The organism is Rhizobium tropici CIAT 899 (assembly GCF_000330885.1).
Taxonomy (GTDB): Bacteria; Pseudomonadota; Alphaproteobacteria; order Rhizobiales; family Rhizobiaceae; genus Rhizobium; species Rhizobium tropici.
Window position 1 is genome coordinate 1,833,000 of the sequence record NC_020062.1, and the last position, 229,584, is coordinate 2,062,583.

Genomic DNA, 229,584 nt, shown 5'->3' on the forward strand with positions numbered 1-229,584 from the left:
TCGAGGCCGAACCGATCCGCGAAAATTCGCGTCTCGGCACGTACACCAACTTCGTCAATCTGCTCGACATGTGCGGCATCGCCGTGCCAACGGGCACACGCAGTGATGGTCGCCCGGCCAGCGTGACCCTGCTGACATCTTCGGGACGGGACGGGCTCGCTGCTTCGCTTGCCCGTGACATTCACGCAAGCAGCAGCTTGACGCTCGGCGCAACCGGATGGCTGCAGCCGAAGCCGAAGGATGCGATCAGCGTTGACGAAGCCGGGCTGATCGACATCGCGGTGGTCGGCGCCCATCTCTCCGGCATGCCGCTGAACGCACAACTCCTTGCCCTCGACAGCCGCTTTCTGCGGAAAGCACGAACATCGGATTGCTATCGGCTTTATGTCCTGCCGGGGCAGAAGCCGGCAAAGCCGGGGCTTATCCGTGTTCCACAGGCGACGGGCGGTCAAATCGATGTCGAAATCTGGCAAATGACGCCGGCCGCGTTCGGGCAGTTCGTTGCGGCCATCCCTCCACCCCTCAGCATCGGCACCCTTTTTTTATCGGATGGCACGTCGACCAAGGGATTTCTGGTCGAAGCCACCGCCATCACCGACGCGACGGATATCACGCATCATGGCGGATGGCGCACTTATATCGCTGCGACGGTGTAAGGCTTCAAAGAAGCACCGATAATGGGCCACCGCGCATCTAAAGAAATTCCTGCAAATCCGTTTTTCAGATGAAGATTAAGAAACGGGTTGGAACCCGCGACCTCGATCATTCGACGCCTTCAATGACGGTGCATGGTCGCTCCAAAAGCGGTCTCTCTTAAAAATGCAAATGCTCCCTATTGACGATAGGAGTATATGCTCTTACTTTCGCCCTTATAGGAGCATATGCTCTCACATGCGAAGGAGCGAAATTATGAGTGAGGCTGAGGTACTTGTAAGCGGAGCGACCGGACGGACCGGCGGTGCCGCGATCGATGAATTACTTAAGATGGGCAAGTCGGTGCGCGCCTATGTGCGTTCGGACAATGAGCGGGCGAAGGCCCTTAGGCAGCGGGGAGTGGATATCGCCATCGGCGACTTCACTCGTATAGACAGCATCCGTGCCGCCATGGAAGGCGTCCGATCGGCCTATTTCCTTCATCCCATCTCACCGGGCATCCTTGGTGCTGCCGCCTACTTTGCACAAGCAGCAAAAGAGGCCAGCGTGACCGCAATCGTCAACATGTCGCAGATTTCGGCGCGTCGTGAATCGACAAGCCATGCGGCGCAGGACCATTGGATTTCCGAGCGGGTCTTCGACTGGTCCGATGTTCCGACAACGCATCTCCGCCCGACCTTCTTTGCCGACTGGCTCGTCTATCCGCATTTTGCCAGGGAGATATGGGGCACGAAAAAGATCGAGTTTCCGTTTGCCGATGGGCGTCACGCACCGATCGCGACCGATGATCAGGGGCGGGTGATTGCGCATCTTTTGGCAAATCCGCGGGGGCATGAGGGCAAGATTTATCCCCTCCATGGACCGATCGAGATGAACCATACCGAGATCGCCGCCGCCATGAGCGAAGTGCTTGGCACAAAGATCGACTATGCGCCGACTTCGATCGACGTGTTCAAGGACAAGATGGAAAATCTCTACAAGTTTCCGCCTTTCCTTGTGCAGCACCTGGTCGAAGTCGCCCAAAACTATCGTGATGGCATCTTTGCGGGCACGAACGATGCTGTTGAGAAAATCACCGGAACGCCAGCACTCTCGGTCCAGCAATTCATCACCAACAATCGTGCCGCCTTTGCGTGAGCACCGTCGAGGTAAGGAGCTTGAACAATGTCGAATATTCAAGGCGAGCGTCACCCGTTTCTGGACGACCTGACTGCGGACGCGGAGCTGACCAGCTCCGTGCTTCGAGGTCCCGTCATCGGACGCGACGAGATCAAGCTGGCCGTCAACACAGTCGGGACCTTCTACGCTTCGCAGCATCCCACGTTTCTCGAGACTGTCGGCGCGCGCCTCTTTCTTGAATACGAGGCGGTTCTGACAAGCGGGGAGAGGCTGAACGCCACCGTCGTCGTCGATCGCAACTCTGATGGTTCGGTGCCACGCGTCAGCGTGCGGATGAGCCCGCTTGGTGCTGTGTTATCTCTTGCCGCCAATCTTCGCGAGGCACTGTCCGGCCGATTGCCGGAAGACCTTTTTCTTTAAACCAAACGCCCTCAGGCAGGTATGGATATTGATACCCTGATCTGTGGCTTTAGAGAGGTAATTTGTCATGGATGTTACCAACGCCACCGTTTTCATTACCGGAGCTAATCGCGGCCTGGGTCTCGCCTTCGCACGCGAAGCCCGTCGTTGCGGGGCAAAGAAGGTCTATGCCGGCATGCGCAATACGAACGGCTTCGACGAACCGGACATCATTCCCGTCCGGATCGATGTCACGGATAAAGCATCGATCGCCGCAGCAGCGGAACTGGCGACGGATACCGATCTGCTGATCAATAACGCGGGCATCGCTGCTCTTATCGACGGGCCTCTAGCAAACGATATCGAAGAGCAGTCGCAGCGTCTATTCGATACCAACTATTATGGCGTCGTCCGCGTCACGCAGGCCTTCGAGCCGATCCTGTCGGCCAAGCCGCGTGCCGCCATCATCAACGTGCTATCCGACATCGTGTGGCTCCCACGGCCCATTTTGACGCCCTACGCTGCATCAAAGGCAGCGGCATGGAGCTTCACGAACCAGCTTCGCTTTCACCTTCAGGATCGTAGTATCCAGGTTCTCGGTCTGCATGTGGGTTTCGTGGATACCGACCTGACCAATGGCATCGATGTGCCAAAAGCCAGCCCGGGAGATGTGGTGCGCCAAACCTATGAAGCGCTCGCCGCCGGCAAGAGCGAGGTCATGGCTGACCAGGGAACGGTACTGCTGAAGAGCACGCTCGCTGCCGAGGTACCCGGTTATATCATGCCGCCGGCAGGATTGTTCTAAGCGCTAAGATGGTGGAGAAACGCCAAGCCACAGGCTATGTGATGCGAAGAGCTTGGACTTTTCGGCCATATGGCCTGCGGACGGTAGTTAGGATTCGAAAGGAAAGCGACATGTTGTCGGCGAACCAACCGCTTGGAATTGATCAATGCAATTGCTCCGCAATGAGAAAGGCGAGCCGACAGATCACGCGGTTCTACGATGCCCATCTTGAGCCCGTCGGGCTGCGTATCACGCAGTTCCTGACCCTGGCGGCTATCGACGAAGCTGACGGTGCCACCGTCAACGCGCTCGCGGAACGGCTCGATATCGAGCGGACGGCGATGGGAAAGATGGTTGGCTTTCTGGAACGCGACGGTTTCGTCATGATCAAGCCATCACCCGCAGACGGTCGAGTTCGTATCATTGAACTCACGGACGAAGGCCGACGCCTGCATGAGAGAGCGGCTCCTCTTTGGCAGGATGCGCAGCGAGAATTCGAGCGACTAAATGGTACCACCAAGGTTGCAACGCTCCGGCACAGCCTGAAAGAGATCGTCGTCGGCGACTTGCCGGCCGTCTCGTCCGGAGACTGAGCCTCCGGAAGAGACCCGCCGATGACGGACCAATCAAACGGACGGACGTCAACGGGAGCGGGAAAAAGCTGGGGGTTAGGCTGCGAGGTCGAGCTTTGCCCGTTTGAGACGGCCTGCGACGGCTGCTCGGACTTGAAGAACCCGATGAGCGCCGACAAAATTACCGGTCTCCCTTAAATTGCAGTAGCAAGAGATGCTGGTGGCGCATATTTGTCGAAAGCGTTGGTGATACGACATTGCGGCATCTCAGTCCTCGCCCGGTTCATCTTCCGTGATCTTTTTCAACAGGAACAGTAGCGCGACCCGTTCGGCAGGGTTAAGCCGTCCCATCGTCTTTTCGCTGATGATATGCGCGTTCGGATACATGGAGCGCAGGACCGCTTCACCCTTCGCCAGCAGCGAGATGATAACCTTGCGGCCATCGGCAGCATCCTTGGAGAGGTTGATGAGACCACGCGCCTTGAGGCGCTCCACGATGCCGCGAATAGTTGCCTGATCGACCGAGGTTGCCTTCACCAGCTCGGCCTGCGAACTCGGGCCACGGTCGTGGAGTGTACAAAGGGTGACAAACTGCACGGAGGTCAGATCGGGATCGCTAGCATTTTCCTGGAAAATCGCAAGATGCCGCTGATAGGCCTTGCGCAACAGATGTCCAACCTGCTCGGTCACCTGATAGCCCGCCCGCGGGTCCGCTTCTCCGATGTCGCTATTTTCTGCCATGCTCGCGTCGTCCGCTCCTATTGACGCTTCTAATCCTCCAAAATCCAACAAATCGCAAGCGGGCCGAACCGCAGCGTGACATGGAGGAGAGGCGGACGAGCAATCGCTTCCCGAGGGAATCCCCCGTGAACGGCATGGGGCCGACCACGGGGGCTGCCACTCTATTCGAGAGCCATGTTCCTGGATTCAGCATTGATGAAGGCTACGCTGACTGCCGCAAGCAACAGAAGACCGGAGATAACACCGAGCGCCAGACCAAAATTCGAGGTCATGACCGGCGCGACAATCGACGGCGCCAGAAGCCCCCCGAAACGCGCGACGGACCCGGACAAGCCCATGCCGCTGGCGCGAAGCGTGGTCGGATAGATTTCCGGCGTGAAGGCGTAGATCGCGCCCCAGGTGCCGAGCAGCGCAAAGCTGAGCAGCAGCGTTGCGGAGATGACGATCTCGACCGACTGGCCCAGCCCATAACCCAATGTGCCGATGGCGCTCAGGATCAGGAAACCGATCAGCGTCGGCTTGCGGCCCCATTTCTCGACGCCGTAGGCCGCCAGCGCATAGCCCGGAAGCTGGGCGATCGCCAGCACGAGGAGGAACAACTGACCGCGCATGAAGCCGAAGCCTTCTCCTGCCAGCCGCACCGGCAGGTAGACAAACACGCCATAGTAGGAAACCGAGATCAGCATCCACGCCAGCATCAGGAAAATGGTCCGACGCCGAAGCTCCGGCGACAGCAGCGCGGCAATCGACTTGCGCTGTGGCACCTGCGGCGTCAGCGGCGCGATCTCGACGACGTTGCCGTTGGTGGCGGCGACACGCTGGAGAACCTTGCGTGCCTCTTCCGATTTTCCCTGTTGGTTGAGATAGAGTGGTGACTCCGGCACGTAAAAGCGCAGGACAACACCGACAAGCGCCGGCAGACCGGTCACGAAGAAGATCGTGCGCCAGGGCTCTCCGCCCTGCGAACCGGCGACCAGTGCGAGAAGCGCCAGTGCCACAGTTCCCACAGCCCAGAAGCCTTCGAGCAGCACGAGCCAGCGACCGCGTCGGTCTGACGGAAGAAACTCGGCCATCATGGCGTAGTCGACCGGAAGCGTTCCACCCACACCAAGACCTGTCAGGAAGCGCGCGACGAGCAACCAGTGCAGATCAGGAGCAAAGGCCGATGCCACACCACAGATCGCGTCGAGAATGATTGCGATGAACAATACCGGCCGACGGCCGATCCGGTCGGCAAGGCGGCCAAAAGTGAACGCGCCGACGAGCATGCCGAGAAAGAAAAACGTACCGGTCTGAAGCGCCTGTGGAACGGTGACGCCGAAGCTTGCGGCAATTGAAGGTGCGGTGAAGCCGATTGCCAACACCTGCATGGCATCAGCGGCCCAGACAAGCCCGAAAATGATGAACAAACGCTTCTGGAAGCTGCCGACGCCGGCCGCCCTGAGACCCTGTTCCACGGTGATTGGAGTTTGCATGTTACCCCTCGTTCCTTTTTGTTTGGGATTACAGTCGAAGCGGTGATCTTCGCCACCTTGGCGCCAGTGAATTGACGCACGAACTCATTCGTTCCGGTCGCGCGACCGGAACGTTGGGATTGACCGAATATGCCGGAAACCCGGCGCTTCTATCAGTCGAACTTTGCCTGCATTTCCTTCACGGCGATTTTGCCATCGAGCACCATCGGCTCGTCATCCAGGAACAGTGAACAACCGCGCATCGGAATATCCAGATGGCAGGCAGTGTCGTTCGGGCCGCCGAGCTCGTTGTTCGGACCGGTGGAGAACATGACGTTGCCGTAGAAGGAGCGAGCTTCCATGCCCATGCCGCCCGGGAATTCTCCCGGCACCATGCGATGCCACTTGGCATTCTGGTTCAGACCCCAGCCGACATGGCTCATGCCCATTCCGCGCGGATCGTTGAAGCCTTCCATATACGATTTGACCAGATCGGCATCGAGCCCGCCTCTGATGTCGGTGATCCAGCCCTTTTCGATCGTGTAGGTGATCGGGTCGCGAACGTAGATGTTCTGCGGCAGCAGGATATCGCCCGGTGCAACGACGATTGTGCCGTCGACGCCATCATCGTCACCGCCGGTGAAGACGAAGCCGGACGGCCAGTGGTCCCAGCGGCCGGGCTCGTCGGTGCATGCATATTCGGTGATGGCAGGATAGGTGTTGAGCTTATAGGTGACGTCGGTGCCGTGCGGCGAGGTGATCCGCATGACCTTCGCCTTGGAGAGCAGGTCACCGGCGAACTCGACGCGCTCACGCAGTTCCTTCGTCGGCAGCATGCGGGCGAGAACTTCCGGCGGTTCGACAGCGGTCAGAATGCGCGTCCCGGCTGCCTGGATCGCCATCTGCTCCGGACTGAAGAGCAAGAAGATGCAGTCGATCAGCATGTCGGCGGCCTTGAGGGCCTCAACCGCTTCCGGCATGGAGGCGAGGCCCGTTTGGCCGACCGCCCATGCGCCTGCCGGCGGCACTGGCGGCAAACGCATGTGATACATCTTGGCGCCGAGACGCAAACCCGCCGCCATGAAGGCGTCGGCATAGTCCAGACGCTCGTTACCCTGTGTCAGGACGATAAGTTTTTCGCCCTCGTGGACGCCCGACATCTTCAGCTGATGCAGGCAGATTTCCGTGAAGCTGAATTGATCCATGCTCGTTCCCCTTGTTGGTTGAAGGCTCAAGTGCTCTTGCGGTTACGGACAGTTGGGCTTGACTTTAGCGATTTCGGCAATCGCCTCCTCTCGTGAAACGACGTCGCCATACTTGCTATCGATGTCGAAGAGGTTGGCATTGTGCGGGTCTGGGTGGCGGTCGCCGACGCAATCACGCACGACAATGGCCCGAAACCCGTGCTGCACTGCATCGACCGCGCTGGCGCGGATGCAGCCGCTCGTCGAGCATCCTGCCATGATGACGGTATCAATGCCCTGCGCATGCAGGTGGGAAGCAAGGCTGGTGCCGAAAAAGGCGCTGGCATATTGCTTGACGATGACAAGCTCGCCGGCCGCCGGCTCTACGCTCTCGCAGAACTCGGCCAGCACATTGCCTTCGACCATGGCCTTCATGACCGGCGACTTCTTGACCCACATGCCGCCATCGGCGCAGTTTTCCGCAAGATAGAGAATGCGTGTGTGGATTACGGGGATGCCTGAAGCCCGGGCGGAGGCGATCAGCGCCGGTGTTTGTGCCACCGCTTCGACGACGCCGGGTGCGTAGAGCGGCGCTCCTTCGATCGTGTATGCCTTGAGAAAATCGATAACGACGAGCGCTGGCCGCTGGCCGAAACCGACGCGGTTGCCCCAGACACCCTGATAATTGGCTTCGGCGGTTTGCATTCTCGTCTCCCTTAGTAGGCGCCGGACAGAAGCGCGCCGGCACCCGGCACAACGGCTTCCAGCCCGAGCGATTTCAGCATGCAATAGGTCGTGGCGACAGCGGCCGTCAGCACGGGCTTGCCGGTCATGGCTTCGACCTTCGCGATAACAGGCAGCGAAGGCATCTGGACGCAGGCCGAAAGGACGATCACATCGACATCCGTTAGATCTAGCGTCTGGACGATGGCCGGAAGATTTTCCGGGTCGTGCCGGGCGACATCGAGATTGTCGGGGATTTCCAGCGCGCGCCAGTCCATGACCTCGAAGCCCTCTTCGCGGATATAATCGACCACGAGCTCCGTGAGCGGCTTCATATAGGGCGCAACGACGGCAATCTTCCTTGCATTCATCACCTTTAGGCCCTCGATCAGGGCACCGGCGCTGGTAACGACTGGAATGTTCGCGCCGTTTTCCTGCGTGCGCCCCGTCAGGCGCTTTTCCGACTGGCGGTGATAGCCGAGACCCATCGCCATGATGGCAACAAGGCAGGCATAGCCCAGCACATCGACGCGGGCATCCGAAAGCTCGACGGCGCAGCGGTCCGATTCCGCATCCATCGCCGCCAGCTCTTCCTTGACGACCTTCTTCATCCGCATGCGGCTTGAATGGAATGTGAAACGCTCGGGCCGGATGGACTGGCGAGCCGTCAGCATGGCTGGAATTTCGGTTTCCATCGTGGTGTTGGAACTCGGAACGATCTGGCCGATACGGTAATATTTCTGCACGGATGAAATCCTCTGCTGCATGGAAGGCGAAAAACAGGCAAGCGGCGAAGCAAAACGCTCCGCCACCACAATCAGCGGGACAGGAAGTCGCCGAGCGCCAAGAAGAAGCCGTCGAAGTCATCCCACGGGATCATGTGACCGGCGTCTGGCACGCGAGCGATCTGCAGCGAGGGATTGAGACCCTTGATCTCTTCTTCGTCGGCCGCTTGGATCACGCCGCCACGGCCCGCGACCATCAGCATCGCAGGAACGGTCAGGGTGGCGAAATCAGGCAAGATGTCGATGTCGTGGAAATCGTTGAACGCCTTGACGATCCCAGGCGCATAGCAGGTATGGAGCCATTCGGCGCGCAGCTGCAACTGTTCTTCGGTCCAAGTCGGGCAGAACGCCTTCATCGCCTCGGCATCCATTCCCTTCTCGGCCAGTGCGATCGAATCCGTGTACCACGGCAGCTTGCTCGGATACGGGCGACGGCCGGGACCGGAAACCGGCGGATCGATCAGCGCCAGACGGCTGAAGGAGCCGGGCGCGCGGTTGGACGCCCTCATCGCGATGCGCGCGCCCATGGAATGGCCGAGAATGCCGGGCTGTCTCAGTTCAAGCTCGCCGGCGAAGGCGATCACATCATCGGCCATCGCATCGAGGCCGTAGTCGAGATCCGGACCCGTCGACGAAAGACCACGGCCGCGGACGTCAAGAACATAAACGTCATGGTGCAGCGAGAGGCTTTCGGCAACGAAACCCCAGGTGATTGCCGGCGATGTTATGCCGGGAACCAGAATGACCACCGGCCCCTCGCCGCCATAGCGCAGATAGTGCTGCCGGATGCCGTTGGCGAAGACATTTGCACCATGGAGGAACCGGCTGCTCATGCTGCATTCTCCGTGCGCAGCGGTTCGGCATAGACGTCATAGCCGTAGACCCAGGACGGATCCTCCTGCGTCAGCAGGAAGGTATTGGCATTGGAGACGCTCTGCACGCGGGTTGCGCGATCACGGCGATTGGCTTCGTAAAGGCCGAACGCGGTAGCGAAATCGTTGACGCCGGTCTCCTGGAGGCAGCGCGTCAACATGGCGGCATCCTCGATGGCCATGGCCGCACCCTGCGCCATGTGCGGCTTCATCGGATGGCAGGCATCGCCCAGCAGGACAAGTCGGCCGCTGCTCCAAAGAGGCAGCGGGTTGCGGTTGAACAGCGGCCACTTAGTGACCTCGTCCGTGCTTTCGATCAACGCCTGGATGATGGGGTGATAACCCTCGAACTCGGACGCCATTTCCTCGCGACTGCTGGGTACGAATGCAGTATCGAATTCCCAGGCCGGATGAGGCACGCCGGTGACGTAGTAATATTCATCGCGACGAGCCGTCGTGTAGTAAACCATCATATGGCGGTCCGGACCCCACCACTTGACGCAATCTTCGAAGGTCAGGTTGTATTTCCGCAGCTTGTCGGAGGAAATTAGCGCACGATGGCCGACCCAGCCGCTGTAGTTTGGCTTCTCCGCACCCAGCAGCGTTTCGCGGACGCGTGAATTGATGCCGTCGGCGCCGATCACGATGTCCGCCCTTACAGACGTCGCGTCTTCGAACTCGATGAGAACATCCGTGCCATTATCGTCGATACGGGTCAGCTTCTTGCCGAAATGCAGCGTTCCCGACTGCAGGGCGTCGCACTGGATGCCCTGAAGATCACCACGATGCACGGTGCAGTAGGTCGCGCCATAACCTTCAAGCGGAATACGCGACAGATAGTCGCCACTGATACCATCACGGCTGAACCAATGACTAGGCGTGCTGCTGATGCTGACAACCTTTTCGGCAACGCCGATGCGCTCGAAGATCTTGAGAACATTCGGCCCCATGTGGATGCCGGCGCCCAGCCGCGAAAAGCTCGGCGCCTGCTCATAGACGTTCACATCGAAGCCGGCATGCTGGAGCAGCGCTCCCGCCACAGCGCCGCCGAGGCCGGCGCCAATAATCGCGATTCTTTCCTTGCTGCTGGACATGGCCGACCCTTCTCGCCGTCACCTGGACGCGTAAACTGGAATTGGAAGTATGACAAATTTTGTAGCGCATACGCTATAAATAGCAAGTGCAGCTTCTGCACTTTTGCAAAAATTCCTTCTGGCTTTTCCGAGAAATATGATTATCGTCGCTGTTGCCGGCACATGCATATGCATGGAGAAACGGCCATATAAAGTGCATACGCTTTATAAATGAGCAAGGAACAGCAAATGCGTGACGTGATCTGCAATCGCGTCATTATGAATTGCAGGCATCAGGAAGAGGCCTTCAGCATAATGGCGTATTTGAGTATCGGCGGCCTCACTTTGGCCGGTGACCGCGCCATGGAGCCGGGCTTTTGAAAGAGGCCGCCTCATTCAGCTTGAACGTCAACGGCACCGTCAGCGACATCGAAGCCGGCGGCGCAACGCCGCTCCTTTACATCCTCAGGAACGATCTCTGCCTCAACGGACCCAAATACGGGTGCGGCCTCGGCGAATGCGGAGCCTGCGCGGTCCTCGTTGATGGCCGGCCCGTGCGCTCGTGCGCCGTGCCGCTGAAGGCGATCGGCGACCGCAAGGTCACGACGCTTGAAGGCCTGGGAAAGCCCGGCCATCTGCATGTCGTCCAGCGCGCCTTCATCGAAGAGGCCGCAGCGCAATGTGGCTACTGCCTGAACGGCATGATCATTGCCATCGTCGGCCTGCTGGAAGCGACGGCGGAACCCGACGAGAGCGATATTCGCGCGGCGCTCCGGCATCATCTCTGCCGCTGTGGCACGCATATGGAAATACTTGCCGCAGCACGCCGCGCCGTCGCCTATGCAAAGGCTGAAAAGTCCGCCGGCTCGGGAACGGAAGACAGGATCGAGGTTTCGCCATGAGCATCCACCGCGAAGCACCGAAGGCTACCTACCTCGCCACATCAGACATCCTACTAATCGTCTCCGATGCATCCCTAGGCGATGCAGCCGAGCTCTATATCGCCATCGACAGCAACGGTCGCGTCAAGGCATTCAACGGGCATGTCGATCTTGGAACCGGCATCCGTACATCGCTGGCGCAGATCGTCGCCGAGGAACTGCATGTTCCTTTCGAGCATGTGGAAATGGTGCTGGGCGCGACTTCCGCCGCCCCCAACCAGGGCGCCACCATCGCCAGCGAGACGATCCAGATCACCGCCGTGCCGCTTCGGCAGGCCGCGGCAACGGCGCGTCATCACCTCATGGCGAAGGCTGCTGCCTTGAAGGGCACCGCGGTCGAGCACCTAGTCCTTGAAGACGGCGTCATCCGCGCCGGCAACGGAGCGAACTGGAGCTTCACCTTCGGCGAACTCGTCGCGGGAGAGCATGTGCGCCTGTCGATCGACGCCAGTGCGGAGTTGAAGCCCGCGTCCGCCTACCGCATCGTCGGCTCCTCGCGACCGCGCGTGGACATCCCGGCCAAGGCAACCGGTCAATGGACCTATGTGCATGACGTGCGCGTGCCCGGCATGCTGCATGGCCGGGTCATCCGGCCGCTCTATGCCGGCTTTGATCACGGCGAGCATGTCGGCAACAGCCTCATATCCATCGACGAGGGCTCGATTGCCCATATCGATGGTGTTGTCGGCGTGGTCGCCATCGGTGATTTCGTCGGCGTCGTCGCAACGCGCGAGGAGATCGCCATCGAGGCTGCGAAGACGCTGAAGGTCGTGTGGCGGGAGCCGCCGCAGCGGCCGGATCTGAATGCGCCGGAGATGGCCCTGCGTGCTAATCCCGCCACGCCCCGCAAGCTGATCGATCGCGGCAATGTCGAGATGGCGCTCGCCGGCAGCGCCGAGCCGATGAACCGCACCTATATCTGGCCCTATCAGATGCATGGCTCGATCGGGCCGTCCTGCGCCGTGGCCGATTACAGCGACACCGGGCTGACCGTCTGGTCGGGCACGCAGAACCCCTTCCCCATGCGTCGCGATCTGGCACTCCTCCTCGACATGCCCGAGGACATGATCCTCGTGGAGCGCCTGGAAGCCGCCGGCTGCTATGGCCGAAACTGCGCCGACGATGTGACTGCCGATGCCGCGCTTCTGTCCCGCGCCGTGCGCGCGCCAGTGCGCGTGCAGCTCACGCGCGAGCAGGAGCATGTCTGGGAACCAAAGGGCGCCGCCCAGATCATCGACGTGCGCGGCGGCCTCGATCTCGAGGGCGGCCCTTCGGCCTATGATTTCGAGACGCGCTATCCGTCCAATCTCGCGCCGACATTATCGCTGATCCTGACCGGCAAGGTCCCACCGGTGTCCGACGTAGTGCAGATGGGTGACCGCACGGCGATCCCACCCTATGCCTATGGCAATCTCCGGGTCACCGTCCACGACATGCCGCCGATTGCCCGGGCCTCGTGGTTCCGTGGCGTTTCCGCGATGCCGAACACCTTCGCGCATGAATGCTATATTGATGAACTTGCGGCCGCGGCCGGCGTCGATCCGATCGAATACCGGCTGCGATACCTTCACGATCCCCGTGCCGTGGACCTCGTGCACGCCCTGGCAGAGCGGGCGAACTGGGTGCCTCACACAAAATGGGGCACGCTCGGCGGTGAAGGCGACCTGCTTTACGGCCGCGGCTTCGCCTATGCCGTCTATATCCACGGGCCGTTTCCGGGCAAGGCTGCCGCCTGGGCCGCCTGGGTGGCCGATGTCGCCGTCAATACCAAGACCGGCGAGATCGCCGTCACGAAGGTGACCTGCGCGCAGGATTCCGGGATGATGATCAATCCCGATGGCGTGCGGCATCAGATCCACGGCAACGTCATCCAGTCAACCAGCCGGGTACTGAAGGAGCGCGTCGAGTTTTCCTCCACCGCCGTCACCTCGAAGGAATGGGGCGGCTATCCGCTGATCACCTTCCCCGAATTGCCCGATATCGACGTGCTGATGGTTCCAAGACAGGACGAGCCGCCGCTCGGCGTCGGTGAATCCGCTTCCGTTCCGAGCGCATCGGCCATCGCCAACGCGGTCTATGATGCCACCGGCATACGCTTCCGCGAACTGCCGCTGACGCCGGAAATGGTGCTGGCGGCGCTGAAGGGCGATACGGCCACGCCGCCTCCCGCACCGCCCGCGAAAAGGAAGCGGTGGTGGAATATCGGCATCTGGACTGCCGGAGCCGCGGCGGCAATTTCAGGGCTTGTGGCGATGGCATCCCCATGGCGGCCGGCGATCGCCACGATCGAGCGGCCGGACGTGAATGTCTACAGCGCGGCGACGATCGAGCGCGGCCGCCTGGCCGCTGCGGCGGGCGCCTGCAATGTCTGCCATGTCGGCAACGACGGCACGCCCTTCGCCGGCGGCCGACGCTTCGACACGGCATTTGGCACGGTCTATGCCACGAACATCACGCCGGACGTGAAAAACGGCATCGGCGCCTGGTCCTACACCGCCTTCGAGCGAGCCATGCGTGAAGGCATCAGCCGCGATGGCCACCATCTCTATCCGGCCCATCCCTACACATCCTTCGCTGGCGCTGAGGATGCGGACCTGCAGGCGCTCTATGCCTATATGATGACGCAGACGGCAGTGGCGGACAAGGCGCCGGAGACAAAGCTGAAGTTTCCCTATAGCATCCGCACGATGATGGCAGGGTGGAATGCGCTGTTCCTGAAGTCGGCGCCCATCACCTACGACCAGACGCGCAATGCCATCTGGAACAGAGGCGCCTATCTCGTCGAGACGCTTGGCCACTGTTCCGCCTGCCACACCGAACGCAATGCGCTGGGCGCTGAAAAAACCGGGAGTGCCCATCTCTCCGGCGGCTTTGCCGAAGGCTGGGAGGCGCCTGCGCTCAACGCCATGGCCAAGGGTCCGGTTGGCTGGACAGAAGATGCCTTCTACGACTACCTGCGCACGGGCCATTCGCGCGACCACGGCAGCGCCGCCGGTCCGATGGCTCATGTGGTGGAGGTCATGCAGCCATTGCCGGACTCGGACATCCGCGCCATGGCAAATTATCTGGCGAGCCTGAATAAGGACGGCGACCCTTCGAAGGCCGTGGCCCAGAGCCAAGCAGCGATTGCAGCCAGCGAAGCGGCAAAGGTCAGTGCGGGACTGGTTTCGCCCAAGGGCGAGCGCATCTTCAATGGCGCCTGCGCCACCTGCCATACCGGCAACACGGTCCTCTCATCGCTGGCGCTGAACAGCAATCTGCATGCCGATACGCCCGACAATCTTATCCAGGCGATCCTCGGCGGTGTCGAAGCCCCGGCTATCCTTGCGGAAACCACCGGCCGCGAAGCGCCGGAAGTCATGTCCATGCCGGCATTCCGCGATACGCTGAACGAGACTCAGCTGAAGGATCTCACCGACTACCTGCGCGCCCGTTTCGCGCCGGACAGGCCGGCCTGGAGCGACACATCGGCGGCATTGCAACGCGTTGCCGCCACCGCACACTGAGGAACACACATTGCCTGAGACAGCGGCCATTGCGGATATCGAAAGTCGGGCCCTCTTTGAGCGCCCGACTGCCGCATTTCGTCCTTCAGCCTACTGGTTCTGGCATAGCATTCCCGATGAGGCGACCTGCCGGACACAGCTTGCCGATTTCCAGGCGAGGGGCATCGGCACCATCCTGATCCAGGCGCGACTCGCCCTGCCGCGCGAGCAGTACCTGTCACCGCATTATCTGTCAGCCTACAGGCTGGCCGCCGACATCGCGGCTCAACTCGGGCTCAAGCTTGGCATTTATGACGACTATAACTGGATCAGCGGCCATGCCGGTGGCAGGACTGTGGAAGGGCGTGACGAACTGCGCGAGCGTCATCTGTTCTGGTCGTCTTCGGCAGATACGCGGGGCACGATAAGCAGGATCCATCCGGCATTCACCCTGAAGATGGGCGCCGACATCATTGCCTGGCAATATGAAGGCGGGCGCATCGAATGGTGCGAATGGACGGTCGAGGCAGCAGTGCTGCATCCCTCCGGCCCAATCGAGGCATATGATCAGACCGTCGACGTGACGTCGCAGGTCAGCATCACAGGTTCTGATGGTGCGTCCTGCGGCTATTCCTATGATGGCGCGGTCGCATTCGGCTGGACGCTGACGGTCTTTGTAAGCGCGCGTTCCGCGACATCACGGATCATCAACTATCTGCTGCCGGAGGCAGCCCAGCGTTTCATCGACGTTGGCCTCGAACCCATCGTCACAGCCCTTGGCAAGCGCGTGCCCGATCCCGTTGGATCTGTATTCTACGATCAGCCGGCCCCCGGCTTCTATCGCTGGGATCAGATGGCGGGAAATCTCGGTAACAGCCTGCTGTTTGCGCCTGCGCTGAAAGACTGTGTCCTGTCCAAGACGGGCGTGCCGTTCGCCGTCGCCCTTCTCGCGGTGGTGCGCAACGTTGGGCCGGAAACCTTGCGACTGCGTGCGTTGTTTCACGCAGCCTATTCCACCTTGATGAACGAGGCATTCTTCGGCACACTCAGGGGCTGGGCGGAAGGAAAAGGGATCGTCCTCACGGGGCATGAGATTCTCGCTCATGTCAGCTCATGGGCACCCAATGGCGGCTTCACAAGCATCGATCCGCGCGTCGCGCCGGCGGTGGACTTCTTCGGCATCGACGCCATCAGGCACGAAACGGCCGTGGACGCAAACAATCTCACGCCACAGTTGGCTCCCAAGATGGGTGATTCGGTCGCCCGCTCGAACGGACGCAGCCGCTGCGTCGTCGAGACCTATTTCAGCGCCGAACGCACCGAAGTGCGCGCTGCCGGCCAATGGGAGGTGACGCTGGAGGCATCGCGCGCCCAGGCGATCCGGCTTGCCTGCCTTGGCACACGGCAGTTCCTCTGGCACGGCGTCTACCAGACCGATGGACTCGACAACGACCCGACGCCCTTCACCAATCCGCGCTTCGACTTCGCGCCGGGCATCAACTTCGAGCCGTGGTGGCCCTATCATGATCTTTTCGCCGAAGAGATCGCACGCGTTTCCGCCTTTATCGAACCTGCAAGGCCGCAGGCGCCGGTTGCTATTCTGTATCCTCTCTACACTGCCTTTGCCGAAGGGCCTCGCCACGGCCATGCCACCCATATCGGCGCCTGGTGCGAGCAACTGTTGGTGCAGGGCTGCGATTTCATGTTCGTGAGCGAGGCGGATATCGCAAACGCGGCTATAGAAGATAGACGTCTGCTTGCATCCGGTCTCGCGTTCGACGCGGTGGTGCTGCCTTCGGTGACGGTACTGGAAACGGCTGTTACGATTCAAAAGCTCGATGCCTTCATGAAGGCCGGCGGTCGGATCTGGTCTTCGGGCGAAACCGTCTCCACGGTTCGCACGGGCGAGGGAACCTCCGGCTCGGTTGGCGTCACGTCGCACACCACAGCGATGCCCGATGCCGAAACGGTGTCCGCCCTCCTGTCGACCCTGACGCTCGACGGTCCGCAGATTTCGGGCCAAAGGCCGTGGCAATGGATCGGTCATGATGTTGACGGCTGGTGGAGGATGGTCGTTTTCAACGATGGCGCAGAAGATATCAGCTTTGACATCCTGCTCGGAGATGGCTTCGATTATGCGATATGGAACGCGGAATACGGGTCTGTCGAAGCCTTCGCCGCCGTTCACAAGCTGACCGTAGAGTTGGAACCGCACGAAGTTCGCTGCATCCGTCTCCGTCAAAACAGACAGGCGGCTGTCGCCATCGGCCATCTATCGAGCCGACGGGCGCTTGACCGAAACCGGCTCATTGCTCTGGCAGACGGCTGGACATTCGCGCCCGGCCAAGATCAGGCCTTTGCGCCTATCTCCGTTGACAGCGGCTGGGAAGAGCAAGGCTTTCCGGCCTTCAGCGGCACGGGCATCTACCGACTTTCCTTCACAACGGGAACCGAGACCGACTGGATGCTGGAACTGCCGACCGTTCATACGGCGGTCACTGCTTATATCGATGGAACCGAAGTGGGACGCCGTGGCTGGCGGCCCTATCGCTTAGGGCTCGGCCGCCTTGCCGCCGGCACCCATGAACTCGAGCTTCACGTCGCCAACACGGCAGCAAACCGCTATTACGACAACACACCCTATCTCGGCAGCGGCCCGGACAAGAGCGGGCTGACAGCCACACCCATGCTCATACCGCTGCAAAACAGACCGGAATAAGAACCATGCTGAAACATTCTACCGTTCCCTTGATGCGCGCCTGGAACAGCTGGTCCGACAGACCGGCGGAAATGGTGTTTCTGCCGCTCGGTGTGCGCATCACGCCCGTTCTCTATTCCACGCGCAGCCGGACGACGTCAGCCATCGAGCCGCGTCGCGACACGGTGCGGCTCGGCCGCCACGCGATCGACGGATCGCTGATCGAACTGGAAACGGAGCATAGCGGAACCACCGTCGCCTTCAGAACCGAGAAGTCCGATCCCTTCGCGGTTCGCGGAAATTGGGAGGGCAAGGCTGGTGGCGAGTGGGGACTGCGCTTCTGGCTGACCCTGGCGATTTCGGCAGACAGTGGAGAAATGGTCACGCATGAAGCTGGCCGCAACGTCACACTCGTCAAGATCGGCACCCGCTTCGTCGCGGTCGCAACGGCGGAGGCTCCGGTGCATGTGACCGGCCATGATACGATCGACGACCTTCGCGCCGATTTCGAGGCGAACGGATATTTCTACACTGCGAGCCGGAAAAACGAGGCGCCAGTGATCGCCCTGCGCTTCAATCTGGAAATGATGCGCCAAGGCGCCTACGCCGCCGCTGTGGCCGACAGCGCCGAGCTTGCGATTGTCAAGGCACAGGCCAGCCTTGCGGCCGACAACCCGAGCACTGCTCCTACCGCCCACAATGGCACCTACGAAGGATCCCTGGACGCGATCCGGGACGTCGTCGCCTGGAATACGATCTGGGATGAGACCAACTCCCGGCCCTATACGGCTGTGACGCGCATCTGGAATCTCGGCAAATTCGCCGTCTGGTACAACGACCAGCTGTTTGCCGCTCTGCTGGCCGGTGTCTTCGATGCCGATCTCGCCCGCGAGAATATGGCCACGGCGATGGCAAGCGCCACCCCCCAGGGCAATATCGCCTGCATCGTTACCTCGAATGATGCCTGGGTGGATCGCAGCCAGCATCCAAACGGCGCGCTCGTTGCCTGGCAGCTTTACCAGCGCACCGGCGAGCGTTCGCTTCTGGCGGCAAGCTATGATGCGCTGGCCCGCAATCAGCGTTGGTGGCGCGAACACCGCGATCCCGACGCCTTCGGCCTGCTGTCCTGCGGCACATCGGACGTCGGCGAAGGCCTCTATAAGGGCACGCACTTTGCCGCCCGCAACGAAACAGGCATGGATAATTCAGCCACTCATGACGAGGCCGTCTACGATCCCATCACGCGTACCCTGTCGACATTCGATCTCGGACTGAATTGCGCGGCGGCGCTCGATGCCGAGATGCTGTCGAAGATGGCCGAGGTTCTCGGCAAGGAGGATGATGCCCGCGAATTCGCGGCCATCGCCGAACGCTGCCGCAAGCTGATCTCGGAAAACCTGTGGGATGAAAGCCGCAGCATCTTCGCCAACCGGCAGCGCCAGGGCGGCTTTGTGCGGTCGCTTTCGCCGACCAGCTTCTATCCTCTGCTATGTGGCGCAGCCACGCCCGAACAGGCCGAGAAGTTGCTCCACCACCTCGGCGACGAAACCACCTTTGGCGGTGACTACGTCCTGCCGAACGCGACGCGTGACGATCCCGCCTTTGCCGACAATGTCTACTGGCGTGGCCGCATCTGGCCGAACGTCAACTACATGGTCTGGCTCGGGCTGCGCCGCTACGGCTTTGCAGCGGAGGCAAGTAGGCTTGCGCGGCAGAGCTACGAGCTCTTCATGAAGTCCTGGAGCACGGACCGGATCGCGGCGGAGAACTATAACGCCACGACGGGCGAAGCGATGGACCAGGGCGATACGGATCCCTTTTACATCTGGGCCGCCATGCTGCCGCTGATGGCTGTCGGCGAGATCATCGACTTCGATCCGTGGAGCGGCTGGACCCTTCACAATGCCGGCGCTGACCTTTCCGTCGGTCCGATGCTGTCGCCTTCTGGAATGCTTTCGGTCTCGATCTCCGATGGCCTGCTGGAAATGAGCCTGGACGGACGCGCATCGTTGAAGACTAACCTGCAAACATCGTTCACGCAGATCACTGTCAGTGATGCACGTTTCTCCTGCACCATCACTCCGACGGGCAACGACGGGTTTGTCGCGCTTCCGAATGTCGAGCCAGACCGCATCGTGGCAGCACATCTCGATTGCCAGGAAGTTCGGCTCGAGGCGAGTACCGATGGCGCGCGTCTTGAAATCGCAAAGGCCGCGCACGGCCGGAAACTGGATGTCTATTTTTTGACAGTGTGAATGGTATTGGCGCCTGATGGAACTTGACAGGCGCAGATCAGCCATATTACTTTGCATACAAATAAAAAGAATGCCGGAAGAGCATGAGGGTTGAACGGAATTGCCTATCGGGAGCAACACGCTCGCGATAGCAACTTCATAACGGCAATGCCTGATAGAATGGCTGCGATTTAACGCTGCGCCGAAAGGCGCTGGGTGAACCCGTACGTTCCAATTGGGTGTGACCAGTCGTCAGCCTCACGTCAATTTAGTTTGCATACAAATCATATGGCGCGCTTTTTTAATAGGCGGACTGCCGATGATTTGCGCGAAGCCTGAGGTCGTCGGCTGCCGCCGCGGCCGTTGACAAGAGTATTTTCAAGAGGGGTTCCAAATGACTGAAATCACAAGACGCAACACGCTGAAGCTGATGTCCGGAGCCGTCATTGCCGGCGCTGCCTTCTCGGCCATGCCGCGCATGGCCTTTTCCGCCGGTAAGATCACGGTTCTAAACTGGCAGGGTTACGGCACTGACGAAGCCTGGTCGATCAAGGCCTTTGCCGAGAAGACCGGCATCGAGGTCGTCCACGACTACTACAGCTCCGAGTCGGAAATGCTGACCAAGCTGCGCACCAACCCGGGCGCCTATGATCTCGTCGTTCTCAACGCTGCGCGCTGCGCGCAGGCAACCGCGGAAGACCTCCTGCAGCCGATCGATTTCAGCAAGGTTCCGAACGCTGCCACGATCGACGCAAATCTGCGCTCCAATGCCAACTTCCTGAAGGATGGCAAGGGCTATGCGGTGCCATGGGTCTGGGGCATGACTTCGCTCGCCATCCGCGACGGCATGCCTGTTCCAGACAGCTACAAGGTTCTGGCGGATCCCGCCTACAAGGGCCGCGTTGCGATGGACGACGATGCGGTTATCTGCGTTGCCGCCGGCGCCCTGATGACCGGTCAGGACATGAATAACCCGAAGGATCTCGGTGCCATCCGCGACGCGTTGAAGTCCATCAAGCCGAACGTCAAGCTGCTGTGGTCGACGGAAGACCAATGGAACAAGTCCTTTGCAGCCAAGGAATTCGACCTCTCGCTCTTCTGGTCGGGCGGCTCGGTCCGTTCAAAGCGCAATTCGAAGCTGCCTGTCGATTTCGTCGTTCCCAAGGAAGGCGGCATCGGCTGGGTCGATGGTCTCGGTATTCCGGCGTCGGCTCCCAACGCCGAGGGCGCACTGGCCTTCGCAAACTGGCTGATCGACCCAACCTTCTATCTCGAATGGGCCACCAAGGTCGGTGCACCGGCATCGTCCAACTCCGCAGCACTTGCAAGCCTTCCGGCCGACGACCTGAGCCGCCAGGTTCACAAGCCGGAATACCTGAAGACCATGGGCATCATGTCGGCTCTGCCGGATGACCGTCGTGAAGCCTTCAACAACCTGTGGCAGGAAGTGAAAGCCTTCTATGCAGAATGACAATCTGACATCGGCGTCAGAGCGCGGACCTTCGGATCCGCGCGTGCGGCGTCCCCTGCCGTCCTGGGTGTCGACGACGGCGCTGCTGATGCCAACCTACGGCTGGCTGACGCTTGCCGTCTTTCTCCCGCTGCTGACCATGTTGGTCTTCAGCTTCATGGCGGCAACCCCCATGGGCAAGGCGCCGATCGTCTTTACCCTGAAGCAGTATCGTGCCTTCATCGACCAGCCCTATCTGATCGGTATTGCTTTCACGTCGCTGCTTATCGGCTTCTGGACGACATTTGCCTGCGCCGTACTCGGCTTCCTGGCAGCAGTTGCGCTTGCTCGTTCCACCTTTGGCAAGACGCGCGAGCTGCTGCTCATCCTCATCCTGCTACCATTCTGGACGAACGGCCTTGTCCGTATCTTCTCATGGACAATGGTGCTGCGCGAAAACGGCTTCCTCGACACCATCTTCCACATGGTCTTACCGGATGCTGGATCGATCGGCTTCCTCTATACGCGCTATGCAGTCGTTGTTGGCCTGGTACATGGTTATCTGCCTTACATGATCCTCACCTGTTATATCGCGCTGGTTACGATCGATGACGCGATCATCGAAGCGGCCGCCAGCCTGGGTGCGCGGTGGTGGACAATTCTCTTCAAGATTCTCGTGCCTATGGCTGCTCCAGGCTTGATCTCGGGTGCCGTGCTGACCTTCATCCCGGTCATCGGCTCCTTCATGGAGCCCCGAATTCTGGGCGGCCGCGTGGGCGTCACCATGGGCACCGTCATCGAGGACCAGTTCACGCAGGCCTTCAACTGGCCGCTCGGCGCCTCGCTGTCCTTCACGCTGCTCGCCGTCGTACTTGCAATCTTCGGCACGTTCTCCGGCGTCCTGCGCCGCGGCACGGCAGCTTAGAGGAGGGAACACCGAATGAGATCGCTTGGTCGTTTCTATCTGATCGCCGTACTGGTCTTCCTCTACACGCCGATCCTCGTGATGATGGCGATGGGCTTCAACGCCTCGCCGCTCTACGAACTGCCGTTCAGCTTCTCGACCCGCTGGTACGAGGCGCTCTGGAACAACAGCATCCTGCTCACTGCTGGCATGAACAGCATCATCATCGCCGTCATTACGGCGGTTCTCGCAACCACGCTTGGCACCATGGCGTCTGTTGCCCTGTCGCGCAGCACGTTCCGTGGCAAGAGCTTCCTGCAGATCATGCTGCTGCCGCCGATCGCCATTCCGTGGCTGATCACCGGCACGGCGATGCTGATCTTCTTCTACTGGACCGGCATCGGCCGCGGCATGCACGCGATTATCATCGGTCACGTTGCCCTTGCCATCCCTTACGTAGTCCTGGTGGTGGGAACCGGCTTCCGGACAATCCGGGCCGATCTGGAAGAGGCAGCCATGAGCCTGGGATCCACCCCCATCCATGCGTTCTTCTCCGTCACTCTGCCCCTGCTTTACCCCAGCATCCTGGGCGCCGCCCTGTTTGCCTTCGCGGTCTCGCTCGACCAGTTCGTGATTTCCTATTTCCTCGCAACGCCCGGCTTCACCACGCTGCCGGTTCAGATCTACTCCTCGATCCGCAAGGGCTTCACCCCCGAAATCAATGCGATCTCGACTGTGCTTCTGCTCGGCTCGATGACCGTGATCCTGATTTTCGCGCGCTTCGCCAAGCCCGGAGACACCCGTGACAAACGTTAACGTCAATTCCGTCGCCAAGACCTACGGTACCACGCCCGTTCTGGCCGATATCACCACCGAGTTCCCAGAGGGCTCGTTCACCAGCCTTCTTGGGCCTTCGGGCTCCGGCAAGACGACGCTCCTGCGCATCATCGCCGGCTTCATCAAGCCTGATCTGGGTGTGGTGACCATCGGCAGCAGGGATGTCACGAACATACCCGTATGGGGCCGCAACATCGGCATGATGTTCCAGTCCTATGCGTTGTTCCCGCACATGACGATTACTCAGAACGTGGCCTTCGGCCTCGAGCGACGCGGTATCAAGGGTGCCGCAGCCCGCAAAGAAGTCGATCGCGCCTTGGAAATGGTGCGCCTGCCGGGCTTTGGCAACCGGATGCCAAAGCAGCTTTCGGGCGGCCAGCAACAGCGTGTAGCGCTGGCACGCGCCATTGTCATCAAGCCGAGCGTGCTGCTGCTTGACGAGCCGCTGTCCGCGCTCGACCGTAGGCTGCGACAGGAGATGCAGGTCGAACTGCTGCGGATCCAGCGCGAGAGCGGCCTGACGACGATCTTCGTCACCCACGACCAGGAAGAAGCCCTGACGCTGTCCGACAAGGTGGCCATTCTCGACAAGGGCCGTATCGTTCAGATCGGCGCGCCCGAGACTGTCTACGAGAAGCCTCTGACGCGTTTCGCCGCGGAGTTTCTGGGCGATTCCAATTTCCTTGTCGGCACCGTCGAGAACGGTGCGGTGCGGCTTTCCGACGGCACGACGGTGCGCAGCGCAAGCCCTCTGCCTGCCAACGGCATGAAAGTGACGCTCGCGGTGCGCCCGGAGAAGATGTCGATCTCGGCGAGGAATGCCGAAGGCAACAGCCTCACGGCGCTGATCACCACGGTCATCTACGCCGGACCGGTGCTCTCCTATCTCCTGGAGACCAAAGACGGTCTGCCACTGAAGCTCTTCGTGCAGAACCGAGACGGCACCGTCCTCAAGGAAGGTGACAGCGTGACGCTGAACTGGTCGCCGGAACACACCGTCTGTGTTGTGGATTGACGATGACGAGGGCACCGTTGTCCCATAACACGTTGCATGTCGTCATCGACATGCAACGGCTCTTCGCCGAGGAAACGCCCTGGTTTACGCCAGCTTTCGCAGGCATCATGCCGAATGTGCAGCGGCTTGCCGAGGCCAGGCTTGAAAGGACGGTCTTTGCCCGCTTCATCGTCGCGCAACGTCCCGAGGAGGCGAAAGGCCGATGGCAAGCCTACTATGAGCGCTGGAAAACGGTAACTCTGGACGAACTCGATCCGGGGATGCTGGATCTCGTTGCACCGCTGGCTGCGCTCGCGCAGCTGGGGTCAATCGTCGACAAGGAAACCTTTTCGATCTTCGGAGCTCCCGGCTTTATCGATCGTCTTGATAGCGAAGGCGTCGATACGCTTGTGTTCACCGGTGTCGAGACCGATGTCTGCGTGTATGCGAGCGCATTGGACGCGGTCGATCTCGGCTACAGGGTGGTCCTCGCCAGCGACGCTATCGCGAGCGGCGACATGATGGCACATGAGATGGTACTGACGCGTCTGGCACCGAGGTTTTCGGAGCAGATTGAAATTTTGACAACTGAGGCCATTCTGGGTTTGTGGCCTGCATGACGTTGATTTGGATTGCCCGATTCGGCGGCAGCAAGCCCGGCTGAGAGACAAGATGGATATTCCACTCAAGGACAAGGCCCGGGGAGCGAAGGGTGCAGATATGGCAGCGAAACCGAACCACACCCAATATGCACTGGGCGAGCAGATCGGCTTCTTCCTGCGCCAGGCGAACCAACGCCACGTCTCGATCTTCGCCAGCCTGATCTCCGAGAAGCTGACGACCACCCAATGGGCGGCGCTCGTCAAGCTCAAGGATCTGCAGCCCTGCTCGCAAGGTAATCTCGGCCGCGAAACGGCAATGGACATGGCGACCATCAAGGGGGTCGTCGACCGCCTCGTCAAGCGCGGCCTGGTGCACACCGCGCCCGACCCCGCAGATGCACGGCGTCTAGTCTTGACACTGACCGACGAAGGCGATGCCACTGTAGATCGCAATCTCTCCATCGCGCTGGAGATTTCGCAAGAGACCTTGGGGCCGCTGACAGCTGCCGAGCGCATGATGCTGATGGAACTGCTCCAGAAGATTTGTTGACGGCATCACATGTGGTCCGCGCCCATTCACTCAGATAGGGGAAGACACACCATGCCCGAAGCGGATAATGGGGAAATCCGAGCGCTGGTCACCTCCATGACCACGAATGAGAAAGTCGCTCTCGTCAGTGGCCAAGGCCTCTGGAGAACGGCCGCAATCGAAAGGCTGGGGATCGACTCGATTCTGATGACGGATGGCACCTACGGCGTGCGCTACTCGACAACCCAGATAGATGCCGGCACCGGCGATGAAGAAAGCCTCGCCGCATTCCTCGACCTGATTAACCAACAGGCTGACGATAAGGGCGGTATGTTCGGCACGACGCGGCCAGCCACCTGCTTTCCGAACGGCAATCTCGTCGGCTGTTCCTGGGATGTGGACCTGCTGTATCGCATGGGCGAAGCGCTTGCTCTCGAATGCCGCAGCCTGGGAATCCACCTCCTGCTCGGACCGGGTATCAACACACGACGGACGCCGCTCGCCGGCCGCGCCTATGAATATTACTCGGAGGATCCGGTCATCAACGGCGATCTTGCCGCCGCTCTGATTTCCGGCCTGCAGGACAACGGTATCGGTGCCTCGCTGAAGCATTTTGCCTGCAACAACTCGGAAATCGATCGGACAACGACCAGTTCCGATGTGGATGAACGGGCTCTGCGGGAGATCTATCTCGCAGGCTTCGAGCGGGCGATCCTCAAGAGCGCGCCCTGGACCGTGATGAGCGCCTATAATCCGGTGAACGGCGTTCAAGCGGCGGAAAGCCACTGGTTGCTGAAACACATCCTGAGGGATGAATGGAGATATGACGGGCTTGTCCTGTCTGACTGGCACGCCATCAAGGATCGGCCCGCATCGCTTAAAGCCGGTACGGACCTCGACATGCCGGAAAGCAAACCCCGCAAGGCACGGCTTCTGTTGGCTATCGAAGATGGCAAGGTCGCCGACGACATACTCGATCGGGCTTGTGAGCGGGTTATCGGCCTCGTCCGCCGCTGTCATGCCAAGAGGCTGCCCGCAGCCCCTGTCGATCTGGACCGCCATCACGCCCTCGCCCAACAGATCGCGGCTGAGTCCATCGTGCTGCTGCGCAACGAACAGCAGACACTGCCGCTCGATGCGGCTGCTACCGGCGAGATACTCGTTGTTGGCGATGACGCTCTGGTCCCGACGATCCAGGGATCGGGATCAGCGACGACCAATCCCTATCGCGTCGACAGCCCCTTGGAGCGGATCGCAGCGCGTGCGGGAAAACATCTGAACGTACGTCATATACCTTTCCCGACAGCGCAAGGCGCTCCGATGGAGAGTGAAACGCAAGCCGTTCTAGATGCTGCGACGACAGCGGACGCAGTCATCATCTTCACCGAGAACGAGAAGTCGCGCAACGGTGAAGGTAATGATCGCGACACCTTGAAACTGGCGGCCGGCCACGACAGCCTGATCTGCTCGCTCACTGAGGCCGGCCGGAAAGTAATCGTCGTTCTAACGACGCCGGATGCAGTCGAAATGCCATGGCTGGGCACCACGCAGGCCGTGCTGGCCTGCTTTTATCCTGGCCAGGGCGGCGGCGAAGCCATTGCCCGCGTTCTGTTCGGCGAACAGAACCCTTGCGGAAAACTGACGGCGACGATGCCCATCCGCATCGAGGACATTCCCGGTTGGCACACCTATCCCGGTGAAAACAGCCGGCATGTCTACAGCGAAGGAATTTTCGTCGGCTATCGCTACTACGATTTCAAAGCCATGACGCCCCTCTTCGCCTTCGGTCATGGCCTAAGCTACACGCGTTTTTCTTACGAGAGCATGGCACTCGACAGGCAGGAAATCGGCCCGTCGATGGGCTGCAACGTGAGCGTCACCATCCGCAACACTGGCGAAGTGGCCGGCAAGGAAATCGTTCAGCTCTACGTCCGTCCGGTAAAGCCCGGCCTGCGGCGGCCGATGCGGGAACTCAAGGCTTTCGCCAAGGTCGAGCTTCAACCGGGCGAAGCCAAGGCTGTGACCCTGACGCTTTCCGCGCGGGATTTCCAATATTTCGATACTGCGCGCGGCACATGGGTGCTCAATGCAGAGGCTTTCATCATCGAGGCGGCGGCTTCCTCGCGCGATATCCGCCTCCAAAGCCGACTCGCTTGCCGTTCCGAGCGCTTCCCTCCGGCAGCCCTTTCCGCGCTTTCGCCGCCAGCGCTGGTTTTCGCGAATGAACGGGCGATACCTGCGTTGACAGAATTGCTGGCGAGGAAGCTCCGCATCTCCGGCGATGAAGCGATGGCCATCCTCGAAAAGCTCAACGGCTCTTTCCTGGGCTTCTACGATACATTGAGCTGGTATGTCGGTGACGCGATCAACGAAGCTGACATCACAGCGGTTTTCGACGCGCTGAATCGCACAACAGAAGGGATTTCCTCTTGATGCAATCCTTCGCCTCCGATGCCATTGAACTTCCTCGACCGGCTTTCCTCAAGGATGATCCTGAGAAGATATTGTGTTTTCGCGGCAGATGCTTTTTGATGAAGGAACAGAGCGACGCCTGTCACCCTTGTCGAAACTCGTGGCGGGGCAGTTCGAGTAACGGGCGATTTCAGCCCAAAAGCAAAAGCCACAACACAGCAGCACAGCGGTCGGCAAGCGCCCACAACTAACCTGGCTCTTGATGGAAATCGAACTGGCGACCACCATATAAAATCGCTTTCAAGACAGCGGGATCCTGTTCTCTGATCGAGGTAGGTTGCCGCGTGCTTCCTACGATGGCGAAGACACCGCCAGGTAACGAACCGACCTATTGCTGAAAGAGCTAATTTCCGACCGAGCCTTTTGCTCTTCCCAATCGGACGGCCCTCTTTCCGAGAGACGTCATGCTCCCCGTCTTACCGCGTGGAACGACCTATCGTCGCCAGTGGGATCAGTCTGCTCTCGTGCACGCAAGGCGTCGCCAGTTCGAGGACCGTGGCCTGAATCAAGGCATCTAAGACGTTCGAGAAGTGCAATCCACCGTCTAGCTTCCAACGACAGAAGCCTCGCTATCGCGTGGTACCGCTGGGAGCAGATCATGATACAACTCAAAGAACTTGCCATCGAAGCTCATGGGGGCCTCCAGCGTTGGCAGCAGTTCGAGCAAGTCTCTGCCGATCTCGTGCAGGGAGGCATCTTGTGGCCACTGAAGGGCCACTCACAGACGCTCGAGCGCACGACCGTCACGGTCGGGCTCAGGAAGGAGTGGGCGTCGCACGCTCCGTTCGGCGACAGCAAACGACGCTCTCGCTTCGAACCGGACCGTGTCACCGTGGAAGCGGAGGATGGAACGGCTCGCGAAGAACTGCTTGAGCCGCGGGCAAGCTTTGCCGGACACACACTGCAAACGCCGTGGACCGAACTGCAACTCGCCTACTTCGCCGGCTGCGCCATGTGGACCTATTTGAACATGCCGTTCCTGCTGGCTTGGCCGGGCGTCGAAGCGGAGGAACTGGAGCCTTGGCCGACCGACAGCGGCGACTGGCGCCGCCTTGCGGTGCGATTCCCCGCCGGGATCGCAACACATAGCACCGTGCAGACGCTCTATTTCGATGCGGACGGATTGCTGAAGCGTCATGACTATGATGTCGAGATCTCAGGCAATACGCCCGGCGCGCACATCATCGAGGACTATGCGGAAGTATCAGGCATCAAATTTCCGACGAAGCGCCGGATCTATGCCCGCCAGCCCGACGGGAGCTTCGGCACCGACCCGCTTGTCGTCTCGATAGATCTCTCAAACATCCGCCTCAGCTAGTCACTGACTCCGGCACGCCGAACCAGACGCCGCGTGGTGCTTCGATCTACGCGTCACTCCGTTTGGCGCTGTTTGAAACCGGCTACGGAGAGACGGTCTTCGAGTATGATCGCCCTTCATCGCTGTTCGGTCAGTTCGGCGACGCACATGTCCGCGAGGTGGGGCGCTATCTCGATCGCGAACTCCAAGCGGTGCTGCTGAAGGCGGTCGGCTAAAGGGCGGCAAGCGGCCCGGCGTCGTTGCGAATCGCCCTCGGCACCTCCCCGTGTACGCGCGCAAAAGCGAGGCGCATCCGCTCCCGATTGGCGAACCCCACCTCGCGGGCGATCACCTCGATCGGTAAACGGCTCTGCTCCAGCATCAGCTTCGCAGCCTCAACCCTGAGCGCTTCGACCGCCTTGGCCGGTGTGGCGCCGGTTTCCGCACGAAAGAGCCGCGTAAACTGGCGGGGGCTGAGACAGGCAGCTTCTGCAAGATCGTCGATCGTCAAGCTCCGGCCGAGGTTCTGGCGTGCGAAGTTCAGCGCGCGCTGGATCCTGTCCTCGTTGGTGCCGAGGTCCAGCAATGCGGAATGCTGGGACTGCCCGCCCGATCGGCGATGGTACATGACCATGCCCTTGGCGACCGATCGGGCGACTTCTGTCCCATGGTCGCGCTCGATCAGGCCAACGACGAGGTCCGTTCCCGCCGTCATGCCTGCCGATGTCCAGATCGGGCCGTCCGCGACGTAGATCTTGTCCATGTCGACCTGACAGCTCGGAAACCGCTCCTGCAGGGTCTGGGCATAGCGCCAATGCGTCGTGGCGCGCCGGCCGTTCAGCAAGCCGGCATCTCCCAGGATGAACGAGCCGAGACAGATGGCGGCGACGCGGCGGGCGTCGCGCGCGGCAACTCGAAGCAGCCGGACCAGGCCCGGCGAAGACGTCGGTATCTCGAGACCCGCGGCGACGATCAGCGTGTCATAGGCCGCGTCGTCGAATGGATCCGTCATGACCTGCATGCCGGCCCCCGAGGCGACCAGCCCCCCTTCTTCCGAGAGGACGCGCACGTCGTAGAGCGTTTCACCGGCTTGCTTGTTGGCCACGTCGAATGCCGCAACGGCCCCGAAGCAGACAGGTTGGAAACTCGGGCAAAGGACAAGGCCGATCTTCATGCTTACTCCGTGATGTTTGCTTTCCCTGCATAAGTAATTGTTCCGGCGGCGCTTCGCCATGTTCATGGCCGGAATGATGGCATCTACGTCCTGTCCGCTTGGAGAGGCCGCTGATAGCGCTTCGACAAGTATCAGACGCTGGAGTTTTTCATGTCGCACCATCCGACAACATACACTGCCGTCCAGGCCATTGCGCCGGGACAGCTCGAACTGACGCAAAAGCCGCTTGTCGATCCCGCCGTCGGGCAGGTCCGTCTGCGCGTCGAAGCTTGCGGGGTTTGCCACTCCGACGCCGCGACGGTCGAAGGGGCCTTCCCCATTCAATGGCCGAGGGTGCCGGGCCATGAGGTAGTCGGCGTGATCGATGCAGTCGGCAGCAACGTTGAGGGCTGGAGGCTCGGGCAGCGTGCCGGCGTCGGTTTCCTCGGAGGTAGTTGCGGACATTGCGCGGAGTGCCGCGGCGGCGATCTCGTCAACTGCCGGAACCAGGAGTTCACCGGCGTTCACCATGACGGGGGCTACGCGCAATACATGCTCGCACGCGCCAGCAGTCTCGTGTCGATCCCCGACGGCCTCGCCTCGGAAGGCGCCGCTCCGCTGCTCTGCGCAGGGCTGACGACCTTCAGCGCGCTGCGCAACTCTCCCGCACGCGCCGGCGATCTCGTAGCCGTGATCGGTATCGGCGGGCTCGGGCACCTTGCGGTGCAGTTCGCCCGGCGCATGGGCTTCGAGGTCGTGGCGATCGGGCGCGGACCGGACAAGGGTGGTCTCGCCGAAAAGCTTGGCGCGCATCATTATATCGATAGCTCTGCCATCACGGTTGCTTCGGCGCTGCAGGATCTTGGGGGTGCGCATCTCGTTGTTGTTACCGCGTCGGGTGGCAGGGCCGTGGCCGACGCGGTTAAGGGGCTTAGGCCGCGCGGCCGGATCATCGCGCTCGGCGCATCTCCCGAACCCGTGGAGATCGCAACCTCTGACCTTCTGTTCGGCGGGCGCACTGTTGAGGGCGCCTTAACCGGTGACCCGGCCACTGCAGACGCCACATTGCGTTTCAGTTCGCTCGCTGACGTCAGCGCCATGATCGAGACGATGCCGCTGGAACACGCCCCAGAAGCCTATCGCAAGATGATGGCGGGAGAAGCCCGCTTCCGCATCGTCCTCACCATGTAGGTGCACCAATTATACAGATCGACTTTGCCTCTGGCGAGGCAGCTCACAAAGGAACAATCATGTCACTCGAAACCGCAAGAACAGAATACTTGAACGTCGACGATGTTCGCTTTGCCTTCAGGCGGCTTGGCCCGACTGCCGGGACACCACTCATCCTGCTGCAGCACTTCACCGGGACGATGGATGCCTGGGATCCTGCGGTGGCGGACGGCCTTGCGGCAACGCGGCCCGTTATCGCCTTCAACAATCTCGGCATCGGCACCTCGACCGGCCGGACGCCCGACACGGTGGAACAGATGGCGGCTGATGCCGGGACGTTCATACGAGGCCTCGGCCTGAGCAAGGTCGACCTTGTCGGCTTCTCCCTGGGCGGCATGCTCGCCCAGGTCCTCGCCATGCAGCACCCAAGCCTGATCCGTAAGATCGTCATCGCGGGTGCGGCGCCGCGCGGCGGGGAGGAACACCTGCTCGCCGTTGTAGAGGACGCGTTCGCACAGGGCGCACCGGATGTGCGCCTGCCCTTGTTCTTCACGCCTTCCGAAAAAAGCCAGCGCGCCGGGCAGGCCTTCGTGGCGCGCGCCACGGCTCGCACGCAGGACCGCGACCCGGACAGCGGAGACGACGTCAGCGTGCCGCAAGCGAAGGCTATCATCGGCTGGTGCGCGGTCAAGGATGAGGGCGATACGACGCTACGCGCCATCGCCCAGCCGGCGCTCATCGTGCATGGCAGCGACGACACGATGTTCCCGAGCATCAACGCCTACAACATGTTCAAGGCGATGAAGAATGCGCAGTTCGTCCTCTATCCCGACTCCGGCCACGGCGCAGTGTTCCAGTACCCGGAGACCTTCGTTGCCCACTGCCACACCTTCCTGGACGCCTGAGGAGCAGACTGATGACCGACCTCCAGCAGCAGGTGATCGAGGCACATGGCGGCCTCGAACGGTTCCGGCGCTTTTCCTTCCTGACGGCCAGGCTCCATCAGTTCGGCATTCTTTGGGACCTCAAGGGCAAGTCCGATACGCTCACCCATGCCCATGTGCGCGTGAACCTCCGGAAGGAAGAAGTGTCGCATTGGCCTTTCTATCCGACGCAAAACCGCTCCCGCTTCACGCCCGACGAGGTGACGATCGAGACGCGGGAAGGTGAGCTTGTCGAGAAGCTTTCCCGGCCGCGTGCGAGCTTCGATGGGTTCGCGATGGAGACACATTGGAGCGATCCGCAACTCGCCTATTTCGCGGGCTACACGATGTGGACCTATCTGACCTCGCCCTTCATCCTCGCTCAGCCCGGCGTCGTGGCAGAGGAGATCGCGCCCTGGTCGGAACAAGGCGAGACATGGCGCCGGCTGCGGACGACCTTTCCGGCGACAATCGCGACCCACAGCAGAGAACAGACCTTCTACATCGGTCCGGACGGACTGATCCGGCGCCATGACTATGAGGTCGAGATCCAGGGCAACAACACGGCCGCCCGCTATCTCCTCGAACCCGTCACCGTGGAGGGCATCACGCTGCCGTCCAAGTTCCGGGTCTATCCCCGCGATCCGGACAACAGGCCGACCGCGGAGCCCCTCATCGTCGGGGTGGATCTCTCCGACTATCGCTTCGAGTGAAGTCGTCCGCGAAGTCGCGCCATTATCCAACCCATTCGAAAGGAATTTCTGACATGAACACCCTCAAACTCGCGGACGGCACCGAGATTTTCTACAAGGACTGGGGATCCAGGGACGCGCAGCCCATCGTGTTCCACCATGGCTGGCCACTCAGCGCGGACGACTGGGACGCGCAGATGCTGTTCTTCCTCTCCCAAGGCTATCGCGTGATCGCGCACGATCGCCGCGGGCACGGCCGCTCGACCCAGACCGACACCGGCAATGACATGGACACCTATGTCGCCGACGTCACGGCGCTTGCCGATCACCTCAATCTCAAGAATGCCGTCCATATCGGCCATTCGACGGGCGGGGGCGAAGCGGCGCGCTATGTCGCCCGTGCCAAGCCCGGCCGCGTTGCCAAGGCGGTGCTAGCCTGCGCGGTGCCGCCGATCATGGTAAAATCGGAGAGAAATCCGGACGGCACGCCGATGTCGGTGTTCGACGGTTTCCGCGCGGCGCTCGCGGCTAACCGGGCGCAATTCTACCTCGATGTGGCAAGCGGCCCGTTCTACGGCTTCAACCGTCCGGACGCGAAGGTCACTCCCGGGACGATCCAGAACTGGTGGCGGCAGGGCATGATCGGCGGCGCGAAGGCACATTATGACTGCATCGCAGTCTTCTCCGAGACCGACTTCACCGATGATCTGAAGGCGATCGACGTGCCCACGCTGCTGATGCACGGCGACGACGATCAGGTGGTTCCGATCGGCACTTCCGCCGAACTGTCGATCAAGCTGCTAAAACACGGCCAGCTCAAGGTCTACAAGGGCTACCCCCACGGCATGCTGACCACGCACGCTGATGTGCTCAACCCCGACCTGCTTGCTTTCATCAAGGCCTGAGCGTCACTCATTCGAATGGACAAATCTCATGACGAGCCCCAAGCGCTCCTCACCGAGCATCGTGCGGAATCGGCGCCGGCGAGGACGCCGGATCATGAGCAGCGCCTCGCTGCCGGCGATGCAGCAGCCATCTCCGCAGCGACCTCCTACGATGCGAAATTGCATTTAAGCTCTTGATGGGTTCGAACCAATGGACCTGTTATTTCAGATCCCTCCGCAACAAGTTCTCTAGCACTACTTTGGCGGTTACCGCCTACCACTTGTCGCGACCGATGTCTTAGCGGCTCGTTCTGAACCTTGCGTGGCAAGTCGTGCAGGTCTGCATCATCAAGTGGAAGATGTGCTCGGCAGGAATGGATGCCAGTTGTGCCTTGCTCTGGACGTGAGTCCCGAACGGGCCTCCGCCCATCGCCTCGCCGGGCTTCATCCGCATGCTCTCTGTCATCGCTCCGGGGTTCTCGACAGCGGCCGCCTCTAGCGCCCGCGCATAATCGCGCAGATCGTTCGCCAGAGCGCCGAAACGTTCGCGTTCGGGGCCGACCTCGGAGCTGGCCTTCGAGCCCGGATCGTCCAATCCGTGAGCGAAATGGCCAGCCAGCACCGTACCGGATCTGGCGCTGATCGCAGCGGCAGCCTTCTCGAATTCCATCGACGAATAGCTGCCGGCGTCGCGGAACATCCCTGCCATGGTCTTCGCGGCAGTTGCCATGGCCTGCATGTCGGCCTGTCGGAGCGCGACGAGGTCTTGCGCTGCAAAAGCGATGGAGGCGAGCACGGCGGCGAGAGCCACCAGACTGAAGAGCGGCACCATTTTGGAAACAATCATGAGAACCCCGCACGTTCGATAGCTTCAGTAGAGGCTTTAGCGAAGCCATCACCGCCGTCTGTCTGACGTCCATCCTCTCGGTTGCGAAGCGGGCAAAAAGAGGGCGCGGAGCACCCTTCATCCTAGACTGTCATTTGACTGGAACTTTCCGCGCAGCGGCAGCAGGCGCCACGCAGTCCTGCATGTCGCCAATGATCTGAATGCACCAACAGTGATCACCACCGTCTTCAGACATCGAAGAAGTTGAAGTGGAATGCGCTGACGCCCATCAAAGCATGTTGCGCGCCGGAGACATCCGCACCGTTGTAGGTAGCACCATCCAAATACAGATTTCGGTCAGTGGTGGGTGTCCCGCCCCACGCGTCGTTCAGGAACGTCACGCTCGCATCATGGACACCTTGGCCCCAATCACCCTGCACCATCAAGTGATCTGACTGGCCAGAGCCGTGAGGAGAGTGCGCCGTCTGTATATCACCGATTTGTATTCCGTCGACGGTCACCCTGTACTGGGCATCGCCAAGATAGGCATCCTCACTGATCGACAAAACGAGTTTGTGGGCTCCGGTACCGATCGTGGTTCCGCCGCTCGCTGGCGGAGGAACGGTTACCGGAGGCGTCGGGGTGGTAGCGGGAAGGTCAGAATATATATTGAAGTGGAATGCGCTGACGCCCATCAAAGCATGTTGCGCGCCGGAGACATCCGCACCGTTGTAGGTAGCACCATCCAAATACAGATTTCGGTCGGTGGTGGGTGTCCCGCCCCACGCGTCGTTCAGGAACGTCACGCTCGCGTCATGGACACCTTGGCCCCAATCACCCTGCACGACCAAGTGATCTGACTGGCCGGAGCCGTGAGGAGAGTGCGCCGTCTGTATATCACCGATTTGTATTCCGTCGACGGTCACCCTGTACTGGGCATCGCCAAGATAGGCATCCTCACTGATCAACAAAACGAGTTTGTCGGCTCCGGTACCGATCGTAGTTCCGCCGCTCGCTGGCGGAGGAACGGTTACCGGAGGCGTCGGAGTGGTAGCGGGAAGGTGAGAATACACGCGGATATAATCGATCTGCTCTGAAATCGGCGCTTTGGTAATATCCGCATTGTTATTGGGGTCGTCCTGCGTGGCCAGATCGGCCAAGAGATACATTGGCCCATGCATATCACTCGGCGTGGCCTTCGTTCCCATAAGCTGGCCATCGACGTAGAAGCCTAGGGTATCCGCGTTCCAATCCAATCCATATGTATGAAAACCGGATGGCTGAGCGAGCTCGCTATAGACCTGCAAATTTTGTTGCCAGTTAAGATTCGGCGCGGCATCGGTCGTGTGAATGCCGCTATATATGCCCTTCTCGAAACTTCCATAGTTTTCGACGACGTCAAGTTCCTGCCAGTGCCCGGCGTTATTTGGATCGGCTATCATATTGTCCGGTAGAAGCCAGAACGCGGCCCATGCTCCCGGAAGGTTCGAGAGATCGGCCCGCATCTCGAAGTAGCCATATGTTTGCGAAAAATGCCCCTGCGTCGTGATCAGGCCGGATTCCCAGCTGCCGGGGAAGCCGGACGCGGTGTGGTCGGGCACAGCCGTAATCGTCAACACACCGTCGCTCACTTTGAAGGGATCGTAACCCGACGAAGGGTCAACGAATGAAGAACGACCAAAGCCGATATCGGAATTGGCGTCGTAGCGCCATTGCGGACGGATATCGGCCCAAGTCGTGCCGTTGCCTGTCTGAGAAATGCTGCGCGTGTTGAACTCGTCGTCAAACGTCAGTTGGTATTGGGTAAGATCGATCGTAGACATCTCCACCTCCACGACAAATTGGTCCGCTCCGGTTTTCGCCATTGCGTGGACCGCCAAAATGCAATGCCAACAAAATGCAAAATACGCGACAATACAGGGGGTACTATATCCCGCTGTCCGATGGCACCCTCGTCAAATTGCCGCTGATGCCTCTCGGCTCATCCCCAAAGGGCCTTAACTCCGCTGCTTATGCGAACAGAAAATCATGTGCCAGCAGCGCATGCTGACTGTGCACGACCACACCACCCGTACCGAATGCAATCGTGGTGTCGTGCGTAACTGGATCGAACGCTGAGATAATATTGAGCTGGCTGAAGTCTTTGATTCCCAGTGCCGAGACGTCTATATGGTCGACTCCCCAATTCGACCCTGCCCCGCAAGCGCCCTGACCAAAATCCTCGATTTTGTCACTGCCGTTATTGGGCTTGAATATAAACGTGTCATTTCCACCTTGGGCATGGCCGACCATTACCTGCGCATCACCCCACATGTCGTCGTTGCCATTGCCGCTGATCAGGGTGTCGTTGCCGCCATGGGAATTACCGGACATCTTCACCCCGTCGCCAATCAGGGTAATAGGCCCTTCCGTGTGACGAACCGCAGAGACGTTCAGTACGTCGTCGCCTCCATGCGCATGGCCCGATATCGTTTGCGCATCACCCACGATCATGTCATTTGCGATTTGTTGCGCCGTAACAATAAGGCTGTCATCGCCGCCACGGGCATTACCCGACATGCTATTCGCATCGCCATAGGCCAGAACGGCTCCGACGGAAGCAACGTTCATGGTATCGTTACCGCCAATGGCATGATCGCGGAGATCACCACCGGCGTCGCCATAAAACGTTATGCTGTCTTCGAGGCCTGTATTAAGAACATCATTACCGCCATGCGCATGGCCGGACATGTTCTTGCCCGCATCGCCGTAGAATGTAACGAAGCCCTCGGAGCTACCGTCTGTGACTGTGTCGTTGCCGCCGACGGCATGATCCTTCATGTTGCCGCCAGCGTCGCCATAGATTGTGAAAGTGTTCTGAAACGCAGAAAGCTGAAACGTATCGTTGCCTCCCGCTGCGTGCCCTGACATATCCTTTCCGGCGTCACCATACATGGCAACCGTGATGTTGGTTGGGCTTGGAGCTACGCTGAAAACGTCGTTGCCGCCTTTCGCGCTGTCAGAGAGGCTTCCTCCCGCGTCCCCATACAAATTGGTCGTCGTACTGCTTGATCCGGTTATCTGGACGAACAGAAAATCGTCGCCACCGGTCGCGTGATCAGCGATATTTCTGACGGCATCGCCATAAAAGCTGCCCGCGCCATGTATGGTCAGATTATCGTTGCCGCCCGTGGAGTGATCCAACAGGCTGCCTCCGGCATCCCCGTAAAGGATATTCGTCGAATCCGGCGCTATCAATATATCGTCCGAGCCGATTTGATGGTCGGTTAAATTCGCTGTTGTTATAGGAACTAGCTTAACCATCTCGGCCCCTCCAAGCTTAAATGGAATTTCAGCTTGCGACCGAACCCCCCTGAAATCAAGGGTCAAATCAAGCCTGCTTCCTATCCCATTGATCCTGCAGACTAGCTTTTTTCAGCTACAGCGAATTGACGGCAGCGATGTAGCGGCGAGGCGCTATTCTTCGCGAAAAGCGCGAGCCATCTGATCGGCCATCGGCTTTGTCAAATAGGTCAGTACCGTTCTATCACCGGTCTGCAAGAAGGCCTCGACCGGCATGCCGGAGACGGGCGTGAGCTTTCCGAGCCGACCCCACTCCTCCTTCGATATGCGGGCGCGCAGGACGTAATAACTTGCATTGGAATGCTGGTCGGTCGTCGGCTCGGCCGAGATCTTGGTGATTTGCGCGTTCAGTTGAGGCGTATCCCGCTGACTGAACGCTGAAAACCTGAGCATGACCGGCTGCCCGACGGTTACCTGGTCGATATCCTGCGGCGAAAGTTTAAGCTCGGCGACAAGCGCGTCCCGATCCGGCACGATCTGCATAATGGTTTCTCCGGGCGATATCACAGCACCCGCCGCATGCACGCTCAGATGGTCGATGATGCCGGCCTGCGGCGCTCTTATGTCGATCCGCTTCAGATCATCCTTTGCGGCGACCAATCGCTCCATAAATTGCCCGGTGTCGCTCTGTGCCTGACGCAGTTGCTCCGAAACCTCGGCGCTATGATCGTCGTCAACCTGTCTGATTTGCAGTTCCGTCTCGGTCATCTTGCCTTTGGCCTGTGCGATGCTCGAAACGAGATTACCGAGCTCTCCGGTCAGGCTGGCACTCTCGCGCTGCAGCGCATAGACCTTCGCCGCAGGGATGATACCCTTATCGAACAGCCGCTGAAGGCTGGAAAGCTCCTTGGCGATCAGATCGATCTCCCGGCGCTTGCCATTCTCTTGCGCGACCAGACCGTCCACTTCCTGGCTCAGCTGTTGGATACGCTCGCTCAGCTGTGATTTGCGGCTTTGCCTGGATGCCAATCGGTCTTCGAACAGGCGCGTCTCGCCGGCGATCGTGCGCGAGACTTCGTCTTCGTCGGCACGCGAAAGCAGTTCCGCCGAAAAGGCGATCGCTGGCGCGCCGTCGCGTTCCGCTGCCAGCCGCGCCGTTCTCGCGGACAGTTCATCCAATCGTTTTCGTATGATCGCGAGATTGGCGTTCGTTTGCGTATCGTCGAGATGGATCAAAAGCTGGCCAGCATCGACACGATCACCGTTCTTGACTTGAATGTCGCCGACAATTCCCCCTTTGAGATGCTGGACTGATTTTACATAGCTGTCGACCGCAAGCGTTCCGGGGGCAATGACCGCACCCGATATCTCCGTGGTCGCAGCAAGGCCACCGATCACGCCGACAAGCAGGACGATCGTCCCCAACGCCGCAACGGAAAGCCGGCGTATCGAACGCTCGCTGGGTGACGGCTTTTCTGTGCTCATGATCCGGCGTCCTCGCCGGCGACCATCAGGCGGACCGCACTCTGTTTGATCGGTTGCTTCACCGGCTTTCCGAGGACCATGTCCTTAGGTCCAAACGCCTGCAGCCGTCCCGCGGCGATGACCATCAACATGTCGGCCGCCACCAAAGCGCTCGGCCGGTGAGCGATGACCATTGCGATGCCGCCCCGCGCACCGACGCCGAGGAGAGCTTGGGTCAGAGCCGCATCGCCTTCTGCATCGAGATTGGAATTGGGTTCATCCAGCACCACCAAAAACGGATCGCCATAGAGCGCTCGCGCAAGCGCAATGCGCTGCCGCTGCCCAGCGGAAAGCCGGGAGCCCCCCTCCCCGATCATCGTATCGAAGCCCTGAGGCAGCTCCACGATCATGTCATAGACGCCGGCAGACTTTGCAGCAGCGACAACCAGTTTCGATGAAGGCTGCTTTTCAAAGCGGGCGATGTTCTCGGCAATCGAACCATCGAAGAGGCTGACATCCTGTGGAAGATAGCCGATGTGACGCCCAAGTTCCGAGGGATCCCATTGCGCGAGAGCAGCGTGATCAAGGCGTACCGAGCCGATCGTCGTCGGCCAGAGGCCGGTGACCGCGCGGGCAAGCGACGACTTTCCCGAGGCGCTGGGACCAATGACACCCAATATGGTCCCGGCCGATATATCAAACGACATGTTACGAAGGATGAGTTCACGGCTTCCCGGAGAGGCGAGGCTCAGACCGTCCACCGTCAATTTTGATCTGGGTGCCGGCAAGCTGATGCTCCGCTCTCCGGCAGGCAGGATTTCAAGCAGTTTGACAAGGCGCAACCAGCTTTGTCGGGCGGCAACGAATGCCTTCCATTGGCCGATAGCAAGCTCCACCGGTGCGAGCGCCCGGCTGACCAGGATCGAGCTTGCGATCATGATGCCACCCGTCGCTTCCTGCCGGATGACGAGGACCGCGCCGACCGCAAGCACGGCAGACTGAAGCATCATGCGAAGGATGCGGGAGGTGGTCGTCAGGATTCCAGTTACATTGGCGGCGGCAAGTTGATTTTCGAGATAGGCCCCGTTCAGATCGGCCCATCGCTCCGCCATCCGACCGACGAAACCCATTGCGACAACCGCTTCCCAGTTTCGTCGTGCACCTTCAGCAAAGGCAAGGCGCGCTGCCGACTGTTTGGCCGCCTCGGCTGCCGGACGTTGCGACAAGATCTCGGCAAGAACGGTCAGAACGATGAGGACGATGGCGCCGCAGGTCGCGGTCAGCCCGATCCAGAAGTGGAAAAGAAAGCACAATCCGAGATAAAGCGGTATCCATGGCAGGTCGAACAGGGCGATCGGACCGGTACTGGAGAGAAAAGACCGAACTCTGTCCAGATCGCGAACCGACTGCATTCCATCGCCTGTCGCCGTCATTACTTGTGGTTGAAGCACCAGCGAGGCAAAGACCTTACCGTTCATCCGCTCGTCCAGCGCCACGCCAACGTGCGCCAGGAGCATCGAACGCAACAGCTCAAGAGCGCCGTGAAACACGAAAAGGGTTGCAGCGATGATCGCAATGCCGACCAGCGTCGAAAGGCTATGGCCGGGAATGACCCGGTCGTAGACCTGAAGCATAAAAAAGGAACCGGTCAGGGCCAGCACGCTGATCACGGCACTCGTAATCGCGATGCTGAAGAACGCCTTTCGAAGGGATGCCAGCACCGCCATCAGAAATGTTCGAGGCAATTTTTTCGACGGAAGAGCCATGTAGCTTCAGTCCTTCATTTATCGCCGCCCGAGGATAAATATCGAAATTGATTATTATTACGAAACTACATGTATATCTATTCACAAATACAGCAAAATATCCAATTCTTATTTGTATATACAACTTCGAAGTCGATCTGAAGTGTAACACAACTCCGCGCACGACTCGCCACTTCTACTGGAAGCGGCGCTTTTGAGATGAAAAGCGGCGGCGGCTCTGGTGCACAAGTCTATCAGACAGTGGCTGACACGGTGATGCTCCGCTGCAGGTAAGCGCGTTCGGAAGATCTAAGCTCTCGATGGGGATCGAACCGTCGAACTGCCTGAGGCCGAGAACGGAATGTCAGCTTATGGTCGCAAGCCATGGTGAATGGGACGGCCTCTCGACTAGCGGCCCAGCCTTGTCGATGCGAACTTACTTCCGGCAGGCGTCGCCGAATTCACTCTTCTCGTGATGGCGATCATCCATTCCTCCCCACTATGGTTTCCTTGGATAGAGCGAGGTCACGGATCCCTCCGTCTTAACAGCCACTATGCACTTTAGAGATCTTACGGGCTCGTAACACCTGTTGGAGCAGAATTCACATTTGCAATTCTCGCTGTCAACTGAACATAGAAAGTATAATGTCATGATGATATTGTCATCATGGGAGAACATTGGGAGGATTAACGTGGACAATTTCTTTATCACAAGAAATTTCGATTGGGGTTTACGGAGATCATCTCATGCCGATCGAGCGCTTAACCTCATAACGAGGCGCTTCGGCATCGAAGCGCGAACCGCTTCTTTTGTCGATGCGGCCTTGTACCGGATAACAGGCATGAAATTTTCTGCTGTGCATTCAGGTGTTTCCACCAATGTCGAGCAGAGAATGAACATGTTCCATCTGGTCTCCCAGACAATCGCCTATGACGTGGAGGGGGACCTGGTGGAGGTTGGCTGCAATCAGGGCCAGTCCTCCGTGCTGATCGCAAAGGTGATCAGCGATTTCGGATCTTCAAAGCAGCTTCATGTTTTCGATAGTTTCGAAGGCCTTCCACCGGCGAGCGATGTGGATGGCGCTTCCTACAGGGAGGGCGATCTCGCAACCTCGGAGGAGGTTCTGGTTCACAATTTCAAATTGCATGGATTGCGCCTTCCGATAATTCACAAAGGCTGGTTCAAGGATACGTTGGCCGACGGGCTACCGAAAAAGATAAGCTTCGCCTATCTGGACGGAGATCTCTACGACTCGATCATGATCAGCCTGGAAAATGTTTATCCGCGGCTTTCGAAAGGTGGGATTTGTCTTGTTGATGACTATTGCGACACCGAGATCAATCCGGACGGATGGAACTATCTTCCAGGCGTAAAAAAGGCCTGTGACGATTTCCTGTGCGACAAACCCGAACAGATGTCCTACATCTATTCAGGGGCATTCACGCATGCCTTTTTCCGCAAGCATTGAATGCCGGCGTCTTTCGCGATCAACATGACGCGATCTTCGGGGCGGCAAATCACTGACCTTTACGATTGTTCCATCTGTTCCGTGCGGAGGTGTCCGCCCATATCCGGCATGTTTCTGAGGGTGTGATCCTCGCCCTGTTCCTGCAATGGCGAGGATCGGAAGATCCGGCACTTTTCGATCGCACTACCTCGCGAAGCGTTCCGGCCGGAAGGAAGCCAGAAGCGGATGCCGTTTACCGGTGGCGATCTCGTCGGCAAGCAACTCGCCCGCGATCAAGCCGAGAGTGGCACCGCTATGGCTGAAGGCGACGAAGTACCCCGGGATTGCCTGCAATTCGCCGAATACCGGCTCGCCATCACCCGGAATAGGTTTGGGGCCGACGCCGTAGTCACCGATTTCGAGCTTCGGATTTCCTTGCAGCACCCTCGAGGCTTCCTGCAGCAAACCTTCGAGTGTCGAAGGCTTGATTTCGTAGCTATCATCGGCCTTTACGATGACCTCTTCTTCCGACCAGGCTGAATCCAGCGCAAAGGCGCCGTCGGGTGTGGGGCGGATGGCGACGCGCGGCGTGTTAAGGACCGCCTTCAGCGGGTGCCTGATCGGCTTCGTGCGAACGAGAAGCGCAATTGGCGTATCATCACCGATATGCTGGCCTGCCTCCGCAATGATCGCCGGCACTTCACCACCAGCCGCCAGCAGCACGGCATCCGCGGCCCAATCGGCACCGTTCGCTGTCGTAACGCCGATAGCGCGGCCATTCCGCACGTTCACCCTCGCCCGGCCGGCATCGGTGACGATTTCGCCGCCCAGTGACCGGAACTCCTCGGCAAGAACGCCGATCAGGGATGGCAGGTCGACCCAACCCTCCCCCGGATTGAAGATCGCTCCCTGTCTGGTCACCGAGTCGGCATCGACGCCAGGCGTCGCCTTGGCGATCTGATCGGGCGTCAGCAACAGCGCGTGATAGGCAAGGTCACGCTCATACTCGAAAACGGCGGCAATGTCGTTGCCGGCATCATCAGCGTCCCAGGTGAGACCACCATCGAAGCGCAACCAGGCCGCATCCGGATATTTGGCGGAAAGTGTACGATAACGGTCGATCCCAGCTAGGCGCAGCCGATGATAGGCATCGGACCGGCGCCTTGCAGAATTGAGCCAGGCGAGCGAGCGGCCGGATGCGCCATTTGCCAAAGGACCGTCATTGATCAGCGTTGTTTGAACGCCAAGCCGAGCCAGATGAACGGCCGTGGAAACGCCGAAGATACCGCCGCCGACGACAACGACTTTCGAAGGGCGAGTGGAAGCATGCATGTTGGGAAACCTTGTCAGTTTGAATGTTGCAATCGAAAGGCCGTCGGAAGTCTCGCCGACCCTGTTTGTCAGAGAACCTCAGCGAGGAAGCGCTTCAGGCGTTCGCTTTGCGGATTGTCGAAAATCTGTTGCGGCGGGCCGGCTTCGACGATGCGGCCTTCATCCATGAAGACGACCTGGTCGGCCACCCTGCGGGCAAATCCCATTTCGTGGGTGACGACCGCCATGGTCATCCCCTGGCGTCCGAGATTGGCCATCAAATCGAGAACGCCCTTCACCAGTTCGGGGTCAAGTGCGCTCGTGACTTCGTCGAAAAGGATGACTTCCGGATCCATGGCGAGAGCCCGGGCGATGGCGACGCGCTGCTGCTGGCCGCCGGAAAGACCGGCGGGCCGATGGTCCTTGCGTCCGGCGAGCCCGACCTCGGCGAGGCGACTTTCGGCGATCCGGCGAGCCTCGCTTCTTGGCATCTTCTTGATCTTCGTCAGCGACAGCATGACGTTTTCCAGCGCCGTGTGATCCGGAAAGAGATTGAAGTGCTGAAAGACCATGCCGACGCGGCGGCGCAGGCTTTCCGGCTTCATCGACAGAATGCTTTCGCCATCGAGGTGGATATCGCCGCGCTTCGGCTCCACCAGTCGGTTCAGGCACCGGAGCAGTGTCGACTTTCCCGAGCCCGATGGGCCGATGATGCAGGTTACGGTGCCCTTTGCTATGTCGAGATCAATGCCCTTCAGCACTTCGAGGTCGCCGTAGGACATGCTGAGATCGCGGATTTGAACGGCCCCACCTTTGAAGCGCAAAACGCCGGGGACCTGAGCGCTCGAGGCCGCCTCGAGTTCGCCGACCTCGACAAGACCGCTCGTCGCACCGGAACTGCGGCCCTGCCGCCCAAGACGCAGGTGTGCATCGATATAGTTGACCAGGTGCGTCAGGGGAACGGTGATGACGAGATAGAAGACGCCTGCCAGCAACAAGGGTGAGAGATTGCCGGTGACGACGGCCTGATCCTGGCCGACGCGAAAAATCTCGCGCTCCGAAGCCAGCAGTCCCAGAAAATAGACAAGGCTTGAATCCTTGACGTTGCCGATGAACTGATTGACGAGGGCCGGCAGGACGCGCCGTACGCCTTGAGGGATAATAATCAGCCGCATCCCCTGCCCGTAGCTCATACTGAGCGCACGGCAGGCCTCCATCTGCCCGCGTTCGACGCTTTGAATGCCGGATCGGAAGATCTCGCCGATATAGGCGCCGGCGATCAGGCTGAGTGCGATGATCCCCAGCGGAAAGGGCGACGGACCGAAGATCTCGCGGCCGATACGGGCAAAGCCCTGGCCGATGATCAGGATCGTCACGATCGCCGGCAGGCCGCGAAATATATCGGTGTAGATGCGCGCCGGCAGACGCAGCCAGCGTGATTGCGAAATACCCATCACGGCCAGCACCATGCCGATCACAACGCCGAGCACGGTGGAGGCTGCCGCCAGGATAAGTGTGTTCTTCAGTCCGACCGTGATCATGCTCGGCAGGACTTCGGCCATCGCATTCCAGTCAAGAAAGCTGCGCCGGAGGTTTTCAAGCCAATCCATTCAATTCCCCATGAAATTCGCGAGGCAGGCCAATGGCCGCCACCCAGCGCACTCGGACGGCGGCCGCAGCCTTACTTCTTGGGAAGATATTGGTTGGGCATCGGCGAGCCGGGGAACCACTTCTCATAGAGCGTCTTCCAGGTGCCGTCCTGCATCGCTTCGTGCAGCGCCTTGTTGAGCGCCAGACGGAAGGCATCGTTGCCCTTGTGGACGACGAAGCCCGCCGGTGCGTCGAAGGATGGGATATTCACCGCGATTTTCAGCGCGGGATAGCGTTCGCCATATTGCTTGGCGGCTTCATAGTCGAGGAAATGCGCGTCGATGGTACCGTTGTTCAGCGCCGCCACGGCGGAATTGTTGTCCGGAAATTTGACGAGGTCCGTGCCGGCAAAATTCTTTGTCGCATAGATCTCCTGCAGCGTGCCCTGCACGACGCCGAGGCGCTTGCCCTTGAGGCCGGCTGCATCCTTGATCGAGGCATCCGATGTCAGAACCGAGAGGTAGCCGGCGAGATAACCATCGGAGAAATCGACCGTCTTCTTGCGTGCCTCGGTCGTTCCGATTGCGGCAACGGCGACGTCGAAACGCTGGTTGGCGACCGACGGCAGCAGAGCCGAAAACTCCTGGCCGGTGAACGTCACCTTGTCCTTGGGAAAGCCCATGCGGGAAACGACGTTCAGAAAGAGTTCGATATCGAAGCCGGTGAATTGGCCATCGGCCGTCGTGAAGGTGTAGGGCTTGGAATCTCCCATCGTGCCGACGCTGATGACGTTCGGATCGATCAGATTATAGGGATTGTCGGCTGCAACCGCTGGGACCGCGCTTGCTGCGACGAGGCAGGCCAGCAGGCCAGCGCCCAAGGGCACGGCAAAGGCCGAGAATATGGCAGATAGTTTCATGTTCGTTCTCCGCTCTGAAGGATGCTCTTATTGGCATTCATGCATGCGCGCCCATCCCTCGCCTATACATCGGAAAGAGGTCATCTGGACAAGAGACCGGTTTCACATTAAAAAGAGACCGGTCTCATTCATATTTGTTACCGTGAGATTGACCGTCCGTCAACAACTCTTGTAATCGTCATCGAATGGAAGAATCCCTCGCCTCGAAACGCTCCGTCACTGTCGCCGATGTCGCAAGAGCCGCGAATGTCTCAAAGGCAACAGCGGCGCGCGTGCTCGGTGGCTATGGCGTCGTCAGCGACAGGGTTCGCGAGCAGGTGCTAGCCGCGGCGACGGCACTCGAATATCGACCGAACGAACTCGCCCGAAGCATGACCACAGGCAAATCCGGCATCATCGGGGTTGTGGTCGGCGATATAGAGAATGCTTTCTTCAGCCTCGCTGTCAGAGGGATCAGCGATGTCGCACGCATGGCTGGTTTCAACGTCATCATCGCCAATTCCGGCGAGGAGATCGAGGCCGAGAAATCAGCCGTCGACCTGCTCATCGGCAAGCGCGTCGATGGATTGATCGTGACACCGGCACGATGCGACCGGATGGAGCATCTCCAGGATATACGCCGCGTCGGCGTGCCACTCGTTCTGTTTGACAGAACCATTCCGGAACTAGGCGTCGATGCGGTCACCGGTGATGATTTTGACGCTGCCGCGAGCGCGACCCGCCATCTCATCGACATGGGGCATCGGCGGATCGCCTATATTTCGGCGATGGATGCTGAGAGCGAATTCCTTGACGATATCAGCAGCATTTCCAATTCCGCGGTGCGCGAACGCGTGGAGGGGGCTCTGAGGGAGCAAGCCGACGCCGGCATAGAGGAGGCTCGGCATTACGTGCGTCTCGGCGCCACGGACCAGCCGAAAACGGATGGTGTCGTCGAGCGCCTGTTGCAAGACGCAGCACCCCCAACCGCCCTCATCGCTTCGGACAGTCTCGTCGGCCTTAGAGTTTTCAAGTCTCTGCAGACCCTCGGGTTATCGATACCGCGCGACATCTCGATGATTTCGTTTCTGGACGCCGATTGGACGACCGTCACGACACCGCCGATCACCGTCATCGACCAGCCTGTCTACGAGATGGGCAAGGAGGCGGCCGAACGGCTGATTTCGCGCCTGAGCGGCAAGGACATTCCTGTCGGACGCGCTACCATAAAAACAAGTCTGATCCCGCGCGGATCAGTCGCCTCGCTGTCTCGCAGCGACCATTAGCGCTGGACTGACGCAACTCGGCCAAATCGCCCCCCGCGCCGGTATCGATCATTGCGTGCTCCTTTCGTTATATTCCATGCTCGACGGAACTTTTAGCTCGCCGATCGAGTTGCTTGGATCGGAGTTAGGAGGATCATCAGACATGGAAATGCAACGGTCTTTCGAACGGCGCCGGCCGACAAGAGGCGTCCCCTATAGTCTGGCGGATTTCCAGAAGAAATACGGACTCGATGACGCGACGGCCGAGGACCTGTTCGTTCGGTTCGGCCCTTCTTCGATCGAGCTTGATCTCCTCATGGCGGCGAAGCGCAAAACTCTTTCCTTCGATGACCTGACGAACGAGATGCCCTTGCGATCGGCCTGCCCGAAGGAAACCAATCCGTCTTCAGGAACGAGAAGAAACTTCAACGGCCGGCAACGAAGAACAAAATGACGAAAAGCGCCGCGAGAGCGCCTACAGGATTTGGGAGGAAGAGGGGTGGCCAGAGAGCTGCCATCTCGACAAGCGGCAATGGGAAGGAACCGCACTGACCACGACTGTGCGACACAAATTCCTCTTAAGCTTCAGCCTCGGCGTTTTTGCCTCGAAAATTAGGAGTTATCCGACAGCTTTAGGGCGGCCAGCGCTCATCAGCTCGATAAGTCTTTCCAGACGAGTCACTACGTCACTAGTTTCCAAGAGTTGCTGCTGCCGTTCGATAGTGATCGACAGCAACGGGGCGACCGTGTCGGCTAACAAGCTCGGATTTCCGATCGAAGGTAGGCCAAACCTGACCTTGGATCCCGGTGGAAGTGCAGAAAAGTCTACTTTGGCGTAGGTCTGGTACGCATCGAGAACCGCACGCGAAAGGGTCGCCGCCTCCGTCGACTGGTCGCGTTCATCGTCCATCGGCATAACCTCGGCCGCGAGGAACCCGTCGTCGGTCAAACGGACGATGCCCGTTCGCTGAAGTCCACGTACGGTAACTTTGAGCGTCCCGTCCACCTGTGTCTGGCAATCTATCACGTTTGCTATGACCCCCACCGGATTGAGGGCTCTGAGAGTGCTTGGATGATCGTCGCTGCCATTTCTCTGGGCAACAACGACAACGCGTTGATCACTGACAATGGCTCGTTCCACGGCTTGGCGGGTTTTCTCGCGCGCCACGAAAATCCGCGAGATCATGTGCGGAAACAGGACTAGATCCCGCATGGGAACGATGGGGATGCCAGCTCCGGCTGACGCCGACCTACTGGCGGTAGCCAAGGTCGCGGACGGCTGGCTCGCTTTAATTCTTGCGGCTAAAACGTTCCAATCTCGAAAGCCAAGAATTCGAGCAACGAGTTCTTGGCTCTCACTGGTGGTGAACGCGACAGATTTGGCGTGAAGCGCTTCACGCAGCGTTTGGGCCATGACTTTGGCATCGCGGAAATCGCGCATGGGATGATCCTTTGCGAAAACGAACGGAAAGCGTCAGGGGCTTGCATTGCTGACCCGTTCGTTCGGGCAAAGAGAGCCATGAGCGGCTCGATACATTCACCGGACCCCGACGGGGCGCAAGCAGCAGGCTGTATCGACCTGGCACCAATTGTTTGCAGAAGCTTTGCTAACAGTCAATCCCTGGCTTGCCGCAGGTCCTTTTAGGTCGGAGCGACCGCCCCCTGTCGCAGAATATGGATTTCTGCGATAGCGCATGCCCCTTTCGCGCAAAACGGCCCTTGGTTCTGAGCCACGTGCCATCTTCGACTAAATATCAATCTTTTCAGTGGAGAGGCCTCGGCGGGCAGAGCATCCTGAGGCTGTTCTACGAATTCCATTGCGTGTAGGGCAAGTTCCCTATTTTCCGGCGTCATATGTTCTGCAGAGAACCCCCGGCCCGCCACGGCAATGTTATTCAAGACGCTAAGAATCTTCCTCCATTCACGAACTGCCGGCACGCTGGCAGCTCACCGATTAGGATCTATGCGCCCGCTAGATCTCCATTCACCCGTTGCTGCGCCTGAGCTATTGCCTAGAAGTTCAGCCCTGCCATGGATCAACGATGATCACACCGGTTCCATCGAAGTCTTTGATATTCCGCGTGACAATAGTCAGACCATGGACCAGCGCCGTTGAAGCGATCAAGGCATCGGCCTCGTTGCGACGGTCCGGAATGTGAAGATGAGCACAGCGCGTAGCGACGGCGTCGTCTATGGGCAGAATGCGATCCACAAATTCCGGGCGAACGCGGCTATCCATCCACTCTCGCAATCGAGCGCCTTGTGACGCATCGCGGCGCTGAACACTCAAGATACCGCGTTCGATCTCCAGGATCGTTATAGCGGAGATGAAGAGTTCACCAGCATCCTGCGATGCAACCCATTGCGTGACGTTTGCATCTGCCTTGCCATCCCCAACCTTGCGCAGCTCGGAGACGACGTTCGTATCGAGCAGATACTTCAAGACAGATCGACCTCGCGTGTCGCGATTTTGGCTCTAGGCGTATCCACCTCAATAGTCGAAAGGCCGGGCATAGCGAGCGCGTCAACGAGGTTCCTGCGTTTCCCTGACAAACGCTCGAATTCGCTGTAGGTCATCAGGACGTGAGATGGCTTGCCGCGATCTGTGATAATCACGGGACCGTTCTGAGCGGCCTTTTTAGCCTTGCTGACATCATGATTGACCTCTCTGCTGGACAAACTCGTCATGCTCATAGGCAACCTCCATGTAGGTACGTTCCTACATATAGAGTATCATTGATTTTGGGGCAATAGTCTCGCCGGCTGAGGTCTTGAAGAGATTTAAACCTACTACCCCTTACTCAGAAGGCTAAGTGATGTAGCACAGATCTCGGCCGAGCCATGTGAGCAACGCTTAGTCTTTTCTAATCAGTTTCAAGGATGATAGCCGGCAGGAGGGACATGAAATGAGAAGCAAGGTGGCGTGGACGAACAACTGCAACGCCTCTAAGGATCATGACGACGTCGCCCGATTTGAGAACAGGTAGAGTTGGCGTTCGACATAGGCTCGAAAGCACTGGCCATTGATCAGTCCGTCAAAGACACAGGGTGCAACGGCCTGGATCAAGACCGGTCTGCCAAGACTACTATCTGCTTCGTCGACTGAGAAGAGATGCGAACCGCCGAGGCGTGGCGCTGGCAACCACCTCACTGCGGGGGCGACTACAGGGCCGCATCGCGCCGCGGCCGCCCCGACATCGGTTGTTTTCATCAGTGCATTCTTGGACAGTCTACATTAGTTATTGCCTCTTCCAGCGCCAGAGCGGCCCCCAGCAACCGCTCATCATGGTTCTTGGGAGCCGACAGCAGAAAGCCGGCCGGCATGCCCGCTTCGCCCGCCCCGCAAGGCAGGGAAACGCCGCACCAGTCAAGAAAATTACCGATCGCCGTATTGCGCAGCGTTCTGCCATTGATCTTCACGAACAGTTCGTCGTCGGCCTCCAGGGGGCCAAGCGCCGGCGCGACATGGGCAACCGTCGGATAGGCGACGAATTCGTTCGGCCCAAGCGTTGCGGCAACCTCCTTGATCAGTTGCTCACGCACCTTGAGCGTTTCCAGATAGCCGACCAGCGTCGTCTTCTCTCCAAGGCGCGTTCGCGCGACAACGCGCCGGTCCATGGAATCGGCTTCCGGTCCTGCCAGACGGCGGTGATGCAGCACGAAGGCCTCGGCAGTAACCAACGGCCCATACTCGGCCATCAGCTCAAAGAGCCTTTCGAATGCCGGAAAGGCCACTCGCCGGATCTTAACGCCGGCGGCACTCAATCTCGCCAGCGTCGCCTCGAAAGCTGCAAGAACAGCATCCTGCGCATCATCCATGACAATATTTGTCGGCACGACGATGGAAAGCCCGGCGACTTCGGCGCGCTCCACCTCGGGGACAAAGCGCCCACGCATTGCGGCATCGACCCAGATCGCATCCTGGACGCTGCGGCACAGCGGACCGAGCGAGTCGAGGCTCGTCGACAGCGGAAAGACGCCGGCCATGCTGTAACGGCCATGGCTTGCCTTATAGCCGACAAGGCCGTTGAAAGCAGACGGGATGCGCACCGAGCCGCCGGTATCCGTGCCGATCGCCACCGGCACGAGACCGGCCGCAACCGCGACGGCGGAACCCGAGGACGAACCACCGGGAATTCGCGGCACATCCGTTGCCAGCGGGTTTAGCGGCGTACCGTAATGCGGATTGAGACCGATACCGGAAAAGGCGAATTCGCTCATATTGACCCGACCGACGGCCACCATGCCCGCCGCCTGCAGCGCCCTGACGACATCGGCATCGTCCTGCGCGGGCGCGGCATCCGCAAGCACAATCGAGCCGGCCGTCGTCGGCAGGCCGGCAATGGCGAAGAGATCCTTCCAGGCGACGGGAATGCCATCCAGCAGCCCACGCGAACGCCCCTCACGCAGCCTCTTGGACGAAGCAGCCGCTTCCTCCTTCGCGCGCCGCTCCAAAAGCTGCGTGAAGATCGCCTGGTCCCTATAGGTCCGGATCGCGTCGAGGGTCTCCTCGGCCAGCGCGACCGGGTCGAGACTGCCGGACTGGATCAGGACGGAGAGTTGCGCGATCGATTTGCCGAGATGTGTCTTTGTCATAGCCCTTGCTCTCCTCTTCAGCCGACCAGCTGCATCCAGCGGCGCACGAGATAATTGTGCTCATCCATTGTCGTATTCCAGACGGCAATGCAATTGGCGCGCTGCCAATAGGATCCGCCGCTGCGCACCGATCCTTTCCTGATCCGCAGCTGGCCATCCGGGCCGGGCAAGTCTTCGGTGGCCGCCGCGCCTTCATACCAGTAGTCCCATTCGGCCTGGGTCATGAACTGCCGCGAACGCTGCGGTGTCGAAATGTAATAGCCCTGCCGCGCGACCACGGCACCCGGCCATCCCGATATCCACCAGTTCAGATAGTCGTAGGCAACGTCGAGGAGGCGGCCGCTCAACTGTTTCGAAAGACACAGACCACCATGCCAAGCGCGATAGCCTTCGGCGGGGACGGCCTGCTCGACCGGCACGCCCTTCGAATTCAGGATGCCGATTCCGGGCGACCACATGCTCTGGACGCTGGTCTCGCCGGCGATCATCAGCCGGGCCGCATCCTCGGCAGTTTTCCAGAAATCCCGGAAGAAGCCAGCCTTCTTGCGCTGCTCCAGGAGATCGATCAGCTGGTCGATCTCCTGAATGGACATATTGCCGATATCGTCGAAGGACATGAGGCCAGCGGCCTGTGCCGCGAGCGCCGCATCGAAAATGCCGATGGCGGGCTCATCGACCAGCGCCACCCTGCCCGCCCAGCGTTCGTCGAAGAGCGCGCCCCAGGAATGCATGCCGACACCATTGGGCGCCAGATCGGTCCGATAGGCGAAGCTGTCGAAATTATGCGTCGTCGGCAGCATGGAGATGAAGCGCGATGGCGTATCGCCCAAGGCGAGGTTCGGCTGCACGAAGAGCTTCTTCGCCGGCACGTCGCCGAGCCCCAATCGCGGATTGGGGCCGATGTGGCCGGTCTTCGTCAGATCGTTGACCTCATACCAGAGCACAATGCGCTGGGTGTCCACAGGCTGGATCGCACGCCAATGCCAGACGATATCGAGATTGTGGAAGCACTGGTCGTAGATATCGTAGGTCTCCGGCTCGCGGGCCGCCTTGTATTGAGTCGTCAGGAAGTCGTTATTGTCGAAGATGACGTCGATGCCGAGATCGTCCTGCGCGCGCAGGCGCAATTCCTCCAGCAGCGAGATCGCAGTGCCGAGAACGCGCAGGCGCGGCCGTCCCTTCAGATGCAAGGCGGGAGCGGACATGCTTTTGGCGACGGATTCATGCTTGTTCATGGAGATACCAATTGGGTCACCGCGCCGCTGCGATCTGACAAGATGCAACGACGGGCATATGCGCCAGTGTGAAGGCTTCGAAGGAGCGTTTCAATAGCGCGCCATCGAGCCCGTCCAGGATGAAGACCAGTCGCGAGCTGCGGTCTTCCGAGGGCCATCCATCCATATGCACCGGCGTATGAACCAGATGCTGAACCCCATGAACAGCGACCGGGCGCTCCTCTCCATTGAGATTGAGAATACCTTTTACCCGCAGCACGCGCTCCCCATGCCGATTGAGCAGCATGGTCAGCCAGAGCCCGAAAGCGGTCCAGTCGACGGGCCTGTCGATACTGAGAGAAATCGAGGAAATGGCGGCCTGATGCGGCACGCCATCCGATGAGACAAGCCTTACCGGCTCCTCGCAGTAAAAGCCGCTCTGCGACAGGCTGCCGCTTGGCGAGACGTCGCTTTGGACGGCAACAAGGGAGGAGAGATCGAGATTCGGATCGGCCGCTGTCAGGATTGGAGCATCGGGATTGAGCGTTCGAAGGCGAGCTCGAAGGGAATCTCCCTTGCTGTCGGCTTCAAGATCGGCCTTGGTCACGATCAAACGATCCGCGACCGCTACCTGCCGGTTGGATTCGATATAGGTGTCGAGCTGGCGCAGCCCGTTCACCGTATCGACAGTCGTAATGACGTTGCCGGCGCAGAAATGATGCCTGAGCACCGGATCGGCCTTGATCGTCGACAGGACTGGAAAGGGATCGGCAAGACCCGTGCTTTCAATGATGACGCGCCGGAATGGCGGCAAGAGCCCGCGCTCGCGGCGGGAATAAAGTTCCTTGAGTGCTGTGGCAAGGTCGTCTCGCACCGTGCAACAGACGCATCCCGAACGCAGCAGCACCATCTCGCCATCGACGCTTTCGACGAGATCATGGTCCAGCCCGATCTCGCCGAATTCGTTGATGAGTACGGCGGTATCGGCAAAGGCCGGGTCCGCAAGGATGCGCTTGAGCAGCGTCGTCTTGCCGGAGCCGAGAAAGCCGGTCAGAAGATTGATCGGCAGGAAGCCGCTTGCTTCAACCGACATGGCGTCCCTCCATCCTGGCGACGAAGGCAAGGTCAAGCGGATCGCAGTACCGGCCGACGAGCCTTTCGGCTGCCGGCCAGAGATGGCCGAGATCCTCGATGATTTCGCTCCTGCCCGTTCTGGTCGACAGCACGAAGGACGCGCCCTGCCAGTCAGAAAGGACAAGGCCGAAACCAGAGAGCATCTCATTGGCGGCCCGCACGCGCTCGGCGCGCTCGCGCCGCCGGTCGAAACTTGCGTGATTCCGCGTGAACACACCCGGCCGTGCCGCGGCATCCGTCCAATGCTCGTTGCCGCCGAGCACGCCGCACAGTGAACACATGGCAATCGCCTCCAACCTGATGCTTCGATACTTCAGCCTAGCCGTCTATTTCTTGCGCGGAAAGCGGGCGGCGAAATCGTCGGCGATCTCATTCATCGTGACGAACTTGACGCCTGGATGCTTGATCATATGCGCGTAGAGCCGCTCCAGCATCATCAACACCTGCGGCCGGCCGGCGACGTCGGGATGGATGGTGATCGGGAAGACAGCGTAATCCATCTCGCGATAGACCCAGTCGAACTGGTCGCGCCACATCTGCTCGATGTGATGAGGGTTGACGAAGCCATGGCTGTTCGGAGATTTCTTGATGAACATCATCGGCGGCAAGTCATCGAGATACCAGGATGCCGGGATTTCGATCAGATCGGTCTCCTGGCCGCGCTTCAGCGGCACCATCCAGTCCGACGGCTTGCGCGAATAGTCGATCTTGGTCCAGCTGTCGCCGACACGCACATAATATGGCGTGAAGTCATTGTGCATCAGCGAGTGATCGTACTTGATGCCGCGCTCCAGAAGCAGCTCGTTCGTCACGTTGGAGAACTCCCACCACGGTGCGACATAGCCGGTCGGGCGCTTCCTGGAAAGCTTGGTGACCAGCTCGATGCACTTGTCGAGGATTTCCGTCTCCTGCTCGCGCGTCATGGCGATCGGATTTTCATGGCTGTAGCCATGGATGCCGATTTCGTGGCCGGCATCGGCCACCGCCTGCATCTGCTCGGGAAAGGTTTCGATCGAGTGACCGGGAATGAACCATGTCGTCTTGATGCCGAAGCGTTCGAAGAGCTTCACCAGCCGCAGGCTGCCGACCTCGCCGGCAAAAAGGCCTCTCGAGATATCATCGGGCGAATCCTCACCGCCGTAAGAGCCGAGCCAGCCGGCGACGGCATCGACGTCGACGCCAAAACTGCACAAGATTTCCTTTGCCATGAGATGACCTCCTTCAATTTGAGTTTTCTGTAATCAGTGAGCCGGGATGACGGTCGCGTCGGCCGGATCCCAGGTAAGCATGACCTCGGCGCCTAGGGGAAAGGCGCCGGGCCGGTATTTGTCGATATGCGCTTCCAGCGCCAGGCCTCGGCCGTCGGGCAAGCTGATGCCGATCTGCGAGATATGGCCGACCACGTCGAAACGCTCGACGCATGCTCCGACCACATTGCCGCTGAACGCCCGGGCGAGATTTTCACGTGCCGAGCCGCCCGCCGCATGAACCTCGATCGCCTCCGAGGGGATGACGATGTTGACCTTGCTGGAGAGGCCGCCATTGGCGCAGCCCGACAGGGTGCCAAACGCGGTCGACACGAATGTGTTGTCGGCCTGCGTGCCGGCAACCTCGCCTTCGAAGATGGTGTTGCGGCCGATGAACTGTGCCACGAACGGTGTATCGGGACGTGTATAAAGCTGATGCGGCGGGCTGATCTGCTCCACCCTGCCCTGGTTCATGACGACGATGCGGTCGGATAGCGCCAGCGCTTCCGACTGGGCATGTGTGACGAAGACGAAGGTCACGCCGAGCTTCTTCTGCAGCAGCTTCAGCTCATTCTGGATCGCCTTGCGCAGATTGGCATCCAAAGCACCCAGCGGCTCGTCGAGAAGCAGCACATCCGGCTCGACCACGAGGCCGCGGGCAAGCGCAATACGTTGACGCTGGCCGCCGGAAAGCTTGTCAGGCTTCCGCTCGGCAATATCCTCCAGCCCAAGAGTTGCGAGAATACGATCGACCCGCGCATCCCGCTCGGCTTTCGCCATGCCCTTGACCTCAAGACCATATCCGACATTCCGCCGGACGGTCATATGTGGGAACAGAGCATAATTCTGGAAGATCATCGATGTCGGCCGCTTCTGCGGCCTGACATCATTCATGCGCTCGCCCTTGATCATCATGTCGCCGGAGGAAATGCTTTCAAAGCCGGCGATGATGCGAAGCGTCGTGGTCTTGCCGCAGCCCGAGGGACCGAGAAAGGCGATGAATTCGCCCTTCCTGATCGACAGATTGAAGTCGATGACGGCGGGCGTGCCATTGTCATAGACCTTGCCGACATCGATGAGTTCCAAATCATATATCATGGGAGATCTCCGGGCGTAGACGAGAAGGCGGACATCGCCTCCCCGCGCGGCATAGGATGGCCGGCGGCAGCCATCGAATCAGGCATTGAGGAATTCATCCCATTTCTGAACCAGATGGTCGTATTCATCCGGCCACTGGTGCCAATAGGCGACGTTCTTGGCGCGTTCAGCCAGCGAGCCGCCATCGCGCAGGTCGCCTTCCTTGATGCCGCGCTCGGCAGCGCCGACCCATGGCTTGCCCTCGTACCAGAAGGCGTATTTGTCTGGCGCCATGACCTTCTGGATATTGGTCGACGGCGAATAATAGCCCTGTTCGGAAACGGTGATGCCGGGCTCGCCGGAGAGCCAGTAATCGGCATAGGCGATCACGGCTTCCTTGTTCGGCGTGCCGGCGATCATCGACGGGCCGATCGCCCAGCCGCGATAGCCTTCCTTCGGCACGGCATACTTGCATGCCTTGCCCTGGGCCTTGACCGCCATGACGGCCGGCTGCCAGGCGTCGCAGACGACCATCTCGCCCGATGCCATCAGATTGACCAGCTCGCCGAAATCGCCCCACAGCGCCCGGAACTGCCCGTCCTTCTTCTTCGAAACGAGGAACTTCGCCGCTTCGTCGATTTCGGCCGTGCTCGGGTTGCCGGGATTTTTCACGTTCAGAAGGCCAAGCGTGTTCATGGCCATGATCGCCTGACCGAACGCGATCAGCGGATCGGTGTTGAGGCCGGACTTGCCCTTGAACTTCGGATCGAAGATCGCCGCCCAGGTATTGGCTTCCTCGGCGGAGAGAACGTCCGGGTTGTAGCCGATGGAATCGTAGTTATAGACCGCGGGCACCATGTTCAGCGTGGTCTTGGCATCATCCGCCCAGATCTGACCGACGATCTGCTGCTTCGGCTCCCACTTGTCGGAGGGCGTGGTGAAGGTATCGCGGATATTGGCCCAGTTCTTCAGGGAAGCGGCCGGAACCGGCTCGACATTGTTGGTCATGACGATCGACGGCAGACGCTCGCCGATGATCTCCCAGCAATCGTAATCCTTGGAACCGGACAGGATCTTGGTCTGCGCGTCGGGAAAGGTCGCCGCAGTACCTGAGGTCTGCCCGACGCCGCTCACCTTGCGGAAGTCATCGAGGATCCGCTCCTGGACGGTGACCGAAAGGCCGATGGTGCGCAACTGCTCCTTGGCGAGATTGGCAGCCTGTGCGTAAGCCGCGCGCGATGACAGGAAGGGTGAGCCGCCGCCGATCGCGAGCGCCATGACGCCGGCCGAATGCTTCAACAGAGAGCGTCTGTTCAATTCCATTTTGGACATTTTTGTTCTCCAGTGCTGATTGCTGTTCCCTTGGCCCTTGTCGGGCCTCTTCATTGCCGTATCGCCCCTACCCAGCCATCGCCGGACGATGACGATCAGTACCGCCCCACAAGGAGGCCACCATCAACGACCAGAACCTGGCCGGTCATGTAACTCGCGCCGTTTGACGCAAGGAATGCGATCACATCGGCGATGTCTTCCGGTTCGCCGAGCCGGCCCATCGGAATGAACTCGGCCGCCTTTTCCGCGCCGGCGGGGCCCAGTGAATTCTCTTCCGAAAGGAGCTGAGCCGTGCGGATATAGCCCGGTGCAATACCGTTGACCCTGATGCCGTCCTTCGCCAGCTCCACGGCAAGCCCGCGCACCAGCCCGACGACGCCGGACTTCGCCGCCGAATAATGGACATGCTCATCCCAACCATAGGCGACACCCATGATCGAGGAGAGCGCGACGATGCTGCCCGATCCGCGGGCGCGCATGCCGGGCACGGCGGCGCGCACCAGCTTGAAGATGCCCTTCAGATCGACATCCATGGTCAGGTCCCACTTGTCGTCGGTGAGCTTGTCGAGCGGTGTCCGATGCGCGATGCCGGCATTGGCGACGATGACGTCGATCTTGCCGAAACGCGCCTCGACATCGGCGACTAGCTGGTTTGCCGCTTCCGTCGAGCGCACGTCGTAAAGATGAAACTCGGCCGAGCCGCCGGCGGTGAGAATGTCATGAACCGTCTGCTCGCCTTCCTTTTCAAGAATATCGGTGACGACAACATGGTCGCCGAGCGCTGCAAAAGCCTTCGCCGTTGCCTGGCCGATACCGATGCCCGCACCCGTGACGATGACCACCCGCTTTTCTAAACTGTCCATCTGCTTGTCTCCCTCAGAGCATCACATCGCCGGAATTCGGCCCGAGCGTCTGGCCGACGAAAAGGCTCGCGGCCGGCGAGGCCAGGAATGCCACGGTCGCGGCCACTTCTTCCGGTTCCCCAAAGCGGCCAAGCGGCAATTCGCGCTTCTTGCGTTCGCGCCATTCTTCCGAAAGGCCGCGCACCAGCGGCGTATTGATCGGTCCCGGCGCTACAGCGTTGACCCGCACGCCCCGGCCAGAGACCTCACGAGCGAGTGCCTTTGTCATGCCGATGATCGCGGCCTTGGCACCGGAATAGTGAACCAGCTCGATGCCGCCGATCTGCCCGAGCTGGGATGCGACGTTGACGATGACACCCTCGCCCCGCGCCAGCATCGGCGGCAGGACGGCCTTGGTCATCAGGAAGGTGCCGCGCACATGCACCGCGAACATTCGGTCGAAATCCTCAAGCTCGAGGTTCTCGAATGCCGCCTGATGCGCAATACCGGCATTGTTGACGAGAAGAGCGACCTCGCCGTACGCGGCCTTGGCAGCCGCATGGATCGCCGCCACATCCTCGGGCCGCGCCACATCCCCGGCGATCGCGGCCGCCGCTCCGCCCGCCTTGATAATTTCCGCGGCAACAGACTTGGCGCGCTCCTCGGAGAGGTCATTGACCAGAACCGCATAACCGTCGGCGGCAATGCGCAGCGCAATGGCACGGCCGATACCGGAGCCGGCGCCGGTGACAATGGCAGAGAGGGGGGCGGAGATCGGGGAGAAAGCCTTCTCAGCCATCATGCGTCCTCCTGAATGCGGACGCGCTTGGCGCGCCGTACCGACAGACCCATCAGGATCGCGTAGGTGCCGAGAAGCGCGAAGGAAAACAGCGTCGTCAGCACCCCGAAGGCGAAGACGTTCGGGTGCACCTCGACCGAGAAGGTGCCGTAGATGGCGAGCGGCAGCGTCAGCTCGCGGCCAGAGGCAAATAGGGTGCGTGAGAACTCGTCATAGGAGAGCGTAAAGGCAAAGAGCATCGCCGAAAGCACGCCTGGGAAGATGAGCGGGAACGTGACCTTGCGGAAGGTGCGCGCCGGCGTGACGCCGAGCGACCAGGAGGCTTCCTCCATGCTCGGATCGAACCTGTTGAAGATGGCGAGCATGACCAGGAAGGCGAAGGGGAAAGTATAGACGACATGCAGGACGAAGGCGGTGCTCCACCAGTGACGGTCGATGCCGAAGGCGTTGGCGACAAGCGCCATGCCGAGGCCGACAAGCACGCCCGGCACCATCATGCCGAGAACGATCAGATAGAAGGCCACGCCCGAACCGCGGAACTTGCGGCGAAAGGCCTGCGCTGACATGACGCCAAGCACGGTCGAGACGATCATGGTCATCAGCGCCAGAAAGAGTGAGCGGATCAGTGCCTGATCGATCGGCAGGGGCGCGATGCGCGAGGGCGGCGTGAGGCCGAGGAGATGCCGGTACCAATAGGTCGACCATTCGATGATCGGGAATTGCGGCCCACCCTCCGGCCCGGTCTGGAACGACAGGATCGCCAGGACGACGAGCGGTCCATAGAGGAAGATCAGAAAGAAGGTCGTATAGACCCCCAGGCCGAGCTTGATACCGCCAGCATTCATGATCAGAGCTCCTTTCTGAGGTCGACGACCTTGAGCAGGGCGGCGACAACAGCACCCATGATGATCGTCAGCACAACGCCGGCAACGGCGGCGAAGGCCCATTTCAACGAGCCGACCTGGGTGACGATGATGTTGCCGAGCAGATTGACCTTGCGGCCGGACAGGGCGGCGGACGTTGCGAATTCACCCAGAACCATGACGGAAACGAAGATCGCACCGACCACCACGCCGGGCATCGAAAGCGGCAGGATGATCGTGCGGAAGATGCGCCAGAAGCCCGCACCGAGATCCTGGGCCGCCTCGATGACCGAGGCGTCGATGCGACCCATCATGAAGGCGATCGGCCCGACCATGAAGACGCAGTAGATCTGGGTCATACCGATGATGACGGACAGTTCCGAAAACAACAGTACCTCGATCGGCTGCCGAATAACGCCCAGATTCATCAGGATCATGTTGATCGCGCCCTCGGTGCCGAGCATCGGCCGCCAGGCGAGAACTCGGATCAGGAAGGACGTCCAAAACGGGATGACGCAGAGTACCAGCAACACGGTCTGCAGCGTCTTGTTCTTGATGAGAAGGCCGACGAAGAGCGCTGCCGGATAGCCGACGATAAGCGTCGACAGAAGCACAAGCAGCCAGATGCGGATCGTCGTCCAGAGCGCACCGAGATAGGTGGCGCTCGTCAGGAAGGTGATCCAACTCTGCAAGGTCAGCGCCGGTTCGATCTTGAAGGTCGTCTGCGTCCAGAAGGAAACGTAGACCATCATCAGCATCGGCAGGACGAGGAAGGCGACCATCCAGATCATGCCCGGCGCAAGAAGCCAGAGCGTCTTGCTCGATCTCCGGCGCACGGCTGCGCCTTCCTGCACGGCTTCCTCTGATGTCGCGACCATGGTCATCTCTCGCTCTCCTTGGAGGGTCCGGTAGAAGGGTTCGAAGGGCTCACATCAACCGAAAACAAGGGCATCCTCCTTCTTCCAGACGAGCGCATAGCGGTCCTTCTCGACAAAGGCCGGCGGACGGGCATGGCTCAGATGGGATTCGACCTCGAAGATGTGGCCGCCATCGAGCGCAAAGAAGGAATTGACCGCCGCACCGGAATATTCGCTGGCGATGAAATCCGCCTCGATGCGCACTTCGTCATCCGATAGCACCGCATCGCGGGAGCGGATCGAAACGCGGTCGTAGCGGATCGCATAGGCTGGCTGCGGCGCCTTTCGGCGCGAACCATTCAAGGGGAAGCGACCGGCCGGGCCGACGAAAGCATCCGCGACGACATCGCCGGCAAAGAGGTTATAGCAATTGAGAAAACGGGCGACCGAGGCCGTTGCCGGGCTGTTGTAGACGACGTCCGAGGCGGCGGCCTGCGCGATGCGGCCGCGATCGAGCACAAGCACCAGGTCCCCCATCGCCAGGGCCTCGCTCTCGCTGCCCGTAACATGCAGGAAGGTGACGCCGCAGCGTTCGCGGATGATCTTGAGCTCGCTTCGCATGCGGCCGCGCAGATTGGCGTCGAGCGCGCCGAGCGGCTCGTCCAGCAGCACCATCTTCGGCTCCGTCACCAGAGTACGTGCCAAGGCGACGCGTTGGCGCTGACCGCCGGAAATCTGCGTCACCGCGCGGTCGTCAAATCCGCTGAGGCCGACCAGCGACAGCATATCCTGAACCCTTTTTGCCAGGACGCGCGCATCCGTCACCGGATCGACCTTGCGATTGCGCAGGCCGAAGGCGACGTTCTCGGCAACGGAAAGATGCGGAAACAGAGCGAAGTTCTGAAAAACGAAGCCGATGCCGCGATCATGCGGCTCCACGCCGTCAAGCCGTTTGCCGTGGAAGAGGACCGAACCGGCATCAGGTTCCTCGAAGCCGGCAATGACGCGCAGCAGCGTCGTCTTGCCGGAACCACTCGGCCCGAGCAGCGAGATATAGGCATCGTCGGGCAGAGAGAAATCTATCCCGTCCAGTGCAGCTGACGGGCCATAGGACTTGGTGACTTGGCTGAGCTGAAGAACGGTCGACACCGAATTCCCACCAGTTTCAAGGCAAGGACCATCCTTCCGGCAAAGCTCCGCTTTCGTCTGGATCGCATCGATCCGGACGTTCAGACGTCAGCCTGCACTCGCGCATGCTCACATGCGCCTCAAAGAGATGTTCCTTGGCGTTTCAAAGAGTTCCACCTGCGACGCTTCTGACGAGCGTCTTGATGTTCAGAGCATTACATAAATGATTTTTGTATTCAATAGACTTTTCTAGAAAATGTCGAATCCCAAGGTAACAACTGATTGAGGGACGACTGGAAAAAGGCGGCGATATCGACAAGCATCCAGGCCCTATCCATAGAATTGGCAACGAAATGGCTCCAACAGCCGCCATAATGTGGCGCACCGCGGCCGGCATCATTCAGCAAACAGCGCCAATCGCGGCGCTAAGTATCAACCGTCAGCGAAAAGAGATTCGCTGCGTTGGCGAGCCAAAAAACATATTTTGTATTCAATAGTCATTTATTTTTGCGCTATGTTAGAATTACAAAACGCGTAAGAGTGGGGCATCAGAACGACGTGAGTCCATTGCATCAGATGACCGAAAACCATGCGCGCCCGAATGCGCAAAAGCGCTACGAGATCGCCGAGGATGTTCTGCGTGGCAATATCGAGGACAACACGCTGCCGCGCGGCGTGGTGCTCCTCGAAGGGCCGATCGCCGATATCCTGCAGATTTCGCGCGCGCCCGTGCAGAGGGCGCTGCAGACGCTGGAGAGCGAGGGACTGGTACATCGCTTCAACGGACGCGGCTATCTCGTCGGTCCCGCTGGCCAGGGCATCGAGCCGAAGCGCGCCGATATCAAGACCCTCGGCCTGACCATTCCGCGCCACGCCGACGAGGCCTTGCAGAGCCGCGCGTCCTGGGAGCGCATCTACAATACCGTCGAGGCCGATGTCGCCGGCTGCGTCGTCTTTGGCCAGTACCGCATTATCGAGATCGAGCTCGCCGACCATTTCAACGTCAGCCGCACCGTGGTGCGTGACGTGCTGACGCGTCTGCGCGAACGCGGTCTTGTGCGCAAGAACCAGTCGTCCCACTGGATCGCCGGCCCGCTGACGGCGCAGATGATCAAGGATCACTACGGCCTGCGCGGCATGCTGGAGCCGCAGGCGCTGGTCGCTGGGGCCAGCCGCGTCGACCGGGAGCGACTGGATGATCTGTTCCAGCGCCTCTCCGATCTCGAGCGGCACGAACCGGCCGACCACCTTGCGGCGCTGGAAACCATCCATGCCGACTTCATCGAGATTTGCATTCTCGCGACACCGAATGAGCGGCTGAAGGAATCGATCCGCAACAATCTGCTGCCTGTCACGGCGACGGAGCGATTGCTGCGGCGGCTCGGGCTGCCCGGCGATCCCGCCATCATCACGGAGTTGCGCCTGATCGCGGAACTGCTGCTGCGAGGTGCCGTCAAGGCGGCGGCGGCGATGATGGAGAACCATCTCGAAGCCTCGGTCGACCGCACGATCGCACAAATGAAAATCGTCGCCATCATCCCAAGCCCCGGCGTGACGGCCGCCTACTTGACCCGCGTTCTCGAGTGAGACGCAGGCGACCCCTGATCTATTCCATCTGCGCCCGAAATGGGGGATTGAAGAGGCAGCCATCCGCTTGATGCCTTACGCCAGAGCAGCGCGAAGGCGCGCGAGCAATCCTGCCGGTTCGCCCGCGCCGCCAATGCCTGATCCATAGTGACCTCCACGAATTGCGTCGGCATATGCGGCTGCAGTTGGGCGATCAGATCCATGTCGGCCGAGATCACCGTTCCCAGCATGAAATAGCCGCCGCCCGAGACGGCATCGCGATGCAGGATGATCGGCTCTGTTCCGCCCGGCACCTGGATGGAGCCATAGGGATAGCAGCTGTCGACTATATTCGACGGATCCGAGCCTGCGCCGAAGGCGCATCGTCAACTTAACGGAATGTGGAATTGGACATGAGATGACGGGCCATGACAGACCGTGATCCACTCTATCGCCGCCATCGCTTTCCTGGCGAGATAATCGCCCACGCGGTGTGGCTCTATTTCCGTTTTCCTCTCAGTCTGCGGATGGTCGAGGATATGCTGGCGGCGCGTGGGATTATTGTCTCGCACCAGACTGTGCGGCTATGGGCCGAGAAATTCGGACGTGCCTTTGCGAGCGAGATCCGCTGCCGCTCAGCCGGTCGGCTGGGCGGCAAGTGGCACCTCGACGAGGTCGTCGTTTCGATAGGCGGCAAGAAGCACTGGCTCTGGCGAGCCGTCGATGAGGACGGTTTCGTCCTCGACGTTCTGGTTCAAAGTCGTCGCAATACCAAGGCGGCCAAGCGTCTCATGCGCAAGCTGTTGAAGAGCCAGGGGCGCACGCCGCGAGTGATGATCACCGACGAGCTTCGGTCCTACGACGCTGCAAAGCGCGAGATCATGCCAGGTGTCGAGCATCGCTCCCACAGAGGCTTGAACAATCGGGCGGAGAATTCCCACCAGCCAGTCCGGCGACGAGAGCGGGTCATGAAACGCTTCAAGGCTAGGCGACATCTACAGTGCTTCGTCTCCATCCATGATCCGATCGCAAACCTGTTCCACATCCCCCGCCACGACATCCCCTCCAGCCATCATCGAGAACTGCGTTCAGCGGCGATGAACCTGTGGGCGAAAATCACTCGAGCGTGAACCGCAACAGCGCAAGCGGGCTACGACTGCCTTGTACCCGTTAAGTTTACCATGCCCCTCCACAAGACGCAGGCTCAGCGGAAACCGAAAGTAGAACCAGGCCGCGTGGGCGATCATCTGGGGTGGGAAGCGATGACGCTTGTCGCTGACCAGCGAGGTGTTCATCCACATGCGTCTATGCAGCCCATCCTCACAAGCCGTTGCCGTGACATCGCCCCGTCATTCCATATAGGCAGCAAGCTCCTCAGGCGTTCCCCGAGGAAAAGCTTCCTTAAGATAGTCCAGAAATGCAGACACGCGGGCACTGAGCAGCCGCCGCGTCGGGTATAGCGCCCAAAGGGCGGTCTGAAATCCTTCTACCTCACCCCAACTCACCAGCCTGCCAGTGGCCAGATCCGGAATGGCGAGCGATAGGGGTAGACGCGCCGCGCCCACGCCGGCGCGGACGGCATCGCGAACCATGATGAAGGAGGAGACGCTCAGAACCGGCCTTGCCACAAGGCGAAATTTTCCCGCTGAAGTCGTGACCTCCCACGATTCAGCCTGGGCCATCGCTCCACGGCTGACGGCGGGAACAGCATTGCGGCCTGCTGGACGCGGCAGGTCGGGACTTGCCACGACAACAAGCCGATCATGCAGGAAGACGCGGCCGACAAGGCTTTCATCCGGCTCCGGATTCACGCGAATGACCACATCATAGGCTTCCTCGATCATGTCGACGGCCCGGTCTTCCGTCGTGATCTCGAGCTGAACTTCGGGATATTTCCGGACGAATCCTGCTGCAAGCTTTCCCAACGCCGTCTGCGAGAACAGCAAGGGCGCGCTGATCCTCAACCGACCGCGGGGGCTATGTCCACCTGAAGCGATCGCCTTCGCCGTTTCGTCGAGCTCGGTCAGCAGCGCGCCCGTTCGCTCGAAGAGTGCGCGCCCCTCCTCCGTCAGCTTCAGCATCCGTGCACCGCGCTCGAACAGGCGCAGGTCGAGACTTGCCTCCAGCTCGGCCACGCGCCGTGACAAGGTTGCCTTCGGACGACCTGTTGCGCGAGCGGCCCTTCCGAACCCGCCATGACGGGCGACCAGATTGAAATCGGCGAGAGCGAGCAGGTCCATGTGTTTCACCAGTGAGACAGTGAGTCCAAATGTGGCGTCTATCGGGGCCAATTTGGATCATTAAATTGATGACTGTCAACTGAACACCCCAACCGGAGTAACCACAATGACCATTCTCGTTACAGGCGCCACCGGCCGTGTCGGCCACCATGTCGTCGATCAACTCGTCAAGCGCGGCGCAAAGGTCCGCGTGCTGACCCGCGATCCCTCGAAGGCCAATGTCCCGGCCGGCGTCGAAGTTGCCCAAGGCGACCTCCTCGACATCGATGCCCTGCGCAGCGCCTTCGATGGCGTCAGCACGCTGTTCCTTCTGAATGCCGTTACCGGCGATGAGTTCGCCCAGGCGATCATCACGCTCAACATCGCCCGCGAGGAAGGCGTCGAACGGGTCGTCTATCTCTCTGTGTTCGAAGCCGATCGCGCGGTGAACGTGCCGCATTTCGCCGTCAAGTTCGGCGCCGAGCGCATGCTCGTGCAGATGGGCTTCAGCGCCACCATCCTGCGCCCGACCTACTTCATCGACAATGAGCTGATGATCAAGGACGTGATCCTCAATCACGGCGTCTATCCGATGCCGATCGGCAGCAAGGGTGTTGCCATGGTGGACGCCCGCGATATCGCCGAGGTCGCCGCCATCGAGCTGATCCGCCGCGACCAGGCTCCCGGCAAGCTGCCGATCGAGACGATCAATCTGGTCGGACCCGACACGCTGACCGGCCCGGATATGGCCAAGATCTGGTCGGACTTGCTCGGCCGGCCGGTTGTTTACGGCGGCGACGATCCCAGCGGGTTCGAAGAGAACATGGCGAGCTTCATGCCGAAGTGGACCGCTTATGAGATGCGCCTGATGGCGGAACGCTATGTCAGCGACGGCATGATCCCCGAGATCGGCGACATCGAACGGCTGACCACCATCCTCGGCCGCCCGCTGCACAGCTATCGTGACTTCGCAGCGGCGATTGCGAACGCAGCATAGTCCTGGCTGCTCACCTCAACTTCGCCTGGAAATCCGTCGTGATTTATTCAGCTACCACTATGCTGCTGAAGCTCTCCGACGAGATCGCGCTGAAAGCAACGGCCCGGTAAGCCGCACCGACCGCTTTCAAACGATTGTGTAAAGAATGCCCGCCGCCGCGCCAAGATCGAAGCTCTTGGCGCGGCGGCGGCATGAGATCAACTTACCTGGAGATCGCGCGCCGCCTATTGCTGTGCAGGCTCGGCTTTCTGGATCTTGTCCTGGACTTTCTTCACAAGCACAGGATCACTCTTTGCGGCCGTCAGAATTGCGTTATATTCGTTCACCGACATGCCCGGCGAGGTCTGGACGGCCTGCACCATCTGCTTGCTTGCCTCGGTCTGGAGCTGTTGCTTCGCGGTTGGATCCTGCGTTGCGCCGATCTTGGCCGAGTATTCCTGCCTGATCTTGTCCACCTGGAGATAGGCAACCGCAAAGGCCTCTATCTTCTGGTCGCTGACGGGTGCAGCCGCTGCATTGCTGTCGGGCTGCTGCACTTGCGCAGGTGGCTGCTCCTGCGTTGCTTGCTGCGCAAAGGCCTGGTTGCCGAGAACCATCAAGCTCAAGACTGCGGCGGTCAGCGATGCAGCGGGGATATGACGAACAATCATCTCAATTCCTCTTCAGTCGTGCGGGGGAACACCTCTTTGACGGCGTAGAGCTAGGGGTGACATATCGTTTCGATATCACCGCCGGTTAGGTTTCAGGAACGATCCGGCGGCAATGTGGCCGTCAAACGGTTTCTATGGGGTCATAGCGCGGCGACGTGTTGGCGATAGAACGGCAGCTTTATGGCAGCAGTTCCGCTTCGGCGCGGGTTTCTTGCCAAGGTGACAAGCATCGTTACGGGATGTGAAAGCCTGTGAAGTTCACGATGGTGACTGAGCCTTGGCCATCGTTATTGTGTGACCATCTCACCGGCGAGGGCCACGGAATAACGATCGAGCGGCCCGGAACGTACTATTCACCGGGGGATGCAGCTCACCAAAACTTTGAACCGCTCTCTCCTTTCACGCATTTCTAGACGGAAAATCGCTGAGCACTTTTCCTGGAATTGCGCTATCGGTTTAAGCTGCCTTGGCCATCTCGATGATCTTAGCGAGTGCTGACAGCTCCTCCGGCGTCAGATCAGTCAATGGTGGCCGCACCGGGCCGGGATCTTTGCCGAGAACGTGCAAGCCGGCCTTGATGATCGAGACCGCATAGCCTTTCTTCCGATTGCGCAGGGCGACGAAGGGGAAGAAGAAGCCCGTGAGGATTTCGTCCACCGTTGCCTGGTCTGCGCTCCGCAAAGCACTGTAAAAACGCTGAGCCAGCGCAGGGATGAAGTTGAAGACGGCGGAAGAATAGGTCGTCACACCGGCAGCGAAATAGGCCTGGGCATAGACTTCATGGGTTGGCATGCCGCCGACATAGACGAGACGGTCCTTGAGGGTCGTGGTGATCTCGATCACCTTGTCGACATCGCCGACCCCATCTTTGCAGCCGATGAGATTGGGGCACTCGTCGGCAAGCCGCGCGATGCTGTCGGCGCTGAGCACCGCATTGTCCCGATTGTAGATGATGACCCCGATCCCCACGGATTGGCAGACCGCCTTGACGTGGGCGATGAGACCTGCCTGTTCCGAAGACATGAGGTAAGGCGGCAAAAGCAGCACCCCATCGGCTCCAGCCTTTTCGGCCGACTTGGCGATCTCGACGGCGAGCGACGTGCCGTAGCCTGCTCCGGAGATGATTGGCGTATTGCCGGCAGATGCCTTCGCGGCGCGGACAACCTGCGGGATTTCGGCAGGATTGAGGGAGAAGAATTCACCTGTTCCGCCGGCTGCAAAAAGGGCTGCAGCATCATAGCCTGCCAGCCATTCGACATGGCGGCGGTATTTCGCCTCGTCGAATTTGAGATCGCTATCGAAATGGGTGACCGGGAAGGACAGCAGACCGCTGCCAACCGCCTTTTTCAGTTCAATCGGGTCCATCTTGGAATCCTATCGTCGATTGGTATGACAACGGCTCTCAGGCGCCTTCGAGCGACTGAACGAGGGCGGCGATGTAGCCGTAGCAGAAGGCGAAAGCGACGCCGGTCGGGTCCCGGCCACTGATGGTCGGCACATGATCGGGCATCAGCATGTATTGATAGCCGACCTCCTTGTAGACCTTCGCGGAACGAACCATGTCCATGTCGCCCTCATCCGGGAAGGTCTCCATGAAGGAGAGCTTGCCGCCGCGAATGTTGCGGAAATGGACGTTGAAAAGCTTGCCGCGCGTGCCGAACCAGCGAATGATGTCGTCGATCTCCTCCGTCGGATTGTCGAGCATCTCGCCGACCGATCCCTGGCAGAAATTCAGCCCATGATAGGGGCTTTCCCGCATCAGCACGAATTTCTTCAAACCTTCGACGGAGCCAAGGGCGCGAGTAACGCCGCGATAGCCCGGCGGCGTATAGGGATCATGCGGGTGGCAGGCGAGACGGACGCGATTGCTCTCCGCCACAGGCACGACGCGCTCGAGGAAGTAGTCGATGCGCTCCCAATTCTCGTCCTCCGACAGCACTCCGGCAAGGCCGGGGGCAGCCTGGTGGTCCGCCTTGTCCCAGCGGAAGCTCGCATTCAGCGAACCGCCGCGGCCGGGTTCTTCCGGCGTGCGGGGAATGCCGATGAGGTTAAGGTTGTATTTTGCCGCAGGAATTCCCGCGGCCGCCACATCTTCGATGAGCTTGCAGACCGCATCGATCTGGCGATCGCGATCCGGTCCGGCAAGCAGAATATCGGGATAGGTCGCCTTCTCAATCGGCTGAGACGGCAAGGGAAGCTGGATCATGTCCAGAATCAGCCCGAAATTCTCGACCTTGTCGCGCAGGCGCTCAAGATCGGAAAGGGTCCAGCTTTCCGGCTTTCCCGGCGGGTCCGCGCAAATATGTTTCACCCCCAATTGGGCGAAAACGCGGTAGTCGTCATCATCCCGCGCCTCGACCTGCGTCCCTACATACACGGAGCGTCTCTCCCACGAGATTGATCCATATCGTATGACATAATATGAATTTCTGTGGGAGTCGAGCATTATTGCTCCGTGCGGGCGAACCTCATATGCGCCCTCAATCTGCGGCTCAGCGGAAGGCCGATCGGGATCAAGACCATCCCAGAAGAGTTTAAAATGGCGCTAATCCCACCAATGTCATAATATGATACTGGCGTAGATTCTATGGTGGCCCAAGGCGGGGAAACGGCACCGTGATATGCCGGATCGGGAAGCAGTAGAAGACTACCCGCCCTGCGACGACGCCATTCGCCTTCGATGCTCTCTTCTCAGGCGCTCGCGCCCAGCATGCGGAGGAAATCCACGTCGTCGCCGATAAGAGCATCGATTAGCCGGTCGCGGATGCAGCTTCGGATCATGGGAAGCAGATCCCGTCCGCCCTGCCAGAACATGGCAAGCTTTTCCGGCACCGGTAGGCTCAGACGCACGGCAATGCCGGCTTCCTGCAGCGCTTCGGCATCGGCGCGATGAAAGCGGTTCAGTTCCAGCGAGACGCCGTCGATGCCGCCGGCGCGCATCGAAGCCACCACATCTACCGGACGATGGTGTAGGATCGCTTCCGTCTGCAGGCGCGGCTCGAGCTCCTTCACGCGCAACAGGTCAAGATGGTCGAAGGAGGATATGGCGACATGCTCAAAAGCATCGAGCTCCCGCAGTGTCGCGATCATGAGATCGATGAGGCGATCGGGACGTTCGGGCTCCTTCATCTCGATTGCGAGACGGGTATCCGTTTGCTTGGCCCACAACAGCGTATTGACAAGCGTCGGCACAGGGGTCGCGGCGAAACGCGGGTCGAATTTCGCACCGGCATCGAGCGAAAGAATGTCCTGGAGATCATGATCGGCAACGAAGCCGAAGCCGTTGGTCGTGCGATTGAGCGTTCTGTCGTGGATCACTACGATCTGGTCGTCGCGGGTCAGCATGAGGTCGATTTCGCACTCGTTGGCGCCTGCGTTCACACCCTCCTGGAAAGCGAGAATGGTGTTTTCCGGGAAGCGTCGGCTGAAGCCGCGGTGAGCGGCAATGCGGAGCGAGCCATGACGGGCAGCGTGCAGGGGCAAAGGCAATGCAAGTCTCCTTGGGGTCGGTTTTCTACGGGAGCAACCTAGTGAAGTGTCGGGTCGAGAACGTCGCGCAGATAATCGCCGATCAGGCTGATCGACAGGGACAGGATGAAGATCACGATGCCCGGCAGGATTGCGATCCACCACTCGGTCATCACATAGTCACGGCCTGCACCGACCATGCTGCCGAGGCTGACGAGCGGCGGCTGGATGCCGAGGCCCAAAAAGCTCAGCGCCGATTCCTGCAGCAGGATTTCCGGCAGGACGATCGTCAGGTTGACGAGGACGACGGAGAGGATATTGGGCAACACGTGCAGGAAGGCGATGCGCCCCGTTCCCGCACCATTTCGTCTCAACGCCGCGACATAGCCTCGCTCCAACTCCAGCCCGGCCATGGCGCGCACCAGCCGCGCGTAGCGCTCCCAGCCATAGAGGCCGAGCAATGCCATGAACAGCCAGAGATTGTCGCCAAAGAAGGCGAGGACGGCGAGCGCGATGATGAGGAACGGCATCGATGCCTGAAAATCGACGGCGACGCGGATCAGCATATCGGCAAATCCTCGGCCGAAAGCGGCAAGCAGCCCCAGCACGGTGCCGAGCGTCAGGCTGATCGCAGATGCGCCGAGCGCGATCAGCAGGCTGGTACGCAAGCCATAGAAGATGCGACTCAGAATATCCCGGCCAAGCTCGTCCGTGCCGAGAATATGCTTGAAGGAGCCGCCAAACAGGATCGGCGGCGCCTTGCGAGCATGAAGATCGATCTGTGCAAAACCATGAGGCGCAAGCACATTTGCAAGGAGCGCGACTATGATGAAGGCCACAAGGATAATGGCGCATATGGCCGTCATCAGATCGAACCGAAGCCTGGGCCGAAAAGATCGCTCCGATCTGGTCTTCGGGGGAGCATCGGCGCCCGTCGCTGCATTCGCCATGGCTTTTACCTTTCGAGCGGCCAATCAAGCCGATGCGCGATGCCGCAGACGCGGATCGGCAAGAATATAGAGACAATCGATAAGGAGATTGGCCGTCACCATCGTCGCAGTAATGAGCAGCACGATGGTCTGCACGATGTTCAGATCGCGCTGCGCAACGGAGGAGACGAGAAAGCGGCCGACACCCGGCCAGGCGTAGACGCTCTCGACCACGGCCGCGCCGCCGATCATGCCACCAACAAGGAAGCCGAGCATGGTCAGAAGCGGCAACGCGGCATTCGGCATGATATGCCGCCACAGAAGAGCACTTTCGCCGATGCGCTTGGCGCGCGCTGCCAATATGAAGCGCTGCCCTAGCACTTCCAGTACGCTCGAGCGGACGAAGCGGGCGATGATGCCGGCATTGTAAAGACCAATGACCAGAACGGGCATGACGAGATGCGCCATCGTCGATCCCCCACCGCTCGGCAAGATCCGCAAGGAGACGGCAAAAAGCTGGATGAGCAGGATGGCGATCAGGAAATTCGGCAGCGAATGCATCAGCACCGCAAGCGCCATGACAAAGCGATCGATCAAGCCGCCGCGGTTGCGTGCAGCCAGAATGCCGAAGGGCACGCCGGCGCCGAACGCCAATATCAGGGCGGCGCCCATCAATTCCAGCGTGGCTGGGACTTTCGACAGAACCAGCGTCAGAGCATCCTGCCCGTTCAGCAGCGACGTTCCGAAGTCACCGCGCAGAAGGTGGCCGAGATAGGCGAAATACTGGATGTAGAGCGGCTGATCGAGACCCCATTGCTGCCGCATCAGCGCCACCACTTCCGGCGGCGTCTCGATCGGCAACAGGGAATGCAAGGGATCGCCGCTGACGCGCAGGATGACGAAGGTGAAGGTCATCGCCAGGAACAGGGTCACGAGTGCTCGCAGAAACGCCCGCAGGATGGATTGAAGCATTGCCTGTTCCTTCAGAGCGTTTCGAGTATCGCCGCTGCCTGCCGCGCTCTGCTGCGCCGACCGCGAGGAACGGCCGACAGGAGTTTTGCGGTATAGGGGTGGACCGGGTTTGCGAAGACTTCCTCGGTCGGGCCGGTTTCCACGATCTGGCCTGCCTCCATGATCGCGACGCGATGCGAGACATGTCGGACCACCCGCACGTCGTGGCTGATGAAGAGCAGCGACAGGCCGCGTGCCCGCTGCAATTCGAGCAGGAGGTTCAGCACCTGCGCCTGCACGGAAACGTCGAGCGCCGAGACTGGCTCGTCGCACAGCAGAATTTGCGGTTCGACCACGAGGGCACGGGCGATGGCGACGCGCTGACGCTGGCCGCCGGAGAGCTGATGCGGAAATTTCTGCAAGACAGAGACCGGCAGGCTGACGGCCTTGAAAACCTCTGCCGCGCGATCGAGTCGGCTTGCCGGATAGCCTATGCCGTGGATCGTGAGCGTTTCCACCATCTGATGACCGACGCTTCGGCGCGGATCGAGCGCGCCCATCGTATCCTGCGAGATGACTTGCAGATGTTTTGCCAGACCACGCCGGTTCGGCCTCATCAGGTGTTTGAAAGGCTGACCGAACAGCGTGATTTCGCCTGATGTCGGCTCACGATCGCCGCAGAGCAGCGAGGCAAGCGTGGACTTGCCACAACCGGACTCACCGACGAGACCCAGTGTTTCGCCGGGCTTCAATTCCAGGCTCACATCCTTGATGGCATGAAATCCCCTGGCGCGTCCGCGCCAAAGGGAAAAGCCCGGCGCATAGGAAAACTGCAGATCGCGGGCGGCAAGTGCCGCACCAGCAATCTGCGCATCGGGTGGCATCTGCTTGTCAGGCATTATGGGAGCTCCATGGATTGAAGCAGGCAAGTGCCGCCGCACCGGCAATCAATGGCGGGACCGTCGTCGCGCAACTCGGCTCGGCGCGTGGACAACGAGGCGCGAAGGCGCAGGCCTGCGGCAGGTCATCATGCAATTTCAGTTCGCCGGGGATGTCCGCGAGCCTTTCCAGCGGCCTACCCCGTCCAGGCATCGCCTCGAGCAACAGCCGCGTATAGGGATGGCGCGGATTGTCGTAGAGATCGTCTGTGCGATTGATCTCGACCAGCGACCCCGCATACATGACCGCGATACGGTCGCAAACCTCCGAGACGAGATCGAGATCGTGGCTGATGAAGATCATGGGGATGCCGCGCTCACGCACCGCCTTGACCAGGAGAGCGACGACCTGCGCCTGCACGGTGACATCCAGCGCTGTCGTCGGCTCGTCGGCAATGATCAATCGCGGCTGCATGGCAAGCGCCGTGGCAATCATCACGCGCTGGCACATGCCGCCGGAAAATTGCGCGGGATAGGCATTGTAACGCGTCTCGGGTTGCGGAATGGCGACTTCCGCCAGAAGCCGGAGCGCTTCATCCCTGGCTTCCTTTGCGGACATGCCGGCGCTGACAGCCGCCTCGGCGATCTGTGAGCCGATCGTGCGCACCGGATCGAGGCAGGAGACGGGCTCCTGAAAGATCAGCCCGATGGGCGGCAGCTTTACCCGCGACCGCGGGCCGAACTCGGCTGCGTCATACATCGCATCCTGGAAGGAGATATAGCCCGTGGCGCTGGCGCTCGGCCCGAGAAGACCCGCAAGCGCCAGGCAGGTGAGGCTCTTTCCCGATCCGCTCTCGCCGACAATGCCGAGGATCTCGCCCTCGGCAAGGTCGAAAGACACGTTGTTGACCGGATGAAACCGCCCGGCGCCCGTTCTGAACGAGACACTCAGATTGTCGACGGAAAGAACGGGAACGCCCATCGCGAAGCAGCTCAGCTCTTCTGCTCTTCGAAGGCAAGGCTGCCGGCGCCGAGATCCATCTGGAAGGCCGGCAGAGGCTGCCACTTGATGCCCTTGCGGATACCGAAGAAGACAGCGTTCTGATGGAGGACGGTGACGCCCGGATCTTCCCACTCGATCAGATGCAGCATGTCGCGGAAGATCTTGGCGCGGTCGGCCGGATCGACTGCCTGCTCCATCTTGGCGCCGAGGGCATCGAAATCGGCATTCTGCCAGATTTTGAACGAGCTCAGATTGCCGGCCGAGCTGAACTGCGTGAAGAAAGAGATATAGGGGTCGGGGACCTGGCCGGTGCTCGACCAGTTGCCGGTCGCGCGGGTCGGCGAGGCCTCAAACAGCTTACCCGATTCCACGAACTTCATCTTGGCATTGACACCGACAGCCTGCCACATGGCGACAACGGCCTGCGTGACCGGGTTTTCCGCCGTGTAGTAATTGTTCTGCGAACGGATCTCGATTTCCTCGCCGTTGTAGCCGGCATCCTTCAGGAGTTGCATGGCCTGGTCCGGATCATATTTGTAGGCGGGATAGTCCTTGAGATACACCGGCCCGTAGAGCTCGAACTGCAGGCCGTTCGGCACTCTGGTGCGACCGTTCCAGATCGTGTCGACGATCGCCTGGCGATCGATGGCGAGGATGAGTGCCTGGCGAACGCGCGGGTCCTTCAACGCCGGATTGTTCTTGTCGAAGAACAGGATGCGGTTGTTCGGCACCGGGCCACCGACGATCTCGTGATCGGTGCTCGCTGTGACGACCGAGAGCTGATCCGGCGGCAGGTCCGTCGCAATGTCATAGTCGCCGGCCAGCAGACCGGCAATGCGCGAGGAAACCTCGGGCACGATGCGCAAGGTCACGCGCTTGGCGGCCGGTTTACCGCGATAGGCCTGATCATGGGCGGCCAGCACGACGCTCTCATTAACCGTATAGCTTTCGACCTTGTAGGGGCCGGCGCCGACCGGCTTCTGCCGCCAGGTCGTCCAGTTGCCGCCGTTTTTCTGCCAGGCATCCTTGCTGATGACGACGGCCGCGTAAGATGCGAGGCGCTGCAGGAAGATCGGGTCCTGGAACTTGGTGACGAAGCGGACCGTCAGCGAATCCACAACTTCGACATGATCGAGGCTGGTGAAATTCGTGCGATAGGTGGGATAGCCCGGCGCGTCCTTGTTCAAAAGTCGCTCAGGCCCGAAGGAGAAGGCGACGTCATCAGCGGTCATCTCGCGGCCATCATGGAAGATCACGCCGGGGCGCAGCTTCATTTCGAGCACGGTCGGCGAAATCCAGGTCCAGGACTTCGCGAGATTGGGCTTGACCGAAAAATCGCCGCGCATGTCGAGCGCAAGCACTGTCTCGTGAATGGAAAAGTTATTGCGAAAGGCGACATTGCTGGCGGCGTCGACGGGCTCCTGCGAGACCGGATTCATCTGAACGGCGATGCGCAACTCAGGCCTTTTGTCGGTGCTCTCATCAGCCGAGGCCGACAACGCCGGGACAAAAGCCGAGAGGCCGGCCGCGGCTCCCATCAGAAGGGTTATGCGGCGGGTAACCGGGCTGTTGAAGCCGCTGGGCAGGTAATCGGACATCGGCACACTTCCTGTTAAAGCAATTTATACACCGCTGCACAAACGTTTGCGCATATGAAATACGACCGCTTGCGTTCAAGATCGTCTTTTCTTTTACGCAAGGGAAAGTGGCCGCAAACTAGGCGAGCTCGATGACGCACGTATGACAAGTTCGGGGGTAACGAACCGTATGGGACGCTTTGCAACGCGTGCGTCCATCGGAAGGTTCGAAAGCTCAACCAGAAGATCGAGCGAGGCTTCGCATAGCGCATCCGTCGGCTGTGCGACCGTCGTCAGCGGTGGCGCCCAATAGGCAGTGTCGGGCACGTTGTCATAGCCGACGACGGAAATATCCGTGGGGATCTGCAGGCCGAGATCGCGCAGGAAGGCGACAACTTCGATGGCAATGCCGTCACTGCCGCAGATCAGAGCCGTCGGGCGTTCCGGCGATGCCAGGAGATCGGCAAGGAACTTGCGGTCGTGCTCGCCCTTCTCAAAGGAGATGATATCACCGGCGATCAAGCCGGCACTGCCGGCAACCGCGTCCTGGAAAATCGACATCCGATCGCGAAGCGCGCTGCGGCTGACGCGGTAGACGAAGGAAATGCGGCGGTGCCCGAGCTCCATAAGGTGATCAAGCAGCAGTCTGATGCCAAGCCGATCATCGGTTAGAACCGCAGGAAGCGGACCCGTCAGCCCCGCACCGAGCGTCACATGCGCCTTACCTATGAGATCAAGGTGATCGCAGAGCGCCTGCTGGCCCGCGAGGTCGCTCACCATAATGACGCCGTCGAAGAAATCCTGTTGAAACAAGCGCAACTGGCCGGCGATTTCGCCGGCCTCCGTCTTGGCTTGCGCGACCAGCAGTTCCACGCCCCGAAGCTGTGCCACGATTTGAAGGCGGCTTGTCAGATGCGGCTGATAATGACCCGACAGGCTGTTGACGATCGCCCCGAACACACCGGTCCTGTGTGTTCTGAGCGACGTTGCCAGACGGTTGACGACGTAGCCGAGGCTGCTTGCCGCCGCCCTGACACGATCCTGCGTCTCCAGGCTGATGCGGCTGTCGACCTGACCATTCAGGACGCGCGATACGGTCGTAGCCGACACGCCGGCCAACCGGGCGACGTCCAGAATGCCGATTCTTTTGGGTGCTCTCATACAGTCTGCCGAAATTTTTCGCGCCGCGCCGCACCGGCGCAAGGGGGTTCCAGAAGTCTTGCCCCACTTGCTTCGAGACGCAAGATCACATTTCGACTTCGAGCGAAATTTTCATAGGCGACTATGGATCACGAATTTCACAGCTGCTCCAAAGACTGCTAAATCAGGATGGCATTGCGCCGCCCTTAAGACGCGCAGAGCAATTCATGAGATCGTCACGGCCGTAACGCAAAGTGGGATAAAGCCACGCAACTGGCCAGACGACCAGACGCGCCCGATTAAGGCTTCGCGGTCAGGTATCGGCGCAAATCCGCTACGCCGCAGTGAGAGGAACAGAAGCAACCATCCAGGGGAGAGGGATAATGAACATAAATCTGATCGTGCATCCCGGTGTCGATAGTGCTCTTATCGCCTGGCGCAGCGACTTCATCGACCAATGCCGTGGCTTTGCCCTGCGGCGGAAGATCAAGCGGGCGGCCGGAAGCCCGCAAAGCCCGAATACGGTCTCCGATGTCGATGCCGATGGCTTTCATGAGGAGATCGTCGCAAGCTGGGTCGGCTTTGCCGATGGGCCGGCCGTGGAGGAAGGCACGCGCAAGCCGACGACGGAATGGCCGATCCAGAAGTACCTCTGGTCCGATTTCGCCGTCAATCCGGGCGATGTCGTCGCCTACCGGGTCTCCGCCATGGTCGGCCCCGAGACGGCACTGCAGGAATCGGCCGATCATGCATCGGACTGGAGCGATGCCATGCAGATCGGGGCCGAAACCAGCGGCCACGTCAGCTGCTATTTCAACCGAGGCATCGTCGCCAGCCAATGGCTTGCCCGCCTATTGCCCGAAGAGGCCCCCACCACCAAACTCAAGAAGGCAATTGCCAACCCGGAAGACCCGATCCGTCAATTCCTTGCAGGGCCAATCCGCGACAAGCTGGTCTCGCTCCTCAATGATATCAGGTCGAATGGCGGCCATATCTATGCCGCCCTGTTCGAGCTCGACGATCCCGAACTCATTCCGCTGCTGCAGGGGTTCAAGAAACGCGCCCATATCGTGCTGGGCAATGGCAGCGTCAAGAAAAAGGGCGAGGACGAAAACGAAGACGCCCGATCCGACCTGTCTTCCTGCGATGTCAGGGATCGCATGAGCGCGCCGCGGGCGCTGGCGCACAATAAATTCCTGGTCATCTGCGGCGCCGATAAATCGCCGCAGGCCGTATGGACCGGCAGCACCAACTGGACGATGACCGGCCTTTGCACCCAGGCCAACAATGCGCTTCTGATCGACAACCCGGCTGTCGCGCAATTCTATCTCGACCAGTGGAAAACGCTTGCCGCCGACGGCAACGATTCCCCGCCCGCCCTCTATCAAAGCAATGCGGAGCCCAGAACGACGCCCAAGGCCAAGAACACGACGGTCTGGTTCACGCCCATGCGCGAAGGACTCGACCTCGAACAGGCAGGCGAGCTGATCCGCGGCGCCCAGCAGGGCATCCTGTTCGCCATGTTCAATCCGGGTCCTCGCGGTACGCTTCTCAACGACATCATCGAGCTTGCCTCTCCGTCGAGCCCTTCATTCAAGCCCGATCTCTACATCCAGGGTGTGGTCAACCAGAATCCCGGCACAGCAAAGAACCCGGTCGTGCTGTTCAACAGAGGCGAGAGGATCGACGCCAATGCCGACGTCGTCCTGCCCGCCGCTATCCCCGGCCGTTTTGCCTATTGGCAGAAGGAAGTTCTGAAGCTGCCGACGGCCCATGCCATGGTCCACAGCAAGGTGGTCATCGTCGATCCATATGGTCCCAATCCCGTTGTCATGACCGGCTCCCACAATATGGGTCCGAAGGCGAGCGGCGTGAACGACGAGAACCTGGTAATCATCACCGGCAACGGCGATCTTGCCAGCCAATATGCTGGCAAGATCATGGAAATCTATGCCCAGTATCGTTGGCGGCAATCCGTCCAAAGACAGGGCGGCGCGCCCAAGTGGACCGGTCTTGCCGATGATGACAGCTGGCAGATCAAATCGCCGGATCAGCCCTATGACAAACGCCGCATACGCGAGCTCGACTTCTGGTTCGGCAAGAAAGACACCGCCTGATGCCTGGCCTGACATCGCGTAGAGGCTAATCCGGGATCACAACCGATTGCTTCGGGATTAATGAGTTGCGATCCCCTTGCGCCTGCAGCTCGGTCCGGCCGAGCATTTGTAATGCCGACGCAATCTTCGGCTTCTAGTGGCTTGGCAACAATCTGGATTCCCCGATGTTGCTCCGCTATGCTTTTCCCGTTCCTATTTTTATCGGCGCTTTGGCACTCACGGGGTGGGCTTTCCCTATTCTCAAAAGCCATACCGTCCGGCCAGACGAGATGGCCACGCCATATCCCGGGGCGTTTGCCGACATGCGTCATCTCACGTCCGAGCGACAGGATCCTGCAGGGTATAAGATTGCCGGCGATGCCGTACCGACCGGTTCCGGCGGCGAGGCTCGTCAGGCTCCATCATGTGGTGACAGTAACGCACCTTCGCCACCCGGCTATTTCGAACGAGCCAGGATGCTTCTATACCTTCTGCGGACGCGCCACCGGCGAAAATAGACCGGCCATGAGGCTACATAAGCGAATACGAGGCATGAATGATCCCGCCGTTGCAGATCGGTTGCCGGACTCTCCCCGCCCGCCGAAGCCTCCAGCCATCCATTCGGGCAGGTTAAATAAACCTCTGGTAGCTGATATGGTTTTAACTACCGGCTTGGATGCCACCCCCGAGCCGGCCACCGCAGCGTCCGGCGGGACTGCATGCCCTCGCAGTGTCGTCGGACACCCTCCCCTAAAACCGCGCCCATTTCGACCGGCTTATGCCGCCCGCCCTGCATTGCGGCCGGAAAAGATGCATCCTCCCAGAAATGTGCCCTCCAACGCATTGTAGCCGTGATATCCGCCGCCGCCGAAGCCTGCGGCCTCGCCGCAGGCATACAATCCCGGGATGAGTGCGCCGCTCCGCCCGAGCGCCTGGCTATTCAGATCGGTTTCGAGACCGCCAAGAGATTTCCGCGTCAGAATATGGAGGCGCACGGCGATCAATGGACCTGCCTTAGCATCCAATATGCGATGCGGAGGAGCCGTGCGCATGAAGCGATCGCCGAGATAGCCGCGCGCCTGTCGCAAGGCGACGATCTGGGCATCCTTGGCAAAGGGGTTATCCAATTCACGATCGCGGGCTTCGATCTGCCTGCGCAGATGGGCAAGATCGAGCGGACGATCGCCGATACGGTTCATGCCGGCCACAAGCTCCTCCAGCGTTTCGGCGACGACGAAATCCCTACCCTTCGCCTTGAAGGCTTCCACCGGCGGAGGAGCCGATCGCCCAAGGCGGCTGCGCAGAAGAAGCCCGATATCGCGTCCGGTAAGATCCGGGTTCTGCTCGGAGCCCGAAAGGGCAAATTCCTTCTTGACGATTTTCTGCGTGGTCACGAACCAGCTGTAGCTATGACCGAGCTTGCAGATGTGCTGCAGCGTCGCAAGGCTGTCAAAGCCCGGCAGGCAAGGTGCGGGCATGCGATTGCCGTCTGCGTCGAACCAGAGCGAGGACGGCCCCGGCAGGATGCGAATGCCGTGGTTGGGCCAGATCGGGTCCCAATTGGCAATGCCTTCGGTATAGTGCCACATGCGGTCGCCGTTGATCGGCCGTGCACCGGCCGCCTCCGCATGACCGATCATCAGACCGTCCACATGATGGGGCACGCCGCTCAGCATCCGTTCAGGAGGCGAGCCGAGACGGCCGATTGGCCATGCGCGGCGAACCAACTCCGGATTGCCGCCGATGCCGCCGCTCGCCACGATCACGGCGCCCTCAATGCGGAAGTCGCCGACAACATCACGGTTCGATTGCTGACCCCGGCGGATGTTGTCCTCGGCGAGGATTTCGCCCTCCACGCCGAAGATGCCGTCTTCATCACCGACCAATCGTGTCACGCGCCGCCGGAACAAGAGCTCGATCTTGCCGTCCTTCTCCGCCGCCAGCACTCGCTTCACGAAAGGATCGAGTACGCCAGGACCCGTACCCCAGGCGACATGGAAACGCGGCACGGAATTGCCGTGCCCGTCGGCAAGGCCACCGCCGCGTTCTGCCCAGCCGACAACGGGAAACCAGCGCATGCCTAGCCCATGCAGCCAGCTGCGCATCTCACCAGCGGCGAAATTGAGGTAGGCCTCTGCCCAGGCACGCGGCCAGAAGTCCTCCGGTCGGTCGAAGGCCGCAGCGCCCAACCAATCCTGGCGGGCGAGATCGAGACTGTCGCGAATGCGCACCCGCCGTTGTTCCGGCGTATCGATCATGAACAGCCCGCCAAGCGACCAGAAGGCCTGTCCGCCGAGACTTGCCCGAGGCTCCTGATCGACAAGGATCACCCGTTTCCCGCGCTCCAGCAGCTCGCAAGCCGCAACAAGGCCTGACAAGCCTGCTCCAACGATCACCACATCAGCATGACTGCTCATTCGTTTCCCCCTCCGCGAATTGCATATCAATTGGAAGTTTATGGAAGCTTACGTAAAAGTAAAATGGATACCGGAGCTGAAGAACATCCAGGATAGATCCACCAAGCCTGCATTTCGTCTCCACGAAACCTGCACGATGTTCATGTTGTCTTCCGACACTGACAGCGATCAATCGCCCCTTTTTGTTGATGCGGTTGCCGCTGTCGACACGAAAAGAACCCTCAGCAGGCATGGGCTTCCGAGCGAACGGAGATAGTGACGAGCGACATCGGCAGCCCCTCAAGGGAAACATCATGTACAAACAGAAGTCGCCCACACTTATCGATTGGCTTTTCATGTTGGCGCGTCTGGCACCGATCATCATGGTTTACCTGTGGCCGACATTCCTTCGTTTCATTCTAGGCACTGTCTTTTTTGTCGCGCTTGCCGCGCTGATGTATCATTTGGTTGACGTGGAACCGAACTTTTCGGTGCATGACTCTTCTCCACAAGTGGCTCCACTTACTCGCGAGCGGTAATCTTTGCCTTGGGAGGTCGAACCAAATGGCGCCCCTTCGGCATAACGAAAGCCTCGTCCCGCAATTGACTGGCGGAGGGAAATCACGACAGAGTAGATGCCCATACAGCCTTCTCCACCGCATCGGCTTGCCTGACATCGGAAAAGGCAATACCCGATTGCTTAACAGGAGAGGAGCAGGAGCCATGGGCAAGCTTCCCGACATGACGAAACACCGCGGCTTTCCTTCCGGCATGCCGGGTACAGGCGTACAATTCACCATTCGCCGCGCAAATCCCAAAGGCGTGACGCCGATCAAGAAACTGCCACGCCGCGCGCGGCCGGGAACGCAGGAACACCGGATCGACGCCGCTTTTCTGCATGCGCTCTGGCACTATTTCGGAGCAGAACCCTTCGAGCGCGGCAATCTCGACGCTGCACGGCTTAACCTGCTCTTCGAGCGCGAGGTGTTGCCCGCAAACAAGGATTTCGATCCGCTCTCCTATGAAGCCATGCTCGTCATCAACGAGAAACTGGCGCGGGAGAGCTTTCCCGAAGCGTTCGAAGACGTGATGGAGGTCTGACGCCACGCGGACGCGCGCAGCCCTCCTGAACGGGCGGCAACGGAAGTACCGCGCCGCGGAGCCATGTCGATAAGGATGGCATGCGGCCCTATGTCCGGTTGCCTCCGGGCTGGAGCGCGCTAACTTACGGTAGTCGACACTCTTCATTTGAGGCTGACATGTCCGACGATGTCTTGCTGACATTCAATGCCGGCTCCTCGACCTTGAAAATCGGGGTCTTCGAGCTGACGGCAAAGGAACCGAGAAATGTCGGCCGCGGCAAGATCGATTTCGATCAGAGCCCATTGATGCTCCGCTATTCCATAGGCCCGGATCGATACGAGAAGGCGATCCGGGGCGATAATGGCGGGCAGTTCGTCTCCGTCATATCCGAAACGCTGGATCATTTGCTGACCCACCTTCCCGGCAGGCTCCGGGCGGTTGCCCATCGTGTCGTCCACGGCGGCATGATGTTTCAAGAGGCTATCCTCTTGGATGACGCTGCGATCGAGCGGATCGAGAAGCTGGTACCCCTAGCGCCCCTGCACCAGCCTCAGGCCCTGCGTGCCATTCGGTCGATGAAAACGCTGCGTCCGGACGTCCAGCAGACCGCCTCCTTCGACACGGCTTTTCATTCGTCGCAAGCCGACGTCGTGCGACGGCTGGCGATACCGCGCGCCATGCATGACGATGGCGTGCGCCGCTACGGCTTTCACGGGCTCTCCTACAAATACGTCGCTGCGAGGCTTCGAGAGATCGATCCGGGAGCAGCGAAGGGCAAGGTCGTTGCCTGCCATCTCGGCAGCGGCGCCAGCCTGTGCGCGATGGAAAACGGCATCAGCCGCGACACGAGCATGGGGTTTTCGGCGCTCGACGGCATCCCCATGGCAACGCGTCCGGGCTGGCTGGATCCCGGCGCCCTGCTCTACCTCATGAGGACGGGAATGCGGCAACCCGAACGGATCGAGGATTTCCTCTACCATCAATGCGGCCTGCTCGGCGTCTCCGGTATCAGCGGCGACACGCGGGTTCTGCTCGATGACAAGAGTCCTGAAGCGGCCGAGGCCATAGATCTATTCTGCTTGCGTATATCGGGTGAGATCGGGCGGCTATGCGCGACGATCGGCGGTCTCGAGGCCATCGTCTTCACCGCCGGCATCGGCGAGAATCAGCCGCAGATCAGGACCCGCGTCGCACAAAGGTTGCAGTGGTTGGGTATCGAGATCGATGAAGACGCGAGCATGCGCAATGCGATCGCAATCAACGCGGCGTCCAGCCGCGTGAAGCTGTTAGTGATCCCGACCGACGAGGAACGTGTGATCGCCGAGGAGGCCGTTGCCCTGATTGCTTGACGAAAACGAGGAGACGCAGATGAATGCCGTTGCCACACCGCTTTCGCCCGAAGAACTCTCCCTGATCGACCGTTACTGGAAAGCGGCCAATTATCTGTCGGTCGGTCAGATCTATCTGATGGACAATCCGCTGCTGCGCGAACCGCTCAAGCCTGAGCATATCAAGCCGAGACTGCTCGGCCACTGGGGCACGACGCCCGGATTGAATTTCATCTATGCCCACCTCAATCGCATCATCAAGGCGCGCGACCTCGATGTCATCTATATATGCGGCCCGGGGCATGGTGGCCCTGGCATGGTCGCCAACACCTATCTCGAGGGCACCTATAGCGAGATCTATCCGAATATTGCCGAAACGGCGGAAGGGATGCAAAGGCTGTTCAAGCAGTTTTCCTTTCCCGGCGGCATTCCGAGCCACGCCGCACCGGAGACGCCCGGCTCCATTCATGAGGGCGGCGAGCTCGGCTATGCGCTGGTGCATGCCTATGGCGCCGCTTTCGACAATCCCGATCTGATCGTTGTCTGCGTGGTCGGCGATGGCGAGGCCGAAACCGGACCTCTGGCGGCAAGCTGGCATTCCAACAAGTTCCTCAATCCGGCGCGCGACGGCGCAGTCCTGCCCATCCTCCACCTCAACGGCTACAAGATCGCCAATCCGACGATCCTCGGCCGCGCAAGCGACGACGATCTGCGCAAGCTGTTCTGGGGCTATGGCTATGAACCCTTCTTTGTCGAAGGCCATGAGCCGGGCGCCATGCATCTGGCCATGGCCGACACATTCGACCGCGTCTTCGACCGCATCCGTGACATACAGAAAAACGCACGCGAAAAGACCTCGTCCGAAGACATGCCGCGCTGGCCCATGATCGTGCTGCGAAGCCCGAAGGGTTGGACCGGCCCCAAGCAGGTCGATGGCAAGAAGGTCGAAGGCTTCTGGCGCGCGCATCAGGTGCCGGTCGCCAATTGCCGCGGCGACGAGGCACACCGCAAGATTCTGGAAGATTGGATGCGCAGCTATGATCCGGATGACCTCTTCGATCACGAAGGGCGGCTGAAGGCCGAGCTGCAGGCGCTGGCGCCGCGCGGCGAAAGGCGCATGGGCGCCAATCCCCACGCCAATGGCGGCCTGCTGCGCCGGGAGCTTCTGGCTCCCTCCATCGAGGACTATGCCATTGAGATCGGCGAGCGCGGCAGCAAGCAGGTGCAGTCCACCGAAATCCTCGGTCACTATCTCCGCGACACGCTGAAGCTCAATGATATCGAGCAGAATTTCCGCATCTTCGGTCCCGACGAGACGGAATCGAACCGGCTCGGCAGCGTCTTTGAAGCCACGGATCGCGTCTGGATGGAGGAGATCGAAGATTACGACGTCCATCTTTCCCGCGACGGACGGGTGATGGAAGTGCTCAGCGAACATCTATGCCAGGGCTGGCTGGAGGGATATTTGCTTACCGGCCGGCATGGGCTTTTTTCGTGCTATGAGGCTTTCATCCACATCGTCGATTCCATGTTCAACCAGCACGCCAAATGGCTGAAGGTTTCGCGCGAATTGCCGTGGCGCAAGCCGATCTCATCGCTGAACTATCTTTTGACGTCGCATGTCTGGCGGCAGGATCATAACGGCTTTTCCCACCAGGATCCTGGCTTTGTCGATCTCGTCGCCAATAAGAAGGCCGACATCGTGCGCATCTATCTGCCGCCGGATGCCAATACGCTGCTGTGGGTCGGCGATCACTGCCTCAGGACCTACGACCGGATCAACGTCATCGTTGCCGGCAAGCAGCCGGAATCGCAATGGCTCAGCATCGACGAGGCGGCCGCCCATTGTAAGGCCGGCGTCGGCATCTGGGATTGGGCGAGCTACGAAGACAACACGATCGCCCCCGACGTCGTGATGGCCTGCGCAGGCGATGTCCCGACCATGGAAACGCTTGCCGCCGTCATGCTGCTGCACGAGGCGATCCCCGATCTCAAGATCCGCACGGTGAACGTGGTCGATCTTCTGGCCCTGCAGGACCCGCAACAGCACCCGCACGGCCTTGATCATGAGGCATTCGATCAGATCTTCACCACCGACAAGCCGGTGATCTTCGCCTATCACGGCTATCCCTACCTGATCCACCGCCTGACCTATCGGCGGACCAACCATGACAACATCCATGTTCGCGGCTTTATCGAGGAGGGCACGACGACCACACCATTCGATATGACCGTGCTGAACGAGCTGGACCGCTATCATCTCGCCTTGGAGGCAATCAACCGTATCCCCGGCCTGTCGGAAAAAGTACCGGAGGTCGTGGATGGCCTGAAGGCAAGGCTCGTCAGGCATCACGATTACGTCCGGCGGCACGGTGAGGATATGCCGGAAGTTCGCGACTGGCGGTGGAAACGATAGAACTGGCCTGACGTCGACAACAAGCCGGAATACCGCCGTGCAGCCGCCAAACCTCAGGATTTGGAGGCGTGCTGCGGCTTTCCCTTTTGCTTGGTGGAGGCCATGTCGCGAAGCTCCTTCTCGCTCATGGAGTCGACCATGCTCTTCGACGCACCCTTCAGTTCGCTCTTCTTTCTTTCGCCGCGTTTGGCGGCGAGCGCCGCGCCGGCAGCCATTTGCTGTGATTTCGACTTTGCTGGCATGATGACATCTCCTTTGGATTAGGTTGAAATTTGCCGCCGCCGATCGTGTCCGCTTGCAAGGCACGACTTACGCTTGGTAGCTGCCGGTAAGGCTTGCTTCTGCAAGCGTGTGTTTCGTCACCTTCTGCCACATGGCTTCCGCGCCGGCGGCCTCGGGAAGCGTCACCCTCGGCACATCGAGGGCAGCAAGCCGGAAAATATACCGATGAGGTGGGTCGCCCGCCGGGGGCCGCGGACCATCGTAGCGGGCATTGCCGAAATCATTCTTGTAGAAACGCAGCGCCTGCTCCTGCATCGTGTCCACGCTTTCAACAAGGGCGCTCCATTGCGCCGGGATATTGGCGATGCCGCAATGACGGAATGTTCCGCTCGGCGCATCCGGATCCTCGATGATCAGCGCGAAGCTTTGAGTTTTCTCCGGCGCGGCGCCCCAGGCAAGAGGCGGGAATATGTTTTCCCCCTCCAGGGCATATTTGCGCGGTATGGGCGTACCCTCGGCAAAGGCCTTGCTGATCAGCGTCAAAGCCATTCGATCCTCCTTTTATCGTCGCAGATTCATGAGCCTGTGAACCTCTGGATTTAAGGTGGAACACATCAGAATCACTATTGTTCCCCCGGGGGAACCATTGCTCGCCTCAGTTGTTCGGAGCATTCACGAAGGAGGAAGAGATGGCGGATGAACGGTTCGAGTGGATCAGCAGACGGGCCTATGCGATTTGGGAAGCAGCCGGACACCCTTGGGGCTGCAGCCAGCATCATTGGGAGCAGGCAGCGAAGGAACGCGAGATCATGGAGAGAACGCGCGCATCGACAGATGGCGAAGAAATACTCGCAAGATTCAGAAAAACTCCTGCCAAGCAGCAGGCCGATGACGACGGTCAGGAATCCGAGGAAGAAACACAGTCCGGCGCCCGCCATGTCGGATAATTTATAGACTTCCGCTTTTTGCAAAAATAAAGCCGAGAGCTGGTCCACCACGAGCACCCGGCACGAACGCATCGACCCCTTCCGGCGTCATCCGCAATTTCGAAAGCTATCCCTAATTCTGTGTTCCATCGCGGTTCGGCTGGGCCGGCGTGCTCTTCGTTCCCTGCTGATTGTTTTCCGTGCGATCGGTAGGAGCTGGCTGGGCCGTTTGGCCGGCGGGTGGCGTATTGTCTATCGTACCGGCCTGCGGCTGCCCGCTGGAGGAGCTGATCGTCGGCGACGGATGCTGAGGTGTGCCTGGCTCGATATAGCGACCCCAAATTTCCACGCCAGCCCATACGATGGCCGCCAGAACAAGCGCTGTCACCAGCACGGTGAACAGATGTGTTCCCCGCACGCCCTGCCGGGCTTCAGTCGCGGACAGTGGTTTCGTCTGCTCCCGGGGCTTCTTCTGTTCGTCGAGCGCCATAGCAAGCCTCCATCTATTGCAAATTTCATATCGACCTAACCAAAACACCGGGCGATGGTTCCATTGAGGAGCCGCCAAGGAATTGGGTCGAAGCGGAACAACAGGCAGAGCCCAGCGTTAGTCCTATGAGGTTGCAGATCGTGCCAAGCGGACACGATGGTGCTGAAGAATATGGAGATTTTTCCGCTTTCTCTCCATAGCCAACGAAACGGCAGTCGAGCTTCCTATCCATCCGGCCTGCAGCCCCTCCAACATTTGAGGAGGGTAAAAAGTGCCCACAAGTATCGTCAACGCCCGGAGGCCGAAGAAATTGTCGACCCCGGCATCGTCGTCTCGCCCGAGGCCTGATCGACCACGTCATCGGAATGGTCGGAGCCTGACGAAAAGCGGCCGCCTGCTATTGATTGCGACGATAACGGCTGCGATGTCCTGGAATTTTGCCTTCGCACAGCAATCGAACGATGATCGCTGCAAAGCGGAAGAAACCAACCGGCAGACTGACGGCAAGCAGGCGCAAGGCGAACAGGCACCGCCGGCAGCGAACAATCCCAGTCGTAAGCTCTCCGATTGCGACGGTGTGCTGAAACCGCCGGCGGTCGGCGACAGCAAGATGGAAAAGCCTGCGCCGCAGGTCGGCAACACTCCCGTCATCAAGCCTGGCGACACACAATAGCAGAACAATCAACAGCCAGCCAAATGATGATCCGTCAGGGTTTGGGTTCGGGCTGCTCGATGGGGCCGTTCTTAACGGCGCCGCTGTCTCGGCCGTCGCTTGACGTAAACGGCTTGATGACGAGAATCGCCAGAACGGACGCGATCATCAGGCCGAAGATGACGAGCAACAACATCCGCATCTGGAAGCCTTAAGCCCGCTGCGATTTGCGGACGGCAAGGTTGCTGTCGTGCCCGATAATGCCGCCGGCCTGCCGGGATATCGCTTCCGCACGCTGCTTGGCCTCGTGATTTTCAACGGAACCTTCAATAACGACGCGCCCGTGACTGACGGTCACGAAGATACCGGTCTCGTCGAGCAGTTGATCGGCTTTCAGCCTGCTCTCGATTTCCGTTCGTATTTCGACGTCTGTTCTCTCCGGCGTCGATGCGTAAGGGGTTTCGGGTCGCGTACCTCCGTTGGTCTCTTCTGATCCGGAAGCTGCCCTTACGTCCGAGATTTTGCCGGAAACTTCATCAGCCATCTGCCTGCGCAATAGATCATGCGTAGCCGAATCTTCGCAGCGCGCATCGTCGGTACCATTTTCGGGCCGCAGCTCTATTGGCGAGGCTCCTCCTGCCCGCTGTTCGGACTCGATATCCCCGGACCCACCGGCCGCCTGGTCGAGTGCCTGCACGGTGCGCGTATCGCCACGATGCGGGGAACCCCTTGCGTTTGTTCTATCGCTGATCTTGGCCATGGCTTTCTCCCTGTTCGATGAGGGCTTAACCTTTGCCGCTCCGGAATGTTCCGGTCTCAGGGCTTGCGTCAGGCCCCTGTCGTCAGCATTTCGAAGGACACCACCTTGTAACGCTCCTCAAGGGACGCAAGCAATTGCGCACCACCGCCATTCAGCCCCGCCTGCCGCCATCGCACCTCGTAGGAAACATGCGTTGTCGCGTCGCTCGGCCCCGTCCTGCAGCCAATAAAGGAGAAGGCATATCCGAGCGACTCCAGCGCTGCTTGCGCATCGTCGATCGCAACGCCGCCATCGCGAGGCAACTCGATCACGAGGCGCGCCTTCTGCTTGCGTGGCATCAGCCTGTCGAACTGTTTGAAAGGCGATAGCACGATGAAGGCGATGATTGCCCTGGCCGAACCCACGATCACTTGACCGCCGCCGATGCACAGGCCGACTGCCGTCATGATCCACAAGGTCGCCGCCGTCGTTACGCCGGTGACCAGGTCGCCCCGCTTGAGAATGGCGCCACCGCCGATGAAGCCGACACCCGTCAGCACGCCGAGCGGAAAGCGCAGCACATCCATCGAGGCGAATGATTGCGACGTCTTGCCCAGCGTGGATAGAAGCAGATTGGCCTGGATCATCGACAGGCATGCGGCAAGCCCGACCAGGATTGTCGTGCGAAACCCGGCGGCATGACCGCCCATTTCCCGATTGATACCGATCAGCCCTCCGGCTGCGACGACCAGCAGCAGACGGACGGCGATATCCAGCCAGTCCGCGTCTATTGGCATAGTGTCGGTCAGGTCAGGCACGATGTCCTCCCAAGGGAGTGTCACCAGCAAGATTCAGTGGGGGAACATCGCAAACAGCATTTCGTTCCATCTTCGATGGAAGATGCGTGTGAAAAACATAATAGAAGCAGCACGATGCTCTATCGCTTTATTGTCACCTCGGAAAAAACGCTTGAGCCCGTGGGCCGCCTCTCGCGCGTCAGGCCTTTGCTTTTTCCAGCCCCATCGCGAAATATATCACATTGCCCGTGAGGACAGGCGAGCGGCACGCTGTCTTCGGTTGGCATCCAGCGCCCGTCGAAAATCGAGGTCGGTTCGCGCATGGTGACGGAGGTCGTCGAGAAAGCGAGAGATATCTTCGAGCGAATCGACGACGACATATCGCAGACCACCGCCCGCATCGATCAGATCGTGGCCGATGCTGACGCCGAAGCCGTTGGCTACCTTGCGAAACCATGCCGAGCGCCAGCGCTTGAAACCATCGGGGTCCGACTGAAACTCTGCGAGCAGCATCTTTTGCTGATCAAGCCGGGCAAGGAATGTTTCAACCACATCCTGTGAGCCGGCCTTCGGCCTTTCCGCCTTCCTTGCCAGCCATTTTTCAAGAAGCTGAGAGCTGGGCTGCGGCGCTATCGCTTCACCGCGATCCATCAGAGCCGCGGAACCAATATCCAGGCGCTCCGCGCCGTCCTTGTGCTGGTCCTCATCCACGGACGAACCTGCTTGTGTCTCCTGCTCCACAGCCAAGGTCTGCTTGAGGTCGGCGGCGAGCTCTCCCCAGATGGATCTCGATGATTCGGCCGATCTTGCTTTCATCCGGCGGGAGGTTTTGACTTCGATGATAAAGGGCTTTGTCTGTTTAACCATGATGCTTCGATATGTGCCCGATGATGGAGCGCAGTTGATGGACAATCACTATGAATAAGAGGCTGGCATTCTCTGGGAGCAACACCGCAGCATGGCGATCGTCCGCAAATATTGAAGGTCTAGGGCCTACACCAAACCGCTTGATGAAGCAATCTCCGCCGCCGCCTCATCCCAAATGGGCATCAATGCATTGCGACCTGATCTGCGTCACGGACGTATGGCACAAGTCGGGACGATCATCAGGAAGGCCCCTTTGACGGCACTCATGTCTGCGAATCAACGATCATGTAATCGGACCATCCGATACGCACCACAACCACCGCAACGCCCCTGCCGCGACAATACAATCTTAGTGCATTCAAAATGAAACAAACAAGGTGGTGGCAGTCCGTTTAAACTGCATATGTCTTAGCAATCATTGCTAAATATGAAGATCTCGTAATATATTCGCTTAAAGCGGCTGCCGCCTTCTGGTAAGTTATCACTTGCGCGCGTACGCTCGATGAGATTGCTATTATTGATAGGCGTGCTCCGATGCGAACGGACCAGTTCAAACTACACAATGCCCGGATTTTGCGCGGCCGGCTTGGGGAGGACGAGGCCATATGCCCGAGAACCGAGTGGATCGGTCGCAGCAAACTCTCTATGGGTCCGAATCCGATAACGGTTTAGAGGCGACGGTCTCGCTTTGGGATCTGGATTTCAAACTGCTCGATTGCTCGAAGCGATTCAAAGAGCATATCGGTCTTGCGCCTCGGAGCGAGGTATCCTTGTGGGAAGCCTATCCTGCGCTTGCGAAACCGACGCTTGCCGAGCTTATTCATAAAGTCATAGACACAGGCGAACCTTGCACGATCCAGTTCGACGATCCGACGCAGGGAAAGCGCCGCTTGCTCGCCTCCCGTATCCGAGTGGGGCTTCTGATCGTCGAAACCAATGGAGCACATGAAAGCCCATCGTCCGAAGACAATGAAAAAGCACAGCTCATCCATCAGGCAACGCACGATGTCCTGACCGGACTGCCCAATCGCCGCCAATTCAGCGCGGCTCTGACGCAATTGCTTCCGGTCACCGGCAAGATCGGGCCGGCGCTGATGCAGCTCGACCTCGATGATTTCAAGCCCGTCAACGACACACTCGGCCACGGAGCCGGCGACATCGTGCTGAAACTCGCCGCCGAGAGGATTACGAAAGCACTCGGCCGCGGCGGAACGGCCTACCGTCTCGCTGGCGATGAATTCGCCATCATCCAGATCGGTCCGCAGCGGGCCCTGGAGGCGGAACGGTTGGCAGACGCGCTGGTGGCCGAATTCAAAAAGCCGTTCACGGTCAACGGCATCTCACTTTTCGTCGGCGTCAGCGTGGGGATCGCAATCGCGCCGCGCGACGGCAACGAGGGAGAACAGCTGATGAAGGCTGCCGATGTCGCCCTTTATGCCGCTAAGAAGGAAGGGCGGCGGCGGGCGCGGACGTTCGATCCGGCCATGCTGATCGTGGTCGAACAAAGGGAGCTGCTGCGGCGCAGCCTGCGCGTGGCACTACAGCGCGATGAGTTCTTCATCGAATATCAGCCGCTGGTGGAGCCTCCGTCCAATGTGGTCGGATTCGAGGCGCTCCTACGCTGGCGGCACCCGACCCTCGGGGTCATTCCGCCGGCAGCTTTCATTCCCATGGCCGAAGCCGATGGTCTTATGCGTGAAATCGGCCAGTGGATGCTGGAGGAAGCCTGCCGCGAGGCCTTGGCATGGCCGGATCACTATACGCTTGCCGTCAATCTTTCTCCCGCGGAGTTCCTGACGCCGGGCCTCACCGATCGCGTTTCTCAAACGCTGGATATCGTCGGATTTCCAGCCGAACGCCTGGAACTGGAAATCACCGAAGGTGTGCTTCTGGAGCGGACCATCAACAATCTCGACACGCTGAACACGCTGAACGTGCTCGGCATTCAGATTTCCCTCGATGATTTCGGCACCGAATATTCCTCGCTCAGCTACCTCAAGAATTTCCCCTTCGATACGATCAAGATCGATCGCTATTTCATCAGGGATCTTTTGCAGGACGGCAAAAGCCAGGCCATTGTGCGCTCCGTCATCGGCCTTGCACATGGCCTGGGCATGCGGGTGACGGCGGAGGGTGTCGAGACGCGGCAACAGGCGGCCTGGCTCCAGCAGGAGGGCTGCGACCGTCTGCAAGGCTATAGCATCAGCCCTCCGCTGAGCGCCGACAAGCTTGATGATTTCATAAGGCAGGGTGCACGCGATCAGTCGGCCGCGACATTCGACGAATTTCACGCAAGTCCGTGAGTTTTTGAAGCGCATTTCATTCGGGAATTTTTCGAGAGGATACCATGCGGGTGCAAGTGGACGCGGCTTTCGAGCCATTGCTTGAACTGGAAATGGAGATGGCGACCCTCGTGGCAGACTGGTCGAATTGCGATCAATGTGCCGTTTACGTGGCTCGCATGGTCAGCCACGATCGGCACGATCCCATCCGCCATGCGAACCTGCTGTCGGCAGCCCTGAACGAGCTTTTCGAAATGTCGTTCCACACCAGAGAAAGCACCGGTACCCTTACCTTTCGCGTCTACCGAAATGGCTCGATCGAACGGATCGAACTGGCCTTTCCCTGCTCGGCCGAGCAGCGCAATTTGTATGAAACCATCGTCCAGCGCATTAGAAGCGGCCAGGCGCTCGCAAACTATCTCGATGTCATCACCGACGACACCGCGCGTGCCGAGCAGGCGATCCTCCTCGGCCTTGCCGTCAATTACGATGCCGACATCGAGCTGTCCATTCGGGATAAGGGAGCAACGACTTTCGTGGTAGATCTCGCGCTCGAAAGGCTACTCAATTGAACAACCGCTCCTCTGGCCGTTTCACAGCGCAATTTGATGCCAACAATCAAGAATTCTCCCTATCCGGAGTTCTGAGACCACATTCAGTTGCCGAGCTTGCCGATGATCTCGCCCTGCTGCGCAACGGCATCGAAACGGTGAACGGCGTCTGCTACGTCAATCTGAAACGCGTCATCCACATGAACAATACGGCGTTCCGTGCCCTGACGCGTGTCCTGCTCGATGCCACGCGATCGCGGCCGGATCTCAAACTGACGGTCGTAGCTTCCAGCGTCGTTGCATGGGCATCGCGACTGTTTCGCCATTTGAGCGATCTGTCACCCAACATCATCGTCGAGATCTATGATTCCGCCTTCTATCCCGGGCAGACATTCGTGGAGAATCAGAGCTTCATCCCGATCCTGCGAACCCAGACGAAGATGACTTGGCGGCACGAGCGCGAGATATTGCCGCGGCACGGCCTTCGAGAGGGTTTGCATATCGCCGACATCTGCTGCGGCATCGGCGATTTCGCCATGCTGCTGCGGAAGGATTTCAAACCCGCGCGGATCGTTGCCCTCGACCATTCGATCCCCAGCCTGGAATATGCCCGCAAGGTGGCGGAGGACTTCAATGTCCACGATATCGAATATACCTACGGCGATGCATCCCAGATGCTGTTCGAGAGCGACCAGTTCGATTTCGTGACCTGCAGGCACTCGTTGCAGATCTTCGACCGCCCGGATGTCCTGCTTCGCGAACTCTATCGCATATGCAAGCCAGGCGGCAGGGTCTACATCACCAACGAGAAGAACTCCCATTGTCTTGGCGAGCCCAGAGCCGAAAGCATTCAATGGACCTATAACGAGGTCGCGAAACTGTTCGCGCATTTCGATATGGATGTCGAGATGGGTCCCAAGGGCCGCCGCATGCTACTTGATGCCGGCTTCAAGGATGTGCGCATGGAAAGCTTCATGGTCACGAATCTCGATGGCGATCCGCAGGATTTCGCTGACATCATCACGGCATGGCAGAATGTCTATGCCGATGAAATGGCGGTTAGAAGAGGGGATTCGGCCGCATTTATCGAGCGATTCAAGCAAGGTTTCGCCGATCATATTTTTGCCGCGCTCCATCCAAGAGGCTATGCCGGCTGGCCGATCTGGGCTTCTTCGGGACAGAAACCGCTATGACGGACGCGCCAATCGCCAAGCAACGGCTCGGACTGCGCTCATTTCGCGCCAAGTTTCTCCTCGTCGTCGGCGGAGCCGTTCTCTTCGACCTGCTCGTCAGCGGCGGCCTTGCTTTATGGAACGTCCAGCGCCTTTCGCGCAACGCCACGACGGAAGTGGGACAAGGTCTCGAGAAAGCGAGCCAGGATTATATCGGCTCCTATGCGGATTCGACCGCCGCAGAGGTCGGTTTGCTGATCGACCAGGTCCATTCCGATGTGAAGGCGCTGACGGGCGTGCTGCAGGGGCAGATCGACAATCCGGCGCGGAGTGTCGATGTCGGTGCTGCCATGAGCAGAGCGTCTCCAGGCGCTGTAACAGTGACCTACGACCAAGCCGGCCAGTGGTCACAAAACCTGCCCGGCACACCCTCGGTCGTCAGCGTCTGGGGTTACCTGCTTGATCAGGATCACCGTCCCCTGCCTCAGGTGCAGGCAGATATAGAATGGAGCGCGGTGCTCGATCTGGTTGCTCCTTCCTTGCTGCACAACGGCGCGTCGAAGCTGCAGATGTATTATATCGGCCCGAGGGAGCGTCCGATTTTCCGGACTGCTCCCTATACGACACAAGCACAGACCTTTGACCGGCTCTATCCCGGCCACAACAGCTCCGATTTTTGGACATTCTTCTTTCCAGGCCTATACGAATCCTGGCAGCAATGGGCCTCCAACCCCTCATCCCGCCCCGTTGCCGATTACATCACCCAGACGGCTCCCTATACCGACGCTATCACCGGCAAGCTGATCGTCAGCTTTTTCCATCCGCTCTGGACGCCCGATAGGCATCAGGTGGCCGGTGCGGCCGGCGCAGATATCACACTCACACAGCTTGCCGAGATCGTCGAACATGTGAAAGTCGCTCAAACCGGCTTCGGCTTTCTCGCCATGTCGAATGGGAATGTGGTCGCAATCAATCCCGTGGGCGAAAAGGTCATCGGCTTGCGCGCCGCCAACGATGCCGCCGCCAAGGGGGTTACCGGCCTCGACCGATCCTTGCACAACAGCACGCAAACGGCCATTACCAAGCTGCCGCTCGACGCCGACGGCGTGATCCAGCACATCAGCCTCCGCGAACAGGGAGAGGACGTTCCGTATCTCGCGGTCGTCAAGCAATTGCGCCCGACCAATCTCTGGGTGGACGGACCGGTCAAGAGCGAGGTCATGTCGCTCGGGATCGTGGTGCCCGAGCGCGAGATCTACGCCTCGCTCATCGCCGCCAAGGATGAAATATCGCGGGCGACCAACCGCATTCTGCTCTATCAGATCATGGCCGTTCTGGTGTCTCTGATGATCGTCACGGCGGCGGTCTTTGCCGCCTCGAAACGCGTCACCAGCGGCATCAGCGCGCTGGCAAGCGCCGCAAAGCGCATACAGGCGAAGGATTATTCGGTCCGGGTCGATATCTCGACCAGGGACGAAGTGGGGGATGCCGGTATCGCTTTCAACAGGATGGCGGAGGATATCAGCTTCCACACGGAAAACCTCGAAAAGCTTGTTTCGGACCGGACCAGCGAGATCGAGGCGGCCAAGGAGGAGATCTCAACCCTCAACAGCCAATTGAAGAACGAAAACCTGCGGCTGGGTGCGGAACTCAACGTCGCCAGGCAGATCCAGCTCATGGTCCTGCCGCGGGCCAAGGAACTGACGGCAATCAACAATCTGGAGATCGCCGCCTATATGCGCCCGGCCGATGAAGTCGGCGGCGACTACTATGATGTTCTGCAGAACGGAAAGAACCTGAAGATCGGCATCGGCGACGTGACCGGCCATGGGCTGGAAAGCGGTGTGCTGATGCTGATGGTCCAGTCGATTGCCCGCGCCCTGCAGGAGGCAGGTGAGATGGACCCGGCAAAATTCCTGACCGATCTCAACCGCGCAATCTTCAAGAACATCGAACGGACCCGCACCGACAAGCATATTACCTTGTCGTTCCTCGACTACGACGGCGAGAGGCTGACGATATCGGGCCAGCATGAAGACATGATCATCATTCGCCGGGATGGCAAAGTGGAGCGCATAGATACGGGCGATCTCGGTCTTCCGGTCGGTCTCGAGCCTGATATCGCTCCCTTCATCGATACGCGGCAAATACCCTTTGAGAAAGGCGACATGGTTGTCCTGCATACCGATGGCGTCACGGAAGCGGAGAACTCGAAGGGCGAGCTGTTTGGCTTCGATAGGCTTTTGGAGGATGCGCGCCGCCTGCATGGCGGGACTGCGGAAGAAGTCGTCGAGGGCATACTCGACGATTTGATGACTTACATCGGAACCCACAAGATCCATGACGATATCACCCTTGTGGTGATGCGGCACAGGTGAGGAAATGACGACAGCAATTTTCGGCGAGGAACGTCTGGTTTCGTTCGACGCCACCAATGCTCTTCGCATACGACTATTCGACGGACCGCTGCATCTGGCATGGCGTCATTCAGCCATGACATCCGACTTTATCGCGGAGACGATAGCGCTCGGCTTCCGCTCTTCCGAGCGCCAATACAAGACGGTGCGGCACGACATCGGTTACCTGACCAACGAGCTTATCGAAAATTCCATCAAATTCCGCGCCTCGGGCGAGATCCTCATCGAGGCATTGAGGGATGGCCATTATTTCCGGATGCGGACCGTGAATTTGATCGACCGCGAAGCTATGGCGCGATTTCAACAATTATTATTGAGAGTTACCGCTGGCGATCCCGGCGATCTCCTCATAGAACAGATCGAAGCAAGCGTTCTTGCCGGCGACGATGCGTCCGGACTAGGACTGTTGACATTGATGAGCGACTACCAGGTTCAATTGGCCTGGCATTTCGATGAGAATGGCCCGCAAAAGCGGATCAAGCTCCAAACCTATGCCGCCATGGCGATTTCATCGGCATGAACCCGCGAGAGGTCCTTTATGGAAATCAAGGAAGAAGCATTCCGCGTCTGGTCCGAAGGCAGCACCTTATATTTTGACGGCACGATGCGCCTGGCTGGTCCCGATGCCTATGCACCGGTCTACGATCTGGCCAGGTCAGTTCTTCATGGGAGCGGAGGCAAAGCGACTTTCGATCTGACCGGTCTGCAATTCTTGAATTCTTCGGGCATCAACCTGCTTGCCAAACTGACCATAGAAGCACGCAAGCATCCGAATATTCACCTCACAGTGTGCGGCTCCTCGCAAATTCCCTGGCAGATGAAATCATTACCGAACTTGAAAAAACTGCATCCGCGCCTGGATTTGCGCCTGACCTAGCCCCATGCCGCGCAAAAGTGCGCGACGATTTTGCTACGATGACATGCTGAAATCAAAGACAGAAATGCTCTAACGCTTGGACGCGAATAGCCGCTGCGACGACTCGTCGTCGCGACACAAAATAACGCGTGGGTCTATCAGGAGACGAACCTCGGTTAGTTCCGCCTTACATCTCTCGGTTTCTTTGTTTACGCAAATAAGTATAACAAGTCGAAGCTATTGGAAAATGATTCAGTAAATATCAGTTAAAATAATATCTTAATGTAAGAGCGCGACAGTTTAGTTAAGCTTCGCACTTATTTTCCGTGTCATAAAAATGTACAGAATGCAAAGCTTCTGCATTCCGTGATAATGACAGAATTGTTAATTATCGGTAAAATATAACCGTAAATTGTAGCAATAATTCCTTGTTGTAAAAGCCTTGCACAAGGGAAAAGGCGTTGCTTTTTCCTGAATACTCGGCTGCGCGTCTAATTTACCGGGAGGGTTTGATGGGCATAGCGTTCAAATCTACAAGTATATCGCTAAACAATACAAAGAGACGTACCATCCTTGTTGCGGGCGGCGCAGGGTTCCTTGGGTCACATCTTTGCGACCGACTTCTACAGGATGGTCATGAAGTCATATGTGTGGATGATTTTTCAACCGGACGGATGGACAATCTCTGGCATCTCCTTCGTTACGAGACGTTCAGTTTCATCCGCCACGACGTCATCTCATCGCTCGATCTGCCCGTCGACGAAATCTACAATCTGGCCTGCCCGGCATCTCCGCCGCATTATCAGGCCGATCCGATCCGTACGATGAAAACATGTGTTTTCGGCGCGCTCAACTTGCTGGAGCTTGCCACATATCATCAAGCGCGCATTTTCCAGGCCTCGACCTCGGAAATCTATGGCGACCCCCACGTGCATCCGCAGCCGGAAAACTATTGGGGTAACGTCAATTCCTTCGGCCCTCGCTCGTGCTACGATGAAGGCAAACGCTCCGCTGAAACGCTTTTCCGTGACTTTCACGCCCGTCATGGCGTCGACATCAGGATTGCGCGCATCTTCAACACTTATGGACCGCGCATGCGCCCCGACGACGGCCGCGTTGTTTCCAATTTCATCGTACAGGCGCTCAAGGGTGAGGATATTACCGTCTATGGCGACGGTTCCCAGACGCGCTCCTTCTGCTATGTCGCCGACCTGATCGAGGGCTTCATTCGCCTGATGGCCGACCAAACGACGATCCATACGCCCGTCAATCTCGGCAATCCGGCGGAGTTCACCGTGCGCGATCTTGCCGAACAGGTCATCGCGATTACCGCCTCCAAGTCGAAGATAATCCATAAAGCCCTGCCGATCGACGATCCCCGTCAGCGCCGGCCCGATATCACGGTCGCGAAACGCGAACTGGGATGGGAACCGTCCATCGCCCTGACGGATGGATTGAAGTCCACCATCGCGTACTTCGAACGTCAGTTGGTACGTGCGAGCAGCGAGCTTTTCGAGGTTGCGTGATGGGCAAGCAAAAAATACTCGTCGTGGGTGGCGCCGGCTTCATCGGCAGCCACACCGCGAAGCTCCTGCATCGACAAGGCTTCGAGCCGGTCGTCTATGACAACCTCTCGACGGGCCATCTGACCTCCGTACGCTGGGGACCTTTTGTGGAAGGAGATATTCTCGACACATCCCATCTTGCCGAGACAATGGAGGAGCATAGACCCGCGGCAATCATCCATTTCGCCGCCTCCGCCTATGTCGGCGAGTCCGTCGAAAATCCTGCTAAATATTATGCCAACAATGTCAGTGGCACGCTGTCGGTTCTGGAGGCGTGCCGCCGCACGGAAGCGGATAAGCTGATCTTTTCATCGAGCTGCGCAATCTACGGAATTCCCGCGCATCTGCCGATCCGCGAATGCGAGACGCCTCAGCCGATAAATCCCTACGGCAGAACCAAGCTGATTGCCGAACATATGCTGGCCGACTATTCGGCGGCCTATGGCCTTTCTTATGTGGCGCTGCGTTACTTCAACGCCTCCGGCGCCGATCCGGAACAGGAACTCGGCGAATGGCATGACCCCGAAACACATCTCATTCCCCGCGCATTGCTGGCGGCGGCCGGCACGACCGAAACCTTGGAAGTCTACGGCGACGATTACGACACGCCGGACGGCACGTGTGTGCGCGACTATATCCATGTGCTGGATCTTGCCAAGGCGCATGTCCTGGCGGTCGAATATCTGCTGGCTGGCGGAAACAATCTCGCCGTCAATCTAGGAAGCGGCCGCGGCACGTCGATCAAGGAGATCGTCGGCACGATCGAGCGCGTTTGCGGCCGCCAGGTTCCTGTCGCCATGCACAGGCGGCGGCCGGGCGACCCGCCTGCTCTTTATGCCGCTTCGGATCTTGCTGCCGAGAAGCTCGGCTTCCGCGCTCTGCATTCGGACATCGAAACGATCATCCGGACCGCAGCTCCCTTCTTCGGGCTGGAGATGCGAGGATGACATCGATCCGAACACGAGCTCAAGCAATGAAGGACCGGGCGTTGATGACGCCGGTGCTGCAAGGTCGCAAGCGCGCGGAATATATGGTTTGCGCCGCATTGTGGCTTGCGGCACTCGGCTATTTCTGGAGCTGGTGGCTCGCACCCGCGCATCATGTCGACGCTCTCGGGTCGATATTGGTGACCCTGGTGCTCGCCTGGGTGACGATCATTCCAGCCTATTTCATCATCGTCTTCTTCCGCGCCGAAAAGCCGACAGGGGAATTACGGCTTCCTGCCGGCAGCCGCATCGCGATGGTGGTGACCAAAGCGCCATCGGAGCCCTTTTCGGTGGTGGCCCGCACGTTGGATGCCATGCTGGCGCAGGAGGTGACCCACGACACCTGGCTGGCAGATGAAGATCCGTCGCCCTCGACGCGGGATTGGTGCAGCAAATATGGCGTCCAGATTTCCACCCGGAAGGGGCGGGACGATTATCACCGCCAGACATGGCCGCGGCGCACCCGCTGCAAGGAAGGCAACCTCGCCTTCTTCTACGATCACTACGGCTATGAAGGCTATGATTTCGTCGTGCAGCTCGATGCCGACCACGTGCCCGAACAAGGCTATCTTTTTCAGATGCTTCGGCCCTTTGCCGACCCGGCAGTCGGCTATGTATCAGCGCCGAGCATTTGCGACCAGAATGCCCATGAGAGCTGGGCGGCTCGCGGCCGCCTCTATGCGGAAGCCAGCATGCATGGATCGCTTCAGGCGGGGTTCAATCATGGACTGTCGCCACTTTGCATCGGCTCGCACTATGCCGTCCGCACCAAGGCCCTCAAGAACATTGGCGGGCTGGGACCTGAACTGGCGGAAGATCACTCCACCACACTGATGATGAATGCGTATGGCTGGCGCGGCATACACGCACTCGATGCCATTGCTCATGGCGACGGTCCGCGTACTTTCGCCGATCTCATCACCCAGGAGTTTCAATGGTCGCGCAGCCTCATGATGATCCTGCTGCAATATTCGCCAAGCTTGATCAAACGGCTGCCGCCACGCCTCAGAATGCAGTTCCTGTTTTCGCAGCTCTGGTATTCCCTCTTTTCTCTCTTCATGGCGCTGATGTTCATCATGCCGATCATCGCGCTTACTAGAGGGAAGACCTTCGTCGATGTATCATATCCTGACTTTTTGCTGCATTTCGTGCCGCAGTCCATTCTGCTGATCCTGTTTGCCTACCGCTGGCGCAGTACGCATACATTCAGACCCGTCGATGCGAGTATTCTGAGCTGGGAGATGACGTTGTTCCTGTTTGCTCGCTGGCCATGGGCGCTTATGGGTTCTCTCGCTGCCATACGCGATTGGACGACTGGAACATTCGTGGATTTCCGCGTCACTCCGAAGGGTACATCGGACGTCGATCCTCTACCGTTCCGAGTTCTTGCACCCTATGCCATGCTCTCTTTTGTCTCCATCCTGCCGGTTCTATTTGTCAGTGCTGCGGAAGAGAGCTCCGGCTTCTATATCTTCGCTACGATGAATGCCACCATCTATACTTTACTGCTGCTGGTCATCATCGTTCAGCATGCGCGTGAAAATACGCTCAGCGCGAGCAGGCGCTTTTACCGGCCGGCGCTCGCCAGCGGTCTGATTGCTCTGACTGCCCTGCCATTTTTCGGCATCATGGAGCACGGCCGCGCCGGAGCACAATCATTGATTTGGGACACCGACGGCTACGTCTTGTTCGATACTCGCTTTTCGGTGGCAGGTGCTGGAATTGGCGGTCGCGGACTGCACAGAATGGTGCTCAATCCGCACTGGCACGTGAGCGACACGGACGATTGAGTTTCATACAGGGACACTATGGCGGAACGCAGATGAAGATGGCTGTTATGGAAACCGAGCAGGATCTCAGCGCGCTGGCGGAACGAAGCCATGCCCGTCGGATCGGCGCTCGCATCTGCGCCATAGGTAAGTCGGCAAGCACGCAAGGTAACCTGCGAGACATTGCCAGGCGGCGAAACCGGCAGCGAGCCTTGAGGGCAGCAGCGCCGAGGCTCGCCAATCACGAACACGGGAGAAATAATATGAAACCATCAAGGAAACAGACCTCCCTCCTCGCCGCGGCATCGCTGGCATGCGCGATCGTTCTTGGGCTTGCGACGGCGAGCGATGCGGCCGTCGCCGCGACCACCACCAAGGTGCCGGACGGCGCAAGGCCCATGACGGCGGCTGAACTCTACATGCTCTATCACGACAAGAGCTGGCGCTGGCCCGATGGCGCCGGCCGAATGCAGAATACCGACCGTCGGTTCTCAGCCTGGGTCGACGGAACCGGTGGACAATCCTGGGCTGAAGGCCGCTGGGCTATAACAGACACCGGCCGGCTGTGTCTGGAGGCAACCTGGCATGCCGCAAACGGCCAGTTTCCGGCCAAGACCTGCTTCGTCCATCGCATCTTCGATGGAACGATCTATCAGAAACGCGAGACTGGCGGAGCATGGATTGTGTTTCGCCATCCCATTACCGAGAAAACCGATGAGGCGACAAACCTCATCGCCGATGATCTGGTCTCACAACGACTGGAGGCCTTGAAGACCTCTTTAACCGTCCGCAAGACCGAATAGAGGAAGGAGGCAATGCGATGAAAACCCTATCGAAACTAACGACGGCTTTGCTTGCGGCTGGCGCCCTCTGCGGGGGCATATATGCTGCCAGCAACGGCTTGGATGCAAGGGCCGAGACCCGGCCGCTCTTCAATGACAAGAGGCCGATTATCACTCCCCAATCGCTACCGGGGGGTGCCTATGATCCCAACGGGGATTTTTCCAATGACCCCAATCCAAAGATCGAGCACCTCTTCCTGCCTTGGGAAGATGTCGATCTGTCGACGCTGAGCACGGCAGACGAATATGCCCGCAAGCGCGGCCGCTCGCTGCTGATCACGGTCGAGCCCTGGTCATGGGCCCGCAACTGGCGGGTCACACCAGCCGATCTCCTCAGTGGAATTCTGGCGGGTCACTACGATTCCAACATGACGGCGATCTGCTCCGCGGCCGCCAAACTCAATACGCCCGTCACCATTCGCTGGGCTCAGGAAATGGACGAGAAGAACGGACAGTTCACCTGGGCCTATTGGAAGGCGGACGACTACGTGAAAGCCTATAAGCACGCGGTCACCGTCTGCCGCAAGAGCCTTCCCACGGCAAAATACATGTGGTCGCCGATGGGCAAGGCTGGGCTTGAAGCCTACTATCCTGGTGATTCATTCGTCGACGTCGTCGGATTGTCGGTGTTCGGTTACCAACCGTTCGATCTACGCAAGCTCGGGCGGGATTCGACCTTCGTGGAAGCGACCAAACCCGGCTATGACCGTGTGAAGCGATTCAAGAAGCCGATCGTGATCGCGGAATTGGGCTATCAGGGCAACGAGGCCTATGTTCATGGATGGGCCGAGGAAGCCAACAAGCCGCACTCCGAATTCCCCAACCTGCAGGCGGTGGTTTATTTCAACGATCGTGAAGTCTACCCCTGGCCGGACGGCCTCGGCAGGCCGGACTGGCGGGTCGCCACACCGCCCCTGCTGAACTGACCGCGATGAAAGGTGGAGGATAAGTATATGTCCTGGTTCCGTTTCATCATCCTGAATACCATGTTCGCGATGCTGCTGGCCGGCACCGCGAACGCGGCGACGCATCGTCATATCGATCGAATGACGGCGCATGCGGCCCACCAAGCCATGCCGATGAGTGCGAAGGAGCTCAAAAAGCTCTACGCGGGACGCTCCTGGATATGGAAAGACGGGGCCGGTTTCTTCTCACGCCATCACCGCCGATTTACGGCCTGGTCGCACACGGGCGCTCGAAAATCCTATGCAAAGGGCACTTGGTATGCGACCGATCGCGGTAGGCTCTGCATGAGCGCTGTCTGGCACAGCAAGAAAAGTGCAGCATCCAATGTGTCCTGCTTCCTGCATCGCGAGAAGGCTGGGACCATCTATCAGAAACGAGCATCAGGCGGAAAATGGTATGTGTTCCGTCATAATCCGATCAAACATGATGACGAAGTTCTGAAACTACGACGGGGCGATTATGTTCGCAGTCATCTGCCCGGTTGAAGTCGAATACTCACATAGGGGCTTTTCTTGGATAGCGGGCGGCACGCGTCCCCACTTGTTCCGTCGAACCACCATCCAGGGAATGCCCCTATTCTTTGCCGCGCATACCACGCGACAGTCTTTGGCTCACCTTAAAATGCACCACGATTGTAGCAATGCGACGTTCTTCCAAATCCGCTTGGCGTACAGATATAGGGAGAGCCCTTGAAGTAGTCCTCAGCGGAAATCGAAGTGGTCTTGGCAAGCGATCTTCCACTGTAGAAGACGACGTCGTTCTTTTGATACTTCTTCATATACAGCTGAACCGTCTTATTTTTTACATGCAGGTTCTCGGCCGCATTAGCGTTTGCAGCCATTCCTGCCGAAAATGCAATCGCAAGTATTACAGGCACGGAGATAGCAATTTTTCGATTGTCAGTAGTCAGATTGTACGAGTTCTTCCAAAAACTCATAAGTTTACTCTCCTTTAAAAGTTTCACTCGTGTATTTCAGCTGAAAATATTTAAGCAACTTCTATAAATATCTTGAAAATATTAACGAAATCTGCTTAATTTCCCTACAGCCTTCCGGCGGGGAACTGCAACAATGCTGCCTGCAATGAATATAGCTTGGCGCGATATTCGATGGATGCACAGAGCCTTGACTCAAACATCCACAGACTTCTTTGGTTCGCTGGCCAAGGCGCATCGCAGGGCAGAATCATTTTCTCAAGACGTGATCCAATCACGTCCCTTCAGTCAGTCCGCCAACCGGCGGACGCTCGGATGGACTGAAATTCGGGCTGTTTTGCGACGAAGGGGAAAGATCTTGGATATGCAAGATCTATACTATCCACGCGCGATCTATTTTGGCCGGCCATCACTCCCTTTCATCCGCCCGTTGCCAGAACAACGCGGGAACCGCCAGTCGAGTTGGAATGCTTCGTCGAAAGGCTATTACGATGATGTGGAATAAAACGGAGACTAGCTCCGAACAACCGACCCTTGTCGAAAGGCGCCGCTGGCCCCGCATTTCCGAAGCTCCCCTTTGCGGCAACGCCACAGACCTGCCGGTACTCGTGTCGCTGCCGTTCTCCACGTCCAATGAGGCTCCCAACCGGCAATTCCTGGCTTGGCGGAAGCATATGGCGCCGCTGGTCGATGCCTATCTTCCGGAAAGCGCCGAGGCCGCCGATGGTTTTGCTGCGAGCCAAACCGTTTGGAATCTGGAAGGGGCGCTTCTCGTTCAGCAACAAACGCCCGCCTTCCGTTATGAGCGCCCTGCAGAAAAAGTACGCTTCAGCGCCATAGATCATTGGCAGATCACCTTTCTGCGCACGGGCAGAACATGGACCAGCGTCAACGGACATGTGGTCGAAAATGAGCCTGGCATGATGGAAATCCGGGCACTTGGCTGCCCGTTTTACGGCCGCACCATAAGCGCGCAATCTGTCTCCCTCATCCTGCCTTGCGATCTGTTTGCCGATCACGGCGGACTGCCTGGAGCAAGCAACAACATCGTCCTAGGGGGTGAGCGCGTCAAGCTGCTGGCTGACTACATTGCTTTTCTCGAAGCAAACCTCGACCGTTTGACAAAAGACGACCTGCATAGTGTACGCAACCAACTGCAGGAAATGATATTTCATAGTGTCGCACCGCTGGTGAACGGCCACACGACCGGCGATCGCAGCTCCGAGATCGGCCTGATGACGAAAGCTCGTCGCTTTATTCAGAACAATCTCGGATCGGCGGACCTAACCCCTGAAGCATTGAGCCGTGAGTTGGCAATCTCCCGAACCAGGCTTTATGGACTGTTCCAGGCATCGGGTGGCGTGTTGAACTATGTGAGAAGACGAAGACTTCTGGCTGCACGCGCAGCACTTGCCGACTTGAGCAACGGTCAGAAAATTGCTGATATAGCCGGTAATCTCGGCTTTGAATCGGCAGCTAACTTCAGCCGAGCCTTCACACACGAATTCGGCTATAGTCCAAGCGAAGTCCGCAGGCATACAGGCGAATGCAAGGTCGGTCATCTACCGCAGATGACGGAGACATCTACCTTCGGAGACTGGCTTAATACACTCGGTATTTGAGCGGTATAAAGCGACATATCGGCATGGCAGTTCCGACGACAGTAGCTCAGATATTGCTACAGATACATGTGGCGAGCAATATATGCAGTCGATATGCGGTGTAGCGCCTGCTAGGTCACCGACATCACCCGCCTTCAATCCGGCTGTGGTGAAGAGGTTGTTTCCCCCTCGGAAATATCGCAGGGCAACAGGAGCGGCTTGCCGAGGCCTGGGGCGACCTGCCGACTCAATAAAGCAGCGACCGCCGCAGCCGCTATGTCCTGAATTGGCTGCTTGACGGTGGTCAGGCGTGGGATTGTCATGCTTGCAAGCGGAATACCATCAAAGCCGACGATGGAAAGGGCAGCCGGGATTGGAATTCCCAAATCGTGAGCTGCTCTCATGCAGCCGATCGCCTGTTGGTCGGAGCTAGCGAATATGGCGGTTGGGCGCTCGTGGCGCGCGCGTGCGAGAAGATAGTTTCCGGCAGACCGTCCGCTTTCATAGTCGAAAGCGGCTTCTGCGATCAGCGGCGTCGCACTCTCCTTGCCATCGCCGACCAACTCCATCGCATCGAGATAGCCCTTGAGACGATCGTTGGCGGGAACAGAGTCCTTGGGACCTGAAATGAAACCGATACGGCGATGGCCGAGCTTTACGAGATGCTCGACTCCGAGACGCACGCCGCTTCGATGATCGGCTGCGATGCCGGAGTAGCCCGGCAGGAGGCGGTCGACGATGACGATCGGCAATCCCTTCGGCAACTTGAGCGTATGGAAATCATTGCTCGGAACAAGGATGATGCCATCCACCTTTCGGCTTGTCAGCTGGCCGATTCGATCCGCCTCCTTGGCTGGATGATCGAAGGAGGTCATGACGATGATGTTATAGCCATGCCTTGCCGCCGCCTGCTCTGCGGATTGCACAAGTTCCGAAAAGAAGGGGTTGGTCAGGTCGGGAATGACGATGCCGATGAGACGGCTGACCTTGCTGCGCATGCTTCTGGCAGATGGGTCTGGCATATAGCCGAGCTGCTCGATAATGCCTCTGACCCGCGCCCTCAATTCCTCCGTCACGGAAGGATGATCATTCAAAACCCTTGAAACGGTCCCGGTAGAAACCCCCGCCAGCTTGGCAACGTCTCGAATTCCGACCTTTGGCATATGGATACCGATATCCCTTCATCTCACCTTCCGAGGCGCCTGATCCGGGCTCTCAGCTAATGGTCTCCGCCGTCTTAGTCAAAGGCTTCAAGTCAAGCCGATTCTCCATTGCGCGGATAAATGCCATACTCATATGGAAACGGTTCATCATATCTTTCTTCCGGCGTTGGTAAAGTTGAAATTTCAGCCAAGTTGAGCCGATTTCGATAACGCCTTGACAATTCTTAGCGGCATGCTACCCAATAGCCGTGGAACCGGTTCATTGTCGTGGACAACTCAGGTGGAGCTGAGCCAAGAACCGTTCAGGAGGAGAGAAAATGTCCAATTCTACCAAGCGCGACACCGCCTTCATCAACACGCCGCGGCGCTCTGCGCTGAAACTCGGACTTGCCGGCACTCTGATACTTGCGCTGTCCTGCGGCGTGTCGCCTGCCTTCGCGGCCGGCAAGCCCAAGGTCGGGCTGATCATGAAATCCCTGTCCAACGAGTTCTTCAAGCAGATGAAGGCCGGCGCGGACAAGTACGCCGCTGAAAACAAGGACAAGTTCGACTTCAAGGCCGTCGGCATGAAGGACGAACGTGACTTTGCCTCGCAGGTCGACGCCGTCGAGAATTTCGTGACGCAGAAGTACGACATCATCGTCGTCGCACCGGCCGATTCCAAGGCCATGGCAACGCCGCTTGCCAAGGCGGTGAAGGCCGGCGTGAAAGTCATCAATATCGACGTGCCGCTCGACGCCGATGCCAAGAAGGCCGCCGGTATCGATCTCGCATTCTTCGGTCCCGACAACGCTGCCGGCGCCAAGCTTGCCGGCGATGCGCTCGCCAAGGATCTTGGACCCGGCGCAAAGGTCGTGATCCTGGAAGGCAATCCCGAGGCCGACAACGCCAAGGAGCGCAAGGCAGGCTTCATGGATTCCATCAAGAACGGCAAGCTCGAGCTTCTCGACAGCAAGACCGCACATTGGGAAACCGAAGAAGCCAATACCGTCATGACGAATTTCCTGACAAAATATAAGGATATTCAAGGCGTCATGGCTGCAAACGACTCCATGGCCCTGGGTGTCGTCAAGGCGCTCGATGCATCCGGCCAGGCAGGCAAGATCAAGGTTGTCGGCTTCGATAACATCCCCTCCGTCAAGCCCTTGATCAAGGACGGCAAGATGCTTGCCAGCGTCGAACAGTACGGCGCGGAAATGGCAGCCATGGGCATCAAGTACGGCCTTCGCGAATACGCCGGCGAAAAATTCACCGGCTGGGTGAAGACCGACGTGACGCTCGTCACCGCCAAGGACCTCAAATAGTCGATAAACCCGCCTTGCGGGCGGGGATGCGTCGGCAATCGCCGGCGCATCCGCTTTTCGATCGATCTTCTGGCCCGCCGTTTAGCGTGAGGCGTTAGCCCCAGTGGAAGGCGACGCGAGGAAGATCATCATCTCCAATTCGAAATGAAAACGCTGATGAGGTGGACGTGCCTGAGACAGTAGATGATGCCATCCTGAAGCTGGAAGGAATAGGCAAGCGCTTCCCGGGCGTCGTGGCGCTGAAGGATGTCTCCATAGAGATCGGTCGCGGCAAGGGTCACATTCTTCTTGGTGAAAACGGTGCCGGCAAATCGACCCTGATCAATCTGCTTGGCGGCGTCTTCAAGCCGGACGATGGCCGCATCCTGTTCGACGGCGAAGCCTATCATCCGTCCTCTCCGCTCGAGGCGTTCAAGGCGGGCATCCGGGTCATTCACCAGGAACTGCACCCACTTTCCAATCTTACCGTCGCCGAAAACCTGTTGTTTGAGCATCTGCCGCGCCAATACGGCTTGGTAAACTACAGGCAAATGAACGCCAGGGCGGCGGAGCTGCTGGCGGAAGTCGGCCTCGATGTGGCGCCGACGACGCTTGCCAGCAGCTTGAGCGTCGCCCAGCTTCAACTGCTCGAGATCGCCAAGGCGCTCTCCAACGAAAGCAAGCTTCTGGTCCTCGATGAACCGACGGCAACCCTGACCTCCAAGGAAGTCGATCGGCTCTTTGAGATTCTCAAGCGCCTGAAAGCGCGGGGCGTTACCACGCTTTATATATCGCATAGGCTCGAAGAGATCTTCGAGGTGGGCGATGACGTCACCATCCTGCGCGATGGACAGCATGTGATTACGCGGCCGCTCGAAGGGCTCGGAATTCCGAAAATCGTCGAACTCATGGTCGGGCGCGAACTTGCGCAGCACGACGCCTTCCGCGGCGACAGCACCATCTCCGGCGAGGCGCTTGGCGTCTCCGGCCTCAAAGTGACGAGTCACAGCCCGGAGCTGTCATTTTCCGTTGCCAAGGGAGAAATCGTCGGCATTGCCGGGCTTGTCGGCAGCGGTCGCACCGAGGCGGTCCGGGCCATATTCGGCGCCGACGCCAAGGCTGCGGGCGAAATCCGCATCGACGGCCAGCCGGTCGAGATTACCTCGCCCAAGGACGCGGTAACCGTCGGACTGTGCCTGGCGACCGAAGATCGCAAGATACAAGGGCTCATGCTCGACATGAGCTGTGCGCAAAACACCACCATCACCAATCTCGCCAAGGTCTCCCGCAACGGATTGATTTTGCGCAAGGCGGAAGACGAGTCCTCGCAGCGCCTCGTGCGTGAATTGCGGATCAAAACACCGTCCATTCATCAGGCCGTCAGGACATTTTCGGGCGGCAATCAGCAGAAGGTCGTCATCGCCAAATGGCTGTTTCGCGGCCCCAGGGTGCTGATCTTCGACGAGCCGACCCGAGGCATCGATGTCGGCGCCAAGGCGGAAATCTATGAGCTTCTGTGGAAATTTGCCGCCGAGGGAAAAGGCGTCCTCGTCGTGTCTTCGGATCTGCCGGAACTCATGAGCATTTGCCATCGCATCATCGTCTTCTCGGACGGCAAGATAGCCGGGGAAATCCCCCGGGCCCAATTTGACGAGAGCAGGATCCTCTCGCTCGCTTACAAGGAGTACAGTCGTGTCCGGAAACATTGAAAAGGCGACCGAGGCAAAAGAGGCCAGCGTCTGGGACAAGCTCATCCGGATCTCGATGAAAGAGGCCGGTGTCGCCATCGCCCTCGTCCTGATTCTGATCTTCTTCTCGCTGACGGCGCCCTATTTCGCGACGCCGGAGAACTTCCTGAAGATCTTCGTGCAGATCGCCATCAATACGGTGCTTGCGGCCGGCATGACCTTCGTCATCCTCACCGGCGGCATCGATCTTTCCGTCGGATCGCTGCTGGCGCTTTGCACCGTCATCGGCGCGACGATCATGATCGACCCGAGGTTTTCTCCCTGGCAGGCGATCGCTCTTGCGTCGCTCGCCTCGATGGGTGCCGGCGCGATTCTAGGTGCCATCAACGGATGGATCTGCGAGAAATGGAAGCTTCCATCCTTCATCGTCACCCTCGGCATGCTCAACGTCGCAAGCGGCCTTGCCCGCGTCGTCAGCGACAACTCCACCATCACCGGCCTGCCGCAGCCCTTCGTCGATTTCGGCAATCTGATTTTCTGGGGCGTCCTTCCATCGATCTTCCTGATCGCGATTGTTGTCGTCCTTATCGGCTGGTTCGTGCTGCGCTACACGGTGTTCGGGCGTTTCGTCTTTGCAATCGGGACGAATGAGGAGGCGGTTCGCCTCTCGGGCCATGAACCGATGCGATACAAGATCGCGGTCTTCACCATCTCCGGACTGACCGCCGGCATTGCCGCCATGGTCTACCTGCTGCGCCTCAATGTCGGCAGCCCTGTCGCCGGCATCGGCTATGAATTGAACGCAATCGCGGCCGTCATCATTGGCGGAACCAGTCTCTCCGGCGGCAAGGGCTCGATTATCGGAACGTTGGTTGGAGCCTGCATTCTGCAGGTGCTGTCCACGGGGCTGCAGCTCTTGGGTGCCGACGACAACATCAAACCGATCGTCATCGGCGCCGTTATCGTACTGGCCGTCATTCTCGACAGCTATCGCGGCCGGTTGATGCGCATATTGGAGAGTCGCTGACGAGGCGACTCTCCGGCAAAGGCAATGGCCCGACAAAATCGAGCTTAGCCGTCAGGTCCGCTGCAATTTCCAGGTCCGGATTTCAAACGGCATGATGTCTGCGGGTCCAGTGCGTTCGATCGGTTCTTCGAGGATGTTCAGCGGCCCCGATGTCTGCCATCCCGACGGCAGGGTAAGCGACAGATGACCACGACGCCCGGCCGGCTCGTAAAGTCGCAGGACAAGGCCCTCCCCTTCCTCGGCCGGCTTCAGACCCGAGAAAGCGACTGGTATGCCTTCGACGCCAAGCGGCGATAAGGTGCCGGCCGCAAGACCGCTTGCCTCCATGCTGACCAGCGGCTGATTGAGATCGATCGCCTCCGATAAAACGCCGCCGTCATACCAGGCATCCTCATGCGGCATCAGCGCATAGGTAAAGCTCTGCTCGCCTTCATCGGCCAGCGGATCGGGATAGATCGGCGAGCGCACGAGGCTCATGCCGATGACATTGCCGCGGGCATTGTGGCCATATTTGGCATTATTGAGCAGGGCAACGCCGAAGCCGGGTTCGCTGAGATCGACGAACCTATGCGCCGCCGCCTCGAACATCGCCTGCTCCCAGGACGTATTGGTGTGCGTCTGCCGCTCGACGACACCGAAGGCGCATTCGAAAGTCGCGGTGCGCGACCGCACGGCGACCGGACTGAGGGTTCTCAGCAGCGTTCGCCGATCATGCCAGTCGATGGTCGTCTCGATATCCAGCCTGCGGGCATTGGCCGTCAGAACATAAAGCTGGGTCACGGTCGAGTTGCGGTATCGATTGATGACACGGATCGCGGCGCGATGCGGTCCCTCCTCGACCAGAGTGATGCTTTCAGGCTGATCCAGGCGGACTCCTTTCTCGGCATAATCGGCATCCACGTCCCAGGCATCCCAGTTGCGCGGCTTGTCGGCGGGATAGACCCAGAGCTGGTTGGCCGCCCCTTCGATCGCCTCCCGCCCCGTTGCCTTGTGAACAAGGCTCGAGACGGCTCCATCCTTGCCGATGACGACAGACAAAAACTCGTTTTCGAGCTGATGGCTATCGGCCTTCAGAAGCCCGGCCGGCCTGATCGCCTTGCGATCGAAGACCGCGACGGAAAGAGGTGCGACGGAATCGGCGGAGGCCAGTACCGTTCCATCGGACAGTGTTGTGGTGAGCGGGCGCGGCGAAAGCGACGGGTTGACGACGAAAAGCGCATCCGTGACCCCGCCCGCCGGAAGATGGGCCAATAGCGTCGTCACGGATCTGACCTGCTCCGCCTTGGCATTGTCGATCACGCCGTCAAGCTCGCGCTCGGCGTCGACATAGACCTCGCGAATGCTCGATCCAGGCAGGATATCGTGAAACTCATTCTTCAGAACGACGCGCCAATCTGCCTCCAGGCTCCGAGGTTTGGCAGCGCCCAGCATATGGGCAAGCGAGGCGAGCGTCTCCGCCGTGATCAGGGCGCGTTCGGCCTGCCGATGCTTGCGCTTGACCCCGCTTTGCGATGTCAGCGTCGCGCGATGCAGTTCGAGGTAGATTTCCCCATCCCAGACCGGCAGCTCCTTTTCCTTAGCGGTGCGGTGGGCCTTTTCGTAAAAGCCTCTCACGGTGCCCCAGCGCGCCTTCGGGATCGCCGGGAAATCGCGCAGCTGCACCTCACGCTCGACCATTTCCGGCGTGACGCCGCCGCCGCCGTCGCCATAGCCGACGGCCAGCAGCGAGGTGTCATGCTGCGTCTTGCCGCGGAAATTCTTCCAGGTCAGCACGAAACAATCCGGCTGTACGAAACCGTTATAACCTTGCATGGGGTTATCGAAGGTATGAGTGAGAACCTTGCTTCCATCGAGCCCCTTCCACCAGAAGAGATCGGACGGAATGTGATTGCTTTCGCTCCAGTTTACCTTGATCGTGAAGAAGCTGTCGATGCCCCCAAGCTGCAGGATCTGCGGCAGGGCGCCGGAAAAACCGAAACAATCCGGCAGCCAGCAGACGCTATGACGCAGGCCGAAATGCTTTTCGAAATAGCGCTGGCCATAGAGAACCTGGCGCACGAGGCTCTCGCCTGTGGGCATATTGGTATCAGGCTCGACCCACATGCCGCCGACGGTTTCCCATTTTCCTTCGATAACCTTCTTCTTGATCCGCTCGAGCAACTCCGGATCATCTTCCTCTATCTGCGCATAATATTGGGCGGTCGATTGATTGAAGCGGAAGTCGTCGGAGCGTTCCATTAGCGAGAGCGCAGTGTTGAAGGTGCGGCGCATCTTGCGGCGCGTTTCGCCATAGGGCCAAAGCCATGCCAGGTCGATATGGGCATGGCCGGTCAGCAGCAGTTCGCCATTCTGTGGGAAGCGCTTTTGAAGCTCTTTCAGTTGCGCAAGCAATTCATCATAGGCAGCAGCCGCCGAAGCACTCTGCGCTTCGCTGAGACCGGCCGGATTGTCCTGAAGCTCCGGCAATTCCCAGATCTTCTGCTGCATTGCCGCGCCTGAGGTGCGCGAGATATAGGCTGATGTGTCCGACGGCCAATCGAGGCTGCGCAGCGCCCGTTCGGCGGCATCGATCAGATGCGGCACGACTTCGTGGCCGCCAAGAATATCGGCAGCCTCGCCGATCTGCTGCAACAGGAGATGCAGCCGGTGGACGGCCTCATCCAGCCAGATCAAGCGCGCCCTGTTCAGCTTCGGGGTCCTATTCGGCTCCCCGAACGGAAAACGCGCAACGCTCTCGGTCGCGATCTGGAAGTCGCGGCCCTTGATCGGAAACTCCTGGTGATAGGGGTCGAGGCCGAAGGTCTCGGCTTCGCCATCGGGGTAGCGCAGCGTCAGCAGGCTCTCGCCGCCAAGATCAAGCTGCAGGCGGATCTGTTCGAGCGGCCAGTCCTGTGGCGCAGTTGCCTTGGCAGCGAAGCGAACCGTCCCGTTGCGATGCGGCCAATCCTGATGATGCGCAATTGGCTCTCCATCGAAGGTCCAGCCATCAATCGCGAGGCTTTGTCTGTCGCGCCAATGCGCAAGCTCTGCAGTGCGGACTTTCAGGCGATCAAGGCGTTGGGCAATAGTAAGAGACATGGCTGGTCCTATCGGAAAATCGGCAACTGGCGGCAGAGGAGAGAACACGTCAACGCAAACAGGTCGCAGGCCCCGCGCCCTCTCCTCCCAGCGGATCGCACAGCCGGAATTTAGATTAAGTAACTTTGTTTTGGCGTCAAGGCACACAGAAATAAGTTGCGAGAGTTTTGTCCGTGATACACAAGCATCAGGATACGCAAGGAAATCGAATATGCGGTATCTTCGATCCGGGCCACGGCGCTATCAGCCGGAGGAGACGGACGTTACGCGGGGGAAGACACTCGGTCTGCGGTCGGGAGAAATCGCCGACAGAAATATTCGCGTCATCCTGGAGGCGATCCGCCGCCATGGACCCTTGACCCGCATGGAGCTTGGAAAACATTCGGGACTGACCGGGCCGGGGATCACCAATATTTTGCGCCGGCTTGGCGATGAAGGGCTGGTGACGTCGCATCGGCGCAAAGGTGCCGGCGGCGGCGCGACATCAACGGAATTTGCCCTGCGGCCCGAGGGAGCCTTCTCGATCGGCATCCGTGCTCGTCAAAATCGCGGCGAGGCCGTGCTTGTCGATCTCAGCGGCCAGGTTCACGACCGCATTTATTTCCCCCTCACTCGGACAACGAGGGCCGCATCGATCCTTTCGGCGATCGAGGACATGATTGGTCGCCATGCTGACCTGCCGATTATCGGCCTGGGTATCGGCTCGAATGACTGGAGCGCAGAAGAGCGCGAGCAGCTGGATGTCGCATCGAAACTACCGCGCAGCTATGTCGAGAGCGAATGTACTGCAAGCCTTCTCGCCGAGCGCACGATCGGCACGCCGGCCCTGAAAGGCGGGCTCGCAATGATCATCATCGACGAGGATGTCCGGGCCGGCTTCCTTGTTCGAGGCATTCCCTATTCGGGCGTTCACGGACGTGCGGGCAATATCGGCGATATGCGAACCGGCCCCGACAATGTTCCCTTGGACATGGTGGTCGGATTTGGCGCGCTACGCAAATTTCTCAACGAGGACGAATTCAGCCGCCTGATAGACGGACAGGAGCCGCCATCACCATTGCTCGCCGAATGGATCCGCGAGGCAGCAAGCCACCTGCTCGACCCGATCATCGCGATTGCCGGCTTCATAGCGCCGAGTGTCATCATGATCGGCGGCGACCTGCCGCGAGGAGTCATCGACGCGCTGATCCATCAGCTTTCCGTCGAGCGACGCGACACGTCGAAGCGACCCTTCCTCACGCCCTGGATCTCGCCGATGAAGCCGGCAAGCTTCAGCGGCGGCGGCGTGGCGCTGGGAGCGGCACTCCTGCCTTTTCTGAATACCCTGCTGCCGCCGGTCTCAGGCTGAACCTCACGGCGGATTCAGGCAAGCGCCTCGTCTTTATGGCTGATATCCGAGGCGAGCGCTTTGTCGAGAACCTTCTGGATGTTGGCCGCGCGGCGGAACGAAGGCTCCTGTGTCCTGCCCATTCTGACCGCCTGGACAAACCGCTGATAATTGGTTTCCACGTCGTCGAACGAAATATCACGCCATGTTGCCGTATGAACGTCTTCGCCAAGGCAGGCGCGAAGCGTTGACTTTCCTGTGTCGTAGATGATCTCGATCGAACCCGTTTCGCCGTAAACTCGGAGGCGCAGCTGGTCCATCTGCCCGGCGGCGGTGCGCGTCGCCTGGATGGTGCCGATCGCCCCAGTCGTGAAATCGACATTCATCGTGAAGCTGTCATTCGCATCGAGATCATAGTCTCCGATCTTGTCGCCCGGCGCCTTGCTGAAGGTCTTCAGCCGCGCGAAAACATGAGCGATATCGAGACCGGAACCATAGGAGGCGAAGTCCACAATATGGATACCGATATCGCCAAGCGCACCGTTCGAGCCATGCTTCTTGCTGAGACGCCACAGCCATTTGCTCTCGGATTTCCAGTCGCCCCAATGCTTCCCCACCAGCCAGCTTTGCAAATGCGAAGCTTCGACATGCCTCACCTTGCCGATTTCGCCGGCGAGCACCATCTGCCGCCCCTTCTGCAGGGCAGGTGAATTGCGATAGGTGAAATTCACCATGCCGACCTTGCCGGCCTTCTCGATAGCCTCGGTCATTTCCATCGCCTTGGTTGCGTCGGTCGCAAGCGGCTTTTCGCAGAAGACATGCTTGCCGGCCGCAATCGCCTGCAGCGTCGTCGGGTGATGAACAGCGTCAGGCGTCACGTTAGCAACAGCGTCAAACTCGCCCCAGGCCAAGGCCTCTTCCAGCGAGGAAAAACGATTGGGAATACCGTGTTCCGAGCAAAAGGCGGCCAGCCGCTCGGGCACGACATCGACGCCGCCCACGACGCTGACACCCTGGATCTCCTTGAAGCTTGCCGCATGCTTGTTGGCCATTCCGCCGGTGCCGAGAATGAGTAGACGCATCTGATCCTCCATTGATGGTTTGGCTGTTTCGACAGCCGGAGCAAAACCTCGCTGCCCATTGCGGCTGCCCGCAACGGCTCGATTATTCTGCGATCGGGAGCAGCGGATTGAGGCCGCTAGCTACTGTTGAATGTCGCTAGCATCTCAATCCTCCCGAGCTGCGACTTGACATCAAACCAAAGTAACTTAATCTAATTAATGCAGCATGGAAATGAGGAGAGGTCAACCGACCGCCAGGCTGTATCCGTTCAAAATGGGGAGGAGACCCATCATGAAGAGAGCGTTCGTCAGCGCCTTGGCGCTGAGCACGATGTTGTTTTCATCGCCTGCCGCGTTTGCCCAGGAACTGGCAACAAAGGACAGAATCGGCCTTACCAACGCGCCGAAAACCCTCACTGTCCGACTTACGAACGACAGCCCCAACAACCCCGATCCGGCGATTGCCCAGGGCTACCAAAAGCTCTTCGTCGATTTCATCAAGAAGCATCCCGACTGGAAGCTGCAGATGCAGTTCATGTCGGCGGATATCGGTACCGAACAGGCAAAAATGCTCGAACAGGCGAAGGCCGGCAACGCTCCCGATTGCGCCGCCGTCGACTCCTTCGTCCTCTCACAGTTCATGGTCAATCATGTGCTCGCCGACTTCACCCCTTATTTCTCCAAGGATGAGGTTGCCGATCTCTTTCCCTTCATCCGCAACGGCATTACCGATAAGGATCAGGCGATCCGCGCCTGGTGGTGGGATACTGACCTTCGTGTGCTCTATCGCAACAAATCCATCGTTCCCGACGCACCGCAGACCTGGGACGACCTGAAGAAGGCCGGTCTTGCCTCCGTCAAGGAAGGCATGGAGGGCATCCTCTTCAATGCCGCCCGCTATGAGGGGTCGACCTTCGACTGGCTTGCCAATTACTGGGCGCTCGGCGGCAAGCTCGTCGACGACAGCGGCAAGCCTGTTTTCGGCGAGGGCGAAAACAAGGAGAAATTCCTCAAGGCGCTGACCTACTACAAGGATCTCGTCGATTCCGGCGCGGCGCCCAAGCGCGTGACCACCATCGGCAACTATGACGACCTGAACGCGGCGGCGGCCGCGGGAACCACGGCGCTCTTCATCGGCGGCAACTGGCAGCTCGCCCAGTTAAAGGCAACGCTGGACCCGGACGAATTCGCCAACTGGACTTTTTCGCCGATTCCCGGCCCAACGGCCGATCAGCGTTCCACAGGCACGGGCGGCTGGACGATCGCCTCCTTCAGCAAGGACAAGGATAAGGTCGAGATGTGCGCCAATCTTGCCCGCGACATCTATATGGGGCCGGGCAACGCGCTTCAGCAGCAATTGCCGACGCGCAAATCGCTCTTCGACAGATATGACGTCTTCGCGACCGAAGCCAACAAGACCTTTGCCGAAGCTCTCGCCAACGGCCAGGCCCGCCCGGGCGCGCCGATCTATCCGGAAATCTCCAACCAGATCCAGATCATGATGGGCGACGTCCTGTCGGGTACCAAACAGCCGGAAGAGGCCCTTAACGCGGCATTCAAGGCGACCATGGAGGCTTACAAGCGTCTCTAACGATTGCGATCACGGCAGTGCCCTTAGGGGCGCCGCCGGCAGTATCAAACCCGGACAGAGAAGCCCAATGACCCTTATCGCCATCGAGGCGGCCAGCCGGCCCCACAGCAGATCGTTCATGCGCCGCTTCGCCGGCGCGCCTCTACCCTGGATCATGCCCGTGATCATCGTCATCGGCATCTTCTATCTCTATCCGGTGATCGACGTGTTCCGTCTGTCCTTCACCAATGCGACGCTGATCGGTGACAATCAGGATTATACGCTCGCTTCCATTGCGAACATGCTGAGTTCGCCGCAGCTTCCCGACATCCTCTGGGCAACCTTCGTCTTCGTCGGCGGCAGCGTCATCGGCCAGCAGATCCTCGGCCTTGCCGTTGCCGTCGTCGTCGTTCGCGGCGAAAAACGCGGCCTGTTCGGCACGACAATCCTCAGAACCACGGCGCTCATCGCCTGGGTCGTGCCCGGCATCGCCGGCGGCATCATCTGGCAGATGCTGTTTTCAGAGGCGCCCTATGGCGCACTGAACAGCATTCTGCGGCTCATGCACCTGCCGACGGTCGCCTGGCTGTCCGATCCCGCCATCGCGCCTTGGTCGGCCCTGATCTCGAACATCTGGCGCGGAACGGCCTTCTCGATGGTTGTCATGTATGCCGCGTTGAAGGCAATCGATTCCTCGCTCTACGAGGCGGCGGAAGTGGATGGCGCGACGGGCTCGCAACAATTCTTCTTCATCACCATTCCGCAGTTGCGCGCCGCCATTCTCGTCAACATGATCCTCATCACCATCATGACGCTGAACACTTTCGACGCGATCATCACGCTGACGGGTGGCGGGCCTGGCCGCGCCACCGAGGTCATATCGCTCTATGTCTTCAACATCGTCTTCCGCAACTACGATCTGTCCGGCGGCAGTGTGCTTTCCGTGCTGATGCTGATCATCAGCCTCGGGCTGGCCGTCGTCTACGCTTCATTCCTGCCGAAGGAGGATGAACGATGAGCAGGCGAACCGGCACGCGCTTCGGCGATTTCCTGAGCTATCTCTTCATGCTGGCGATGTTTATCTTTTTCGCCGGCCCCCTCACCTACCTGCTGTCGATGGCGCTGCGTGACAAACGCGAAATCTATCGCGGAGTGGCGCGCTATATTCCGCATAATCCCATCGTCGACAATTTCATCACCGTGCTCAACAACAGCTACTTCCCGCTCTATCTCTGGAATGGTCTGAAGCTTGCGGCGCTCAGTGGCTTCGGCGTTCTGATCGTCGCCATGCCCGCGGCCTACGCCTTCTCGCGCTTCCAGTTCCGCGGCAAGGGCTTGTCGATGATGGGGCTTCTGCTCTTTCAGATGATCTCGCCGCTGGTCATCATGGTGCCGCTCTACCGCTATATGAACCGCCTCGGCCTGCTCGATACGCATTTCGCCGTGACGATGGTCTATATCGCGCTTGGCGTGCCGCTTGCGACATGGCTTCTGAAGAGCACGGTCGACGGCATTCCACGTAGCCTCGACGAAGCCGCGATGATCGACGGATGCAACCGTTTCTCCGTCTTCTGGCGGATCGTGCTGCCGCTGTCGGCACCGGGCATCGCCTCCGTCTTCATCATCACGGTCATTGCCGGCTGGTCGCAATTCCTCGTGCCTTTTCTGCTGCTCACGCAAAACAATTTGATGCCGATCGGCGTCGGGATCTTTAACTTCCGTGGCATGCAAACCGACTCGTCCATCCAGCTGCTGGCGGCTGCCTGCCTCATCTCCGTCGTACCGGCGATCGTGGCGTTCCTGTCGCTGCAGCGGCTGATCCTTGGCTCCATGACCAGTGGCTCGGTAAAGGGATGAGGCCGGTTTGCGCGTGCCAGACTGATAAAGGATCCCGACGATGAACCAAACGACCGGTGTCAAACTGTCTCCCGACCTGACCGGAGCCAATGTCGAGGATGCGGGCGAACATAATCGAGCCGTCGTTTTGCGCTGCATCCACCGGCAGGCACCGATTTCGCGTGCGGAAATCGCCCGGCAGACCGGCTTCACCAAGCCGGCGATCGCCCGCATCGTCGATCGCCTGCTCGATGAAGGCCTGATCATCGAAGCTCGCCGGCGCCACGGTCTGAGAGGGCAGCCGGCAATCGAGCTTGAGATCAACCCCGACGCCTTCTTTGCCATCGGCATCAACATCGATCGCGATCATCTGACGATCCTCGCCGTCGATGCCGTCGGCAACGTGCGCGCCCGCGTCCACCATGAGAAGCGCTACATCCTGCCCGGCGAATTCATGCAGCTGACCGCCGATGCGATCTCGCATTTCCAGCGAAGCCGTCTGATCGACGACGCGCATCTGGCCGGTATCGGGCTTGCGATGCCGGACTGGCTCGGCGAGATCGCCTTCCTGGGCAAGCCCAACGATTACGGAGAGTGGATGGATTTCGATGTCCGGACCGCATTGGAAAACCTGACACAGCATCCCGTCTTCATCGAGAACGAAACCAATGCGGCAGCGCTTGCCGAGCTTGACTACGGGCTTGGCGCCGAAAGCCGCAGCTTTTTCTACATTTCGCTCAATGCCTGCCCCGGTGGCGGCCTTGTGCTCGACGGCGCCGGCCATCGCGGCGCCATGGGCCTGAGCGGCGAGATCGGCTGGCTGCCAATCGTCGATCCCCGCCACAGGGGAGGCCAGAAAGTCGAGCTTCTCGGCGAAATATTCTCGCTCTTCTTCCTCTACAAGTTCCTGGGCGAGCACGGCATCGAGGCAAACGTGCCCTCGGACCTCCTCACGCTGGATGCCCGTGGAAGGAAGCTGGTCTCGCAATGGCTGAAGACGATGAGCGCGCATCTCGCCGTCGCGGTCAAGCACATCGGCATGATCGTCGATCCCGACGCCATCATCCTTGGCGGCCGCCTGCCTATCCGCATGATCGATGAGCTGCTGCGCTATGTCCACGACCACCTTGATATGGAGGATACGGCGCTGCCATCGATCCATCGTGCCTCGCTCGGCGAGGACGCCTGCGCGATCGGCGCCGCGGCAATGCCGATGGCGACAGCCCTCATGCTCGCCTCGGCCGATGAGGTCCAGCGCACGCGTTCACCGCTCAAATTCATGGACCGCCTGAACACCTGAACAATTGAATTGGCGGCTGCGGCCACAGGGAGGATTTTAATGAGGATCGGTTTTTATACGTCGACGTTCAACGACAGGCCATTCGAAGAGGTGGTGGACTTCGCCGCTTCCGCCGGCTTCGACGCAATCGAAATCGATGTCCGCGGCCATATCAAGACACCGGACAAGGTGCGGGCGGCGGTCGCCCTTGCCCGCGACCGCAACCTCTTCGTCTCCTCGATCGCCTTTTTCGGCAATCAGCTCGATACCGATCGCGCCAAACGCGGCGAGCTTCGAGCCATCACCGAGGAATTCGCCGACGCGATCGGCGAAGCGGACGTGCCGATCTTCGTAATCTTTCCCGGCCGAGATGAAAGCGCAGACGAGGACGCCAATTATGATGATTTCGCCGACTTCGCCAACCGGCTGATCGCCCGGACGACGTCGAGCGGGTTGATCTTCGCGATCGAGAACTGGCCCGGCCCGAAGAACAATTTCATCGGCACCACGCCGAAAGGCTGGCAGGAGCTCTTTAAACGAATTCCCGACAAACGCTTCGGCCTCGAATTCGACCCTTCCCATCTCATCCGCATCGGCATCGATCCCTATATCGCGATGGATGCGGTCAAGGATCGCATCGCCATCCTTCATGCCAAGGACACGGCAATCGATGCGGCCGCGCAGCAGGCCGTCGGCTATCACGGCAAGGGGTGGTGGCAGTACAAGCTGCCGGGTCATGGACTTCTTGATTGGCCGCGCTTCCTGCGCCAGGCGCGCGCCAATGGCTTTGACGGCACGCTTTCGATCGAGCACGAGGATGCAGCTTTCGGTTGGCCGGGCAAGGATCTCGCCCAACGGAAAGAGGGCGAGCGCCTTGGCCTTGCCTATCTTCGAAAGGTCTTGAGCGAGCTTTGACACTATCTGGGAGGACGGAAATGGCTCATGTCAGAGTGAACAACGCGCGCAAGGATTATGGCGCGTTCAAAGCGATCAAGGGCGTGTCGGTCGATATCCGCGACGGCGAGTTCGTCGTACTCGTCGGCCCCTCGGGCTGCGGAAAATCCACGCTGCTCAGAATGATCGCCGGCCTGGAGGGGATCACCTCAGGCGATATCCAGATCGGCAAGCATATCGTCAACGATCTCGCGCCGAAGGATCGAGACATCGCGATGGTGTTCCAGAACTATGCGCTCTATCCGCATATGACGGTCGCCAAGAACATGGGCTTCTCCCTGCGGCTGAAGCGGATGCCGAAGGGGGAAATCGATCAGCGCGTCGGCAATGCCGCAAAGATCCTCGGCCTCGAAAACCTTCTCGAGCGCTATCCGAAGCAGCTCTCCGGCGGCCAGAGGCAGCGCGTTGCCATGGGCCGCGCGATCGTGCGCGATCCCGCCGTCTTCCTCTTTGACGAACCGCTATCGAACCTCGATGCGAAACTTCGCGTCCAGATGCGCTCCGAAATCAAGGAAATGCACCAGCGACTGCAGACGACGACGATCTATGTCACGCACGACCAGATCGAGGCGATGACGATGGCCGACAAGATCGTCGTCATGAAGGACGGCCTGATCGAACAGTCGGGCTCGCCGCTCGAGCTCTATGATCGACCGGCCAATCTCTTCGTTGCGGGCTTCATCGGCTCTCCCGCCATGAATTTCATCAACGGCAGCATGACGAGCGCCGGTTTCCGTACTACCGACGGGATCGTGCTGCCGAGCGGTCAGCATCCGGCGGCGGCCGTTACCTATGGCATTCGCCCCGAAGATATCAGGCTCGTCCAGAATGGCATTGCGGTGGAAACCATCGTCGTCGAACCGACGGGATCCGAGACTATGGTCATCGTCCGCCTAGGCACGCAGACGATCACCTGCGTGTTCCGTGAGCGGATCAGAGCCGCACCGGGCGATGTGCTGCACATCGCACCTGCCGATGAGGCAGTTCATCTATTTGACAAAAGTGGAGAGCGCATCGCGAGCACACGCTCGGAACTCAATTGAGGAGAGATGTTTACTATCTGTGTGAGGCCGCACGCAGTGATGGAACAGAAGCCGTCTTGCGAATGGTAATTTCAATGCCGCCCATGGACGTGCCGTCATCGGTCACATCCGGTACGCGAATGTAGAGGACCTCGGAATAGTTGCGGAACGTGCCGCCGATCAGCTCATATATTGCAAGTGCGGTATTCTCGGGAAGCTCTTCGACCGATACGCTTTTTCGTTGCTGCATGGGATGCTCTTCCAAAAGTCAGGGCGCCTTCAAGGGAGAGGGCGACTGCCGACACTTTAGTCCTGATTTGGCGCAAAGATATCCCAGGAATCATGAAAGCTGTCACAAATGCGTGAGGTTCGTTTCCAGGAAAACGCTGCGGCGGCATGATGTCGTGATTGACGACCGGGTGGCGAGCTCGCCTAAAGAGCAGCCTCACATATCGACCATGTAGATGGTGCAATCCGGAAGCCATTCTTTCCCGACGATTTCACTTCATACAAACCACGATCCGCCTTCGCGAATATGTCCTTGGAAGAATGGCCGGGCAGGATTATCGCCGCGCCGACGGAGGTTGCGATGCGAATGGTCTTCGAAGGCGTGGAGACGGTCCAGTTCAATTCTCTGACAACACGATCGGCAATTTTTGCAAGATGCTCGGTCGAAAGGCATTCGTGAATGACGGCGAATTCATCGCCGCCAATGCGCGCCACCATATTGGCCTTGGGGACCGCGCGTGCGAGCCTTCGGCCTGCCGCCTTGAGGCAATCATCCCCGGCCTGATGACCGAGAGTATCGTTTACGGATTTGAAGCCGTCGAGATCCACCAGAAGGAGCGCTCTGCCGGTTCGGCCCTCGGCTGCGCATATTTCATTGAAAAACGCTTCGAATCTGGTGCGAGACGTCAGCCCGGTGAGCATGTCGTACTCGGCCAATTGACGAAGCTGCTCGACCATCGTCTTCTCGGCGGTGACATCCTGCTTCATCCCAAAAATTCTAGTCGCAACTCCGTTCGCGAATTCGACGCAGGCGGTTATTCTGATCCATCGCCGATTGCCTCTTGCGGTAATGATCTCAGCATCCAGGCTGAAACCCTCGCCCGTGCGAATTGCCTTCTCGCGCACCTCATCGAGATGCTTTCGGGCCTCGGGAGTATAGAGTTTAAGGATCTCATCCCTCGTCAGCGGCGTTTGCGGCGCAAGATCAAAGAGTTCGTAGACCATATCTGTCCAGCTGAGCGTCTGGTCGGGAAGACTGCATTCCCATACCCCGATGCGAGCGGCCTTGAACGATCGATCAAACAATTCACGCAAATGCATGAACTCGCGCGAGGCGATTGCCTGAGGATCGAGTATTCCATTTCCATCGCAGGACACTGGGGGCCTCACCAGCTGATCAAAAGGACCTCACCAGCTTTATCGCCGGCAATCTTTCCCAGTGGAATGATGACATGGATTGTTTGCATATTGGTTTCCAAATGCAAGAGCGCCGCGACGATCATCGACATCAATAACCCTCTTTTGAGGGTGGCCTCCATGAAACAGAGGATTTCAGGCGTTTGTGAAAATAAGTCCCAAGGGCAAGAAGGGTGCCTACCCCAAACCTGATACTGAACCACGCCGGCTCACATCTGGCCGACGCCGCTCAAGCCGATCAATGCGCCGATGCCGAGAACGATGAGCGGATGGACGCGCGTCGTCGAAAGGACAAGTGCGCCCACTGCGGCAATCGCCGCGAGAATCCACCCCTGGGTTGATGCCTCCGTGATGACAGCCGCGCTGGCGGTGACAAGCCCGGCGGTCATCGGCACCAATCCCGCCTGCACGATCCGTCGCCATGGCCTGTCCTTGAAGCGGTTCCAGAGATGGAGCACCAGATAGGTCAGGACCGAAGAAGGCCCGAACTTTGCAGCTGATGTGACCAGCATGCCCGCCCATCCGGCAACGTGCCAGCCGACCAGAGGCACCACCATCAGGTTCGGCCCGGGAGCCGCCTGCGCCAAGGCGAACAGCGCGCCGAATTGCTGCGCCGTCATCCAATGCTGCACATCGACGACCTGCCGATGCATTTCGGGGAGAATGGAATTGCCGCCACCGAAGGCCAGCAGCGAAAGCTGGGTAAAAATGATTGCAAGAGAAACGAGGGTCGTGGTCATGTTTCGAGCTTCCAAGTGGCGAGGATGCTGAGCGGCGCCAGAACCAGCATGGTCGGCAGCAAGGGCAGCCCGGCAATGGCGATGGCGGCAAAGCAAATGACCGCAATGACCAGGGTGACCGGCCTGCGGCGCAGCGGCAGGACGATCTTGACGGCCATCGAGATGAGCAGACCGGCCGCGGCTGCAGCAAGGCCTGCAAACATGTGCTGGATGCGCGGATCGCTATTGAACTGATCGTAAATGACGCCAAGGCCGATCACGATCGCCGTCGGCGCGACAATCAGTCCGAGAAGAGCGGAAAAAGCCCCCGTCACGCCCTGAAACTTCGAACCGATCGCCACCGCCATATTGATGATATTGCCGCCCGGCAGGAACTGACACAGCCCGAGCAGTTCGGTGAATTCCTCCCCCGTCAACCATTTGCGATCCTCGACGACCATGCGGCGTGCGAGCGGCAAGACCCCACCAAACCCGATGAGGCCGAGTTTGAAAAAACCGAAAAAGAGCTCCGCGACCGCCGGTCCTTCCCGTTGAGCAGCACTGGAATGAGAAATGGCATCCATATCGTGGCCTGTATGTTTATGTCGGACAGACCGTCAAAATAGGCTTTTACCGATCATGCGTCCAATATATGGATGGAACGTCATCCATATGCTTGAGATATGCCATGATCGAACTTCGACATCTCCGTTATGCGGTAACCGTTGCCGATGAGGGCCATGTGACCCGCGCTGCCGAAAGGCTCGGTATCCAGCAGCCGCCGCTCAGTCAGCAGATAGCCAAGCTGGAAGCCATCGTCGGTGCGTCGCTCTTCAAACGCCTGCCCAGAGGCGTCGAGCTGACGGATGCGGGGCGAACCTTCGTGGAGAGGGCAAGGACCATTCTCCACGATGTCGATCTTGCGATAGAGGCGACAAGGCGCAATGCTCGCGGAGAGGAGGGAAGCCTCGCCATCGGCTTTACCAGTTCGGCCGCCTTTCATCCGTTGGTCAGCTCAGCCGTCCGCTCGCTCGGCGAGACATCGCCGGATGTCGCGCTCAAGCTTGAGGAAGCCAGTACGCCCGATCTGATCGCCATGCTGCATTCCGGCCTTCTCGACGTCGCGCTCGTGCGCTCTCCCGTTGCACAGTCGGGCGGTCTTGTGATTTCCCGAATTCTCGATGAAGAGATGCTGGTCGCTCTTCCCGATCGTCATCCCCTTGTGATGGCGAAAGGAGAGAAGCCTCGCCACGTTCGATTGTCGGAGCTCGCAGACGAAGCTTTCATACTTTACCGCCGTCCCTCCGGGCCGGGGCTATACGACAGCATCATAGCAGCTTGCCTTGCCGCGGGTTTCAGCCCGAAAATACGGCATGAAGCTCCCCGGTTGTTGTCGACGCTCAGTCTGGTCGCCGCCGGGCTCGGAATCTCCATCATTCCAGGATCGATCGCCCGGCTGGAGACGAACGGCATCGCCTATCTGAGGCTTGATCCTCACGCCAACCTTATAGCGCCACTTTATCTCGCACGGCGCAATGAACAGCCAAGTGGTGCGCTGCGTCTTTTTGCCGACATCGTCCATCGGGAAAAAGCCGCATTGAAATAATGCTGGCTATCTTTCTACCCACAAAGATCGAGCGACATAAGACCGACCCTCATGCCGTTCCATTCGATCACCCTCGCAGCCTAGAAGCTCAAAGTCGTATCCTTCCAAAGGCGAAATCCTCCGAGAAACGCATTTTCATTGTCGCTGATACGGCAGCCGGGGGGCAGTTCCTTGAGCTTTTCCGCATTGCCGCCGCCGATAACGATTTCATGCGGCAGCAAGGCCGCCCTCAATCTTTCGACGATTTCCTCAACCGACTGGCGCCACTTCTTCTTGCCGTATTTCTCAAGGCCACGCTCGCCGATAAAGTCTTCGAAGGTGCCCCGCTTCTTGTAGGGCAGGTGAGCGAGCTCCATGGGCAGGCAAACGTGATTGGCAATCATCGCCGAACCCAATCCGGTGCCGAGGCCGAGAAACAGCATATTGCCATCTTTGTAGTTGCCGATTGCCTGCATCACGGCATCGTTGACAAGCTTGACCGGCTTGCCGAAAGCGGCGGAAAAGTCGAAATCCTGCCAGCCAGGTCCAAGATTGTGTGGTTCTGCAGCCGGCTTGTTGTTCAACACCGGGCCTGGATATCCCATACCGATAACGTCGTATCGCCAATCACTCGTCAGATCCTTGACGGTCTGGACCATCTCTTTTGCCGACATTGCGGGCCCGGAGACGGCCGCCCGGCGCTCACCGCCGGAGCTGAGACGCATTTTTACATGCGAACCGCCGAGATCGATTGCCAAGACGACAAGCTCTTCTGTCGCAGCCGGCGCCACGGTTTTCTTCAGTTTTACGTTTGTTTTGCGGCTCTCTGTTACCTGGCTCATATTCGTCCACACTTTCTATCCACGACGGGCACAAATCGCACTATGGCGTTTCAACGACGGAGACGGAGAAATCCTCTCCCTCCCAGCGGTCGGTGTCAGGCCAGTAAAAGGTAAAGGCAATCGAACCGCCTTTGGGCAGGCGCTCGCATGACAGCTCCGCGACATGTATCCCGAAGCCGTTCTGGCTCGTTTCGGTATCGCTGGCGCTGGCCCAGCCGTCGACACTCCAGCGAATGATCGCCCGCGCCATGACCTCGATCCGCAGGCGCTTGCCGACGGAAAGCTGCGACAGCTTGTTGTTGAAACGCCATGGTACGAAGGGTGCCGTCATCTTGTTTTTTACATAGCGCTCGACACCTTGCGGCGGCATGTCGAAAACCGCCCCGTCTCTCAGCGAGCGCAGGAGCTTGATATGCTCCGCATGAGCCCAGACCAGCGGCATGGCGCTGCCGGAAGGTTTTCCGAGGGCGAGTCCCAGTGCCGGGACATCGGGCTGGTCCCACACCTGTTCCGGCAGCAATCCGCCCTGCCCGGCAGACTGCTCGAGTGTCTTGAGCAATCCAAGAGCCACTTCCGGCCGACCGGCCGCGAGCTCATAATGGGCGCGCTCGCCCGCCAGCAACGGCCATGGGCGCCCAATACCGGTGCCGTCGAATGGCCCACCGTCTTCATGCTCGCCATAGCCGTCGCCGGTATAGCGATACCATAGCGACCCTTGCGGCAGGTCACATTTGAGCTGAGCATCGATAACTCTGACTGTGTCGAGGATGCGGGGATCATCGGCGGCTCGCAATCCGAACCGCACCAGCGCCAAGGCATCGGGACTGACGACGCGAGCGGTCGGCAGGAAGGATTCAGCGGGCGGCCTGTTCTTGATCGGCACGAAACCATCGGCGGGCGAGCTCCCGTCGGCGATTTCAGGCGGCGCAATACGGACATAATAGCCCTTGACCCCGAGAGCGGCGTTTTCGGCATCGCTGCTGACATAGGTCCAGCGCTCGATCTGGTCGTTCCAGGCGTCCGCAGTCTGCCGCAGATAGTCCGCATTGTGCGTCTGACCGGCAATTTCCAGAATATCGGCCGCCGCCAATAGCGCAGCGATCTCAACCGCCAAGGTGAAGGGAGAAAAGCCCCCATCCTCCTCCCAGCGGTCCTCACCCGTGACGGGGCCGTTGACGACGACGTAGCGCGCTGCGCTTTCGACCATTGGCACGTAGGACAACAATAGATCGCCCGTAAGGACTCCTTCGCGGCGCAGCGCATCGGCAAGCAGGATCGGGAACGCGCATTCGTCCATTTGGATCCCGCTCCAGTAAGGCTCGCCGTCCAGCCAGCAATTCTGCGGCCAATGCCCATCCTCTTCCTGGATGACGCGCAGATAGGCCAGAATGCGCAGCGCATCCTGCGAAGCGCCCGCGGCCAGGAAGCCGCCGGCGGTCTCGACCAGATCGCGCGGCCAGACCAGATGATAGCCACCGAGGTCTTCGTCGCCCTTGGCAAAGCCCCAAGGAATGGAGAGAGAAGCAACGGCCGGCCCTTCGAAGGAAAGTGGTCGGTGCGTTGCCAGCACGGCTGTCGAGATTCGATAGCGATTGACTTCGGGCGGCGGTGCTCTCGGTTCGTCGAGGGCCAGCAATCCGTCTTGCCAGGCCCGCCAGTCGGCAACATAGCTGCGCTCGGCGCCGTCATAGCCGGCTTGCAGACTGGCAAGGGCATTGTAGCCGGCCTCTTTGGAATGGCTTCCGAAGCCGAGCGATACGGTGACGGTGTCGCTGCCGCCGATCAGATCGATCTCACCGGTCAGGGCGACGTTGCCGTCGACGGCACGCGCGACGGCCGGGTCCAACCGGGCCTCTTTCTGCAATTGCTGCCATCCGTCGGAAATACCGACATAGCCGGCAGATGCCGTTCGCCAGCCGCCGCTGACCGCAAGAGCCATCGAGACACCGCCTGTCCCCGCCGCAAAAAGCATCGGCGTGCCCTTATAGTCTTCCACCCACCCCGTATTGCCGTAACCGGCATTGACCAGATGCGGAGCGGCAAGCAGATAGAGACGATAATCGTGGATCGTTCCCTCAAGCGGTTCGAACGATATCTGCTGGAGCAAGCTGCTGCGCATCGGGTCGACGATGATGCGCTTGATGATCCTGTAACGCCCGTCGATTGCAGTATTGATCAACCGATAGGCCGGAACGCCATCCTCGACCGTGGTGACGACGCTCTCCGTATCGCGCTTTTCCTCCGAAAAATAACCATCGGGACCTGTGACGATCAATCCGATGTCGCGGGTACAGGCGCTGTCGACGCGGGGATAATAGATTTCGTTCAAGATGCCGTGACTGAGAGTGAACCAGATGCGGCAGGCCGGCGAAAGCGCCGTGCCAACTCCGCTCTTTGCACTGGACGTCCAACGAGGTTCGATACCGTTCACGTTGGGGCCGGAAGCATCGTAAGGTGCCATGCACTATCTCCTCTGTCGCTGCAATCTGCTCCGGCCAAACTGTTTCGGCAAGACGGAACCTTTGCGCATTCAAGCCGATACGCCCTTGTTTTCACCGCCATTGACAGTCCCCGCCCGTCCTGTATTCTTTTATAAAATCTTATATAACATAATTGTGGAACATAATTGGGAGTGTATCGATGAGGTTAGGACTCGGATTCCTGATTGCGGCTGCCCTGGTTACAGCGCCCTCGGTGTTGATGGCTCAGGAAAAAGGTGGCGTCATCAATGTCGCGACGATCGGCGAGCCGCCGACGCTCGATCCAATGACTTCCACGGCCGATCTCGTCGGTATCGTCACCCAACATATCTTCGAAACGCTCTACACCTTCGACAAGGGCTGGAACGTTACGCCGCTGCTTGCCGAAAGCTTGCCCGAGATCAGTCCCGACGGCAAAACCTACACGATCAAACTCAGGACCGGCATCAAGTTCCATGACGGTAGCGTCATGACTTCCAATGATGTGGTCGCCTCACTCAACCGCTGGATCAAGCTGGCATCGCGCGGCAAGCAGGCGGGCGGCTTCATCGAATCCATCACCGCCCAGGATCCCGCGACTGTCGTCATCAAGCTGAAGCAGCCCTACGCGCCCCTTGCCTCGCTGCTTGCTTTCAACAACTCCGCCGCCATCATCATTCCAGCCAGCAAGCAGGCCGATACGATGACCGATTTCATCGGCACCGGCCCCTACATGCTGAAGGAGCGCAAGCCCGACCAGTATATCCAGCTGGTGCGCTTCGATGGCTACAAGCCGCGCGATGGCGAGAGCAATGGTTATGGCGGCGCCCGGCATCAATATCTCGACGAAATCCGCTTCGTCCCGGTGCCCGACGCCAATACCCGCGTCGAGGCGGCCATTTCCGGCCAATATGACTACATCGACAGTCTTCCAGTCGAATCCTTCGACAAGCTGAAGTCGTCATCGGCGACCCAGCCGCTGCTCCTGAAGCCGTTCGGCTATCCGGTCTTCGTCTTCAATACCGCCGACGGCATCACGAAGAATATCGCGATCCGCAAGGCGATCCGTCAGGCGCTCAGCATGGAAGATATGCTGGCGGCCGCCTTCGGCAGCACAAATTTCTATACGGTTGACGGCAACATCTACCCTGCCCCCTTTACCTGGAGCACGGATGCCGGCGTCAAAGGGAATTACAACGTCGCCGATCCGGAAGGCGCTGCTGCCGCCGCCAAGGCGGCAGGCTACAAGGGCGAACCGATCCGCATCCTGACCAGCCGCCAGTACGAGTTCCATTACAAGATGGCGCAGGTCGCGGCCGAATATCTGAAACAGGCGGGCTTCACGGTAGACCTTCAGGTAGTCGACTGGGCAACGCTCACCCAACGCCGTGCCGACAGGGCGCTGTGGGACATCTATATCAGCCACAGCCCCTTCCTGCCGGAACCGGCGCTCATCGGCACGCTGTCGCCAAGCTCGCCCGGCTGGTGGACGACGCCGACGAGCAAGGCCGCGATCGACGCGTTCAACACGGAGGTCGATCCCAAGAAGCGCATCGCGCTTTGGGCGAATGTTCAAAAGACCATCTATGACGAGGCTCCCATGATGAAGATCGGCGATTTCAACGCCGTTGCGGCGATCTCCACAAAGCTTCAGGGCGTCGCCCCGGCGCCGTGGCCCTACTTCTGGAACGTATCGATCAAGAAATAAGCCTCCCAAGGTGCTCGGGCGCCGGTCGCGGCCGGCGCCTGTTCCCGAGATTCGAAGAAAAGCGGAACCGCTCTGGGAACCGACGCAATGATACGCTACATCCTTCAACGTCTTGCGGGCATGATCGTCGTGATGTTTCTCGTCGTCACGATCGTCTTCGTGATCGTGCGCGTGACCCCCGGCGATCCGGCCGCCGTCATGCTCGGCCCGGATGCGACCGCGCAGGATATTGCCGAACTGCGAACCCGGCTTGGCCTCGACCAGTCCATCCTCGTCCAGTACCTGTTTTATATCGGGCAGTTGCTGAAGGGCGATCTCGGCCAATCGATCTTCCTCAATATTCCGGTTTCCTCCGCGCTTCTTGAACGCGCCGAGCCGACCTTTTTCCTGACTCTGTTCTCGCTCCTCATCGCTGGCGTCATCGCGCTGCCGATCGGCATCTATGCCGCCTATCGGCGCGGATCGCTCGTCGACCAGGCTTCTATGGCGATCGGCATGCTGGCCGCGAGCATACCGAGCTTCTGGCTTGGCCTCATCCTGATTCAATTCTTCGCGGTGCGCCTGGGGATATTTCCGGTGTCCGGCTATGGCGGACCGGGCGCAAGCTTCCTGGATCGCATGTATCATCTGACGCTGCCGGCCGTCGCGCTCGGCCTCGTCTCCTCGGCGCTGATCCTGCGCTTCACCCGCGCATCGATGCTCGACGTGCTCGGGGACGACTATATCCGCACCGCCCGCGCGAAAGGGCTGATCGAGCGCCGCGTCGTCCTCAAACACGCGCTGAAGAACGCACTCATTCCAATTCTCACCGTTCTGGGTCTGACAGCCGCCGTGCTGATTTCCGGCGCTGTCGTCACCGAGACCGTCTTCGGCCTGCCGGGTGTCGGAAGCCTCGTCGTCTCGGCGGTGCTGCGCCGCGACTATCCGGTGATCCAGGGGGCCTTGCTCGTCATCGCCGGCCTCTACGTCCTGATCAATTTTGCGATCGACATGCTCTACCTGCTGGTTGATCCAAGGGTACGCTACTGATGGCCGATATCGCAACCGATACACCAAAGCAGGTACAGAGTGAGCGAGGCAAGTTCCTTCGCCGGCTTCTGAAGCGCAAGGCCGTCGCCGCCGGCCTCATCGTGTTGACGATCTTTGTCCTACTGGCTGTTCTCGCCCCATGGATCGCGCCCTATTCGCCCTCGAAACTTTCGATCGCCAATCGACTGAAGCCTCCAAGCGGGGTTTACTGGTTCGGCACCGACGAATTCGGCCGCGATATCTTCTCCCGCACCATCTATGCAGGACGATTATCGCTGCTCGTCGGAGCCGCCGTCGTGGCACTATCGGCCGCGATCGGCGTCACATTGGGCCTACTCGCCGGTTTCTTTCAGAGGCTCGACACGCCGATCGCCCGCCTCATCGATGCGATGATGGCGTTTCCCGACATTTTGCTCGCCATTGCGCTGGTCGCGGCCCTCGGCCCGTCGCTGACGACTGTTATCGTCGCGCTATCGATCGTGTACGCGCCGAGGCTGGCTCGCATCGTCCGCGCTTCGACGCTTGTCATCCGTGAACTCCCTTACGTGGAGGCTGCCAAGGCTCTCGGCATCTCGACGTTCCACATCATGACGCGGCATGTCCTTCGAAACCTCCTGTCGCCGATCCTGGTGCAGGGCTCGTTTCTCTTTGCCAGCGCCATGCTCGCCGAAGCGGGACTTTCATTCCTGGGTCTCGGCGTCAGCCCCGAAATCCCGACCTGGGGAACCATGATCGCCGCCGGCCGCCAATATATCGGCCAGGCCGACTGGATGACCTATTTCCCGGGCTTTGCCATCATTCTCGCCGTGCTCTCGCTGCAAATGGTTGGCGATGGCTTGCGGGACATGCTCGATCCAAGACTTCGAAAGGACCTGTAAATGACCGGTGAAAAAGCGAGCAAATCGCTCCTCCTCACCAATGTGAAGCCTATGGCATTCGGCAGCCATACGGATGCTGGCATTATCGATATTCTCGTCGACGCTGATGGCAGGATCGCCGCTTTCGGCCCGCAGCTTGCCGCTCCCGGCGATGTCGAGCGCATCGACGGCAAGGGCGCCTGGATCTCTCCCGGCTGGATCGACCTGCACGTCCATATCTGGCATGGCGGCACTGACATCTCGATCCGCCCCTCCGAATGCGGCGCCGAACGCGGCGTCACGACGCTGGTCGATGCGGGTTCGGCCGGCGAAGCCAATTTTCATGGTTTCCGCGAATATATCATCGAGCCCTCCAGGGAACGCATCAAGGCCTTCCTCAATCTCGGCTCGATCGGCCTCGTTGCCTGCAATCGCGTCCCCGAATTGCGCGATATCAAGGATATCGATCTCGACCGCATCCTCGAATGCTATGCCGAGAACAGCGAGCATATCGTCGGCATCAAGGTGCGTGCCAGTCACGTCATCACCGGCTCCTGGGGTGTCACACCCGTCAAGCTTGGCAAGAAGATCGCCAAGATCCTGAAGGTGCCGATGATGGTGCATGTCGGCGAGCCGCCTGCGCTCTATGACGAAGTGCTCGAAATCCTCGGGCCGGGCGATGTCGTCACACACTGCTTCAACGGCAAGGCCGGTTCCAGCATCATGGAGGATGAGGACCTCTACAATCTCGCCGAACGCTGCGCCGGCGAAGGCATCCGGCTCGATATCGGCCATGGCGGAGCGTCCTTCTCCTTCAAGGTCGCGGAAGCGGCGATCAAACGCGGCCTGCTGCCCTACTCGATCTCGACCGACCTGCATGGGCATTCGATGAACTTCCCGGTCTGGGATCTCGCGACCACCATGTCCAAGCTGCTGTCGGTCGGCATGCCGTTCGACAAGGTCGTGGACGCTGTCACCCATGCACCGGCCTCGGTCATCAAGCTTTCGATGGACAGCCGGCTATCGATCGGCGAACGAGCAGACTTCACCATTTTCGACCTGGTGGATGCGGATCTCGAGGCGACCGATTCCAATGGCGACGTCTCGCGCCTCAAGAAGCTGTTCGAACCGCGTTACGCGGTGATCGGCGCGGAGGCGATCACCGCTAGCCGCTACGTGCCCCGCGCTCGCAAACTCGTCCGCCACAGCCATGGCTATTCGTGGCGTTAGTCAAAACATTAAGATCGCATAGCAGGAGCATACGTGAACACGTCCCCAACACAGGCCGCTTCAGCAGCGCAAACACCTTACCAGCGACTGGCGGCGCTCGGCATCGAGCTTCCGCCGCCGCCGCCGCCGATCGCCAATTTTGTCACCCATGTCCGCGAAGGCAACGTGCTCTATCTGTCGGGCCAGGGGCCGCGGGAGCTGGACGGTCATCTCCATTCCGGCAAGGTCGGCGGTGATGTCGGCGTCGACCGGGCCTATCAGCATGCGCGGCTGACGGGCATCAACCTGCTTGCCGTCATGCACGGCGCGCTCGGCGATCTCTCCAGGGTGAAGCGGGTGGTAAAATTGCTCGGCATGGTCAATGCCGTGCCGCATTTCGAGGACCATCCGAGGGTCATCAACGGCTGCTCGGACCTTTTCATCGAGGTCTTCGGCGAAGCGGGCCAGCATGCCCGTTCGGCCGTCGGCTTCGGCTCGCTGCCCGGCAACATCACGGTCGAAATCGAAGCGATCGTATCGCTCAACGACTAGTTTTTGCGCAATTCCGGACGCAAAACCGCGTCGTACTTTTGCTGGAATTGCTCTATGGAGGACGAATTCAGTGGTTGCGCCAGCCCATCAGCTTTTCGATACGCTCGGCAGCCGCGCGCACCTGCTCGCCGTAATGGCTGCCGTCGGAAACAGCTTTCTGTTCGGGAAGCACGATCGAAATGGTCGCGACACATTGACCATCCCGGTCAACGACCGGCGAGGCGATACAGGCAACCGCATAATCGGATTCCGCCACCTGGATCGACAAGCGCTCCTCAAAGGCCTTGCCCGCAGAATCGGAAAGCACGCGGGCATCGACCTCCGCCCGTCCGGTCGGAGAGGTGCGGGCACAGCGCTTGAAAAGGTCGATCCTCTCGTCTTCCGCCAGATGGCCGACCAAAAGCCGGCCCGACGCCGTCCAGTTGAGCGGCACGCGGGTTCCGACACGGGAGGCGACCTGGAAATGGCTTGGACCGTCCGCCATGGCCAGCACCAACATATTGTCGCCGTCGCGGCCGCAGACCTGCACCGTCTCACTCGCCTGCCGGCAAAGATCGTGCATTTCACGGGTGGCGACGCTCATGAAATCCAGCGACCGGGCATAGGCAAGGCCGTAGTGGTAAAGACGCGCCCCGAGCCAGACGGAACCATCGGCATTGCGGCCGAGCATGTTCTTTTCGACCAGATCGTCGATGATCACATAGACGGTCGAAAGAGGCGCCTTGATCGCCTTGGCAATCGCGTAAGCGCCAGCGGGCGCGCCGGTTTCATAGAGATAATCGATCACCTGCAGCGCGCGGTCGATGCCGCTTACACGCGAACGGCGCGCGCCCTTGGTTTCCACTTCCCCGATGGAATCGCCGTTTTCAGGGGGTGCGGCAGGTAGGGTCTTGGCGTCCAAATCAACGCTCCTCGTGAGATTTCGAGAAGCTATTACATTACTATGGCATAGCTGTCGATGGCAAACGGCAGCCCGCCTTCACTTTGGAGAGATAGAATGTCCGATGATATCCGTACCAAGATCGGCCTGAGGCCCGTCATCAACGTATCAGGCACCATGACGAGCCTCGGCGCGTCGATCGTCGTGCCTGAAGCCGTTGCGGCAATGGCGGCAATCCTGCCGCAATTCGTCGAGATCAACGACCTTCAGCGCAAGGCCAGCGCCGTCATCGCCCGGCTGACGGGCGGCGAGGCGGGCTTCGTGACGGCATCCTGCTCCTCCGGCATCAGCCTCGCCGTCGCCGGCGCCATCACCGGCAACAACCTCCTTGCCATAGAGAAGTTGCCTGATGCCAAACCGGACAAGAACGAAGTCATCGTGCAGACGGGCCATGTGGTGAGCTACGGCGCCCCCGTGGATCAGGCAATCCGCCTTGCCGGCGGCAAGGTCGTGCTGATCGGCCAGGCAACATCGACGCATCGCTACCACATGGAAAACGCCATCACCGAGAAGACGGCAGCAGCCGTCTATGTGGTATCCCATCATGTGGTCGGTTACGGCCAGCTGCATCTTTCCGAATTTGTCGAGATTGCCCATGCCAGGGGCGTGCCCGTCATCGTCGATGCCGCTTCGGAATATGACCTGAAACTCTTCCTGGCACAGGGCGCCGACATCGTGCTCTATTCCGGCCACAAGTTCCTCGGCGGCCCGACCTCCGGCATCGTTGCCGGCGGGAAGGAGTTGGTGCGCAACGCCTTCCTGCAGAACATGGGCATCGGCCGCGGCATGAAGGTCGGCAAGGAAAGCATCTATGGCACCATGGCGGCGCTGGAGGCCTGGGAAAAGCGCGACCATGCCGGCATCCGCAAACGCGAGACCGGTTATCTGAACCTATGGAAGCGAAGTCTCGACGGCCGCCCCGGCGTCACCGCCCTGATCGAGCCCGACCCCACCAACAACCCGCTCGACCGCATGCGGGTCATTATCTCGGCACCCGAGGCGCATATCAGCGCCTGGGATCTTTCCGCAGCACTTGCCCGCGGCAACCCGCCCGTGATCGTGCGCGACCACGAGGTGGAGCATCATTATTTCTATCTCGACCCATGCAACCTGCATCCCGGCCAGGAAACGATCGTCGCGACGAGGCTTACCGAGGAACTCGACAAGGCACGCGCCTCCAACGAGATCATCGCGACACCGATCGAGAACCGCAGCCGGCATCGCTTCGACGGTGTGCTGAATTGGCCGGACTGAACTGTGGCAGGGATCGCAAGAAGGGAACAAGCATGAGTACGTCGCAGGCAAAGGCAGCAGGGGTCGCCGAACCCATCCTCTCCGTCGAGAACCTCACCACCTCATTCCTGGTGGATGGCGCATGGAGACCCGTCGTGCGCAATGTTTCCTTCTCGGTCGCGCCGGGCGAGACAGTGGCGATCGTCGGCGAGAGCGGCTCGGGCAAGAGCGTGACTTCGCTCTCGATCATGCGGCTGCTGCAGAGTGATTCAAGCCGCATTGGGGGCAGGATCATGCTCGGCGGCCGCAACCTACTTTCTCTTCCCGAATATGAGATGCGCAAGGTGCGCGGCAACGACGTGTCGATGATCTTCCAGGAACCGATGACTTCTCTCAATCCGCTCTTCACCATCGGTGACCAGATTTCCGAGGCCTTGCTCTGCCACAAGGACATGTCGGCCAGGGATGCCAAGGCCGAGACGATCCGGCTGCTCGAGAAGGTCCGCATTCCCTCGGCCGCATCGCGCTTCGACGAATATCCGCACCGCTTTTCCGGCGGCATGCGCCAGCGCGTCATGATCGCCATGGCGCTCGCCTCGAAGCCGAGGCTGTTGATCGCCGACGAGCCGACCACCGCCCTCGACGTCACGATCCAGGGCCAGATCCTCGACCTCATCAAGATGCTGCAGGACGAAGAAGGAACTTCCGTCCTGTTCATCACGCATGACATGGGCGTGGTCGCCGAAATCGCCGATCGCACGGTCGTCATGTATCGCGGCGAGCAAGTGGAGACAGGTGCGACGGCCGACATCTTCCATCGCGGCCAGCATCCCTATACCCGCGCGCTGCTGTCGGCCGTGCCGGTGCTCGGTTCGATGCGATCCTATGAACGGCCGCTGCGCTTCCCAGTCGTCAATACGGCAACGGGAGAATCCGACACGCCAGCCGAAGTGCCCGATACGGTGGCAAAGGAAAAGCCAATCCTGCAGGTGAAGAACCTCATCAAGCGTTTCGACATTCATTCGGGCCTCTTCGGAAAGCTCAAAGGCCGGGTACATGCGGTCGAAAACGTCTCGTTCGATCTCTTTGCCGGCGAAACATTGTCGCTTGTCGGCGAATCCGGTTGCGGCAAGTCGACCACCGGACGCGCGATCATGCGGCTGATCGAGCCACAATCCGGCTCTGTCATCGTCGACGGCCGCGACGTGCTCTCGCTTGGCAAACATGACATGCGCGAGATGCGCAAATCGGTACAGATGATCTTCCAGGATCCCTTCGCCTCGCTCAATCCACGCATGACCGTCGGCCAGGCGATCGCTGAACCCTATCTCGAACACCGAATGGGAACGGCTAAAGAGGCAAGAGAGGTCGTCGCCGACATGCTGCGAAGGGTGGGGCTGACGCCTGATATGGCCAGCCGCTACCCGCACGAATTCTCCGGCGGCCAGCGCCAGCGCATCTGCATCGCCCGCGCGCTGGCACTGCAGCCGAAAGTGATCGTCGCCGACGAAAGCGTGTCCGCGCTCGATGTGTCGATCAAGGCCCAGGTGATCAACCTGATGCTCGACCTGCAGCAGAGCCTCAATCTTTCCTTCCTGTTCATCTCGCACGACATGGCCGTGGTGGAACGCCTGAGCCACCGCGTCGCCGTCATGTATCTCGGCGAAATCGTCGAGATCGGCCCGCGCGCGGCCGTCTTCGGCAATCCTCAGCACGACTACACGAAGAAGCTGATGGCCGCCGTTCCGGTGCCGGACCCCGACCGCCGACGCGAGAAGCGCATGGCGATGAGCGACGAACTGAAGAGCCCGATCCGGCCCGTCGATTATCTGGTCAAGCCACGCGAGTATCGAGCAGTCTCTCCCAGCCATCTGGTTGCCGTCTGACACTTTCAATCCGATCGACCGGAAGGTCCTTCGTCATCCGCAACCTGAGCAGACGCCAATACCGGCGAAACCGCGCTTCTTCCTTGCGCAGTTAAAGCCGCTCTTGCAAACGCACACCGCTTTGATTAATCGTTTAATCAAGGAAACCGGAGCGCGCTCTTGGATGAGCCAGACACGCCCTTCTTCGATTCGGGAAATCGCAACCAAGCTGGGTGTCTCCACGGCAACGGTCTCGAATGCCCTGCGCGGCACGGGGCGAGTGTCGTCAGCCCTTGCGGAGCAGATTCGCCTGGAAGCAGATAGGCTCGGCTATGTGCCTGACCATACGGCCCGGGCTCTACGCACCGGCAAGAGCAATACGGTCGGCCTGCTGGTTCCGAATATCGGCCAACCCTTATTTCCCGCTTTTGCCCAGGCCATCGAACGAGCCGCCAAGCGGCGCGGTCTTGCCGTTCTGATCGGCGACAGCCAAGGTGATCCGCAGCAGCAGGAATTCGAAATCAGAACCATGATCGCCCGCGGCGTCGATGCACTGATCGTGATACCGACACGCGGCACGACCATTGTGCCCGCGGATGTCCCTGTGTCGGTCGCTGTGATCGACAGCGTCGCTACAACAGGCAATGTCGCCGCCAGCGATCATCGTGAAGGCGGGCGCCTGATCGCCCGCCATCTGCTCGAGCTCGGTCACGACCAGTTTCTTGTCCTCGCCGGTCCAGAAAATTCGCTGGTGGCGCGCGAGCGCGTCGAAGGAATGCGTGAAGTCTTCCGCCAGGCCGGCGTCGAACCGGCATTGCGACACAGCGATGCGACCTTTGAAGCTGGCAACGCCCTCGGACGCGAGCTCGATCTCCGCCATTTTACCGCCTGCGCCGCCGCCTATGACGCCCTCGCCATCGGCTTTGCCATTGCCGTCAGAGGCAGAGGCTGCAGCATTCCGGAAGACATATCGCTCACCGGTTTTGATGATCTGATGTGGGCTCAAATCGTCTCTCCGCCGCTCACGACAGTCCGGCAGGATCTGGAAGCGGTGGCGAACCACGCGCTCGCCTTCGTTGCCGGAGAAACCGGGACCAGCGGAATATTCCCGACGAAACTTGTCGTGCGGCAGTCGACCGCTCGCCCATCCGCATTTGCCAAGGGAGACATAAATGCCGAATGAACTCCAAGACCTCCATTCGTCCGAGCTGCGCGATCGTGCCGTCCGGGCGGCATTGGGGCTTGAGCCGTTCGATGTACTCCTCATCGGCGGAACGCTCGTCGATGTCGCGACCTCGGAAATGAGGCCGGCCGATATCGGCCTTGTCGGCCCCTTGATTGCGAGCGTTCATCCGTCGGGGACAAGGAAGGACGCAAGCCAGACCATCGACGCTTCGGGACGATTCATCACGCCCGGATTTATCGACACGCATATGCACGTCGAAAGCTCGATGGTGACGCCGAGGCGATATGCCGAAACTGTCGTTCCCCAGGGCACGACGACGGTCTGCTGGGACCCGCATGAAATCGGCAACGTCGCTGGCCTCGATGGTATTCGCTGGGCGCTTGAGGAGACGCGGCAATTGCCGCTGCGCTTTCTGACACTGGCGCCGTCCTGCGTGCCTTCAGCGCCCGGCCTGGAACTCGCCGGCGCGGAGTTCCGCTCGGGCGAAATGGCGACCATGCTGAGCTGGCCGGAGATTTCCGGCGTTGCCGAAGTGATGAACATGCGAGGGGTCCTTGAGCGAAGCGAGCCGATGCGCGGCGTCCTCGAGGCCGGACTTGCAAGCGGCAAGCGCGTTTGCGGTCATGCTCGCGGCCTCGAAGGCGCGGAATTGCAGGCCTTTGTTGCCGCAGGCATCCAATCCGATCACGAACTCACCTCAGGCGAGGACTTGCTGGCGAAATTGCGGGCGGGCCTGACCATCGAGCTACGCGGTTCCCACGACTATGTCCTGCCCGGCGTGATCGAGGCGCTGAAGAAACTGCCGCATCTGCCGCAAACATTGACGATCTGCACCGATGACGTCTTCCCCGACGACCTCGTGAATGACGGCGCGATGTCATCCGTTCTAAGACGTCTGATCGGCTATGGAATGAAGCCGGTCGATGCCATCCGCGCCGCCACGCTCAACGCCGCCATGTGGTTGAACCGCTACGATCTGGGGTTGGTCGCGCCCGGTCGCCGCGCCGACATTGTCATCTTGTCCGATCTCGAAAACATCGTGGTCGACCGCGTCTATGCGTCGGGACGTGAAGTCGCCAGAAACGACAGCCTCACCGAAAGCAGCGAGCGCGTGTCCTCGGATGCCTATCGCGACACCGTAAAGCTCGGAAGGCTTTCTGCCGCTGACTTCACGATCGAGCTGGCGGACATGACCGAGGCACACGTCAACACCGTTGTCAGTCCGCGGTTCACGAAGTGGGGAGAGGCGGTCGTCAAGGTCGAAGACGACAAGCTCGTTCTGCCGGACAACATGCTCTTGATGGCCGTCATCCATCGTCACGGAAGAAAAGATCCGACGCCTGTCATCGGCATTCTGGAAGACTGGGGTCATTGGCGCGGCGCTTTGGCAACGACCATATCGCATGACAGCCATAACCTCACCGTCTTCGGACGCGATTCCGCCGATATGGCTGCGGCAGCCAATGCCGTCATCGATGCCGGCGGCGGCATGGCGACAGCGGCAAACGGCAAGGTGACGGCCGTGCTGCCCCTGCCCGTCTGCGGATTGCTGTCGGATGCGCCCGCGAAGGAAGTCGCCGACGATTTCGCCAGGTTGCGGGCGGCGGCCGATTCCATCGCCGACTGGATGCCCCCCATTCGCACCTTCAAGGCGGTCGTCGGGGCGAGCCTTGCCTGCAACCCCGGTCCGCATGTCACCGATCTCGGGCTGACCGACGGAACCACCCAGGACATCAGACCGCTTCTGGCTACAAGCCGAAACTGAAGTCACCGGCCAAACGGTAATATGGCCGATTTAGGAGAACATCCGAACCGCAGTGGACGTCCTCTATTCTGTCACATCCATGTCATGAAATACGCCGACACCTCATGCCAAATCAGGAGCGGGTACCCAGATGGATTATTTCAGACGTTTCAACTTTCTGTTCGCGACGCCAACCTTTGACAATGAGGATCTGGAGGGTGCCCGCTACATTCAGATCGTCGAGGAGATCGAACGCTCCGGTTTCGAGGTGGTGCGCGCGCGCAATCTCGAAGACGCCGAGATCGCCGTGCAGACGGACGCTGCCATCGGCTGCATGCTGGTCGACTGGGGCAAGAAGGGCTTGGAAGGCAAGACTGCTTCCCTCATCAACCTCATGCGCCGGCGGGGCCTCGAATTCCCCATTATCCTACTGATCCGCCGCAAGCGCTTCGAGGATGTGCCGGTCGAAGTCCTCGATTTCATCGACGGCTATGTCTTCCTGTCCGAGGAAACGCCCGCTTTCATCGCAAAGAGCCTCATCAGCCGGCTCAAGCAATATGCCGAGACGCTGAAGACGCCTTTCTTCGGTGCGCTTGTCGATTATGCCGAGGAGGGCAACCACCTCTGGACCTGCCCCGGGCACAATGGCGGCATCTTCTATAGCCGCAGTCCTATCGGCCGTGTCTTCATGGAGCATCTCGGCGAAGCGGTGTTTCGCGACGACCTCGACAATTCCGTGCTCGATCTCGGCGATCTTCTGACCCATGAAGGGCCGGCGCTTGCCGCGCAGAAGGAAGCAGCCAAGATCTTTGGCGCCGAGAAGACCTATTTCGTCCTCAACGGCACGTCCACGTCAAACAAGGTCGCTCTGTCGGCCCTCGTCACCGATGGCGATCTGGTGCTGTTCGACCGCAACAACCACAAGGCCGCCCATCACGGTGCGCTGATGATCTCGGGCGGCATTCCGCTCTATCTGCCGACCGCACGCAATCTTTATGGCCTGATCGGTCCGATGGACTTTGCAACGATGGACGAGGACGCGCTGCGCGAGCGCATCCGCACCCATCCGCTGGTGAAAGATCCGGAGGCCTACAAGAAGCCGCGCCCGTTCCGCGTCGCGGTCGTGGAGCAATGCACCTATGACGGCACCATCCACAATGCCGAGATGATCCTCAAGCGCATCGGCCATCTGTGCGACTACATCCTCTTCGATGAGGCCTGGGCGGGCTTCATGAAGTTTCATCCGCTTTATGCCGGGCGCTTTGCCATGGGTCTTTCCGACCTCGGCCCGGATGCGCCTGGCATCATCGCCACCCAATCCACCCATAAGCAGCTCGCAAGCTTCTCGCAGGCCTCGCAGATCCACATGAAGGATAGGCACATCACCGGCCAGAAGCGCCGCGTGGAGCACCGGCGCTTCAACGAAAGCTTCATGCAGCACGCTTCGACCTCGCCCTTCTATCCGCTGTTTGCCTCGCTCGACGTCGGCGCGCAGATGATGAAGGGCCGCTCGGGCGAAGTGCTTTGGGACGACACGATCCGTCTCGGCATCGAGCTGCGCAAGAAAATCCGTGCCGTGCGCCGCGAATTCGAGGAGAAGGAGCATCGCCCGGAACGACGCTGGTTCTTCGAGCCTTTCGTGCCGGATCGGGTGGCGATTCCGGATGTGTCGAGCCCAGGCGCCGTGCATGACGTGCCGTGGGAAAGCGTGGCGACCGACCAGCTCGCCACCAATCCCTCCTTCTGGCACCTGACGCCCGATGAGGCATGGCACGGCTTTTCCGGCATGGAACCGGGCTTTGCCATGACCGACCCGAACAAGCTTACCCTGCTCACTCCGGGCTTCGACCGAGCCACCGGTAAATACACCGAGCATGGGATTCCGGCGCCGGTGGTCGCGCAATATCTGCGCGAAAACCGTATCGTCGCCGAAAAGAACGACCTGAATTCGCTGCTCTTCCTCCTCACCCCCGGTGTCGAAGCCAGTAAGGCCGGTACGTTGATCAGCGGCCTTGTCGCCTTCAAAAAGCTTCATGACGACAATGCGCTGCTGGAAGAGGCAATCCCGGAATTCTATCGCCGCCGTCCAGGCCGCTATGCAGGCGTGCGCCTGCGCGATCTCTGCGCTGAAATGCACAATTTCTTCCGCCAGGCCGATGTGAGCGCCCTGCAGACGAAGCAGTTTTCCGCCGAACACCTGCCGCCGATCGCCATGTCGCCGCACGATGCCGCACGTTGCCTTGTTCGCAACGATGTCGACTATCTGCCGATCGACGCCATTGCCGGCCGCATCGCAACGACACCCTTCGTCGTCTATCCTCCGGGTATCGCGACCATCGTGCCGGGCGAGCGCCTGACGGAACAGGCAAAGCCCATGATCGACTATCTCAAGATGTTCGAAACCTGCTTCAACACCTTCCCCGGTTTCGAGGTGGAGATACAAGGCCTCTATCGCGAGGTTGATGCAGCCGGCAAAATCCGGCTCTATACCTACGTCGTCGCGGAATAGGCTTGGAATTCAGGTTCGGACATGAAGCAGGATAAAGCAATCATCGTTCGCCCGTCCCGGGAGAGCGACGTCGATGCCATGCTGGCAATCTATCGCCGCCATATTCACCGTGGCGTCGAAGCTGGGGTTGATGATAGCGACACGCCGCAGCCGGACGATCTGCGCGAACGGCGCAAGAATTTGAAGGACAAACGCTTCCCGCATGTCGTTGCGATCGAGGGTGAGAAGGTCGTCGGCTATGCCTATGTGGTATTGTTTCGTAAGCGCCCGGCCTATCGCTACACCGTCAAGCATTCGATCTATGTGCATCACGACCATATCGGCCAGGGTGTCGGGAGCCTGCTGATGCGCGGGCTGATCGACGCCTGCGCGGCCGCCGGTTTCCGGCAGATGATCGGCTATATCGATGCCGACAACGTCGCTTCGCTTGCCCTGCACGAACGCTTCAGCTTCGTTCGCGTCGGCCTGCTGCCGGCTGTTGCCTACCGTTACGGTCGCTGGGCCGATACCGTGATGGTCCAGCGCTCGCTCGGTCCCGGCTCCACCACGCAGCCGCCTCCGCCGCCACTCTCCACCCGCTGAAGCAGAGCCGCTTATTGGCCGCCACGGCAAACTTCCCGCTTATGTCGGTTGCCGCGGTTGAGCTGGCCTGAAGCCCAGCACGAAATCCACGACCTTCGACGAGGACATTTCGCAGGGTTTGAGGGTGGGGCTTGCTCCGGAGAGGACATAGAGATTGAAGCTGACGATGTCGGTCCCACCAAGCTCCTCGCCGTAGAGCCAAACTCGCTTCCCGTCAGCCGATCGCTTGACCGTCACACCCCAGGGGCGATCTTGAAAGCGCCCCTCCGAATAGCCGTCAGACAGCTTCGCAAGCGCATGTTCGAGGTCCGACAATTCGGACGCCAGCAGCGCGTCGTTCGTCATGGCGCCAGGCATTCGTCACATATGCCGCAGCCGTCTTCATCCATCTTCCGCGCCGATCGCTGCCTTCGGCAGCATAGGCACGCGGTTCCGTTAGATCGAGATTCCTCGTCATGCTCGGGCGGAAGGATTTCCATCAGCAGGTCGGAAAGGGGTTTGGTTGCGACTTGGCCCATCTTGAGGCTCCGTATTGGGGGACGGACAAAAGATAAGAAGCCTCGAAGGCATCTCAAGGTGGCACTTGCGAATGACTGTCACAGAGCGATTTGCCCGCATCTCTCCGGCACGGCAACTGAGCCGGTTTGATATCGTGATCAGGGATGATATGTTCTGTATTTGTTTCAGATTCTGCAATTGAAGGGTCCATGCTTAACCCTGCAGCATGATGACCGAGATCGCCATGAACGACGCCAACGCAAACCTCGTCCGAAAGATCATCCATGTCGATATGGATGCATTTTATGCGTCGGTCGAGCAGCGAGACAATCCGGAGCTGCGCGGCAAGCCGCTTGCGGTCGGCGGGTCAGCGGCACGCGGCGTCGTCGCGGCCGCAAGCTACGAAGCCCGCGCCTTCGGCGTTCACTCGGCGATGCCTTCGGTCACGGCAAAACGCAAATGCCCAAATCTGATTTTCGTGCCGCCGCGCTTCGATGTCTACAGGGCAGTGTCGCAGCAGATCCGCGAGATCTTTGCCGAATATACTTCGATGATCGAGCCGCTGTCGCTCGACGAAGCCTATCTCGACGTCACCCAGAACCACAAGGGCATGGAAATCGCCACCGAGATCGCGCTGGAGATTCGGACTAGGATCAAGCAGGTCACCGGGCTCAACGCCTCGGCCGGTATTTCCTACAACAAGTTTCTTGCCAAGATGGCAAGCGACCTCAACAAGCCGAACGGCCAGGCCGTCATTACGCCGAAGAATGGGCCGGCCTTCGTCGAAACGCTTCCCGTCAAGAAATTCCATGGCGTCGGGCCGGCGACGGCCGAGCGCATGCATAAATACGGGATCGAAACCGGGCTGGATCTGAAGTCGAAATCCCTCGCTTTCCTCCAGGAACATTTCGGAAAGGCAGGCCCCTATTTCTACGGAATTGCCCGCGGCATCGACGAACGCCAGGTGAAGCCCGACCGGATCCGCAAATCCATAGGCGCAGAGGATACGTTCGTCGAGGATATCGACGATCTCGAGTTGGCGACGGCGGAGCTGCGCCCACTTGCGCAGAAGGTTTGGCGCTACTGCGAAACAGGTGGTTTCAGCGCCAAGACGGTGACTGTGAAGATCAAATATTCGGACTTCACCCAGGCGACACGCAGTCGGACAAGCTCCTTGCCGGTCGCGGACGCCGGCGCTGTTCTTGAGACAGCGGCGGCGCTTCTGGCAACCGTCCACCCGTTTGCGCGGCCGATCCGGCTGCTCGGCATCACGCTTTCGTCTTTGACGAACGAAGAGGCCGACGATGGGAGATCACAGCCTCAGCTCGATCTTGGCATCTGAGAGATGATAATCTCCCATCCGCCATCTGGGACGCGCTCGGCATTCCCTTGGTCGAGGGGCCGTAGAGCCGATTGAGGCCTAGCCAGGACGGGACGCGCCGTCGCCGGCACCTGATCACGCATCGGGTTCCCCCTTCACGATCTCCGGCAACGCCGTTCAGCAAGCCCGCCTACGCTTCATCATCGCGCTCAGCTTCTCCGCCCCGGCTTCGTCGACGGGTGTGTAGACGATCATGCGGTCGTCATTGCTGGGGCTTGCCCACCAATTGTTGGATTGCAGCGGCAGGATCGTGCCATCCGCCAGCCGGAAACGCTTCACGGTATTTTCGATGCCCTTGAGCTGATAGCGATCCCACACGATGCGGAACTGATCGGAAGCGCTCATATAGCGTTCCAATTGCCGCTCCCAGCTCGGATCGTCGAGATGCTCGGCCATGGAGGCACGAAACAGCGCTGCCATATTGGCCAGCATCTCGTCGGGATCGGCCTGGCTTGCGCGCCAGGCAGGATTGACGAGGGACAGATAGATGCAGTTCCGGTCCTCGGGCGGAAGGGCATCGAGATCGACGCCGACGAGGCGGCGATAGGCCTCGTTGAAGCCGCGTATATTGTAGCGCTTTGTCTGGATAAGGGCGGGATAAGGACAGAGATGATCGAGAATGTGCTGGCTTGCCTCGGTGAGCGGCTCGCAGACGCGAGGATTTTCGAGCCGGGGCGGAACCGGTAGATTGGCCAATCTGAACAGGTGCTCCGTCTCGACTTCGTTGAATTCCAGAGCATGCGCGACAGAGAGCAGTACGCGCGGCGACACGCGGATCGGCCGCCCCTGCTCCAGCTTGGTATACCAGGTAATGCCGATATCGGCGCGCGAGGCCACTTCTTCCCGCCGCAATCCGGGTGTACGAATCCGTCCTGCCCGACCGAGTCCCAATCTTTGCGGGTCGAGGGATTCCCGCCGCCTGCGCAACATCTCGCCGAGTTCCTGCGCCCGCGAAAGCATCTGATTGGGAACGATATCGAGCGTGCCGTGCATTTCCATTCTCCAGCCTGACACTTTTTATACCAGTCTAAATAGGTATCTTGTACCAGTTTAACATGGGTGTAAAACGCTGTGGACTCAGTTTTGAAAATACTTTGAGGTCCCCCATGTCTTCCGCACCAATCCGGCTTGGCCAATTCGGCCTGCTGATCCTGCTGGCCGGGCAATTGCTGCTGCAACTCGATTTTTCCATCATCAATGTCGGCCTTGCCGCCATCTCGGCCTCGCTGCACGCCGGCGAGACCGAACTCGAGCTTTTCGTCGCCGCCTATGGCGTCGCCTTTGCCGTCTGCCTGGCAATGGGTGCGCGCCTCGGAGACAATTTCGGCCGCAGGCGCATGTTCGGCCTCGCCGTCCTGTTGTTCTGCCTCGCCTCCCTGCTATGCGGGTTGGCAACATCAGTCACTTTCCTCATCGTTGCGCGCGCGCTGCAGGGAATTGCGGCAGCACTCATGGTGCCGCAGGTGCTGGCGACCATCCATGTCAGCCTGACCGGACGCGATCACGCCCGCGCCGTCTCACTTTACAGTGCAATTGGCGGCATCGCCTTCATCGTCGGCCAGGTTCTCGGCGGCTTCCTGATCTCTGCCAATATTGCCGGCTCCGGATGGCGTAGTATCTTCCTCATCAACCTGCCAGTCTGCATCCTGATTCTGATCAGCGTGTGGCGCCATGTTCCTGAAACGCGTGGCCAAGGCAGAGTGCCGGTCGACTGGTCGGGCATGATAACGCTGGCGCTTCTGACTTTGTCGGTCCTGCTGCCGACCGCGCTCGGCCCGTCACTACACTGGAACTGGCTTTGCCTGCTCAGCTTCGTGCCGATCCTGCCGCTGGTGGCACTTCTTTGGCGTATCCAGCGCTCCAAGGAGGCGCGTGGCGCCTTCCCGATCCTGCCGCCGTCGCTCACGCGCATCTCCAGCATGCGGTTCGGCGGGCTGATCGCCATACTCTTCTTCACCTGCTGGAGCGGCTTCATGTTCGTCTTCGCACTGACGCTGCAGGCAGGTGCCGGGCTGACCCCGCTGCAATCGGGCAATGCCTTGATTGCACTTGGCGGCTCCTATTTCGCCTCAGCCGCCTTCGTCACGCCTCGCCTTGCAAACGTACGGCGCGAACTCATGCTGGCGATGGGCTGTGTGATCCAGATGAGCGGGCTTGCTCTGCTCATCGTGACGCTCGAAACGGTCTGGCCGCGACCTGGCGTCATCAACCTCATTCCGTCCACAGTCCTGATCGGTTTCGGCCAGGCGCTGATCGTCAACAGCTTCTACCGGCTGGGGCTGGCCGACGTGCCGCATGAACATGCCGGCGCCGGCAGCGCCATGCTCGCGACCATGCAGCAGGTATCGCTGGGTCTCGGGCCGGCAATTCTGGGGGCCGTATTTGCCCAGGTGCTGCAATATTCCAGCGCCTATCTCTCCGCCGGGGTCACGGCGATCGCCGTCGAACTCGGGCTGATGGCCATCCTGCTGGTGGCCACGCTTTTACGATTGGCACGGCAGCGCAGCCGACCAGACGAAGACTCCGAGATCGGCGACGCCCTCATCGTCGCGCCCGAATGATCGGACGGTCGGCGTTAAAAGCATTGATCCCATAACAAAGTCCGGCCTGTCGCCAGGCCGGACTTGCAAGCATAGGCCTCGTCTTCGACCAGATGCGGCTACACCGGCAGCTGGAAGGCCCAATTGGCGATCAGCACGATGGCAAGACCACCGGCAAGCGCCAGATAGGGCAGTATACCCGCCTTCCTGACACCCAGATCCTGGCCGACCAGACCAAGATCATCCATGGCGCCGGTCGGGAACTTGCCGCCATCGCGAACATAATGCCTGTAGGCAAAGACCGGCAGAATGAGAGCTGCAAAGGCAAAACCGATCCAGAGAGCATTGGCATAGCCCCAGACCTTGGCGCCGGCGCCGAGGAAGAGCGCGTTGACGAAGGCAAGGACGGTGTTGAGGCCGATGAGCCACGACGGCGCTTTCCACGGGCGCTCGACATGACCGGAGTCCATGCGGTGGATCCAGCCGGAATTGAGGTTCAGGAAGTTGAAGATGATGTATCCGACGTTGGAGACGGCAAGCACGAAGAAATAGCCGCTCGTGTCGGAGGCAATGGCGAGAAGAAAGAGATTGAAGGCGAAGTCCGTCCACATCGCTCTCGTCGGCGCACCGTTCTCGTTCACATGATCGAGATATTTCGGCAGCCAACCGTCCTTCGAGCCCTGATAGAGAGTGCGCGAGGAACCCGCCATTGCCGTCATGATCGCAAGGAACAGTGCCAGGATCATCAGGATGACGAGCAATTGCGTAACGATCCGGCCAGCGCCGATCAGGCCGCCGAGCGCTTCACCGACGCCGGTGCCGTCGACGATGCCGGGCGCCAGCATGCCGGCATGACCGAGCACACCTTGGAAAGCAAAGGGCACCAGGAAGAAGAAGACGCAGCAGGCAAGGCCCGAGTAGAAGATTGCCTTGAACGTATCCGTCTTCGGGTTCTTCAGTTCGCGCGTGTAGCAGACCGCCGTCTCGAAGCCATAGGTCGACCAGGCGGCGATATAGAGGCCGCCGAGGAAAAGCGTCCAGCCGCCATTGCTCCAGGTGCCGTCAGTCGCAGCGTAGGCCGCTGTCGGCGGCAGCAGGCCGGTCACGTTGGCGGAGAGAATTTGGCCGCTGACGATCGGATAGACACCGATGATCAGAAGCGGCACGAGCACGATGATCGCGAGCCACTTCTGCACGCTGGCCGTCTCGGAGATGCCGCGATGCTGGATCGCAAAGATGATCAGCATCAGGACACCGCCGATGAAGAAGGTGGCGTTGATATTGGCGGTCGCGAGGAAGGGAATGTTGAAGCTGACGAGAGACCAGTTGCGGATGGGCGGCGTAAAAGCTGCAACGCCATCGGCGCTGAGCAGCGCTTTTACCGCATCGTCGGGCGATGTACCGGCATGGGCCGCGATGTATTCGGCAACACGCGGGCTATCCGCCGTGATCGACGTCGCATGGGCACTGATCCAGCTGAGCACGGCCTGTGAGTCCGCCGCCGGGATCGGGAAGAAGGCATTGAGGATATAGCCTGCCGCAATGGCGCAGCCGAGGGACAGCACCGGCGACCAGGCAAACCAGTTGCACCAGACCGAAAGCGGCGCGATGAATTTCGAGTAACGCAGCCAGGCCGTCGCGCCATAGACCGAGGCGCCGCCGGACTTGTTGCCGAACATGCCGGCAATTTCGGCATAGGTGAAAGACTGCAGGAAGCCCATGATCATCGAGATGATCCACACGACAAAGGCAAGCTTGCCCGTCGTGCCGGCGATGCCGCCGATGGAGAAGAGAACAAGCGGCGGCACGCCCGCAGCCACCCAGAACGCGCCCTTCCAGTCAAGCGCGCGTATAAGCTTACCTTCGGTGCCGGCGGAAGCGCCGGCGTCCACGATGTCAGTCATTGGTGATATTCCCCATTTTGTTCCGGACGTATCTCTCGTACGTCTCCCTGAACGTGCCTCCCATGGCATTACGGGGCTTGCTGGAGGTTTTCGTAAGCCGAGTCTGCGCGCGGATTTCCAGATGCATGCCCTTTATACATAGTGAAGATATTTTCTTTTTAGTCAATATCCCTTTACTTTCGGACGGCATTTTGTCAGCATGATTCCGGTGTCCGACACGCCTCATTTCTCGAGAGGGCTCTATGCGAGATCTCCACCCGTCAGCGGGAATACGGCCCGTCTCGGCGAGCATTATCCGCTATCCGGGCATTCCAGCGCTGCCGCCGGACACCGAGCGCTATCGTTGCAAGGGCGGTGGGTCGCTGGTCGTGCGCGTCGAACCCGGCGATCGGATTTCGGTGGCGGATAGCGAAGGCGGGCAGGTCTGCGAGCTGACCTTCCTTGACGAGAAGGGCCGCTTTCAATCCGCTGGCCTGGGGTCGGCATTCACCGGCGAAGCGACAGGTCTCAAAGCTATTCTTTCTTCTGACGATGAAAGTGCGGCTCGCGTCAGGACGGCGCTGGCGCGGCGTGGGGCCGATCTGGCCTCTGCGGCAGCGCTTCGCCTCTTCGGCGCCTCTTCGCCGGCAGGCAGTACCGCGGAATTCACGATCGCGACCAAAGGCCTGCTTATCGCCTGTGCGCCAGGAATGGCCATGTCGCCGGAAACGCAGGATACGGCAACACCCATCGAGATCAGGATCCGCCGCACTGCGATCCTGCGAGACTATGCCTCCGCGCTGCCCGAACCGCTCGCCGACCCGATCGAGGACATTCGCATCAAGGCGGCGACGGCCTCGGCCTATTTTGTCCGCGCCGGCGAATATATTCAGATCATCGATGTCTATGGCCGGCAATGCACCGATTTCCAGGCCTTTTCCGCCCGCAAGGTCGACAAGGGCCTCGATCTCGCACTCGATTCCACCGTGACCCGCACCCTGCTCGGCCGCAGCTATCCAGCGCCCGGGCTGCCGTCCAAAGCCTTCGACCGCGATTTCGAGCCGCTGGTGGAAATCGTGCAGGATACGGTCGGTCGCCACGATGCCTTCGCCACCGCCTGCAATTCGCGCTATTACGACGACATGGGCTATCCCGGCCACGTGAACTGCACCGACAATTTCAATGCAGCGCTCGCGCCCTATGGCATTGCCGGCCGAAAGGGCTGGGAGGCGCTCAACTACTTCTACAACACCAATGTCGATCACAATAACCAGCTCTATCTCGACGAACCTTGGTCGAGACCGGGCGATTACGTCCTGATGCGCGCACTGACGGATCTCGTCTGCGTCTCCTCCTCCTGCCCCGATGACATCGATGCGGCCAATGGCTGGGACCCGACCGATATCCATGTCCGCACCTTTTCAGGCAAAGAAAAATTCACACGAGCGGTGGCCTATCGCATGACTCCTGATGCCGACCCCGAACTGACGCGGGAGACCGCGTTTCACCCGCGCCTCTCCGCCCTGACGCGCGACTACACCGAATATCGTGGCTTCTGGCTGCCGAACCGCTTCTCCTCGGAAGGGCCGGTCGCGGAATACTGGGCCTGTCGCGAACGCGCCGTGGTGATGGATCTCTCGCCGCTACGCAAGTTTGAGGTGACGGGACCGGATGCGGAAGAATTGCTGCAATATTGCCTGACGCGCGACGTGCGCAAGCTCTCGACCGGCCAGGTGGTCTATTCCGCCATGTGCTACGAACACGGCGGCATGATCGACGACGGCACGCTGTTTCGCCTCGGAGACAAGAATTTCCGCTGGATCGGCGGCGATGACTATAGCGGCATCTGGCTGCGCGAGCAGGCCGAGAAGAAGGGCTTCAAGGCCTGGGTGCGCTCCTCCACCGACCAGATGCACAATATCGCCCTGCAAGGTCCGAAGAGCCGTGACATTCTGAAGGAGATCATCTGGACTGCGCCGCGCCAGCCGACGATCAGCGAGCTCGAATGGTTCCGTTTCGCGGTCGGCCGCATCGGCCACTTCGAGGGTGCCCCGGTCGTTGTCTCTCGCACCGGTTATACCGGCGAGCTCGGCTACGAGATCTTCTGCCATCCGAAGGATGCCGCTACTGTCTTCGATGCGGTCTGGAAAGCCGGCGAGCCCTATGGGCTGAAGCCGATGGGTCTTGAGGCGCTTGATATGGTTCGCATCGAGGCCGGCCTCGTCTTTGCCCATCATGAATTCGACGATCAGACCGATCCCTTCGAGGCCGGTATCGGCTTCACCGTCCTGCTGAAATCGAAGCAGGACGATTTCATCGGACGCGAGGCGCTAATTCGGCGAAAGGAAAACCCGCGCCACCTGATGGTCGGTCTCGATATCGAAGCCAATGAAGCTGTGGGACATGGTGACTGCATCCATATCGGCCGCGCGCAGGTCGGCGTGATCACCAGCGCGACACGGTCGCCGATCCTTGGCAAGACCATTGCGCTAGCGCGGGTCGATGTCACACATGCGGGCGTTGGCACCAAGGTCGAGATCGGCAAACTCGATGGTCAGCAAAAGCGGCTTCCAGCCGTCATTGTGCCGCTCTCCCACTACGATCCGCAGAAGACGCGGCCGCGATCCTAACTTTCATTGCGATCAAAATGGCATAGATCAGCAATAAATCTTGTCTTCGAATGGCCCCGCCTCAAAAACCGCAACACCGTTGACAAACTCGCGCGCCCAGATGTCGCCGGGGCCAAGGTCACCAACACCCTTCACCTCGAAGGACAAGCTGGGGATACGCTCTGCGACCAACGTGAACAAAGCAATAGTTGACCATGGATCAAGGTTGAATACTACCGGAGCCGAAATTCTGTGCATATCAAATGCTTGCTCGAGGTCCTTTAAGACATCCTGACTAAGCGCTTGTTCAGTGAGGTAGGCAGCTATCTCATCTCTAATGGCGATCAAGGCCGCCTTATCGCCATCGTTCAAGGTGAGGTAAGCAGTCGTGCTAAAGCTCATGAGTCCACTTTCATATTTGCGCATCAAAGGCTTTAGCCTGACCATGGCGTGAATGCACATAGGAAATTGGATCCATATGCTCGCTCGTAGTGGAATTCGCAGGCTCCAGCGTCGCCTTTGCTGAAGAAGCGCTGTCGAGGCGTCTGGGAAAAGCGAGCGAGCACATCGGCCGTATTGAAACGGCGGGAGGCATCGCGCTTTTGAGCTTCAATCGGATTTCTTCTGCGCGGCCGAGATCGCGCGCGCTGCCTCTTCCGAGGAGTTGGCAAGCGTGCGCATCTCTGCCGCCAGGACCGCAAAACCTGATCCGGCCGTGCCCGCTCTTGCAGCCTCGATGCCGGCATTGACGGCCAGCAGCTTCAGGTAGCGCAGCGACTGCAGGATCTCGTTGGTCTTCGATGCCGTGATCCGCATATCCGCGGTCTGCTCATCAAGGCGCTGGTAGAGCGATTCGATATTCAGGATGCTGCCTTCGAGATAAAGAAGCTCCCCGGCCTCATCCCATACGCCGCCGCCGGTCTCCGTTACCCAGAGGAAATGGCCGTCGCGATGACGGATGCGATACTCCATCGTCCAGTCGGTGCGGCTTTCCAGCGCCTTGCCGACAAGCTCGTCCATGAGCGGGATATCCTCTTCGCACATGATCGAAGTAAAGGTTCGCGTGCGGTTGCCGATGATCTCATCGGGGGGATAGCCGAAGATGCGCTCTATGCCGTCGGTCATCTCAAGCATCGTATAGTTTTCGTCTGCCCGGCAGCGATAAAGAAAACCCGCCATACGGCCGAGAACGCTTGTCTGGAAATCCATGAAGGCCGTGCCCCGAAGAGAAGGTTGCGGATGAACTCGTTTCGTCTCAACGCATAAAAATCCGGCAAGGGCTGCTCTTCGCCTCCCTTGCCGGTCAGGTGGGGAAATGATCCCTGATCAATTGCGCAGATATTCCTCCATGGAATCGTCAAGCGCATCGACCCAGGGCGTATGGTGCGTCGGCGACATGGTGCCGGTCATCAGCGAGCGGTAGGCGTGGTCGCGGAAGCCCATGATGTTCTCAGCCTTGTGGTGCTCCCACTCCATGAAGGTCCTGTTCGTGCCTTCGATGTCGAAGCTCGGATAATCCGTCTCGGCGAGCAGCTCCTTCACATAGTCGCCCTGGTACCAGATCATCTGTTCGGCATCCTCGAGCGTTTCCTCGCGGGCACGCCACTTGTCGAAGTTCGCCTGCAGTTCCGCTTCCGGCGGCAGCTTGATGCGGCCCATGATGACATCGCGCGCCCACCAGGCCTGCACGTCGAACATGTTGAAGGTGTAGAACTGGTCCTGCATGCCGATATAGAAGAGCTGCGGATTCTTGTCGAAGATCACGCCCTTGTAGAGATGGTCGGCCCACAGGCGGTTTGCCGTCTTCAAACGCAGATCATCCGGCAGGAAGGGGAAATGATGCTGATAGCCGGTGCAGAGGATAAGCGCATCGACCTCCTTCGATGAGCCGTCGAGGAAGTAGGCCGTCTTGTTCTCAAGACGCGTCAACAGCGGCCGCTCCTCGAAATTCTCTGGCCATTTGAAGCCCATCGGCTTGGAGCGATAGCTCGTCGTCACCGACTTCGCCCCGTATTTCCAGCATTGCGAACCGATATCCTCGGCCGAATAGCTGCGGCCGACGAGGAGCACGTCCTTGCCCTTGAACTCCAGCGCGTCGCGGAAATCGTGCGCGTGCAGCACGCGACCATTAAAGGTCTTTACTCCCTCGAAATACGGCACGTTCGGCGTCGAGAAGTGGCCCGAGGCGACGACGACATAGTCGAACTCCTCGTCATACATCCGGTCCTGAGGGCGATCATGCGCGGTTACCGTGAACTTCTTCGTCTCTTCATCGAAACGCACCATGCGCACCGGCGTGCTGAAGCGCACCCATTTGCGCACATCGGCCTTCTCGACGCGGCCCTTGATATAGTCCCAAAGTACGGCGCGCGGTGGATAGGAGGCGATCGGCTTGCCAAAATGCTCTTCAAAGGAATAATCGGCGAATTCCAGGCATTCCTTCGGGCCGTTCGACCAGAGATAACGATACATGCTGCCATGCACCGGTTCGCCATATTCATCGAGGCCTGTACGCCAGGTATAGTTCCAGAGGCCGCCCCAATCCGCCTGCTTTTCGAAGCAGACGACTTCCGGGATATCAGCACCCTTCTTTGCAGCCGATTGAAAGGCCCTTAGCTGGGCAAGGCCCGAAGGGCCGGCACCGATAACGGCAACTCGTGTCATGTGGCATTCCCCTTCTCGATTCTATCGAAATTCTTATGGCATGCAGAAGTTCGGCGTGGCGTCCGGCATCAATCCGGGAAGATGCCGGGGCTGGTCGGCGCGCCGTCGTCATATCGCGAAAGCCAGTCGATCGTGGTCTGGCGGAAGCGCGTCAGGCCCTTGTAGTCGATGAGCTCGGGCGGCAGCGTCTTCAGCACGCGCGGAAAACGGCGCGCCCATTTCGGCACGGTGACGAGCTCATTCATGTTCATCAGATAGCAGCGGATGACGAAGAGAATGGCGTTGGAGCGCGGCAGGCGCCACAGGCTCTGCAGCTCGACGCGCAGATGCACCTTCTCGCCGACATTCTCGGGCGTCACCGTGGTGCGATCCGGACCCCATTTCGGATAGTTTTCAGGACTGGTATCGAGGCGCGGATTGATCGTCATCGTCCAATTGAACCGGCGCGTCGGCTTGCCCAGCTGCAGGTTCAAAAGGAATTTTAGCGCACGGTCGAAGACGCCGATCTGGTGGGCAAGCGGCACCGGCCCGTGCCACTCCATGAAATTCATGCCGATATCGAAATCGAGCGACCAATCGGCCTGGGTCGTCACCATGCCGGCATCCATCCAGAGATTGCCGTCGCGCTGGTCGACGATGCAGAAATCGCCCTGCGCCTGGCGCGAGATGTATTCGAAGGGTTCGTGAGGCAGAGTGGACGCATCGCCGAAGGTGAAGGTGTCGTCTATGCCAAGGGGACGATTGATCCAGCGCCACTGGTCGCCGTTCTTGGTGAGCGTGAAATGCTCGGGATAGCCGGCCGCCTGCTCCTCCATCAGCAGTTCCAGCGTATCCCATTGCGCCGTCATCATGTGCGGCAGCGCCTGATAGCGCAGCGGATCTTCCTTTAGCACGAGAGCCCGGTCGTGCATCTCGGCGACATAGTGCTCATCGACGTCGATGAGGCTTTCGTAGACCGTGTTCTTCCGCCCCTTCACATGCGGCTCCATGTTGACGGAATACATGTATTCGTCGCGATCGAAGGGGAACGGGAAACGCCTGATGTTTTCCGGACTGTTGCGGTAGCTGAAATCGTCCCTGAACGTTTCCTGCTTGAAGGCGATTGCCATGTCCGTTCTCCTGGATATCGGTTGGGTGCCTAAAGGTCGAGATGCAGCGCGCTTCCTTCGAAACGGGAAACGCAGATCATCACCTTCCGGCCGGAGGCCTTTTCTTCGTCGGTCAGATAGACGTCATTATGCAGAAGCTTGCCGTCGCAGACGGCGACACCGGTCTCGCACTGTCCGCAGGCACCGCCGCGACAGAGGAAGGGCGCATCGATGCCGGCAGCCTCGATCGCCTCCAGCATGCTCTCATGATGGCCGACGTGAACGGTCTTGCCCGACCGCGTCAGCGTGATGGAGAAAGGCTTTCCGGGCTGCGACGACAGGAAGCGTTCGGAATGCAGGTTCTGTTCCGGCCAGCCAGCCTCGATGCCCGTTTTCAATACACCATCGATCATGCCGGCCGGGCCGCACACATAGAGATGCGTGCCGAGCGGCTGGCTTTCGAGCAGACGTGCCACAGGAATGAAATTGCGATCGGCATCGCAATAGATCTTCACCCGCTGCGAGCCATATTGCTCGACAAGCTCCTGGCAATAAGCGCCGCGATCGAGCGAACGCACAGCATAATGCAGCTCGAAATTCGCGCCCTCACGCGAGAACTGCTGCATCATCGCAATGAAGGGCGTGATGCCGATGCCGCCGGCAATCAGCAGGTGCTTGCGGCCGCGCCAGTCCGGCTGGAAGAGATTGACGGGATAGCTGACCTTGAGCTCGTCGCCCTCCCTCACCTTCTCATGCATGAAGGCGGAGCCGCCGCGCGAGTCCTCGACGCGCAGCACGCTGATCTCATAGGCCGAGCAATCATGCGGCGCCGACATCAGCGAATAGGCATTGCGGCGAACATGGCCTTCGTCGTTCATCGACACGATGACATGGGCGCCGCCGGAAAAATAAGGCATCGGCGCGCCGTCGAGACGCTCGAAGCGGAAACGCTTGATGCGGTCGGCAATGGGCGTCACCTTCGCGACACGAACAGGAATTTCCGTACCACCGCTCACAGGAACAACTCCTCTGGATCGGGCGCAGTGCCCGGCTCTTCCGCATCGATATTGACGCCCTGGAAGGCGCCGAGACGACGCGAGTAGTGGTCGCGCACCAGAAGCGGCAGACCGCAATGGCTGCAGTTGAACGGGCTGTGCGTGACATCCTCGGTGATGCCCTTGCAGTGGACGCATTGCACACGGCGCGCCGGGGAACCGCGATGTTCCGTGATGATCGAGGCATGATCCATGCCGTAGTCGAGCGCCACCATCATTGCCTGGCCGATAAAGCCCTCGGTGCCGGCTATATAAAGCCGCGTGCCCATGTGAGCCGTCGCAAGCGAGCCCTTCAGGCGGAAGAGCAATGTCGCAATGGTCGGCGCCGTGAAGAACATGTCGGCGCCGAGCCCGCGCAGGGCCTCATCATGGCCTATGCCCTGCGAACCGCGCGCGACATAGAGGATTTCGCTGCGCGACAGGATGGTATCGTCAAGCCCGGCCGTCTGGTCGAGGAGGGCATTGGCCCCCTCGCTTTCCAGCGCGAACAGATGCCGCCGGGCATGCGGCTGGATGGAGAGACCTTTGTAGACCGGTCGGCTCTTGATGCCTTCGACAAGCATGAGCGCCTCCTTAACCGATAGCCGTCCTCTTCTTCTTTTCAGGATCGTCGAACGGCAGCGTATGGGCTATTGCGCTCGCCTTCAGGCTCTTGCCGCGCACTTCGAGCTTTGTACCCTGTACGGCCTTGTCGACATCGAGGCGGGCGATCGCCATCGATTTCTTGGTGAGCGTCGAATAGCAGGGGCAGGTGATGACGCCGACCTTTTTGCCCTCGTAATACACCTCGTCGCCGAGATCGGCCGGGCCGTCTGCATCGATCAGCATGCCGAAGATCTTGAAGCGCTCCTTGCCCTTGAGGCGCGCATGTTCCTCGGCACCGCGGAAACCCGTCTTGCCGGGGCTGACGGTGAAGTCGAGGCCGAGCTCCCAAAGGCTGTCGCCGGGCGGCTGGTCGGCGAAGGGGTACATCTGCGAGTTATCGTATGGATAAAAGAGCAGATAGCTTTCGACGCGCAGCATGTCGAGGACGCTGAAGCAGCAGGGAATGATGCCCATCTCCTCGCCTTCTGCGACGATGCGGTCCCACACCATGGGCGCATCCTGACCACGCACGAATATCTCATAACCGCGCTCGCCGGTATAGCCGGTGCGCGAGATCATTACGGGCGTGCCGAACAGCGTCGTCTGCATGTGATGGAAATATTTGAGGTCGCGAATGCCGGGCACGTACTTGGCGAGATAGTCAACCGCAACGGGACCCTGCAGCGACAGATCATGCAGATCGTCGTCGAAAAGGACGGCGCAGTTGCGGCCTGCTGCCTGCTTGACGAGCTCCTCGTGGCCGGAGCCCGAGCCATGCACCAGCATCCACGAGTTCGGGCCGGTGCGGTAGACGATGCAGTCGTCGGTGAAATAGCCGCGATCGTTGAGCATCGCGGCATAGACCGAGCGGCCGGGATAGATCTTCGACATGTCGCGGGTGGTAATATAGTCGAGCACGGCAATGGCGTGCGGTCCGACCAGATGCACCTTCTTCAGGCCGGAAACGTCCATGATACCGGCCTTGGTACGGATCGCAACATGCTCCTGCGACATGTCCTTGTCGTAGGTCCAGGCGGTTCCCATGCCGCTCCAGTCCTCAAGTTTCGATCCGAGAGCACGGTGCCGGTCCGCCAAGGCGGAGAAACGCCATGATAATGCCATTTCGTTCCCTCATTTTCTTCTATGGAATAATTATTTCCTGACTATAGTCGTCTTTCATGCCTTGGCAAGCCGATCCGAGTGGTTTTTTGTCATCACTCGGATGGCATTTTCTTCAAAACTTCGGCGGCTTCTTACCTGCAGCGCGATGGGCAGCGATGACGGTATTGGCCATCAGCATGGCGATCGTCATCGGGCCGACACCGCCCGGAACCGGCGTGATGGCGGCGGCGACTTCGGAGGCTTGACCATAGGCGACATCGCCCACCAGCCGGCTCTTGCCCTCGCCGCGCTCGGGTGCCGCGATCCGGTTGATGCCGACATCGATGACGGTGGCACCGGGCTTCACCCAGTTGGCCTTCACCATCTCCGGACGGCCGACGGCCGCGACCAGAATATCGGCGCCTCTTGCCACGGAGGCGAGATCCTTCGTGCGCGAATGTGCTGTCGTCACCGTCGCATTGGCATTGAGCAGCAATTGCGCCATCGGCTTGCCGAACAGGTTGGAGCGACCGATGACGACGGCATTCAGACCCGACAGGTCCTCGCCGTGGATCGAACGTACCAAAAGCATGGCGCCGGCCGGCGTGCAGGAGATCAGTCCGGTTTCGAGATCGCCGGTCGCAAGTTTGCCGGCATTGACCACATGCAGGCCGTCGACATCCTTCTCCGGCTTGATCGATTGGATGATGTCATCCGAATCGAGATGCTTCGGCAGCGGCAGCTGGACGAGGATGCCGTGGATGGAGGGATCGCCGTTCAGCGACTGGACGAGCCTTGCCAGCGCACCTTGCGTCGTCTCGGCCGGCAGGGTGTGCTGGATGGAGTTGAAGCCGCACTCCTTGGCCATCTTGCTCTTGGAGCTCACATAGGCGTGGCTGGCCGGATCGTCCCCGACGATGACGACCGCAAGACCTGTCTTCACACCGGCCTCAACCTCAAGTCCCGCCGCCGCACCCTTCACAGCCTCGATCACCGAAGCCGCTGCCTTCTTCCCGTCGATCACTGTTGCGGGTGCCATCGCTCACCCCATGCGCTCGGAGGCATAGGAGCCCGGGCTTGCCGGGAAGACGACGGTGCGGTTGCCGTTGATGAAGTTGCGGTGATGGATATGGGCATGGATGGCGCGGGCGAGAACCTGGCTCTCCACATCGCGGCCGATCGAGACGTAATCCTCGGCAGATTGCGCATGGGTGATGCGCGCCGTGTCCTGCTCGATGATCGGACCCTCGTCGAGATCGGCCGTCACATAATGCGCCGTCGCCCCGATCAGCTTCACCCCGCGCTCATAGGCCTGCTTGTAGGGATTGGCGCCCTTGAACGACGGCAGGAAGGAATGATGGATGTTGATGATGCGGCCCGACATCTTCTGGCACATGGAATCCGACAGGATCTGCATGTAGCGCGCCAGCACGATCAGCTCCGTGCCGGTCTGCTCGACCACATCCATGATCCTGGCTTCCGCCTCCGGCTTGTTGGCCTTGGTCACCGGAATATGGTGGAAGGGGATGTCATGATTGACCACCACCTTCTGGTAATCGAAATGGTTGGAGATGACGCCGACGATGTCGATCGGCAGCGCACCGATCTTCCAGCGATAGAGCAGGTCGTTCAAGCAATGGCCGAAGCGCGACACCATCAGCAGCACCTTCATGCGCTTCTTGGCATCGTGGATCTCGACGTCCATGGCGAACTTTTCCGCGATCGGCTTGAAGCCTTCTGCCAGCGCCGTCTCACCGACGCCCTCCTCGGAGATGAAGGAGACGCGCATGAAGAACATGCCGGTGTCGAGATCGTCGAACTGGCTGGAGTCGATGATGTTGCAGCCCTGCCCGGCCAGATAGTTCGAGATCGCCGCAACGATCCCGCGCGTCGATTTGCACGCAACTGTCAATACATAGCTCGTCATGCTGATTTTCCTCCGCCGTCCGCGGCCAAAATTCCGCTGTCGTGCCGGGGGATCGCGCCCCGGCACCTGAGCCCTTAAGGGCATCTTGTCGCTGCGCACTCAGATATCGAGCGTGCTGTCGCGCTCCCACTGCGTGAAATGCGAGCAGTAGGCGTTCCATTCCTGATGCTTGAGCTTCAGATAGGCTTCGGAGAACTCCGAGCCGATCGCCTGCTTCAACCCCTCGTCCTCGTCATAGGCCCGCAGCGCATCGAGCAGATTGAGCGGCAGGCGCGGCGCATTCTTCACGAGATGGCCTTCCGCATACATGTCGATATCGTGATGCGGTCCCGGATCGGCGTTGCTGCGCAGGCCATCCAGGCCGGCAGCGATGATGACAGCCTGCAGCAGGTAAGGATTGACGGCACCATCGGGCAGGCGCAGCTCGAAGCGGCCGGGACCGGGCACGCGCACCATGTGGGTGCGGTTGTTGCCGGTCCACGTCACGGTATTGGGAGACCAGGTGGCGCCGGAGGTCGTGCGCGGCGCATTGATGCGCTTGTAGGAATTGACGGTTGGGTTGGTAATCGCCGCCAGCGACGAGGCATGTTTCATGATGCCGCCGAGGAAATGCTTGCCTTCGGCCGACAGGCCGAATTCGGCCTCCCTGTCGGCAAAGACGTTGGTCTTGCCGTCATTGCTCCACACGGAGATATGGCAATGGCAGCCATTGCCGGTGAGACCCTTGAAGGGCTTCGGCATGAAGGTTGCTCGCAAGCCATGCTTCTCGGCGATCGACTTGACCATAAACTTGAAGAAGGAGTGCTTGTCCGCCGTCTTCAGGGCATCGTCGAATTCCCAGTTCATCTCGAACTGGCCGTTGGCGTCCTCGTGGTCGTTTTGATACGCACCCCAGCCGAGCTCAAGCATATAGTCGCAGATCTCGGAGATGACGTCATAACGGCGCATGACGGCCTGCTGGTCGTAGCAAGGCTTTTCTGCGGTATCGTATTCATCCGATATCTTGGCGCCATCGGCCGTGATCAGGAAGAATTCAGCCTCGACGCCCGTCTTGACGCGCTTGCCAGCGGCTTCCGCTTCTTTCACGAGCTTCTTCAGCACGTTTCGCGGCGCTTGGCCGACGAGTTCGCCCTCCATCATGCAATCGGCCGCGACCCAGGCAACATCCTTCTTCCATGGGAGCTGGATGACGGAGGAAGCATCAGGTACGGCGAAAAGATCGGGATGGGCGGGCGTCATATCGAGCCAGGTCGCGAAGCCTGCAAAGCCCGCACCGTCTTCCTGCATCCCGGCAATCGCCTGGGCCGGCACCAGCTTGGCGCGCTGGCCGGAAAAAAGATCCGTATAACTGATCATGAAATATTTGATGCCTTTGTCTTTCGCAAAAGCAGCAAGATCCAGTGTCATTCTCGTTCCCCTTTGGATTTCTTCGAGACACTTCGATGTATGCATGCGTCCGCCGGGCTCTTCGGCCCGGTCGGGCACATCAGATGACTAATAGCCCCCCTTGCCCGGATACCAGTTGGTGCCGGCGAGAGGGATCTGCGCCATGGCGGCAGCTTCCATCGTCAATGCGCACAGGTCCTCCGGTTCCAGGTTGTGCAGGTGATTCTTGCCACAGGCGCGCGCAATCGTCTGCGCTTCCAGCGTCATAACCTTGAGATAGTTGGCAAGGCGCCGGCCCGCAGCAATCGGATCGAGCCGGCTGGCCAGCTCCGGATCCTGCGTCGTGATGCCGGCCGGGTCCTTGCCCTCATGCCAGTCGTCATAGGCGCCGGCCGTCGTGCCGAGCTTCTGGTATTCCTCTTCCCATTTCGGATCGTTGTCGCCGAGGGCTACGAGCGCAGCCGTGCCGATGGCAACCGCGTCGGCACCGAGTGCGAGCGCCTTCGCCACATCAGCCCCAGAGCGAATGCCGCCGGAGATGATCAGCTGCACCTTGCGGTGCATGCCGAGATCCTGCAGCGCCTGGACGGCGGGACGGATACAGGCGAGCGTCGGCATGCCGACATTCTCGATGAAGACGTCCTGGGTCGCGGCCGTGCCGCCTTGCATGCCATCGAGCACGACAACGTCGGCCCCAGCCTTCACGGCAAGCGCCGTGTCATAATAGGGCCGCGCGCCGCCGACCTTCACATAGATCGGCTTTTCCCAGTCGGTGATCTCGCGCAACTCCATGATCTTGATTTCGAGATCGTCCGGCCCGGTCCAGTCCGGATGACGGCAGGCCGAGCGCTGGTCGATGCCCTTCGGCAGATTGCGCATGTTGGCGACGCGATCGGAAATCTTCTGGCCGAGCAGCATGCCGCCGCCGCCGGGCTTGGCCCCCTGTCCGACCACGACTTCGATTGCGTCGGCGCGGCGCAGATCCCTAGGGTTCATGCCGTAACGCGAGGGAAGATATTGATAGACCAGCGTCTGCGAATGACCGCGCTCCTCGTCCGTCATGCCGCCGTCGCCTGTCGTCGTCGACGTGCCGGCAAGCGTGGCGCCTCGGCCGAGCGCTTCCTTGGCGTTGCCGGAAAGCGCACCGAAGCTCATGCCGGCAATGGTGATCGGGGTCTTCAGCGTGATCGGCTTCTTGGCGAAACGGCCGCCGAGGACAACGGTCGTATCGCATTTCTCGCGATAGCCTTCGAGCGGATAGCGCGAGATCGAAGCGCCGAGAAAGAGCAGATCATCGAAATGCGGCACCTTGCGCTTCGTGCCGGCGCCGCGGATATCGTAGATACCGGTCGCTGCCGCACGGCGGATTTCAGCGAGCGTATGATCATCGAAGGTCGCCGACTTGCGGGGTGGCGTATATGGATTGTGGTAGCTCATGAGGTCCCCTTCGCCTTAATACGCGTCGGCATTGTCGATGTTGAAATTATAGAGCTTGCGGGCCGATCCGTAGCGCTTGAACTCTTCCGGCCTGACGCCGCGCACGCCGGCCTTCTCGAGAAGCTCGGAGAGCTTTGCGAGATGCTCCGGGCGCATCTCCTTCTCGATGCAGTCCGAGCCGAGGCTTTGGACCGAACCACGCACGAAAAGCTTGGCCTCGTAGAGGCTGTCGCCCAAGGCATCGCCGGCGTCACCGAGCACGACCAGATGCCCGGATTGGCCCATGAAGGCCGACATATGGCCGATATTGCCATAGACGACGATGTCGATGCCCTTCATCGAGATGCCGCAGCGCGAGGCGGCATTGCCCTTGATGACAAGCAGCCCGCCGCGGCCGGTCGCGCCGGCATACTGGCTGGCATCGCCTTCGATGACGACGCTGCCGGACATCATGTTCTCTGCGACGCCCGGACCTGCCGAACCATGCACCGTGACGTTGCCGCCATCGTTCATGCCGGCGCAGTAGTAACCGACAGACCCTTTGATATCGACGGTGACGGGCGCGTCGATACCGGCGGCGACAGCATGATGGCCGCGCGGATTGACGACTTCGAAGGCCAGATCATTGGCGCCGGCGGGCAGGCCATGAAGGGCACTGTTGAGTTCACGCAGCGGCGTAACGGATAGGTCGAAAACTGGCATAAAGATCTCTCTCGATTGCGGCGCTTCTGATCAGGCGGCCTTTTCGTGATCCCAGAAATAGACGGTCGCCGGTTCCGGCTCCCAGACGCGGGCATTTTCGATACCCGGGAGATTGACAAGCGCGCGATATTCGGAGCCGAACGCCACATATTGATCGGTTTCCGCCATGACCGCCGGCTTGCAGGCGATGGGGTCGCGAACGACGCCGAAGCCTGACTTGGTGCCGACGACGAAGGTGAAGAAGCCGTCGAGATCGTCGACCGCGCCTTCCAGCGCCGCCCCAAGATCCTTGCCTTTCGCCATCTCCGCCGTCAGATAGGCGGCCGCGACTTCGGTGTCATTTTCCGTCTCGAAGGTCATGCCCTCGCGCTTAAGCTCGCGACGCAGGTTGTTGTGGTTCGAGAGCGACCCGTTGTGAACCAGGCATTGATCCGAACCTGTCGAGAAGGGATGAGCGCCAAGCGTCGTGACGGCCGACTCGGTCGCCATACGGGTATGGCCGATGCCATGCGTGCCGGACATGGCGGCGACGCCAAAGCGCGAGACCACATCTTTCGGCAGGCCGACTTCCTTGTAGATCTCGACAGTATCGCCGCTGCTCATAACGCGGATATTCGGGCGCAATGCCGTCAGGGCCGCCCTGCCCTCTTCGAGCTTGTCCTTGGCAAGAGTGATGACCGCATGCGTGCTCTTGACCACGACGGATACCGGCACGTCGAGCGTGCGCCGGAGTTCATATTCCAGCCCGTCGAAATCCTTAGTCGGATCGGCCGACTGGACGGTTATCTTCGCCGTGTTGCCGTTATCGTTACCGTAGATCGCAATGCCCGCGCTATCGGGTCCGCGATCGGTCATCGTGATTAGCATGGAGGACAGAAGCGCGCCAAGTTTCGGCTCCAGCGCCTTATCCTTCAAGAAGAGACCGACAATTCCGCACATGCCCAAACCCTCCGTTTTCGCATCTGCAAAAATGGCTATCAGGTCCAATGCGGTTTTTCAACTCAAAAGAATAAATTTTTCTTTTTAGGCAAGTTAGTCAGTCTTGCCCCGCTGTGGATAGCTGATGATCGACAGGTATTTCGCCGGCAGTTTCACCAGCACCTCCGGGCCATGTGGCGCGTCGGCATCGAAGAAAAGACTGTCGCCGGGCTGCATGGGATAGAGCTGGTCGCCATGGCGGTACATCACCTCGCCCTCGAGCATGTAAAGGAACTCCATTCCCTCATGCTGGAATGTCGGAAAGACATCGGAATCGGCCGTCAGCGTAATGAGATAGGGCTCAACGATGACGCCGCTCGAATTGTTGTCGATATGGCCGAGCACATTATATTGATGGCCGGCACGCGTGCCGCGGCGTTCGAGTTCCACGCCCTGGCCAGCCTTGACGAAGACGGCGTTGCGCGGCTCTTCGTAACGACGGAAGAAAGCTGTCAGCGGCACGCCGAGTGCGCGCGACAGCGATTGCAGCGTCGTCAGCGACGGCGAGATATTGCCGTTTTCGATCTTCGACAGCATGCCGAGCGAGATACCCGTCGCGGCGGCAAGATCCGTCACCGTGATGCCAAGCTTCTTGCGATAGGCACGGACCTCGTGGCCGATCGCCATCTCGAGATTGTTTTCCTTCGGCTCGCGCACCGCATGCGGATTTTGTGAGAAAGCTGACCGTCCGCCATGGGACTGGTCGTCAGCCGATATCTTGTCTGCCTTGGTTTTCATTTATGATCCTTTTTGCCGGCAGGGCTTGCTGCGGCGATCCTATCCTCCGAGTGAAATTTTCTCAACTGCGGCGAAAATCACGCGTGACGGGTATCACCGGGGGCAATCCCATAAAGAGAGCGATAGGCCCGGGCGAAATGGGCACCGCTTGAAAAGCCGGTGGCGATGGCGATTTCGGAAATCGAAAGCGGGCTCTGCTCCAGGAGCCGCCGGGCATGCTGCAGCCGTATTCGCCGATATTGCTCCAGGAATGTCGCGCCGAGATGCGTGGCGAACAGCCGGTCGAGATGACGCGGCGTGACCCCGGCAATCCGCGCCATGGCGGCACGATCGAGAGGCATCTCGATCGTCTCTTCCATTTTTTCGAGCACGCTCAGCAAACCCGGATGGTGAACGCCATAGCGCTCGGCGAGCGAACCGCGTTGCGGCGCAGTCGGCTCGCTCACGTCAGTATGCAGGTACCAGTCGCTGACGCGGCGAGCGAAATCGGCACCCATGCGCTCTGATATCAGTACATGCATCATGTCGAGCGGCGCAATGCCGCCGCCGCAGGTGATGCGATTGCCGTCGATGACGAAGCGCGCCTGGCGTGGTGTAAGCGTCGAAAAGGCTTCGAGCAGGGCCGGCGCGTGCTCCCAGTGAATGGTAAAATCACGCTCGGCCAGAAGACCGGCCGCGGCAAGCAGATAGGGACCGCCTGAGATACCACCGATACGGACGCCCTCGCGTGCGAGCTGGCGCAGGCAGGCAAGGACCGAAGGGTAATGCCAATCGCGTGGCGAGCCGCCGGCGCAGACGAAGACCGTGCCAAGACCGGATCCGCGACCTGGAAGAGGCTCGGCCGGCACCGGCACGCCGCCCGACGATACCGCCGGAGTGCCGTCCGGCGAGAAGGTCGACAATCGATAGATTTCCCGCCCGGCCAGGAGATTGGCGGCGCGCAATGGCTCGCTTGCCGAGGCAAAGGACATCAAGGCGAACCCCGGGATCAGGATGAAACCGATATTCTGGCTATTTTTGCTATCGATCGCCGTCATGTCCCTTTTCTATCGAAAAAGGTCCTAATTAGGCAAGTCGGCATTTGCCGCTCTGTCATCATGAGCGCAGTTCAAACCGGATCCAACCATGCGCTATTCGGCTTTCTCTGTTTTTCTCAACGGCCTTCGCGGCAATACCAGCTGGGCCCCCGCCTGGCGCCAGCCGCAACCGAAGCCGCATTATGACGTCATCATCGTCGGTGGCGGCGGCCATGGTCTTGCAACTGCCTATTATCTCGCCAAGACCTTCGGCATCGCCAATGTCGCCGTTCTGGAAAAGGGCTATCTCGGCTCTGGCAATATCGGCCGCAATACGACGATCATCCGCTCGAACTACCTGCTGCCCGGCAACAATCCCTTCTACGAGCTTTCCATGAAGCTTTGGGAAGGGCTGGAGCAGGATTTCAATTTCAATGCCATGGTCTCGCAGCGCGGCGTGCTCAATCTCTTTCATTCGGATGCGCAACGCGACGCCTATACGCGACGCGGCAATGCCATGCGCCTGCACGGGGTCGATGCCGAATTGCTCGACCGCGAGGCCGTTCGCAAAAAGCTGCCCTTCCTGGATTTCGAAAACGCACGATTCCCGATCATGGGCGGCCTGCTGCAGCAGCGCGGCGGCACGGTGCGCCACGACGCAGTCGCCTGGGGCTATGCCCGCGGAGCCGATAGCCGTGGCGTCGATATCATCACCGGCTGCGAAGTCACAGGCATCCGCACCGACCAGGGCCGCGTCACGGGTGTCGAGACGACGAAGGGATTCATCGGCTGCGGCAAGCTGGCGCTGGCGGCAGCCGGCAATTCCACCGTCGTCGCCGATATGGCCGGTCTGCGCTTGCCGATCGAAAGTCATGTGCTGCAGGCGTTCGTCTCGGAAGGTCTGAAGCCGTTCATCGATTGCGTCGTCACCTTTGGCGCCGGGCATTTCTATGTCTCGCAATCCGATAAGGGTGGCCTCGTCTTCGGCGGCGATATCGACGGCTACAACTCCTATGCCCAGCGCGGTAACCTCGCGACCGTCGAGCATGTTGCCGAAGCAGGCGTTGCAATGATCCCGGCGCTGACCCGCGTGCGCTATCTACGTACCTGGGGCGGCGTCATGGATATGAGCATGGACGGCTCCCCGATCATCGACCGGACCCATATCGACAATCTCTATCTGAACGCCGGCTGGTGCTACGGCGGCTTCAAGGCGACGCCGGCGTCAGGCTATTGCTACGCGCATTTGATCGCCCGCAACGAGCCTCATGAAACAGCGACGCAGCTGCGCCTCGACCGATTCCGGCGTGGCTATCAGATCGATGAAAAGGGCGTCGGTGCCCAGCCGAACCTGCATTGAGGACATGACGACATGGCAAGCCTGATTTCCTGCCCTCACTGCGGCACACGTCCCAAGGAAGAATTCACCATCAAGGGGGATGCGAACCTTACCCGCCCTGCCCCGGATGCCGGCGCGGAAGATTGGTACGACTATGTCTACCTGCGCAACAATCCAAAGGGACTTCATAAGGAATATTGGCACCATTCCTCGGGCTGCCGCCGCTGGCTGATCGTCGAGCGCGACACCGTGACACACAAGGTCCATGGCGTCAGCGATGCGGCGCTTACCAAGCTTGGAGGCGGCGCATGAGCAGCTATCGCCTTTCCTCCGGCGGTCGGATCGACCGCTCCAAAACCATTGCCTTCAGCTTCGACGGCAGGAGCCTGGAGGGCCATCCCGGCGACACGCTTGCGTCCGCCCTCCTCGCCAACGGCATCCAGCTTGTCGGCCGCAGCTTCAAATATCATCGCCCGCGCGGCATACTGACGGCGGGTGCCGCCGAACCCAATGCGCTCGTCACGACCGGCACGGGCGGCCGCACCGAGGCCAACAGCCGTGCCACGATGATCGAACTTCACGACGGGCTGATCGCCCGCAGCCAGAACCGCTGGCCTTCGCTCAATTTCGATGTCGGCGCCGTCAACGGCCTGCTCTCACCCTTCCTGAGCGCCGGCTTCTATTACAAGACCTTCATGTGGCCTGCCGCCTTCTGGGAGAAAGTCTATGAGCCGCTGATCCGCAAGGCAGCCGGCCTCGGCAAGGCGTCCTATGAGGCAGATCCCGATTCCTATGAAAAGTGCTGGGCGCATTGCGACCTGCTCGTGATCGGCGCTGGGCCTGCAGGTCTTGCCGCGGCGCTGACGGCGGGACGCGCCGGAGCGCGTGTCATTCTCGCGGACGAAGGCTTTGCTCTCGGCGGCAGTTTGCTCTTGGAGCGCAACTCGCCGCTGAAGGACATGTTGGACGAACTCGATAGCCTGCCGAACGTGCAACGCATGCCGCGCACGACTGTTATCGGCTGGTATGACGATAACGTCTTCGGTGCGGTCGAGCGCGTCCAGAAGCATGTGGCTGCGCCCGACCGGCGCCAGCCGGTCGAACGCCTGTGGCGCATCATCGCCAAGCAAGCGATCCTTGCGACCGGCGCCGAGGAACGACCGCTTGTCTTTGGCGGCAACGATATTCCAGGCGTGATGATGGCAAGCGCCATGCGCAGCTACCTGAACCGTCAAGCTGTTGCTCCCGGCAAGCGCACGGTGGTCTTCACGACCAACAGTTCCGGCTACCGGACCGCCGCCGACCTCGAGGCCGCGGGCGTCGACGTGGTCGCCATCGTCGATACGCGCGCCGCAGGTGAACACTGGGGCGGCAAGGCGCGGGTGCTGACCGGTGCTTGCGTCCTCGATGCGGTCGGCACCAAGCAGGTCCGCGGGGTCAAGATTGCGAGCGGTTCGGGCACTCATGAGATCGATGCGGACGCTTTGGCCATGTCCGGCGGGTGGAGCCCGATCATCCATCTTGCCTGTCATCGCGGCGCAAGGCCGGTATGGTCCGAACGCCATGCAGCCTTCCTTGCGCCCGAAAGACAGGAGGGTTTGTTGATTGCCGGCTCGGCATCCGGTCCTGCCTCCACGGATAGCTGCCTTGGCGACGGAGCAATCAAAGCTGCCGAGGCGCTGGAAACCATCGGCTTTGGAAAGATCGCTCCCGCCTTTGCTTCAGCAGCGGAAGAAGTACCGGCTGTTGCCGCGCGGCTCTGGCATATCAAAGGGAGCAAAGGCAAAGCCTTCGTCGACTACCAGAACGACGTGAACCTGAAAGATCTGGGGCTTGCCGTGCGCGAAGGTTATGGCGATGTCGAGCTTGCCAAGCGCTATACGACCAACGGCATGGCGACCGATCAGGGCAAGCTTTCCAACATCAACGCCATCGGCATTCTGGCCGAGGCCCGCGGCGTCTCGCCGGCCGAAGTCGGGACCTCGACGTTCCGGCCCTTCTATACGCCGGTTTCCTTCGGCGCACTGACAGGTACTTCACGGGCTAAGCACTTTCAACCGGCGCGCAAATCTCCCTTGCATGAATGGGCAAAGAAGAATGGTGCAGTCTTCGTCGAGACCGGCCTCTGGTACCGCTCCTCCTGGTTCCCGCGTGACGGCGAGAAGACCTGGCGCGAAAGTGTCGATCGCGAAGTGCTGAATATCCGGAAAAATGCCGGCATCTGCGATGTCTCGACCCTCGGCAAGATCGAGATTTTCGGCAAGGACGCAGCAACCTTTCTCGACCGCATCTATTGCAACGGCTTCGCCAAGCTTTCCGTCGGCAAGGCGCGCTACGGCATCATGCTGCGCGAAGACGGCATGATCTATGACGATGGCACCACCAGCCGCTTGAGCGAAGACCATTTCTTCATGACCACGACGACGGCGCTTGCCGCCGGCGTGCTCACCCATCTGGAGTTCTGTGCCCAGACGCTCTGGCCCGAGCTGGAGGTCTATTTTGCGTCGTCAACCGACCAGTGGGCGCAGATGGCGGTGGCAGGCCCAAATTCCCGCACCATCCTTTCCGAGATTGTCGATGACGACATTTCCGACGCGGCTTTCCCCTTCATGAGCGCACGCGCGGTCTCTCTGTTCGGCGGCAAGCTCGAGGGCCGGCTCTTCCGCATCTCCTTTTCCGGCGAGCTCGCCTACGAGCTTGGCGTACCCGCCGCCTATGGCGAGTTCGTTGCCGATGCCATTATGCAGGCGGGTCGGAAGCATGGTATCTGCGCCTATGGCGCCGAAGCGCTCGGCGTCATGCGCATCGAGAAGGGCCACGTCACCCATGCAGAGATCAACGGCACGGTAACACCAGGCGATCTTGGCTTTGGTCGCATGGTTTCGACCACGAAACCCGATTTCATCGGCAAAGCGATGCTCGCGCGCGAAGGCCTGCAGGCGCCCGACCGGCCTCGCCTCGTCGGTGTCAAACCGTTGGACCCTGCGACCAGCTTCCGCACCGGTGCGCATATTCTGGCGGAAGGTGCTGCCGCAACGCTCGAAAACGATCAGGGCTATGTCACCTCGAGCGCCTTTTCCCCCAATCTCGGCCATACGATCGGGCTCGCACTCATCAAGAATGGGCCGGAGCGTATCGGCGAGAAGATCGTCGTCTGGAATGGCCTTAGAAACGAATACACGGATGCGGTGATCTGCAGTCCCGTCTTCATCGACCCTCAGAACGAGAAACTCCATGCCTGATTTGCCGACATCGAAGCCGGTCCTCGCCGGCAAGGCCGTTCTACAAGGTGAGACCATCCGGCTTGAAGCCTTGCCTGAGGGCCATCTACTGCATGTAATGGGCACGACGACGAGCGAAGAGCTTGCGGCGCATCTTGCAGCAGCCGGCGTCGAGGACAGCTCCGTGCGTCCGGCCGGATACCGGCAATGGTTCATCGCCGGCAGCGAGCAGCTCGCCGGCTCCCAAGAGCGGGCGCTTGCGGACGCTCTGGCGGGCAGAGCTTTCATCTCCGATCAAAGCCATGGGCGCATCCGTATCCGCATCTCAGGATCGAGCGCTGCCCGGATGCTCAACAGGGGTACTGCTGTCGACCTGCATCCAGCGAACTTCCCGGAGGGAAGCAGCGCCATGACGCTCTTCGGCCATATCTCCGTGCAGCTCACGCGCCTGGGCATGGAGGATTTCGAACTGATTGTCCTGCGCAGCTTTGCGGAATCGCTGTATGAAGAGCTCGAAACGCTGGCCGCAGCCATGTCAGAGCTGATCGGCACGCTGCCGTCTCCGGCAGAGCAACCCCTCAAATAACTCTCCAAATCGTCATCCACGCATGCGAGAAACAAGTTATCACAACGATCAAGGCGTCCGAGGCAACCACTTCTCGATCATGATTCACAAGCACCTATCACGGGATAAAACCAGTCGCCCGATAGGCCCGGATCGTTCGGTCATAGATGCCAATATCCCGGCAACCGCGCGCGATCAGTTGAGCCCCCTCGATGGCTGCGAAGATCGCCATCGCGTGCTCCTGCAGGTCCTGGTCCCGTGCGGAAGGCCTGGCCCGCGAGAGCACCTTGGCCAGCCAACCGACGTTCATGGCGGCGAATTTGTCGACCTCCGTCCGAACCTCCGTGGGAAGATCATCAAGTTCCGCGCTCATGATGCCGCACAAGCACATGCGATTGTCGTTGGCCAGAGCCGAGCGAAAGATCTCGGTATATCTGTCCATGCACCAGGTCGCGTCTTCGGGCGCCGCCAGCAGCTCCGTCAGATAGGTCGCCCCATCTTCGGTGTAGCGGCGGGCCAATGCTGCGCCGAGGTCGCCCTTGGTGGGAAAATGGTAGTGCACGCTGGCGCTTTTGATCCCGACCTCTTTCGCCAGCTCGCGAAAGCTGAGCGCATTGTAGCCGCGCGCCTGTATCGTCGCCTTTGCCGCGGTCATTAGCGCCTCGTGCATATCAGTTTTGGCTTTAGTCATCATTGCTCTATTGCCTATCACTCGATAGATAGTTGTTGACGTCGAAAAAGGGAAGGGATAAACGGCAAAGCGTTATCTATCTATCGATAGACAGATTAAGGAGCTTTGTTATGAAAATCTTCGATCGCCCCGGCTTTCCCAATCCCGCCCGCATCCGCATCGTGCTCGCCGAGAAGGGTCTTGAACCACAGATCGAATTCATCTCCGTCGACCTCATCGCCGCCGAACACAAGCAGCCAGCCTTCCTCGAAAAGAACCCTTCCGGCGTGCTGCCGGTGCTCCAGCTCGAGGACGGCACCTACATCAGTGAAGCTACCGCCATCACCGAATATCTCGACAATCTCGACGGCGATCCACGGCTCACCGGTAAGACACCAAAGGAAAAAGCCGTCATTCATATGATGCAGAAGCGGGCCGAGACCGAACTGCTCGACGCCGTTGGCAACTATTTCCACCACGCAACGCCCGGCCTCGGCGACGCGTTGCAAGTGTTCAAGAGCCCTGAATGGGCCGGCCGTCAGGACTGGGGCAACCGCCAGCGCGACAAGGCGCTCGCCGGCATGGGGTATTTCGACACGGTGCTGCAGGACCATCCTTTCGTTGCCGGCGATGTGTTCTCAATGGCCGACATCACTGTGTTTGCCGGACTGATGTTCGCCGATGCCGCCGGCATCGCCGTGCCGGAGGATTATTCCGCGCTGAACGCCTGGCGCGCGAAAGTCTCAGAGCTGCCGAGCGTCAAGAATCGCAGCGGCCAGATGTTCGTCTCTGAGGACCTGCGGAGGCTCGGCTTCTAATTCCCCGCGCAAAAGCGGCTCGAACGTCGCACCGACACTCCCATCTACATTTGCCAATCACGCCGCCCAGGGCGGCAATTCTCACGGAGTTTCCTCATGTCCACAATCTCAACACGCGACAGCGCTTCGCGGCGGAACCTGCCGAAAGGGGTCGCCATCGCTGGCGTCGGACTTGCAGCCGGCGCCGGCGCCTGAGTTGATGTGCATCCTTGCCCGGCAGGTGGAGCGGGCTCGAATTCGCTGAAGTCTAACTAAGTAGACATTGCCACCACACCGTCCAATCGCTCGGAGGCTTCTTCCCTTCGTAGGAAATGGTCAAAAGCGGGCGGTCTTTTAGGCCGCCTGCCAGCCGTTACCGGACGGATGTGGTAGGTACCGGTTCCGCCATCACCTGGTTTCGACCGACCGCCTTCGCGGCATGGAGGGGCTGTCAGCGCGGTCGATGGCTCATCCTTTATGCCATAAGGTGGTGTGGTATTAAGGCTTCCTACCCGAACGCTGCTTCAAAGGCTCATGGCTGATTGAGATACTCAGGCTCAATCATGGAATGAGCGCAAGGGCAATCCGATTGGCAGCTGCGACGACGACCAGCGCGATCGCCAGCGTTGGCCAACCGAGGTGATTCAAAATCAAGGCTGTGATCAAGAAAATGCCAGCTTCGAGAATGAGCCGGCCGGCCGGGCCAACCTCGTATCTCCGCTTCGGGGAAAGGAATTTACCCCAAAAAGTGGCAACTGCTTGTCTTATGACTTTGTCTCGTTTTAGGCGACAATGGATTGCCGCCTGTGGACCTGAACACCCACAGGCGGCGGGAGGGGTGGGATCGGGAAACCGCTGGTCTGAAAGAACCGTTGCGCAATAGGATCGCCCCTTTCTTTTCCATGAGGCCTGAACGGATAGCGGGGCTTTGACGGCCCGCATGACAAGCATGGGACACGGAAAAGATGGCTGACACGATAGCACGAACCCTCGGTATCGACATCTCGAAAGATCGCCTCGATGTCCATCTCCTGCCGGATGGCATCGACAAGCAGTTCCTCAACGACGCCAAAGGGCTGCGGACATTGATCCGCTGGCTGTCGCCCTACGCGCCCACCCGCATTGTCTTCGAGGCGACCGGCGCCTACCATCGGCGCCTCGAACGCATGCTGGCAACGGCGAACCTACCTGGCGTCAAGGTGAACCCGCAGCGCCTGCGCGCCTTCGCCAAAGCCTGTGGCCGGCTGGCCAAGACGGATCGCATCGACGCCAGCGTCATGGCTCGGTTCGGCGCAGTGATGGCCCCGGACATCCGGCCGATCCGCAGCCAGGCGCTTGATCTTCTGGCCGAATTGCTGACCGCGCGTCGCGCTCTCGTCAAGGACCGCAGCGCTCTGCTGCATCGGCAGAAGCAACTGACCATCCCCCTGCTGCAGCGCCAGGCCGAGCAGCGGCTGCGGCAGGTCGAGGCTCAAATCGAGGCCGTCGATGCCGAGAGCCGTCGGTTGATCGCCGCCGAGCCGCAATTGCAGCACCGCTTCGACATTCTCACCAGCATTCCGGGCATCGGCGCAACCTGCGCCATGGCGCTGATTGCCGACATGCCGGAACTCGGAACGTTGGCCAACAAACAGGCCGCCAGTCTCGCCGGTCTCGCGCCCATCGTGCGACAGTCCGGCCAATGGAGGGGCAAAAGCTTCATTCAAGGCGGAAGGACCCAGCTTCGGCGCGCCCTCTATATGCCGGCCCTCGTCGCCATCCGCTTCAATCCCGACCTCAAGAGCAAATACCAGCAACTCACCGCAACCGGAAAAGCCGCTAAGGCGGCCATCACCGCCATCATGCGAAAGCTAATCGTCCTCGCAAACGCACTCATCCGGGAGGATCGCTTTTGGACGCCTCAGCAAGCTTGACTAAGACGGATACTGCGCACAGCCCAAACCCCGACAGCACTTGTGCCATGATCGGTACGGCAAGATGTGCGGCCAATGCCGCAAGCGAAGCGAGTATACAAAGCTCGAGCGCAAATCTGATACCAAGTGCTATCGCTTTCATCTTCCCTCTCAGCCGTGGAGCTATGGTTCATTCATTTTTGAAGAAGCCTAAGGCCACTAAGAAGCCCGAACGATATCTGAATAGCAGTTTTTACTCGAAGTCTGAGGTTTATGTGGCCACACAGCGCGATCGGCACAGCGAGTGCCTTTACCCGATTGCGCATTCGATTGCGGCTCGGTGTGCAGCCGCAAACTCCGACAGCGAGCGGAAGTGACCAGCAACTTTGGGAGGATTGTCGAGGGTTTTCGTCGCCCCTTGGCCCGCTTTACCAAATCACCTGTCGATCCATACACTGGTCAGACCCATTTGCACGGCCGGCGCATGGTCGTGATATAGGCTCTGCGCCACATGCAAAAGCTCACTCTTTTGAACGCCTAGATCCTGCCGCAGCCGCGAGAAAAGGAAATGGAAATTCTTCGGATCCGGCTTATAGCTCCCAAGGTCCTCTGCGGTGTAGACAGCATCAAAGGAAACACCGAGCTTACGGTTTGAAGCCTCAAATCTCTTGCGATCCACGCACTTGCCCGCAACGGCACGATCCGATCGATTCCATCATGGTATGTCCTCATCATCGCCTACATTCGTGATCGGGCCTTGCCAGCGCCCGTCAGACAGCTGGTAGCTGATTTCGGCATCCTCACCGCGCTGTTGCTGCCAGGCTGCAGCAGATTGGCAGCCGCAGCGCACTCTCATGGTCGGGAAAGGTCTCCGATCAGACATAAGCCAATCTTCAAGAAGATGGACTCGGTCTTTTCCTGCCTTTCCCGATCCCTGGGGCCATCCTTTCGGCATTATTCGAGGATGCGAACAACCGTGCGTGTCTTCGGTTGGACAATGACACGTTTGTGGTTCACAACAGCGTAGGCATAGGTCGGGTTGTCCGGGACCGGTGTGACGACAACCGTCTCTGGGAGCGCGCGGCCGACAACGATCTGGTCCTGGACGACCGCCTCGGATGGAGGCAGGGGCTGCTCCTGAACGTAAGTGACCACTTTCTCTGGCGGTGGATCGATCGCGGTGCCAGCAATCGCACCGGCGACACCTCCGACTGCAGCGCCGACAGGGCCGCCTACTACTGCTCCTGTCACCGCACCGCCGGCAGCGCCGGTTACGGTGGAAGACTGCGCGAGGGCTGAACCAGCCAGAAGGCCGAAGGCGGCCATTGAAACGACAAGTCTCGTTTTCATAGCATTCTCCTTTAATTCCAGCTCTTGTGAGCTGAAAGGAGAATTACTGAGCCAATAGAATGTTCCTCTTAGGTTACCATTCAGAGCCATCACGAGTTAGCCGGCTGCGACAAACTTCGTGATCGGCACGGAAGGGGCAGGCGCATCGGCGAAGGATGCGGTAACAGCAACACTCCCGACTGGATCTCACGTTCTGTCATGATGCCATGCCGCCCAGGCGGCTCTGTCTGAGGCAGACGGTGGTCGTTATGATCTGTTGTCTTGGCTTCTCCTTGCCGCTTCGAACCGATGCAGCAGCCGTTCACGCTTTTCGCCCCGCATGCGCTGCGGCCCTTATTGGGGATAGTCTTGTGTGCCGTTACAGATTGTTAGCTCGTGGATTTTGTCCCACGACCTGTTCTGCATCTACCGGCACCTCGACCAAGATGGATGGGTGACCGGGGCTGTAGCTTTCGCGCATGATCTCGGCCAGGTTGCTGAGATCCGGCATCAGCTTCCGGCTTGTCCAGCCGCATGCGCGCGCCATTGACCCAAAGTCGATGCGGTAGAGGTCACTGTGGTAGCGATCGGATGAATAGTCCGGAATGACCACGGGAAGGCCCTGCACCATGATGCCGAGCGCGCCGTTGTCCAGCACGAACAGGACTAGCCCCAATGATCGCGCTTCCGCCAGGCAACCAGCAATCAACCGAAAGCATCCATCGCCCAAAAAAGCGAAGACTGTCGCCTCCGGCTTTGCAAGCTTTGCGCCGATTGCCGCGCCGAACGCTCCGCCCATTGCCGAACCGCGATAGAGCGAATGGAAGCGGACATTCGGATGCGGGCGCTGCGTAACATATTGACGATCCTTGTAGGCAAGGCATACATCGTCGAACGCGATGCTTCCCGACTGCCATTGGCGGTCGAGCTCCTGATAAAATCGGGCGATATCGATCGTCCCGGCGCGTGGCGGCAAGATGTTGCGATCATTGAGATCAGCCACAAAGGCCGGTGCGGGAGGGCGCTGCAGGTGAAGACCCTCGAGGCGACCGATCGCTTCGCTCAGAACCTGGTCGATCGGGCCTCGAACATCGAAATATTCGCCGCGCACACGATGCCGAAATTCGCCGCCAACGCTGCCGTATGGCGCTGTTAGGTTGGTGAAATTCCATGTCGTATGGGCGGGTATGTCAGAGAAGTTCAGGGTATATTCGTCAGGGCAAAACCCGAGCGTAATGACGATATCGTCAGGGCCGAGGCTTTTCCAGAGCTGCATTGCGCGATCATTGCCGCCAAATCCCAGATAGCCGAAACCGAAGCTATTGTTGCGCGCCACCGCATTCGCCCCGTTTATGCTCCAGACGATCGGTGCCTGTAACGCTTTGCACAAACGTGTGGTGAGGACAGGCATGTACGGATACCTGGCCGCCTCTTCCCCGGCGAGCACGATCACCCGACGCCCCGCCGATTGCCGCGGAAATTCAGCCAGAAAATGGGTGAGCGACCCATGGTCGATCTTATTCGGTTTATGGACGCCGTCGCGGTGCCAAGCCGTCTGGACCAGCTCAGGCATCCTCCTGCCGAGTGCCTCCGGCGGCATAAGAAGTGCGATCGGCGAGCCCTGATCGAGCTGTTTGCGGGCCTCTTCAAGTTGTTCTTCGATACTGTCCGGATCGTTCAAGACGAATGTACCCGATGGTAACTCGGCCCTCAACTGAGCCACGACATCGGCCCCGTCCGGGCTCGTGTCCTGTAGTGGTGCGCGGTATCGCGTATCTGCGGGGCTAAGGGGAATCAGATAGATTGCGGGAATATTGTGCAATTTCGCGTCGCTCAGGCCGCAGGTCAGCAGCCGCGTTGCGGCTCCCGTCGTTGCAATGGCCGCACTGATTTTCCCGCTCGCCAGATAGTATCCCAGAGGAATGAAGCCGGCGACATACTCTCCGACATTGAAGAAAACCGGGCGTTCAGCCCCGTCGTCGGGGACAACCATCGGCTCGAGATGTTTGAGCAAATGGATGACCCCTCCACCCGTGACGCCGGCATAGTGACGCACATGCCAGGTCGCAAGCGTGTCGATCAGGAATTCATATCCCGTTTTCGGCTTGACTACCTGAACATCGCCTGCCGCTTCGACTGTGAGATTCACCGTCATTTGCTCGCCTCTCCGCTATGGCCTTTTCCTGAATTCAGCAAAGTATTGACGTTCACTCCCCGGACCGGCCGGGCCCGGAGGAAGCGCGGTTCCGACTTCAAGCCGATCCCGGTTACATGTTGTGGAAGCAAAATTATGCGATATGTTTTTCGCGGGAGAACGCTTCCGTACCGGCAACCGTCGCCAGAAGGTCCTCATCGCAAAGCGATGCCTTTTGATCGGCGATATCCTTGAAACGGGAGAATGCGAGATCGAGATCGGCATCGGAGCCGAACTCGACACCGAGCGACCGCATGCACATGCGAAAACCGTTACGACCCGAATTCTTGCCTAGAACCAGCCGGTACTCATCGGCGCCGACCTCCGCCGCCGTCATGATCTGGTAGGTCAGCGGGTTCTTCAGCATGCCATCCTGGTGAATGCCGGACTGATGCGAGAAGGCGTTCCTGCCGACGATCGCCTTGTTAGGCTGCACAACGAAACCCGTGATCTCCGAAACGAGCCGGGAGGCGGCAGTCAATCGGCGGGTTTCGATCGACGTCCGGCATCGGAAAAAATCCTCGCGCGTATGCAGAGCCATGACGATCTCCTCAAGCGACGCATTGCCCGCTCGCTCCCCGATACCGTTGATCGTGCATTCGATCTGGCGCGCGCCCTGCCGGGTCGCCTCGAGCGAGTTGGAAACAGCCATGCCCAGATCATTGTGGCAATGCGCGGAGAACACGGCCTTGTCAGCATTCGGCACGACATTGCGCAGATAGGTGAATAGCTTGCCGTATTCGTACGGCGTGGCGTAGCCGACCGTATCAGGCAGGCTTATCGTCGTCGCACCGGCCCCAATCACCTGTTCCACAAAGCGGGCGAGAAACTCCGGCTCCGACCGGCTTGCGTCCTCGCAGGAAAATTCGATATCCTCCGAATAGCGTCGCGCATGGACCACCGCGCGAACAGCGTGTTCGAGCACGTTTTCCGGTGTCATCTGCAGCTTGTATTTCATGTGAATGGGCGAGGTCGCCAGCACGATATGGATACGGGACGATGCCGCACCGGAAACAGCTTCCGCCGTCAGGTCGATGTCGCGCTCGACCGCGCGGCTCAGACTGCAAATCGTGCTGTCCTTGACGACACGCGCCACGGCTTTGATCGCTTCGAATTCCCCGGGACTGGAGACGGCAAAGCCAGCCTCGATCACATCGACCTTCAGCCCTTCGAGCATAAGCGCGATCTCAACCTTTTCACCCGTGTCGAGGTTGATACCGGGGCTTTGCTCGCCGTCCCGCAATGTGGTGTCAAAGATAGTGATTTTTTCGGCACTCATGCGACTCTCCCCAATCGATTGAAACATCGGCATTGACGAATTCGTAAGGGCTAGCTGCACAGCATCATGTACAGGTCGCATAAATCGACGCTTCCGGCACATTCACGCCGGCAGCGACATCGATCATCTCATGCAATTCCTGTCAGATCTGATCCCGTTCGACCGGGCTTCGCTTCTCAAAACCGGACAAGCTACACCGTCAATTCGGACAGCACTTTTCCATTGAACATGTGTGAGATCGAAAGGGAGCTTCATCTCCCCAGGATGCGGCAGGCAAGTAGATTCCGGGTTCCACAATGGTCGGACGGCTGGCAAATTGCCGCCGCGAGGCAGCCCGGACCATCTCGATTTTCGGAGCCAAAATTTCAAGATCTGAGAATTGAGTGTCCATAGCGCACCGAATGGTTACCATCGCGAGCATGCCTCCATTCTCGATGGCCGTATTTTAGAAAACTATGGATTATTTTTAGGAAGTTACGGCTTTTTGCTCCACCCGCGGGGAGTGTATCGACTTTGCCACACTTGCTTTAAGCCGCTGGTATTTTAGGGCTATAGTGGGAGCGGCACCGTCGCCGGCTCGCGAGCAGCATCGGACAGCCCGGTGATACAGACCATGTATCTGCGCCGATCACCATAATAAGATTCGGCATTGCATACGACTGCCCTCGCCCAAGCCATCCGGGCCGGACGATGGCAGCCTTTGCCTGGCGCGGCTTCCAAAGCAAGTCGCTATTTTTTAGCCCTGTGTCACGCCACCAGCTTTTCACCCCGGAGATGACGTTCCAGGAAGGGAAGGCTGTCCTGTCCCCAATAGAGCTCGCCTTCGTAGCGGAAGGTTGGAAGGCCGAAGACGCCCGCCTCCTTGGCAACATCGCGATTGCTGCTCCAGAGTTCGGCAATATCGGGAAGAGCCGCGCGCGCCTCGAGCGCAGCGCCGTCAAAACCTGCAGCCTCGGCAATCGCCTTTCGCACATCGGCATTGCCGATATCCGCAGCGGTGCCCCAGAAGGCGTGTTGCAGCGCGCGGGCGAGAGCAGTCCAATCCTGCCCATCGAGCTGGGTCGCCAAGACAAGAAAGCCCGCGGGCGTCGGATCGGACAGCGCCGACCGGTTGGTAAAGTCGAGCGGCTTGCCGCGAAGCGCGGCCCACCGACGGAGATCCTTCATCCAGTAGGCCCGGCGCGCGTCAGGGCGATCACGCGAGTAGATCGCGCCATTTTCGACGATCAGCGGAATGAGATAAGGGCGGATTTCGGCGCCCGATCGCGCTGCGAGTTCGACAAGCGCGTCAAAGCCTATATAGGCCCAGGGCGATCCGATGCCGAAGAAGTAGTCGATGGTTTTGGTCATAAAGTTTTCCTCCCGACGGGATCAAATATGAAACAGATCTAGATTGCTGGAGCGAGCTTTACGCGTCACATGTGACGCCCGGTACTGTGGTCGCCATATCGAAAACGGACAGCGCGCAATCACGCGCGATCAGAACAGACCGGGGGTCGCGGCCGACAGCGACCGTAGCCAAAGCGCCTTCGTAAAGCAGAGACAGATGCGCAGCCGGCTGCTCGGTCGGACACCTTGCGGCCGACATGACAGAACGGAATATCTCGCGCACCGCATTCTTATGCTCGCGGGCGATAGTGACGACCCGCTCGGAATCGCCATGCTCGGCAACCGCCAACGCGAAAGCGCAGCCGCGAAACTCGGGACTGTCGGCCTTTTCGAACAGGCGCTCGAAAATCATGGCGATCTGATCGCGCGGCTGCAGGGTGGCGTTGGATATGACCTCTCTCAACTGGAGAAGGACGCGTTCGTGACGTTCGGTCAGATAGGCCGCGACAAGATGATCCTTGGATGGAAAGTGCCGGTAGAGCGTGGCTTTTGCAACATCGGCTTCATCGATGATGCGATCGATGCCGACGGCGCGAATACCCTCCCTATAAAAAAGAGTGCCGGCGGTGGTCAGGATATGGTCTGCTATTTTCATTATGTCGGTCCGGATGCCGTGACTGCACTATCTCGGAACTAGCCCGTCAGTTGTGCTTTCGGCCTCGAATGGGTGGGGGTGGAGAAAGACAGGTGGTTCTTGGCAAGCTCGCGCAGACTAGCGAAAGGAAGCAGCGCCGTGAAGCCACCCTGTCGCGCCGCCGATCCGGCAATTTCCTGGGCGGCACGATTATAGGGCGTCGCTATCCCATGCAGACGCCCGAGAAGCACGATTTCTCCGTTCAGATAGTCGACTTCGCTCGAGGCGCCGCGCGTGAAGCTCTGCCACGTCGATTGCTGACCGGGGCGAATACCGGCATTCTCGGCGATCTTCCAGTGCGCTATGCTGACCGTACGTTCCGAGGGAGATGCAAATGTATAGCCCACGGCCTTGAGAACGGTCTCGGCCTCATCGACAAGGGCCGCGCTGAACGTTGCTCTTTCGTCGTCCGCGCCGTCGAAAAGCTCCAGCACATTGCGCACATTGTGAAGAAGCTTCGCCGCCTTCCATCGCTTGATATCGCTTGTTGCCTCGGCAATGTAATCCGACCGGCTAAGATCCGCGACGATCCTGGCCGCGGTCTCGTCCGAGCCTTGCGGATAGCGACCGATGGTGACGATCGCCACTTGCGGATCGCCCCCGACCACGACGTGGCCGACTTCCGTAAAACGAGCTGGTGTCAGGATGCTGGCGCCGTAGACATTCGGAAATAGCCGAAGAGCCGCCGCTTCCGTCGCCAGGCCATTCTGAAACGTGACGATCGGCAAGGCGGAGGCGGTCAGTCCCTCGGTATGCTCGACGGGCCGCCAGGCCCAAAAGGCGAGGGCTTCGGCAGCATCCTGCGATTTTACAGTCAGCAGGAGGATGTCTCCCTGCCTCAATGATGGCGGTTCAGTCGTGTCGAAGGCTTTGAGCCGGATTTGCCGGGTGCCGGCGGGCCGCTGGTAGACGAGGCCATGATCGACGATATGCCTGATCTGGGCGCCGCGTCCGACAAGGGCGTAGTCTGTCCCCGAAAGCTCAAACTGCGCGGCAAGGCTCGCACCGACGGCGCCCGCTCCGATGATGATGTAACGTGTCATGCTCGCCGCCCGGAAACTGCATTCAGGAGCTCCCGCGCGTCTTCTGCCTGCCGGGAACTGGGGGAGACAGCTGACGTCTTTTCAACCGCGAAAAGATGAGGCGATTCCTCTGCCTTTCGGCTCCATCTGTCACATGCCGAGCGCCCTAGAATGGAAACAGACGTGTCTTCCTGCGGCGCGTGGACGAGAACCGATTGGATGTCGCGGAAATGCCGCTCGATCCCGAGATCGCCATTGAGACCGGGATTGCCGAGCGTGCGAACGGCAAGCTGAACTGCGGCGCGTATGTTGCGGGCTGCAAGAAGGCGCGCCCTGATGAGCGCTTCAGGTTCATCCAGCGAATGGTCGAGCGCGTTGAATAGGATCTGTCTCGCACCACCCACGAGCAAGTCGATTTCACCGGCTGCGGAAATGAACCTTTCCGTTTTTGCGATCGGAACACCGAGATTGGCGGGGATGCGTTCATGACCGAAACGGATGAAAGCCTCCTGGGCAGCTTCTGCAGCTCCGAGGTATATGGCGGTCAGCGCGACGTTAGCGGCGGCATGGGCACGATTGTCCTGCGTGCCGATGGAAACGTCGACAAGGTCGAGGACGTCTTCAAGCGGCACCTCGACATCCTTGAACTCGACGTCGTGCGAGCCGCTGGCCCGCATTCCGAGGCTCTTCCAGTTCTCGATCACCTTGATGCCGCGAAGGGTCGACGGAACGACGAAAGTGCCGACGCGCTGCGGTGTCTCATCGGTGCGCGCCCAGACGAGGAAATGGGTCAGGCCAAGCGCACCCGTCACGAAACGCTTGCGCCCTGTGATCACCCATCCACTGGCGGTGCGGCGCGCCAATGTGTCGGGAAGGCCGCCTCGGGCGGGGGAACCGAGCTCGGGCTCGACGCGGGCCGCGTTCAGCAGGATCGGGCGATCGCGCGCGTCGTCGAGCAAACGTCGATAAAGCGGCTCCGGCCATTTGCTGCCCGCCGCCTGTCCGAGATGGGTGAATATGGTCATAGCGCTAATCAGGGCGACCGAAGGATCGCCGCGACCAAGCGCGGCCAGAATGCGCCCGACATCGGCAAGACCAGCACCTTTTCCACCGAACCTTGGCGCCACGGTGCTTTCGAGCAGCCCAGCCGCATGAACGGCCTCGATGCCGGCCCAGGGGAAGGCGCCGGATTCGTCTGCCGCCGCAGCTGCGGCGGCAAGCTTGCGGGTCACATCCGTCAGATCAATGGTGTTAAAGGACACTTTGCATCAGCCTCTTTGAAGCAGCGAGGAGCGCCATGCGCGGCGTTTGCCGCGCGATGGCCTGTCTTTGCGAACACAACCCGAATGGCGTTCGCCAATCTGTTTGTCGGTGCGTGACAATGTGGGATCAGGCGACGGCTTGCTGCGGCGCCTCTCTTGCCGCCAGATCCGCCCTGACGAGCGGCAGAATATAGCGGCCATAATCGACGGCATCGTTCAGGTTGTCATAGCCTCGGATCGAGATCAGATCTGCGCCGAGATCGACGTAATCGATAATGGAGTCCGCAATGGTTCTTGGAGAGCCGACCAGGGCCGTGGAGGCGCCACGCGCATTCGTCGCCGTCACCGTCGGATACCAGAGAGCACGATCGTGGACATCGCCGCGCGAGGCGATCTCAAGCAGGCGCTGCGAGCCGATATTCTGCGGAGAAGGCGCTGCGGGTGGCACCTTGCCAAGGCCCTTTGCGCGATTTTCCTTCAAAAGGTCGAGGGTGTGATGCGCCTTGGCCCAGGCAAGCTCGTCGGTCTCCGCAACGATCGGACGGAACGTCACCCAGATCCGCGGGCGATCCTTGCGCCCGGCGCGTGCCGCTTCGGCATGGATCCGATCGATTTGCTGCTTGGTTTCGGCCAGCGGCTCACCCCATAGGCCGAAGATGTCGGCAAGCGCGCCGCCGATGCGATAGGCATCGTCCGACGATCCGCCGACCGACACCGGGATGGTGCCGTTTACTGGACGCACGCGGCTGTGGAACTGCTTGAACTGATAGTAGCGGCCATCGAAGTCAAAGGGTTCACTCGACTGCCAGACGCGCCGCAGAATGCGGATATACTCCTCCTGCCGTTCGTAGCGCTGGCGCTTGTCAAGGAAGTCACCTTCCTTGGCCTGCTCCTCATCGCTTCCGCCGGCAATGAAGTGAACCACCACGCGCCCGCCGCTCAGCTGATCGAGCGTCGCGAGCGATTTTGCCGCGACTGTCGGATAGATCGTGTTCGGACGAAGGGCGATGATGATCTTGATATTCTTCGTATGCGCCGCAACCGTTGCGCCGATGGTAAAGGGGTCGAAGGAGGCGCTGTCGTAGGGAATAAGGGTATAGTTGAAGCCATAATCATCGAGCGAACGTGCATAGCGCTCTAGGAATTGCGGGTCGAGCGCGGGGTTTTCCAGAGGATTGAGCTCGGTCGAGGCATTCGGAAAGGTGACGCTGATGAATTCGGTCGGCATATCGATGTCCTATGGTTTCCTTCATCGGATTTGGACAGAATGCTAGCGTGACCCCCCGGCCTCAGAAAGACAGGTCGTTCTTTTTCTACTAAATTTATAGAATATTCGTGCTTAGGATGTCTTCAATCCTGAAGGCACAGTTCTATTCGACCCAATTCGTCATCCAATAGGTGAGTGCGGAGATAGCAGCCGCAGCCGGAAGCGTTATTACCCATGCGATGACAATATTGCCCGCCAATCCCCAGCGAACTGCGGAGACGCGCCGGGCGGCACCGACGCCGATGATAGCGCCCGTGATCGTATGGGTCGTCGAGACCGGGATGCCGAGCCATGTGGCGGCAAACAGTGTCAAAGCACCGCCGGTCTCGGCACAGAAACCCTGCATTGGATTGAGCCTAGTAATCTTCGAACCCATCGTATGCACGATCCGCCAGCCGCCAAACAGTGTCCCGAGCGCCATCGCGGACTGGCAGGACAATACAACCCAGAGGGGGACATGGAATTCCGCTCCGGTATGGCCCTGGGAATAGAGCAGAACGGCGATGATCCCCATCGTCTTCTGAGCGTCGTTTCCGCCATGACCAAGGGAATAGAGGGAGGCAGAGACAAATTGCAGTACACGGAAGGTGCTGTCGACGGCGAAGGGCGTCTGGCGAATGAATATCCAAGTCACGCACAGCACGAGGAAAAGCGCGAGAACGAAGCCCAGTAGCGGAGACATGACGATGGCGCCGGCCGTCTTCAGCAAGCCCGACCAGACAATGGCACCGATGCCGATTTTAGCCAGGCCGGCGCCGACGAGACCACCGACCAGTGCATGCGACGAACTTGATGGAATGCCGAACACCCAGGTCACGATGTTCCAGACGATCGCCCCCATCAGGGCAGCGAAGATGACCTGTGGCGTGACGATATTGGGATCGATGATGCCGGTGCCGAGGGTTTCGGCAACGTGGAGCCCGAAGAACAGGAAGGCGATAAAATTGAAGAATGCAGCCCATAGCACGGCATATTGCGGTCGCAGGACCCGGGTCGAGACGATGGTCGCAATGGAATTGGCGGCATCGTGCAGCCCGTTCAAAAAGTCGAAGAACAAGGCCACCGCGATGAGACCCGCCAGCAGCGGAAAAGCGAGGGTGGCCTCCATCAGACGTTCTCGATCACAATGCCGCTGATTTCATTGGCGACATCTTCGAACCGGTCGACGACCTTCTCCAGCTCGCCATAAATCTCGCTGCCGATGATGTAGGCCATCGGGTTCGTTGCGCCATGGCGGCGAAAGAGATCCTTCAGCCCTTGCTCATGGAGTTCATCGGAACGCTCTTCGACACCAACGATTTCTTCCGTGAGCGCGCTGAGGCGGGAGGAATTGGCACTCATACGATCGAGAAGAGGAATCGCATCAGCCACCAGTTTTGCCGCCTGAACGATCGCGCCGCCCATTTCCTGCATGCCGGGATCGAAGCTATCCTGCTCGAACAGGCGGATTGTCTTGACCGTCTTGTGCATCATGTCGATCGCATCGTCCATCGACATGATGAGATCCTTGATATCGCCACGGTCAAAAGGCGTGATGAAGCTGCGCCGTACCGCAAGCAAAACTTCGCGCGTGATGTCATCGGCCTCGTTCTCAAGTTCGACGATGCGTTTGCAGTGCCGCTCGGTGTCTTTGCCGCTCAGCAGTTCGTTCAGGGCTTCTGCGGCGCTGACGATTGTACGGGAATGCCGGCCGAACAGATCGAAAAAGCGATCTTCACGAGGCATCAATTTACGGAACCAATTCACTCTCGGCGCTCCGAACGTGTGTTGTCATAAATCCGTCATAAATGATGGAGGCCACCATGAAAAGCCAAAGTGCCCGCGAAACCACGGTCTTCGACAGTCTCGCAAGAGTTGGGATGCCGATAGAGGTGCTACACCGTATAGAGCGGGTCAAAAATCGCCATCCGCTTCTGTCGGCTTCTCCAACAAAACAAGGACAACAGGGAACAATGACCGCCAGGCCCCGTTTGTTTCCTGTCGTCGACATGGAGTCCGCTGATGAGTGCGCGTGCGCAATGGAAAGGATATCTGAAGTTCGGGGAGGTCGGCTGCGCTGTTGCGCTCTATACGGCAGTTTCCACGTCCGAGCGGATTTCCTTTCACACGCTGAACCGCGCAACCGGCAATCGCGTCCGACGGGAATTCATAGATGCCGCGAGCGGAAAACCGGTGTCGCGCGAGGATCAGGTCAAAGGCTACGAACTCAACAAGGACGATTACATCGTTCTTGAGCCTGAGGAAATCGCTGCGGCGGTGCCGGAAAGCGACAAGGTCTTGCAGATAAAGGCCTTCATGGCATGCGACGACATTGATGACGTCTATTTCGACCGTCCGTATTATCTTGCCCCTTCCACTCCGGCGAGCGAAGAGGCATTCGCATTGATCCGCGACGGAATGCGCAAGAAGCAGGTCGCTGCCATTGCCCAAACCGTTCTGTTTCGCCGCCTGCGAACCGTCATGATCCGTGCCCACGGCAAAGGGCTGATCGCGACGGTATTGAATTTCGACTACGAGGTTCGCTCGGCAAAAGAAGCGTTCGAGGATGTGCCCGATATGAAAATCAAGGGCGAAATGCTCGATCTCGCCAAGCACATCATCGCCACCAAGAAAGGCAAATTCGACCCGAGCGAATTCGACGATCGCTATGAGGCAGCGCTTGGGGAGCTCGTAAAGGCCAAGATCGAGGGCAAGAAGATTCCGCAACGCAAGCCGGCAAAGGTCGCCAAGGTGACCGATCTCATGGAGGCTCTACGCCAGAGTGCCGGCATGAGTGGCCAAGGTAAGGCAAGCGCAAAGGAACCCGCCAGGAAATCGGGCGCCGCCGCCGGCAAAGCGGCAAAATCGCGAACGAAGTCTTCTTCGCGGCCGCAACGCAAGGCGAGCTGACGATGGCATTGGAGACCTACAACCGCAAACGCGACTTCAGCAGGACAACCGAGCCGAGAGGACGAGCCGGCAAGAAAAAGATCGCAATATCCGGCAACAGCTACGTCATCCAGAAGCATGACGCGCGCCGGCTCCACTATGATTTTCGCCTCGAATTGGACGGAGTTTTGAAGAGCTGGGCCGTGACCAAAGGGCCGAGCCTGATAGTCGGAGAAAAACGGCTCGCGGTGCAGACCGAAGATCACCCACTGGAGTATGGTGATTTCGAAGGCACGATCCCCAAGGGCGAATATGGCGGCGGGACCGTCATCGTCTGGGACAAGGGCTCTTGGACGCCGCTTGGCGACCCCCATAAGGGCCTTGCAAAGGGACATCTCGAATTCGAGCTCCACGGAAAGAAACTCGGCGGCCGGTGGCATCTGATCCGCATGGCGGGAAAGCCACGCGAGAAGCGGGAAAACTGGCTGCTGATCAAAGGCGAAGACGAGGCGGCCCGCCCGGAAGGCGCTGCCGATATTCTCGAGGAACGACCGGAATCGGCAAAAACGGGGCGTATTATAGACGAAGTCGAGAACGAAAAGCCGGGCTGGTCTTCGAAGAGCGGGAAGATCCGTCGCAGGACCAGCCGAAAGAAGGATGATGACGCCAAGGAGGAAGCCGACAAAGCCGAAACGCAAACGGATGCAACGCCCGTTGATCCCTCATCTTTGAAGGGTGCCCTCAAGGCTCCTCTGCCGTCCTTCGTCGAACCTGCTTTGGCGACATTGGTATCCAAACCACCTTCGGGCTCCCGGTGGCTTCACGAAATCAAATTCGATGGCTATCGGCTCGAGGTCCGCATCGAGGCAGGCCGCATCAAGCTGCTGACACGCAGCGGCCTCGACTGGAGCCAGAAATTCGGCAAGGAGATTGTCAGCGCCTTCCGGGATCTCCCCGTCGGCACCGCAATCATCGACGGCGAGCTGGTCGTTGAGCCGGCGGCCGGCGCTTCCGATTTCTCTGCCCTGCAGGCGGATCTCAGCGAAGGCCGTAGCGACCGCTTCGTCTTCTATGCTTTCGATCTCCTCTATCTGGACGGATACGACCTGAAGGCCTCGCCTCTGATCGGCCGCAAGGAATTGCTGCGGAAGATCATCCCATCCGAAACCGGGATCCTTCGCTTCAGCAGTCATTTCGATGAAAATGGCGACCTGCTGTTGTCGCATGCCTGCAGGTTGAGCCTGGAAGGGATCGTATCGAAGATTGCCAACGATCCATATCGCCCCGGCCGCGGCAAGTCATGGGTGAAATCAAAATGTTCGTCTCGGCAGGAATTCGTGATCGGCGGCTGGGTCCCATCGACAACGTCACGAAAGGCGATCGGCTCGCTGGTGCTCGGCGTCTATCAAGACGGCAAGCTCGAACATGTCGGCCGCGTCGGTACGGGATACACGCACACTGTCGCCGAGCAGCTCTTCAAAAGGCTAACCCGCCTGCAAGTGAAGGAAAATCCTTTCGCAACCAAGCTCACCGCGGAAGAGCATCGCGGTGTCCGCTTCGTGCAGCCCGAACTGGTTGCGGAAGTCGAATTTCGCGCCTGGACGGCGGACGGCCATTTGCGCCACGCCTCCTTCCGCGGATTGCGAGAAGACAAGAACCCGCTCGAAATCGTTCGCGAAACACCGAAATCCACGAGGGAGTCCTCAGCTGAGAAGCCGGCGCGCAGCAGCGTATCCTTGACCCACGGCGATCGCCTCTATTGGCCTGACGAAGGTGTTACGAAGGCGGGGCTTGCGGATTATTATGCCGAGGTCTGGCGTTATATGGGGCCTTTCGTCGTCGGCCGGCCGCTCGCGCTGGTACGCTGTCCCAACGGGATTGCCGGTCAGCATTTTTTCCAGAAGCATGCCTGGAAGGGCATGAACCGGAACATCGCCTTGGCGAAAGATCCGCAAGACGAAGAGCCCTATGTCAGCATCGACGACCTGAATGGCCTGATCGGCCTCGTGCAGGCAGCAGTCCTCGAAATCCATCCCTGGGGATCGATGATCGGCAACTGGGAAAAGCCCGACATGATCATCATGGACCTCGATCCGGGCCCAGACGTCGCCTGGAGCAAAGTCATCGCCGCCGCGGAAGAAACGGCAGAACGGCTGAGGCAAACAGGGCTCGTTCCTTTCGTGAAAACTTCGGGCGGAAAAGGGCTGCACATTGTCTGCCCGCTGGTTGCCAGGGCCGAATGGCCAGCGGTCAAGGCCTTTACCAAGGGTATCGCCGACGCCATGGCCGCCGACAGCCCCGATCGTTATGTTTCCACCATCACCAAGTCGAAACGCCGCGGCAAGATCCTGATCGATTATCTGAGAAATCAACGCGGCTCGACTGCCGTCGCGCCCTACTCCACCCGCGCCCGGCCGGGCGCCGCCGTCTCGATGCCTTTATTATGGGAGGAGCTGAGCCCGGCAATAGGGCCGGACTATTTTACCGTGCTCAATGTGCCGACGCGGCTTGCCGCGCTCCATTCGGATCCCTGGGCCGACTTCCGGAAAGCCGCCGAACCGTTGCCCCAGCCCGCCGCGAAGGCCAAGCGTAAGTTATAACTAACAAATCTCTTCCTGGCAGCGAAAGCCCGCAGGTGACTAGCGTTTCCTTGCGCCCTTTTCCTGCGAAAGGCTCTTGCGAAGGGCATCCATAATGCTGATGACATTGCTGGGTGCTGCGGCTTCTTCCACCTTTGCTTTGGCGGGCCGCTTGCGCCCTTTCTTCTTGGCAGCGATGATATCGAGCAGCTTTTCCTGAACTGGGTCCGAAACCATCGCCGGATCCCACGGTTTCGTTCGTTCATCTATCAGCTCGCCGACCAGCGTCATCAGCTTGCCGTCCACCGACTCTGATCCGATATTTCCAAAATAGTTCCGTTCATCGCGCACCTCGTCGCCGAAGCGCAGGGTCCAAAGGACGATCCCCCTGTCTCTAGGCTCGAGCATGACGGCACGTTCGCGGCGATACATGACGAGCCGGGATATGCCGACCATGCGGCTTGCGGCCATCGCATCGCGGATCACACAGTAGGCCTCTTCGCCAACAGCATCGTCTGGTGCCAGATAATGCGGCGTATCGAACCAGATCCATTCGATGCTGTCGCGCGGTACGAACATCTCGATATCGATCGTCCGGGTGCTTTCAAGGCCAACCGCATCGAGTTCCTCATCCTCAAGCATGACATAGTCATTTTCCCCGCGCTCATAGCCCTTCACTTCATCGTCCTCATCCACCGCCTTGCCTGTGACGGAATCGACGTATTGGCTGACGATGCGATTGCCTGTCTTTCTATTGAGTGTGTGGAAACGAACCTTTTCATTATCACTTGTCGCCGGCGCCATGGCGACAGGGCAAGTCACCAGCGACAGTTTGAGATAGCCTTTCCAGAAAGAACGCGGAGCCATGTTTTTCTCTCCAATAGGAAGGGAACGATCTCCGGCATTTCCTGGTTCCCTGGCAAGATGCTATTGCGGCCGAGACTCAATGCATACCACCACCGCCGCCCTCCTTGAGATCGACATTGCTGAGGATCAAGGCGAGTGGAATGGCGCAGAGCACGATCAGCATCAACACATGGAATACATCGATATAGGCCAGGAAGCTCGCCTGGGTCTGCACTTGCTGCCCGACCCAGGCGGTCGCCTGCGCCTTCGCATCCGCCATGGTCGCTCCCTTCTCGGCAAAATAGCGTGTCATGGTTTGCAGCGCGTCGTGATAGGCGGGTGAAGATGGCGTGATATGCTCGACGAGCCGACTCTGGTGCCACCGCTCGCGATGAGCCAGCACGTTCGACGCAATGCAGACGCCGATCGAACCGCCAATATTTCGGGCGGCATTGATCATGGCGGATGCCTGGTTGGTCTGCTCCGGTCTCAGACCGTAATAGGAAGCCGAGGTGATCGGAATGAAGATCAGCGGTAGGCCAAGTCCTATATAGAGGCGCGACCAGACGAAGAAACTGAAGTTCAATCCCGGATAAAGCCTGGTCAATTGCCACATGGATACCGCAATGATCGCCGCACCGATCGCAATCAGATATTTCGGTTGAATCACGGAATTGACGCGTCCGGCAACGAACATCATGACCATGGTAACAAGACCGCCCGGCGATAAGGCCAGCCCCGCCCATGTTGCGGTATATCCGTAGTTCTGCTGCACGACTTCAGGAATGAACTGCGTCGTTGCGATCAGGATCGCGCCAACCGCCATCATGACGATGAAGCAGGAGCCGAATTGCCGTGTGCCGAGCAGCCAGCCATCGATGATCGGATTGGCTTTCGTCAAAACCCATGGAATGGCAAGAAGAAGCGATAGCAGGCAGATCGACGCTGTCAGGATGATGAAGTTGGAACCGAACCAATCATCGGTTTGCCCTCGATCGAGCGTAAGCTCCAGCGAACCAAGAAATGTCGCAACCAGCAGAAAACCGACGATGTCGAAGCGCACGCCCTTGCGCCGAAACTCCTCGCGCATCTGCTTCGTCTTCGTCGTTTCCTTGAGCAGGGCATAAACGAGGATGAAGGCGAAGACGCCGACCGGACCGTTGATGAGAAAACACCAGTGCCAGGAAAGATTATCCGAGAGATAGCCGCCCAGGGTCGGGCCGATGACCGGCGCGACGACCACGGCGACGCCGAAAAGCGCAAAAGCCTGCCCGCGCTTTGCCGGCGGGAAGGCATCCGCCAGGATCGCCTGCGAGGTCGGCACCATGCCGCCGCCGGCAAAGCCCTGGATCATCCGAAAGATCAGCAACGTCTCGAGATTCCAGGACAACCCGCACAGGATGGAAGCGATGGTAAAGGTTGCGAGGCACAGAAGATAAAAACGTCGGCGGCCGAACCGTTCAGCAAAGTAACTGCTGGCAACGAGCACAATGGCATTCGAGACGAGATACGTCGTCACCACCCAGGAAGCTTCATCGGAACTGACGGCAAGGCCGCCGGAAATGTAGCGCAACGCCACGTTGGCGATCGTGGTATCCAGCACCTCCATGAAGGTCGCAAGCGACACGACGATGGCGATGAGCCAGGGATTCGTCGCGCGCTCGGATGAGGTCGCACCTCCGTTTGCCGTGGCCGCGCCGCTCATCTCAGTTCCTCGGCCGGACCGTGACCGTCGGCACGACGGACATGCCGGGGCCGATGGGGAGATCGGCGGGCCATTGGTCAACGACGATCTTGACGGGTACACGCTGCGTGACCTTCACATAGTTGCCGGTCGCGTTTTCCGCCGGCAGGAGTGAAAAGGCGGTGCCGGAGCCTGGCTGGACGGAGGCCACCTTGCCATGCAGCGTATGATCCGGATAGGCGTCGATCGTCACATCCACCGGCTGATCCGGACGCATGTCGGTCAGCTGCGTTTCCTTGAAATTCGCAGTAATCCAGATCTCATCCGGGACGAAAGTTGCGATCGCCTGGCCGGCGTCGATGAACTGGCCCTTTGCGCCGGTGAGACGGACGACGCGGCCGGGCTGCGCAGCGGTTATCGTCGTATAGCTGAGATTTTGCTGGGCTTCTTCGGCCTGCGCTTGCGCCTGCTTGAGGCTTGCCAGCGCGCTCGATTTCTGCGCCTCAGCCGCGGCCTTGTTCTTCAAGGCGGAAGTCACGTTTGCCTGCATCTGGGCAAGGCTTGCCTGATCCTGCTGCAAGGTGGACGCCGCCTGCTGTACCGCCTGCACGCTGCCCGATCCGGATTTGACCAGCTGCTGCTGGCGACTGGCCTCCTGCTGCGCATATTGCAGGGCCGCGTTGGCCGAGTTCAGCTGCGCCTTTGCCACATCGACGGAGGCGACAGCCGCCTCGATCTGCGCACTCGCGCTCTCGACAGAGGCCTCAGCGGCCTCTATCTGCGCGTTTGCCTGGTCAAGCGCGATCTGGTAATCCCGCGGCTCGATCCGCAGGATGACATCGCCGGCCTTGACATGCTGGTTGTCGGTCACCGGCACGTCGGAAACATAGCCGGAGACCTTGGCGGCAACGGAGAAATTGCGAGCACCGACGAAGGCATCGTCCGTCGTCTCGTAGGGATAGAAATACACCTTCCATGCGAACCATCCGGCGGCGATGAGAACCACCAGAGCCACAACACCGAGCAGGATCCAGAAGGGATGACGGCGAAGGAAGGAAGGCCGCTTTGCTTCCTGCCGGGCCTCTTTCTGACGTTCGATTTCATCTGAAACCTGCTGTGTCGGCCGGTCCGGCCTGGTTTCCATGTTTGTAGATTGATTGTCAGCCATGACATGACCTTTGCTTTTGTCCTGCTCAATCTGACGTCGGCGGTTCAATGAAGAGGTGGTCAGCGCTATAGAAAGCGCGCGATCTCTTTCAGATCCTGGATGAAGGCGGCCCGGTTTCTTTCTCTCTCGTCAGCCTCCCTGATCCGCAACAGCGCCGAGGGATGGATGGTCACGAGAACATCGAGCTTTGCGGACGAATGCAGGATATGTCCGCGATCGCGCATGACCTTCACCTTCGTCCCCAGCAGGGAGGATACGGCAGTAGCGCCGAGGGCGACGACCAGTTTTGGCTGCAGCAGCTCAAGTTCCGCGCCTAGCCACCAGGCGCAACGTTGTATCTCTCCGGCATTCGGCCGAGCGTGCAGACGCTTCTTGCCGCGCATCTGATATTTGAAATGCTTGACGGCGTTGGTGACATAGCAGCGATCGCGATCGACGCCTGCCTCATCAAGGCATTGATCCAGCAGCCGGCCTGCAGGCCCCACGAAAGGTCGAGCGGCCTGATCCTCCTTATCGCCGGGTTGCTCACCGACGAGAACGATTTCAGCGCTGCGAGGCCCCTCGCCGAATACAAGATGAGTGGCGTTGCGATAGAGGTCGCAGCGTTGGCATGATTGCGCATCGTCGTGCAGCTCGTCGAGTGTCTCTGCGTCTGCATGTTCATACGCTAAGGAAGGGCCTGCGCCGGCCGAAGCAAATCTCTCGAGCATTGGGGGCTCGCAATGGTTCCAGATTCTTCAACGATCAACTAATCGCCCTTCTGTTTGTTCCATCGCTGCGACCCTGACCCTGCGGGGAACCCACGCAACCGGCATTCGTTACATCGATAGGAACATCCAAAAGGAGAAATCCTCATGAGCAGTCAAAGCAAACCCGAGTCCCTCACACTCAGTGCATTCTTCGCTGACGAATATGATGCGGAAGCTGCGGCTCAGGAACTGATGGATGCCGGCATTCCGAAGGATGCAATTACCATGACGCCCGGCAATCGGCCTGACACAACGCCAATCGATCATATGGGCTTTCTCGACGCGTTGACGGGTATCTTCTTTCATGAAGAACAGCGCACAGCCTATGCGGCGGCGCTGGAACAGGGAGGAATGCTGGTCACTGTCCAGGAGTTGGACGAGGCGCAACACAATATCGCCCTGCCCATCCTGGCGGAGAAGGGCCAGATCGAGATCAACGAACGGGAAGGCGGGCGCTGAGGCAGGTCTCCGCTCTTGGCAATCACGTGCAATCAGTTTGGCGGGTGGCCCGACCTATGCTGATCACTGCGAATCTTCTGCGCATCCGTGAAGCCATGCGCCCATTCATCGCGCCGTTGATCGCCCTGTGGAAACGGATTGTTGTCGCTGCACGCCCGTTCGCAAAGGCCCTTCTGCCGAGCTCATAGGCATCGTCTTCGGAGTTCCTATCGTCGCTCCCGGTTTTCATGGCTATACCTGCTCCAACACAAGGCGTGCATCGAGGCAGGCGGTCACGAAAGCAGCTCTTGATGCCTCGATGGGAACCCTGTGCAAAACGGCTGCTGCGCATTTTGCCTTCGCATTGATGTAAGCTGAGCTTCTTTCACAGGGCCATCCTCGTGACAGGAAATGAATTGCCTCTTCGGGCCCCCGGATCATCTGATCGTCTCGACCACGGGCTGCAAGGCGGACCGGCTTGGTCCAAAGCGTCGTGAATTCCACGTCAATGACATCGTACATCCCATCCTCCCATCTCCTGCCTCTCATTCATCTGGATGGCCGCCTCCCCTTTCGATCGAACACTGGATATTGGCATTTGTTCCTCAAATCCTCCGATACAGAGCGGCCTTGCAGAGGTCTCCACATCGGGTCAGGAACCTCCGTCTGACGGGCATATGCGGGGACAGATGGAAACCCACACAAAGCCCGAGGTCTCGTGGTGGAGGCAGGATTGGGGGATAATAAGATCGTCAATGACCCTCTTCGCCGAGGCGCGCCGCCAATTGCTGGCGAGCACGGTTGATCCGGCTTTTCACCGTGCCGATCGCACAACCGAATCTTTCCGCGGCAGCATCATAGGACCGCCCTTCGATGACAACGTATTGAAGCACCGAGCGATAATGTTCCGGCAACAGATTGCATGCCTCCTCAAGCTCTTTCGCCCGAATGGTCCATTCCTGTGATGGCTGCGCTACTCCATCGCCGGAAACGCATTTGTTGGCGCCGGGAGCTTCGCGCCTGTTGATACGAAATTTGGTGCAGAAGGTATTGCGCATGATCGTGAACAGCCAAGATTTCAGCCTGGTGCCGCGATCGAATTGGTCGAGATTGGCCAGCGCTTTCGTCAAGGTTTCCTGGACCAGATCATCCGCGTCGTTGGCATTTCTGTGAAAGCTACGCGCAAAGGCGCGAAGAGCCGGAATAAGCTCAACGATTTCATTTTGCAGACCGGCCGTTCGGTACATATCGCTCACAAGCCTTCTCCTCGGGAAGTAGCGCAAGCGGTATCCGGCGGCATTGGATCGCAATGCCGGGACTCGGCTTCTGCCGAGGCGCAACGCGCGTCAGCACACCCAGGAGTCGTTAGAACAAACGACCTGATGAGTTGTGCAGATTTGCTGCTCGCTATGCGCGGTGATGCATATCAGGATGCTTCGGAGCGTTCTTCCTACTCGGGATGCTCCTGGCATCTTTCAAGGGAACGGTTGCATCCGGAGCTTGTTCCAAGAGAATCCAAATAATTGCAGTCTATCGAAACAGGACGACAGGAAGGAAGCGAAATCGCTCTATTCCGACTATCGCTCGATCGGTCCTACGGCTTGTCTCCGGCATTCGAGTAGGTACACCCGATCCGCTCCCAACGGACGAAAAATCCAAAAATCCGGAAACAATGGTGCGGTTTCCGAGTTTGAAGGCAGCAAAGCCAAAAGAGGAAATACCAATGTTGACAAGAATGATCGCGGTATGTGCCCTTTCGATCGGCATGGCCACGGCAGCCATGGCGCAGCAATCGGGCTCCGGCGCAGCCGGCACCGGTAGTTCAGGCAGCGGTAACGGTGCCGGAACCAATTCGCAGAACGGAGCTACTCCCAGCGGAAATGGAGGTACCGGCAACAATACGACGGGAACCAATGGCACCCCAAATTCCAATGGTCAATCACAGGATTGCAATGCCATGAAGACTGGTAAGAATACTACGCGAGGTACGGATACTCAAAGCAGCGGCCAGTCGAGCGACAGCACATCACGCAGCAATTGCCCGCAGTGACAGCAGCTGATGGATACGACAATGCCATCTGAATTTCACGCCCCCCCTTCGTTGCCGGTATCCACAATGTGGATTGCCGGCGACAGGCGACTCATTCGAGGAGCAGAATCATGATGAACAGTGCTCAGGAGCTGGCCGAAGAATATCTGAGGCTTGGCGGCAGAAGACTGCTTGTAATGGATGACAATATCCTATCAACAAATAGTTGGGAGGCCGATCCTCTCGAAGCGGAAACCTTCTGGAATAGGGAAATAGAGAGTCTGCCGCCTAAGCGGCGCAGCGAAGTCATGTCATTCCTGCCTTCCATCAACGTCACCTGAGACGACAGGACGTTGGACGTCGGCAACGTCCCGCATGAACGCAATCCGATGCAAGCGCAATAGATAACATGAAAAGAACTGGAACCATCCGTATCGGTATTTCAGGTTGGACTTACGCTCCGTGGCGCGGTGTTTTCTATCCGAAGAACGTGCCGCAGAAAAGGGAGCTCGCCTACGCGTCCTCACAGTTTCCATCCATCGAAATCAATGGCACTTTCTATAGCCTTCAAACCCCCGAGACTTTTGCCAGGTGGCGGGATGCGACACCGGATGATTTCGTCTTCGCAGTCAAGGGATCCCGCTACATAACCCATCTACGCAGGCTCCGGGAGGTCGAGGTGCCGCTTGCCAACTTCATGGCGTCCGGCGTGCTGCGGCTGGGAGCAAAACTCGGCCCGATCCTCTGGCAATTCCCTCCGCGACTGCGCTTTGACCCGGTACTATTCTCCACCTTCATGGAGATGCTGCCGAAAGATACCGATGACGCTGCTCATCTGGCCAGGCGGCACGACGAGCGAGTGAACGGCCGCGAATGGCTGCGGGCAGAAGAAAAAAGACCGCTCCGCCATGCCTTCGAAATCCGCAACGAGAGCTTCGTGGACCCCGACTTCATCGAACTCTTACGGAAACATAAGATCGGGCTCGTCTGCGCAGATACCGTGGAATGGCCTTTGCTCATGGATGTCACCGCAGACTTCGTCTATTGCCGCCTGCATGGCTCGGAGGAGCTATATGTCAGCGGATATGACGACGAGGCTCTGAAGGTCTGGGCGGAACGGATCGACGATTGGGCGCACGGGCGCGAGCCGACCAAGGCCAACCGCGTCCTGGAGCCGCTGAAACAACCACAGCGTGGCCGCGACGTCTATGTCTATTTCGACAATGATGTGAAGGTACGGGCGCCGGCCGACGCACAACGACTGAGCCAGCGTCTTGGACTAACCCCGCAAAAGGAGAGTGTAGCCCGTACGAAGCACCTGCGGCGGCATCGGCGGGAAATCCCAAAGTCTCGACCGCAACATCGGCCAGCATAATCAACTCAGCTCATTCGAGCTGACCCCATGCCGGGTTCCAATTCACGCCTTCCGACAATTCGACGTAAATGGGCCGCATGATTTCACCGGACATTTTGTTGCGGGCTGCCCGGAAAGCATCATCGGGCTCCATCTCCTCACCTGGAAAGATGGTGTCATCCTCTCCGGGCGGCGTGACCTTGCGCAGGAATCCGCGGATCTGATCGCCAGAATGGTAGAACTTGACGACGATAGAACCCGGCGGCACCGCGTTCTCGCGATATCGATGATAGATTTCCATCTTACACCTCCCAACCTCGGGGGCCTCTCAGGCGGGGTGCGCCTTGCCGTTACAAGAGGACCATGCATTTCGTCCGGCCGCGGCCGGCCGAATCGTACCAATCCAAACCGCCCTCCTCCGCTTTGGTTCCCACATGGGAATTAAGCCGCGGGCCAAGGTGGCCGAGCGGGGCAATTGGGCGCAAAGAAATCGTCAGCGCAATTCAGCGTACGGCGCGTTCAGTGGTCTGATCATAGGCATTTTTAGGTAGCAGCAGCAGATATGCTTGATCTGACAGCGGTTGCCCGCTAGGTTGCCGCCGCAATCAAACGCAAAGATATGGGGATATCATGCCAACTGGCACGGTTAAGTTTTTCAATACAGACAAGGGCTTCGGCTTCATTACGCCGGAAAGTGGAGGACCTGACGTTTTCGTTCATGTCTCCGCCCTGCAATACGGCAACGTGCTTCGGGAGGGACAGTCCGTTTCCTACGATCTCGGTCAGGATCGGAAGACAGGCAAGACAAAGGCGGAAAACGTCAGACCGCTCTGACGGTTATAAATATGTCACTACCCGACATTTCGGGTAGTGCACTCGGCCGCTATGGGGCGCCTGCCGACGTTTCGCCTGAACCATCGTCAGCCGAAACGGCCATTTGCGTCGTCCGATGGTTCCTACATAAATGCGGTCACGGCCATGCCGATCACGGCGACGAACATGATTGCGCAGGCGATCCAGCCAAGCGCTTTCAACCCGCCGCGGATGACGAACTGTTTCATGACGTCGCGATTGGTGGCGATCAGCATCAGAATCACCATAACTGGAACCGCGACGACACCATTGATGACGGCACTCCAGAACAGGGCCTTCATCGGCGGGATGGGCGTAAAGTTCAACAGCATGCCCACCACCGTCGCCAAGCCCACCGTCGTATAGAAAGCCTTCGCTTCGCCCGGCTCGCGCGACAGCCCGACCTTCCACCGAGCCGCCTCCCCGACAGCATATGCAGCCGAGCCTGCGAGAACAGGAACAGCCAGAAGGCCTGTTCCGATAATCCCTGTGGCAAAAATGACCTTGGCAAATTGTCCGGCCAGCGGCTCGATCGCCTTCGCTGCATCGACGGAACTCTCGATGCTTGTCGCACCGGCCTTGTTAAGCGTAGCCGCCGTCGTCATGATGATCGCGAGCGCGACGATGTTGGATGCCGCCATGCCGATGAGGGTGTCCAGCGTGATGCGAGTGTCCGCCCTTTTTGCTTCCTGAGGGTGTTTGACAAGCGGTTCCTGCCGCGGCTTCTCCTTCAGATCTTCGGCCTCCTGGGACGCCTGCCAGAAAAACAGATAGGGGCTGATCGTCGTTCCGAAAATTGCGACGATCATCGACCAATAGTTCGGATCGGTCTTGAAGGTCGGCAGCAGCAGTCCGCGGGTGAAAGCCGACCAATCGATATGCACCACGAACAGGGTCGCGATGTAGGATAAAAGCGCCAGGCTCAGCCATTTCAGGACTGCAACGTAACGCTTGTATTTGAGAAGGACCTGCAGAAGAATGCAAATGATGCCGAAGGCGGCGACGTAAATCAGCGAATTGCCGCTCAGCAGCAAATGTGCGGCATCTCCCATCGCACCGAGATCGGCGCCGAGATTGATGACATTGGCGATCAGGAGCGGAAAAGTGATGCTTATCCCCACCCAGCGAGGATAACACTTCGCCATGCTGCCCGCCAAACCTCGTCCCGTGGTCCGGCCGATGTGCGCGCTGATCATCTGCACGGCAGCCATCAGCGGATAGGTCAGGAGCAGGGTCCAACTCGCGATATACCCGAATTGCGCTCCGGCCTGCGAATAGGTCGCGATCCCGCTCGGGTCGTCGTCCGAGGCGCCGGTGACCAGGCCCGGCCCCAGGATTTCAAAAATTCTCGGCTTTGACGGCTCGACGACCTCACTTTTGTCATCCATCTGATAGTCGCTCATGACTGCCTCCCAGCAGAAACCGGCACAGCGCATCATCGTGCCTTCCGGTGCGAGTGAACCGCACTTGCAGGCGTTTTGTTCCCGAGAAGCAGATTGTCGGAATGGAACCCGCCCGAGCTTAGGGCGTGGCTGGCAAGGAGTAAAAACGCTTTCACTTCAGAGCGATGACAGGTCAGGAGCAGGGTCCAACTCGCGATATACCCGAATTGCGCTCCGGCCTGCGAATAGGTCGCGATCCCGCTCGGGTCGTCGTCCGAGGCGCCGGTGACCAGGCCCGGCCCCAGGATTTCAAAAATTCTCGGCTTTGACGGCTCGACGACCTCACTTTTGTCATCCATCTGATAGTCGCTCATGACTGCCTCCCAGCAGAAACCGGCACAGCGCATCATCGTGCCTTCCGGTGCGAGTGAACCGCACTTGCAGGCGTTTTGTTCCCGAGAAGCAGATTGTCGGAATGGAACCCGCCCGAGCTTAGGGCGTGGCTGGCAAGGAGTAAAAACGCTTTCACTTCAGAGCGATGACACTTATCGTATCGGGCACGACGGAATCGCCAGCTGATTTGAGGGATATGACAATGAGCGTGCTTCTTTCTCCTGAACTCACGGTTTGCGGCATTGAGGAGTTGCCCGATCAGCGCTTGCGAAACGTCACCCACGTGCTTTCCCTCCTCGATCCGGAATATCCCGAGCTCGACGTCTTCCATTCCTACGCGGAGCACCATCGCACGACGTTGCGTTTTCACGACATCATAGCGTCAGCGCTGGGTCGCGTGATGCCGCAGCCGGAACATGTCGAAGCGATCCTGAAATTCGGCTCCGAGTTTCAGGCTCGGCAAGACGCTGAGGCGCCGAGCCATCTGCTGGTGCATTGCCATATGGGCGTATCGCGCTCGACCGCAGCCATGCTCTCATTGATGGCGCAATCAAACCCCGAAGAATCGGGGGAGAGCCTCTTTGCTCGCCTGATTGCCATCCGCCCGCAGGCTTGGCCGAACTCTCAAATGATCGGCTTTGCCGACGAACAACTCGGCAGGAACGGCGACTTGAAGGCGGCACTTGCCCGCCACTATGGCCGGCAGATCAAGGGACGGCCCGACTTTGTCGAATGGATGACCCGCCTCGGACGCCAGGCGGAACTCGATATGGCAATCCCGGCGTAAAGAGTATGCCTCCGGCCTGACGAGGGCCGTCTGCACGAAGCTTTTAGCCGCTCGAGCAGACAGCCGGATCATCGCAACGGCCGTCTCCGCGGCCGGCACACTTAATGTGCAGGAGCCGGCTCTGCCTCGGGCGCATCCTTCTTGTGATGGTCGGCCGCAAGCAGCATATAGACCGCAGGCACGACGAAGAGCGTGAACAGGTCAGGAGCAGGGTCCAACTCGCGATATACCCGAATTGCGCTCCGGCCTGCGAATAGGTCGCGATCCCGCTCGGGTCGTCGTCCGAGGCGCCGGTGACCAGGCCCGGCCCCAGGATTTCAAAAATTCTCGGCTTTGACGGCTCGACGACCTCACTTTTGTCATCCATCTGATAGTCGCTCATGACTGCCTCCCAGCAGAAACCGGCACAGCGCATCATCGTGCCTTCCGGTGCGAGTGAACCGCACTTGCAGGCGTTTTGTTCCCGAGAAGCAGATTGTCGGAATGGAACCCGCCCGAGCTTAGGGCGTGGCTGGCAAGGAGTAAAAACGCTTTCACTTCAGAGCGATGACACTTATCGTATCGGGCACGACGGAATCGCCAGCTGATTTGAGGGATATGACAATGAGCGTGCTTCTTTCTCCTGAACTCACGGTTTGCGGCATTGAGGAGTTGCCCGATCAGCGCTTGCGAAACGTCACCCACGTGCTTTCCCTCCTCGATCCGGAATATCCCGAGCTCGACGTCTTCCATTCCTACGCGGAGCACCATCGCACGACGTTGCGTTTTCACGACATCATAGCGTCAGCGCTGGGTCGCGTGATGCCGCAGCCGGAACATGTCGAAGCGATCCTGAAATTCGGCTCCGAGTTTCAGGCTCGGCAAGACGCTGAGGCGCCGAGCCATCTGCTGGTGCATTGCCATATGGGCGTATCGCGCTCGACCGCAGCCATGCTCTCATTGATGGCGCAATCAAACCCCGAAGAATCGGGGGAGAGCCTCTTTGCTCGCCTGATTGCCATCCGCCCGCAGGCTTGGCCGAACTCTCAAATGATCGGCTTTGCCGACGAACAACTCGGCAGGAACGGCGACTTGAAGGCGGCACTTGCCCGCCACTATGGCCGGCAGATCAAGGGACGGCCCGACTTTGTCGAATGGATGACCCGCCTCGGACGCCAGGCGGAACTCGATATGGCAATCCCGGCGTAAAGAGTATGCCTCCGGCCTGACGAGGGCCGTCTGCACGAAGCTTTTAGCCGCTCGAGCAGACAGCCGGATCATCGCAACGGCCGTCTCCGCGGCCGGCACACTTAATGTGCAGGAGCCGGCTCTGCCTCGGGCGCATCCTTCTTGTGATGGTCGGCCGCAAGCAGCATATAGACCGCAGGCACGACGAAGAGCGTGAACAGCGTTCCGATGGCAAGACCGGCGGCGATCACGAGGCCCATGTTGAAGCGGGCGACAGCCCCTGCTCCGGTCGCCAGGATCAGCGGCGCGACGCCGAGAACCATGGCGCCAGTCGTCATCAGGATCGGCCGCAAGCGGATGGCGCAAGCGCCTTCGATGGCTTCGCGCTTGGTCTTTCCTTCGGCCTGCAGCGTGTTTGCCACCTCGACGATCAGAATGCCGTGCTTGCTGATCAGCCCCATCAGCGTCACCAACCCGACCTGCGTATAGATGTTCATCGACGCGCCGCCGATGCCGAGGCTGATGAAGGCGAGTGCGCCTGCGATCGACATTGGCACAGATACGAGGATGATGAACGGGTCTCGGAAGCTGTTGAACTGTGCCGAAAGCGCCAGGAAGACGATGATCAGAGCGAGCGCGAACGTCGTCGCCATGCCGCTCGATTCCTGCACATATTGGCGCGACTGCCCGCCGTAATCGACGGAATAGCCCTGCGGCAATGTCCGCGCCGCAATCGACTTCAGCGTATTGAGCGCATCGCCGACGGCAACGCCGGGCGCCGGCACGCCGGAGATCGTGGCCGAGTTCAATTGCTGGAAGTGCGCAACCGAGCGCGGCGTGGCCTGAAGTTTCGCCGTCGCGATCGCCGAAAGGGGGATCTTGTTACCGTTCACGTTTGCGATCGGATAGTTCATGATCTGATCGATGGTCTGGCGTGACCGCTGCTCCACCTGCGGAATGACCTGATAGGAACGGTTGTCGATACTGAAATAATTGACATAGCCGCCGCCTAGCATGGAGGCCAACGCCGAACCGACATTGTTCATGGACAGACCGAGGGCCGAGGCCTTGCTGCGATCGATCTGGATCGAATATTGCGGATTATCGACGTAGAGATCCTTTGTGATGAAGATAAACTGGCCGGATTTCTGCGCTTCCTGCAGGAACGCGGTAGAGACCTCGTTGAGCTGTTCGAAGCCGCTGGTGCTGCCGATGGCGAACTGCACGGGCAAACCGCTGGCGCCAGGCAGCGGCGGTATCTGGAAGACGACGGACTGTCCGCCGGCGATCTTCGCCAGGTCTGCCTGTACCAGCGGCTGCAGCTGATCCGCCGTTCTCGTGCGCTGGTCCCAGGGTTTCAGCACCATGCCCTGGAAGGACGTGCCCGGCACCTCGACCTGCAGGGTCTTGTCGGTTTCGGGAAAACTGCGGAAGATCTTGCTGACCTGGTCGGAATTCAGCAGCTTTTGCTGAAGCGTTGCATTGGGAGGGTTCGTCACCTGCGCAGCCAGGAAGCCCTGGTCTTCGTTGGGCGCCAGCTCGGTCTTGGCGCTGGTATACAGGAAATAAATGCTGCCAAGCACGATGACCGCAAACACCAGTGCCACCGGCACAGTGTTCAGGCTGCCGTGCAGCATCCGCACATAGGGCCGATGGATCTCCGAAAAACGGCGGTCGATGAAATCGGAGATACGCTCTTCCCAGCCGCTGCGATCGGTCAGGTGCGGCTTCAGGATGCGCGAGCACATCATCGGCGTCAGCGTCAGCGCAATGATCATGGATACGGTGACGGCGCCGACCAGCGTGAAGGCGAATTCCGTAAACAATGCGCCGGTCAGGCCGCCCTGGAAACCGATCGGCACGTAGACGGCAATCAGCACCACCGTCATGGCGAGGATCGGCCCGACGAGTTCGTGCGCCGCGTCCAGCGCCGCCCTCATGGGTGTCGATCCCTCTTCGATGTGGCGGTTGACGTTCTCCACCACGATGATGGCGTCATCGACGACGAGGCCGATCGCCAGAACCAGGGCGAGCAACGTCAAAAGATTGATCGAGAAGCCAAAGATCAGCATCATCGCGAAAGTGCCGACCAGCGATAGCGGTATGGCGACGACGGGAATGGCAACCGATCGCGGCGAGCCCAGAAAGGCGAAGACCACGAAAATGACGATTACCAGAGCTTCGACAAGGCTCTTCACCACCTCATCGATCGACGTGGTGACGAAGGTGCTGGAATCGTAAACGATGTAACCTTCGAGCCCCTGCGGCAATTGTTCCTGGATACTCGGAAACACCGCGCGCACGCCGGCAATCACGTCGAGCAGGTTGGCGGTCGGGGCGATCTGGATACCCATGAACACACCGTCCTGCCCATCGAAACCGATCTGGACGTCGGGGTTCTGGGATCCGAGCGCGACGGTCGCGACATCCTTCAGCCGCACGATCGTACTGCCGATCTGCTTGACCACCATTTCCTTGAATTCATCCGTCGAATGCAGGTCGGTCCTGGCCGTCAGCACCGTCTGCGTCATCTGGCCGCGCGTGGTGCCGATACCGGAGATATAATTGTTGGCGCTGAGCGCGGTCCAGACATCGCCGGCCGACAGGCCATAGGCGGCAAGCTTGTCCGGCTGCAGCCAGGCTCTCAAGGCGAACGTTCGCGCGCCGAGGATTTCGGCCGTCTGAACGCCGTTGACCGCCTGCAATTTCGGCTGGACCACGCGCGTCAGATAATCGGTGATCTGGTTGCTGGCCAGAACGTCGCTTCGGAAGCCGATATACATGGCGTCGATCGACTGGCCGATGGAAACCGTCATGATCGGCTGTTGCGTTCCCGTGGGCAGTTGATTGAGAACGGAGGACACCTTGGCGTTGATTTCGGTCATCGCCGCATCGGCGCTGTAATTGAGCCGCAGGTTGACGGTGATGGTCGATGTGCCGCTGGTGCTCGTCGAGGTCATGTAATCGATGCCGTTGGCCTGCGCGATGGCGTTTTCGAGCGGCGTCGTGATGAAGCCGGCGATAACGTCAGGTGCAGCACCGGGATAGGTGGTCGTCACCGTGACGACGGCGTTCTGGGTCTGCGGATATTGTCGCACGGTAAGCGAGCGGAACGACTGGTAGCCGATCACGATAATCAACGCGCTGACCACGAGAGCGAGAACGGGGCGCTTGATGAAGATATCGGTGATATTCATCGCCACACCTCAGTTGGGGTTCGCCGGGTTCGCATTGGGATCGTTCGACGGCTGCACGTCGTTGTTGATGATGACAGGCGAGCCGTTGTTGAGTTTCAGCTGGCCTGACGTGACCACCACTTCGCCGGCATTCAAGCCCTTGGTCACCGAGATCTGATCACCCCGCGCCTGCCCGGTGCTGACGAACTTCTGATTGGCGACAAGCTGCGGCTTTCCATCCGCCCCGTTGCCCTTGTCGGTCACCACGTAGACAACGTTGCCATAAGGATTGATGGTGACGGCGGTCTGCGGCAGGGAGATGTATTCCTTCGGCTCCCCGACCACTACCGTTATGTTGCCGAACATGCCCGGCAGCAGCTTGCGATCGGCATTGGGGAAGGTTGCCCGGATGGTGATGTTGCGGCTCTGCGTATCGACGAGCGGGCTGATCGCCGTGATCTTGCCTTCGAAAGTCTGGTTCCCGTAGGCATCGACCGTCGCCGTTACCGCTTGGCCGACCTTCAGCTGTGACAGAGCCTGCTGCGGCATGGAAAAATCGAACTGGATCGGATCGAGCGACTGCAAGGTGACGACTGCGGTCCCAGCCGATAGATACTGACCGAGGCTGACCAGCCTGATGCCGAGATGGCCATCGAAGGGAGCGCGGATCGAATATTGATCGATCAACGCCTGCTGTGACGCGACCTGCGCCTGCGCCGCCTTCCATGTCGCCAGATCACTGTCGACCTGGCTTTGCGCGATGGTATTCGCCTTGATCAGCTTGGAATCGCGATCATAGGCGATCTGCGCATTGGCCATCGTCGCCTTGTATTGTTCAAGCGTCGCGATCTGCTGATCGGCAAGCAGCTGCACGATGAGATCGCCCTTCTTGACGTCCTGGCCGTCTTCGAAGCCGATCTTCTGGACGATGCCCTGGACCTGTGCCGAAAGATTGGCGCCTTCGACAGCATTGAAGCTGCCGATCGATTGCAGCGTCGTCTGCCATGGGCTCGCTGCCGCGGTGATTGTCGAGACGGTCTGCGGTGGCGCCTTGAGATTAGCCAGATAGGCCGCAATCATCCGGTTCTTGAATGCCTGGAAGCCGAAGATCCCGCCAAGGATCAGGCCTATGACGATCAGCATGATGATCATGCGTTTTATCATGAGTGTCAGCTCTACTCTTCGGAAACAGGTCGGGAGAAATTCTATTGGTGTCGTCGCAACGGGATTTCACGGCAATTCTATCATTAACCCGCCGGCGCCGAGGCAGTCGCAAGCACATGGCAGCCTGCGGCCAATCTCTGTATGGAAAGTAGCCTTTATCAAGGCTGACAGGTTCGATCAGCCAAATTCCTTGGCTGCTGCGCCTGTCACGCGGATTTCGCCCGCTGAAGACGACACTGACCCTGCAATGATTCCAGCTGGCGGCGTTTCGTGCGGCCATCCTCTGCAAACCTCACCAGTCAAACGCCAACGGCCGCCGCTTCACTTGATCAAGGATAAGTTGCCGATATCCGATCTACAACAGCCGGCTGCATATTCCTGAAACCATATTTAATGGAGTCTTGAATAAAAGCAATCATGGCGTCGACGCCGCCGCCTTCCCAAATTGCCGCGGCATCGGCGATCTAGGCATTGAGGAAAGGGTTCGCGCGTCAGCCTCGGCGTGCCGCTTCGATCGCGGCCACATCGATCTTCTTCATGGTCATCATCGCGTCGAAAGCCCGCTTTGCCTGATCGCCGCCCTCGCGCAGCGCTTCCATCAGAACACGCGGCGTGATCTGCCAGGATACGCCCCATCTGTCCTTGCACCAGCCGCATTCGCTTTCCTGGCCGCCATTGCCGACAATGGCGTTCCAATAACGATCCGTCTCTTCCTGGTCCTCGGTGTAGATCTGAAACGAAAAGGCTTCATTGTGCTTGAACACCGGACCGCCGTTCAAGCCGACGCAGGAAACCCCCGCGACCGTGAACTCGACGACCAGCACATCACCCTCCTTGCCCTCCGGATAGTTTCCCGGTGCGCGAATAACGGCACCCATGGCGCTATCTGGAAAAGTCTCGACATAAAAATTGGCGGCGGCCTCTGCGTCCTTGTCGTACCATAGGCAAATTGTGTTCTTTGCCATTGTTCTCATCCTCCTGTTCTCCATTTCCCGATTGTTGAAATAGGCGCGAGATTGGATTTCGCCACCCTCATCGATGCCATTTCGGCTGGGCAATGACCGTTTTCCTGTCTTGACCTCGCTACCTTCTAAGACCGAAATAATTTGCGGGCGGCGCGGTTGTAATGACGCCATATTGGCAGATGCCGCAACCTTGAGTAAATGATGGGGAACGGGGCCGTCGCCGTCGATCAATTCACGATCGGTCGCCGGGTCGGAAACGTGCAGGAAATCGAAAAGCGGTTGCGCCGGCATTCTGGTCGCAACTACTTTTGGATATTTCTGTTCGCGCCAATCTGGTTGAAGAGTGAGAACAATAGAAATGAACAGCTTGCAAAAGAGCCTGCTTTTACTCCTCTCACCATGCCTTTTGATTTGCACGGAGACTGCTCGCGCTGCCGATAGCGTGACGATTCCAGGATACGCTCCCAAAACGGGCGTCGAATACGTCTATCGCTCTCGCAAGACCACCTCCACCGACATGTCGTTATGGTTCGATAAGCCGGCCGCGATCATACGTGGAGATTTCCGTCAGCGTATGACGGTCGTCTCGCGGAATACGAATAGTATGCAGGTTCTCTGGTCGCTCAGCGCGGATCTGCCGCAAGGTGCCGAAGGCGCCGCCGATTCCTACGCAATGAACGCCCTCTACGGAAATTCATTGTCGGTCTATGGTATCCGTCAACTGGAATATGAAGCGGGGTTGAACGGCTTCCCGAGTAAACTCGTCGGATTCGACGCGATCTTCCGTAACGTACAGAATGCGGCCGCAGTTGGACCAGATGGCCTTGCTGTCGCACCACAAAGCAGCCTCACAAATATTATTGACGGTATAAAAAGCAATCCGCTGCTGGTTATTCATAATCTCGCACCGGAAGCGGAGCTACTCGCCACCATACAGCAGGAGGACGGGGCGACATACGACGTCGGCCAAACGGGAACGGTGGCGACGGTGGAATATTCGCGGGGCATGCCTGTTCCTGCCACCATCGAATGGAAGCTCGACACCGCAGATTTGGACAATCAAACCGCTACCTTCAGCCTAAAAAAAGCCTATGACAAAGTGGCGTTCCAACAATCGCAGGCATCAGCTGTCGAGGGAGTGATCGCAAGCTTTGGTGAAAAGGCCAAGCAGCTCACTGGCGAGCAATTGGCGGCGGCCAGAATTGTCAGCAAAAACGCGACGATGACATTCATCGTGTCCCTGCGCGACGGCTCGACGCTTGAAGCGACAGAAACAGTTACTGCGGAAAGCGGCGGCATAAAGATTACCGCAATGAGCCATGTCTGGCGCGAGGACCTGCCGGCGAGTCTGCCCGAGCTGTCGAACTGGAACAGCCAGGCCATGTCTGCATCCGCTGTTGCTCTGCAGCCAGAGCCTGGTACCAATTCCGCGACAGCCAAGTCGCCGCTTTTCGACAGATCGGCGATCGAGGAAGGACAGGCCGCCTATGATAGTGGCAACTACGCCGCCGCGCTGAGCTACTGGAAGCCGCTCGCCGATCAAGGGGCAGCGGCCGCGCAATATAAGCTCGCCGGGCTTTATCTGTCCGGTTTAGGTGTCGATCGAGATTCCGCCCTCGCTGTCACCTATATCCGCAAGGCAGCGGAGCAAGATTGGGCGGAAGCGCAAAGCAGCCTTAGCGATCTCTATGCCGTCGGCCAAGGTGTTCCGCAAGATTATGCGCAAGCTGTGATTTGGGGCCGTAAAGCGGCTGAGCAGGGGCTCGCTGTTGCTCAGTATAATCTGGGATACAGCTACGAAAGCGGCCAAGGCGTTCCCCAGGACTATGCGCAAGCGTTGATTTGGTATCGCCGTGCCGCCGATCAGGATTTTGCCACGGCCCAGTACGCCCTCGGTCTCTTATACGACCAAGGTCTGGGCGTTCCCCAAGATTACGGTCAAGCGATCGTCTGGTATAAAAAAGCCGCCGACAAGGGCCTGGATGTGGCCCAGGGCAATCTCGGCAACATGTATGCAATGGGCCATGGAGTTGTGCGGGATCGGGACGAGGCAATCAAATGGTTCCGTAAGGCGTCCGACCAGGGACTTACAACTGCGCAAGAATCCCTGAAAAGGCTAGAGAAGCAGGAATAGGCGCGTCTTTTCTTCTTTCGGTGGTCCTGAGTTATTCTCCCTAGCGCGCTCTGCAACAAAGTCGGTGCGCTGCCCGGTCCTTTCATGAAGTACGCGAATATGAAAGACGAGGTCATATGAGAAACATCGGATCGCAGATCGAAACGCCACGGCTGCTGCTCCGTCCTTCGCGTCTATCCGATACTCCTGCTCTGTTCGAATTTCTGGGCGACAAGGAAGCCATGAAGCATACGCATGCGGACGTGACGCCTGGCGAATGCCGTCGCAGGATCGCGGTTCACGAATGGCGCCGGCGGCGCGATGGATATGCACCCTGGACCGCTGTCAGAAAGAAAGATGCAAGAATCATCGGCTGGGGCGGCTTGTACAACGATCCGTTTGACCCAGGCTGGGGCTGCGAAATCGGATACTTTTTCCGCCGGGACGCCTGGGGATATGGCTACGCATCGGAATTGGTCGCCGCGGCGCTGCATTTTGCCGACAGGGAGCTGCGGCTTGGCGAAGTCCGCGCCTTTGCCCACCCTGAAAACACAGCTTCCAGGAAGATCCTGGAAATGGCAGGTTTCGGGATCGTTCGCTTCGTTCCTGAGATGAATCGCCTGCTCCTTTCCAGAGCCCGGCGTGGGGACAACATAGTAGATCGAGACGGATGAGAATTACGTCTTCTCTCGAGAATGCATGACGGGCAAAGTTTAAAAACAAGCGTCGCATTAAATAATATGACTTTTTTTATCTTGTTTTGACCCGGTGACACGGCTATATCGCGCACGCGCCTTCGTTCGATCTCGTCGACAACAGTCATCAGGATATTTTCGTGACCATATTGAAATCAGTTTTGGCCGTTTCAGCTCTTTGTGCGACCCTTGGCTTTGCCGCGTCAACAGCCTTTGCCGCTTCGACCAGCTATCCGTTGACCATCGATAATTGCGGCGTCAAGGTCACGTTTCAGAAGGCTCCGGAGCGCGCGATCGGGCTCGGCCAGAATAGCGCCGAAATTCTTCTCCTGCTCGGCCTCGAAAACAAAATGGTCGGCACCGCTTTCTGGCCCAACAAGGTTCTGCCGCAGCTTGCGGAAGCCAATTCCAAGGTCAAGCTGCTGACGGTCGAGTTCCCGACCTTTGAATCGATCCTCTCGGAAAATCCTGACTTCGTTACAGCCGCCCTGCCGACCCTGATGGGACCAAGCAGCAAAGTGGCAAAGCGCGAGGACTTCGAAAAGCTCAATATTCCGACCTATGTTTCCCCCAGTATGTGCCCGGCCCAGGGAGCCTCTCAGGACAAATACGGCTATGCCGCCCGTAGCCAGATCTGGAACATGAGCACTCTTTACCAGGAAATCGACGAGCTCTCGCAGATTTTCGACGTCCGCGACAAGGGCCAGGCGCTGATCACGGATCTGAAAAAGCGGGAAGAGGCACTGCGCGTGGATGCGCCGAAGGATGGCAAGAAGCTCTCCTATGTCTTCTGGTTCTCCAGCCCATCCCCATCTGCAGATGCCTATGTCGGCGGAAAAAACAGCCCGTCAGGCTATATCGCCGACCTTCTTGGCGGAACCAATGCCATCAAAACCGATGCGGAATCGCCGCAGCTCGGTTGGGAAAGCATCATCGCTAGCAATCCCGACGTCATCGTGGTCACCCAGGTCGACCGCAATCGCTGGGAACTCGACAAAGTCCAGGCAAAGATCAAGTTCCTGACGACCGATCCGGCGACCAGCCAGATGACGGCGGTGAAGAACAAGGCCATGGTGATCATGCCCGCGCAGGCGATGAATCCGAGCGTGCAGACAATTTTCGGCGCCGAACAGGTGGCTGAGCAGCTGAAGGCACTCGGCCTCAGGTGAGCATAGTGGTGGAAACCAGTAAGTCCGGTCGCCTTTTGTCGCGGGTCGCCGCCCCTGCCGGACTTTTTCTGGCGTGCCTTGCAGCGATCGCGCTGGTGGTCGGCATCAGTGTGGGGATCGGCGACATGCCGATCCCGCTTTCCACCACCTATTTCGCCATCACGAACAAGTTGGGCTGGACCTCGGTCGAGCTCAACCGCATCCATGAAACCGTCATCTGGGAATATCGGCTGAGCCGCGCTTTGGTCGCCGTATTCTGCGGCGCGGGTCTCGCGCTTTGCGGTGCGATCATGCAGTCCATGCTGCGCAATCCCTTGGCCGAGCCTTACGTGCTCGGCATCTCCGCCGGCGCCTCCACCGGCGCGGTTGCTGTCGTTATTCTCGGGATCGGAGCTGGCGCCGTTTCGCTCTCCGCCGGTGCCTTCGCCGGTGCTTTTGCGGCCTTTATCCTCGTCGCCGTGCTTTCGAACGGAGCACGCGGTGGCCCGGACAGAACGATTTTGGCGGGTGTTGCCACGTCGCAGCTATTCAACGCAGCGACATCCTACGTCGTCACCACCTCCGGCAATGCCCAGCAGGCGCGCGACGTTATGTTCTGGCTGCTCGGAAGCTTCAGTGGTGTGCGCTGGCCGGAATTTGCACTGGTGTCGATTGTCGTCGGATTGGGTCTGATCGTCTGCCTGTTCTATTCGCGTCTGCTTGACGCTTTCGCTTTTGGCGACGAGGCGGCCGCCTCGCTCGGCGTAAATGTCGGCCGCACCCGTATCATTCTGTTTGCACTGACCGCGGTCATCACGGCAACCATCGTCAGCATGGTCGGCACGATCGGCTTCGTCGGTCTGGTCGTCCCGCATGCGGCGCGCTTCGTCGTCGGGCCGCTTCACATCCGGTTGCTGCCTGCCTGTGCCATTACCGGCGCCATCTTCATGGTTCTCGCCGATATTGCCTCCCGCATCCTCATTCCGCAGCAGGTTCTGCCGATCGGCGTGGTCACGGCGCTGGTCGGCGTTCCCTTCTTCTCCATCATTCTCTACCGGCTCCAGCGGGCATCATGAGCATAAAGGCCGACAATATCACCTGGAAAATCGGCGCGAAGACCGTTCTCAACGGCGTCTCTTTCGAGGCGCCTGCAGGCAAGATGCTTGGTCTCCTCGGGCCGAACGGCTCCGGCAAGACCTCGCTTCTGCGTCTACTTGCGGGGCTGAAACGGCCGAACTCCGGCCGCATCACTCTCGAAGAGAAGAATTTACAGCAGATGTCCCGCCGTTCGATCGCAAGGCGTGTCGCCTTCGTCGAGCAACACAGCACAACCAATGCCAATCTCAGGGTCATCGATGTCGTAAAGCTCGGCCGCTTTCCGCATCGCTCGATGTTCTCAGGCTGGACATCGGCAGATGACGAGGCCGTGGAAGACGCTCTCGAGCGCGCCGGCATGAAGGAGAAACGGGAGGACCGATGGCAGAGCCTGTCGGGCGGCGAAAAGCAGCGCACTCACATTGCGCGGGCTTTGGCACAGTCGCCGAAGGAACTGATCCTTGATGAGCCGACCAACCATCTCGACATCCAGCATCAAATCGGTCTGATGCGCTTGGTTGCCGGCCTGCCCGTCACCAGCATCATCGCTCTCCACGATCTCAACCACGCCGCGATGTTCTGCGATCAGCTGATCATCATGCAGCAAGGCGGGGTCGTGGCCTCCGGAGCCCCGGAAGACGTGCTGACGGAAGATTTGCTGAGAAATGTCTTTGCCGTTGAGGCAAGGATCGAGACCTCTCCTCACCACGACCGGCCGCACATTCACTATCTGCGCTGAGGGGAAATTCGGAATCTGTCCCCTGATCATCCTTGCCTCGAACTGCAACCAAGCGCATCTTTCGCAATGACCCTCGGCATCTCCGAGAGTTTTGATTGGCATCGGCAAAGGGCCGCAGCGGCATCGATTTTGCGCGTGCGGCGGATGGGGGAAATGCGTGACGGATAGGCTCAAGGGCAAGATTGCCATCATTTCAGGCGGCGCCACCGGCATGGGCGGTGCGGCGTCGCGCCTGTTTGCGGCCGAAGGCGCCAAGGTGGCGATCATCGACAGAAACGGCGACGCAGCGACTGCGACCGTGCGCGAAATCCGAGACGCCGGTGGCGTTGCCGACCATTGGGTTGCCGATGTTTCGAATGAGGCGGCGGTCAATGCGGCAGTCAAAGGCATCGAAGACCGCTTTGGCGCGGTAACCGTGCTCTTCAATCATGCAGGCACCATCGTCATCAAGCCGTTCCTCGACACGACGCTTGAGGAATGGGAATGGCTGCACGGCGTCAACGTCCGCTCGATGTTCCTGATGACCAAGGCCGTGCTGCCGGGCATGATTGCTGCCGGCGGCGGTTCCATCGTCTGCACCTCGTCGATCTCGGCTGTTGCCGCAACCCCGATGGAGGTGCTCTACGACACGACGAAGGGGGCGGTGCACATGTTTGCCCGCGCCATCGCAGTCGAGTTCCGCGATCGCAATATCCGCTGCAATGCCGTCTGCCCCGGCTTCATCCGCACGCCGCATGGGCTGCGCGAAGTGGCTGAGTTGCAGGCTCTGGGTGTCGATGTCTCGGATGCGGCAATCGCCGCGCAACAAGGCCGGATCGGCGAACCCGAGGATGTGGCGCGTGCCGCCCTCTATCTTGCTTCCGACGAGTCCAACTTCGTCAACGGCATCCACCTTTTCGTCGACAACGGCTTTACCGCCATCTGATCACTGACGCAGTGATAAAGCCGCCAAACATTCCGTCGAGGCGGCGTCATCGCCCCACCTGATCCGGTGACTTGACGGCTACGCCGAAGGGCAGGAAGTGTTTGAGATTGGCGGTGATCACGGTCAGCTTGTGAATGCTTGCCGTTCCCGCGATGATCGCATCCGCCGTGCCGGGACTATGCCCGGCGATGACTGCTTTCGCCTCGAGCCTCCCGGATTCAAGAGCGATGTCCTTGTCGACGGGCAGGATGTGATCACCATAGCCGACAATCAATCCTTGCAGCCAGGTATGAATTCCCGCAGCCTTTGCTTTGGCGCCTTTTGCTTCCAACAATCGCACGCCCTTTTCGATCTCGTGGATCGTCAGGGCTGACAGGTAGACTGCATCTTGCCGATCCTGTTCATCCACCCATTCGGCAAAAGTATTCGATGCGCTGGCTTTGGACGGAGCGAACATGGAGATCGCGTTGGTGTCGAGAAGAAAGCTCACAAATCGACCTCGCGAGATGGAGCAGGATTTCTGGAGAAAACATCCTCGGTGGGATCGAAATCAGCCGGAAAGGTCTTCAGGTATTGAACCAGGCTCGGTCGGCCCTTCCGGATCGCTTTTTTTGCCTCTTCGGCTGCCTTCACGCTGACAACGACGGCTGCGGCACGCCCATGACGGGTAATTGTTACAAACTCACCGGCCGCAGCCTGATCGATGACATAGGAAAACGACGCCTTGGCATCCTTTAAGCTGATCATTGTCATGGAAGGCTCCTAAAAGGGGTCACTTATGACCTCTTTTAAGCGCACGTTCGTGCAAAATCAAGGCGCGTTCAGGTCATCCACTTGCGGTGCTCAACGAAACGCTCTGCCAAAAGGTCGATGAACAAACGCACTTTCGTCGGCAGATGACTGCGGTTGGGATAGATCGCGCTGATGGTGAATTCCATGGCGCGGTAGTCGGGCATGGCACGCACGAGACGGCCGGCGGCGACCTCTTCGAAGACGATGAAGCTCGGGGCCAGAAAAATGCCCTGTCCGTTTGCCAAGAGAAAGCGCAGCGTCTCGGCATTGTTCGAGACGACATTGCCTGATATCTTGACCCTCACTTGCTTCCCGTCAGCATCTTCGAAACGCCATTCGTCGCCGTAGGGATAATAGGTATATTGCAGGCAATTATGCTCCGCGAGGTCGGCCGGCACTTTCGGCATGGGATGCGTTTCACGATATTCGGGCGAGCAGACGAGCATATGGCGCCAGGGCGCTAGCTTGCGCGCGACGAGCGTCGAATCCGGCGCCGGCAGGGTTCGGATCATCAGATCGTAACCCTCCTCAATCATGTCGACCGACCGTTCACCAACGTTGAAATCAAGCGAGATTGCCGGATATAGCGTCATGAACTCGTTGACGACGGGAAGCAGGAAACGGACGATGGCGCCGCTGGTATAGAGCTTCAACGTGCCGCGCGGCATGGTGCTAAGCGCGCCCGCCGTCCGGTCGGCCTCCTCGAGATCGGCAATGATCTGCGAGGATCGCTCGTAATAATATTTGCCGGTTTCCGTCAGGCTGACCCGGCGTGTCGTGCGGTTCAGAAGCCGCACACCGAGATGATCTTCCAATGACTGCACATGGTTGCCCACCATGGTGACCGACATGTTGAGGCGGCGGGCGGCGGCGGAAAAACCGCCACATTCCACCACCCGGCCAAAGACTGCGAGGCTGGTCAACCGATCCATATTGTCCTCGGATTATCCACTGTGACTTGATGATCCTTCCCGATTTGAGGAGATTATCAGAAGGATCGTTCGGACGCATCTTCATCGCATCAAAAATGACCCCGAACAAAGGGGTAGCGCACTGAAGGAAACGGACGATGGTCGAACTACCGCGCAACGAGGCGTTCAAGAACGCAAGCCAGGCCGATGCTGCTCCAGTCAACGAGGTTGCGAAATCTCCCGCCGCCGACGTTCCGCAAGGAAGAGTTGCCGAAGCGCCTATCGGTGACGCCAGACCAAAGGCGGATAGGAAGCTCATCAAGCGCGGCTTGCTGATCGCCGCGCTGCTGGCCGGCGTCGCGGCCGCAGCGGATTTCGGCTATCGCTACTGGACGGTCGGACGCTTCATCGAATCCACCGACGATGCCTATGTGAAGGCCGATTACACCACGATTGCCCCAAAGGTCGCCGGCTACATCAAGGAGGTGCTTGTCAACGACAATGACCATGTCAAGGCCGGCCAGCTTCTTGCCCGCATCGATGACCGCGATTTCCAGGCGGCGCTTTCCCAAGCAAAAGCCGATTTAAAGGCTGCGGATGCAGCGATCGCCAATATCGATGCGCAGATCCAGCTGCAGCAATCGCTGATCGGGCAAGCCAAGGCAACGGTCGACGCGTCGCAAGCCTCTCTGGATTATGCTGTATCGGATGCCGCCCGTTCGGCTCGTCTGATTACCAACGGCGTCGGCACACAGTCGCGCGCTGAAGAGACAGAATCGGCCAGAAGGCAGGCAGCGGCCGCTGTCGAGCGCGACCAGGCCGCGCTCGTCGCAGCTCAAACCAAAGTTCCCGTGCTGCAGACCCAGCGAGACCAGGCAGCTGCCCAGCGCGATCGCGCCGCTGCGGCCGTCCAGCAGGCCGAGCTCAATCTTTCCTATACCAACATCGTCGCAGCCGTCGGCGGCACGGTCGGTGCCCGCTCTATCCGCGTGGGACAATATGTGACGGCAGGTACGCAGCTGATGGCGGTGGTTCCGCTGCATTCGGTCTATGTCGTTGCGAATTTCAAAGAAACGCAGCTGACCTATGTACGCCCCGGCCAATCCGTCGAGATCAAGGTCGACAGCTTCCCTGACGTCACCATCAAGGGCCATGTCGACAGCCTCTCGCCGGCAAGCGGGCTCGAATTCTCGCTGTTGCCGCCTGACAACGCCACCGGCAACTTCACCAAGATCGTCCAGCGCATACCGGTTAAGATCGTCATCGACGACGATAATCTCGCCGGATTGCTGCGCTCGGGCATGTCGGTGGAGCCGGAAATCGATACCAAGGCTGCCCAGACATCGGCAGCCGGCGCACAGGGATCATCCAGCCACGCTGGATGATCCTTCCCGATTTTCGCCGATTATCACCTCAGCATCGTCATGAGATTGTTCCGGCATGAGCCGAAAGGAGACACGCCGTGGCCACTCTTCAGATCGCCGCAGACAACAATTCAGCCGCATCGCCGGGTGCTTCAACCGCCGCCGTCGCCCGACCGGCCATGAGCCCGCTGCGTATGTGGACCGCCGTGGTCGGCTCCACGCTCGGCGCCTTCATGGCTGTCCTTAATATCCAGATCGTCAATGCCTCGCTTGCTGACATCCAGGGCGCGATCGGCGCGGGCACGGACGACGGAGGCTGGATTTCGACCTCCTACCTGATCGCAGAGATCGTCGTCATTCCGCTTAGCGCATGGCTCGCTCGCGTCTTTTCGGTCCGCAACTATCTGCTGACCAATGCTGTCCTTTTCCTGCTCTTTTCAGTCGCCTGCGCCTTTGCCGCAAACCTGCAGCAGATGATCGTGCTGCGCGCCATCCAGGGCTTTTCCGGCGGCGTGCTGATTCCGATGGCCTTCACGATCATCATCACGCTGCTGCCGAAACCCAAGCAGCCGATGGGTCTTGCCCTCTTTGCCCTTTCTGCCACCTTCGCGCCGGCCATCGGCCCGACCATCGGCGGCTATCTCACCGAAAACTGGGGCTGGGAATATATCTTCTACGTCAATCTCGTGCCGGGCGTCCTGATGGTCGGCATGCTCTGGATCTCGCTCGACCCCGCGCCGATGAATCTTTCGCTGCTCGCCAAGGGCGACTGGCCCGGCATCATCACCATGGCGGTCGGCCTTGCAGCACTGCAGACCGTGCTTGAGGAAGGCAACAAGGACGACTGGTTCGGCTCGCCCTTCATCGTCCGTCTCTCCATCATCGCCGCGGTTTCATTGACGCTCTTCCTCATCATCGAGCTTCGCGCTTCTCATCCGCTCCTCAATCTGCGTCTGCTGGCGCGCCGCAATTTCGGCTTCGGCATCGTCGCCAATTTCCTGATGGGCGTCGCCCTCTACGGCTCGGTCTTCATCCTGCCGATCTATCTGACGCGCATCCAGGGCTACAATTCCGAGCAGATCGGCATGGTGCTGGCCTGGACCGGCATTCCGCAGCTGATCTTGATTCCGCTGGTCCCACGGCTGATGAAGCGCATCGACGCTCGCCTGCTGATCATCGTCGGCTTCGCGCTCTTCGCCGCCTCGAACTTCATGAACATCTACATGACGAGCAACTATGCCAGCGATCAGCTCTTCTGGCCAAATATCGTGCGTGCGGTCGGCCAGGCACTCGCCTTCACGCCGCTGACGGCGATCGCGACCGCCGGCATCGAGCAGGAAAATGCCGGATCCGCTTCGGCGCTGTTCAACATGATGCGCAATCTCGGCGGCGCTGTCGGCATTGCCGCGCTGCAGACCTTTCTTACCAAGCGCGAGCAGTTCCATTCCAATATTCTCACGAATTCCGTCTCGGTATTTGAAGAGGCCACCCGTGCTCGCGTCGCCAATCTCACCAACTATTTCATGAACCACGGGGTCAGCGACCAGGCGCTCGCCACGCACAAGGCGATCGTCGCCATCGCCGCCAGCCTTCGCAAGCAGGCCAATATCATGGCTTTCAGCGACACCTTCTATCTGCTTGGCGTCGCACTGGTCGTTGCCCTGATTGCCAGCCTGCTTCTGAAAAAAGCCGGTCAACTTTCCGGCGGCGGCGCGCACTGAGCGCCGCACCTCGAAGAGGAGGAAATAACCATGACCTTGCTGCACGACATGCCAAAAGCCGCAACAGCCGATCCCAAGACGCTCAGCGGCGGCATCAGTAACAGAGCAACACTGAGCCTCATCGAATGGCTGACGGGCGACGAATGCCATGCTCTCGATGAGGCTAGCCTCGTTGCCGGGCTTGGCCGCCGCCTGCAGGCGCTCGGCCTTCCTGTCGATCGATTGACGCTGCACTTGACGACGCTGCATCCCGAATTCATCGGCCGCACCTTCGCCTGGGCGCCCGGCGAACCGGTCGAGATCCATGATCGCGAACATGGCTCACGCCTCGCGCTTGCCAATACACCGCTCATGAAGGCACAGGAGATGCGCGAGCCGCTCGTCGTCGGTCCGGGCGAGAGCCCCTATGGGCGCTGGCAGCATATCGACATATTTTCCGGCCGGGGGCTGGTGCAGTTGATCGTGGCGCCGCTTTGCAACGCCGACGGACCGATCAGCTGCGCCGTCTTCGCCACGCGGCGGCCAGGCGGCTTCACATCCGGCGAGAAAGACCTGATCGAGCGCATGCTGCCGGCATTGCGCAACACCTGCGAACTCCGCGTCCTCAGACAATGCGAACTCAGCCTTCTCGATACCTATATCGGCCCGATGACGGCGAGCCGCATCCTTGCCGGACACATTCGTCGCGGCGAAATCGAATCGATGGAGGCAGCCCTTTTGCTGTGCGATCTGCGCGGTTTCACCGAGCTTTCCAATCGCCAGCCCGGCAGCACCGTCCTCGAACTGCTGAACGCCTATTTCGACAAGGTGATACCGGCGATTGCCCATGAAGGGGGTGAAGTACTGAAATTCATGGGCGATGCGGTTCTGGCATTCTTTCCAGGCGCCGATACGTCCGGAGCTTGCGATGCAGCGCTGACCGCAGCAAGGACAATCCTCTCCGAGCTAAGCGGTTTTGAATACAGCGGCATACCAGTCAAGGTTGGCATCGCGTTGCACTATGGCGAGGTGAGCTACGGCAATGTCGGCTCCGGCAATCGGCTGGATTTCACCTTGATCGGCCCTGATGTCAATATCGTTAGCCGCATACAGAACGTCTGCAGCGAAAGGAGCGAAGCACTCCTGATGTCCGACGCGTTTCGAGATAAGGCCGGAATCAACGATGCAATCTCCGTCGGCCGGCAGAGGCTGAAGGGCTTTGCCGAGGCGATGGAGCTGTTCACGATCGCTCATTGAAGCTGCGGACAGGGATGCAGCGCAGGGCATTATAGGGAGGCGGCTCCTCTCCCGCCGAATTTTCGCGCTTGGCATGTGTTGCATGAAATCAACAACCCTTTTTTCCGTTTCCGGATACTTCCGGAGCTGATTTACAAACAATCCGAATGTATATAGCTGTGTTGCCGGGAGCTAATTAGCTTGCGATCTGGTGGGGTGTTATTTCAGCCGCCAGCTAACGAGGTTCCAAAGGGGTGGGGATAATACCCGCGGTCTCTCGCAGATGCCTGGTGTTTGCTTCTTGTTGAAGCAATGTCGCCGGGATGGTCCGTTGTGCTCGCTCCTTGGAATATGTACGATCCGTTACAATCAGGAGTTTAAAATGAACATCAAGAGCCTTCTTCTCGGCTCCGCTGCTGCATTGGCAGCAGTTTCTGGCGCCCATGCGGCTGACGCGATCGTCGCTGCTGAGCCCGAGCCGCTGGAATACGTTCGCATCTGCGATGCCTACGGCGCAGGCTACTTCTTCATTCCGGGCACGGAAACCTGCCTCAAGGTCGGCGGCATGGTCCGTACCGAAGGCAAGTGGTACGACGCCTACAATGCCAACAGCCATAACGGCACTCTCTGGCATACCCGCGCTCAGCTGAGCCTCGATACCGCGACCGACACCGAATACGGCCCGCTGAAGACCAACACGGTCATCCGCTGGGACTGGCAGGAAGGCAACTCTACTTCCTCCAAGCTGCTGTTCGCCAACATCAGCCTCGGCGGTTTCCTCGTCGGTAAGGCTGACTCGCAGTTCAACTCCTACATCGGTTATGCCGGCGACGTCATCAACGACGACGTGATCTATGACGGTCCGTACGAACTCAACCAGTTGACCTACAACTACGACGCCGGCAACGGCTTCACGGCTGTGGTTTCGGTTGAAGACTCGAACTCCAGCGGCTCGGGCGCTGGCTACGGCGCAAGCTGGGCATCGGACGACAAGGCTAACCACTACGCTCCCGACGTCGTTGCCGGTGCTGGCTTCAAGTCCGGCGCATGGGGCTTCAAGGTCATTGGTGGTTACGACTCGATCAAGTCGGAAGGCGCCATCAAGGCTCGCGTCGATGCTGACTTCGGCGTCTTCTCGGCCTTCTTGATGGGCGGCTGGAACACCGATGGCGACAACCTGAACAAGTATGCCGGCACCAACCTGGCTCGTTCTTCTTGCCCGGCTAACGATGCATCGAAGTGCGGCTGGGGTGACTGGGCTGTTTGGGGCGGCGTTGGCGTTCCGATCAACGAAAAGCTGAAGTGGAACCTGCAGCTCGCCTACACCGACTCGAAGATCTTTGCCGCAACCACCAACGTCAAGTGGAACCCGGTCAAGAACCTGCTCATCGAGCCGGAAGTCTCCTACACCAACTTCGATTCTGTAAACCAGGATCAGTGGGCTGGTATCCTGCGCTTCCAGCGTAGCTTCTAATAGCGACCTACCTAGTCTCCTAGGGCCCAGGTACGGGAAGCCTGATGTACCCGATCCATCAGGCTTCTCATAGCAATCGGTTGACCTCCGATCAAAGCCGGAAGGATCCGGTTTCCCTCCGCCTCTTCCTTACTGCCCAGCGAACCTACGCCCTTCCCGTCGTCAGAAACGACATCAGTCCGGCGCGTAGTAGCCCGCCTGATGAGCGGCACGATCCAGCGGCTCCCGGAAATCGGGATGAGCAAGCCGGATCATCGCCTTTGCCCGCTCTGCCACCGATTTGCCCTTGAGGTTCACCCAGCCATATTCGGTAACAACGATATGGATATCGTTGCGCGACGTCGTTACAGGACCTGTGAGGGTCGGAACAATACGCGAAAGCGTTCCCTTCGCCGCCGTCGCATGACAGGCGATGATCGAGCGGCCGCCGCGTGAGCCGTAGGCGCCGCGAACGAAATCCACCTGCCCGCCCGAGCCGCTGAACTGCCTTCCGTTGACGAATTCGGAATTACACGCACCGTTGAGATCGATCTGCAGCGTCGCATTCACCGACACCATGCGGTCATTCTGAGCGATGACGAACGGATTGTTCACATAATCAACGGGATGCGCTTCGACATCGGGATTATCGTTCAGGAAGTCGTAAAGCGGCTTGTCTCCCAGCGCAAAGGTGAAGATGGTTCGCCCTAAATGTATCTGCTTGCGGCTATTGTCGACCACGCCGGCCCTGACCAGAGCGGCAAGTCCCGATGTCATCATTTCTGTATGGATGCCGAGGTGACGGTGGTGTGAAAGACCGGCGCAAACTGCGTCAGGAAGCGCACCGATGCCCATCTGCAGGCAATCACCATCATCCACAAGCCCGGCGATGATAGCACCGATCGCATCATCGACCTCCGAGCGAGGCGCGGCAGCAAGCGCCGGCAGGCTTGCGTCATTCTCGACAAGTGCCGTGACGCGCGAGACCGGGATCATGCAATTGCCCCGCAGATAGGGCATGCTGGGATTGACTTCGAGGATCAGCCGAGCGCCGGGCTTGCGGGCGACTGCCAGGGCATAATCCGTACTGGCGCCAAGGCTGAAATTCCCGTCCGCATCCATGGGCGAGACGGTAGCGATCAATGTATCCACGCCGACATGCTCGACAAGAGAGCGCGGCACCTGGCTGAAATGGCATGGTACGATTTCGGCGGCAGGCAGCATCTCCGCCATTCGCCGCTTATCCAAGGCACGATCTACCGCGCCATGAAAATAACTCATGGGAATGATGCGGTCGCGTAGGTCGAAATCGAGCACGCTGGAACCGGCGACACCCGTGCAAAGCAGGTAATAAAGCCGGACATTGTCCACCACGCCGGCCCGCGCACGCTCAGCCAATGCCGCAAGGATGGCGGGTGGCTGGCCGGCGGCGATCGGCATGGCGATCTTCGCACCGGACGGTATCAAGGCAACGGCCTCATGGGCAGAGCGCACGCGTTCGCGATATTGCATCTGATGATTAGCGGCCATCGAGTCCTCCCCTTGAATGCCACCGTCAGCACAATTTGACATCCACTGCGGGATCGTGGCCAGCCCTCCTCCGAGGCCGCCGCGAGCGCTTGCTGCAGTAGAACGCGCTTACATAAAAGCGCCGAACTCGCTGTTTGCGCAAGGCCCGAACATCGCATTCACACCGGCAAAAGTGAAACCGGCCGCAGCCTCATCGAACATAAGTTCCGAGGTGAAGGGAAGGACTAT

At 59.4% G+C, this 229,584-nt stretch carries 206 protein-coding genes and 6 pseudogenes (1 of these 212 cut by a window edge); 100 read left to right on the forward strand and 112 right to left on the reverse strand.

Annotated elements, in window-relative coordinates:
• From atzF to RTCIAT899_RS30520, 5 genes are all read left to right on the forward strand, one after another.
• Window positions 1–656 carry the 3' end of an allophanate hydrolase gene (atzF, locus tag RTCIAT899_RS30500; RefSeq protein WP_015343703.1) on the forward strand. The gene continues 1,147 nt to the left of window position 1, outside the view, so only the last 656 of its 1,803 coding nucleotides appear in the window; the start codon falls outside the window, past its left edge; it ends in the stop codon at window positions 654–656.
• Between the two features lie 253 nt (window positions 657–909).
• Window positions 910–1,791 (forward strand): NmrA family NAD(P)-binding protein, encoded by an 882-nt coding sequence (locus RTCIAT899_RS30505; RefSeq protein ID WP_041678273.1) that lies wholly within the window; start codon window positions 910–912, stop codon window positions 1,789–1,791.
• Between the two features lie 27 nt (window positions 1,792–1,818).
• Window positions 1,819–2,193, forward strand: coding sequence for a hypothetical protein (locus tag RTCIAT899_RS30510; RefSeq protein WP_015343705.1), 375 nt, complete (start codon window positions 1,819–1,821; stop codon window positions 2,191–2,193).
• Window positions 2,194–2,260: 67 nt separating this feature from the next.
• Entirely contained in the window at window positions 2,261–2,977 is a 717-nt protein-coding gene (locus RTCIAT899_RS30515; protein WP_015343706.1) for an SDR family oxidoreductase, read from the forward strand.
• Between the two features lie 110 nt (window positions 2,978–3,087).
• A complete protein-coding gene (locus RTCIAT899_RS30520; RefSeq protein WP_015343707.1) occupies window positions 3,088–3,549 on the forward strand; it encodes a MarR family winged helix-turn-helix transcriptional regulator in 462 nt (153 codons plus the stop codon).
• 246 nt (window positions 3,550–3,795) lie between these two features.
• Here RTCIAT899_RS30520 and RTCIAT899_RS30525 read toward each other — a convergent pair whose 3' ends face one another.
• The 7 genes from RTCIAT899_RS30525 to RTCIAT899_RS30555 all read right to left on the reverse strand — a co-directional run bounded on the left by RTCIAT899_RS30525 (window position 3,796) and on the right by RTCIAT899_RS30555 (window position 10,381).
• On the reverse strand, window positions 3,796–4,269 hold the full coding sequence (locus RTCIAT899_RS30525) for a MarR family winged helix-turn-helix transcriptional regulator (RefSeq protein WP_041678274.1): 474 nt from the start codon (window positions 4,267–4,269) through the stop codon (window positions 3,796–3,798).
• Between the two features lie 161 nt (window positions 4,270–4,430).
• Entirely contained in the window at window positions 4,431–5,744 is a 1,314-nt protein-coding gene (locus tag RTCIAT899_RS30530) for an MFS transporter (RefSeq protein WP_015343709.1), read from the reverse strand.
• A gap of 152 nt (window positions 5,745–5,896) precedes the next feature.
• Complete coding sequence (locus tag RTCIAT899_RS30535; RefSeq protein WP_015343710.1) at window positions 5,897–6,928, reverse strand: 2,5-dihydroxypyridine 5,6-dioxygenase NicX family protein; 1,032 nt, start codon at window positions 6,926–6,928, stop codon at window positions 5,897–5,899.
• A gap of 42 nt (window positions 6,929–6,970) precedes the next feature.
• On the reverse strand, window positions 6,971–7,612 hold the full coding sequence (locus RTCIAT899_RS30540) for an N-carbamoylsarcosine amidohydrolase (RefSeq protein WP_015343711.1): 642 nt from the start codon (window positions 7,610–7,612) through the stop codon (window positions 6,971–6,973).
• An 11-nt stretch (window positions 7,613–7,623) separates the two neighbouring features.
• The gene (locus RTCIAT899_RS30545; protein ID WP_041678490.1) at window positions 7,624–8,376 is read right to left on the reverse strand and encodes a maleate cis-trans isomerase family protein; all 753 of its coding nucleotides are present in this window, start codon (window positions 8,374–8,376) and stop codon (window positions 7,624–7,626) included.
• 71 nt (window positions 8,377–8,447) lie between these two features.
• Window positions 8,448–9,248, reverse strand: coding sequence for an alpha/beta fold hydrolase (locus tag RTCIAT899_RS30550; RefSeq protein WP_015343713.1), 801 nt, complete (start codon window positions 9,246–9,248; stop codon window positions 8,448–8,450).
• Complete coding sequence (locus tag RTCIAT899_RS30555) at window positions 9,245–10,381, reverse strand: FAD-dependent monooxygenase (RefSeq protein ID WP_015343714.1); 1,137 nt, start codon at window positions 10,379–10,381, stop codon at window positions 9,245–9,247. The genes RTCIAT899_RS30550 and RTCIAT899_RS30555 overlap by 4 nt, the downstream gene beginning before the upstream one ends.
• Window positions 10,382–10,609: 228 nt before the next feature.
• Between RTCIAT899_RS30555 and RTCIAT899_RS34465 the strand changes: the two genes are divergently transcribed.
• From RTCIAT899_RS34465 to RTCIAT899_RS33620, 14 genes are all read left to right on the forward strand, one after another.
• Window positions 10,610–10,741 (forward strand): hypothetical protein, encoded by a 132-nt coding sequence (locus RTCIAT899_RS34465; RefSeq protein WP_280117192.1) that lies wholly within the window; start codon window positions 10,610–10,612, stop codon window positions 10,739–10,741.
• A complete protein-coding gene (locus RTCIAT899_RS30560) occupies window positions 10,738–11,262 on the forward strand; it encodes a (2Fe-2S)-binding protein (RefSeq protein WP_015343715.1) in 525 nt (174 codons plus the stop codon). Before RTCIAT899_RS34465 ends, RTCIAT899_RS30560 begins: the two co-directional genes overlap by 4 nt.
• On the forward strand, window positions 11,259–14,807 hold the full coding sequence (locus tag RTCIAT899_RS30565; RefSeq protein WP_015343716.1) for a molybdopterin cofactor-binding domain-containing protein: 3,549 nt from the start codon (window positions 11,259–11,261) through the stop codon (window positions 14,805–14,807). The genes RTCIAT899_RS30560 and RTCIAT899_RS30565 overlap by 4 nt, the downstream gene beginning before the upstream one ends.
• A 10-nt stretch (window positions 14,808–14,817) precedes the next feature.
• Complete coding sequence (locus RTCIAT899_RS30570) at window positions 14,818–17,505, forward strand: hypothetical protein (RefSeq protein WP_015343717.1); 2,688 nt, start codon at window positions 14,818–14,820, stop codon at window positions 17,503–17,505.
• Between the two features lie 5 nt (window positions 17,506–17,510).
• Window positions 17,511–19,739, forward strand: coding sequence for an MGH1-like glycoside hydrolase domain-containing protein (locus tag RTCIAT899_RS30575; RefSeq protein ID WP_015343718.1), 2,229 nt, complete (start codon window positions 17,511–17,513; stop codon window positions 19,737–19,739).
• 373 nt (window positions 19,740–20,112) lie between these two features.
• The gene (locus tag RTCIAT899_RS30580; RefSeq protein ID WP_015343719.1) at window positions 20,113–21,189 is read left to right on the forward strand and encodes an ABC transporter substrate-binding protein; all 1,077 of its coding nucleotides are present in this window, start codon (window positions 20,113–20,115) and stop codon (window positions 21,187–21,189) included.
• A complete protein-coding gene (locus RTCIAT899_RS30585) occupies window positions 21,179–22,093 on the forward strand; it encodes an ABC transporter permease (protein WP_015343720.1) in 915 nt (304 codons plus the stop codon). The genes RTCIAT899_RS30580 and RTCIAT899_RS30585 overlap by 11 nt, the downstream gene beginning before the upstream one ends.
• Before the next feature lie 15 nt (window positions 22,094–22,108).
• Window positions 22,109–22,888 carry an ABC transporter permease gene (locus RTCIAT899_RS30590; protein WP_015343721.1) on the forward strand — a complete coding sequence of 260 codons (780 nt, stop codon included), beginning with the start codon at window positions 22,109–22,111 and terminating at the stop codon, window positions 22,886–22,888.
• A complete protein-coding gene (locus RTCIAT899_RS30595; protein ID WP_015343722.1) occupies window positions 22,875–23,924 on the forward strand; it encodes an ABC transporter ATP-binding protein in 1,050 nt (349 codons plus the stop codon). Before RTCIAT899_RS30590 ends, RTCIAT899_RS30595 begins: the two co-directional genes overlap by 14 nt.
• Window positions 23,925–23,926: 2 nt before the next feature.
• Window positions 23,927–24,523: a cysteine hydrolase family protein gene (locus RTCIAT899_RS30600; RefSeq protein ID WP_041678275.1), complete on the forward strand. Its 597-nt coding sequence runs from the start codon at window positions 23,927–23,929 to the stop codon at window positions 24,521–24,523.
• Window positions 24,524–24,575: 52 nt separating this feature from the next.
• The gene (locus RTCIAT899_RS30605; RefSeq protein ID WP_015343724.1) at window positions 24,576–25,055 is read left to right on the forward strand and encodes a MarR family winged helix-turn-helix transcriptional regulator; all 480 of its coding nucleotides are present in this window, start codon (window positions 24,576–24,578) and stop codon (window positions 25,053–25,055) included.
• 51 nt (window positions 25,056–25,106) lie between these two features.
• Entirely contained in the window at window positions 25,107–27,467 is a 2,361-nt protein-coding gene (locus tag RTCIAT899_RS30610) for a beta-glucosidase family protein (protein ID WP_015343725.1), read from the forward strand.
• A 637-nt stretch (window positions 27,468–28,104) separates the two neighbouring features.
• Window positions 28,105–28,824 (forward strand): hypothetical protein, encoded by a 720-nt coding sequence (locus tag RTCIAT899_RS30615; RefSeq protein WP_015343726.1) that lies wholly within the window; start codon window positions 28,105–28,107, stop codon window positions 28,822–28,824.
• 62 nt (window positions 28,825–28,886) lie between these two features.
• Complete coding sequence (locus RTCIAT899_RS33620; RefSeq protein WP_015343727.1) at window positions 28,887–29,039, forward strand: DUF302 domain-containing protein; 153 nt, start codon at window positions 28,887–28,889, stop codon at window positions 29,037–29,039.
• Here the strand turns inward: RTCIAT899_RS33620 and RTCIAT899_RS30625 are convergent.
• On the reverse strand, window positions 29,036–29,977 hold the full coding sequence (locus tag RTCIAT899_RS30625) for a GlxA family transcriptional regulator (RefSeq protein WP_041678276.1): 942 nt from the start codon (window positions 29,975–29,977) through the stop codon (window positions 29,036–29,038). The genes RTCIAT899_RS33620 and RTCIAT899_RS30625 overlap by 4 nt on opposite strands.
• A 150-nt stretch (window positions 29,978–30,127) precedes the next feature.
• Between RTCIAT899_RS30625 and RTCIAT899_RS30630 the strand changes: the two genes are divergently transcribed.
• The 4 genes from RTCIAT899_RS30630 to RTCIAT899_RS30645 are packed head-to-tail and all read left to right on the forward strand — an operon-like array spanning window position 30,128 to window position 33,646.
• Window positions 30,128–31,147, forward strand: coding sequence for an alcohol dehydrogenase catalytic domain-containing protein (locus RTCIAT899_RS30630; RefSeq protein ID WP_015343729.1), 1,020 nt, complete (start codon window positions 30,128–30,130; stop codon window positions 31,145–31,147).
• Window positions 31,148–31,206: 59 nt separating this feature from the next.
• Complete coding sequence (locus RTCIAT899_RS30635) at window positions 31,207–32,031, forward strand: alpha/beta fold hydrolase (protein ID WP_015343730.1); 825 nt, start codon at window positions 31,207–31,209, stop codon at window positions 32,029–32,031.
• Between the two features lie 11 nt (window positions 32,032–32,042).
• Window positions 32,043–32,762, forward strand: a complete 720-nt coding sequence (locus RTCIAT899_RS30640; RefSeq protein WP_015343731.1) for a hypothetical protein — start codon at window positions 32,043–32,045, stop codon at window positions 32,760–32,762.
• 53 nt (window positions 32,763–32,815) lie between these two features.
• Window positions 32,816–33,646 (forward strand): alpha/beta fold hydrolase, encoded by an 831-nt coding sequence (locus RTCIAT899_RS30645; protein WP_015343732.1) that lies wholly within the window; start codon window positions 32,816–32,818, stop codon window positions 33,644–33,646.
• A 277-nt stretch (window positions 33,647–33,923) separates the two neighbouring features.
• Here the strand turns inward: RTCIAT899_RS30645 and RTCIAT899_RS30650 are convergent, their stop codons facing one another.
• From RTCIAT899_RS30650 to RTCIAT899_RS30670, 5 genes are all read right to left on the reverse strand, one after another.
• On the reverse strand, window positions 33,924–34,472 hold the full coding sequence (locus RTCIAT899_RS30650) for a cytochrome c (RefSeq protein ID WP_015343733.1): 549 nt from the start codon (window positions 34,470–34,472) through the stop codon (window positions 33,924–33,926).
• A gap of 227 nt (window positions 34,473–34,699) precedes the next feature.
• Window positions 34,700–36,274, reverse strand: coding sequence for a carbohydrate-binding domain-containing protein (locus RTCIAT899_RS30655; RefSeq protein WP_244441525.1), 1,575 nt, complete (start codon window positions 36,272–36,274; stop codon window positions 34,700–34,702).
• Window positions 36,275–36,461: 187 nt separating this feature from the next.
• Complete coding sequence (locus RTCIAT899_RS30660) at window positions 36,462–37,754, reverse strand: autotransporter outer membrane beta-barrel domain-containing protein (protein WP_015343735.1); 1,293 nt, start codon at window positions 37,752–37,754, stop codon at window positions 36,462–36,464.
• 153 nt (window positions 37,755–37,907) lie between these two features.
• The gene (locus RTCIAT899_RS30665; RefSeq protein ID WP_015343736.1) at window positions 37,908–39,218 is read right to left on the reverse strand and encodes an HlyD family type I secretion periplasmic adaptor subunit; all 1,311 of its coding nucleotides are present in this window, start codon (window positions 39,216–39,218) and stop codon (window positions 37,908–37,910) included.
• A complete protein-coding gene (locus tag RTCIAT899_RS30670; RefSeq protein ID WP_015343737.1) occupies window positions 39,215–40,963 on the reverse strand; it encodes a type I secretion system permease/ATPase in 1,749 nt (582 codons plus the stop codon). The genes RTCIAT899_RS30665 and RTCIAT899_RS30670 overlap by 4 nt, the downstream gene beginning before the upstream one ends.
• 671 nt (window positions 40,964–41,634) lie before the next feature.
• Between RTCIAT899_RS30670 and RTCIAT899_RS30675 the strand changes: the two genes are divergently transcribed.
• Window positions 41,635–42,411, forward strand: coding sequence for a TylF/MycF/NovP-related O-methyltransferase (locus RTCIAT899_RS30675; RefSeq protein ID WP_015343738.1), 777 nt, complete (start codon window positions 41,635–41,637; stop codon window positions 42,409–42,411).
• Window positions 42,412–42,594: 183 nt separating this feature from the next.
• Here RTCIAT899_RS30675 and RTCIAT899_RS30680 read toward each other — a convergent pair whose 3' ends face one another.
• The 3 genes from RTCIAT899_RS30680 to RTCIAT899_RS30690 all read right to left on the reverse strand — a co-directional run bounded on the left by RTCIAT899_RS30680 (window position 42,595) and on the right by RTCIAT899_RS30690 (window position 46,210).
• Window positions 42,595–43,722 carry an NAD(P)/FAD-dependent oxidoreductase gene (locus tag RTCIAT899_RS30680; RefSeq protein ID WP_015343739.1) on the reverse strand — a complete coding sequence of 376 codons (1,128 nt, stop codon included), beginning with the start codon at window positions 43,720–43,722 and terminating at the stop codon, window positions 42,595–42,597.
• A 68-nt stretch (window positions 43,723–43,790) separates the two neighbouring features.
• Entirely contained in the window at window positions 43,791–45,311 is a 1,521-nt protein-coding gene (locus tag RTCIAT899_RS34470; RefSeq protein WP_015343740.1) for an amino acid ABC transporter permease/ATP-binding protein, read from the reverse strand.
• Between the two features lie 71 nt (window positions 45,312–45,382).
• Window positions 45,383–46,210 (reverse strand): ABC transporter substrate-binding protein, encoded by an 828-nt coding sequence (locus RTCIAT899_RS30690; protein WP_015343741.1) that lies wholly within the window; start codon window positions 46,208–46,210, stop codon window positions 45,383–45,385.
• A 185-nt stretch (window positions 46,211–46,395) separates the two neighbouring features.
• Between RTCIAT899_RS30690 and RTCIAT899_RS30695 the strand changes: the two genes are divergently transcribed.
• Together RTCIAT899_RS30695 and RTCIAT899_RS33725 are read left to right on the forward strand one after the other, a co-directional pair.
• The gene (locus RTCIAT899_RS30695; RefSeq protein ID WP_015343742.1) at window positions 46,396–47,475 is read left to right on the forward strand and encodes a LacI family DNA-binding transcriptional regulator; all 1,080 of its coding nucleotides are present in this window, start codon (window positions 46,396–46,398) and stop codon (window positions 47,473–47,475) included.
• 142 nt (window positions 47,476–47,617) lie between these two features.
• Entirely contained in the window at window positions 47,618–47,908 is a 291-nt protein-coding gene (locus tag RTCIAT899_RS33725) for a hypothetical protein (RefSeq protein ID WP_015343743.1), read from the forward strand.
• A gap of 165 nt (window positions 47,909–48,073) precedes the next feature.
• On the opposite strand, the gene RTCIAT899_RS30705 is transcribed toward RTCIAT899_RS33725, so the two are convergent.
• From RTCIAT899_RS30705 to RTCIAT899_RS30775, 16 genes and pseudogenes are all read right to left on the reverse strand, one after another.
• On the reverse strand, window positions 48,074–48,895 hold the full coding sequence (locus tag RTCIAT899_RS30705) for an LON peptidase substrate-binding domain-containing protein (RefSeq protein ID WP_015343744.1): 822 nt from the start codon (window positions 48,893–48,895) through the stop codon (window positions 48,074–48,076).
• Window positions 48,896–49,474: 579 nt separating this feature from the next.
• Complete coding sequence (locus RTCIAT899_RS30710) at window positions 49,475–49,897, reverse strand: type II toxin-antitoxin system VapC family toxin (RefSeq protein WP_015343745.1); 423 nt, start codon at window positions 49,895–49,897, stop codon at window positions 49,475–49,477.
• Window positions 49,894–50,148: a type II toxin-antitoxin system Phd/YefM family antitoxin gene (locus RTCIAT899_RS30715; protein ID WP_015343746.1), complete on the reverse strand. Its 255-nt coding sequence runs from the start codon at window positions 50,146–50,148 to the stop codon at window positions 49,894–49,896. The genes RTCIAT899_RS30710 and RTCIAT899_RS30715 overlap by 4 nt, the downstream gene beginning before the upstream one ends.
• A gap of 257 nt (window positions 50,149–50,405) precedes the next feature.
• Window positions 50,406–50,506, reverse strand: a pseudogene (locus RTCIAT899_RS33990) (IS630 family transposase); the annotation flags it as partial.
• A 158-nt stretch (window positions 50,507–50,664) separates the two neighbouring features.
• On the reverse strand, window positions 50,665–52,050 hold the full coding sequence (locus tag RTCIAT899_RS30720) for an amidase (RefSeq protein ID WP_015343747.1): 1,386 nt from the start codon (window positions 52,048–52,050) through the stop codon (window positions 50,665–50,667).
• A gap of 17 nt (window positions 52,051–52,067) precedes the next feature.
• A complete protein-coding gene (locus RTCIAT899_RS30725) occupies window positions 52,068–53,285 on the reverse strand; it encodes an ABC transporter substrate-binding protein (RefSeq protein ID WP_015343748.1) in 1,218 nt (405 codons plus the stop codon).
• Window positions 53,286–53,301: 16 nt separating this feature from the next.
• Window positions 53,302–54,357, reverse strand: a complete 1,056-nt coding sequence (locus tag RTCIAT899_RS30730; protein WP_015343749.1) for a CobW family GTP-binding protein — start codon at window positions 54,355–54,357, stop codon at window positions 53,302–53,304.
• Window positions 54,347–54,679: a hypothetical protein gene (locus RTCIAT899_RS30735; protein ID WP_015343750.1), complete on the reverse strand. Its 333-nt coding sequence runs from the start codon at window positions 54,677–54,679 to the stop codon at window positions 54,347–54,349. The genes RTCIAT899_RS30730 and RTCIAT899_RS30735 overlap by 11 nt, the downstream gene beginning before the upstream one ends.
• A 45-nt stretch (window positions 54,680–54,724) precedes the next feature.
• Window positions 54,725–55,606, reverse strand: coding sequence for a polysaccharide deacetylase family protein (locus tag RTCIAT899_RS30740; RefSeq protein ID WP_015343751.1), 882 nt, complete (start codon window positions 55,604–55,606; stop codon window positions 54,725–54,727).
• A 33-nt stretch (window positions 55,607–55,639) separates the two neighbouring features.
• Window positions 55,640–56,743, reverse strand: a complete 1,104-nt coding sequence (locus tag RTCIAT899_RS30745; protein ID WP_015343752.1) for an ABC transporter ATP-binding protein — start codon at window positions 56,741–56,743, stop codon at window positions 55,640–55,642.
• A 78-nt stretch (window positions 56,744–56,821) separates the two neighbouring features.
• Entirely contained in the window at window positions 56,822–58,054 is a 1,233-nt protein-coding gene (locus tag RTCIAT899_RS30750) for an ABC transporter substrate-binding protein (protein WP_015343753.1), read from the reverse strand.
• Window positions 58,055–58,149: 95 nt separating this feature from the next.
• Window positions 58,150–58,917, reverse strand: a complete 768-nt coding sequence (locus RTCIAT899_RS30755) for an SDR family NAD(P)-dependent oxidoreductase (RefSeq protein WP_015343754.1) — start codon at window positions 58,915–58,917, stop codon at window positions 58,150–58,152.
• A 13-nt stretch (window positions 58,918–58,930) separates the two neighbouring features.
• Complete coding sequence (locus tag RTCIAT899_RS30760; protein ID WP_015343755.1) at window positions 58,931–59,695, reverse strand: SDR family NAD(P)-dependent oxidoreductase; 765 nt, start codon at window positions 59,693–59,695, stop codon at window positions 58,931–58,933.
• The gene (locus tag RTCIAT899_RS30765) at window positions 59,695–60,540 is read right to left on the reverse strand and encodes an ABC transporter permease (RefSeq protein ID WP_015343756.1); all 846 of its coding nucleotides are present in this window, start codon (window positions 60,538–60,540) and stop codon (window positions 59,695–59,697) included. The genes RTCIAT899_RS30760 and RTCIAT899_RS30765 overlap by 1 nt, the downstream gene beginning before the upstream one ends.
• 2 nt (window positions 60,541–60,542) lie before the next feature.
• Entirely contained in the window at window positions 60,543–61,442 is a 900-nt protein-coding gene (locus RTCIAT899_RS30770; protein WP_015343757.1) for an ABC transporter permease, read from the reverse strand.
• Window positions 61,443–61,490: 48 nt separating this feature from the next.
• Complete coding sequence (locus tag RTCIAT899_RS30775) at window positions 61,491–62,564, reverse strand: ABC transporter ATP-binding protein (protein ID WP_015343758.1); 1,074 nt, start codon at window positions 62,562–62,564, stop codon at window positions 61,491–61,493.
• A 555-nt stretch (window positions 62,565–63,119) separates the two neighbouring features.
• On the opposite strand from RTCIAT899_RS30775, the gene RTCIAT899_RS30780 reads away from it, so the two are divergent.
• Window positions 63,120–64,130 (forward strand): GntR family transcriptional regulator, encoded by a 1,011-nt coding sequence (locus tag RTCIAT899_RS30780; RefSeq protein WP_015343760.1) that lies wholly within the window; start codon window positions 63,120–63,122, stop codon window positions 64,128–64,130.
• Between the two features lie 75 nt (window positions 64,131–64,205).
• Here RTCIAT899_RS30780 and RTCIAT899_RS30785 read toward each other — a convergent pair.
• Window positions 64,206–64,486, reverse strand: a pseudogene (locus tag RTCIAT899_RS30785) (allophanate hydrolase); the annotation flags it as partial.
• Window positions 64,487–64,537: 51 nt separating this feature from the next.
• On the opposite strand from RTCIAT899_RS30785, the gene RTCIAT899_RS30790 reads away from it, so the two are divergent.
• Window positions 64,538–65,239 carry an IS6 family transposase gene (locus RTCIAT899_RS30790; protein ID WP_015343762.1) on the forward strand — a complete coding sequence of 234 codons (702 nt, stop codon included), beginning with the start codon at window positions 64,538–64,540 and terminating at the stop codon, window positions 65,237–65,239.
• Window positions 65,240–65,296: 57 nt separating this feature from the next.
• Here RTCIAT899_RS30790 and RTCIAT899_RS33425 read toward each other — a convergent pair.
• Together RTCIAT899_RS33425 and RTCIAT899_RS30795 are read right to left on the reverse strand one after the other, a co-directional pair.
• Window positions 65,297–65,404 (reverse strand): annotated as a pseudogene (locus RTCIAT899_RS33425) (IS6 family transposase); the annotation flags it as partial.
• A gap of 54 nt (window positions 65,405–65,458) precedes the next feature.
• Window positions 65,459–66,349, reverse strand: coding sequence for a LysR family transcriptional regulator (locus RTCIAT899_RS30795; protein ID WP_015343763.1), 891 nt, complete (start codon window positions 66,347–66,349; stop codon window positions 65,459–65,461).
• A gap of 106 nt (window positions 66,350–66,455) precedes the next feature.
• Between RTCIAT899_RS30795 and RTCIAT899_RS30800 the strand changes: the two genes are divergently transcribed.
• Window positions 66,456–67,325 (forward strand): SDR family oxidoreductase, encoded by an 870-nt coding sequence (locus RTCIAT899_RS30800; RefSeq protein WP_015343764.1) that lies wholly within the window; start codon window positions 66,456–66,458, stop codon window positions 67,323–67,325.
• Between the two features lie 224 nt (window positions 67,326–67,549).
• Here RTCIAT899_RS30800 and RTCIAT899_RS30805 read toward each other — a convergent pair whose 3' ends face one another.
• The 10 genes from RTCIAT899_RS30805 to RTCIAT899_RS30850 all read right to left on the reverse strand — a co-directional run bounded on the left by RTCIAT899_RS30805 (window position 67,550) and on the right by RTCIAT899_RS30850 (window position 77,942).
• On the reverse strand, window positions 67,550–67,975 hold the full coding sequence (locus RTCIAT899_RS30805; RefSeq protein WP_015343765.1) for a DUF4168 domain-containing protein: 426 nt from the start codon (window positions 67,973–67,975) through the stop codon (window positions 67,550–67,552).
• Between the two features lie 456 nt (window positions 67,976–68,431).
• Entirely contained in the window at window positions 68,432–69,340 is a 909-nt protein-coding gene (gene kdgD, locus RTCIAT899_RS30810) for a 5-dehydro-4-deoxyglucarate dehydratase (RefSeq protein WP_015343766.1), read from the reverse strand.
• Window positions 69,341–69,377: 37 nt separating this feature from the next.
• Window positions 69,378–70,352, reverse strand: a complete 975-nt coding sequence (locus RTCIAT899_RS30815) for a mannonate dehydratase (RefSeq protein WP_015343767.1) — start codon at window positions 70,350–70,352, stop codon at window positions 69,378–69,380.
• Between the two features lie 314 nt (window positions 70,353–70,666).
• Window positions 70,667–71,464: a glycerophosphodiester phosphodiesterase gene (locus RTCIAT899_RS30820; RefSeq protein WP_015343768.1), complete on the reverse strand. Its 798-nt coding sequence runs from the start codon at window positions 71,462–71,464 to the stop codon at window positions 70,667–70,669.
• A gap of 38 nt (window positions 71,465–71,502) precedes the next feature.
• Complete coding sequence (locus tag RTCIAT899_RS30825; protein ID WP_041678279.1) at window positions 71,503–72,393, reverse strand: ABC transporter permease; 891 nt, start codon at window positions 72,391–72,393, stop codon at window positions 71,503–71,505.
• Between the two features lie 24 nt (window positions 72,394–72,417).
• Complete coding sequence (locus tag RTCIAT899_RS30830) at window positions 72,418–73,344, reverse strand: ABC transporter permease (protein WP_015343770.1); 927 nt, start codon at window positions 73,342–73,344, stop codon at window positions 72,418–72,420.
• A gap of 11 nt (window positions 73,345–73,355) precedes the next feature.
• Complete coding sequence (locus RTCIAT899_RS30835; RefSeq protein ID WP_015343771.1) at window positions 73,356–74,222, reverse strand: ABC transporter ATP-binding protein; 867 nt, start codon at window positions 74,220–74,222, stop codon at window positions 73,356–73,358.
• Window positions 74,215–75,183, reverse strand: coding sequence for an ABC transporter ATP-binding protein (locus RTCIAT899_RS30840; protein ID WP_015343772.1), 969 nt, complete (start codon window positions 75,181–75,183; stop codon window positions 74,215–74,217). The genes RTCIAT899_RS30835 and RTCIAT899_RS30840 overlap by 8 nt, the downstream gene beginning before the upstream one ends.
• An 11-nt stretch (window positions 75,184–75,194) precedes the next feature.
• Window positions 75,195–76,802 carry an ABC transporter substrate-binding protein gene (locus RTCIAT899_RS30845; RefSeq protein WP_015343773.1) on the reverse strand — a complete coding sequence of 536 codons (1,608 nt, stop codon included), beginning with the start codon at window positions 76,800–76,802 and terminating at the stop codon, window positions 75,195–75,197.
• 93 nt (window positions 76,803–76,895) lie between these two features.
• Window positions 76,896–77,942 (reverse strand): LacI family DNA-binding transcriptional regulator, encoded by a 1,047-nt coding sequence (locus RTCIAT899_RS30850; protein WP_015343774.1) that lies wholly within the window; start codon window positions 77,940–77,942, stop codon window positions 76,896–76,898.
• Between the two features lie 362 nt (window positions 77,943–78,304).
• Between RTCIAT899_RS30850 and RTCIAT899_RS30855 the strand changes: the two genes are divergently transcribed.
• Window positions 78,305–80,038 (forward strand): phospholipase D-like domain-containing protein, encoded by a 1,734-nt coding sequence (locus RTCIAT899_RS30855; protein ID WP_015343775.1) that lies wholly within the window; start codon window positions 78,305–78,307, stop codon window positions 80,036–80,038.
• Between the two features lie 755 nt (window positions 80,039–80,793).
• On the opposite strand, the gene RTCIAT899_RS30860 is transcribed toward RTCIAT899_RS30855, so the two are convergent.
• Entirely contained in the window at window positions 80,794–82,434 is a 1,641-nt protein-coding gene (locus RTCIAT899_RS30860) for an FAD-binding dehydrogenase (RefSeq protein WP_015343776.1), read from the reverse strand.
• Window positions 82,435–82,727: 293 nt separating this feature from the next.
• On the opposite strand from RTCIAT899_RS30860, the gene RTCIAT899_RS30865 reads away from it, so the two are divergent.
• The 4 genes from RTCIAT899_RS30865 (at window position 82,728) to RTCIAT899_RS30880 (ending at window position 87,240) form a co-directional block, all read left to right on the forward strand.
• Complete coding sequence (locus RTCIAT899_RS30865; protein ID WP_015343778.1) at window positions 82,728–82,952, forward strand: hypothetical protein; 225 nt, start codon at window positions 82,728–82,730, stop codon at window positions 82,950–82,952.
• A gap of 184 nt (window positions 82,953–83,136) precedes the next feature.
• Window positions 83,137–83,514 (forward strand): hypothetical protein, encoded by a 378-nt coding sequence (locus tag RTCIAT899_RS30870; RefSeq protein WP_015343779.1) that lies wholly within the window; start codon window positions 83,137–83,139, stop codon window positions 83,512–83,514.
• A gap of 158 nt (window positions 83,515–83,672) precedes the next feature.
• Window positions 83,673–84,845 carry an acetate/propionate family kinase gene (locus tag RTCIAT899_RS30875; protein WP_015343780.1) on the forward strand — a complete coding sequence of 391 codons (1,173 nt, stop codon included), beginning with the start codon at window positions 83,673–83,675 and terminating at the stop codon, window positions 84,843–84,845.
• A gap of 19 nt (window positions 84,846–84,864) precedes the next feature.
• Window positions 84,865–87,240, forward strand: a complete 2,376-nt coding sequence (locus RTCIAT899_RS30880) for a phosphoketolase family protein (protein WP_041678495.1) — start codon at window positions 84,865–84,867, stop codon at window positions 87,238–87,240.
• 53 nt (window positions 87,241–87,293) lie between these two features.
• Here the strand turns inward: RTCIAT899_RS30880 and RTCIAT899_RS30885 are convergent, their stop codons facing one another.
• Window positions 87,294–87,482, reverse strand: coding sequence for a DUF3008 family protein (locus RTCIAT899_RS30885; protein WP_015343782.1), 189 nt, complete (start codon window positions 87,480–87,482; stop codon window positions 87,294–87,296).
• Between the two features lie 67 nt (window positions 87,483–87,549).
• The gene (locus tag RTCIAT899_RS30890) at window positions 87,550–88,011 is read right to left on the reverse strand and encodes a YbhB/YbcL family Raf kinase inhibitor-like protein (protein ID WP_015343783.1); all 462 of its coding nucleotides are present in this window, start codon (window positions 88,009–88,011) and stop codon (window positions 87,550–87,552) included.
• Window positions 88,012–88,151: 140 nt separating this feature from the next.
• On the opposite strand from RTCIAT899_RS30890, the gene RTCIAT899_RS30895 reads away from it, so the two are divergent.
• Window positions 88,152–88,409, forward strand: a complete 258-nt coding sequence (locus RTCIAT899_RS30895; protein WP_015343784.1) for a DUF2934 domain-containing protein — start codon at window positions 88,152–88,154, stop codon at window positions 88,407–88,409.
• 112 nt (window positions 88,410–88,521) lie between these two features.
• On the opposite strand, the gene RTCIAT899_RS30900 is transcribed toward RTCIAT899_RS30895, so the two are convergent.
• Complete coding sequence (locus RTCIAT899_RS30900; RefSeq protein WP_015343785.1) at window positions 88,522–88,878, reverse strand: hypothetical protein; 357 nt, start codon at window positions 88,876–88,878, stop codon at window positions 88,522–88,524.
• A gap of 424 nt (window positions 88,879–89,302) precedes the next feature.
• Here RTCIAT899_RS30900 and RTCIAT899_RS30905 point away from each other — a divergent pair, with 424 nt between their 5' ends.
• Complete coding sequence (locus RTCIAT899_RS30905) at window positions 89,303–89,551, forward strand: hypothetical protein (protein ID WP_051043364.1); 249 nt, start codon at window positions 89,303–89,305, stop codon at window positions 89,549–89,551.
• Between the two features lie 34 nt (window positions 89,552–89,585).
• Here RTCIAT899_RS30905 and RTCIAT899_RS33920 read toward each other — a convergent pair whose 3' ends face one another.
• From RTCIAT899_RS33920 to RTCIAT899_RS30920, 4 genes are all read right to left on the reverse strand, one after another.
• Complete coding sequence (locus RTCIAT899_RS33920; RefSeq protein ID WP_015343787.1) at window positions 89,586–89,732, reverse strand: hypothetical protein; 147 nt, start codon at window positions 89,730–89,732, stop codon at window positions 89,586–89,588.
• A 9-nt stretch (window positions 89,733–89,741) separates the two neighbouring features.
• On the reverse strand, window positions 89,742–90,290 hold the full coding sequence (locus RTCIAT899_RS30910) for a BON domain-containing protein (RefSeq protein WP_015343788.1): 549 nt from the start codon (window positions 90,288–90,290) through the stop codon (window positions 89,742–89,744).
• Window positions 90,291–90,358: 68 nt separating this feature from the next.
• Window positions 90,359–91,087, reverse strand: coding sequence for an MgtC/SapB family protein (locus tag RTCIAT899_RS30915; RefSeq protein ID WP_015343789.1), 729 nt, complete (start codon window positions 91,085–91,087; stop codon window positions 90,359–90,361).
• Window positions 91,088–91,303: 216 nt separating this feature from the next.
• Window positions 91,304–91,978, reverse strand: coding sequence for a hypothetical protein (locus tag RTCIAT899_RS30920; RefSeq protein WP_015343790.1), 675 nt, complete (start codon window positions 91,976–91,978; stop codon window positions 91,304–91,306).
• Window positions 91,979–92,538: 560 nt separating this feature from the next.
• Between RTCIAT899_RS30920 and RTCIAT899_RS30925 the strand changes: the two genes are divergently transcribed.
• The 12 genes from RTCIAT899_RS30925 (at window position 92,539) to RTCIAT899_RS30980 (ending at window position 105,824) form a co-directional block, all read left to right on the forward strand.
• Window positions 92,539–94,236, forward strand: a complete 1,698-nt coding sequence (locus RTCIAT899_RS30925; RefSeq protein WP_015343791.1) for a putative bifunctional diguanylate cyclase/phosphodiesterase — start codon at window positions 92,539–92,541, stop codon at window positions 94,234–94,236.
• A gap of 44 nt (window positions 94,237–94,280) precedes the next feature.
• Window positions 94,281–94,787: a hypothetical protein gene (locus tag RTCIAT899_RS30930; protein WP_041678281.1), complete on the forward strand. Its 507-nt coding sequence runs from the start codon at window positions 94,281–94,283 to the stop codon at window positions 94,785–94,787.
• Complete coding sequence (locus RTCIAT899_RS30935) at window positions 94,784–95,959, forward strand: class I SAM-dependent methyltransferase (RefSeq protein ID WP_015343793.1); 1,176 nt, start codon at window positions 94,784–94,786, stop codon at window positions 95,957–95,959. The genes RTCIAT899_RS30930 and RTCIAT899_RS30935 overlap by 4 nt, the downstream gene beginning before the upstream one ends.
• Window positions 95,956–98,316 carry a SpoIIE family protein phosphatase gene (locus RTCIAT899_RS30940; RefSeq protein ID WP_015343794.1) on the forward strand — a complete coding sequence of 787 codons (2,361 nt, stop codon included), beginning with the start codon at window positions 95,956–95,958 and terminating at the stop codon, window positions 98,314–98,316. The genes RTCIAT899_RS30935 and RTCIAT899_RS30940 overlap by 4 nt, the downstream gene beginning before the upstream one ends.
• Before the next feature lie 4 nt (window positions 98,317–98,320).
• Window positions 98,321–98,875: a slr1658 superfamily regulator gene (locus RTCIAT899_RS30945; protein ID WP_015343795.1), complete on the forward strand. Its 555-nt coding sequence runs from the start codon at window positions 98,321–98,323 to the stop codon at window positions 98,873–98,875.
• 18 nt (window positions 98,876–98,893) lie between these two features.
• Complete coding sequence (locus RTCIAT899_RS30950) at window positions 98,894–99,232, forward strand: slr1659 superfamily regulator (RefSeq protein ID WP_015343796.1); 339 nt, start codon at window positions 98,894–98,896, stop codon at window positions 99,230–99,232.
• 491 nt (window positions 99,233–99,723) lie between these two features.
• Window positions 99,724–100,737: a UDP-glucuronic acid decarboxylase family protein gene (locus RTCIAT899_RS30955; protein ID WP_041678282.1), complete on the forward strand. Its 1,014-nt coding sequence runs from the start codon at window positions 99,724–99,726 to the stop codon at window positions 100,735–100,737.
• Window positions 100,737–101,723 carry a UDP-glucose 4-epimerase GalE gene (gene galE / locus RTCIAT899_RS30960; protein WP_015343798.1) on the forward strand — a complete coding sequence of 329 codons (987 nt, stop codon included), beginning with the start codon at window positions 100,737–100,739 and terminating at the stop codon, window positions 101,721–101,723. Before RTCIAT899_RS30955 ends, galE begins: the two co-directional genes overlap by 1 nt.
• Complete coding sequence (locus tag RTCIAT899_RS30965; RefSeq protein WP_041678283.1) at window positions 101,720–103,552, forward strand: glycosyltransferase family 2 protein; 1,833 nt, start codon at window positions 101,720–101,722, stop codon at window positions 103,550–103,552. Before galE ends, RTCIAT899_RS30965 begins: the two co-directional genes overlap by 4 nt.
• A gap of 242 nt (window positions 103,553–103,794) precedes the next feature.
• Window positions 103,795–104,334 (forward strand): DUF995 domain-containing protein, encoded by a 540-nt coding sequence (locus RTCIAT899_RS30970; RefSeq protein WP_041678284.1) that lies wholly within the window; start codon window positions 103,795–103,797, stop codon window positions 104,332–104,334.
• 17 nt (window positions 104,335–104,351) lie between these two features.
• The gene (locus tag RTCIAT899_RS30975; RefSeq protein WP_015343801.1) at window positions 104,352–105,299 is read left to right on the forward strand and encodes a glycoside hydrolase family 26 protein; all 948 of its coding nucleotides are present in this window, start codon (window positions 104,352–104,354) and stop codon (window positions 105,297–105,299) included.
• 27 nt (window positions 105,300–105,326) lie between these two features.
• A complete protein-coding gene (locus tag RTCIAT899_RS30980; RefSeq protein ID WP_015343802.1) occupies window positions 105,327–105,824 on the forward strand; it encodes a DUF995 domain-containing protein in 498 nt (165 codons plus the stop codon).
• Between the two features lie 131 nt (window positions 105,825–105,955).
• Here RTCIAT899_RS30980 and RTCIAT899_RS30985 read toward each other — a convergent pair whose 3' ends face one another.
• On the reverse strand, window positions 105,956–106,276 hold the full coding sequence (locus RTCIAT899_RS30985) for a hypothetical protein (protein WP_015343803.1): 321 nt from the start codon (window positions 106,274–106,276) through the stop codon (window positions 105,956–105,958).
• A 488-nt stretch (window positions 106,277–106,764) separates the two neighbouring features.
• Between RTCIAT899_RS30985 and RTCIAT899_RS30990 the strand changes: the two genes are divergently transcribed.
• Entirely contained in the window at window positions 106,765–107,895 is a 1,131-nt protein-coding gene (locus RTCIAT899_RS30990; protein WP_015343804.1) for a helix-turn-helix domain-containing protein, read from the forward strand.
• Window positions 107,896–108,029: 134 nt separating this feature from the next.
• Here RTCIAT899_RS30990 and RTCIAT899_RS30995 read toward each other — a convergent pair whose 3' ends face one another.
• Complete coding sequence (locus tag RTCIAT899_RS30995; protein ID WP_015343805.1) at window positions 108,030–109,037, reverse strand: LacI family DNA-binding transcriptional regulator; 1,008 nt, start codon at window positions 109,035–109,037, stop codon at window positions 108,030–108,032.
• 317 nt (window positions 109,038–109,354) lie between these two features.
• On the opposite strand from RTCIAT899_RS30995, the gene RTCIAT899_RS31000 reads away from it, so the two are divergent.
• From RTCIAT899_RS31000 to RTCIAT899_RS31010, 3 genes are all read left to right on the forward strand, one after another.
• Window positions 109,355–110,341, forward strand: coding sequence for a sugar ABC transporter substrate-binding protein (locus tag RTCIAT899_RS31000; protein ID WP_015343806.1), 987 nt, complete (start codon window positions 109,355–109,357; stop codon window positions 110,339–110,341).
• A 161-nt stretch (window positions 110,342–110,502) separates the two neighbouring features.
• Entirely contained in the window at window positions 110,503–112,029 is a 1,527-nt protein-coding gene (locus RTCIAT899_RS31005) for a sugar ABC transporter ATP-binding protein (RefSeq protein WP_015343807.1), read from the forward strand.
• Entirely contained in the window at window positions 112,013–113,035 is a 1,023-nt protein-coding gene (locus RTCIAT899_RS31010) for an ABC transporter permease (RefSeq protein ID WP_015343808.1), read from the forward strand. Before RTCIAT899_RS31005 ends, RTCIAT899_RS31010 begins: the two co-directional genes overlap by 17 nt.
• 51 nt (window positions 113,036–113,086) lie before the next feature.
• Here the strand turns inward: RTCIAT899_RS31010 and RTCIAT899_RS31015 are convergent, their stop codons facing one another.
• On the reverse strand, window positions 113,087–116,113 hold the full coding sequence (locus RTCIAT899_RS31015) for an alpha-mannosidase (protein WP_015343809.1): 3,027 nt from the start codon (window positions 116,111–116,113) through the stop codon (window positions 113,087–113,089).
• A 211-nt stretch (window positions 116,114–116,324) separates the two neighbouring features.
• Here RTCIAT899_RS31015 and RTCIAT899_RS31020 point away from each other — a divergent pair, with 211 nt between their 5' ends.
• Window positions 116,325–117,461, forward strand: coding sequence for an ROK family transcriptional regulator (locus tag RTCIAT899_RS31020; RefSeq protein ID WP_015343810.1), 1,137 nt, complete (start codon window positions 116,325–116,327; stop codon window positions 117,459–117,461).
• A gap of 14 nt (window positions 117,462–117,475) precedes the next feature.
• Here the strand turns inward: RTCIAT899_RS31020 and RTCIAT899_RS31025 are convergent, their stop codons facing one another.
• Window positions 117,476–118,522, reverse strand: coding sequence for a Gfo/Idh/MocA family protein (locus RTCIAT899_RS31025; RefSeq protein WP_015343811.1), 1,047 nt, complete (start codon window positions 118,520–118,522; stop codon window positions 117,476–117,478).
• Between the two features lie 271 nt (window positions 118,523–118,793).
• Between RTCIAT899_RS31025 and RTCIAT899_RS31030 the strand changes: the two genes are divergently transcribed.
• The 6 genes from RTCIAT899_RS31030 (at window position 118,794) to RTCIAT899_RS31055 (ending at window position 125,183) form a co-directional block, all read left to right on the forward strand.
• Window positions 118,794–120,092, forward strand: coding sequence for an extracellular solute-binding protein (locus RTCIAT899_RS31030; protein ID WP_015343812.1), 1,299 nt, complete (start codon window positions 118,794–118,796; stop codon window positions 120,090–120,092).
• Between the two features lie 67 nt (window positions 120,093–120,159).
• Window positions 120,160–121,089, forward strand: coding sequence for a carbohydrate ABC transporter permease (locus tag RTCIAT899_RS31035; RefSeq protein ID WP_015343813.1), 930 nt, complete (start codon window positions 120,160–120,162; stop codon window positions 121,087–121,089).
• Complete coding sequence (locus tag RTCIAT899_RS31040; protein WP_015343814.1) at window positions 121,086–121,928, forward strand: carbohydrate ABC transporter permease; 843 nt, start codon at window positions 121,086–121,088, stop codon at window positions 121,926–121,928. The genes RTCIAT899_RS31035 and RTCIAT899_RS31040 overlap by 4 nt, the downstream gene beginning before the upstream one ends.
• 40 nt (window positions 121,929–121,968) lie before the next feature.
• The gene (locus RTCIAT899_RS31045) at window positions 121,969–123,207 is read left to right on the forward strand and encodes an ROK family transcriptional regulator (protein ID WP_015343815.1); all 1,239 of its coding nucleotides are present in this window, start codon (window positions 121,969–121,971) and stop codon (window positions 123,205–123,207) included.
• Between the two features lie 39 nt (window positions 123,208–123,246).
• Entirely contained in the window at window positions 123,247–124,101 is an 855-nt protein-coding gene (locus RTCIAT899_RS31050) for a sugar phosphate isomerase/epimerase family protein (RefSeq protein ID WP_015343816.1), read from the forward strand.
• Window positions 124,102–124,121: 20 nt separating this feature from the next.
• Window positions 124,122–125,183, forward strand: a complete 1,062-nt coding sequence (locus RTCIAT899_RS31055) for an ABC transporter ATP-binding protein (protein ID WP_015343817.1) — start codon at window positions 124,122–124,124, stop codon at window positions 125,181–125,183.
• A 13-nt stretch (window positions 125,184–125,196) separates the two neighbouring features.
• Here the strand turns inward: RTCIAT899_RS31055 and RTCIAT899_RS31060 are convergent, their stop codons facing one another.
• From RTCIAT899_RS31060 to RTCIAT899_RS31075, 5 genes are all read right to left on the reverse strand, one after another.
• A complete protein-coding gene (locus tag RTCIAT899_RS31060; protein ID WP_041678285.1) occupies window positions 125,197–125,412 on the reverse strand; it encodes a hypothetical protein in 216 nt (71 codons plus the stop codon).
• A gap of 182 nt (window positions 125,413–125,594) precedes the next feature.
• Window positions 125,595–126,491, reverse strand: coding sequence for a GGDEF domain-containing protein (locus RTCIAT899_RS31065; protein WP_051043417.1), 897 nt, complete (start codon window positions 126,489–126,491; stop codon window positions 125,595–125,597).
• Between the two features lie 65 nt (window positions 126,492–126,556).
• The gene (locus tag RTCIAT899_RS34475) at window positions 126,557–126,679 is read right to left on the reverse strand and encodes a hypothetical protein (protein ID WP_280117193.1); all 123 of its coding nucleotides are present in this window, start codon (window positions 126,677–126,679) and stop codon (window positions 126,557–126,559) included.
• A 117-nt stretch (window positions 126,680–126,796) separates the two neighbouring features.
• Window positions 126,797–127,327 (reverse strand): chromate transporter, encoded by a 531-nt coding sequence (locus RTCIAT899_RS31070; RefSeq protein ID WP_015343819.1) that lies wholly within the window; start codon window positions 127,325–127,327, stop codon window positions 126,797–126,799.
• Window positions 127,324–127,890 (reverse strand): chromate transporter, encoded by a 567-nt coding sequence (locus RTCIAT899_RS31075; protein ID WP_015343820.1) that lies wholly within the window; start codon window positions 127,888–127,890, stop codon window positions 127,324–127,326. The genes RTCIAT899_RS31070 and RTCIAT899_RS31075 overlap by 4 nt, the downstream gene beginning before the upstream one ends.
• A gap of 104 nt (window positions 127,891–127,994) precedes the next feature.
• On the opposite strand from RTCIAT899_RS31075, the gene RTCIAT899_RS31080 reads away from it, so the two are divergent.
• Entirely contained in the window at window positions 127,995–128,912 is a 918-nt protein-coding gene (locus tag RTCIAT899_RS31080) for a LysR family transcriptional regulator (protein WP_015343821.1), read from the forward strand.
• Between the two features lie 80 nt (window positions 128,913–128,992).
• Here RTCIAT899_RS31080 and RTCIAT899_RS31085 read toward each other — a convergent pair whose 3' ends face one another.
• Window positions 128,993–129,733 carry an ROK family protein gene (locus RTCIAT899_RS31085; protein ID WP_085999229.1) on the reverse strand — a complete coding sequence of 247 codons (741 nt, stop codon included), beginning with the start codon at window positions 129,731–129,733 and terminating at the stop codon, window positions 128,993–128,995.
• A 40-nt stretch (window positions 129,734–129,773) separates the two neighbouring features.
• On the reverse strand, window positions 129,774–132,194 hold the full coding sequence (locus tag RTCIAT899_RS31090) for a glucan 1,4-alpha-glucosidase (RefSeq protein ID WP_015343823.1): 2,421 nt from the start codon (window positions 132,192–132,194) through the stop codon (window positions 129,774–129,776).
• 179 nt (window positions 132,195–132,373) lie between these two features.
• Between RTCIAT899_RS31090 and RTCIAT899_RS31095 the strand changes: the two genes are divergently transcribed.
• The 5 genes from RTCIAT899_RS31095 (at window position 132,374) to RTCIAT899_RS31115 (ending at window position 137,547) form a co-directional block, all read left to right on the forward strand.
• Window positions 132,374–133,900, forward strand: coding sequence for an ABC transporter substrate-binding protein (locus RTCIAT899_RS31095; protein ID WP_015343824.1), 1,527 nt, complete (start codon window positions 132,374–132,376; stop codon window positions 133,898–133,900).
• Between the two features lie 87 nt (window positions 133,901–133,987).
• The gene (locus tag RTCIAT899_RS31100) at window positions 133,988–134,929 is read left to right on the forward strand and encodes an ABC transporter permease (RefSeq protein WP_015343825.1); all 942 of its coding nucleotides are present in this window, start codon (window positions 133,988–133,990) and stop codon (window positions 134,927–134,929) included.
• A complete protein-coding gene (locus RTCIAT899_RS31105) occupies window positions 134,929–135,807 on the forward strand; it encodes an ABC transporter permease (RefSeq protein WP_015343826.1) in 879 nt (292 codons plus the stop codon). The genes RTCIAT899_RS31100 and RTCIAT899_RS31105 overlap by 1 nt, the downstream gene beginning before the upstream one ends.
• The gene (locus RTCIAT899_RS31110) at window positions 135,808–137,016 is read left to right on the forward strand and encodes an amidohydrolase/deacetylase family metallohydrolase (RefSeq protein WP_015343827.1); all 1,209 of its coding nucleotides are present in this window, start codon (window positions 135,808–135,810) and stop codon (window positions 137,014–137,016) included.
• Between the two features lie 18 nt (window positions 137,017–137,034).
• On the forward strand, window positions 137,035–137,547 hold the full coding sequence (locus RTCIAT899_RS31115; RefSeq protein ID WP_376766869.1) for a RidA family protein: 513 nt from the start codon (window positions 137,035–137,037) through the stop codon (window positions 137,545–137,547).
• A gap of 67 nt (window positions 137,548–137,614) precedes the next feature.
• On the opposite strand, the gene RTCIAT899_RS31120 is transcribed toward RTCIAT899_RS31115, so the two are convergent.
• Entirely contained in the window at window positions 137,615–138,448 is an 834-nt protein-coding gene (locus RTCIAT899_RS31120) for an IclR family transcriptional regulator (RefSeq protein WP_015343829.1), read from the reverse strand.
• Window positions 138,449–138,544: 96 nt separating this feature from the next.
• Here RTCIAT899_RS31120 and RTCIAT899_RS31125 point away from each other — a divergent pair, with 96 nt between their 5' ends.
• The 6 genes from RTCIAT899_RS31125 (at window position 138,545) to RTCIAT899_RS31150 (ending at window position 147,606) form a co-directional block, all read left to right on the forward strand.
• Entirely contained in the window at window positions 138,545–139,741 is a 1,197-nt protein-coding gene (locus tag RTCIAT899_RS31125) for an aminotransferase class V-fold PLP-dependent enzyme (protein WP_015343830.1), read from the forward strand.
• A 32-nt stretch (window positions 139,742–139,773) separates the two neighbouring features.
• Window positions 139,774–141,606 carry an ABC transporter ATP-binding protein gene (locus tag RTCIAT899_RS31130; RefSeq protein ID WP_015343831.1) on the forward strand — a complete coding sequence of 611 codons (1,833 nt, stop codon included), beginning with the start codon at window positions 139,774–139,776 and terminating at the stop codon, window positions 141,604–141,606.
• A 163-nt stretch (window positions 141,607–141,769) separates the two neighbouring features.
• Entirely contained in the window at window positions 141,770–142,768 is a 999-nt protein-coding gene (locus RTCIAT899_RS31135; protein WP_015343832.1) for a LacI family DNA-binding transcriptional regulator, read from the forward strand.
• Window positions 142,758–144,536 carry an adenine deaminase gene (locus RTCIAT899_RS31140; RefSeq protein WP_015343833.1) on the forward strand — a complete coding sequence of 593 codons (1,779 nt, stop codon included), beginning with the start codon at window positions 142,758–142,760 and terminating at the stop codon, window positions 144,534–144,536. The genes RTCIAT899_RS31135 and RTCIAT899_RS31140 overlap by 11 nt, the downstream gene beginning before the upstream one ends.
• A 130-nt stretch (window positions 144,537–144,666) precedes the next feature.
• Entirely contained in the window at window positions 144,667–147,024 is a 2,358-nt protein-coding gene (locus RTCIAT899_RS31145) for an Orn/Lys/Arg family decarboxylase (protein ID WP_015343834.1), read from the forward strand.
• Window positions 147,025–147,045: 21 nt separating this feature from the next.
• Window positions 147,046–147,606, forward strand: a complete 561-nt coding sequence (locus RTCIAT899_RS31150) for a GNAT family N-acetyltransferase (protein WP_015343835.1) — start codon at window positions 147,046–147,048, stop codon at window positions 147,604–147,606.
• Window positions 147,607–147,645: 39 nt separating this feature from the next.
• On the opposite strand, the gene RTCIAT899_RS31155 is transcribed toward RTCIAT899_RS31150, so the two are convergent.
• Entirely contained in the window at window positions 147,646–147,963 is a 318-nt protein-coding gene (locus RTCIAT899_RS31155) for a hypothetical protein (protein WP_015343836.1), read from the reverse strand.
• Between the two features lie 385 nt (window positions 147,964–148,348).
• Here RTCIAT899_RS31155 and dinB point away from each other — a divergent pair, with 385 nt between their 5' ends.
• The gene (gene dinB, locus RTCIAT899_RS31160) at window positions 148,349–149,446 is read left to right on the forward strand and encodes a DNA polymerase IV (protein ID WP_041678501.1); all 1,098 of its coding nucleotides are present in this window, start codon (window positions 148,349–148,351) and stop codon (window positions 149,444–149,446) included.
• A gap of 156 nt (window positions 149,447–149,602) precedes the next feature.
• On the opposite strand, the gene RTCIAT899_RS31165 is transcribed toward dinB, so the two are convergent.
• On the reverse strand, window positions 149,603–150,478 hold the full coding sequence (locus RTCIAT899_RS31165) for a helix-turn-helix transcriptional regulator (protein ID WP_015343839.1): 876 nt from the start codon (window positions 150,476–150,478) through the stop codon (window positions 149,603–149,605).
• A 113-nt stretch (window positions 150,479–150,591) separates the two neighbouring features.
• Between RTCIAT899_RS31165 and RTCIAT899_RS31170 the strand changes: the two genes are divergently transcribed.
• Window positions 150,592–152,046, forward strand: a complete 1,455-nt coding sequence (locus RTCIAT899_RS31170; protein WP_051043365.1) for an MFS transporter — start codon at window positions 150,592–150,594, stop codon at window positions 152,044–152,046.
• Between the two features lie 98 nt (window positions 152,047–152,144).
• Here the strand turns inward: RTCIAT899_RS31170 and RTCIAT899_RS31175 are convergent, their stop codons facing one another.
• Window positions 152,145–153,929: a trimethylamine N-oxide permease gene (locus RTCIAT899_RS31175; RefSeq protein WP_015343841.1), complete on the reverse strand. Its 1,785-nt coding sequence runs from the start codon at window positions 153,927–153,929 to the stop codon at window positions 152,145–152,147.
• Between the two features lie 242 nt (window positions 153,930–154,171).
• On the opposite strand from RTCIAT899_RS31175, the gene RTCIAT899_RS31185 reads away from it, so the two are divergent.
• The gene (locus tag RTCIAT899_RS31185) at window positions 154,172–156,538 is read left to right on the forward strand and encodes a trimethylamine N-oxide demethylase (RefSeq protein ID WP_015343842.1); all 2,367 of its coding nucleotides are present in this window, start codon (window positions 154,172–154,174) and stop codon (window positions 156,536–156,538) included.
• A gap of 27 nt (window positions 156,539–156,565) precedes the next feature.
• Here the strand turns inward: RTCIAT899_RS31185 and RTCIAT899_RS31190 are convergent, their stop codons facing one another.
• The 15 genes from RTCIAT899_RS31190 to RTCIAT899_RS31260 all read right to left on the reverse strand — a co-directional run bounded on the left by RTCIAT899_RS31190 (window position 156,566) and on the right by RTCIAT899_RS31260 (window position 171,215).
• The gene (locus RTCIAT899_RS31190) at window positions 156,566–156,919 is read right to left on the reverse strand and encodes a hypothetical protein (protein WP_015343843.1); all 354 of its coding nucleotides are present in this window, start codon (window positions 156,917–156,919) and stop codon (window positions 156,566–156,568) included.
• A 207-nt stretch (window positions 156,920–157,126) separates the two neighbouring features.
• On the reverse strand, window positions 157,127–157,726 hold the full coding sequence (locus RTCIAT899_RS34480) for a methyl-accepting chemotaxis protein (RefSeq protein ID WP_015343845.1): 600 nt from the start codon (window positions 157,724–157,726) through the stop codon (window positions 157,127–157,129).
• A 117-nt stretch (window positions 157,727–157,843) separates the two neighbouring features.
• Window positions 157,844–159,181, reverse strand: coding sequence for an NAD(P)-binding domain-containing protein (locus RTCIAT899_RS31200; protein ID WP_015343846.1), 1,338 nt, complete (start codon window positions 159,179–159,181; stop codon window positions 157,844–157,846).
• A gap of 68 nt (window positions 159,182–159,249) precedes the next feature.
• Entirely contained in the window at window positions 159,250–160,290 is a 1,041-nt protein-coding gene (locus tag RTCIAT899_RS31205; protein ID WP_015343847.1) for a heme-dependent oxidative N-demethylase family protein, read from the reverse strand.
• Between the two features lie 29 nt (window positions 160,291–160,319).
• A complete protein-coding gene (locus tag RTCIAT899_RS31210) occupies window positions 160,320–161,285 on the reverse strand; it encodes a PDR/VanB family oxidoreductase (protein WP_015343848.1) in 966 nt (321 codons plus the stop codon).
• Window positions 161,282–161,887 carry a dimethylamine monooxygenase subunit DmmA family protein gene (locus RTCIAT899_RS31215; protein ID WP_015343849.1) on the reverse strand — a complete coding sequence of 202 codons (606 nt, stop codon included), beginning with the start codon at window positions 161,885–161,887 and terminating at the stop codon, window positions 161,282–161,284. The genes RTCIAT899_RS31210 and RTCIAT899_RS31215 overlap by 4 nt, the downstream gene beginning before the upstream one ends.
• A 10-nt stretch (window positions 161,888–161,897) precedes the next feature.
• Window positions 161,898–163,031, reverse strand: coding sequence for an aminomethyl transferase family protein (locus tag RTCIAT899_RS31220; RefSeq protein ID WP_015343850.1), 1,134 nt, complete (start codon window positions 163,029–163,031; stop codon window positions 161,898–161,900).
• A gap of 112 nt (window positions 163,032–163,143) precedes the next feature.
• Window positions 163,144–164,049 (reverse strand): bifunctional methylenetetrahydrofolate dehydrogenase/methenyltetrahydrofolate cyclohydrolase FolD, encoded by a 906-nt coding sequence (gene folD, locus RTCIAT899_RS31225; protein WP_015343851.1) that lies wholly within the window; start codon window positions 164,047–164,049, stop codon window positions 163,144–163,146.
• Between the two features lie 3 nt (window positions 164,050–164,052).
• Window positions 164,053–164,937: a formyltetrahydrofolate deformylase gene (gene purU, locus RTCIAT899_RS31230; protein ID WP_015338441.1), complete on the reverse strand. Its 885-nt coding sequence runs from the start codon at window positions 164,935–164,937 to the stop codon at window positions 164,053–164,055.
• A gap of 99 nt (window positions 164,938–165,036) precedes the next feature.
• Window positions 165,037–166,344, reverse strand: coding sequence for a type III glutamate--ammonia ligase (glnT, locus tag RTCIAT899_RS31235; RefSeq protein ID WP_015343852.1), 1,308 nt, complete (start codon window positions 166,342–166,344; stop codon window positions 165,037–165,039).
• An 87-nt stretch (window positions 166,345–166,431) separates the two neighbouring features.
• On the reverse strand, window positions 166,432–167,760 hold the full coding sequence (locus RTCIAT899_RS31240; protein ID WP_015343853.1) for an FMN-binding glutamate synthase family protein: 1,329 nt from the start codon (window positions 167,758–167,760) through the stop codon (window positions 166,432–166,434).
• A gap of 15 nt (window positions 167,761–167,775) precedes the next feature.
• The gene (locus tag RTCIAT899_RS31245) at window positions 167,776–168,462 is read right to left on the reverse strand and encodes a GltB/FmdC/FwdC-like GXGXG domain-containing protein (RefSeq protein ID WP_015343854.1); all 687 of its coding nucleotides are present in this window, start codon (window positions 168,460–168,462) and stop codon (window positions 167,776–167,778) included.
• Window positions 168,463–168,492: 30 nt separating this feature from the next.
• Window positions 168,493–169,401 (reverse strand): class II glutamine amidotransferase, encoded by a 909-nt coding sequence (locus RTCIAT899_RS31250; RefSeq protein WP_015343855.1) that lies wholly within the window; start codon window positions 169,399–169,401, stop codon window positions 168,493–168,495.
• 93 nt (window positions 169,402–169,494) lie between these two features.
• Window positions 169,495–170,178 carry a helix-turn-helix domain-containing protein gene (locus RTCIAT899_RS31255; protein ID WP_015343856.1) on the reverse strand — a complete coding sequence of 228 codons (684 nt, stop codon included), beginning with the start codon at window positions 170,176–170,178 and terminating at the stop codon, window positions 169,495–169,497.
• A gap of 77 nt (window positions 170,179–170,255) precedes the next feature.
• A complete protein-coding gene (locus tag RTCIAT899_RS31260) occupies window positions 170,256–171,215 on the reverse strand; it encodes a GlxA family transcriptional regulator (protein ID WP_015343857.1) in 960 nt (319 codons plus the stop codon).
• Window positions 171,216–171,303: 88 nt separating this feature from the next.
• Between RTCIAT899_RS31260 and RTCIAT899_RS31265 the strand changes: the two genes are divergently transcribed.
• The 4 genes from RTCIAT899_RS31265 to RTCIAT899_RS31280 are packed head-to-tail and all read left to right on the forward strand — an operon-like array spanning window position 171,304 to window position 176,340.
• On the forward strand, window positions 171,304–172,554 hold the full coding sequence (locus tag RTCIAT899_RS31265) for a sarcosine oxidase subunit beta family protein (protein ID WP_015343858.1): 1,251 nt from the start codon (window positions 171,304–171,306) through the stop codon (window positions 172,552–172,554).
• 12 nt (window positions 172,555–172,566) lie between these two features.
• Window positions 172,567–172,845, forward strand: coding sequence for a sarcosine oxidase subunit delta (locus tag RTCIAT899_RS31270; protein ID WP_015343859.1), 279 nt, complete (start codon window positions 172,567–172,569; stop codon window positions 172,843–172,845).
• On the forward strand, window positions 172,842–175,775 hold the full coding sequence (locus tag RTCIAT899_RS31275; RefSeq protein ID WP_015343860.1) for a sarcosine oxidase subunit alpha family protein: 2,934 nt from the start codon (window positions 172,842–172,844) through the stop codon (window positions 175,773–175,775). Before RTCIAT899_RS31270 ends, RTCIAT899_RS31275 begins: the two co-directional genes overlap by 4 nt.
• The gene (locus RTCIAT899_RS31280; RefSeq protein ID WP_015343861.1) at window positions 175,768–176,340 is read left to right on the forward strand and encodes a sarcosine oxidase subunit gamma; all 573 of its coding nucleotides are present in this window, start codon (window positions 175,768–175,770) and stop codon (window positions 176,338–176,340) included. The genes RTCIAT899_RS31275 and RTCIAT899_RS31280 overlap by 8 nt, the downstream gene beginning before the upstream one ends.
• A 97-nt stretch (window positions 176,341–176,437) precedes the next feature.
• On the opposite strand, the gene RTCIAT899_RS31285 is transcribed toward RTCIAT899_RS31280, so the two are convergent.
• On the reverse strand, window positions 176,438–177,013 hold the full coding sequence (locus tag RTCIAT899_RS31285; protein ID WP_041678288.1) for a TetR/AcrR family transcriptional regulator: 576 nt from the start codon (window positions 177,011–177,013) through the stop codon (window positions 176,438–176,440).
• Between the two features lie 107 nt (window positions 177,014–177,120).
• Here RTCIAT899_RS31285 and RTCIAT899_RS31290 point away from each other — a divergent pair, with 107 nt between their 5' ends.
• Window positions 177,121–177,807, forward strand: a complete 687-nt coding sequence (locus tag RTCIAT899_RS31290; protein ID WP_015343863.1) for a glutathione S-transferase family protein — start codon at window positions 177,121–177,123, stop codon at window positions 177,805–177,807.
• 540 nt (window positions 177,808–178,347) lie between these two features.
• Here the strand turns inward: RTCIAT899_RS31290 and RTCIAT899_RS34695 are convergent.
• Window positions 178,348–178,737, reverse strand: a complete 390-nt coding sequence (locus tag RTCIAT899_RS34695) for a DUF2568 domain-containing protein (protein WP_081598466.1) — start codon at window positions 178,735–178,737, stop codon at window positions 178,348–178,350.
• A gap of 14 nt (window positions 178,738–178,751) precedes the next feature.
• Between RTCIAT899_RS34695 and RTCIAT899_RS31295 the strand changes: the two genes are divergently transcribed.
• Window positions 178,752–179,699 carry an IS110 family RNA-guided transposase gene (locus RTCIAT899_RS31295; protein WP_015342051.1) on the forward strand — a complete coding sequence of 316 codons (948 nt, stop codon included), beginning with the start codon at window positions 178,752–178,754 and terminating at the stop codon, window positions 179,697–179,699.
• Between the two features lie 933 nt (window positions 179,700–180,632).
• Here RTCIAT899_RS31295 and RTCIAT899_RS31305 read toward each other — a convergent pair.
• The 10 genes and pseudogenes from RTCIAT899_RS31305 to RTCIAT899_RS31350 all read right to left on the reverse strand — a co-directional run bounded on the left by RTCIAT899_RS31305 (window position 180,633) and on the right by RTCIAT899_RS31350 (window position 191,779).
• The gene (locus RTCIAT899_RS31305; protein WP_015343864.1) at window positions 180,633–181,028 is read right to left on the reverse strand and encodes a DUF1236 domain-containing protein; all 396 of its coding nucleotides are present in this window, start codon (window positions 181,026–181,028) and stop codon (window positions 180,633–180,635) included.
• 358 nt (window positions 181,029–181,386) lie between these two features.
• On the reverse strand, window positions 181,387–183,162 hold the full coding sequence (locus RTCIAT899_RS31310) for a thiamine pyrophosphate-dependent enzyme (protein WP_015343865.1): 1,776 nt from the start codon (window positions 183,160–183,162) through the stop codon (window positions 181,387–181,389).
• Window positions 183,163–183,322: 160 nt separating this feature from the next.
• Window positions 183,323–184,480: pseudogene (locus RTCIAT899_RS31315) on the reverse strand (2-isopropylmalate synthase); the annotation flags it as partial.
• Between the two features lie 747 nt (window positions 184,481–185,227).
• Window positions 185,228–185,830, reverse strand: coding sequence for a 2-hydroxychromene-2-carboxylate isomerase (locus tag RTCIAT899_RS31320; RefSeq protein WP_015343867.1), 603 nt, complete (start codon window positions 185,828–185,830; stop codon window positions 185,228–185,230).
• A gap of 58 nt (window positions 185,831–185,888) precedes the next feature.
• Window positions 185,889–186,464: a TetR/AcrR family transcriptional regulator gene (locus RTCIAT899_RS31325; protein WP_015343868.1), complete on the reverse strand. Its 576-nt coding sequence runs from the start codon at window positions 186,462–186,464 to the stop codon at window positions 185,889–185,891.
• 38 nt (window positions 186,465–186,502) lie between these two features.
• A complete protein-coding gene (locus tag RTCIAT899_RS31330; RefSeq protein ID WP_015343869.1) occupies window positions 186,503–187,546 on the reverse strand; it encodes a ketopantoate reductase family protein in 1,044 nt (347 codons plus the stop codon).
• Window positions 187,543–188,787 (reverse strand): acyl-CoA dehydrogenase family protein, encoded by a 1,245-nt coding sequence (locus tag RTCIAT899_RS31335; RefSeq protein WP_015343870.1) that lies wholly within the window; start codon window positions 188,785–188,787, stop codon window positions 187,543–187,545. The genes RTCIAT899_RS31330 and RTCIAT899_RS31335 overlap by 4 nt, the downstream gene beginning before the upstream one ends.
• 127 nt (window positions 188,788–188,914) lie before the next feature.
• Window positions 188,915–190,015: an LLM class flavin-dependent oxidoreductase gene (locus tag RTCIAT899_RS31340; protein ID WP_015343871.1), complete on the reverse strand. Its 1,101-nt coding sequence runs from the start codon at window positions 190,013–190,015 to the stop codon at window positions 188,915–188,917.
• A 142-nt stretch (window positions 190,016–190,157) separates the two neighbouring features.
• The gene (locus tag RTCIAT899_RS31345) at window positions 190,158–191,162 is read right to left on the reverse strand and encodes an inorganic phosphate transporter (protein ID WP_015343872.1); all 1,005 of its coding nucleotides are present in this window, start codon (window positions 191,160–191,162) and stop codon (window positions 190,158–190,160) included.
• Window positions 191,162–191,779, reverse strand: coding sequence for a DUF47 family protein (locus RTCIAT899_RS31350; RefSeq protein ID WP_041678289.1), 618 nt, complete (start codon window positions 191,777–191,779; stop codon window positions 191,162–191,164). Before RTCIAT899_RS31350 ends, RTCIAT899_RS31345 begins: the two co-directional genes overlap by 1 nt.
• Window positions 191,780–192,055: 276 nt before the next feature.
• Here RTCIAT899_RS31350 and ku (RTCIAT899_RS31355) point away from each other — a divergent pair, with 276 nt between their 5' ends.
• Together ku (RTCIAT899_RS31355) and ligD are read left to right on the forward strand one after the other, a co-directional pair.
• Window positions 192,056–192,943 (forward strand): non-homologous end joining protein Ku, encoded by an 888-nt coding sequence (gene ku, locus RTCIAT899_RS31355; RefSeq protein WP_015343874.1) that lies wholly within the window; start codon window positions 192,056–192,058, stop codon window positions 192,941–192,943.
• Window positions 192,944–192,945: 2 nt separating this feature from the next.
• Window positions 192,946–195,522 (forward strand): DNA ligase D, encoded by a 2,577-nt coding sequence (ligD, locus tag RTCIAT899_RS31360; RefSeq protein WP_015343875.1) that lies wholly within the window; start codon window positions 192,946–192,948, stop codon window positions 195,520–195,522.
• Window positions 195,523–195,561: 39 nt separating this feature from the next.
• Here the strand turns inward: ligD and ku (RTCIAT899_RS31365) are convergent, their stop codons facing one another.
• The 4 genes from ku (RTCIAT899_RS31365) to RTCIAT899_RS31380 all read right to left on the reverse strand — a co-directional run bounded on the left by ku (RTCIAT899_RS31365) (window position 195,562) and on the right by RTCIAT899_RS31380 (window position 199,909).
• Entirely contained in the window at window positions 195,562–196,368 is an 807-nt protein-coding gene (ku, locus tag RTCIAT899_RS31365) for a non-homologous end joining protein Ku (protein WP_015343876.1), read from the reverse strand.
• A gap of 76 nt (window positions 196,369–196,444) precedes the next feature.
• A complete protein-coding gene (locus RTCIAT899_RS31370) occupies window positions 196,445–198,052 on the reverse strand; it encodes a DHA2 family efflux MFS transporter permease subunit (protein WP_015343877.1) in 1,608 nt (535 codons plus the stop codon).
• A 1-nt stretch (window position 198,053) separates the two neighbouring features.
• A complete protein-coding gene (locus RTCIAT899_RS31375; protein WP_015343878.1) occupies window positions 198,054–199,199 on the reverse strand; it encodes an HlyD family secretion protein in 1,146 nt (381 codons plus the stop codon).
• Window positions 199,200–199,264: 65 nt separating this feature from the next.
• On the reverse strand, window positions 199,265–199,909 hold the full coding sequence (locus RTCIAT899_RS31380) for a UdgX family uracil-DNA binding protein (protein WP_015343879.1): 645 nt from the start codon (window positions 199,907–199,909) through the stop codon (window positions 199,265–199,267).
• Between the two features lie 144 nt (window positions 199,910–200,053).
• Here RTCIAT899_RS31380 and RTCIAT899_RS31385 point away from each other — a divergent pair, with 144 nt between their 5' ends.
• The gene (locus tag RTCIAT899_RS31385; RefSeq protein ID WP_015343880.1) at window positions 200,054–200,407 is read left to right on the forward strand and encodes a hypothetical protein; all 354 of its coding nucleotides are present in this window, start codon (window positions 200,054–200,056) and stop codon (window positions 200,405–200,407) included.
• Between the two features lie 231 nt (window positions 200,408–200,638).
• Here RTCIAT899_RS31385 and RTCIAT899_RS34700 read toward each other — a convergent pair whose 3' ends face one another.
• Both RTCIAT899_RS34700 and RTCIAT899_RS31395 read right to left on the reverse strand, forming a co-directional pair.
• A complete protein-coding gene (locus RTCIAT899_RS34700; RefSeq protein ID WP_135488169.1) occupies window positions 200,639–200,935 on the reverse strand; it encodes a DUF982 domain-containing protein in 297 nt (98 codons plus the stop codon).
• A gap of 203 nt (window positions 200,936–201,138) precedes the next feature.
• Window positions 201,139–201,642 (reverse strand): sigma-70 family RNA polymerase sigma factor, encoded by a 504-nt coding sequence (locus RTCIAT899_RS31395; protein WP_015343882.1) that lies wholly within the window; start codon window positions 201,640–201,642, stop codon window positions 201,139–201,141.
• A gap of 467 nt (window positions 201,643–202,109) precedes the next feature.
• Here RTCIAT899_RS31395 and RTCIAT899_RS33435 point away from each other — a divergent pair, with 467 nt between their 5' ends.
• The 3 genes from RTCIAT899_RS33435 to RTCIAT899_RS31405 all read left to right on the forward strand — a co-directional run bounded on the left by RTCIAT899_RS33435 (window position 202,110) and on the right by RTCIAT899_RS31405 (window position 203,790).
• Window positions 202,110–202,436, forward strand: coding sequence for an oxidoreductase (locus RTCIAT899_RS33435; RefSeq protein WP_135488168.1), 327 nt, complete (start codon window positions 202,110–202,112; stop codon window positions 202,434–202,436).
• 110 nt (window positions 202,437–202,546) lie between these two features.
• Window positions 202,547–202,756, forward strand: a complete 210-nt coding sequence (locus tag RTCIAT899_RS31400) for a hypothetical protein (protein ID WP_015343884.1) — start codon at window positions 202,547–202,549, stop codon at window positions 202,754–202,756.
• A 68-nt stretch (window positions 202,757–202,824) separates the two neighbouring features.
• The gene (locus RTCIAT899_RS31405; RefSeq protein WP_015343885.1) at window positions 202,825–203,790 is read left to right on the forward strand and encodes a DUF72 domain-containing protein; all 966 of its coding nucleotides are present in this window, start codon (window positions 202,825–202,827) and stop codon (window positions 203,788–203,790) included.
• Window positions 203,791–203,800: 10 nt separating this feature from the next.
• On the opposite strand, the gene RTCIAT899_RS31410 is transcribed toward RTCIAT899_RS31405, so the two are convergent.
• A complete protein-coding gene (locus RTCIAT899_RS31410) occupies window positions 203,801–204,070 on the reverse strand; it encodes a hypothetical protein (RefSeq protein WP_015343886.1) in 270 nt (89 codons plus the stop codon).
• A gap of 329 nt (window positions 204,071–204,399) precedes the next feature.
• On the opposite strand from RTCIAT899_RS31410, the gene RTCIAT899_RS31415 reads away from it, so the two are divergent.
• Entirely contained in the window at window positions 204,400–204,603 is a 204-nt protein-coding gene (locus RTCIAT899_RS31415; protein WP_015343887.1) for a cold-shock protein, read from the forward strand.
• 122 nt (window positions 204,604–204,725) lie between these two features.
• Here the strand turns inward: RTCIAT899_RS31415 and RTCIAT899_RS31420 are convergent, their stop codons facing one another.
• Both RTCIAT899_RS31420 and RTCIAT899_RS33440 read right to left on the reverse strand, forming a co-directional pair.
• A complete protein-coding gene (locus RTCIAT899_RS31420) occupies window positions 204,726–206,024 on the reverse strand; it encodes an NRAMP family divalent metal transporter (RefSeq protein ID WP_041678507.1) in 1,299 nt (432 codons plus the stop codon).
• Between the two features lie 170 nt (window positions 206,025–206,194).
• A pseudogene (locus tag RTCIAT899_RS33440) lies at window positions 206,195–206,377 on the reverse strand (divalent metal cation transporter); the annotation flags it as partial.
• 221 nt (window positions 206,378–206,598) lie between these two features.
• Here RTCIAT899_RS33440 and RTCIAT899_RS31430 point away from each other — a divergent pair.
• Window positions 206,599–207,183, forward strand: coding sequence for a tyrosine phosphatase family protein (locus tag RTCIAT899_RS31430; RefSeq protein WP_015343889.1), 585 nt, complete (start codon window positions 206,599–206,601; stop codon window positions 207,181–207,183).
• 199 nt (window positions 207,184–207,382) lie between these two features.
• Here RTCIAT899_RS31430 and RTCIAT899_RS33445 read toward each other — a convergent pair.
• Window positions 207,383–207,565: pseudogene (locus RTCIAT899_RS33445) on the reverse strand (divalent metal cation transporter); the annotation flags it as partial.
• A gap of 221 nt (window positions 207,566–207,786) precedes the next feature.
• On the opposite strand from RTCIAT899_RS33445, the gene RTCIAT899_RS31440 reads away from it, so the two are divergent.
• Window positions 207,787–208,371, forward strand: coding sequence for a tyrosine phosphatase family protein (locus RTCIAT899_RS31440; RefSeq protein WP_015343889.1), 585 nt, complete (start codon window positions 207,787–207,789; stop codon window positions 208,369–208,371).
• 101 nt (window positions 208,372–208,472) lie between these two features.
• Here RTCIAT899_RS31440 and RTCIAT899_RS31445 read toward each other — a convergent pair whose 3' ends face one another.
• Window positions 208,473–211,547: an efflux RND transporter permease subunit gene (locus RTCIAT899_RS31445; RefSeq protein ID WP_015343891.1), complete on the reverse strand. Its 3,075-nt coding sequence runs from the start codon at window positions 211,545–211,547 to the stop codon at window positions 208,473–208,475.
• Window positions 211,548–211,556: 9 nt separating this feature from the next.
• Window positions 211,557–212,678 carry an efflux RND transporter periplasmic adaptor subunit gene (locus RTCIAT899_RS31450; RefSeq protein WP_135488276.1) on the reverse strand — a complete coding sequence of 374 codons (1,122 nt, stop codon included), beginning with the start codon at window positions 212,676–212,678 and terminating at the stop codon, window positions 211,557–211,559.
• Between RTCIAT899_RS31450 and RTCIAT899_RS33450 the strand changes: the two genes are divergently transcribed.
• Window positions 212,656–213,072, forward strand: a complete 417-nt coding sequence (locus RTCIAT899_RS33450; protein ID WP_135488275.1) for a hypothetical protein — start codon at window positions 212,656–212,658, stop codon at window positions 213,070–213,072. The genes RTCIAT899_RS31450 and RTCIAT899_RS33450 overlap by 23 nt on opposite strands.
• Before the next feature lie 109 nt (window positions 213,073–213,181).
• Here RTCIAT899_RS33450 and RTCIAT899_RS31455 read toward each other — a convergent pair whose 3' ends face one another.
• Window positions 213,182–213,655 (reverse strand): VOC family protein, encoded by a 474-nt coding sequence (locus RTCIAT899_RS31455; protein ID WP_015343893.1) that lies wholly within the window; start codon window positions 213,653–213,655, stop codon window positions 213,182–213,184.
• 358 nt (window positions 213,656–214,013) lie between these two features.
• Here RTCIAT899_RS31455 and RTCIAT899_RS31460 point away from each other — a divergent pair, with 358 nt between their 5' ends.
• The 6 genes from RTCIAT899_RS31460 to RTCIAT899_RS31485 all read left to right on the forward strand — a co-directional run bounded on the left by RTCIAT899_RS31460 (window position 214,014) and on the right by RTCIAT899_RS31485 (window position 220,370).
• Window positions 214,014–215,789: a tetratricopeptide repeat protein gene (locus RTCIAT899_RS31460; RefSeq protein WP_135488274.1), complete on the forward strand. Its 1,776-nt coding sequence runs from the start codon at window positions 214,014–214,016 to the stop codon at window positions 215,787–215,789.
• Window positions 215,790–215,905: 116 nt separating this feature from the next.
• Window positions 215,906–216,442 carry a GNAT family N-acetyltransferase gene (locus tag RTCIAT899_RS31465; protein WP_015343895.1) on the forward strand — a complete coding sequence of 179 codons (537 nt, stop codon included), beginning with the start codon at window positions 215,906–215,908 and terminating at the stop codon, window positions 216,440–216,442.
• Window positions 216,443–216,603: 161 nt separating this feature from the next.
• Window positions 216,604–217,632 (forward strand): ABC transporter substrate-binding protein, encoded by a 1,029-nt coding sequence (locus RTCIAT899_RS31470; protein WP_015343896.1) that lies wholly within the window; start codon window positions 216,604–216,606, stop codon window positions 217,630–217,632.
• A gap of 8 nt (window positions 217,633–217,640) precedes the next feature.
• The gene (locus RTCIAT899_RS31475) at window positions 217,641–218,687 is read left to right on the forward strand and encodes a FecCD family ABC transporter permease (protein WP_015343897.1); all 1,047 of its coding nucleotides are present in this window, start codon (window positions 217,641–217,643) and stop codon (window positions 218,685–218,687) included.
• Complete coding sequence (locus tag RTCIAT899_RS31480) at window positions 218,684–219,445, forward strand: ABC transporter ATP-binding protein (RefSeq protein WP_015343898.1); 762 nt, start codon at window positions 218,684–218,686, stop codon at window positions 219,443–219,445. The genes RTCIAT899_RS31475 and RTCIAT899_RS31480 overlap by 4 nt, the downstream gene beginning before the upstream one ends.
• Window positions 219,446–219,602: 157 nt before the next feature.
• Window positions 219,603–220,370: an SDR family NAD(P)-dependent oxidoreductase gene (locus RTCIAT899_RS31485; RefSeq protein WP_015343899.1), complete on the forward strand. Its 768-nt coding sequence runs from the start codon at window positions 219,603–219,605 to the stop codon at window positions 220,368–220,370.
• Between the two features lie 46 nt (window positions 220,371–220,416).
• On the opposite strand, the gene RTCIAT899_RS31490 is transcribed toward RTCIAT899_RS31485, so the two are convergent.
• The 3 genes from RTCIAT899_RS31490 to RTCIAT899_RS31500 form a co-directional block, all read right to left on the reverse strand.
• The gene (locus tag RTCIAT899_RS31490) at window positions 220,417–220,860 is read right to left on the reverse strand and encodes a type II toxin-antitoxin system VapC family toxin (RefSeq protein WP_015343900.1); all 444 of its coding nucleotides are present in this window, start codon (window positions 220,858–220,860) and stop codon (window positions 220,417–220,419) included.
• Entirely contained in the window at window positions 220,857–221,123 is a 267-nt protein-coding gene (locus RTCIAT899_RS31495; RefSeq protein ID WP_041678293.1) for a type II toxin-antitoxin system Phd/YefM family antitoxin, read from the reverse strand. Before RTCIAT899_RS31495 ends, RTCIAT899_RS31490 begins: the two co-directional genes overlap by 4 nt.
• 68 nt (window positions 221,124–221,191) lie before the next feature.
• Window positions 221,192–222,094, reverse strand: a complete 903-nt coding sequence (locus tag RTCIAT899_RS31500; RefSeq protein WP_015343902.1) for a LysR family transcriptional regulator — start codon at window positions 222,092–222,094, stop codon at window positions 221,192–221,194.
• A gap of 137 nt (window positions 222,095–222,231) precedes the next feature.
• On the opposite strand from RTCIAT899_RS31500, the gene RTCIAT899_RS31505 reads away from it, so the two are divergent.
• The 4 genes from RTCIAT899_RS31505 to RTCIAT899_RS31520 all read left to right on the forward strand — a co-directional run bounded on the left by RTCIAT899_RS31505 (window position 222,232) and on the right by RTCIAT899_RS31520 (window position 227,847).
• Entirely contained in the window at window positions 222,232–223,458 is a 1,227-nt protein-coding gene (locus RTCIAT899_RS31505; protein ID WP_015343903.1) for an HlyD family secretion protein, read from the forward strand.
• Window positions 223,459–223,535: 77 nt separating this feature from the next.
• Window positions 223,536–225,158, forward strand: a complete 1,623-nt coding sequence (locus RTCIAT899_RS31510; RefSeq protein WP_015343904.1) for an MDR family MFS transporter — start codon at window positions 223,536–223,538, stop codon at window positions 225,156–225,158.
• Between the two features lie 48 nt (window positions 225,159–225,206).
• A complete protein-coding gene (locus RTCIAT899_RS31515) occupies window positions 225,207–226,394 on the forward strand; it encodes an adenylate/guanylate cyclase domain-containing protein (protein WP_051043421.1) in 1,188 nt (395 codons plus the stop codon).
• 361 nt (window positions 226,395–226,755) lie between these two features.
• Complete coding sequence (locus RTCIAT899_RS31520; RefSeq protein ID WP_015343906.1) at window positions 226,756–227,847, forward strand: porin; 1,092 nt, start codon at window positions 226,756–226,758, stop codon at window positions 227,845–227,847.
• A gap of 174 nt (window positions 227,848–228,021) precedes the next feature.
• On the opposite strand, the gene RTCIAT899_RS31525 is transcribed toward RTCIAT899_RS31520, so the two are convergent.
• On the reverse strand, window positions 228,022–229,356 hold the full coding sequence (locus RTCIAT899_RS31525) for an acetyl-CoA hydrolase/transferase family protein (protein ID WP_015343907.1): 1,335 nt from the start codon (window positions 229,354–229,356) through the stop codon (window positions 228,022–228,024).
• Window positions 229,357–229,584 lie beyond the last annotated feature (228 nt).

Excerpts from the sequence above, each read along its gene's own strand:
- RTCIAT899_RS30505 (WP_041678273.1), top strand. The coding sequence starts at position 910 with ATGAGTGAGGCTGAGGTACTTGTAAGCGGAGCGACCGGACGGACCGGC.
- RTCIAT899_RS30510 (WP_015343705.1), top strand. The coding sequence starts at position 1,819 with ATGTCGAATATTCAAGGCGAGCGTCACCCGTTTCTGGACGACCTGACT.
- RTCIAT899_RS30515 (WP_015343706.1), top strand. The coding sequence starts at position 2,261 with ATGGATGTTACCAACGCCACCGTTTTCATTACCGGAGCTAATCGCGGC.
- RTCIAT899_RS30520 (WP_015343707.1), top strand. The coding sequence starts at position 3,088 with ATGTTGTCGGCGAACCAACCGCTTGGAATTGATCAATGCAATTGCTCC.
- RTCIAT899_RS30525 (WP_041678274.1), bottom strand. The coding sequence starts at position 4,269 with ATGGCAGAAAATAGCGACATCGGAGAAGCGGACCCGCGGGCGGGCTAT.
- RTCIAT899_RS30530 (WP_015343709.1), bottom strand. The coding sequence starts at position 5,744 with ATGCAAACTCCAATCACCGTGGAACAGGGTCTCAGGGCGGCCGGCGTC.
- RTCIAT899_RS30535 (WP_015343710.1), bottom strand. The coding sequence starts at position 6,928 with ATGGATCAATTCAGCTTCACGGAAATCTGCCTGCATCAGCTGAAGATG.
- RTCIAT899_RS30540 (WP_015343711.1), bottom strand. The coding sequence starts at position 7,612 with ATGCAAACCGCCGAAGCCAATTATCAGGGTGTCTGGGGCAACCGCGTC.
- RTCIAT899_RS30550 (WP_015343713.1), bottom strand. The coding sequence starts at position 9,248 with ATGAGCAGCCGGTTCCTCCATGGTGCAAATGTCTTCGCCAACGGCATC.
- RTCIAT899_RS30555 (WP_015343714.1), bottom strand. The coding sequence starts at position 10,381 with ATGTCCAGCAGCAAGGAAAGAATCGCGATTATTGGCGCCGGCCTCGGC.
- RTCIAT899_RS34465 (WP_280117192.1), top strand. The coding sequence starts at position 10,610 with ATGCGTGACGTGATCTGCAATCGCGTCATTATGAATTGCAGGCATCAG.
- RTCIAT899_RS30565 (WP_015343716.1), top strand. The coding sequence starts at position 11,259 with ATGAGCATCCACCGCGAAGCACCGAAGGCTACCTACCTCGCCACATCA.
- RTCIAT899_RS30575 (WP_015343718.1), top strand. The coding sequence starts at position 17,511 with ATGCTGAAACATTCTACCGTTCCCTTGATGCGCGCCTGGAACAGCTGG.
- RTCIAT899_RS30580 (WP_015343719.1), top strand. The coding sequence starts at position 20,113 with ATGACTGAAATCACAAGACGCAACACGCTGAAGCTGATGTCCGGAGCC.
- RTCIAT899_RS30585 (WP_015343720.1), top strand. The coding sequence starts at position 21,179 with ATGCAGAATGACAATCTGACATCGGCGTCAGAGCGCGGACCTTCGGAT.
- RTCIAT899_RS30590 (WP_015343721.1), top strand. The coding sequence starts at position 22,109 with ATGAGATCGCTTGGTCGTTTCTATCTGATCGCCGTACTGGTCTTCCTC.
- RTCIAT899_RS30600 (WP_041678275.1), top strand. The coding sequence starts at position 23,927 with ATGACGAGGGCACCGTTGTCCCATAACACGTTGCATGTCGTCATCGAC.
- RTCIAT899_RS30605 (WP_015343724.1), top strand. The coding sequence starts at position 24,576 with ATGGATATTCCACTCAAGGACAAGGCCCGGGGAGCGAAGGGTGCAGAT.
- RTCIAT899_RS30610 (WP_015343725.1), top strand. The coding sequence starts at position 25,107 with ATGCCCGAAGCGGATAATGGGGAAATCCGAGCGCTGGTCACCTCCATG.
- RTCIAT899_RS30615 (WP_015343726.1), top strand. The coding sequence starts at position 28,105 with ATGATACAACTCAAAGAACTTGCCATCGAAGCTCATGGGGGCCTCCAG.
- RTCIAT899_RS30625 (WP_041678276.1), bottom strand. The coding sequence starts at position 29,977 with ATGAAGATCGGCCTTGTCCTTTGCCCGAGTTTCCAACCTGTCTGCTTC.
- RTCIAT899_RS30630 (WP_015343729.1), top strand. The coding sequence starts at position 30,128 with ATGTCGCACCATCCGACAACATACACTGCCGTCCAGGCCATTGCGCCG.
- RTCIAT899_RS30635 (WP_015343730.1), top strand. The coding sequence starts at position 31,207 with ATGTCACTCGAAACCGCAAGAACAGAATACTTGAACGTCGACGATGTT.
- RTCIAT899_RS30640 (WP_015343731.1), top strand. The coding sequence starts at position 32,043 with ATGACCGACCTCCAGCAGCAGGTGATCGAGGCACATGGCGGCCTCGAA.
- RTCIAT899_RS30645 (WP_015343732.1), top strand. The coding sequence starts at position 32,816 with ATGAACACCCTCAAACTCGCGGACGGCACCGAGATTTTCTACAAGGAC.
- RTCIAT899_RS30650 (WP_015343733.1), bottom strand. The coding sequence starts at position 34,472 with ATGATTGTTTCCAAAATGGTGCCGCTCTTCAGTCTGGTGGCTCTCGCC.
- RTCIAT899_RS30655 (WP_244441525.1), bottom strand. The coding sequence starts at position 36,274 with ATGTCTACGATCGATCTTACCCAATACCAACTGACGTTTGACGACGAG.
- RTCIAT899_RS30660 (WP_015343735.1), bottom strand. The coding sequence starts at position 37,754 with ATGGTTAAGCTAGTTCCTATAACAACAGCGAATTTAACCGACCATCAA.
- RTCIAT899_RS30665 (WP_015343736.1), bottom strand. The coding sequence starts at position 39,218 with ATGAGCACAGAAAAGCCGTCACCCAGCGAGCGTTCGATACGCCGGCTT.
- RTCIAT899_RS30670 (WP_015343737.1), bottom strand. The coding sequence starts at position 40,963 with ATGGCTCTTCCGTCGAAAAAATTGCCTCGAACATTTCTGATGGCGGTG.
- RTCIAT899_RS30680 (WP_015343739.1), bottom strand. The coding sequence starts at position 43,722 with ATGCATGCTTCCACTCGCCCTTCGAAAGTCGTTGTCGTCGGCGGCGGT.
- RTCIAT899_RS34470 (WP_015343740.1), bottom strand. The coding sequence starts at position 45,311 with ATGGATTGGCTTGAAAACCTCCGGCGCAGCTTTCTTGACTGGAATGCG.
- RTCIAT899_RS30690 (WP_015343741.1), bottom strand. The coding sequence starts at position 46,210 with ATGAAACTATCTGCCATATTCTCGGCCTTTGCCGTGCCCTTGGGCGCT.
- RTCIAT899_RS30695 (WP_015343742.1), top strand. The coding sequence starts at position 46,396 with ATGGAAGAATCCCTCGCCTCGAAACGCTCCGTCACTGTCGCCGATGTC.
- RTCIAT899_RS33725 (WP_015343743.1), top strand. The coding sequence starts at position 47,618 with ATGGAAATGCAACGGTCTTTCGAACGGCGCCGGCCGACAAGAGGCGTC.
- RTCIAT899_RS30705 (WP_015343744.1), bottom strand. The coding sequence starts at position 48,895 with ATGCGCGATTTCCGCGATGCCAAAGTCATGGCCCAAACGCTGCGTGAA.
- RTCIAT899_RS30715 (WP_015343746.1), bottom strand. The coding sequence starts at position 50,148 with ATGAGCATGACGAGTTTGTCCAGCAGAGAGGTCAATCATGATGTCAGC.
- RTCIAT899_RS30720 (WP_015343747.1), bottom strand. The coding sequence starts at position 52,050 with ATGACAAAGACACATCTCGGCAAATCGATCGCGCAACTCTCCGTCCTG.
- RTCIAT899_RS30725 (WP_015343748.1), bottom strand. The coding sequence starts at position 53,285 with ATGAACAAGCATGAATCCGTCGCCAAAAGCATGTCCGCTCCCGCCTTG.
- RTCIAT899_RS30730 (WP_015343749.1), bottom strand. The coding sequence starts at position 54,357 with ATGTCGGTTGAAGCAAGCGGCTTCCTGCCGATCAATCTTCTGACCGGC.
- RTCIAT899_RS30735 (WP_015343750.1), bottom strand. The coding sequence starts at position 54,679 with ATGTGTTCACTGTGCGGCGTGCTCGGCGGCAACGAGCATTGGACGGAT.
- RTCIAT899_RS30740 (WP_015343751.1), bottom strand. The coding sequence starts at position 55,606 with ATGGCAAAGGAAATCTTGTGCAGTTTTGGCGTCGACGTCGATGCCGTC.
- RTCIAT899_RS30745 (WP_015343752.1), bottom strand. The coding sequence starts at position 56,743 with ATGATATATGATTTGGAACTCATCGATGTCGGCAAGGTCTATGACAAT.
- RTCIAT899_RS30750 (WP_015343753.1), bottom strand. The coding sequence starts at position 58,054 with ATGTCCAAAATGGAATTGAACAGACGCTCTCTGTTGAAGCATTCGGCC.
- RTCIAT899_RS30755 (WP_015343754.1), bottom strand. The coding sequence starts at position 58,917 with ATGGACAGTTTAGAAAAGCGGGTGGTCATCGTCACGGGTGCGGGCATC.
- RTCIAT899_RS30760 (WP_015343755.1), bottom strand. The coding sequence starts at position 59,695 with ATGGCTGAGAAGGCTTTCTCCCCGATCTCCGCCCCCCTCTCTGCCATT.
- RTCIAT899_RS30765 (WP_015343756.1), bottom strand. The coding sequence starts at position 60,540 with ATGAATGCTGGCGGTATCAAGCTCGGCCTGGGGGTCTATACGACCTTC.
- RTCIAT899_RS30770 (WP_015343757.1), bottom strand. The coding sequence starts at position 61,442 with ATGACCATGGTCGCGACATCAGAGGAAGCCGTGCAGGAAGGCGCAGCC.
- RTCIAT899_RS30780 (WP_015343760.1), top strand. The coding sequence starts at position 63,120 with ATGACCGAAAACCATGCGCGCCCGAATGCGCAAAAGCGCTACGAGATC.
- RTCIAT899_RS30790 (WP_015343762.1), top strand. The coding sequence starts at position 64,538 with ATGACAGACCGTGATCCACTCTATCGCCGCCATCGCTTTCCTGGCGAG.
- RTCIAT899_RS30795 (WP_015343763.1), bottom strand. The coding sequence starts at position 66,349 with ATGGACCTGCTCGCTCTCGCCGATTTCAATCTGGTCGCCCGTCATGGC.
- RTCIAT899_RS30800 (WP_015343764.1), top strand. The coding sequence starts at position 66,456 with ATGACCATTCTCGTTACAGGCGCCACCGGCCGTGTCGGCCACCATGTC.
- RTCIAT899_RS30805 (WP_015343765.1), bottom strand. The coding sequence starts at position 67,975 with ATGATTGTTCGTCATATCCCCGCTGCATCGCTGACCGCCGCAGTCTTG.
- kdgD (WP_015343766.1), bottom strand. The coding sequence starts at position 69,340 with ATGGACCCGATTGAACTGAAAAAGGCGGTTGGCAGCGGTCTGCTGTCC.
- RTCIAT899_RS30825 (WP_041678279.1), bottom strand. The coding sequence starts at position 72,393 with ATGGCGAATGCAGCGACGGGCGCCGATGCTCCCCCGAAGACCAGATCG.
- RTCIAT899_RS30830 (WP_015343770.1), bottom strand. The coding sequence starts at position 73,344 with ATGCTTCAATCCATCCTGCGGGCGTTTCTGCGAGCACTCGTGACCCTG.
- RTCIAT899_RS30835 (WP_015343771.1), bottom strand. The coding sequence starts at position 74,222 with ATGCCTGACAAGCAGATGCCACCCGATGCGCAGATTGCTGGTGCGGCA.
- RTCIAT899_RS30840 (WP_015343772.1), bottom strand. The coding sequence starts at position 75,183 with ATGGGCGTTCCCGTTCTTTCCGTCGACAATCTGAGTGTCTCGTTCAGA.
- RTCIAT899_RS30845 (WP_015343773.1), bottom strand. The coding sequence starts at position 76,802 with ATGTCCGATTACCTGCCCAGCGGCTTCAACAGCCCGGTTACCCGCCGC.
- RTCIAT899_RS30850 (WP_015343774.1), bottom strand. The coding sequence starts at position 77,942 with ATGAGAGCACCCAAAAGAATCGGCATTCTGGACGTCGCCCGGTTGGCC.
- RTCIAT899_RS30855 (WP_015343775.1), top strand. The coding sequence starts at position 78,305 with ATGAACATAAATCTGATCGTGCATCCCGGTGTCGATAGTGCTCTTATC.
- RTCIAT899_RS30860 (WP_015343776.1), bottom strand. The coding sequence starts at position 82,434 with ATGAGCAGTCATGCTGATGTGGTGATCGTTGGAGCAGGCTTGTCAGGC.
- RTCIAT899_RS30865 (WP_015343778.1), top strand. The coding sequence starts at position 82,728 with ATGTACAAACAGAAGTCGCCCACACTTATCGATTGGCTTTTCATGTTG.
- RTCIAT899_RS30870 (WP_015343779.1), top strand. The coding sequence starts at position 83,137 with ATGGGCAAGCTTCCCGACATGACGAAACACCGCGGCTTTCCTTCCGGC.
- RTCIAT899_RS30875 (WP_015343780.1), top strand. The coding sequence starts at position 83,673 with ATGTCCGACGATGTCTTGCTGACATTCAATGCCGGCTCCTCGACCTTG.
- RTCIAT899_RS30880 (WP_041678495.1), top strand. The coding sequence starts at position 84,865 with ATGAATGCCGTTGCCACACCGCTTTCGCCCGAAGAACTCTCCCTGATC.
- RTCIAT899_RS30885 (WP_015343782.1), bottom strand. The coding sequence starts at position 87,482 with ATGCCAGCAAAGTCGAAATCACAGCAAATGGCTGCCGGCGCGGCGCTC.
- RTCIAT899_RS30890 (WP_015343783.1), bottom strand. The coding sequence starts at position 88,011 with ATGGCTTTGACGCTGATCAGCAAGGCCTTTGCCGAGGGTACGCCCATA.
- RTCIAT899_RS30895 (WP_015343784.1), top strand. The coding sequence starts at position 88,152 with ATGGCGGATGAACGGTTCGAGTGGATCAGCAGACGGGCCTATGCGATT.
- RTCIAT899_RS30900 (WP_015343785.1), bottom strand. The coding sequence starts at position 88,878 with ATGGCGCTCGACGAACAGAAGAAGCCCCGGGAGCAGACGAAACCACTG.
- RTCIAT899_RS30905 (WP_051043364.1), top strand. The coding sequence starts at position 89,303 with ATGTCCTGGAATTTTGCCTTCGCACAGCAATCGAACGATGATCGCTGC.
- RTCIAT899_RS33920 (WP_015343787.1), bottom strand. The coding sequence starts at position 89,732 with ATGCGGATGTTGTTGCTCGTCATCTTCGGCCTGATGATCGCGTCCGTT.
- RTCIAT899_RS30910 (WP_015343788.1), bottom strand. The coding sequence starts at position 90,290 with ATGGCCAAGATCAGCGATAGAACAAACGCAAGGGGTTCCCCGCATCGT.
- RTCIAT899_RS30925 (WP_015343791.1), top strand. The coding sequence starts at position 92,539 with ATGCCCGAGAACCGAGTGGATCGGTCGCAGCAAACTCTCTATGGGTCC.
- RTCIAT899_RS30930 (WP_041678281.1), top strand. The coding sequence starts at position 94,281 with ATGCGGGTGCAAGTGGACGCGGCTTTCGAGCCATTGCTTGAACTGGAA.
- RTCIAT899_RS30940 (WP_015343794.1), top strand. The coding sequence starts at position 95,956 with ATGACGGACGCGCCAATCGCCAAGCAACGGCTCGGACTGCGCTCATTT.
- RTCIAT899_RS30945 (WP_015343795.1), top strand. The coding sequence starts at position 98,321 with ATGACGACAGCAATTTTCGGCGAGGAACGTCTGGTTTCGTTCGACGCC.
- RTCIAT899_RS30950 (WP_015343796.1), top strand. The coding sequence starts at position 98,894 with ATGGAAATCAAGGAAGAAGCATTCCGCGTCTGGTCCGAAGGCAGCACC.
- RTCIAT899_RS30955 (WP_041678282.1), top strand. The coding sequence starts at position 99,724 with ATGGGCATAGCGTTCAAATCTACAAGTATATCGCTAAACAATACAAAG.
- galE (WP_015343798.1), top strand. The coding sequence starts at position 100,737 with ATGGGCAAGCAAAAAATACTCGTCGTGGGTGGCGCCGGCTTCATCGGC.
- RTCIAT899_RS30965 (WP_041678283.1), top strand. The coding sequence starts at position 101,720 with ATGACATCGATCCGAACACGAGCTCAAGCAATGAAGGACCGGGCGTTG.
- RTCIAT899_RS30970 (WP_041678284.1), top strand. The coding sequence starts at position 103,795 with ATGAAACCATCAAGGAAACAGACCTCCCTCCTCGCCGCGGCATCGCTG.
- RTCIAT899_RS30975 (WP_015343801.1), top strand. The coding sequence starts at position 104,352 with ATGAAAACCCTATCGAAACTAACGACGGCTTTGCTTGCGGCTGGCGCC.
- RTCIAT899_RS30980 (WP_015343802.1), top strand. The coding sequence starts at position 105,327 with ATGTCCTGGTTCCGTTTCATCATCCTGAATACCATGTTCGCGATGCTG.
- RTCIAT899_RS30985 (WP_015343803.1), bottom strand. The coding sequence starts at position 106,276 with ATGAGTTTTTGGAAGAACTCGTACAATCTGACTACTGACAATCGAAAA.
- RTCIAT899_RS30990 (WP_015343804.1), top strand. The coding sequence starts at position 106,765 with ATGATGTGGAATAAAACGGAGACTAGCTCCGAACAACCGACCCTTGTC.
- RTCIAT899_RS30995 (WP_015343805.1), bottom strand. The coding sequence starts at position 109,037 with ATGCCAAAGGTCGGAATTCGAGACGTTGCCAAGCTGGCGGGGGTTTCT.
- RTCIAT899_RS31000 (WP_015343806.1), top strand. The coding sequence starts at position 109,355 with ATGTCCAATTCTACCAAGCGCGACACCGCCTTCATCAACACGCCGCGG.
- RTCIAT899_RS31015 (WP_015343809.1), bottom strand. The coding sequence starts at position 116,113 with ATGTCTCTTACTATTGCCCAACGCCTTGATCGCCTGAAAGTCCGCACT.
- RTCIAT899_RS31020 (WP_015343810.1), top strand. The coding sequence starts at position 116,325 with ATGCGGTATCTTCGATCCGGGCCACGGCGCTATCAGCCGGAGGAGACG.
- RTCIAT899_RS31025 (WP_015343811.1), bottom strand. The coding sequence starts at position 118,522 with ATGCGTCTACTCATTCTCGGCACCGGCGGAATGGCCAACAAGCATGCG.
- RTCIAT899_RS31030 (WP_015343812.1), top strand. The coding sequence starts at position 118,794 with ATGAAGAGAGCGTTCGTCAGCGCCTTGGCGCTGAGCACGATGTTGTTT.
- RTCIAT899_RS31035 (WP_015343813.1), top strand. The coding sequence starts at position 120,160 with ATGACCCTTATCGCCATCGAGGCGGCCAGCCGGCCCCACAGCAGATCG.
- RTCIAT899_RS31040 (WP_015343814.1), top strand. The coding sequence starts at position 121,086 with ATGAGCAGGCGAACCGGCACGCGCTTCGGCGATTTCCTGAGCTATCTC.
- RTCIAT899_RS31045 (WP_015343815.1), top strand. The coding sequence starts at position 121,969 with ATGAACCAAACGACCGGTGTCAAACTGTCTCCCGACCTGACCGGAGCC.
- RTCIAT899_RS31050 (WP_015343816.1), top strand. The coding sequence starts at position 123,247 with ATGAGGATCGGTTTTTATACGTCGACGTTCAACGACAGGCCATTCGAA.
- RTCIAT899_RS31055 (WP_015343817.1), top strand. The coding sequence starts at position 124,122 with ATGGCTCATGTCAGAGTGAACAACGCGCGCAAGGATTATGGCGCGTTC.
- RTCIAT899_RS31060 (WP_041678285.1), bottom strand. The coding sequence starts at position 125,412 with ATGCAGCAACGAAAAAGCGTATCGGTCGAAGAGCTTCCCGAGAATACC.
- RTCIAT899_RS31065 (WP_051043417.1), bottom strand. The coding sequence starts at position 126,491 with ATGCATTTGCGTGAATTGTTTGATCGATCGTTCAAGGCCGCTCGCATC.
- RTCIAT899_RS34475 (WP_280117193.1), bottom strand. The coding sequence starts at position 126,679 with ATGTCGATGATCGTCGCGGCGCTCTTGCATTTGGAAACCAATATGCAA.
- RTCIAT899_RS31070 (WP_015343819.1), bottom strand. The coding sequence starts at position 127,327 with ATGACCACGACCCTCGTTTCTCTTGCAATCATTTTTACCCAGCTTTCG.
- RTCIAT899_RS31075 (WP_015343820.1), bottom strand. The coding sequence starts at position 127,890 with ATGGATGCCATTTCTCATTCCAGTGCTGCTCAACGGGAAGGACCGGCG.
- RTCIAT899_RS31080 (WP_015343821.1), top strand. The coding sequence starts at position 127,995 with ATGATCGAACTTCGACATCTCCGTTATGCGGTAACCGTTGCCGATGAG.
- RTCIAT899_RS31085 (WP_085999229.1), bottom strand. The coding sequence starts at position 129,733 with ATGAGCCAGGTAACAGAGAGCCGCAAAACAAACGTAAAACTGAAGAAA.
- RTCIAT899_RS31090 (WP_015343823.1), bottom strand. The coding sequence starts at position 132,194 with ATGGCACCTTACGATGCTTCCGGCCCCAACGTGAACGGTATCGAACCT.
- RTCIAT899_RS31095 (WP_015343824.1), top strand. The coding sequence starts at position 132,374 with ATGAGGTTAGGACTCGGATTCCTGATTGCGGCTGCCCTGGTTACAGCG.
- RTCIAT899_RS31100 (WP_015343825.1), top strand. The coding sequence starts at position 133,988 with ATGATACGCTACATCCTTCAACGTCTTGCGGGCATGATCGTCGTGATG.
- RTCIAT899_RS31105 (WP_015343826.1), top strand. The coding sequence starts at position 134,929 with ATGGCCGATATCGCAACCGATACACCAAAGCAGGTACAGAGTGAGCGA.
- RTCIAT899_RS31110 (WP_015343827.1), top strand. The coding sequence starts at position 135,808 with ATGACCGGTGAAAAAGCGAGCAAATCGCTCCTCCTCACCAATGTGAAG.
- RTCIAT899_RS31125 (WP_015343830.1), top strand. The coding sequence starts at position 138,545 with ATGTCCGATGATATCCGTACCAAGATCGGCCTGAGGCCCGTCATCAAC.
- RTCIAT899_RS31130 (WP_015343831.1), top strand. The coding sequence starts at position 139,774 with ATGAGTACGTCGCAGGCAAAGGCAGCAGGGGTCGCCGAACCCATCCTC.
- RTCIAT899_RS31135 (WP_015343832.1), top strand. The coding sequence starts at position 141,770 with ATGAGCCAGACACGCCCTTCTTCGATTCGGGAAATCGCAACCAAGCTG.
- RTCIAT899_RS31140 (WP_015343833.1), top strand. The coding sequence starts at position 142,758 with ATGCCGAATGAACTCCAAGACCTCCATTCGTCCGAGCTGCGCGATCGT.
- RTCIAT899_RS31145 (WP_015343834.1), top strand. The coding sequence starts at position 144,667 with ATGGATTATTTCAGACGTTTCAACTTTCTGTTCGCGACGCCAACCTTT.
- RTCIAT899_RS31150 (WP_015343835.1), top strand. The coding sequence starts at position 147,046 with ATGAAGCAGGATAAAGCAATCATCGTTCGCCCGTCCCGGGAGAGCGAC.
- RTCIAT899_RS31155 (WP_015343836.1), bottom strand. The coding sequence starts at position 147,963 with ATGCCTGGCGCCATGACGAACGACGCGCTGCTGGCGTCCGAATTGTCG.
- dinB (WP_041678501.1), top strand. The coding sequence starts at position 148,349 with ATGAACGACGCCAACGCAAACCTCGTCCGAAAGATCATCCATGTCGAT.
- RTCIAT899_RS31165 (WP_015343839.1), bottom strand. The coding sequence starts at position 150,478 with ATGCACGGCACGCTCGATATCGTTCCCAATCAGATGCTTTCGCGGGCG.
- RTCIAT899_RS31170 (WP_051043365.1), top strand. The coding sequence starts at position 150,592 with ATGTCTTCCGCACCAATCCGGCTTGGCCAATTCGGCCTGCTGATCCTG.
- RTCIAT899_RS31175 (WP_015343841.1), bottom strand. The coding sequence starts at position 153,929 with ATGACTGACATCGTGGACGCCGGCGCTTCCGCCGGCACCGAAGGTAAG.
- RTCIAT899_RS31185 (WP_015343842.1), top strand. The coding sequence starts at position 154,172 with ATGCGAGATCTCCACCCGTCAGCGGGAATACGGCCCGTCTCGGCGAGC.
- RTCIAT899_RS31190 (WP_015343843.1), bottom strand. The coding sequence starts at position 156,919 with ATGAGCTTTAGCACGACTGCTTACCTCACCTTGAACGATGGCGATAAG.
- RTCIAT899_RS34480 (WP_015343845.1), bottom strand. The coding sequence starts at position 157,726 with ATGGATTTCCAGACAAGCGTTCTCGGCCGTATGGCGGGTTTTCTTTAT.
- RTCIAT899_RS31200 (WP_015343846.1), bottom strand. The coding sequence starts at position 159,181 with ATGACACGAGTTGCCGTTATCGGTGCCGGCCCTTCGGGCCTTGCCCAG.
- RTCIAT899_RS31205 (WP_015343847.1), bottom strand. The coding sequence starts at position 160,290 with ATGGCAATCGCCTTCAAGCAGGAAACGTTCAGGGACGATTTCAGCTAC.
- RTCIAT899_RS31215 (WP_015343849.1), bottom strand. The coding sequence starts at position 161,887 with ATGCTTGTCGAAGGCATCAAGAGCCGACCGGTCTACAAAGGTCTCTCC.
- RTCIAT899_RS31220 (WP_015343850.1), bottom strand. The coding sequence starts at position 163,031 with ATGGCATTATCATGGCGTTTCTCCGCCTTGGCGGACCGGCACCGTGCT.
- folD (WP_015343851.1), bottom strand. The coding sequence starts at position 164,049 with ATGGCACCCGCAACAGTGATCGACGGGAAGAAGGCAGCGGCTTCGGTG.
- purU (WP_015338441.1), bottom strand. The coding sequence starts at position 164,937 with ATGACGAGCTATGTATTGACAGTTGCGTGCAAATCGACGCGCGGGATC.
- glnT (WP_015343852.1), bottom strand. The coding sequence starts at position 166,344 with ATGACACTGGATCTTGCTGCTTTTGCGAAAGACAAAGGCATCAAATAT.
- RTCIAT899_RS31240 (WP_015343853.1), bottom strand. The coding sequence starts at position 167,760 with ATGAGCTACCACAATCCATATACGCCACCCCGCAAGTCGGCGACCTTC.
- RTCIAT899_RS31245 (WP_015343854.1), bottom strand. The coding sequence starts at position 168,462 with ATGCCAGTTTTCGACCTATCCGTTACGCCGCTGCGTGAACTCAACAGT.
- RTCIAT899_RS31250 (WP_015343855.1), bottom strand. The coding sequence starts at position 169,401 with ATGTGCGGAATTGTCGGTCTCTTCTTGAAGGATAAGGCGCTGGAGCCG.
- RTCIAT899_RS31255 (WP_015343856.1), bottom strand. The coding sequence starts at position 170,178 with ATGAAAACCAAGGCAGACAAGATATCGGCTGACGACCAGTCCCATGGC.
- RTCIAT899_RS31260 (WP_015343857.1), bottom strand. The coding sequence starts at position 171,215 with ATGACGGCGATCGATAGCAAAAATAGCCAGAATATCGGTTTCATCCTG.
- RTCIAT899_RS31265 (WP_015343858.1), top strand. The coding sequence starts at position 171,304 with ATGCGCTATTCGGCTTTCTCTGTTTTTCTCAACGGCCTTCGCGGCAAT.
- RTCIAT899_RS31270 (WP_015343859.1), top strand. The coding sequence starts at position 172,567 with ATGGCAAGCCTGATTTCCTGCCCTCACTGCGGCACACGTCCCAAGGAA.
- RTCIAT899_RS31275 (WP_015343860.1), top strand. The coding sequence starts at position 172,842 with ATGAGCAGCTATCGCCTTTCCTCCGGCGGTCGGATCGACCGCTCCAAA.
- RTCIAT899_RS31280 (WP_015343861.1), top strand. The coding sequence starts at position 175,768 with ATGCCTGATTTGCCGACATCGAAGCCGGTCCTCGCCGGCAAGGCCGTT.
- RTCIAT899_RS31285 (WP_041678288.1), bottom strand. The coding sequence starts at position 177,013 with ATGATGACTAAAGCCAAAACTGATATGCACGAGGCGCTAATGACCGCG.
- RTCIAT899_RS31290 (WP_015343863.1), top strand. The coding sequence starts at position 177,121 with ATGAAAATCTTCGATCGCCCCGGCTTTCCCAATCCCGCCCGCATCCGC.
- RTCIAT899_RS34695 (WP_081598466.1), bottom strand. The coding sequence starts at position 178,737 with ATGCTTGTCATGCGGGCCGTCAAAGCCCCGCTATCCGTTCAGGCCTCA.
- RTCIAT899_RS31295 (WP_015342051.1), top strand. The coding sequence starts at position 178,752 with ATGGCTGACACGATAGCACGAACCCTCGGTATCGACATCTCGAAAGAT.
- RTCIAT899_RS31305 (WP_015343864.1), bottom strand. The coding sequence starts at position 181,028 with ATGAAAACGAGACTTGTCGTTTCAATGGCCGCCTTCGGCCTTCTGGCT.
- RTCIAT899_RS31310 (WP_015343865.1), bottom strand. The coding sequence starts at position 183,162 with ATGACGGTGAATCTCACAGTCGAAGCGGCAGGCGATGTTCAGGTAGTC.
- RTCIAT899_RS31320 (WP_015343867.1), bottom strand. The coding sequence starts at position 185,830 with ATGACCAAAACCATCGACTACTTCTTCGGCATCGGATCGCCCTGGGCC.
- RTCIAT899_RS31325 (WP_015343868.1), bottom strand. The coding sequence starts at position 186,464 with ATGAAAATAGCAGACCATATCCTGACCACCGCCGGCACTCTTTTTTAT.
- RTCIAT899_RS31330 (WP_015343869.1), bottom strand. The coding sequence starts at position 187,546 with ATGACACGTTACATCATCATCGGAGCGGGCGCCGTCGGTGCGAGCCTT.
- RTCIAT899_RS31340 (WP_015343871.1), bottom strand. The coding sequence starts at position 190,015 with ATGCCGACCGAATTCATCAGCGTCACCTTTCCGAATGCCTCGACCGAG.
- RTCIAT899_RS31345 (WP_015343872.1), bottom strand. The coding sequence starts at position 191,162 with ATGGAGGCCACCCTCGCTTTTCCGCTGCTGGCGGGTCTCATCGCGGTG.
- RTCIAT899_RS31350 (WP_041678289.1), bottom strand. The coding sequence starts at position 191,779 with ATGCCTCGTGAAGATCGCTTTTTCGATCTGTTCGGCCGGCATTCCCGT.
- ku (WP_015343874.1), top strand. The coding sequence starts at position 192,056 with ATGAGTGCGCGTGCGCAATGGAAAGGATATCTGAAGTTCGGGGAGGTC.
- ligD (WP_015343875.1), top strand. The coding sequence starts at position 192,946 with ATGGCATTGGAGACCTACAACCGCAAACGCGACTTCAGCAGGACAACC.
- ku (WP_015343876.1), bottom strand. The coding sequence starts at position 196,368 with ATGGCTCCGCGTTCTTTCTGGAAAGGCTATCTCAAACTGTCGCTGGTG.
- RTCIAT899_RS31370 (WP_015343877.1), bottom strand. The coding sequence starts at position 198,052 with ATGAGCGGCGCGGCCACGGCAAACGGAGGTGCGACCTCATCCGAGCGC.
- RTCIAT899_RS31375 (WP_015343878.1), bottom strand. The coding sequence starts at position 199,199 with ATGGCTGACAATCAATCTACAAACATGGAAACCAGGCCGGACCGGCCG.
- RTCIAT899_RS31380 (WP_015343879.1), bottom strand. The coding sequence starts at position 199,909 with ATGCTCGAGAGATTTGCTTCGGCCGGCGCAGGCCCTTCCTTAGCGTAT.
- RTCIAT899_RS31385 (WP_015343880.1), top strand. The coding sequence starts at position 200,054 with ATGAGCAGTCAAAGCAAACCCGAGTCCCTCACACTCAGTGCATTCTTC.
- RTCIAT899_RS34700 (WP_135488169.1), bottom strand. The coding sequence starts at position 200,935 with ATGAGAGGCAGGAGATGGGAGGATGGGATGTACGATGTCATTGACGTG.
- RTCIAT899_RS33435 (WP_135488168.1), top strand. The coding sequence starts at position 202,110 with ATGTTGACAAGAATGATCGCGGTATGTGCCCTTTCGATCGGCATGGCC.
- RTCIAT899_RS31400 (WP_015343884.1), top strand. The coding sequence starts at position 202,547 with ATGATGAACAGTGCTCAGGAGCTGGCCGAAGAATATCTGAGGCTTGGC.
- RTCIAT899_RS31405 (WP_015343885.1), top strand. The coding sequence starts at position 202,825 with ATGAAAAGAACTGGAACCATCCGTATCGGTATTTCAGGTTGGACTTAC.
- RTCIAT899_RS31410 (WP_015343886.1), bottom strand. The coding sequence starts at position 204,070 with ATGGAAATCTATCATCGATATCGCGAGAACGCGGTGCCGCCGGGTTCT.
- RTCIAT899_RS31415 (WP_015343887.1), top strand. The coding sequence starts at position 204,400 with ATGCCAACTGGCACGGTTAAGTTTTTCAATACAGACAAGGGCTTCGGC.
- RTCIAT899_RS31420 (WP_041678507.1), bottom strand. The coding sequence starts at position 206,024 with ATGAGCGACTATCAGATGGATGACAAAAGTGAGGTCGTCGAGCCGTCA.
- RTCIAT899_RS31430 (WP_015343889.1), top strand. The coding sequence starts at position 206,599 with ATGAGCGTGCTTCTTTCTCCTGAACTCACGGTTTGCGGCATTGAGGAG.
- RTCIAT899_RS31440 (WP_015343889.1), top strand. The coding sequence starts at position 207,787 with ATGAGCGTGCTTCTTTCTCCTGAACTCACGGTTTGCGGCATTGAGGAG.
- RTCIAT899_RS31445 (WP_015343891.1), bottom strand. The coding sequence starts at position 211,547 with ATGAATATCACCGATATCTTCATCAAGCGCCCCGTTCTCGCTCTCGTG.
- RTCIAT899_RS33450 (WP_135488275.1), top strand. The coding sequence starts at position 212,656 with ATGACGATCAGCATGATGATCATGCGTTTTATCATGAGTGTCAGCTCT.
- RTCIAT899_RS31450 (WP_135488276.1), bottom strand. The coding sequence starts at position 212,678 with ATGATCATCATGCTGATCGTCATAGGCCTGATCCTTGGCGGGATCTTC.
- RTCIAT899_RS31455 (WP_015343893.1), bottom strand. The coding sequence starts at position 213,655 with ATGGCAAAGAACACAATTTGCCTATGGTACGACAAGGACGCAGAGGCC.
- RTCIAT899_RS31460 (WP_135488274.1), top strand. The coding sequence starts at position 214,014 with ATGAACAGCTTGCAAAAGAGCCTGCTTTTACTCCTCTCACCATGCCTT.
- RTCIAT899_RS31465 (WP_015343895.1), top strand. The coding sequence starts at position 215,906 with ATGAGAAACATCGGATCGCAGATCGAAACGCCACGGCTGCTGCTCCGT.
- RTCIAT899_RS31480 (WP_015343898.1), top strand. The coding sequence starts at position 218,684 with ATGAGCATAAAGGCCGACAATATCACCTGGAAAATCGGCGCGAAGACC.
- RTCIAT899_RS31495 (WP_041678293.1), bottom strand. The coding sequence starts at position 221,123 with ATGACAATGATCAGCTTAAAGGATGCCAAGGCGTCGTTTTCCTATGTC.
- RTCIAT899_RS31500 (WP_015343902.1), bottom strand. The coding sequence starts at position 222,094 with ATGGATCGGTTGACCAGCCTCGCAGTCTTTGGCCGGGTGGTGGAATGT.
- RTCIAT899_RS31505 (WP_015343903.1), top strand. The coding sequence starts at position 222,232 with ATGGTCGAACTACCGCGCAACGAGGCGTTCAAGAACGCAAGCCAGGCC.
- RTCIAT899_RS31515 (WP_051043421.1), top strand. The coding sequence starts at position 225,207 with ATGCCAAAAGCCGCAACAGCCGATCCCAAGACGCTCAGCGGCGGCATC.
- RTCIAT899_RS31520 (WP_015343906.1), top strand. The coding sequence starts at position 226,756 with ATGAACATCAAGAGCCTTCTTCTCGGCTCCGCTGCTGCATTGGCAGCA.
- RTCIAT899_RS31525 (WP_015343907.1), bottom strand. The coding sequence starts at position 229,356 with ATGGCCGCTAATCATCAGATGCAATATCGCGAACGCGTGCGCTCTGCC.